At 58.1% G+C, this 228,579-nt stretch carries 214 protein-coding genes, 3 tRNA genes, 1 other RNA gene, 3 pseudogenes, 1 CRISPR repeat array and 1 riboswitch; of the genes and pseudogenes, 97 read left to right on the top strand and 124 right to left on the bottom strand.

Annotated features, from left to right (window positions below; all coding sequences use genetic code 11):
* The first annotated feature begins 74 nt into the window (after positions 1–74).
* The 7 genes from KFS80_RS19205 to KFS80_RS19175 all read left to right on the top strand — a co-directional run bounded on the left by KFS80_RS19205 (position 75) and on the right by KFS80_RS19175 (position 7,405).
* Positions 75–1,232, top strand: coding sequence for a tyrosine-type recombinase/integrase (locus KFS80_RS19205; protein ID WP_212545593.1), 1,158 nt, complete (start codon positions 75–77; stop codon positions 1,230–1,232).
* Between the two features lie 4 nt (positions 1,233–1,236).
* Positions 1,237–3,525, top strand: coding sequence for a hypothetical protein (locus tag KFS80_RS19200; RefSeq protein WP_212545592.1), 2,289 nt, complete (start codon positions 1,237–1,239; stop codon positions 3,523–3,525).
* Positions 3,526–3,532: 7 nt separating this feature from the next.
* Positions 3,533–5,506, top strand: a complete 1,974-nt coding sequence (locus tag KFS80_RS19195; protein ID WP_212545591.1) for a site-specific integrase — start codon at positions 3,533–3,535, stop codon at positions 5,504–5,506.
* Positions 5,499–6,161: a hypothetical protein gene (locus KFS80_RS19190; RefSeq protein ID WP_212545590.1), complete on the top strand. Its 663-nt coding sequence runs from the start codon at positions 5,499–5,501 to the stop codon at positions 6,159–6,161. The genes KFS80_RS19195 and KFS80_RS19190 overlap by 8 nt, the downstream gene beginning before the upstream one ends.
* Positions 6,162–6,190: 29 nt before the next feature.
* Entirely contained in the window at positions 6,191–6,655 is a 465-nt protein-coding gene (locus KFS80_RS19185; protein WP_212545589.1) for a hypothetical protein, read from the top strand.
* Positions 6,656–7,014: 359 nt separating this feature from the next.
* A complete protein-coding gene (locus KFS80_RS19180; RefSeq protein WP_212545588.1) occupies positions 7,015–7,266 on the top strand; it encodes an AbrB/MazE/SpoVT family DNA-binding domain-containing protein in 252 nt (83 codons plus the stop codon).
* On the top strand, positions 7,259–7,405 hold the full coding sequence (locus tag KFS80_RS19175; protein ID WP_212545587.1) for a hypothetical protein: 147 nt from the start codon (positions 7,259–7,261) through the stop codon (positions 7,403–7,405). The genes KFS80_RS19180 and KFS80_RS19175 overlap by 8 nt, the downstream gene beginning before the upstream one ends.
* Positions 7,406–7,610: 205 nt before the next feature.
* Positions 7,611–9,638: a CRISPR direct-repeat array (repeat unit 32 nt; unit sequence GTTTCAATCCGCGCGCCCGCGTGGGGCGCGAC).
* A gap of 178 nt (positions 9,639–9,816) precedes the next feature.
* Here the strand turns inward: KFS80_RS19175 and cas2 are convergent.
* Genes cas2 through KFS80_RS19140 form a run of 7 tightly spaced genes read right to left on the bottom strand, consistent with a single transcriptional unit; the run spans position 9,817 to position 17,430 of the window.
* Positions 9,817–10,107 (bottom strand): CRISPR-associated endonuclease Cas2, encoded by a 291-nt coding sequence (gene cas2, locus KFS80_RS19170; protein ID WP_212545586.1) that lies wholly within the window; start codon positions 10,105–10,107, stop codon positions 9,817–9,819.
* Positions 10,108–10,116: 9 nt separating this feature from the next.
* Positions 10,117–11,157: a type I-C CRISPR-associated endonuclease Cas1c gene (cas1c, locus tag KFS80_RS19165; RefSeq protein ID WP_212545585.1), complete on the bottom strand. Its 1,041-nt coding sequence runs from the start codon at positions 11,155–11,157 to the stop codon at positions 10,117–10,119.
* 3 nt (positions 11,158–11,160) lie between these two features.
* Positions 11,161–11,787: a CRISPR-associated protein Cas4 gene (gene cas4 / locus KFS80_RS19160; protein ID WP_212545584.1), complete on the bottom strand. Its 627-nt coding sequence runs from the start codon at positions 11,785–11,787 to the stop codon at positions 11,161–11,163.
* Between the two features lie 15 nt (positions 11,788–11,802).
* The gene (cas7c, locus tag KFS80_RS19155) at positions 11,803–12,696 is read right to left on the bottom strand and encodes a type I-C CRISPR-associated protein Cas7/Csd2 (protein ID WP_212545583.1); all 894 of its coding nucleotides are present in this window, start codon (positions 12,694–12,696) and stop codon (positions 11,803–11,805) included.
* The gene (gene cas8c, locus KFS80_RS19150; protein WP_212545582.1) at positions 12,693–14,483 is read right to left on the bottom strand and encodes a type I-C CRISPR-associated protein Cas8c/Csd1; all 1,791 of its coding nucleotides are present in this window, start codon (positions 14,481–14,483) and stop codon (positions 12,693–12,695) included. Before cas8c ends, cas7c begins: the two co-directional genes overlap by 4 nt.
* Complete coding sequence (gene cas5c / locus KFS80_RS19145) at positions 14,480–15,154, bottom strand: type I-C CRISPR-associated protein Cas5c (RefSeq protein ID WP_212545581.1); 675 nt, start codon at positions 15,152–15,154, stop codon at positions 14,480–14,482. The genes cas8c and cas5c overlap by 4 nt, the downstream gene beginning before the upstream one ends.
* A 56-nt stretch (positions 15,155–15,210) precedes the next feature.
* The gene (locus KFS80_RS19140) at positions 15,211–17,430 is read right to left on the bottom strand and encodes a CRISPR-associated endonuclease Cas3'' (RefSeq protein ID WP_212545580.1); all 2,220 of its coding nucleotides are present in this window, start codon (positions 17,428–17,430) and stop codon (positions 15,211–15,213) included.
* Between the two features lie 476 nt (positions 17,431–17,906).
* Between KFS80_RS19140 and KFS80_RS19135 the strand changes: the two genes are divergently transcribed.
* A complete protein-coding gene (locus tag KFS80_RS19135) occupies positions 17,907–18,779 on the top strand; it encodes a BrxR family helix-turn-helix transcriptional regulator (RefSeq protein WP_212545579.1) in 873 nt (290 codons plus the stop codon).
* A 221-nt stretch (positions 18,780–19,000) separates the two neighbouring features.
* Here the strand turns inward: KFS80_RS19135 and KFS80_RS19130 are convergent, their stop codons facing one another.
* The 6 genes from KFS80_RS19130 to KFS80_RS19105 all read right to left on the bottom strand — a co-directional run bounded on the left by KFS80_RS19130 (position 19,001) and on the right by KFS80_RS19105 (position 24,059).
* A complete protein-coding gene (locus KFS80_RS19130; protein WP_212545578.1) occupies positions 19,001–19,237 on the bottom strand; it encodes a carbon storage regulator in 237 nt (78 codons plus the stop codon).
* A gap of 269 nt (positions 19,238–19,506) precedes the next feature.
* On the bottom strand, positions 19,507–20,409 hold the full coding sequence (locus KFS80_RS19125) for a putative phage abortive infection protein (protein ID WP_212545577.1): 903 nt from the start codon (positions 20,407–20,409) through the stop codon (positions 19,507–19,509).
* A 182-nt stretch (positions 20,410–20,591) separates the two neighbouring features.
* A complete protein-coding gene (locus KFS80_RS19120; RefSeq protein ID WP_212545576.1) occupies positions 20,592–21,851 on the bottom strand; it encodes a PIN domain-containing protein in 1,260 nt (419 codons plus the stop codon).
* Positions 21,852–22,019: 168 nt separating this feature from the next.
* Positions 22,020–22,274, bottom strand: a complete 255-nt coding sequence (locus tag KFS80_RS19115; protein ID WP_246541918.1) for a hypothetical protein — start codon at positions 22,272–22,274, stop codon at positions 22,020–22,022.
* Positions 22,275–22,368: 94 nt separating this feature from the next.
* Complete coding sequence (locus KFS80_RS19110) at positions 22,369–23,166, bottom strand: 2-keto-4-pentenoate hydratase (RefSeq protein WP_212545575.1); 798 nt, start codon at positions 23,164–23,166, stop codon at positions 22,369–22,371.
* On the bottom strand, positions 23,163–24,059 hold the full coding sequence (locus tag KFS80_RS19105; RefSeq protein ID WP_212545574.1) for a TauD/TfdA dioxygenase family protein: 897 nt from the start codon (positions 24,057–24,059) through the stop codon (positions 23,163–23,165). Before KFS80_RS19105 ends, KFS80_RS19110 begins: the two co-directional genes overlap by 4 nt.
* A gap of 115 nt (positions 24,060–24,174) precedes the next feature.
* Here KFS80_RS19105 and KFS80_RS19100 point away from each other — a divergent pair, with 115 nt between their 5' ends.
* A complete protein-coding gene (locus KFS80_RS19100) occupies positions 24,175–25,203 on the top strand; it encodes an AraC family transcriptional regulator (RefSeq protein ID WP_212545573.1) in 1,029 nt (342 codons plus the stop codon).
* Positions 25,204–25,330: 127 nt separating this feature from the next.
* Here the strand turns inward: KFS80_RS19100 and KFS80_RS19095 are convergent, their stop codons facing one another.
* Positions 25,331–25,957, bottom strand: a complete 627-nt coding sequence (locus KFS80_RS19095; RefSeq protein ID WP_024014382.1) for a hypothetical protein — start codon at positions 25,955–25,957, stop codon at positions 25,331–25,333.
* The gene (locus tag KFS80_RS19090; RefSeq protein ID WP_160328544.1) at positions 25,944–26,999 is read right to left on the bottom strand and encodes an ImmA/IrrE family metallo-endopeptidase; all 1,056 of its coding nucleotides are present in this window, start codon (positions 26,997–26,999) and stop codon (positions 25,944–25,946) included. The genes KFS80_RS19095 and KFS80_RS19090 overlap by 14 nt, the downstream gene beginning before the upstream one ends.
* Positions 27,000–27,490: 491 nt before the next feature.
* Between KFS80_RS19090 and KFS80_RS19085 the strand changes: the two genes are divergently transcribed.
* Positions 27,491–28,069 carry a sce7726 family protein gene (locus tag KFS80_RS19085; protein WP_024014379.1) on the top strand — a complete coding sequence of 193 codons (579 nt, stop codon included), beginning with the start codon at positions 27,491–27,493 and terminating at the stop codon, positions 28,067–28,069.
* Here KFS80_RS19085 and KFS80_RS19080 read toward each other — a convergent pair.
* Positions 28,066–29,082, bottom strand: a complete 1,017-nt coding sequence (locus KFS80_RS19080) for a beta family protein (protein WP_071542629.1) — start codon at positions 29,080–29,082, stop codon at positions 28,066–28,068. The two genes, KFS80_RS19085 and KFS80_RS19080, sit on opposite strands and share 4 nt — an antisense overlap.
* 338 nt (positions 29,083–29,420) lie before the next feature.
* Between KFS80_RS19080 and KFS80_RS19075 the strand changes: the two genes are divergently transcribed.
* Both KFS80_RS19075 and KFS80_RS19070 read left to right on the top strand, forming a co-directional pair.
* Positions 29,421–30,125: a response regulator transcription factor gene (locus tag KFS80_RS19075; protein ID WP_196644563.1), complete on the top strand. Its 705-nt coding sequence runs from the start codon at positions 29,421–29,423 to the stop codon at positions 30,123–30,125.
* The gene (locus KFS80_RS19070; protein WP_024014389.1) at positions 30,122–31,927 is read left to right on the top strand and encodes a sensor histidine kinase; all 1,806 of its coding nucleotides are present in this window, start codon (positions 30,122–30,124) and stop codon (positions 31,925–31,927) included. Before KFS80_RS19075 ends, KFS80_RS19070 begins: the two co-directional genes overlap by 4 nt.
* Before the next feature lie 18 nt (positions 31,928–31,945).
* Here KFS80_RS19070 and KFS80_RS19065 read toward each other — a convergent pair whose 3' ends face one another.
* From KFS80_RS19065 to KFS80_RS19025, 9 genes are all read right to left on the bottom strand, one after another.
* Positions 31,946–34,312 carry an efflux RND transporter permease subunit gene (locus tag KFS80_RS19065; RefSeq protein ID WP_024014388.1) on the bottom strand — a complete coding sequence of 789 codons (2,367 nt, stop codon included), beginning with the start codon at positions 34,310–34,312 and terminating at the stop codon, positions 31,946–31,948.
* Complete coding sequence (locus KFS80_RS19060) at positions 34,309–35,445, bottom strand: YCF48-related protein (protein WP_024014387.1); 1,137 nt, start codon at positions 35,443–35,445, stop codon at positions 34,309–34,311. Before KFS80_RS19060 ends, KFS80_RS19065 begins: the two co-directional genes overlap by 4 nt.
* Before the next feature lie 77 nt (positions 35,446–35,522).
* Positions 35,523–36,866, bottom strand: a complete 1,344-nt coding sequence (locus tag KFS80_RS19055; protein ID WP_024014386.1) for a DUF1329 domain-containing protein — start codon at positions 36,864–36,866, stop codon at positions 35,523–35,525.
* A 15-nt stretch (positions 36,867–36,881) separates the two neighbouring features.
* Positions 36,882–38,762, bottom strand: a complete 1,881-nt coding sequence (locus KFS80_RS19050) for a DUF1302 domain-containing protein (protein WP_228723543.1) — start codon at positions 38,760–38,762, stop codon at positions 36,882–36,884.
* A 319-nt stretch (positions 38,763–39,081) separates the two neighbouring features.
* The gene (gene tnpC / locus KFS80_RS19045) at positions 39,082–40,608 is read right to left on the bottom strand and encodes an IS66 family transposase (RefSeq protein WP_050412999.1); all 1,527 of its coding nucleotides are present in this window, start codon (positions 40,606–40,608) and stop codon (positions 39,082–39,084) included.
* A gap of 61 nt (positions 40,609–40,669) precedes the next feature.
* The gene (gene tnpB / locus KFS80_RS27020) at positions 40,670–41,005 is read right to left on the bottom strand and encodes an IS66 family insertion sequence element accessory protein TnpB (protein ID WP_050412998.1); all 336 of its coding nucleotides are present in this window, start codon (positions 41,003–41,005) and stop codon (positions 40,670–40,672) included.
* Complete coding sequence (gene tnpA, locus KFS80_RS19035) at positions 41,002–41,319, bottom strand: IS66-like element accessory protein TnpA (protein WP_079458241.1); 318 nt, start codon at positions 41,317–41,319, stop codon at positions 41,002–41,004. The genes tnpB and tnpA overlap by 4 nt, the downstream gene beginning before the upstream one ends.
* A gap of 261 nt (positions 41,320–41,580) precedes the next feature.
* The gene (locus KFS80_RS19030) at positions 41,581–42,960 is read right to left on the bottom strand and encodes a hypothetical protein (protein ID WP_024014384.1); all 1,380 of its coding nucleotides are present in this window, start codon (positions 42,958–42,960) and stop codon (positions 41,581–41,583) included.
* Positions 42,961–43,389: 429 nt separating this feature from the next.
* Positions 43,390–44,082: an SDR family NAD(P)-dependent oxidoreductase gene (locus tag KFS80_RS19025; protein ID WP_021219117.1), complete on the bottom strand. Its 693-nt coding sequence runs from the start codon at positions 44,080–44,082 to the stop codon at positions 43,390–43,392.
* Positions 44,083–44,294: 212 nt separating this feature from the next.
* On the opposite strand from KFS80_RS19025, the gene KFS80_RS19020 reads away from it, so the two are divergent.
* The 3 genes from KFS80_RS19020 (at position 44,295) to KFS80_RS19010 (ending at position 46,879) form a co-directional block, all read left to right on the top strand.
* Positions 44,295–45,521 carry a sterol desaturase family protein gene (locus KFS80_RS19020; protein ID WP_003090706.1) on the top strand — a complete coding sequence of 409 codons (1,227 nt, stop codon included), beginning with the start codon at positions 44,295–44,297 and terminating at the stop codon, positions 45,519–45,521.
* Entirely contained in the window at positions 45,518–46,090 is a 573-nt protein-coding gene (locus KFS80_RS19015; RefSeq protein WP_021219115.1) for a hypothetical protein, read from the top strand. Before KFS80_RS19020 ends, KFS80_RS19015 begins: the two co-directional genes overlap by 4 nt.
* Before the next feature lie 81 nt (positions 46,091–46,171).
* Positions 46,172–46,879, top strand: coding sequence for a Crp/Fnr family transcriptional regulator (locus tag KFS80_RS19010; RefSeq protein WP_003090707.1), 708 nt, complete (start codon positions 46,172–46,174; stop codon positions 46,877–46,879).
* Positions 46,880–47,239: 360 nt separating this feature from the next.
* On the opposite strand, the gene KFS80_RS19005 is transcribed toward KFS80_RS19010, so the two are convergent.
* Positions 47,240–47,485, bottom strand: coding sequence for a helix-turn-helix domain-containing protein (locus tag KFS80_RS19005; protein WP_212545572.1), 246 nt, complete (start codon positions 47,483–47,485; stop codon positions 47,240–47,242).
* 102 nt (positions 47,486–47,587) lie between these two features.
* Between KFS80_RS19005 and KFS80_RS19000 the strand changes: the two genes are divergently transcribed.
* From KFS80_RS19000 to KFS80_RS27335, 3 genes are read left to right on the top strand one after another with little or no spacing between them, the layout of a single operon-like run.
* Complete coding sequence (locus tag KFS80_RS19000; RefSeq protein WP_212545571.1) at positions 47,588–48,178, top strand: hypothetical protein; 591 nt, start codon at positions 47,588–47,590, stop codon at positions 48,176–48,178.
* Complete coding sequence (locus KFS80_RS18995) at positions 48,175–49,575, top strand: DEAD/DEAH box helicase (RefSeq protein WP_212545570.1); 1,401 nt, start codon at positions 48,175–48,177, stop codon at positions 49,573–49,575. Before KFS80_RS19000 ends, KFS80_RS18995 begins: the two co-directional genes overlap by 4 nt.
* The gene (locus KFS80_RS27335; protein WP_212545569.1) at positions 49,575–49,862 is read left to right on the top strand and encodes an antitoxin Xre/MbcA/ParS toxin-binding domain-containing protein; all 288 of its coding nucleotides are present in this window, start codon (positions 49,575–49,577) and stop codon (positions 49,860–49,862) included. The genes KFS80_RS18995 and KFS80_RS27335 overlap by 1 nt, the downstream gene beginning before the upstream one ends.
* Before the next feature lie 696 nt (positions 49,863–50,558).
* Here the strand turns inward: KFS80_RS27335 and iscU are convergent.
* The 6 genes from iscU to trmJ all read right to left on the bottom strand — a co-directional run bounded on the left by iscU (position 50,559) and on the right by trmJ (position 55,168).
* Positions 50,559–50,942 carry a Fe-S cluster assembly scaffold IscU gene (gene iscU / locus KFS80_RS18985; protein ID WP_212545568.1) on the bottom strand — a complete coding sequence of 128 codons (384 nt, stop codon included), beginning with the start codon at positions 50,940–50,942 and terminating at the stop codon, positions 50,559–50,561.
* Positions 50,943–51,166: 224 nt separating this feature from the next.
* Positions 51,167–51,517 (bottom strand): iron-sulfur cluster assembly scaffold protein, encoded by a 351-nt coding sequence (locus tag KFS80_RS18980; protein WP_212545567.1) that lies wholly within the window; start codon positions 51,515–51,517, stop codon positions 51,167–51,169.
* A 101-nt stretch (positions 51,518–51,618) separates the two neighbouring features.
* Positions 51,619–52,833 carry an IscS subfamily cysteine desulfurase gene (locus KFS80_RS18975; protein WP_008084662.1) on the bottom strand — a complete coding sequence of 405 codons (1,215 nt, stop codon included), beginning with the start codon at positions 52,831–52,833 and terminating at the stop codon, positions 51,619–51,621.
* Positions 52,834–52,880: 47 nt separating this feature from the next.
* Positions 52,881–53,372: a Fe-S cluster assembly transcriptional regulator IscR gene (gene iscR / locus KFS80_RS18970; protein ID WP_003227911.1), complete on the bottom strand. Its 492-nt coding sequence runs from the start codon at positions 53,370–53,372 to the stop codon at positions 52,881–52,883.
* A 245-nt stretch (positions 53,373–53,617) separates the two neighbouring features.
* Positions 53,618–54,394: a serine O-acetyltransferase gene (gene cysE / locus KFS80_RS18965; RefSeq protein ID WP_150693184.1), complete on the bottom strand. Its 777-nt coding sequence runs from the start codon at positions 54,392–54,394 to the stop codon at positions 53,618–53,620.
* 3 nt (positions 54,395–54,397) lie between these two features.
* The gene (gene trmJ / locus KFS80_RS18960) at positions 54,398–55,168 is read right to left on the bottom strand and encodes a tRNA (cytosine(32)/uridine(32)-2'-O)-methyltransferase TrmJ (protein WP_008084663.1); all 771 of its coding nucleotides are present in this window, start codon (positions 55,166–55,168) and stop codon (positions 54,398–54,400) included.
* A 145-nt stretch (positions 55,169–55,313) separates the two neighbouring features.
* Between trmJ and suhB the strand changes: the two genes are divergently transcribed.
* Complete coding sequence (gene suhB / locus KFS80_RS18955; protein WP_008084666.1) at positions 55,314–56,132, top strand: type III secretion system regulator SuhB; 819 nt, start codon at positions 55,314–55,316, stop codon at positions 56,130–56,132.
* 227 nt (positions 56,133–56,359) lie between these two features.
* Here the strand turns inward: suhB and KFS80_RS18950 are convergent, their stop codons facing one another.
* From KFS80_RS18950 to queA, 6 genes are all read right to left on the bottom strand, one after another.
* The gene (locus tag KFS80_RS18950) at positions 56,360–56,908 is read right to left on the bottom strand and encodes a glycine zipper 2TM domain-containing protein (protein WP_053123539.1); all 549 of its coding nucleotides are present in this window, start codon (positions 56,906–56,908) and stop codon (positions 56,360–56,362) included.
* A gap of 120 nt (positions 56,909–57,028) precedes the next feature.
* On the bottom strand, positions 57,029–57,943 hold the full coding sequence (secF, locus tag KFS80_RS18945) for a protein translocase subunit SecF (RefSeq protein ID WP_053123541.1): 915 nt from the start codon (positions 57,941–57,943) through the stop codon (positions 57,029–57,031).
* A gap of 9 nt (positions 57,944–57,952) precedes the next feature.
* Entirely contained in the window at positions 57,953–59,821 is a 1,869-nt protein-coding gene (gene secD, locus KFS80_RS18940; protein ID WP_053123543.1) for a protein translocase subunit SecD, read from the bottom strand.
* Between the two features lie 66 nt (positions 59,822–59,887).
* Positions 59,888–60,226, bottom strand: a complete 339-nt coding sequence (gene yajC / locus KFS80_RS18935; RefSeq protein ID WP_003227923.1) for a preprotein translocase subunit YajC — start codon at positions 60,224–60,226, stop codon at positions 59,888–59,890.
* A gap of 43 nt (positions 60,227–60,269) precedes the next feature.
* Positions 60,270–61,385, bottom strand: a complete 1,116-nt coding sequence (gene tgt, locus KFS80_RS18930; protein WP_212545566.1) for a tRNA guanosine(34) transglycosylase Tgt — start codon at positions 61,383–61,385, stop codon at positions 60,270–60,272.
* A gap of 14 nt (positions 61,386–61,399) precedes the next feature.
* Positions 61,400–62,464, bottom strand: a complete 1,065-nt coding sequence (queA, locus tag KFS80_RS18925) for a tRNA preQ1(34) S-adenosylmethionine ribosyltransferase-isomerase QueA (RefSeq protein WP_053123547.1) — start codon at positions 62,462–62,464, stop codon at positions 61,400–61,402.
* Between the two features lie 108 nt (positions 62,465–62,572).
* On the opposite strand from queA, the gene KFS80_RS18920 reads away from it, so the two are divergent.
* A tRNA-Leu gene (locus KFS80_RS18920) sits at positions 62,573–62,657 on the top strand.
* A 136-nt stretch (positions 62,658–62,793) separates the two neighbouring features.
* Positions 62,794–63,123, top strand: coding sequence for a hypothetical protein (locus tag KFS80_RS18915; protein ID WP_159813980.1), 330 nt, complete (start codon positions 62,794–62,796; stop codon positions 63,121–63,123).
* Here KFS80_RS18915 and KFS80_RS18910 read toward each other — a convergent pair.
* Positions 63,120–63,488, bottom strand: a complete 369-nt coding sequence (locus tag KFS80_RS18910) for a PH domain-containing protein (RefSeq protein ID WP_053123551.1) — start codon at positions 63,486–63,488, stop codon at positions 63,120–63,122. The two genes, KFS80_RS18915 and KFS80_RS18910, sit on opposite strands and share 4 nt — an antisense overlap.
* Before the next feature lie 198 nt (positions 63,489–63,686).
* Here KFS80_RS18910 and KFS80_RS18905 point away from each other — a divergent pair, with 198 nt between their 5' ends.
* The 3 genes from KFS80_RS18905 (at position 63,687) to KFS80_RS18895 (ending at position 66,894) form a co-directional block, all read left to right on the top strand.
* Positions 63,687–64,040, top strand: a complete 354-nt coding sequence (locus KFS80_RS18905) for a hypothetical protein (protein WP_053123553.1) — start codon at positions 63,687–63,689, stop codon at positions 64,038–64,040.
* 130 nt (positions 64,041–64,170) lie between these two features.
* On the top strand, positions 64,171–64,902 hold the full coding sequence (locus tag KFS80_RS18900) for a hypothetical protein (protein WP_212545565.1): 732 nt from the start codon (positions 64,171–64,173) through the stop codon (positions 64,900–64,902).
* Positions 64,903–64,974: 72 nt separating this feature from the next.
* On the top strand, positions 64,975–66,894 hold the full coding sequence (locus KFS80_RS18895; RefSeq protein ID WP_212545564.1) for an alkaline phosphatase D family protein: 1,920 nt from the start codon (positions 64,975–64,977) through the stop codon (positions 66,892–66,894).
* A gap of 125 nt (positions 66,895–67,019) precedes the next feature.
* On the opposite strand, the gene KFS80_RS18890 is transcribed toward KFS80_RS18895, so the two are convergent.
* Positions 67,020–68,192, bottom strand: a complete 1,173-nt coding sequence (locus tag KFS80_RS18890) for an aspartate aminotransferase family protein (protein ID WP_212545563.1) — start codon at positions 68,190–68,192, stop codon at positions 67,020–67,022.
* A gap of 102 nt (positions 68,193–68,294) precedes the next feature.
* Here KFS80_RS18890 and KFS80_RS18885 point away from each other — a divergent pair, with 102 nt between their 5' ends.
* Together KFS80_RS18885 and KFS80_RS18880 are read left to right on the top strand one after the other, a co-directional pair.
* On the top strand, positions 68,295–69,200 hold the full coding sequence (locus tag KFS80_RS18885) for a LysR family transcriptional regulator (RefSeq protein WP_212545562.1): 906 nt from the start codon (positions 68,295–68,297) through the stop codon (positions 69,198–69,200).
* Between the two features lie 56 nt (positions 69,201–69,256).
* Positions 69,257–69,661 carry a GNAT family N-acetyltransferase gene (locus KFS80_RS18880; protein ID WP_212545561.1) on the top strand — a complete coding sequence of 135 codons (405 nt, stop codon included), beginning with the start codon at positions 69,257–69,259 and terminating at the stop codon, positions 69,659–69,661.
* 10 nt (positions 69,662–69,671) lie between these two features.
* On the opposite strand, the gene msrA is transcribed toward KFS80_RS18880, so the two are convergent.
* From msrA to msrB, 3 genes are read right to left on the bottom strand one after another with little or no spacing between them, the layout of a single operon-like run.
* Positions 69,672–70,376: a peptide-methionine (S)-S-oxide reductase MsrA gene (gene msrA, locus KFS80_RS18875; protein WP_212545560.1), complete on the bottom strand. Its 705-nt coding sequence runs from the start codon at positions 70,374–70,376 to the stop codon at positions 69,672–69,674.
* Between the two features lie 15 nt (positions 70,377–70,391).
* Entirely contained in the window at positions 70,392–72,200 is a 1,809-nt protein-coding gene (locus KFS80_RS18870; RefSeq protein ID WP_212545559.1) for a cytochrome c biogenesis protein DipZ, read from the bottom strand.
* Positions 72,201–72,243: 43 nt separating this feature from the next.
* A complete protein-coding gene (msrB, locus tag KFS80_RS18865) occupies positions 72,244–72,762 on the bottom strand; it encodes a peptide-methionine (R)-S-oxide reductase MsrB (RefSeq protein ID WP_212545558.1) in 519 nt (172 codons plus the stop codon).
* A gap of 151 nt (positions 72,763–72,913) precedes the next feature.
* On the opposite strand from msrB, the gene KFS80_RS18860 reads away from it, so the two are divergent.
* The 3 genes from KFS80_RS18860 (at position 72,914) to KFS80_RS18850 (ending at position 75,952) form a co-directional block, all read left to right on the top strand.
* Complete coding sequence (locus KFS80_RS18860) at positions 72,914–73,624, top strand: response regulator transcription factor (protein ID WP_212545557.1); 711 nt, start codon at positions 72,914–72,916, stop codon at positions 73,622–73,624.
* On the top strand, positions 73,621–75,132 hold the full coding sequence (locus tag KFS80_RS18855) for a sensor histidine kinase (RefSeq protein WP_212545556.1): 1,512 nt from the start codon (positions 73,621–73,623) through the stop codon (positions 75,130–75,132). Before KFS80_RS18860 ends, KFS80_RS18855 begins: the two co-directional genes overlap by 4 nt.
* A 118-nt stretch (positions 75,133–75,250) precedes the next feature.
* Entirely contained in the window at positions 75,251–75,952 is a 702-nt protein-coding gene (locus tag KFS80_RS18850) for a hypothetical protein (RefSeq protein ID WP_053123575.1), read from the top strand.
* Positions 75,953–76,253: 301 nt separating this feature from the next.
* Here KFS80_RS18850 and KFS80_RS18845 read toward each other — a convergent pair whose 3' ends face one another.
* A complete protein-coding gene (locus KFS80_RS18845) occupies positions 76,254–76,745 on the bottom strand; it encodes a RidA family protein (RefSeq protein WP_212545555.1) in 492 nt (163 codons plus the stop codon).
* Positions 76,746–77,093: 348 nt separating this feature from the next.
* Between KFS80_RS18845 and KFS80_RS18840 the strand changes: the two genes are divergently transcribed.
* Positions 77,094–77,408, top strand: a complete 315-nt coding sequence (locus tag KFS80_RS18840; protein WP_212545554.1) for an ATP-binding protein — start codon at positions 77,094–77,096, stop codon at positions 77,406–77,408.
* A gap of 78 nt (positions 77,409–77,486) precedes the next feature.
* On the opposite strand, the gene cyoE is transcribed toward KFS80_RS18840, so the two are convergent.
* The 7 genes from cyoE to hmpA all read right to left on the bottom strand — a co-directional run bounded on the left by cyoE (position 77,487) and on the right by hmpA (position 85,077).
* Positions 77,487–78,374, bottom strand: a complete 888-nt coding sequence (cyoE, locus tag KFS80_RS18835; protein WP_053123579.1) for a heme o synthase — start codon at positions 78,372–78,374, stop codon at positions 77,487–77,489.
* 10 nt (positions 78,375–78,384) lie between these two features.
* Complete coding sequence (gene cyoD / locus KFS80_RS18830) at positions 78,385–78,723, bottom strand: cytochrome o ubiquinol oxidase subunit IV (RefSeq protein WP_053123586.1); 339 nt, start codon at positions 78,721–78,723, stop codon at positions 78,385–78,387.
* Positions 78,723–79,346: a cytochrome o ubiquinol oxidase subunit III gene (gene cyoC, locus KFS80_RS18825; RefSeq protein ID WP_042560958.1), complete on the bottom strand. Its 624-nt coding sequence runs from the start codon at positions 79,344–79,346 to the stop codon at positions 78,723–78,725. The genes cyoD and cyoC overlap by 1 nt, the downstream gene beginning before the upstream one ends.
* A gap of 3 nt (positions 79,347–79,349) precedes the next feature.
* A complete protein-coding gene (gene cyoB, locus KFS80_RS18820; protein ID WP_053123588.1) occupies positions 79,350–81,380 on the bottom strand; it encodes a cytochrome o ubiquinol oxidase subunit I in 2,031 nt (676 codons plus the stop codon).
* Positions 81,381–81,383: 3 nt separating this feature from the next.
* Positions 81,384–82,325 (bottom strand): ubiquinol oxidase subunit II, encoded by a 942-nt coding sequence (cyoA, locus tag KFS80_RS18815; RefSeq protein WP_008084799.1) that lies wholly within the window; start codon positions 82,323–82,325, stop codon positions 81,384–81,386.
* Positions 82,326–83,150: 825 nt separating this feature from the next.
* Positions 83,151–83,660 (bottom strand): disulfide bond formation protein B, encoded by a 510-nt coding sequence (locus tag KFS80_RS18810; protein WP_053123590.1) that lies wholly within the window; start codon positions 83,658–83,660, stop codon positions 83,151–83,153.
* A 235-nt stretch (positions 83,661–83,895) separates the two neighbouring features.
* On the bottom strand, positions 83,896–85,077 hold the full coding sequence (hmpA, locus tag KFS80_RS18805; protein ID WP_212545553.1) for an NO-inducible flavohemoprotein: 1,182 nt from the start codon (positions 85,075–85,077) through the stop codon (positions 83,896–83,898).
* Between the two features lie 164 nt (positions 85,078–85,241).
* Here hmpA and norR point away from each other — a divergent pair, with 164 nt between their 5' ends.
* From norR to KFS80_RS18780, 5 genes are all read left to right on the top strand, one after another.
* Positions 85,242–86,801, top strand: a complete 1,560-nt coding sequence (norR, locus tag KFS80_RS18800; RefSeq protein ID WP_212545552.1) for a nitric oxide reductase transcriptional regulator NorR — start codon at positions 85,242–85,244, stop codon at positions 86,799–86,801.
* Positions 86,802–87,127: 326 nt separating this feature from the next.
* Positions 87,128–88,030 carry a chemotaxis protein CheV gene (locus tag KFS80_RS18795; protein WP_053123596.1) on the top strand — a complete coding sequence of 301 codons (903 nt, stop codon included), beginning with the start codon at positions 87,128–87,130 and terminating at the stop codon, positions 88,028–88,030.
* Positions 88,031–88,057: 27 nt separating this feature from the next.
* Complete coding sequence (locus KFS80_RS18790) at positions 88,058–88,516, top strand: GNAT family N-acetyltransferase (RefSeq protein WP_212545551.1); 459 nt, start codon at positions 88,058–88,060, stop codon at positions 88,514–88,516.
* Between the two features lie 148 nt (positions 88,517–88,664).
* Positions 88,665–88,991: a hypothetical protein gene (locus tag KFS80_RS18785; RefSeq protein ID WP_212545550.1), complete on the top strand. Its 327-nt coding sequence runs from the start codon at positions 88,665–88,667 to the stop codon at positions 88,989–88,991.
* Between the two features lie 83 nt (positions 88,992–89,074).
* Complete coding sequence (locus tag KFS80_RS18780; protein WP_212545549.1) at positions 89,075–89,824, top strand: YkgJ family cysteine cluster protein; 750 nt, start codon at positions 89,075–89,077, stop codon at positions 89,822–89,824.
* A 150-nt stretch (positions 89,825–89,974) separates the two neighbouring features.
* Here the strand turns inward: KFS80_RS18780 and KFS80_RS18775 are convergent, their stop codons facing one another.
* Positions 89,975–90,214 (bottom strand): hypothetical protein, encoded by a 240-nt coding sequence (locus KFS80_RS18775; protein ID WP_053123604.1) that lies wholly within the window; start codon positions 90,212–90,214, stop codon positions 89,975–89,977.
* Between the two features lie 299 nt (positions 90,215–90,513).
* Positions 90,514–90,876 carry a DUF6124 family protein gene (locus KFS80_RS18770; RefSeq protein ID WP_212545548.1) on the bottom strand — a complete coding sequence of 121 codons (363 nt, stop codon included), beginning with the start codon at positions 90,874–90,876 and terminating at the stop codon, positions 90,514–90,516.
* 959 nt (positions 90,877–91,835) lie between these two features.
* On the opposite strand from KFS80_RS18770, the gene KFS80_RS18765 reads away from it, so the two are divergent.
* The 7 genes from KFS80_RS18765 (at position 91,836) to KFS80_RS18735 (ending at position 101,944) form a co-directional block, all read left to right on the top strand.
* Complete coding sequence (locus KFS80_RS18765; RefSeq protein WP_212545547.1) at positions 91,836–92,996, top strand: efflux RND transporter periplasmic adaptor subunit; 1,161 nt, start codon at positions 91,836–91,838, stop codon at positions 92,994–92,996.
* Positions 92,993–96,094 carry a multidrug efflux RND transporter permease subunit gene (locus tag KFS80_RS18760; protein WP_212545546.1) on the top strand — a complete coding sequence of 1,034 codons (3,102 nt, stop codon included), beginning with the start codon at positions 92,993–92,995 and terminating at the stop codon, positions 96,092–96,094. Before KFS80_RS18765 ends, KFS80_RS18760 begins: the two co-directional genes overlap by 4 nt.
* A gap of 9 nt (positions 96,095–96,103) precedes the next feature.
* Positions 96,104–96,781: a heavy metal response regulator transcription factor gene (locus KFS80_RS18755; protein ID WP_003228008.1), complete on the top strand. Its 678-nt coding sequence runs from the start codon at positions 96,104–96,106 to the stop codon at positions 96,779–96,781.
* Positions 96,771–98,135, top strand: coding sequence for a heavy metal sensor histidine kinase (locus KFS80_RS18750; protein WP_212545545.1), 1,365 nt, complete (start codon positions 96,771–96,773; stop codon positions 98,133–98,135). The genes KFS80_RS18755 and KFS80_RS18750 overlap by 11 nt, the downstream gene beginning before the upstream one ends.
* A gap of 432 nt (positions 98,136–98,567) precedes the next feature.
* A complete protein-coding gene (locus tag KFS80_RS18745; RefSeq protein ID WP_053123621.1) occupies positions 98,568–98,789 on the top strand; it encodes a hypothetical protein in 222 nt (73 codons plus the stop codon).
* Between the two features lie 194 nt (positions 98,790–98,983).
* Positions 98,984–100,300 (top strand): OprD family porin, encoded by a 1,317-nt coding sequence (locus tag KFS80_RS18740; protein ID WP_212545544.1) that lies wholly within the window; start codon positions 98,984–98,986, stop codon positions 100,298–100,300.
* Positions 100,301–100,435: 135 nt separating this feature from the next.
* Complete coding sequence (locus KFS80_RS18735) at positions 100,436–101,944, top strand: sensor domain-containing diguanylate cyclase (RefSeq protein ID WP_212545543.1); 1,509 nt, start codon at positions 100,436–100,438, stop codon at positions 101,942–101,944.
* Positions 101,945–102,095: 151 nt separating this feature from the next.
* Here KFS80_RS18735 and lpxC read toward each other — a convergent pair whose 3' ends face one another.
* The 18 genes from lpxC to rsmI all read right to left on the bottom strand — a co-directional run bounded on the left by lpxC (position 102,096) and on the right by rsmI (position 121,686).
* Positions 102,096–103,007, bottom strand: a complete 912-nt coding sequence (lpxC, locus tag KFS80_RS18730) for a UDP-3-O-acyl-N-acetylglucosamine deacetylase (RefSeq protein WP_008082763.1) — start codon at positions 103,005–103,007, stop codon at positions 102,096–102,098.
* Between the two features lie 112 nt (positions 103,008–103,119).
* Positions 103,120–104,316 carry a cell division protein FtsZ gene (ftsZ, locus tag KFS80_RS18725; protein WP_053123624.1) on the bottom strand — a complete coding sequence of 399 codons (1,197 nt, stop codon included), beginning with the start codon at positions 104,314–104,316 and terminating at the stop codon, positions 103,120–103,122.
* 105 nt (positions 104,317–104,421) lie between these two features.
* A complete protein-coding gene (gene ftsA / locus KFS80_RS18720; RefSeq protein ID WP_053123630.1) occupies positions 104,422–105,681 on the bottom strand; it encodes a cell division protein FtsA in 1,260 nt (419 codons plus the stop codon).
* Positions 105,682–105,696: 15 nt separating this feature from the next.
* Complete coding sequence (locus KFS80_RS18715; protein ID WP_053123632.1) at positions 105,697–106,563, bottom strand: cell division protein FtsQ/DivIB; 867 nt, start codon at positions 106,561–106,563, stop codon at positions 105,697–105,699.
* Between the two features lie 4 nt (positions 106,564–106,567).
* A complete protein-coding gene (locus tag KFS80_RS18710) occupies positions 106,568–107,542 on the bottom strand; it encodes a D-alanine--D-alanine ligase (RefSeq protein WP_212545542.1) in 975 nt (324 codons plus the stop codon).
* The gene (gene murC / locus KFS80_RS18705) at positions 107,539–108,999 is read right to left on the bottom strand and encodes a UDP-N-acetylmuramate--L-alanine ligase (RefSeq protein WP_053123636.1); all 1,461 of its coding nucleotides are present in this window, start codon (positions 108,997–108,999) and stop codon (positions 107,539–107,541) included. The genes KFS80_RS18710 and murC overlap by 4 nt, the downstream gene beginning before the upstream one ends.
* The gene (gene murG / locus KFS80_RS18700; protein WP_212545541.1) at positions 108,992–110,062 is read right to left on the bottom strand and encodes an undecaprenyldiphospho-muramoylpentapeptide beta-N-acetylglucosaminyltransferase; all 1,071 of its coding nucleotides are present in this window, start codon (positions 110,060–110,062) and stop codon (positions 108,992–108,994) included. The genes murC and murG overlap by 8 nt, the downstream gene beginning before the upstream one ends.
* Positions 110,052–111,269 carry a putative lipid II flippase FtsW gene (gene ftsW / locus KFS80_RS18695; protein ID WP_053123640.1) on the bottom strand — a complete coding sequence of 406 codons (1,218 nt, stop codon included), beginning with the start codon at positions 111,267–111,269 and terminating at the stop codon, positions 110,052–110,054. The genes murG and ftsW overlap by 11 nt, the downstream gene beginning before the upstream one ends.
* On the bottom strand, positions 111,266–112,612 hold the full coding sequence (murD, locus tag KFS80_RS18690) for a UDP-N-acetylmuramoyl-L-alanine--D-glutamate ligase (protein ID WP_159815074.1): 1,347 nt from the start codon (positions 112,610–112,612) through the stop codon (positions 111,266–111,268). The genes ftsW and murD overlap by 4 nt, the downstream gene beginning before the upstream one ends.
* Before the next feature lie 5 nt (positions 112,613–112,617).
* Positions 112,618–113,700 carry a phospho-N-acetylmuramoyl-pentapeptide-transferase gene (gene mraY / locus KFS80_RS18685; RefSeq protein WP_008082775.1) on the bottom strand — a complete coding sequence of 361 codons (1,083 nt, stop codon included), beginning with the start codon at positions 113,698–113,700 and terminating at the stop codon, positions 112,618–112,620.
* The gene (locus tag KFS80_RS18680; RefSeq protein ID WP_212545540.1) at positions 113,700–115,067 is read right to left on the bottom strand and encodes a UDP-N-acetylmuramoyl-tripeptide--D-alanyl-D-alanine ligase; all 1,368 of its coding nucleotides are present in this window, start codon (positions 115,065–115,067) and stop codon (positions 113,700–113,702) included. Before KFS80_RS18680 ends, mraY begins: the two co-directional genes overlap by 1 nt.
* Positions 115,060–116,523 (bottom strand): UDP-N-acetylmuramoyl-L-alanyl-D-glutamate--2,6-diaminopimelate ligase, encoded by a 1,464-nt coding sequence (locus KFS80_RS18675; protein ID WP_212545539.1) that lies wholly within the window; start codon positions 116,521–116,523, stop codon positions 115,060–115,062. Before KFS80_RS18675 ends, KFS80_RS18680 begins: the two co-directional genes overlap by 8 nt.
* Positions 116,523–118,262: a peptidoglycan D,D-transpeptidase FtsI family protein gene (locus KFS80_RS18670; protein ID WP_178124211.1), complete on the bottom strand. Its 1,740-nt coding sequence runs from the start codon at positions 118,260–118,262 to the stop codon at positions 116,523–116,525. Before KFS80_RS18670 ends, KFS80_RS18675 begins: the two co-directional genes overlap by 1 nt.
* The gene (gene ftsL, locus KFS80_RS18665; RefSeq protein WP_053123650.1) at positions 118,262–118,555 is read right to left on the bottom strand and encodes a cell division protein FtsL; all 294 of its coding nucleotides are present in this window, start codon (positions 118,553–118,555) and stop codon (positions 118,262–118,264) included. The genes KFS80_RS18670 and ftsL overlap by 1 nt, the downstream gene beginning before the upstream one ends.
* The gene (gene rsmH / locus KFS80_RS18660) at positions 118,552–119,499 is read right to left on the bottom strand and encodes a 16S rRNA (cytosine(1402)-N(4))-methyltransferase RsmH (protein WP_371926024.1); all 948 of its coding nucleotides are present in this window, start codon (positions 119,497–119,499) and stop codon (positions 118,552–118,554) included. The genes ftsL and rsmH overlap by 4 nt, the downstream gene beginning before the upstream one ends.
* Positions 119,496–119,951 (bottom strand): division/cell wall cluster transcriptional repressor MraZ, encoded by a 456-nt coding sequence (gene mraZ / locus KFS80_RS18655; RefSeq protein WP_008147486.1) that lies wholly within the window; start codon positions 119,949–119,951, stop codon positions 119,496–119,498. The genes rsmH and mraZ overlap by 4 nt, the downstream gene beginning before the upstream one ends.
* A gap of 402 nt (positions 119,952–120,353) precedes the next feature.
* An RNA gene (gene rnpB, locus KFS80_RS18650) (RNase P RNA component class A) lies at positions 120,354–120,707 on the bottom strand.
* A 73-nt stretch (positions 120,708–120,780) separates the two neighbouring features.
* Positions 120,781–121,686: a 16S rRNA (cytidine(1402)-2'-O)-methyltransferase gene (rsmI, locus tag KFS80_RS18645; RefSeq protein WP_159815078.1), complete on the bottom strand. Its 906-nt coding sequence runs from the start codon at positions 121,684–121,686 to the stop codon at positions 120,781–120,783.
* A gap of 177 nt (positions 121,687–121,863) precedes the next feature.
* Between rsmI and KFS80_RS18640 the strand changes: the two genes are divergently transcribed.
* The 4 genes from KFS80_RS18640 (at position 121,864) to KFS80_RS18625 (ending at position 125,310) form a co-directional block, all read left to right on the top strand.
* A complete protein-coding gene (locus tag KFS80_RS18640; RefSeq protein ID WP_212545538.1) occupies positions 121,864–123,675 on the top strand; it encodes a penicillin-binding protein activator in 1,812 nt (603 codons plus the stop codon).
* The gene (locus tag KFS80_RS18635; protein ID WP_212545537.1) at positions 123,675–124,037 is read left to right on the top strand and encodes a YraN family protein; all 363 of its coding nucleotides are present in this window, start codon (positions 123,675–123,677) and stop codon (positions 124,035–124,037) included. The genes KFS80_RS18640 and KFS80_RS18635 overlap by 1 nt, the downstream gene beginning before the upstream one ends.
* 104 nt (positions 124,038–124,141) lie before the next feature.
* On the top strand, positions 124,142–124,735 hold the full coding sequence (locus tag KFS80_RS18630; RefSeq protein WP_008082788.1) for a phosphoheptose isomerase: 594 nt from the start codon (positions 124,142–124,144) through the stop codon (positions 124,733–124,735).
* Complete coding sequence (locus KFS80_RS18625) at positions 124,732–125,310, top strand: BON domain-containing protein (protein WP_007917023.1); 579 nt, start codon at positions 124,732–124,734, stop codon at positions 125,308–125,310. Before KFS80_RS18630 ends, KFS80_RS18625 begins: the two co-directional genes overlap by 4 nt.
* Positions 125,311–125,584: 274 nt before the next feature.
* Here KFS80_RS18625 and KFS80_RS18620 read toward each other — a convergent pair whose 3' ends face one another.
* The 7 genes from KFS80_RS18620 to rplM form a co-directional block, all read right to left on the bottom strand.
* A complete protein-coding gene (locus KFS80_RS18620) occupies positions 125,585–125,998 on the bottom strand; it encodes a ClpXP protease specificity-enhancing factor (RefSeq protein ID WP_053123658.1) in 414 nt (137 codons plus the stop codon).
* A 16-nt stretch (positions 125,999–126,014) separates the two neighbouring features.
* Positions 126,015–126,632 (bottom strand): glutathione S-transferase N-terminal domain-containing protein, encoded by a 618-nt coding sequence (locus KFS80_RS18615; protein WP_047303097.1) that lies wholly within the window; start codon positions 126,630–126,632, stop codon positions 126,015–126,017.
* Between the two features lie 147 nt (positions 126,633–126,779).
* Positions 126,780–127,559: a cytochrome c1 gene (locus KFS80_RS18610; RefSeq protein ID WP_212545536.1), complete on the bottom strand. Its 780-nt coding sequence runs from the start codon at positions 127,557–127,559 to the stop codon at positions 126,780–126,782.
* Complete coding sequence (locus tag KFS80_RS18605) at positions 127,559–128,770, bottom strand: cytochrome b (RefSeq protein ID WP_016985147.1); 1,212 nt, start codon at positions 128,768–128,770, stop codon at positions 127,559–127,561. The genes KFS80_RS18610 and KFS80_RS18605 overlap by 1 nt, the downstream gene beginning before the upstream one ends.
* Entirely contained in the window at positions 128,770–129,363 is a 594-nt protein-coding gene (petA, locus tag KFS80_RS18600) for a ubiquinol-cytochrome c reductase iron-sulfur subunit (RefSeq protein ID WP_053123662.1), read from the bottom strand. Before petA ends, KFS80_RS18605 begins: the two co-directional genes overlap by 1 nt.
* A gap of 269 nt (positions 129,364–129,632) precedes the next feature.
* Positions 129,633–130,025, bottom strand: coding sequence for a 30S ribosomal protein S9 (rpsI, locus tag KFS80_RS18595; RefSeq protein ID WP_008080273.1), 393 nt, complete (start codon positions 130,023–130,025; stop codon positions 129,633–129,635).
* Between the two features lie 14 nt (positions 130,026–130,039).
* Positions 130,040–130,468 (bottom strand): 50S ribosomal protein L13, encoded by a 429-nt coding sequence (rplM, locus tag KFS80_RS18590; RefSeq protein WP_019693576.1) that lies wholly within the window; start codon positions 130,466–130,468, stop codon positions 130,040–130,042.
* Positions 130,469–130,713: 245 nt separating this feature from the next.
* Between rplM and KFS80_RS18585 the strand changes: the two genes are divergently transcribed.
* Positions 130,714–131,754, top strand: a complete 1,041-nt coding sequence (locus KFS80_RS18585) for an NADP(H)-dependent aldo-keto reductase (RefSeq protein ID WP_008080271.1) — start codon at positions 130,714–130,716, stop codon at positions 131,752–131,754.
* Between the two features lie 162 nt (positions 131,755–131,916).
* Here KFS80_RS18585 and KFS80_RS18580 read toward each other — a convergent pair whose 3' ends face one another.
* Positions 131,917–133,053 carry an acyl-CoA dehydrogenase family protein gene (locus tag KFS80_RS18580; RefSeq protein WP_212545535.1) on the bottom strand — a complete coding sequence of 379 codons (1,137 nt, stop codon included), beginning with the start codon at positions 133,051–133,053 and terminating at the stop codon, positions 131,917–131,919.
* Positions 133,054–133,303: 250 nt separating this feature from the next.
* On the opposite strand from KFS80_RS18580, the gene KFS80_RS18575 reads away from it, so the two are divergent.
* Positions 133,304–134,200: a GlxA family transcriptional regulator gene (locus KFS80_RS18575; RefSeq protein WP_212545609.1), complete on the top strand. Its 897-nt coding sequence runs from the start codon at positions 133,304–133,306 to the stop codon at positions 134,198–134,200.
* A 259-nt stretch (positions 134,201–134,459) separates the two neighbouring features.
* On the opposite strand, the gene zapE is transcribed toward KFS80_RS18575, so the two are convergent.
* The 3 genes from zapE to KFS80_RS18560 form a co-directional block, all read right to left on the bottom strand.
* Positions 134,460–135,554: a cell division protein ZapE gene (gene zapE, locus KFS80_RS18570; protein WP_053123668.1), complete on the bottom strand. Its 1,095-nt coding sequence runs from the start codon at positions 135,552–135,554 to the stop codon at positions 134,460–134,462.
* 90 nt (positions 135,555–135,644) lie between these two features.
* Positions 135,645–137,000: a tryptophan--tRNA ligase gene (locus KFS80_RS18565; RefSeq protein ID WP_212545534.1), complete on the bottom strand. Its 1,356-nt coding sequence runs from the start codon at positions 136,998–137,000 to the stop codon at positions 135,645–135,647.
* A 24-nt stretch (positions 137,001–137,024) separates the two neighbouring features.
* Positions 137,025–137,654, bottom strand: coding sequence for an alpha/beta hydrolase (locus KFS80_RS18560; RefSeq protein WP_212545533.1), 630 nt, complete (start codon positions 137,652–137,654; stop codon positions 137,025–137,027).
* A 144-nt stretch (positions 137,655–137,798) separates the two neighbouring features.
* Between KFS80_RS18560 and KFS80_RS18555 the strand changes: the two genes are divergently transcribed.
* On the top strand, positions 137,799–138,236 hold the full coding sequence (locus tag KFS80_RS18555; RefSeq protein WP_053123671.1) for a Z-ring associated ZapG family protein: 438 nt from the start codon (positions 137,799–137,801) through the stop codon (positions 138,234–138,236).
* 387 nt (positions 138,237–138,623) lie between these two features.
* On the opposite strand, the gene KFS80_RS18550 is transcribed toward KFS80_RS18555, so the two are convergent.
* From KFS80_RS18550 to KFS80_RS18520, 7 genes are all read right to left on the bottom strand, one after another.
* Positions 138,624–139,361: a YiaD family glycine zipper/OmpA-like lipoprotein gene (locus KFS80_RS18550; protein ID WP_212545532.1), complete on the bottom strand. Its 738-nt coding sequence runs from the start codon at positions 139,359–139,361 to the stop codon at positions 138,624–138,626.
* Between the two features lie 112 nt (positions 139,362–139,473).
* A complete protein-coding gene (locus KFS80_RS18545; RefSeq protein WP_053123676.1) occupies positions 139,474–140,118 on the bottom strand; it encodes an MBL fold metallo-hydrolase in 645 nt (214 codons plus the stop codon).
* A 52-nt stretch (positions 140,119–140,170) separates the two neighbouring features.
* A complete protein-coding gene (locus KFS80_RS18540) occupies positions 140,171–142,906 on the bottom strand; it encodes a winged helix-turn-helix domain-containing protein (RefSeq protein WP_212545531.1) in 2,736 nt (911 codons plus the stop codon).
* Between the two features lie 625 nt (positions 142,907–143,531).
* Positions 143,532–144,896, bottom strand: a complete 1,365-nt coding sequence (locus tag KFS80_RS18535) for a DUF1329 domain-containing protein (protein ID WP_053123680.1) — start codon at positions 144,894–144,896, stop codon at positions 143,532–143,534.
* 28 nt (positions 144,897–144,924) lie between these two features.
* Entirely contained in the window at positions 144,925–146,814 is a 1,890-nt protein-coding gene (locus KFS80_RS18530) for a DUF1302 domain-containing protein (RefSeq protein ID WP_212545530.1), read from the bottom strand.
* A 336-nt stretch (positions 146,815–147,150) separates the two neighbouring features.
* Positions 147,151–148,833 carry a fatty acid--CoA ligase gene (locus KFS80_RS18525; RefSeq protein ID WP_159814639.1) on the bottom strand — a complete coding sequence of 561 codons (1,683 nt, stop codon included), beginning with the start codon at positions 148,831–148,833 and terminating at the stop codon, positions 147,151–147,153.
* 146 nt (positions 148,834–148,979) lie between these two features.
* A complete protein-coding gene (locus KFS80_RS18520; RefSeq protein ID WP_053123686.1) occupies positions 148,980–150,164 on the bottom strand; it encodes an MFS transporter in 1,185 nt (394 codons plus the stop codon).
* An 85-nt stretch (positions 150,165–150,249) separates the two neighbouring features.
* On the opposite strand from KFS80_RS18520, the gene KFS80_RS18515 reads away from it, so the two are divergent.
* Positions 150,250–151,014 carry an AraC family transcriptional regulator gene (locus KFS80_RS18515; RefSeq protein ID WP_053123688.1) on the top strand — a complete coding sequence of 255 codons (765 nt, stop codon included), beginning with the start codon at positions 150,250–150,252 and terminating at the stop codon, positions 151,012–151,014.
* Between the two features lie 117 nt (positions 151,015–151,131).
* On the opposite strand, the gene KFS80_RS18510 is transcribed toward KFS80_RS18515, so the two are convergent.
* Positions 151,132–151,761, bottom strand: a complete 630-nt coding sequence (locus KFS80_RS18510; protein ID WP_053123690.1) for a LysE family translocator — start codon at positions 151,759–151,761, stop codon at positions 151,132–151,134.
* Between the two features lie 242 nt (positions 151,762–152,003).
* Here KFS80_RS18510 and KFS80_RS18505 point away from each other — a divergent pair, with 242 nt between their 5' ends.
* From KFS80_RS18505 to KFS80_RS18495, 3 genes are all read left to right on the top strand, one after another.
* Positions 152,004–152,969: a 2-hydroxyacid dehydrogenase gene (locus tag KFS80_RS18505; protein WP_212545529.1), complete on the top strand. Its 966-nt coding sequence runs from the start codon at positions 152,004–152,006 to the stop codon at positions 152,967–152,969.
* A 32-nt stretch (positions 152,970–153,001) separates the two neighbouring features.
* Positions 153,002–154,000: a class I SAM-dependent methyltransferase gene (locus tag KFS80_RS18500; RefSeq protein ID WP_212545528.1), complete on the top strand. Its 999-nt coding sequence runs from the start codon at positions 153,002–153,004 to the stop codon at positions 153,998–154,000.
* A gap of 50 nt (positions 154,001–154,050) precedes the next feature.
* Positions 154,051–154,175: riboswitch (yybP-ykoY riboswitch) on the top strand.
* Between the two features lie 88 nt (positions 154,176–154,263).
* Entirely contained in the window at positions 154,264–154,848 is a 585-nt protein-coding gene (locus KFS80_RS18495; protein WP_053123696.1) for a TMEM165/GDT1 family protein, read from the top strand.
* Between the two features lie 123 nt (positions 154,849–154,971).
* Here the strand turns inward: KFS80_RS18495 and KFS80_RS18490 are convergent, their stop codons facing one another.
* The 4 genes from KFS80_RS18490 to KFS80_RS18475 form a co-directional block, all read right to left on the bottom strand.
* Positions 154,972–155,790, bottom strand: a complete 819-nt coding sequence (locus KFS80_RS18490) for a M48 family metallopeptidase (protein WP_212545527.1) — start codon at positions 155,788–155,790, stop codon at positions 154,972–154,974.
* Positions 155,791–156,095: 305 nt separating this feature from the next.
* Positions 156,096–156,719, bottom strand: a complete 624-nt coding sequence (locus tag KFS80_RS18485) for an SOS response-associated peptidase (protein WP_212545526.1) — start codon at positions 156,717–156,719, stop codon at positions 156,096–156,098.
* 35 nt (positions 156,720–156,754) lie between these two features.
* A complete protein-coding gene (locus tag KFS80_RS18480) occupies positions 156,755–157,015 on the bottom strand; it encodes a putative signal transducing protein (protein WP_025109321.1) in 261 nt (86 codons plus the stop codon).
* A gap of 9 nt (positions 157,016–157,024) precedes the next feature.
* On the bottom strand, positions 157,025–157,207 hold the full coding sequence (locus tag KFS80_RS18475) for a CPXCG motif-containing cysteine-rich protein (protein ID WP_053123703.1): 183 nt from the start codon (positions 157,205–157,207) through the stop codon (positions 157,025–157,027).
* Between the two features lie 142 nt (positions 157,208–157,349).
* Between KFS80_RS18475 and KFS80_RS18470 the strand changes: the two genes are divergently transcribed.
* Positions 157,350–158,513 carry a 1-acyl-sn-glycerol-3-phosphate acyltransferase gene (locus tag KFS80_RS18470; protein WP_212545525.1) on the top strand — a complete coding sequence of 388 codons (1,164 nt, stop codon included), beginning with the start codon at positions 157,350–157,352 and terminating at the stop codon, positions 158,511–158,513.
* A gap of 135 nt (positions 158,514–158,648) precedes the next feature.
* Here KFS80_RS18470 and KFS80_RS18465 read toward each other — a convergent pair whose 3' ends face one another.
* On the bottom strand, positions 158,649–158,927 hold the full coding sequence (locus tag KFS80_RS18465) for a hypothetical protein (RefSeq protein WP_053123707.1): 279 nt from the start codon (positions 158,925–158,927) through the stop codon (positions 158,649–158,651).
* Between the two features lie 193 nt (positions 158,928–159,120).
* Between KFS80_RS18465 and KFS80_RS18460 the strand changes: the two genes are divergently transcribed.
* Entirely contained in the window at positions 159,121–159,327 is a 207-nt protein-coding gene (locus KFS80_RS18460; protein ID WP_027612213.1) for a hypothetical protein, read from the top strand.
* A 245-nt stretch (positions 159,328–159,572) separates the two neighbouring features.
* On the opposite strand, the gene KFS80_RS18455 is transcribed toward KFS80_RS18460, so the two are convergent.
* Positions 159,573–160,157 carry a YajG family lipoprotein gene (locus tag KFS80_RS18455; RefSeq protein WP_008086137.1) on the bottom strand — a complete coding sequence of 195 codons (585 nt, stop codon included), beginning with the start codon at positions 160,155–160,157 and terminating at the stop codon, positions 159,573–159,575.
* 205 nt (positions 160,158–160,362) lie between these two features.
* Between KFS80_RS18455 and KFS80_RS18450 the strand changes: the two genes are divergently transcribed.
* The gene (locus KFS80_RS18450; RefSeq protein WP_053123709.1) at positions 160,363–160,596 is read left to right on the top strand and encodes a hypothetical protein; all 234 of its coding nucleotides are present in this window, start codon (positions 160,363–160,365) and stop codon (positions 160,594–160,596) included.
* Between the two features lie 69 nt (positions 160,597–160,665).
* Here KFS80_RS18450 and KFS80_RS18445 read toward each other — a convergent pair whose 3' ends face one another.
* The gene (locus tag KFS80_RS18445) at positions 160,666–160,902 is read right to left on the bottom strand and encodes a hypothetical protein (protein WP_156316182.1); all 237 of its coding nucleotides are present in this window, start codon (positions 160,900–160,902) and stop codon (positions 160,666–160,668) included.
* A gap of 403 nt (positions 160,903–161,305) precedes the next feature.
* Between KFS80_RS18445 and mqo the strand changes: the two genes are divergently transcribed.
* A complete protein-coding gene (gene mqo / locus KFS80_RS18440) occupies positions 161,306–162,814 on the top strand; it encodes a malate dehydrogenase (quinone) (RefSeq protein ID WP_212545524.1) in 1,509 nt (502 codons plus the stop codon).
* A gap of 151 nt (positions 162,815–162,965) precedes the next feature.
* Here mqo and KFS80_RS18435 read toward each other — a convergent pair whose 3' ends face one another.
* The 3 genes from KFS80_RS18435 to KFS80_RS18425 form a co-directional block, all read right to left on the bottom strand.
* Positions 162,966–163,253, bottom strand: coding sequence for a PA4642 family protein (locus KFS80_RS18435; protein ID WP_053123715.1), 288 nt, complete (start codon positions 163,251–163,253; stop codon positions 162,966–162,968).
* A gap of 63 nt (positions 163,254–163,316) precedes the next feature.
* A complete protein-coding gene (locus KFS80_RS18430) occupies positions 163,317–163,796 on the bottom strand; it encodes a hypothetical protein (RefSeq protein ID WP_212545523.1) in 480 nt (159 codons plus the stop codon).
* A 179-nt stretch (positions 163,797–163,975) separates the two neighbouring features.
* Positions 163,976–164,533, bottom strand: coding sequence for a hypoxanthine-guanine phosphoribosyltransferase (locus tag KFS80_RS18425; RefSeq protein WP_159814630.1), 558 nt, complete (start codon positions 164,531–164,533; stop codon positions 163,976–163,978).
* Positions 164,534–164,695: 162 nt separating this feature from the next.
* On the opposite strand from KFS80_RS18425, the gene upp reads away from it, so the two are divergent.
* Together upp and KFS80_RS18415 are read left to right on the top strand one after the other, a co-directional pair.
* On the top strand, positions 164,696–165,334 hold the full coding sequence (upp, locus tag KFS80_RS18420) for a uracil phosphoribosyltransferase (protein WP_007912842.1): 639 nt from the start codon (positions 164,696–164,698) through the stop codon (positions 165,332–165,334).
* 2 nt (positions 165,335–165,336) lie between these two features.
* Positions 165,337–166,611, top strand: coding sequence for a uracil-xanthine permease family protein (locus KFS80_RS18415; RefSeq protein WP_008086144.1), 1,275 nt, complete (start codon positions 165,337–165,339; stop codon positions 166,609–166,611).
* A 150-nt stretch (positions 166,612–166,761) separates the two neighbouring features.
* On the opposite strand, the gene hemH is transcribed toward KFS80_RS18415, so the two are convergent.
* Together hemH and KFS80_RS18405 are read right to left on the bottom strand one after the other, a co-directional pair.
* A complete protein-coding gene (hemH, locus tag KFS80_RS18410; protein ID WP_212545522.1) occupies positions 166,762–167,787 on the bottom strand; it encodes a ferrochelatase in 1,026 nt (341 codons plus the stop codon).
* 13 nt (positions 167,788–167,800) lie between these two features.
* A complete protein-coding gene (locus tag KFS80_RS18405; RefSeq protein WP_053123727.1) occupies positions 167,801–168,703 on the bottom strand; it encodes a TIGR01777 family oxidoreductase in 903 nt (300 codons plus the stop codon).
* Positions 168,704–168,900: 197 nt separating this feature from the next.
* On the opposite strand from KFS80_RS18405, the gene KFS80_RS18400 reads away from it, so the two are divergent.
* The 12 genes from KFS80_RS18400 to KFS80_RS18345 all read left to right on the top strand — a co-directional run bounded on the left by KFS80_RS18400 (position 168,901) and on the right by KFS80_RS18345 (position 179,031).
* Positions 168,901–169,887: an NAD(P)/FAD-dependent oxidoreductase gene (locus KFS80_RS18400; protein ID WP_053123729.1), complete on the top strand. Its 987-nt coding sequence runs from the start codon at positions 168,901–168,903 to the stop codon at positions 169,885–169,887.
* Complete coding sequence (locus tag KFS80_RS18395) at positions 169,884–170,099, top strand: TIGR02450 family Trp-rich protein (protein ID WP_212545521.1); 216 nt, start codon at positions 169,884–169,886, stop codon at positions 170,097–170,099. Before KFS80_RS18400 ends, KFS80_RS18395 begins: the two co-directional genes overlap by 4 nt.
* Positions 170,100–170,321: 222 nt before the next feature.
* Complete coding sequence (locus KFS80_RS18390) at positions 170,322–171,284, top strand: YbgA family protein (protein ID WP_212545520.1); 963 nt, start codon at positions 170,322–170,324, stop codon at positions 171,282–171,284.
* Positions 171,284–172,225 carry a MerR family transcriptional regulator gene (locus tag KFS80_RS18385; RefSeq protein WP_212545519.1) on the top strand — a complete coding sequence of 314 codons (942 nt, stop codon included), beginning with the start codon at positions 171,284–171,286 and terminating at the stop codon, positions 172,223–172,225. Before KFS80_RS18390 ends, KFS80_RS18385 begins: the two co-directional genes overlap by 1 nt.
* A gap of 16 nt (positions 172,226–172,241) precedes the next feature.
* On the top strand, positions 172,242–173,687 hold the full coding sequence (gene phrB, locus KFS80_RS18380) for a deoxyribodipyrimidine photo-lyase (protein WP_212545518.1): 1,446 nt from the start codon (positions 172,242–172,244) through the stop codon (positions 173,685–173,687).
* Positions 173,680–174,102, top strand: a complete 423-nt coding sequence (locus KFS80_RS18375) for a nuclear transport factor 2 family protein (protein ID WP_053123738.1) — start codon at positions 173,680–173,682, stop codon at positions 174,100–174,102. Before phrB ends, KFS80_RS18375 begins: the two co-directional genes overlap by 8 nt.
* The gene (locus KFS80_RS18370; RefSeq protein WP_053123740.1) at positions 174,099–174,881 is read left to right on the top strand and encodes an SDR family NAD(P)-dependent oxidoreductase; all 783 of its coding nucleotides are present in this window, start codon (positions 174,099–174,101) and stop codon (positions 174,879–174,881) included. The genes KFS80_RS18375 and KFS80_RS18370 overlap by 4 nt, the downstream gene beginning before the upstream one ends.
* The gene (locus KFS80_RS18365; RefSeq protein WP_212545517.1) at positions 174,878–176,125 is read left to right on the top strand and encodes an NAD(P)/FAD-dependent oxidoreductase; all 1,248 of its coding nucleotides are present in this window, start codon (positions 174,878–174,880) and stop codon (positions 176,123–176,125) included. The genes KFS80_RS18370 and KFS80_RS18365 overlap by 4 nt, the downstream gene beginning before the upstream one ends.
* The gene (locus KFS80_RS18360; RefSeq protein ID WP_212545516.1) at positions 176,122–176,937 is read left to right on the top strand and encodes a DUF1365 domain-containing protein; all 816 of its coding nucleotides are present in this window, start codon (positions 176,122–176,124) and stop codon (positions 176,935–176,937) included. The genes KFS80_RS18365 and KFS80_RS18360 overlap by 4 nt, the downstream gene beginning before the upstream one ends.
* Complete coding sequence (locus KFS80_RS18355; protein ID WP_212545515.1) at positions 176,924–178,189, top strand: SAM-dependent methyltransferase; 1,266 nt, start codon at positions 176,924–176,926, stop codon at positions 178,187–178,189. Before KFS80_RS18360 ends, KFS80_RS18355 begins: the two co-directional genes overlap by 14 nt.
* Positions 178,182–178,673: a DUF2878 domain-containing protein gene (locus KFS80_RS18350; RefSeq protein WP_212545514.1), complete on the top strand. Its 492-nt coding sequence runs from the start codon at positions 178,182–178,184 to the stop codon at positions 178,671–178,673. The genes KFS80_RS18355 and KFS80_RS18350 overlap by 8 nt, the downstream gene beginning before the upstream one ends.
* A 52-nt stretch (positions 178,674–178,725) precedes the next feature.
* Entirely contained in the window at positions 178,726–179,031 is a 306-nt protein-coding gene (locus tag KFS80_RS18345) for a YkgJ family cysteine cluster protein (RefSeq protein ID WP_212545513.1), read from the top strand.
* 95 nt (positions 179,032–179,126) lie between these two features.
* Here the strand turns inward: KFS80_RS18345 and KFS80_RS18340 are convergent, their stop codons facing one another.
* From KFS80_RS18340 to hemA, 6 genes are all read right to left on the bottom strand, one after another.
* Positions 179,127–179,645 carry an acyloxyacyl hydrolase gene (locus KFS80_RS18340; RefSeq protein ID WP_212545512.1) on the bottom strand — a complete coding sequence of 173 codons (519 nt, stop codon included), beginning with the start codon at positions 179,643–179,645 and terminating at the stop codon, positions 179,127–179,129.
* Between the two features lie 112 nt (positions 179,646–179,757).
* Positions 179,758–180,549, bottom strand: a complete 792-nt coding sequence (gene murI / locus KFS80_RS18335; protein WP_212545511.1) for a glutamate racemase — start codon at positions 180,547–180,549, stop codon at positions 179,758–179,760.
* Entirely contained in the window at positions 180,542–181,297 is a 756-nt protein-coding gene (locus tag KFS80_RS18330) for a molybdopterin-synthase adenylyltransferase MoeB (protein WP_212545510.1), read from the bottom strand. The genes murI and KFS80_RS18330 overlap by 8 nt, the downstream gene beginning before the upstream one ends.
* On the bottom strand, positions 181,291–182,121 hold the full coding sequence (gene prmC / locus KFS80_RS18325) for a peptide chain release factor N(5)-glutamine methyltransferase (RefSeq protein ID WP_212545509.1): 831 nt from the start codon (positions 182,119–182,121) through the stop codon (positions 181,291–181,293). The genes KFS80_RS18330 and prmC overlap by 7 nt, the downstream gene beginning before the upstream one ends.
* Positions 182,122–183,204 carry a peptide chain release factor 1 gene (gene prfA / locus KFS80_RS18320; RefSeq protein WP_053123761.1) on the bottom strand — a complete coding sequence of 361 codons (1,083 nt, stop codon included), beginning with the start codon at positions 183,202–183,204 and terminating at the stop codon, positions 182,122–182,124.
* The gene (gene hemA / locus KFS80_RS18315; protein ID WP_053123763.1) at positions 183,201–184,487 is read right to left on the bottom strand and encodes a glutamyl-tRNA reductase; all 1,287 of its coding nucleotides are present in this window, start codon (positions 184,485–184,487) and stop codon (positions 183,201–183,203) included. The genes prfA and hemA overlap by 4 nt, the downstream gene beginning before the upstream one ends.
* A 335-nt stretch (positions 184,488–184,822) precedes the next feature.
* Here hemA and KFS80_RS18310 point away from each other — a divergent pair, with 335 nt between their 5' ends.
* From KFS80_RS18310 to ychF, 8 genes are all read left to right on the top strand, one after another.
* A complete protein-coding gene (locus KFS80_RS18310; RefSeq protein WP_159814616.1) occupies positions 184,823–186,547 on the top strand; it encodes a tetratricopeptide repeat protein in 1,725 nt (574 codons plus the stop codon).
* Positions 186,548–186,550: 3 nt separating this feature from the next.
* Positions 186,551–187,168, top strand: a complete 618-nt coding sequence (gene lolB, locus KFS80_RS18305) for a lipoprotein insertase outer membrane protein LolB (protein WP_053123767.1) — start codon at positions 186,551–186,553, stop codon at positions 187,166–187,168.
* A gap of 3 nt (positions 187,169–187,171) precedes the next feature.
* The gene (gene ispE / locus KFS80_RS18300) at positions 187,172–188,023 is read left to right on the top strand and encodes a 4-(cytidine 5'-diphospho)-2-C-methyl-D-erythritol kinase (RefSeq protein ID WP_053123769.1); all 852 of its coding nucleotides are present in this window, start codon (positions 187,172–187,174) and stop codon (positions 188,021–188,023) included.
* 36 nt (positions 188,024–188,059) lie between these two features.
* A tRNA-Gln gene (locus tag KFS80_RS18295) sits at positions 188,060–188,134 on the top strand.
* A 45-nt stretch (positions 188,135–188,179) separates the two neighbouring features.
* A complete protein-coding gene (locus KFS80_RS18290; protein WP_003171603.1) occupies positions 188,180–189,121 on the top strand; it encodes a ribose-phosphate pyrophosphokinase in 942 nt (313 codons plus the stop codon).
* Between the two features lie 142 nt (positions 189,122–189,263).
* Positions 189,264–189,863 carry a 50S ribosomal protein L25/general stress protein Ctc gene (locus tag KFS80_RS18285; RefSeq protein WP_053123771.1) on the top strand — a complete coding sequence of 200 codons (600 nt, stop codon included), beginning with the start codon at positions 189,264–189,266 and terminating at the stop codon, positions 189,861–189,863.
* A 171-nt stretch (positions 189,864–190,034) separates the two neighbouring features.
* Entirely contained in the window at positions 190,035–190,619 is a 585-nt protein-coding gene (pth, locus tag KFS80_RS18280) for an aminoacyl-tRNA hydrolase (RefSeq protein ID WP_008079560.1), read from the top strand.
* A 22-nt stretch (positions 190,620–190,641) separates the two neighbouring features.
* Entirely contained in the window at positions 190,642–191,742 is a 1,101-nt protein-coding gene (ychF, locus tag KFS80_RS18275; protein ID WP_053123773.1) for a redox-regulated ATPase YchF, read from the top strand.
* A 183-nt stretch (positions 191,743–191,925) separates the two neighbouring features.
* Here ychF and KFS80_RS18270 read toward each other — a convergent pair whose 3' ends face one another.
* On the bottom strand, positions 191,926–193,143 hold the full coding sequence (locus tag KFS80_RS18270; protein ID WP_212545508.1) for an MFS transporter: 1,218 nt from the start codon (positions 193,141–193,143) through the stop codon (positions 191,926–191,928).
* Between the two features lie 432 nt (positions 193,144–193,575).
* Between KFS80_RS18270 and KFS80_RS18265 the strand changes: the two genes are divergently transcribed.
* Entirely contained in the window at positions 193,576–195,633 is a 2,058-nt protein-coding gene (locus KFS80_RS18265; protein ID WP_212545507.1) for a methyl-accepting chemotaxis protein, read from the top strand.
* On the opposite strand, the gene KFS80_RS18260 is transcribed toward KFS80_RS18265, so the two are convergent.
* Positions 195,626–196,528 (bottom strand): LysR substrate-binding domain-containing protein, encoded by a 903-nt coding sequence (locus KFS80_RS18260; protein WP_212545506.1) that lies wholly within the window; start codon positions 196,526–196,528, stop codon positions 195,626–195,628. The two genes, KFS80_RS18265 and KFS80_RS18260, sit on opposite strands and share 8 nt — an antisense overlap.
* A 227-nt stretch (positions 196,529–196,755) precedes the next feature.
* Here KFS80_RS18260 and KFS80_RS18255 point away from each other — a divergent pair, with 227 nt between their 5' ends.
* From KFS80_RS18255 to KFS80_RS18230, 6 genes are all read left to right on the top strand, one after another.
* On the top strand, positions 196,756–197,874 hold the full coding sequence (locus KFS80_RS18255) for an ABC transporter ATP-binding protein (RefSeq protein ID WP_212545505.1): 1,119 nt from the start codon (positions 196,756–196,758) through the stop codon (positions 197,872–197,874).
* Between the two features lie 15 nt (positions 197,875–197,889).
* Positions 197,890–198,810: an ABC transporter permease gene (locus KFS80_RS18250; protein WP_212545504.1), complete on the top strand. Its 921-nt coding sequence runs from the start codon at positions 197,890–197,892 to the stop codon at positions 198,808–198,810.
* On the top strand, positions 198,810–199,616 hold the full coding sequence (locus tag KFS80_RS18245) for an ABC transporter permease (protein ID WP_053123802.1): 807 nt from the start codon (positions 198,810–198,812) through the stop codon (positions 199,614–199,616). The genes KFS80_RS18250 and KFS80_RS18245 overlap by 1 nt, the downstream gene beginning before the upstream one ends.
* A gap of 27 nt (positions 199,617–199,643) precedes the next feature.
* Entirely contained in the window at positions 199,644–200,690 is a 1,047-nt protein-coding gene (locus tag KFS80_RS18240) for an ABC transporter substrate-binding protein (protein WP_212545503.1), read from the top strand.
* Between the two features lie 60 nt (positions 200,691–200,750).
* Positions 200,751–202,205 carry an amidase gene (locus KFS80_RS18235; protein WP_212545502.1) on the top strand — a complete coding sequence of 485 codons (1,455 nt, stop codon included), beginning with the start codon at positions 200,751–200,753 and terminating at the stop codon, positions 202,203–202,205.
* A gap of 86 nt (positions 202,206–202,291) precedes the next feature.
* Positions 202,292–202,368: transfer RNA gene (locus tag KFS80_RS18230), tRNA-Met, on the top strand.
* Positions 202,369–202,466: 98 nt separating this feature from the next.
* Here KFS80_RS18230 and KFS80_RS18225 read toward each other — a convergent pair.
* The gene (locus tag KFS80_RS18225) at positions 202,467–203,567 is read right to left on the bottom strand and encodes a DUF2817 domain-containing protein (protein ID WP_212545501.1); all 1,101 of its coding nucleotides are present in this window, start codon (positions 203,565–203,567) and stop codon (positions 202,467–202,469) included.
* A 267-nt stretch (positions 203,568–203,834) separates the two neighbouring features.
* Here KFS80_RS18225 and ggt point away from each other — a divergent pair, with 267 nt between their 5' ends.
* The 3 genes and pseudogenes from ggt to KFS80_RS18210 all read left to right on the top strand — a co-directional run.
* Entirely contained in the window at positions 203,835–205,667 is a 1,833-nt protein-coding gene (gene ggt / locus KFS80_RS18220) for a gamma-glutamyltransferase (protein WP_212545500.1), read from the top strand.
* Between the two features lie 250 nt (positions 205,668–205,917).
* Positions 205,918–206,220, top strand: a complete 303-nt coding sequence (locus KFS80_RS18215; protein WP_212545499.1) for a type II toxin-antitoxin system HigB family toxin — start codon at positions 205,918–205,920, stop codon at positions 206,218–206,220.
* Positions 206,221–206,224: 4 nt separating this feature from the next.
* A pseudogene (locus KFS80_RS18210) lies at positions 206,225–206,395 on the top strand (helix-turn-helix domain-containing protein); the annotation flags it as partial.
* Between the two features lie 23 nt (positions 206,396–206,418).
* On the opposite strand, the gene KFS80_RS18205 reads toward KFS80_RS18210, so the two are convergent.
* The 7 genes and pseudogenes from KFS80_RS18205 to KFS80_RS18180 all read right to left on the bottom strand — a co-directional run bounded on the left by KFS80_RS18205 (position 206,419) and on the right by KFS80_RS18180 (position 211,550).
* Entirely contained in the window at positions 206,419–207,051 is a 633-nt protein-coding gene (locus KFS80_RS18205) for a LysE family translocator (RefSeq protein WP_053123813.1), read from the bottom strand.
* 80 nt (positions 207,052–207,131) lie between these two features.
* The gene (locus tag KFS80_RS18200) at positions 207,132–207,353 is read right to left on the bottom strand and encodes a helix-turn-helix domain-containing protein (protein WP_053123815.1); all 222 of its coding nucleotides are present in this window, start codon (positions 207,351–207,353) and stop codon (positions 207,132–207,134) included.
* Positions 207,354–207,360: 7 nt separating this feature from the next.
* Positions 207,361–207,921, bottom strand: a complete 561-nt coding sequence (locus tag KFS80_RS18195) for a DUF2975 domain-containing protein (RefSeq protein WP_212545498.1) — start codon at positions 207,919–207,921, stop codon at positions 207,361–207,363.
* A gap of 92 nt (positions 207,922–208,013) precedes the next feature.
* Positions 208,014–208,625: a flavin reductase family protein gene (locus KFS80_RS18190; protein WP_212545497.1), complete on the bottom strand. Its 612-nt coding sequence runs from the start codon at positions 208,623–208,625 to the stop codon at positions 208,014–208,016.
* Between the two features lie 178 nt (positions 208,626–208,803).
* Positions 208,804–209,241: pseudogene (locus KFS80_RS27330) on the bottom strand (methyl-accepting chemotaxis protein); the annotation flags it as partial.
* A gap of 102 nt (positions 209,242–209,343) precedes the next feature.
* Positions 209,344–210,030: pseudogene (locus KFS80_RS27325) on the bottom strand (PAS domain-containing protein); the annotation flags it as partial.
* A 206-nt stretch (positions 210,031–210,236) separates the two neighbouring features.
* On the bottom strand, positions 210,237–211,550 hold the full coding sequence (locus tag KFS80_RS18180; protein ID WP_212545495.1) for an MFS transporter: 1,314 nt from the start codon (positions 211,548–211,550) through the stop codon (positions 210,237–210,239).
* A gap of 310 nt (positions 211,551–211,860) precedes the next feature.
* Here KFS80_RS18180 and KFS80_RS18175 point away from each other — a divergent pair, with 310 nt between their 5' ends.
* The 4 genes from KFS80_RS18175 to KFS80_RS18160 all read left to right on the top strand — a co-directional run bounded on the left by KFS80_RS18175 (position 211,861) and on the right by KFS80_RS18160 (position 217,182).
* Positions 211,861–213,279, top strand: a complete 1,419-nt coding sequence (locus KFS80_RS18175; protein WP_212545494.1) for a short-chain fatty acid transporter — start codon at positions 211,861–211,863, stop codon at positions 213,277–213,279.
* A 219-nt stretch (positions 213,280–213,498) separates the two neighbouring features.
* Entirely contained in the window at positions 213,499–215,202 is a 1,704-nt protein-coding gene (locus tag KFS80_RS18170; RefSeq protein ID WP_212545493.1) for an acid phosphatase, read from the top strand.
* Between the two features lie 115 nt (positions 215,203–215,317).
* Positions 215,318–216,490 carry a hypothetical protein gene (locus tag KFS80_RS18165; RefSeq protein ID WP_212545492.1) on the top strand — a complete coding sequence of 391 codons (1,173 nt, stop codon included), beginning with the start codon at positions 215,318–215,320 and terminating at the stop codon, positions 216,488–216,490.
* 170 nt (positions 216,491–216,660) lie between these two features.
* The gene (locus tag KFS80_RS18160; protein WP_212545491.1) at positions 216,661–217,182 is read left to right on the top strand and encodes an SET domain-containing protein; all 522 of its coding nucleotides are present in this window, start codon (positions 216,661–216,663) and stop codon (positions 217,180–217,182) included.
* 8 nt (positions 217,183–217,190) lie between these two features.
* Here KFS80_RS18160 and can read toward each other — a convergent pair whose 3' ends face one another.
* Entirely contained in the window at positions 217,191–217,835 is a 645-nt protein-coding gene (gene can, locus KFS80_RS18155; protein ID WP_053123831.1) for a carbonate dehydratase, read from the bottom strand.
* A 141-nt stretch (positions 217,836–217,976) separates the two neighbouring features.
* Between can and KFS80_RS18150 the strand changes: the two genes are divergently transcribed.
* Complete coding sequence (locus tag KFS80_RS18150) at positions 217,977–218,381, top strand: serine kinase/phosphatase (RefSeq protein ID WP_212545490.1); 405 nt, start codon at positions 217,977–217,979, stop codon at positions 218,379–218,381.
* 144 nt (positions 218,382–218,525) lie between these two features.
* On the opposite strand, the gene rimI is transcribed toward KFS80_RS18150, so the two are convergent.
* Both rimI and KFS80_RS18140 read right to left on the bottom strand, forming a co-directional pair.
* Entirely contained in the window at positions 218,526–218,978 is a 453-nt protein-coding gene (rimI, locus tag KFS80_RS18145) for a ribosomal protein S18-alanine N-acetyltransferase (RefSeq protein ID WP_053123834.1), read from the bottom strand.
* Positions 218,971–219,717, bottom strand: coding sequence for an energy transducer TonB (locus tag KFS80_RS18140; protein WP_212545608.1), 747 nt, complete (start codon positions 219,715–219,717; stop codon positions 218,971–218,973). The genes rimI and KFS80_RS18140 overlap by 8 nt, the downstream gene beginning before the upstream one ends.
* A gap of 219 nt (positions 219,718–219,936) precedes the next feature.
* On the opposite strand from KFS80_RS18140, the gene mksB reads away from it, so the two are divergent.
* Genes mksB through mksF form a run of 3 tightly spaced genes read left to right on the top strand, consistent with a single transcriptional unit; the run spans position 219,937 to position 224,742 of the window.
* A complete protein-coding gene (gene mksB / locus KFS80_RS18135; RefSeq protein WP_178124224.1) occupies positions 219,937–221,214 on the top strand; it encodes an Mks condensin complex protein MksB in 1,278 nt (425 codons plus the stop codon).
* Complete coding sequence (mksE, locus tag KFS80_RS18130; protein WP_053123840.1) at positions 221,204–221,905, top strand: Mks condensin complex protein MksE; 702 nt, start codon at positions 221,204–221,206, stop codon at positions 221,903–221,905. Before mksB ends, mksE begins: the two co-directional genes overlap by 11 nt.
* Positions 221,902–224,742, top strand: a complete 2,841-nt coding sequence (gene mksF, locus KFS80_RS18125; protein ID WP_212545489.1) for an Mks condensin complex protein MksF — start codon at positions 221,902–221,904, stop codon at positions 224,740–224,742. The genes mksE and mksF overlap by 4 nt, the downstream gene beginning before the upstream one ends.
* A 183-nt stretch (positions 224,743–224,925) precedes the next feature.
* On the opposite strand, the gene KFS80_RS18120 is transcribed toward mksF, so the two are convergent.
* The 3 genes from KFS80_RS18120 to KFS80_RS18110 are packed head-to-tail and all read right to left on the bottom strand — an operon-like array spanning position 224,926 to position 228,491.
* Entirely contained in the window at positions 224,926–227,229 is a 2,304-nt protein-coding gene (locus KFS80_RS18120; RefSeq protein ID WP_212545488.1) for a PqiB family protein, read from the bottom strand.
* A complete protein-coding gene (locus tag KFS80_RS18115) occupies positions 227,222–227,845 on the bottom strand; it encodes a paraquat-inducible protein A (RefSeq protein WP_053123847.1) in 624 nt (207 codons plus the stop codon). The genes KFS80_RS18120 and KFS80_RS18115 overlap by 8 nt, the downstream gene beginning before the upstream one ends.
* Positions 227,832–228,491: a paraquat-inducible protein A gene (locus KFS80_RS18110; RefSeq protein WP_159815603.1), complete on the bottom strand. Its 660-nt coding sequence runs from the start codon at positions 228,489–228,491 to the stop codon at positions 227,832–227,834. Before KFS80_RS18110 ends, KFS80_RS18115 begins: the two co-directional genes overlap by 14 nt.
* Between the last annotated feature and the right edge of the window lie 88 nt (positions 228,492–228,579).

Below are 228,579 nucleotides of genomic sequence, written 5' to 3'. Positions count from 1 at the left end.
TTTTATGGTATTTTATTGCGTACATTAATTTGATGTGTCACTATAAAGTCAAGAGTTATCTATCGGATTTCCGTATGAATCACTTCATTCAACGTGTAGTCGATGTTCAGTACGGCGTGCAGACGCTCCAGACCTGCATTATCGCTGATAAGCATACTCACGTAATCATGCCAGCAGCATCTGCTTTCCTTTTCAGCATGACAAAGGATAAAGGGGCGCGAATCAACTCAGTAAAGAGTTACGCGGCAACACTCGTATCGTTCCTCAACACCCTAGCTCAAGACCCTGAGATCGGCGGCTATGGCTATGGCAGCGTCACTGACAAGCAGATGCGCGCATACCTTGAGCTTGTGCTGATTGTTCATAAAGAAGTCACGTTAAATACGGTCGAGCAAAACATAACCCGCCTAAATCAATTCTACGAGTATTGCTGGAAGGCAGGCCTGATTGAAGACAGACCTGAGTTCAGCTACCAGCTTTCTGATCAAAAAATGAGAGAAATGAAGATAAAAGGCGGGATTAAGAAAAGCCTGGACCCCTTTAACCTCTCCGAACAATACATCCCATATTCCGAATTCAATGAACTGCTCGCATACAAGCCGCGCGTAGGTGACTACGAAAACGCCCGAGATGACATCGTTCTTAAGTTGGGCTATTTCGTGGGTATGAGGGCTGCAGAGGTCGTATCGGAAGACAACTTCACATTGCCACGCATCAACGCCGCCATCAGTGAAGCAGACAAAAAGGGAGATAAAGGCTATCTGCTGTTCGTGATTGGCAAGGGTTCGAACGGCGGAAAGCCGAGGCAGGTCTACATCCCTCAGCTACTAAGGCAGCAGATTGTTCGATTTATGCACGGCGCCAGGAAGAAGACCCCAGGCAACTTACTGATCTGCAAGTCTGACGGCACTCAACTACACGAAAGACACGCCTCTGACACTTTTTCTGATGCTGTTAAATGCCTGATCAAAGCAGGCGGTGAATTCTCTAAGAGCTGGAAAGCAAACAAGGCACGCTGCTATCACTCATTACGACATTGTTACGCAACCAACTTCGCTCAATACCTAAAAGAAAACAACCTGCCAAGGCTCCTGCTTAGTGAACGTATGGGTCACGCAGATGAGGAAACAACTCTGATTTACATTCATTTCAATGCGGTGCTGCACGGCGACATAGAGACACAAAACAAAATTTTGCCGCTTGTGCATAAAAAGCACCTGCTCGAGAGTTAAGCAAATGCTCGAAGAAGAAACCTCCCTCCCCCCTCTCAGCGAGCTTGCCGATAGTATCCCCGATGTTCTGGCACCTAGCTTTACGTTCAGTTTTATCAGACTAAACGCCGACATCACCATTGATGTTCCGGCCCGATTGCAGAACGATCCGCTGATTAGAGCACTCGTAAAATATTTCAACTCGCCCTGGCATGCGCGAAAAGACAGGTGCATTGTTAGTTTAAACAGATATAAGAAAGCGCTGAATCTGTTTTTTAACAACACTCTGGCCGAGTTTGACTATGTGCCTGACACGATTGGTGAGCGCTGGATCTATACCTTAAAAGGGGAGTCGGATAGTGAGAACACCATCAGGATGTGGAATTTCTCTATCAAGGCACCGCTTAACCGAATTTCAAAGCGTCTTGATGTGGGTGTTATTTTTTCAAAAGAAGAAATAGCAGCAGTTTCTAAATTCAATAAAAGCTGGCCTTCGTTAAAGTGGAATCAGTCGAATCCTAACAAAACACTTGAGGAACTAAGCGACCTTGACGTCACAAATGCTGAATTGTTCGCGTCGCTGAGGGTCTTTTGCCAGTGGTACATCCAAGAGTGGGCTTCTGTGATGAAGCGCTTCAAAGAGCGCATGCCGGAAGAATATCAAGCCATAAAGACTGACATTAACCGTTTTGGCAAAGACAGCTTTTTCTTTGAATATTCCAGGAAGATAGCCAAGAAAGAAATGATTCATCGAGAGATCGAGAGGCGTGGATCGTTTCCTCCGAGCGAGCGTGCAACTGGACTGGCAATCTGGATTAAAGCGGCGATCAAACTCGACTCAGTTCTTCTCAAGGATATGGTCTATCTTGCGTTTCGCTTAGCCAGACATGAAACCCACCCTGAAAATTTATCGTTCGATAGCGGAGGATATTTTGCTGGCTTCGCTTCACCTGTTGAAATCGAGGAACGCGATCAATACCTCAAAGAGTTACTGCCTTTCAAATGGGATGCAAAAACCCCCCAATTGCCACCGGCTACAGCCCTAGTGTCGCCATCCTTTGAGATGCAAATGGCGACTGCATGGCTGCTTGCATCAGATCGGCACCAAGCATCGAACTTGAATTTGATGACGCTTTCGAGCATCAGAAAAATCAACAACTCGGTTTCTACAATTGTTGAGATATCCAGTTTCAAGGGCCGGAACAACACAACACTCGTGAATGCAGCAAAAATTAAAGACTCAGGAGAGACCTACAAGAGCAACCACCCTATCCACAAAGCACTTTGGGCTTACCGTGAAACTGCTGAGCAAGCCTACCAAGAAGGCTTCTTTATTAAGGATGAAGAAGCACTTGATAGCCAGATGCTTCTTCCATTCATACCCTTAGCGCAGGGGCTTTCTGTGAAAAAACAGAAGAAGTATTGCGACTCAGATATCGGAAATGACTCAGCTTATGATCTTGACTTAGGAAAGCCAAGAAACCTTGGGCTCTTGACAGCAGTAACACCAAATACAGTTGTCCAGCAAATAAATGCTGAGGATGGTAGGTCTGCTTTTAGCGATCTGCTTGGACACGCGATGTTTCACAACGAGAAACACAAGGCACAAAAGCACAGTGTTCAGACAGCCCCCATGATCTCAATAACACCGACTTACATTGCTGGGACAGAGCCTGTCGCTAAGCTAAGAAGAAGGGTCAGCCTCAGCGAGAACATGAATCTGAGTGCCGGCATTGATTCTGATGATCAGAAAGATGAAAACCAGCTTGAAGCAATGAGGGCAAATCACAGCGTCGATGTTCGTCAAAATGTTTACGTCGCTCGCAGTAACGACAAAATCAAGCTTGAGGCCGAGAGCCGCTTTGCTCAAATGGTCGGAGAGGAAATGGTCGCTGCCGCGATGTCTCTATTAGATATTAAGCTTGAAAAATCCAGCGTTCTCACAGTCGCTGACGTTTCAAAAAAACTTGGGCTGTCAGTCTGTACCAACGACGATCTAGAAAGCCTAGAAACTCTTTTGGCTGAGTCAAGTGCGCAAAATTATCTGATCGACGTAACCGGACTGATCCAGAAAGATGCCGAGCTGATCGTCATTAAGACCCCAATTGTGGCTGCGCTCATGCAGTCATACATCATCCACATAGACACGACGCTTGACCAAGTATTCTCTAGCAATGAAGACCTCGTGGAAGGACTGATTGCACACCGCATGTTTCTTCAAGCCATGCTCAATGAGTTTGACGAAAAAACAAAGCGAGAGGCAAAAGAGCGCTTTGGTGACGCGGTTTTTCCGTTTCCAGAATTAATTGCATAGGCTGCTTATGAACCTAACTGAAGAACTTAAGGCATCACAAGCGCCTGCGCACGTAGTCGATCAGGTTGAGCGCGAGGCTGGCGACCTCACTAAAATAAACAAAATGAGTGATGACGTATGGGTAATCACTCATCCAATCACACTTGTTAAGTCAGAGCTGATCTGGTCAGAGGCAATTCCTCAGGCAACCCCACTTCAGCTACTCGTGCTCAAGCAACACCTTAAAGACTTAGGAAAGTCAGAAAACGATGGGACGCTGATGCTTAAACGCTTTCCAGATCGCATCATGGAGTCTCGGTGGCTAATCGTCGCGCTCAATAGTCTTGATAAGGCTCCTGTTTCCCGCCTAAACCAGCTCAGCGCAAGCGATGTGATGGCATTGATCGAACTTACGCTCTGGAAAAAGAATTCAACAAAAAAAACGGTTGTGTCGCGGGGCACTATTTCCAAGCGCTGGTTAATGCTGAATATGATTTCAGAGACCTATTCAAGTGGTCAGCTGGTCGATGGATTTAAGGAAATTCCATCTTTAACGAGCGTGTTGGATACCATAAAACCCATAGTCTCTTTAAACACCGATTGGGCCGACTGGTTAGCTGAAGGCAGTTACGGCAGCGTTCCTTTACCAATAGCGTCCGTTTACCTGAAAGAAGCTATCGAAATAATTCGTTCTGAAAAATTAAAGTGGTATCAATTCATCACATCATTCGTTCGCAAGCGACAGTCAATCATACCCTCGCAACTTTTTGATCGTGTCGTACAACGGTCAGCCGATGGATGGAGGATTCCCCGGACTGGGAGACAATCCAAAGAGCTAGTTAAATTCTTAAACGAGGCCAGGTGTTTTTTCAGTCTAGGTCAAGAGCAACCTTTGCCTCCGTTTCCATTTAACGGCGGCTACGACTTAGAAAGTTACTCATGCTTGTTGCACGGAGCAGCTTTAGTCATTTTTTTCATTCTCACAGGTGCGCGCAGATCAGAAATTGTATCTATCCAGAACGATGATTTGATCAAACAAAGCGATGGTACTTATCGTTTCAAAAGCGAGATCAAAAAGACGAATCACGGAATCGTAACGGTTAGAGACATTGCGGGCCTTGCCGCTGAGGCTTATGACGTCCTTGAGTCAGTTAACCTGAATCCAGACAGTAACGAGCGTGACAACATATTTTTTCAAACAACCTTTTGCTGGGCTAGGACCGCGCCTAGAACCTTGAAGCACGGCGCTTACAACAGCGTTCCTATAAGACTCCAGCAATTCGCCACTTATGTAGAACAAAAATATGGCGATGAATTTGCCTACTCCCACAAGATAACTCCGCATCAGTTTCGACACACCTTTGCAGAATTCGCACTTCGGAGATTTGACGGAAATGTAGTTGAGGCGATTCGAGACCACTTCAGGCACGAATACGGCAGCTACATGACTCACCGCTATACCCGCCGGAAATTTATCGAAGGGATGGAAAAACAAGAGTCGTATGTGCTCTCAGACCTTCTAAAAACTGACTCACGCATTGTTCGTGACTACATTGGCGAGATCATCACGCGCGCAGCAAATGGTGAACAACTCTATGGCGCAATAGGGCGCTGGATTGCTGACAGGGTCAAAGATATTGAGTTTCTTGACCCCGCAACGCTGAATCAGATCATCGATGAATTCGAAGGCGATATTCATCCGCATGAATACGGCATCTGCATGATTCGTAAAGAATCGAAGATGCAAGCCCAGTGTTTCGACAAAGAATCTGGCACTGCAAACACAAGCGAAGCTCGCTGGAGTCTTTGCGGAAATTGCGTTAACAGATTGTCATTCTCAAATAACAAGGATGCGATCTTGCGCATCGGAATGAAGAGTCAGGTTCACGCCGAAAGCTTCAAAAAATCAGGGCTTATAACTATCGCCAACCTTGAAGAAGCGAACATAAAAACCGCCATGGCTGCTGTAGCTGAGATTGATAGCGGAGAAGGCAATGTTTGACATACCTAGAAGAGCACCAGAAATCCAAGAGCCGACTAACCAGCCACCGGGCTGGCTTGAGGCTCAAAGCGAAATAATCAAAAAGGTAGTCGCATTAGCGTCAGCCGGAGCAGAGAAAATTTGCTCAGAAATCGCGAGTGGAGCAGATCTCAGCCCAAGAGCACGAAAGCTATCCCTTAGAAAACTGTCGGAGTCAGTCGGGAAAAGCCCTACATACCTGAATAGTCGTGACTATCCCCAAGTCATTGAATACATCGACAGCATCAACGCAGATCTTGAGCGTCTTTCTAGCGAAAGGCATGGGTCAAAAGGCATAAGACAAAGCTTCACGATAAATGAAATGTCACGAGCGGAACTCTTGGTGCTAGCAAAAACACAGCGCGACGAGCTCGTTAAACTGAGAGACGAAATCTATGTTGCTCAACTGATGAGATTGGTGGATTCGGGTCTGATGGATAGTCAAAAAAAGATCATGCGACGAACTGAAGATTACACCAAGAAAATCATCGAACTTGAGTCTGAGCTTTCTACTGCAAGATCAAGAGTTTCAGAAATGGATGAGTCGTATTTCGAAGTTTTGAAGCAATACAACGAATTGAAGCTAAAGATCTCAGCGTTAAGCAATAAGTCAAAGCCGTCACTCAAATCAGTGTAAGATTCGATTAAAAAGAGTAAAGGAGCAGCATGCGCGCTGTTTACATTGACACTGAGTTCACCCAGCTGAATATGACTCGTCAGCTTATCTCCTTGGCCTTGGTCGACACCTCCGACTTCGAGTTTTACGTCGAGATCACTGACACCTGGTTAGAGAATGAATGTTCCGATTTTGTAAAGAAGGTCGTACTGCCGCAGCTTAATCTCGATAAGTTTGGTCAGTCGACCAGTCAAGCCTGTATCGAATTGAAAGCTTTTTTGGCCACGCTGGGACCTGTTGAAATTATAAGTGATGCACTTGCGTGGGACTGGCCGCTTTTCCTTGAGTTACTAGGTCCGGAGGGCTTACCGGGAAATATTATTGGCTGCCGAGAAATCAACCCAGAGGCACTTGAGCTGACTGCAGAGATGGAGCATCTGCTGGTAGATGCGCCACATCATGCTTTGCTCGATGCCCGCCTGTTGTGTGCAATCTCCGAGGCTGCTCAGGCGTGAGTCAGTCGATCTAGCCCCATACGCCCTATCAGCAGGGCGTTCATATTCTTACGGCACAGGGTATTAACCCTAGCCAGCAGGCCGCATCAAATCTTCCGGCGCCTACACTTGTAGCGCTGGCCCAACGTGAACACCCTGCTGCGCAAATTAATGCAGTTGACGGGCATGGCCTTCATGATTGATCGAAGTCCACAATGCCAAAAGCGTCAGCCATCACCCTGCAGGCAACACTCGCAATCTGTGTAATTTGATTGGCCCCTTCCAATGCTCAAATCACCGGTCGGAATGTCAATGACTCCTCGGGCCGTCCAGTATTCTAAGCGTGAGATGCATTATCTTTCAGGTTGAGTGAGGGCAGCATGGTAAGCCGGCAGATTACGATTGAGGACTGGGACGGTGATGGCGGCATCCGTATACCGGATGAGGTCTTGCAAGAGATGGGCGTTGATGTTGGTGACTCGCTTTACCTAATTGAGGAGTTCGTTGGCACTACCCGTGCACTGCTTCTTTCCAAAACTCCGCGTATCCCCGATCGTATTGATGAGTTAATCGAGCACTGGGATCGTGAGCAGTCAGACAAGCAGGGAAAGCGGATCGACTCAGATGAGTGACGTAAATCTTCCACAGCTATTAACCCCGGTTATCGATGTGGTCGAATCCGCTGGAGAGTTGATCAAGGCGGAATGGGCGCGTGCGGGTGAGCAAAAGCGCCGGGGAGGCAAAGACGAGGTGATCGACGAGCCGTTTTGACTTCACGGATGGGAAGGTCTGTTGCGGACTATGCCTGTAACAGACCTTCATTCGTTGCACTGGGCTATCGAAAAGGAAGCGTTCAAAAGCAGCTCGGCTGCTAGACTTATCCACAGTTGCTGATGCAAAAAACAGCAACCAGCCCTGGGTCAAATTTCAATCGGCAGGGTGGGTCACTTTTCAATCAGCGCCAACAGCTTAGGGTGTTTCAATCCGCGCGCCCGCGTGGGGCGCGACATCAGCCCGCGCCACTGCACAGCCGTTATCACCGTGTTTCAATCCGCGCGCCCGCGTGGGGCGCGACGCTGGCGACCGGACTCAATGCCGCGCTTTTTCCAGTTTCAATCCGCGCGCCCGCGTGGGGCGCGACGAGGTGTCGTCGTAAATGTCAGTTCCTGGCGTTATGTTTCAATCCGCGCGCCCGCGTGGGGCGCGACGATTCTAAACGACCAACCAATTACCAATTTTGGCGTTTCAATCCGCGCGCCCGCGTGGGGCGCGACTTTCTTTCATGGTCTTTGACCGCGACGGCAGGTCTAGTTTCAATCCGCGCGCCCGCGTGGGGCGCGACCGATACCTCGCCCGGTGTCACCATATCTCCGCTGTTTCAATCCGCGCGCCCGCGTGGGGCGCGACAACCGGCCTGCTCAACACTCCGCAAGCAGATAAGAGTTTCAATCCGCGCGCCCGCGTGGGGCGCGACCGGTCCCGCCGTCAAGGCATTCCGTCGAGGTGACGTTTCAATCCGCGCGCCCGCGTGGGGCGCGACAGCGCCGCTATCTACGGCGTGCGCATTCGTGAAAGGGTTTCAATCCGCGCGCCCGCGTGGGGCGCGACGTCTGTGCACTGCGGCATGGATGCGCGAACTAGGCGTTTCAATCCGCGCGCCCGCGTGGGGCGCGACTTCGATACCCTGGGTGAACGGCTTGTTGCCAGCGTTTCAATCCGCGCGCCCGCGTGGGGCGCGACACTATTGACGCCAAGGTTAAACATTACCCGCTCAGTTTCAATCCGCGCGCCCGCGTGGGGCGCGACCTTCGATCAGCATCTACCCTAAGCCTATCGCTGTGTTTCAATCCGCGCGCCCGCGTGGGGCGCGACGTCTGCCTCGCCACTAGAGACCTCTTTAGGGGCGTTTCAATCCGCGCGCCCGCGTGGGGCGCGACCGTGCGACGGGACACTAGCTACTTACCATGTCTGGTTTCAATCCGCGCGCCCGCGTGGGGCGCGACGATTTCAGCTCGGCTAGGTGGTCGGTGTGCAGGACGTTTCAATCCGCGCGCCCGCGTGGGGCGCGACCATAGATGTGCAGGCGCTCATTGCCAAGGAGGCCATGTTTCAATCCGCGCGCCCGCGTGGGGCGCGACTTGGGTCGATCTGGCCAATATCCTGCAGGTGGCGTTTCAATCCGCGCGCCCGCGTGGGGCGCGACAAACCTAACCCCGCCGACTTATCAACTTGGGACTGGTTTCAATCCGCGCGCCCGCGTGGGGCGCGACACGAAATACCGGCGCTGGGCTTACACCTTCGAGACCGTTTCAATCCGCGCGCCCGCGTGGGGCGCGACTATGCCCAGGGCGTTCACGGCAGCTTACGCCACCGTTTCAATCCGCGCGCCCGCGTGGGGCGCGACTCGCACCGGCCGGCGCTTCGCAAAACGTCAGCTACGTTTCAATCCGCGCGCCCGCGTGGGGCGCGACGTGGGGCTAACCCTGACGGTGACGACTACAGTAGTTTCAATCCGCGCGCCCGCGTGGGGCGCGACCCGACTTTATGCTGCAGATCTTCGTCGACCGGGCGTTTCAATCCGCGCGCCCGCGTGGGGCGCGACCAGACAAGCACATGCACAAGCTGCTTGCTGCAATGTTTCAATCCGCGCGCCCGCGTGGGGCGCGACCCGTAACGGCTGCGGGCTTGGGTGTTGCCGCTGTTGTTTCAATCCGCGCGCCCGCGTGGGGCGCGACTCCACCCCGTCAAAGGTATCCGCGTCGACCGAGCGGTTTCAATCCGCGCGCCCGCGTGGGGCGCGACCGGTCATAATTACAGGCTCCGTTTAGCGGTGCGGTTTCAATCCGCGCGCCCGCGTGGGGCGCGACTAGCGCTGAAACTCCTTGACGGCGCTCGGGCATCTTGGGTGTTTCAATCCGCGCGCCCGCGTGGGGCGCGACTATACTCATGTCTGACATTTTAGACCGTGCAATGTTTCAATCCGCGCGCCCGCGTGGGGCGCGACCTCCCCCTTATAACCTAGCGTCAGCTATAAGGAAAACACCCAAAAATGCGAACCTCCCCTTAACTGGTGCGAGCAGCATCAAAGGCCTTCAACATTAAAAATGAATTCAATTAAATCAGTATGTTAAAGAGCAGCGAACCTACCCTGGATTAGCCGGTCGTTCGGGGTTCGCAAAAGACTAAAGGATGAGTGGGCCGTTGAGGTCTAGCACTGCCTTTGCACCAATGTGCTCAACCTTGCTTTGCCAGTTTTTGCCCATGTAATAAAAACGCAGGCTGTCTTGTTCAGGGTCAATCAAGCCACAGAGGCGTTGCTTGAGGAACGTCCACTGCGCCGAATCTACCTCAATCTCAAAAACGGAATACTGCACGCGCTGGCCATAATCGAGGCAGGCTTTAGCCAGCCGCCGCAAGCGTCGCGCGCCGCCAGCTTCCAGCGTGCTGACGTCGTAACTGACCAGAACCATCATGGCCCTACCTCACTTCCAGAGGAACGGCGGATAGGCGTCCAAGTCCCCTCGCAGGTGCCGAGCCAAGAGCTGCGCCTGTATTGCGGGAAAGAGTCCTATGGGGGCTTTTTCTTCAAGAAAAACATGCTGCAGTTCTTCACGTTTACGCTCTTGATAGGCGGTTAACAGCGTCTTGCGCGCCTCATCGCGAAGAAATACCGCGCCATTGTCCATGCGCATAAAATCGCGCTCGTTGAGCTGTTTACGATTGAGCAAAGACAGCGCTAAACGATCAGCAAACACCGGGCGAAACTCTTCCATCAGGTCTAACGCCAAACTTGGACGCCCTGGGCGGTCACGGTGCAAAAAACCCACCGCAGGATCAAGTCCAACGCTTTCCAGCGCCGAACGGCAATCGTGGGTCAATAGAGTGTAGAGAAACGACAGCAGCGCATTCACCGCATCTAATGGTGGCCGGCGACTACGGTTGGTAAAACGCAAAGCAGGGCTGTTGACACGAATCAGGTGATCGAACACGCCAAAATAGGCCTGCGCCGCCTCGCCTTCTAGCCCGCGCAACACATTGATATCCGTTTCGGCTAGGAGTCTTTCAGCGATACGCTTTAAACGTTTGCAGGCGTGCTCGACAGCCGCAGACGCCTCGGCAGAAAGCTTGTCGCCATGATCACGCAAGGCCCGGTTCAATACCGCACGCTGGTTGTACAACTTGCCCGTCAGCAGGTTGCGTACGATGTCGGCACAACCTTTGCCCTCGTCGCTGCGACGATACTGCTCGCGGCGCAACAGCACATTGCCAGATACCGGCCCCTCGACCCTGGCGAGAAATTTCCCGTTGGGGCTCAAGTAACAAATACTGATGCCCTGCTCCGAACAAAACCCCAGCAATGGCGGCGAGACTAAAACGCGGCCGATGCAGACCAGGCTCTCCAGCATATGCACCGGCAGCCGTCCTTTGATCTCTCCCTCAACCTCCATGACGATATTAGCGCCGTCTTTTCTCAGCCATGCGCCTTCGGTGGTGATGTACAGGGTATTGAGTTGGCGGCGCATGCTTCACTCCTTGAGTTGTTTGGCCAGCCAGGCATTGACCGCGCTTTTGCGCCCCAATAAGTGCGGTTGGCAGAGTTCGATCAATGAACAGGCATCACAACGACGTGGTTGGTACTCGGCACTCGGGGTGCGCCGAGACTCGAGCAATGCACGGGTCGCCTGGATTACGTCCAAGGTCAGGGCACGCAGGGTTTCGTCGAACGGCACGGCTTTGCGCCGCCGCGTTTCACCGTAAAACAAAGCCCCTTGGCTAACCGGCGGGCCAAACATAGCTTCAAGACACAGCCCTTGAGCGCACAGTTGCACCTCGTCGGCGCGGTGCTTTTTAGGGCGTCCACGCTTGTACTCCACCGGATAGATGCACTCACCCTCGCCGACCTGATGAAACTCGACCACATCAGCAATTCCGACGATACCCAGCACCTGATTTACCAACGGCATGGCCGTAGCGGTGCGAACACCGTGGCGCTGCTCCGTTTGCGGCTGATCGGCGCGCTCATGCAGCAAACGCCCTTCGGCGGTATGGCGGTTTTCAGCCCATAACTGCTCGATGTGAATCAAGGCGCACTGCCGAGGGCAATACAGGTAATGCTGTAAAGCGGACAGGGGTATCAGATCATCGTCTTCCATGTCCGCCCGGCTCCATTAAATCAACTCGCGCACGCTGACGCCTAGCGGCAGACCCTCAACATCCAGTGAAACTTTATAGTCACTGAAGCTGCGCGCTGGCGTGCCAGCCTCACCCTCTAGCCGCTCGACCTTGACGCTGTCGAACAACACATGAGCAGGCGCATTCCCCATCGGATGCTCATGTTTGAACACAATCAACTTGCGCGCGGCCATTTCACCACGGGCGGCGGAACGGTCGTGCTCGAACATGTTGATCAAGCTGCGCCAAAGCAGTTCGAGGTCGGCTTCGGAAAAGCCCGTGCGTTCAGCCAATTTGGCCGAGATAAAGCCATGAGCACGGTACAGACCATAAGGAATGATGTGTTTGCGGCCCATGGTGCGGTTATCGCCGCTCTGCTCTTCGGCCTCTTTTTGCGTGGTCACGGCCATACGGGTGATGGAAATTTCCATCGGCACCACTGGGTCAATTGAGGTGGCGAAGGCCATTTGAATCGGCCCACGCACCTGGCCACAGTTAACCCCGGTACTCATCACGGCACCGAAGGTGCGTACATCGAAGAAGTTAGCGCACATCCAGTCGGTCAAGCCCTTGGCCTTGGCTGCATCCGCCGGCAGTTTCTTGTAGCCGTTCTTGGCGTCGGCCGGAACATCCAAGGCCTTCCAGGCCAGTTCGTGCTGATTGTTCAGCACGGCCTTTTCTTGCATGTAGATGGCATAACCCGCACTGCCCTCTTGCTCAAGAGTGACGTAGTTGCGGATTTTGCGTTTAAGGCAAACGTCGGTAACCAAGCCCTGATTGGTTTCCGGGTCGAGGCGCGGCATGTTGCCAGCATCTGGGTCGCCATTGGGGTTGCCGTTGGTAACGTCAAACAGATAAACAAACTCGTAACGGTTAGCGATGGCACTCATTGTTCTGCTCCTTGCTCGGTTTCAGGCCCAGTGCTGCTGTCGTCGTTAGTACGGTTAAAGCGCGCTTGGGATTGGTGGTAGTAGCCGATGGCGAAACGCCCTTGATCTTCCAGTTTCAAATTACGTGGAAACAGGGTTGGCATGCCGTCGATGATTTCGCCAACGTCACGCTCCAGGTTATGCGCCAGCCCGGGTTTTTCTTTGCGCACCTTGGCCAGATGGTTTTGCGTATTACGCAAGAGCATCGGGAAAATAGTCGCGGGGGTGGCCGACGCCGCGCCGTAGTAACGGTCGCGAATGGTGGCGTTAACTTGCGTACCCAGGGCGTTGCGCTGGATGTTTTCCAATACAGCGAACAGCCGGCCCAGGCGATAACCCGGGTTACTCACTTGTTTGTCGAGACTCACAGGCACCTCCTCATTAATTCCCTTTACGCCCAAGCGCAGGTCGCGCATCAGGACGGCTTTGCACAACGCCACACGCACGCCGGAGATATCGCCATCGGCACGCATGCGCATGATCAGGTTGGCCAGCAAACTACGTGGATAGCGGCTGCCGGTTAGTACGGCGCGGGTGATGTCACCGGCCAGTTGCGGCGCGATGTCCTCGCCTTTGGTTTTGCCGTCGCGGCTGGGCACAGTGGCATGCAGCAAGCGCCAAATCGCCGGTTCGGTTTTCCACGGCAGTGGCTGAATATGCAAATCTTGGTAATGCTCCGCCAGACGCTGAGCAAAAAAGCTCAGGCTGCCGGTTTGCCAGAAGCGGATCGACAACCGTGACGCATTCGGAGCCAAACCCAGCACGAACAACTGGGTGTTCTCATCTAAGTCCAAGCCCAGCTCCTGCAGCGGCCGGCCCTTGGCCACGGCATCCAGCACAGTGCGCAGTTTGGCGGCCTCACCGGCATCATCCGCCGGCGGCGTGAGCAAATCGGCAAACAATAACTCGGCGCTATGGCTCTGCTCCGGCGTGCCGGTTTTCGCCCAGAACACCACACTGGCATCGCCAATTTGCAGGCGCTGACGGTTGTGCTCATCGCGGCGTAGCAGATGATTCAGTACGGTGCTATAGGCGAACGCGGCAGCTTCGGAGACTGGGGCATTAGCGCCCTGGCTTTTGCCATACGACGTAAAGGAATCTAGATTGAACGAGACGATTGAGGCACCTGAACTCTGCGCACCGTTTACCCCTTTAACCGCCGGATGCAAGCGAGCCAAAGGCATCTGCTGACCGGTTACTAGGCAACGACCCTCTTTGCTGTCAGCACCGGCAAGCAGCTTGGCCCTTAGTTGCTGTGCAGCCGGCAGATCGTGCAGGTACTTTTGCTCGCCATCAATACGAAAAATGACGTTAGTGTCGAGCATCTCCTCACTGAACAGTGGCGTTTGAAACTGCTCCGGCGACCAGTGCTCAAGAAATTTAGCCAAAGCCCGCAAGCCGATGTCGTCTTGGTCAGACAGGCACTCTTGATGCAGCGATTTAAAAGCCTGATGTTCTTGGCCAGTTCGCTCGCCTTGCTTGGCACTAACACCCAATACGTAGCTAGTTTTATCCCACATGAAGTTGGATTTGATCCCAGCCGTGCGTTTTTCTGGCTGTGGCACAGTCAGACTCTTAGGCAATGGCTTTTTACCGGAGTTGTCGCGTACATCCTGCACATCCACCAACTCGCCTTCGGCGGACAACACCAGCGCATAGCTGATCTTTTCCTGGCTAAACCCGAACACTGGCACCGCATGTTCCTCGGCCAGCCGTTGGTAGTAGTCATTCAGCGCCGAGAGGATCATGCCTTTAGCTCCCGCGCCATAAACGGCGGTACTTCAATCAAGCCATCACGCATCTGCGCACGGAAGAAATGTGGCGTCATGTCATCGGCGAAATCGATGTCATGCAGCATCCAGCCGAGATCGCGCTCACCGTTAAGCCCCTCATCCGCAAGCGGTTCGTCACTGCCAGCCTCCAGCAACTGGAAGCTGGCAGGAAACTCACGAACCCCAAGGCATGGAGCATGAAAGCACTGCCCCTTGCGGGCGCGGCGATTAAAAATATCCAGGTGTTTACCTACCGAGTCGCTGGCGTCGGCTTTTGCCGTCAACTCAAAGTGCGCCTCGATGACGTAGGCCACTTCGCGCAAGATGGTGGCCGCACGCTGCTGACGGTCTTCATCGACAAAAGTGAGCAGGCCATCGGTGCGCCCGGCCTTCATGGCCTTGCCGACGCTGGCCGAGGACAACTTGCCACCCACCTCGTTACGGCGCAGCGACTCAAAACGAATAGGCTTGAGCACTTGGATACGATCCACCGACCAGCGAATCGCCGGTTTCCAGTGAATCGCTTCGAGTATGCCGCGCGCCGCTGAAGGGGTAATCACGTCATAGGAGACGCGTTCTACCTTCATTTCAGGTCGGGTAAAACACGCCCGCTCGCCCCAAACCAGTAATCGAATTCCGTAGGCCATTGCGCCCTCCTTTTCAGTATTGCTTTATCCGCGCCGAGCATGCCGGCGACAGTCCTTTACCAACACAAACGTTCGCTGCTAATGAACGCCGGATTATCCCAGTGCAGCCCAAAGCAGGGGTGATACAGATCAGGGTTAACCAGCGCCATAAATTGCTCGCCATAGCGTTTTTCACCAACCGCCTGAATCGCCCCGGCTTGGCGCAGAGCCTCATAAGCCTGGCGTGGCACCTGTACCAAATAAGGCTGCAAGCGCCGGGCGATGCTGGCGCAACCTTCAGCAAACTCCAGTTCGCGTAAAGCTGACTGCGCGTCTTGGTCAAAAGCGATGATCACCGGCATCTGCACGCTGTCGATCATACGGAACTTAGTCGCCAACATTTCGAAGGGCAGGCCGTCGAGCTTGCCGTCCTCGATCTGCCCTAGCAAATTGTGGGCATCCAGTTCCTGCGGGCCTTTTTGCCAATACAACAGACGGAAATAACGTTCGATGGCGCCCAGTCCCAATGGATCATCGCCATGCAGGCGCAATACCTCGCGCGCGGCTTGGGCGAACTGTTTGAGTTCCGGTGGCGGCGCCCAATCCAGGTTCTCGGTGGCGAAGATCATCACCGCGCTGTCGGCCGGCGCGCGCTTGCCTTCACGATTGCAACGCCCCGCTGCCTGAGCGATGGAGTCCAGCCCGGCTTCGGCGCGCAGTACGGCGGGAAAATCGACATCCACCCCGGCCTCGATCAATGAGGTTGCGACCAAGCGACAAGGCTTGCCCGCCTTGAGCAACAACCGCACCTCGGCCAACACTTGGCTGCGATGCTTGGCACACATCAGGGTGGTCAGGTGGCGCGCACCCGGATGTTCAGCGATAGCCTCGTACAGCGCACGGGCATGGCGGCGGTTATTGACGATACACAGCACCTGATCACGTTCGGCCAACTGGCCCGCTAAGGCATCATCACTCAGTAGCCCAACATGGCGCACATGCACCCGTTTGAGCGCCGCAAATAACCTGCTTGGCTCAGGCGCCAACTCACGGACATTTTGCAAACCACCGACGAACTCAGGTGCCTGCAGCGCCGGCTGGGTTGCCGTGCAAAGCACGGCACTGACCTTGTAGTTGAGTGCCAGTTCAGCGAGCGCACTGACACAAGGCCGCAGTAACTTCAGTGGCAAGGTTTGCGCCTCGTCCAGCACCACCACGCTGCTGGAGATGTTGTGTAATTTTCGGCAAGCAGAGGGCCGGGCAGCGAACAGGCTTTCAAAGAACTGTACGGCGGTGGTCACCACTATCGGCGCATCCCAGTTCTCCATCGCCAGTTTGATCTTTTCGCGTGACTCGCGAGCCTGACTCTTGTCATCGACGAAGGCACTGTGATGTTCCAATACCGCCGTACCCAAGTCGCCGAGCGCTTGGCGAAAAACCGCCGCGTTTTGCTCGACGATACTGGTAAAGGGAATGACGAAAATAACCCGACGCAAACCGTGGGTGATGGCGTGATCGAGAGCGAACGCCAGTGACGCGAGGGTTTTGCCGCCGCCGGTTGGCACCGTCAGTGAAAATAGCCCCGGAGCCAGAGTTGCCCGGCTACGCACCACGGTCAGGATTTGCGCCCGCAAGCTATTAACCACCGAGTTAGGGCTAAAGGTTGCAAGGTAAGCATCCAGTTGCGCACGTAGCTCTATCAAGCTCGGTTGCGCGCCACCACGCAGTGCTTTGCGCTGCTCAATTTTGTGGTAGTAGGCCTCGGTGTCTAGAAAGTCGGCATCCACCAAGCAGGAAAAAATCATCCGCCCGAGAAAGGCCAACTGAAACTGACTGCGCCCTTGGCTGACTTGAAAGCTTGCTGGTGGGGTTAGCGAACCCTCGGTCGGCAACAGCAACTCATCGCGCCACACGGGCAACAAAGTAGGTAACTGGGCACGCAGACGATCATTTAATGCCGTGCGTTCACCCGGCTCGCGACCATTGGCTAAACCTGCGTGATGCCCAGCAATGCCATACGCCAGTAACTTGCCAAGCGGGCCATAGCGCTCACAAGCAATCCGCGCGCCCCACGTGGAGTGATCGACCTTGCCGTAATCACCACTCAAGCGGCGTTGAAACTCATCGGTGTACTTGCCCAAGTCATGCAGAAGACCGGCAACCTGAGCTAAAGATTTGCCATCAAAGAACGCCGCATTTTGTTCAGCCAGCCGGCCGACACTGCTTAGGTGCTCTGACAGTAACTGCCAATCCGCCCGATCTGTTGAGTCGCTAGAGTGCGCATAAAAATTACTCATCTGCTTATCCAACCGCCACATTTGTCACGCATGGATCATGAGTTCTAAACGAGCAAACAGCCCCGAAAGAACTCGCTGGACACAACTATGCATCGCCCATCGTTGGCTTACTGAAATAACAAGGGTGGCTTTCTCACGGGTATTTCGCATCGCGACGAAACACAACTGAAGCCATCCTTGGATTACTGCTGCCTGCCTTGGGGCAGTTCGCCTCACAGTATCCCTGTCCCTAGCAGGGGCAAAACAAACTGCGCGCCTACCATGTAATTTTTTGTACTCACGGTCAACTTCCATCTCATTGCTCTTCATCCAGACTCGATTACTTTCAGGCTCCACTCGAGACTGCTCACGCATGTTTACTCATTGGCGGCTGCAGTCAGGCATCGCTCAGCCAGCCAGCCAACAATATGCACTCTTTGCCGACAGGTCTAGGATGTGGACTTATACAGGTAAGCTATTCGCACAGGTGTTAGAGCATGAAACGCAAACAAACTATCGAACAAGTACGCTGGGATCTGGCGCTGCGTTATCGGCTAATCGAGACGATTGTCTGGTGGGAGGGCCGCCTGACCACGGGGCACTTGATTCAAAGCTTTGGCATCAGTCGCCAGCAGGCATCCAAAGACATCAACACCTACATCAATGAACATGCGCCCAAAAACCTTACATATGACAAGTATCTGAAGGGGTACGTGCCGACTAAGCAGTTCAAGCCGCTATTTATCGATGAAAGTGCCAGCGCCTATTTACACCTGCTCAACCAAAATCATGAGCGTGCCACGCATATCGAAGGCTTAGCGGTGGCTTATGCGCACACCGAGGTGCTGCATGTACCGGATCGGTCGATTCGCCCGGAGATCCTGCGGCCATTGCTCAAGGCTTGCCGCTTAGGACTGCGGCTAGAAAGCGAGTACGTGTCGCTGGCCAACCCTACGCCAGAGATACGCCTGATCGCCCCGCACACACTGGTGTACACCGGCATGCGCTGGCACGTGCGCGCTTACTGTGAAAAGAACCGCGAGTACCGCGACTTCGTGCTCAGCCGTTTGCGCGGTGAGCCGGAGGTACTGGACACCTCGGAGTTTAGCCGCGAAGCCGATGCAGGCTGGAACACCCTGGTTGATGTGATCATCGAGCCCGATCAGCGCTTGAAGCCCGAGCAGCAAAGCATCATTGAAATTGATTACGGCATGCTCGGCGGGAAACTTGTGGTGCCTAACCGTGGTGCGCTGGTGCAGTACGTCTTGCAACGGTTTCAGATCGACGCCAATAAGGTGCAGCCGAAACCTAGCGCGCAACAGATCGTAGTGAGCAATCTCGAACAGTTGCAGCCATGGCTTTATTTGTGATCAGCAGAGTTGTTCGCTGATTCCTAAGCAGAACAAGCTCACGATATTGGGCATCCGAGCAGCCTCAAGTTTTTCAAAAAATATTACCTCCCTGCCGGCCCCCGGCAGGGCCCACCACGTCATGTTGCTGCGGGTAGCTGATCACCTCTATCTTTGTAAAAACACCTAAAATGTCCGCAGCCAAGCCAAAGCAGACTTTCTTTAGTTAAGGGCGGGGGAAGTCAATTGCTATGTGCTCTTGCGTGAAAGGCGTCTGCGGCTTCCCATTCAGTTCGGTCAACCCTGATGCACGCAGGGGCATCAACAAGTAGCCTTACTTGACCGCACCCAATTTCAGCCAAGGTAACGGTGATGCCTTTCGTTAGGGCAGCAAGAAGCGCATCAATATCCACGGTATTTGGATTGATGGAGATTTTGATGCTTTCGTCTAGACGACGAGAAAGAACGAGTTTACCCATGAGCGACTACTCCTTGTCTGAGGAGATGTGAGTGTAGTTCATCTGCTAGAAAAAAATTTAGCCGTTTTCTTCCTGTCGCCACGGGCCGCAGCCGACCCATAGCAGCCCTTCATGAAGGCGCGAGTTCGGACAAAAAGTGGCCATTTAGTATCCAGCAAGACCGGATCGACTCGGTCTTTATGCGAAATCTCCTTGATGCGGCTACGATCCCTGTACTTAATTGTTCCCTCCTCCCATAGAGCGTGGTCTGACGCCTATTATTAAATTTGTTATATGCTTGCAGTGCCATTTTCCTTGTCTCTAAGGTGTCTTTTAATGGCTCTAATTTCTTTCCTTGAATGTAGTTTTTTTGCTTTCAGAGATTCTTTAGGTATATAGATGTTGTGGTTTTTCTGAAAAACAAAGATGTGCGAGTTAGGTATTCCGGAGAATGGAATTCTATTTTGAAGAATTCCACTTTTTAATACTAGGCTTACGAATCTGTCATCAAGGTCTGTTAGGCAATTATAGAAAATATATTTAACCTCGTGTACGGTTAGCTGGGAGGTGATGATCTCCCAGTAAGTCTCCTTTTCCGAATTTTTAACTTGGCTTTCAACTAAGCTAAGAAGGCTTCTAAGTGTGCCTAGGTATCTTGTTTGGCGCATTAGTATTCCGTGAATATCAAGAAATAAGTGGTGCTCAAATACCTTTAGCTTGTCTTCTTGGTGTGGGTCATAGTACTTATTATATTCGATTTGCGAGCTAGAAAATTTATCTAGTAGGTACTTTAAGGCACCGACGCCGGAAGTGTACTCTTGCTCGTTAGTTTTTCTGACGGATAATTGATCTAGGTTGTCTTTATAGTAATCAAGCAGCCTATAAAAGTTATCATTGAAGCTCTGCTTCATTAGTACTTCTTTCTGTGCGGATATTTCTTTTCTTGTGGCAGCTAGTTCTTCTCGCTGTAAACTTAATTCTTCTTTTTGAAGCGAAATTGCAGTGATCATGCCAGTAAATGCTAAGGCGGAAAATAAAGAAGTTAATATTCCAAAGCTGTCGCCGAAAACGCCTGCCTTATTGATGGATATTTCATCTATTGGCCACGACAGGTAGATGAGGAGTAGTGCGTATAAAATTACAGCGCTAAATGCCCCTCCAATTAATAAGACTTGAGTTCGTTTTATGCTCAAAACCTAAACTCCATGTGAGATCTTGCTTTTAGAGTGCATGTGTTCGGTATAAGTTTTTATTGGTCGTGTTGGAGATATGCTGCACGCAGCAGGGACAAAAGGGGTCAGGCCACGATTAATTCCCTCCGGAAAACGTGATCTGATCCCTATTATTCTTTCAAGAAATCCGCTCCATTTTTTAACTATACGCTGCATGTGTCAGTGTTGATTGAATTGATTTCACTTGGCTGGCTATTTATATATTCTGCTTCGTATTTAAAAACATAGCTGCCGGTGCTTAATATGCCGCCTCTTGCTTTCATGTGTACATTGAAGTCTTTAGTGGTGCCGCAGCCATAACTTATTCCGATGTTTTTGCTTGCGTCATCAGGTGAGCCAATAAGTGTTACATTGAAATTCGGGATACCTATAAGCGGCGGTGAGAATTTTCCGCTTCCTGTGGCATAGTTCATGTCGTTATTAAGAAATACTTCAATAATGCCAGTATTTATAGTTTCACTTGATGCGTGCGTTTCTTGGAAGATTTCTATTGATGGTTCGTTTTTTGATTTTCGATCTTTAAGTCTTTGTAGTTCTTCTAGGTCCTCTCTGATATTTTCGATCTCTTCAAATATGTCATCGCTTATTACTTGTTGCTTTCTGTCTGCTGATTCTTTGATAAAACTACTTACAGAGTACATCCAGAAATCTTTGTTCGTTTCTTTTTTAAATTCTTCGATGAGTTCGGTTCTAGGCCCTATTGTTTTTCCTGCCTGCTCTTGCCACCAATCTTCTTTTTTGTCATCTGTTACGAATATGACGGAGCGCTTATTTTCTTTGGCGTAATCAATGCATTGCAGCCATACAATCAGGTCGCCATATTTTCGCGTGGCGTCATCGCTCGAGTCTTTTGCTTTGTCTTTGTATCCTGGAGGTATGCTTCTTTCGTATCTTATTGCGCCTTCGGATAATATTTCATCAATTCTTGCGCTTTCAAATGGCTTTCCGGTTTTTCCGTCAAATATCTTCTCTATGAAGTCAAGGATTTCATCGTCTGTTAATTTTCTAAGAAGAGTTTCCTTTTGGGTGGTGAGGCTTGCAATAATTGACTCGGATAATTCATTTAGGGCTGTAAGGTGTATTTCTTCGATGAATGGGTGTCTGTCCTTGCTTGATATTTTTCTTACAAGGTCATTTATTGTTGTGATTGCTGTTTCGTATTCTTTAGATTGTCCAGATGTTACGATTAGCCTGTTTTTCAAGAATTCTTTTGCCGCTTGGTGCGGGATGAAGATTTTGTCTTTTACTCCTTCGATAGATTTCTCAAGCTCTTTTCTAGTGACTTCTGAATATCGATATAAATTTAGCAATACGTTCGCATCAACAATAAATATTGACTCTTCCCAGTGTGTATTTAGCTCTTCTTTTTTGGGGCGAAAGTGGCCTGGAAATATATTTTTCACGATACATCCTTGTTTGATGTGGTGGCGTACTTGTAAGTTAACTGTACGACAACTGTGGTGGGTGCTGAACACTTTTTATAAGGGCAAAGGAGCGGATTTCTCATGACTGACCGGCTGTTCTCCCTAGACGCCAACATAACCGATTTTGATCATATCGAACGTGAAAAATTATGCTGCAAACCTATCCTGCATCCGTCCCCACTCCCGCTCGACCGCCTTCTCAGCATTGGCCTTGCTGGAATACAGGTGCGTAAGTTTGCGCGGTCCGGTTTGCTCGCCGGCGGTGACCTTCATTTGTTGGCCGGTTTTCTTGTCGCGGTACCAAGCAAACACGCCGGTGTAGTGGGCGGTTTCTTCGCCGGCCAGGGTGTCGTCGTCTGGCAGTTTTGGAGAAAAGGGGACGGATTTATTTACTGGGATCACTGGCCGCTTCTGGCCGCTTCTGGCCGACTGCAGTCAGTTACGAAGGGCTGCATCCGACCCGAAGCTGTCGCTTGACGGCCGGGCAACGGCTGTATCAACTGAAAGAACACATAACTGCCCCGAGCCCGACGACCTGAAAACTCAGTTGGTCGCCACGAGAAATCTCGAAGGCAGGTGCCAGCGCTCCGGTCAGCAGCACAGCTCCGGCCCGTAGTGGCTGGCCGAGCGAGGCCATCTTGTTTGCCAGCCACAGCCCCGTGGCCAGACAGCTTTCCAGTTCGATTGGTGTATCGAGTAGCAGTTGTTGGCCATTCTTGTTCAGGCTGGCCAGCAACGGCGCCTTGGGCAATTGCGCCACAGGCACTCTCTGATCGCCCAGCACATACAGACCGGAAGACAGATTGTCGGCCACTGCATCGAGCAGGGTTAACTGCCCGTCAGCGAAGGCCGAGCCGTTGATTTCTAGCGCAGGGACTACTCCGGCGATACTGGACAACAGCTGTTGCTGGTCGATCTCGGTGGCCGGCAGATCATGACTCAGTACCAGCGCCAGTTCGATTTCGACTTTTGGTTGCAGCAGGCGCTCCCAGGCGACGGCTTCGCCTGAAAGGCAGGCGGTGTCTGCGAACAACCAGCCATACAGCGGTTCCTCGACCTTGAGCGCCGCGCGAAGTGCAGCCGAGGTCAAGCCTGCCTTGGCCCCGGAAAGATGACTGCCTTGTGCCAAGGCCTGATGCATGGCGGCGGTCTGTACTTGGTAGGCCTCGCCCAGACTGGCCAGGACAAAGGTTTTACTGACCAGCGGGCCAGGTCGGCGTTGGCTACGTGCCGTCGCCAGACTATTGGCCGCGCCCAGCAAGCGCGCGTCGGTGATAGCGGTCAGCGCGCTCATCGGCTTGGCGCCCCGCCAACTACGGTGGTACGGAACATTTCGCGACGCATGCCGTGGTAGTCGGCCACCGGCATGTGCCAGGTGCTGCGATTGTCCCAGATCGCCAGGGTGCCCTGACGCCAGCGCATACGACAGGTGAAGGCTTCTGACGTAGCCAGATTGAACAGGTAATCCAGCAGCGGACGCGACTCTTCCGAGCGCAGGCCTTTGATGCCGGTGGTGTAGGCCGGATTGATGAACAACACCTTCTTACCGGTTTCCGGGTGACGGGTTACCAGCGGGTGGCTGCGCTCGTCATTCGAGGTGTCGCTGCCGTAGTTGATCGCCATGTTTTCCAGCAGCGCGTTGTGCTTGGCGTTGACCCCATAGGCCATCTCCGGGCTGTGCACCGCATCGAGGTTCTCTAGCAGCGCCTGCATTCCAGGCGATAGCCACTCATAAGCCAGCGCCAGGTTGGCATAGCACGTGTCGCCACCGTAGGGTGGGATGTCATGCCCGTAGAGCAGAGTGAAGGCCGGCGGGCGTTCCTGGAAGGTCCAGTCGGTATGCCAGGCTCCGCCGAATACGAATGGCGCCTTTTCATCGGCTTCCTTGACCACATGTACGACATGCGGGTGGTCGTCCATGCAAGTCACATAGGGCTCGCGGCCAAACTCGCCGAGATGCTGGGTGACGCGCTCCAGATCGCTGACACTTAGGGCCTGGTCGCGGATAAATATGACTTTGTGCGCGAGCAAGGCCTGGCGCAGTTCAACGAAGCCTTCGTCGCTCAGGCGCGTCAGATCGAGACCCTCTACATCCGCACCGATTGCGCCGGTGGTCGGGTTTACACGGATATTTTTGTAACTCGCGGCACGGTTGTGGCTGGGCAGGGTGTAGATGAATTCGCTCATGGCTCGCACTCTTGCTGTTTTGAAGTAATTACAGAATGCGAGGTGACTGCTAGGCTGGCCATGATGATTACCGCCAAAAAATGATAATCACTGCCAAAACACTGAGGATAGTCTGATGGACTGGCGCCAAAAGCGTAACCTGACCGGCGTACGTTACCTGCTGGATACTGCCGAGGCCGAAGGTGTGGAGGCTGCCAACTGCCTGATTGGCAGTGCCATTTCCAACGAAACACTGCTGCAGCGCAATGCGCAGATCGAGGCATGGCAAGAACTGGCGGTGATCCGTAATCTGCTGACGCACGCCGGCAGACCAGGCCTGGGTTTCGTCGCAGGGCAGCGCTACCACCTGACATCGCTGGGGCTGCTGGGTTTCACCATGTTGGCCAGTCGCACGCTCGGTGAGGCGTTTGCCACCTTCAGCCGTTTCCAGTTGCTGGCACTGACCCTCTGCCCGGCGCGGATCGAGGCAGACCGGCGCGGCACCTGGCTGCTGTTCGATGCCAGCGTGCTGCCGCAGGACGCCCGCGCCTTTGTTATCGAACGCGGACTGTCCGCCTGCCTGGGCGTAGCCTGCGAGTTGCTGCAGCGGCCACCAGTGCCTTTGGCTGTGGAGATGATGGCCAGCGCGCCGACGGATCTGGCCACACTGGAGCGCGAATTTTCCTATCCGGTCAATTTCGAGGCAGCACGTAACGGCATACTGTTTTCAACTGCTGACCTGCAGTTCAGCTTACCGCAGGCACACATCAGTGCCTTCAGTGAGGGCGAGCAGCAATGCGAACGGTTTTGTCTCGATATATCGCACAGTCTGGTCAAGGCGCCCACCGCACGCTTGGTGCAGCAGGTGCTGATCCGTGATTCGTCGACTCTGCTCAGCAGTCGCAGCGTGGCGCAACGTCTTGGGCTATCAGAGCGCACCCTGCATCGCCGTCTGGCGAAGGAAGGCCATGCCTTTCAACAGCTGAACGAGCAGATCAAGCTGCGTCTGGCCGAGCGCCTGCTGAGGGACTCACACCTGGACCTCGCCAGCATCGCTCTGCGTCTGGGCTACGCCGAGACGGCCAGTTTTTCGCGGGCATTCAATCGCTGGACTAATAGTCCGCCAGGAAAATGGCGCAGTAATGCGCACTTGGGGGACATCTAGCTGTCCAGAAATAGTCGTCCGAGTTCCTGTGATGCGTAAGTCCGCTATTGGCCGATTTCTGCCCTTCATGACCGGCAGCTGTCGGCCAGCCGGGTGCGCTCTAAAGCGTCCAGGGAATTGGGGGCTTTCAGTACGGGAGCAGGTATTTACCCTGCGAGATCGACTGAAGGTGATTCATATAGCTGTTGAGTCCTTCGAGGACCTCTCCGATTTTGTTTGGGTTAGCTCTACCAAAAATTACGCTGAGGGCCACGTTCACGTCGGGTCTCGCCCGAATCCTTTGCGAAACCAGGTCGAAACCCGAACGCTGCACAATCAAATAAATTGCTTCCTCAAGGGTAATGATCTTTTCCCAGAGGCTATCTACGATGGGTACTTCTGATATCTCAGAGAGGGCGATAAGGGCTCGTTTATCGCCGGTGATGAGGGCGTCGTCTTCGTCTTGGCTTACGGCCGCAAACAAGATCGCTTCTCCGCTGTCGATATCCGGCCGATTTAGCTCGAGGATCGTATTAGCCGAGTCGGTGACTACTTGGACCTCTGTCGCAGCCTCGACGAGCCGCTGAGCCGTCACAACAGCGTCTTGTGATCCCAATTTCTTTAGGGCGGCGTCGGGTTTGTTAAGCCTGAGCTGAAAACGAAGCTGTGGAAGTATCGCGAAGTCGCTGAGCGGGCACTCAAGAGCGAGCGCAAGCTCGTCTAGAAGCAAGTACTGACAAAGGGACTTGGCTGCGTCGCTATCAAGTAGGTACACGTGTGACTGACCCGAAGCCTTGGATAGCTAGCACGTGCTCCCGATTCTCGTCGCTAAGAGCTCCGAGATCGGTACTTTGCATGAACCACTGATTAAGCACCTCGATCGCCCCTCTGGGGTCTGCGATATAACCCAAGGCCTGATTTGCTCGGGCCCAATCGTCATTCTCTCTGGCGTAGGAAAGAATTAGGTGGCCGGGGTCGACTCCAAGTTGTTCTCCAGCTATGACAGCATTCGAGGCTAGTACTGCTGCGGAGTCTGGTCGTCCGATAGCTTTAAGCACGTTTGTATGCCCGTTCCTCAAAAGTGCGAGAGCGAAAGAGTCAGCCTCTTTCTCCTCCGCATCCTTCCTGGTGGCGTCACTCCCGGCCAAGGCATCGGTGACTTCGGCAATGTCCTCGTCTATGAGAACACCATTTTCACCGACGTGGCCGCATACGATATGAGCGAGTTCATGTGCTAGGACGAACAACTGTCGAGCGTGCTGGGGGCTATTAAATCCTAAAACAATTGCGGGTCTGCCTTGAACGCTAACGGCCATACCTGTCATCCGCTTCGACGTTTTGGGCAAATCCTTGAGAAACAACACAGGAATGCCCTGAGCCCAGCAAAGCGCCAGAAGCCCTTCAAAACCTACGCTATTCGTACCCGAGATCTGGCGAACTAGGTGCCCGATATAATTCGGGTCAGGGGGTAAGGGGCTGTATGGGGCTCCGGCACTGAAAATTGAAAGTCGAGCCAACGCCATGCCAAGGCTGGCCGCTATGTTTAGCGCCCCTTCCTCTGTACCTCTTCTTCGCTTGAATCGAGCGTTGGGCGTAGCCGCGTCGATTGCAAGACTGCCGTCTTGGGCAAAATTTACAACCAAGCCCAAGCGTTGCTTAAGCAACAGTGCAAATTGGAAGGCTCCAGCGCTGGTCTTGAAGAGGCTGTGATCCCACCAATCGGGCAATAGTCTCTCAACATAAGGGCGCGGATATCCTGCAGCCTTAAGACTTTCGAAGGCGGACTTCACTGTTATTGGAGTCGTTGCGTCATGCATAGCACCCTCCCATAACATTAGATTCCAGCATCATTTTCACATGCAGGCCCTTCGGTGGGCAAAGAGCAGTTCAGCAAGGCGACGAGCGTGCTCCTCACTGCCATCCCACACGTTTGCCAAACTATCCATCAAGACATCTGAAGTCCGAGGGTCAGGCAATTCCAGCTCTAGCGAGATTTTTGCATAAATGCATAATTCCCGGTGAGTCTTTGTAACCCGCTTCGGCTTGCCAAAAAGGTTGCGGTGAATCTGTGGCTGGCCTAATCCAGAGGCATTCGCTATTGAGGTGCTCGTCCTTTGTCCGTGGGACGCAAAGAAAGCGAGGAGCTCTGCGACGATTTTGGTTTTGCTTTTCATGCATTTCATAAAGTATAAAATAGCATAAATGCATGGTTTTGGTGGTCGGTGGCATTACCCAAGCCACCCATCGCCGTATGAGATAAACTGACTAGCTGTCCGGCAGGACGCCGGCGGCCATCGAGAATTGGATAATGCGCGAAGCGGAGATCAAACGAGCACTCACTCACTACTTGGATACCTCGTTGGGTATCCACCCTGGCTTGTTCCTGGAGGAGCTACAGCTTAGTGGCGGTGAGGTTCGTGCAGACCTTGTCCACATCTACGATATGCATTGCTATGAGATTAAGAGTGAGGCCGACTCCTTGAAGCGCCTTATCGGTCAAGGATCCCGTTACGCTCGAGTTTTTGATCGCATCACGTTAGTGACTGCGGAATGCCATCTGAAAAACGCGCTTCCCTTGTTGCCGCCGTGGTGGGGGATCATCCTTGTCCCTGAGGTGCCTGAGGCGGGGTTTAAGCATGTTCGGGCCGCAAGACCTAATAAGCGCCACGAACCTGAGGTGCTTGCCTCCCTACTCAAGCGAGACGAGGCGCTTCACCTCTTGACCGAAATGGGTAAGGTTCGAGGCTGGAAGAGCAAGAGCCTATATCTCATTCAGGCATATATCGCAGAGCTGCTCACACTTCCCGAGCTCAAGAACAATGTTCGGGACTACCTCCTCAAACGGGTCGAGGAAGCTACACCTCAATTTTCAGCCTGCCCGGCCTAGTACTGTTCCTTAATCACCGTCGCAAGGTGATGACACCAACCTTCAGTGAAGTGGAAGAGGCCTGCATTCTTCTTTTTGATTGCCGGATTCGCTCGATCTGCAATTAATTCGTCCCCATAGGAATACTCTCGGCCTTTGAAGGAGGCTGCATGCACGGTCACCATCAAAGTCGAGATAGCAACTGAATGCTCTGACTTGCTTCCGTCAGCTCGCAACACCAACCAGTCAAGGTTCCTTGCATAGCGAATGGCAACACGGCCGCCGCGGCGAGTTAGTGTCTCCTCAGTCCAGCGCGGAGATATCGTCCCATAGTCTGAATATCCGAGAAGCAGTCCGGGAGCGTTGGTATTCAGCGCGGCCCATAGAGACCAGTCTCGGCGTGGCAAGTTAGCTACCGTTTTTACGGCCGCAAGACTCTCGGGGAACGCACCTGATGCCACATGAATTTGGGAAAACCCTGCGTTCTTGAACGCCGCCATCATGCCTGTAAAGGCGGGTACCTCTGCGGCTTCCCAAGCGGGAGTAACACCTAGATCGACCATAAGATGAATACGGTTGCCAGGCCTTGATAGTACCTGTGCGGCCATCATCGTCTGGGTGTAGTGCTCAGCATTAACTGTTAATCCACTGATACGTAAGCGTAGGAAAATCTCAGGGAAGGATTGCACTAGACCAAGTAGCGCAGGGCGTAGCAGAGGGGCATCTAACGGATTGATAACTGGAAGAGTTGGAAAGCCGTTAGCTTTTGCGATCTGAAGGAACGCCTCAAATTCTAAAGGACGAATGCCAACGAGCCGCCCTTCGGGATTCGCATAATCTACCAATGCAGGGGCTCCCCAAGCTGTTTGGAAATTCCCTACCAGGCTGCTGTGTTGATTCGAGTGACGGACCTCGATGCAGGGGCGAACGTAGGGCTTAACGTCTCCCCGAGTCTGAAGCAGAGCTCTCTGCTCCCAGGACTGCCACTTAATGATCGGAATGTAGTAAGGGTGGTTGGGGAATCTAAGTGCCATATGCCTTCCTTGGGATCGCGTAGTGGTCCAATCGCTTTTATCACGAAGGGTGGCACTTTGAAATCACCGCAGATAGGTTGAGATCCAATTGCTATTCCGGCTCTAGCATTTGACTTAGCGTCGGGATCTTGCTGGCGCTGCTTAGCGTTCATCATTGATGGCGTCTGGTCAATTTGACGTAGTTAAGGCGCTTTCAGCAAGTTCCGCTTCTGGCCGCTCTCTGCCGGCCGTGACAGGAAGATGCGGGAAAAAAGCAGACATTATGCTTTTCATAGAGCATCTTCAGGCATCTGATAGGATCAACCAAATACCTACAATAATACTGGTCGTTTAACTTCATGAACGCGATGCACAGTTCTGACAATGTCACTTTTTCGGCACCTCCTATCAGCGTGGCAATTGCCGACGATAGCTACCTTATTCGCGAGGGCTTGTCGCAGATTCTTGCCCAGTCTCCAAGAGTTCGTGTAGTCGGGCTTTATGCTGACCCAACCGCGCTGCTTGCAGCGGTAGAAGCAAATCCACCACAGGTTGTCATGACAGACATCCGCATGCCGCCTACGCAAACGGATGAGGGCATGCGAGTAGCAGAACATCTGCGCCAGAGCCATCCGGATATAGGCGTAATCGTGCTGAGCCAACATGGCAGCTCACAGTATGCAACCGAGCTACTGGAGAAAGGGGCATCTGGGCGTGGATACCTGTTAAAGGATCGTATTCACGACCTCGATCATCTGGTGTCTACCATTCATGCGGTTGCAACTGGTGAGTGTCGAATTGATACGCAACTAATTGAATCCCTGCTGTCGCGCAAGCACCAGCGCTCCCCCTTAGAAGAGCTAACACCACGCCAGCGGGAAATCATGGCCGACCTTGCGACAGGTAAGAGCAACCTTGCCATTGCGCGCGACAGGGGAGTAACCCAGCGGGCGGTGGAAAAACATATAAGCGAGATTTTCGGCCGCCTTGGCTTGGCCAACGACGAAAGCATCAGCCGCCGGGTACAAGCGACGCTGCTTTATTTATCACGTAACGGCCAATGAAAAGCCTAAAACCCTGGCTCGCTATCCTCGGTGGAGGCACGGTAACCATAGTTGCCGGGATCATGGCGACAGGCGCGGGCTCGACACGAATAATCGACGCCTTGATGGCCGGCGTTGGCGTGATGTTGGTTTCCGGCGTGGCGATGACCGTGCGCGCCCGCTACCCACAACGCCCGCTCTGGATATTGCTCGGAATGCTCGCTGTAGCTTACGCGCTTCATCCCCTAATTTATTCGACCAATGATCTGCTCTATACGATTGGCAGAACCGTTCGCCCCTGTGCTGAAGCGCTGCTGGTGTGGGTGGTGCTGACCTTCCCGACTGGGCGCATCACCGACCGACGTGAGGGTATGCTGATTGGCGCAGCTATCGCTGCTATTGCCTTGCTATGGCTACCCAGCGTGATGCTGACTCCGCACGTGCCGCGCTTCGGCCCACTGCCCTCCTGCACTGACGTGTGCCAGGACAATTTACTGTTTATTGCCGACCACCCTACCTGGTCCAACCTCCTGCTGAATGCCTTTCGCATCGTCAACACAGGCATCCTGATCGCGACCAGCCTGTACTTGCTACAGCGACTGCGACAGGCCTCCACACTGATGCGTCGCTCGCTCGCCCCCGTACTACTCGCCTCTGTCGCCCGCACGCTATGCATGGCGTTTTTCCTGACAACCGGGACTGGCTTGTTGTTGCTTACCTTTACCTTCTGGGCCGTTCCGTTAGCTATTGCCTTGGGCTTGCTGCGCAGCCGGCTCTACACCGCCCAAGCGCTACATCGGTTAGTGACCGGATTAAGGCGCCGGCCGAACCTGCAAGGCCTGAAAACCATGATGGCGAATGCTCTGGATGACCCATCACTGGAGCTAGGTATTTGGGAGCCAAACACTGGGCGCTGGATTAACTCATCCCAACAAGTCGTGCCGTTACCCGAACCAAGTGCCAAGGAGCAAGCCGTACGCGTACTGCATGACCTCAATGACCAACCTAGCGCAATCCTGATTCATAACCGCGCCTTGTTGGAAGAGCCGATGTTGCTGGAGGCAGTTGTTAGCTCGATCCATAACGCCATCGTCAATTGGCAATTCGAATCTGCCTTGGCCGGTGCCCATGCCCATTCTGAAACTGTCGCGGAAGAGGAGCGCCGCCGGCTTGAACAAGACCTACACGATGGTGCACAGCAACGCTTACTCGCGCTGCGTATGAAGATCAGCGTGACCAGACGCCTGGTCGATAGCGATCCGAGCCGAGCGGATGCACTGCTAGTGGAAATGGCAACGGACATTGATGCCGCCATCACCGAACTGCGTACGCTGGCACATGGCCTTACTCCGCCACTACTGGCTGAGCGAGGACTGGCAGCAGCCTTGGGAGAGGCCGCCAATAATGCGGGCTTGCCAGTAGTCACGGACTTTCAAGCACCGAGACGCGAAAGCCCGCTCGCCGAACGAGCAATTTACTTCTGCTGTGTCGAAGCCCTACAGAACGCAGCTAAACATGCAGGAGCAGGGGCAACGGCGAAAGTTACATTGCGCCAAGAACGGGATGGGATTTCGTTCGCTGTGGTGGACAGCGGCTGCAGCAACAGGCACCCGCTGAATCTCAATGAAGGCCAAGGGATCGCCAGCATGCGCTCGCGCATGCTGGCGATAGGAGGAGAGCTCGAAATCAGCATCTCCTCAACAGGTGGTTTGAGCGTCGTCGGGCGAATCCCCTGCGCGAAGGACAATGTCCAGGGGATGGCGAAAAATAGCGCGCTACAGCTGCTTCCGAAGCACCATAAGCGAGCCTCTAACATGTCCTAAAGCTAGAGGCTTTCAGTTTCAGCGAGTTTCTTTATTGCACATCAGCATCGAGGCGATGGCCGGCAACAAAACCAGTGCACCTACCATGTTCCAGATGAAGAGCAACACCAGCAGCAGGCCCATGTCGGCCTGGAACTTCAGTGCCGAGAACGACCAGGTGGCTACACCCATGGCCAGAGTGATGCCAGTGAAGGCCACCGAGGTGCCGGTAGTTTTCAACGCTTCAAAGAACGCCGCACGGAATTTCAGGCCCTGGTGCAGAAAGCCTTCCATGCGACTGTACAGGTAGATGCCATAGTCGACACCGATGCCGACGCCGAGGGCAATCACCGGTAGCGTGGCGATCTTCACTCCCAGGCCCATCTGCGCCATCACCGCTTCGCACAGCACGGTTGACAGGTACAGCGGCGCCATCAAGGCGATGGTCACTTTGATCGAATTAAACTCCCACCAGACCACTAGCGAGATGATCACAAACACCAGGAGCAGCATCAGCTTCTCGGACTGCTCGATGACGATGTTAGTCGCCGCCTCAATGCCGGCATTACCTGCCGCCTGGAGGATCTCGAAGTCTCCTGTGTCGTACTGCTTGCTGAAGGCCTCGACCGCGCTGACCACCCGGGTCAGCGTCTCGGCCTTGTGGTCACTCAGATACAGGCTGATTGGCGCCACGCTGCAGTTGGGGTCGACGAACTCGGCAGCGACACCTGAGCGGGCATTGTTCATCACGAACTGATCGCGCGACAGTTCGGCCCACTTCGGGTTGCCCTCATTGCGCGCAAGGATGTTGAAGCGCATGGTGCGATAGAGCGACTGCACCGATTCCACACCTTTGACTTCACGCATGCTCTGTTCGAACTGGTTGGCCAGGTCGGCAGCGGCGAAGCGTGCGCACTGTTCAGCCGGTGTCTTGAACATCACTACATAAACATCAGTGCTGGTGCTGTAGTGCTTGAGCAAGTAAGCGTTGTCCTGGTTGTAGCGCGCTTCCGGACGGAACTCCGGTGCGCCCTTGTCCAGGTCTCCAATTTTCAGATCTTGACGGGCGTAGTAGCCGACGCCGAGCAGCATCACGCTGAGGGCGATCAGCGGCAGCGCCACGCGCGGTTCGACCACGGCCGACAGGCGGCGGAAGATAGGCCAGGACGAATTGGCTCGCTTTTCCTGCTCACGCAAGCCGCGCGGACTGATGCCGGCGTAGGACATCAGCACCGGCAGCAGGAACATCTTGGTAAAAATGGCGACGAACACGCCAATGCTGGCGGTGATTGCCAGCTGCTGGATCACACCAATGTCGATCACCAACAAGGTGATAAACCCCACCGCATCGGCCAGCAGCGCCGTGGTGCCAGGAATGAATAGGGCGCGGAAGGTGTGTTGCGCGGCAACCAGCGGCGTGGCGCCATGCCCCATCGCGCTCATCATCAGGTTAATGTTCTGCACCGCGTGGCTGATGCCTATGGCGAAGATCAGGAACGGCACCAAGATCGAGTATGGGTCCAGACCGAAACCGAAAAGGTGCAACAGGCCAAGCTGACAAGCCACGGTGAGCAGGCAAGTCACCACGGTTACTGCGGTACTGCGCCAGCAGCGGCAATAGAGATAGAGCATCAGGCTAATCAGGCCGACTGTGATAGCGAAGAACAGCGCGATGTCGGTGGCAGCGGCCAGCAGATCACCGATGATCTGGGCGAAGCCGATCACGCGGATATTCACGCCCTGTACACCGAAATGCTCGCGCACCTGCTTTTCCAGCGCTTGGGTAAAGGCACCGTAGTCCAGCGGCTCGCCGGTCTCTGGGTTCATCTCCAGCAGTGGCACCCGGATCACCGCCGACTTGAAGTCGTTGGCGACGAAGCTGCCGAGCATGTTGGCGCGCTGGATGTTCTGCCGCACCTGTGCCAACGCCTCTGGGCTCCCGTCGTAGGTGTCGGGAATCACCCGGCCGGCGCGCAAGCCTTCGGTGGTGACTTCAGCCCAGAGCGCGTTAGGGGTCCACAGCGATTTCAAATTGCCGCGATCGACGCCAGGGATGTAGAAAATCCTATCGTTGACCTCGCGCAGAGTCTCAAGGAACTCCTTGCTGACAATGTCGCCCTTGGGGTTTTCCACCACCACGCGCAGCACGTTACTCTGCGGCCGGAGCACGCTCTCAAACTGCAGGTAGTTCTGGATAAACGGGTGGCCGGTCGGGATCATCCGGCTGAAGCTGGCGTCTGGGCGCAAGCCCAGGGCCTGGTAGCCGAGCAACAGCGAAAGGACCAAGAAGAACAGAAGCACCACCACGCGATTGCGAAACAGTGCACGTTCGGTGAAACCAACCAGCCGCTGCAAAGCGCTGGTCTCAAGTTGCGGGCTAGACCCGTCGTTCAGTTTGGCATTCATTGCAGCTGCTCCTTGAGCTCTGCCAAGGGCATGGTGATGAGGCCGGCGCTACCAATCAGCGCCAGTTGCTCGGCAGACACTTGCGCCACGCCGAGCCAAGGCGCCTTAGCGGCCGCCTGCCAAACTTTGAACTGCTGGCCATCGGTGCTGTACAGCACCACGCCACCTTGCCCGGTCAGCAGCAAGCTGCCGTCCGCCAGTTGTGCGGCGCCGTACAGACCCGCGCGCACCGGCAGCGGGATGACCTGCCAGCTCAGGCCCTGATCCTGGCTGGCCAGCAAGGTACCGCCGAAGCCCAAGGCCAGTAGGCGGCCATCGCTCAGCTGCTGCAGTTTGTACAGCGAGGCCGGGCTCATTGGCGTGATCACTGTCCAGTGCTGGCCGTCATCACTAGAGCGGTACAGACGCCCGCCTTCGCCGGCGACCACTAGACTGCCGTCGCGCAGACCGAGGACCGCATTGAAGTGCAAACGCTCGGGGTTTTCCAGGGTCGAGACAAATTCCCAGCTTTTCCCGCCATCGCGGGTATGCACAAGGATCCCATAGGCACCAACCGCCCAGCCTTGCTGCGCATCGCGGAACCACACATCCAGCAGCGGGCGTGCCGGGCCTGACTCGATACCGGCTTTAGCATCATCGAAGGCGAAGATGACATTCTCCAACTCGGTATGCAGCGCCTCGTCGTCTGGCGCCGCCGCACTGGCTAATTCCAAACGCGCCATCTCGGCCTCGGCCCACTTCAACATCAAAGCGCTTATGGCACTGCCGTCGAGTTGCTTGCTCCAGGTCTTGCCGCCATCGGTGCTATGCAGGACCACACCGTCATGGCCGACGGCCCAGCCGTTGTTGGCATCGGGGAAATGCACCGAGGTCAGCAGAACATCGACCGGCACTTGTGCCTGCTGGATCTCGCCGGAGGGCGAGCGCAACAGCACGTGGCCGCTGCCCCCCACCGTCACCAGATAATCGCCGACCAACTGCCCATCGGTGAGGGGCGACTCGCTGGCTAAGGGGGAAATTCGGGCGGCGCGCTCAAGGCGATCGACCAGTGGCGCGGCGCTGAGCGGCAAGGCCGCCAGGCCGACAGACAACAGGCAGAGCAACCTCAGCGCTGGTTGGTTGTATTTTTTCATGGCCAGCGTCTCAGAAAGTAAAAAAGGGGGAAAGCGCTAACCGCTTTCCACCCAAAGACCACGGAGTAAACAGTTAATCAGCGGCCGCTGCGACGCAGAGCCGAGGGACTAAAATCTTTCAAGTTCGCCGGAACGTTGAACTTGATTGGGATCTCCTGGTTCTGCAGGTTAACCACTAGGTAACGGCGTGCCTGCAGGTCGTAGGAAACCTCACTTATATGAAAACTGGACAAAATGTCGTAGCGCTGCAACGCGTGGGCCTCATGAAAGCGCCAAAGTTCGCCACGACTGTCATAAATGTCCGAGGCCAGGATGCTCCAGCTGTCCTCGTCGAGATAGAAGACCCGCTTGGCGTAGATATGCCGCTCACCCGGCTTCAGCGTGGCCTCGACCACCCAGACGCGATGTGGCTCGTAGCGCAGTAGGTCCTGGTTGAAGTGGTTGGGCTGAATGATCTGCTCGTACTTCAGCGAAGTATCGGCCAGCTTGTAAGTGTTGTAAGGCACAAGCATTTCTTTTTTGCCTACCAGCTTCCAGTCGTACTTGTCGGGCGCGCCGTTGTACATGTCAGCTGAGTCGTTGGTACGCAAGCCATCGGAGGCACCTGGCGGCGTGTCATAAGAGAACTCGGGCGCGCGCAGCACGCGCCGCTGCCCTGGGTTGTACTGCCAGGCCAGCCGGGACTCCTTGGTTTGGTCGAGTGGCTCATGCACCAGAGTCTGGCTGCCGGCGATACTTTCTGGGGAGGTAACGCTATTCCAGAAATAGTACAGCCGGTTCGGCTCCGGGTTGGTCATGCTTGAGGCCATGGCAAATTTTCGCATTCGGCGCACCGGAGTAAATGAGCCGTTGGCCTGCACCACCATTTCAGTCGGGTAATCGAGAAAGCCACCGGTACGATAGCGCGTCAGGTGGTTCCACATGGCCTCCAGACCCGACTTGGGAATAGGAAAAGGCACCGAGGTTTTCTGATAGTTGACCATGCTATCGCCGTTAAGCTCGAGCTTAGCGGCCTCTTCGCGGATCAGCTCGTACTCGTGCTGGGGCAGCGCAGCAGTGCGATGACTCGGATAGACGTTCAGCTTGTAGCTGGGAAACTTCGCCAGCAGCGCCTTGTACCCTGGCATCAACCGGTCGGCATATTGCGCCATGTTGGCCGCTGTAACGGTGTACAACGGTTGTTCATTCGCGAAGGGATCGATATAACCCTTGGCCGCACTGTAACCGGCCGGCGGCTGGGTAAGGCCACCGCTCCAGGCAGGAATGCTGCCGTCGGCATTGCCCGCTTGCTCGGCGCCGGTGGGCGTCAGGTCTTGGCCCAAGCGGGCAATTTCACTGGCATCCAGCTTGGCCAGGGCCGTTGCACTGGTTAGGCTGAGAAGGGTGCCGAGAATGGCAGCGGAGAGAAGATTCTTGTTCATTGGATTACCTCGAGATCAGAAGCCCATGCGCAGGTTGAACGCGACGAAATCACGGTCGGTCACTACGAGCGGCGTATTACCGGTACCAGACCAGGACAGTTCGGCCGAATAGTTTTGCTTGTAGCTAGCCCTTACCCCCAGCGAACCCAGCAGTCGGTCTTCGACGAAGTTACCGTCGTGGGACCAGCCCTTTACGTCCTGACCGAAGGTCATAAATGGCGATACGTTGACCCCGGCCAGCAAACCCGAATAATTCAACTGGGCACGCAGGCGATAGCCCCAGGAAAGGTCCGTGACAAAGCCGTCACGGCTACAACCGATTTTTTTGTAACTTTGCTCTGGCACCCCAGCGTTGCAGCCTGGCGAACCAATCCCCTGGCCATCAGCCATGTTGCTGCCGTATGCCTCGGTTTTCCCGTAACGACGCTCACTCAGCGCCGGCAAGTCATGCATGTACTTCATCGCGACCTCACCGGTTACATCAAGACCATCCGCGCCCAACACTCGGGGGAAGCTCTTAATAAACCCAAGTGACAGCTGCGACACCTCCAGGCGGTCATAACCATTGATCAGCGAGCCGGGGGCGGCAGCCTTCATCTCCCCTGCCAGCGGTGCACCGGGAATGAGTAGATTGGGATTGCCGAAGGTGCTCGGGATGGTGTCGCCGAGGGAAAGCCCCACGGGCTGATTCGGACGGTAGCTGTACTCGCCGAACACTGAGGCACCCAGGAGGCTGGTGGAAAAACTAAGACCGAAGATGCGGACGTCCTCGGGGAAGGCCATGAAATACTTGGCGTTGGTGGCCTCCTGACCTGCGATCCAGCCCGCTCCAACCGCAGGGCGCAAGTCGGTGCGCGCGCGGTTCTGCGGGGTGCGCGAATGGATATTCATGGCATAGGCGCCGAACTCGGTGCTTATGCTGTCGGCGAAATAGCGCATGGCCATACCAAACTGACCGCTGTCAGATGGCTCGTCGTCCTCCAGCCGATGCACATAGAGGCCCTTGGCATAACCAGCCTCATCATTAGGGTTGGCAGCAATACCGCCCCTGGCCAAGCCGAAACATCCATCCTGGATCAAGTCGTTGCTAGCAAAGTAGGTACCGCAACCTTCCAGAACGGTCTCACGCCATTGCAACTGGTAAAACACCTCAAGGTTGAGGCTGTCGGTGATACCGAAGTTGGCGAAGAGCAGTGGCACCGGGAGTAGAGCTTCCTTCAACTGAGAGCCCGGGCGGCGTAACGCGGCAAGATCCACTGGGTTGATCGAGTTGAGGCCATTCTGGAAGAACAACCCCTCGCCCCAGTTAATTACCTGATTACCGCCGCGTAAGTGCAACGGTCGCTCGCCGACTTCGAAGTCACCAAATACATAGGCATCCAGCAAGGCAACGCCTTGGAACTTGGCCAGATCGTCGAAGCCGCTATCGTTGAGCTTGGCACCCACCTGGTAACCATTGGCTGAATGGCCATGGTCGACCTCACGGTTGTTCAAGGTGTAGTCGTACCAGGCCTTACCGCGCAGAAAGACCCCATAATTACGCCAGTTCAACTCGGTTTCCGCCAATAGGGTGATCGGTGAAGACACCAAATTGCGCTTACGAAAATTCAGGCGGCCGTCATCACCGTTACGCGCACCTGAAGGGTTGAACTCACCAGCCGAGCCGTAGCCGATATGATCAGCATTACCCTGAAAAATCAGGTTTGAATCGGGTTTCTCAGCATTCCAGATTCCACCCACACTGATGCTACCGTTGGCGCGCCCCGTGATTTCACCTAATGCAAACTCACCCGCCTGAGCCTGCAGTGAAATCATGAGCGCTAGCGGGGTTATGCAAGCTGTCATCTTCAACAACAACGGATTAATCAGGCCGGACTCACTTCTTTCAAATCTCACGAAACAGCCTCCTATTTTTATTATATTTACTTCTATTTAATCGGCGATTATGGATATCGCACCAGATTAATTTGCTGCTTATAAAAACACGAATCAAACATATCTCTAGCGGCTGCCAATAGCATTATTACCAGCGAGCGCCAAATGCGTCATTTGAACACTTACCTGAAATAGCCATCACTAACCCCACAAGGTCTCACCGAAAATCCAGACACCATTAGAGCTATGTGACGAATTAAGTAATCGACAACTACCAACAGCTTTTTCATTTCAAATTAAAAATCTTTAGTAAGCGTCTGCCCAAGTCACCTTGCGTGATTCAGGCGGGCACCCACTGATGCGGCAGCAACTGCCCAATCTCACTCGCCCGCTGCGTCGGCAGGCGTGTCAGCACGTCCTTGAGATAGGCATACGGATCATGTCCGTTCATGCGGGCCGACTGGATCAAGCTCATGATCGCCGCTGCTCGTTTGCCGCTGCGTAGCGACCCGGCAAACAACCAGTTCGAGCGCCCCAGTGCCCATGGCCGGATCTGGTTCTCGACCTGGTTGTTGTCGATGGGCACAGCTCCATCTTCCAGGTAGCGCGTCAGCGCTACCCAGCGTTTGAGGCTGTAATCCAAGGCTTTTGCCGTGGCTGATCCGTTGGGCACCAGATCACGCTGGGCCAGCATCCAGTCATGCAGTGCGTCGAGGATCGGTGAGGCCTTTTCCTGCCGTATTCGCCAGCGATCTTCATCGCTCATGTTCCGTGCTTGCCGTTCGATTTCGTACAAGCCGCCCATCGCGTGCAGTGCCTGTTCGGCCAACTGGCTTTTGTTCGCCGCGTGAAGATCGAAGAACTTGCGCCGAGCGTGGGCCATGCAGCCAATTTCGGTGATGCCCTGCTCGAAGCTGGCCTTGTAGCCTGCGAAGTCGTCGCAGACCAGCTTGCCATTCCACTGGCCCAGAAAATTGCGCGCATGTTCGCCGGCACGGCTGGGGCTGAAGTCGTACACCACCGCTTTTAGATCGGCGAAGGGCGTGGTGCTGTAGGCCCAGACGTAAGCCCGATGAGTTTTCTTCTCGCCCGGCGTGAGCATTTGCACCGGGGTTTCGTCAGCGTGGATCACGCGTTGGGCTAGCACGGCTTCGCGCAGGGCATCGACTAGCGGCTGGAGCTGCACGCCGGTTTGTCCGACCCACTGCGCCAGTGTCGAGCGGGCGATGGCCAGGCCGGCACGGCCAAAGATTTTCTCTTGCCGGTACAGCGGCAAGTGGTCGGCGAATTTGGCCACCATCACGTGAGCCAGGAGGCCGGCGGTGGGGATGCCCTTGTCGATCACCTGGGCCGGAACGGGGGCCTGGATCAACGTTTCGCAATGGCGACAGGCCCATTTGCCACGCACGTGCTGTTCAACGGTGAACACGCCCGGCGTGTAATCCAGCTTTTCGCTGACGTCTTCCCCGATGCGTTGCAGCTGGCAGCCGCAGGCGCACTGGGTGTTCTCCGGCTCGTGACGAATCACGGTACGCGGAAATTGCGGCGGCAGCGGTGTGCGCTTGGGCTGTTGGCGTGGTTCGGCTGGGGTAGCCAGGGGATTGACGGCTTTCAACTCCGCCTCGATGGCGGCGATGTCGGTGTCGAGCAGGTCATCCAGCAGGCTGCCCTGGTCAGGGCTCAGCTGCTCGCTGCGCTTGGCGAACTTGTGCCGCTTGTACCAGGCGATTTCGTGAGTGAGCTGCTCGATGACTGTTTGATCGCGGTGAATCTTTTTGCCCATCGCATCGACTTGCGTGAGCAACTGCGCGGCCAGTGCGCGCAGTTGCTCAGCTGTCAGTTGGTCGAGATTGGGCGAGGAGTTCATGCCGCTGATTGTGCCAGAGCAGACGCTCAGCGCAGATACACCGATGGGCTAATGGCCAGTGCTACAGCACTGTGATCGCACCGCCCGCACCGACCCGCTGCCAGGGCAGCCCCAGTACCAACGCCTGAAGTTGCTCGGCGTCGAGTTCAACTTCCGAGCCGTGGCGGATGCCTGGCCAGTGAAACTTGCCCTGGTTCAATCGTCGCGCGGCCAGCCAGATACCCACGCCGTCATGCACCAGAACTTTCATGCGGTTGGCGCGACGATTGGCGAAGAGATAGGCGCAGTGCGGCTTCGCCGCACCGAATACCGCCACCACACGGGCCAACGCGGTTTCAGTGCCCGCGCGCATGTCCATGGGCTCGGTGGCGAGCCAGATGCTATCGATGCGGATCACTGGGCGAGCCCACGGACAAAACGGGCGCATCCCTCAGGATCGGAGGCTGGCCATTTCACCGTGACCGATTGCTCGCCAAGCGGCAGCTCGATAATCACCGATGCCTCAGCTGTCCGCTTGGGCGTAGCCCTAACTGGAACGAACGCCGGTAACGTCGCTGGCGGCTGATCTCGGTAAAGCGGTAGCCACTTGCGAATGACGTTGGCATTGATGCCGTGGCGGATGGCAACGCTGGAGACGGTTGCAGCGGGTTGCAGGCATTCCTGAACAACCTGGGCCTTGAACGGTTTAGGGTAAGAGCTTCGTTGGCGCATGGAAATCCCGGCGATAAGGGCTATCGCGTCCGCTTAAAAATACGCGGACACCATCGCCCTTAATGCTGAGGTTCGGAAGGTGAGTTGGCCGGACGCTTACAATCTTTACGCGTAAAAAACAGCAATAAAAAACAAGCAACTTGAAAGCTTTAATTATCCACGAAAAAATTAAATTAATCGCCAGCCAGCCTAATCGCGACAGGGCTCTGGAAACATCAGGAACCCCGCCGACGACCAAGAAGCTATATTGTTTTAAGCCACTTAACGTTTCTCTACTTGGCAAGGAACTGCCGTCTCGAACGAAGAAACTGTGGTGTAGCGAGCACGCGGGAAGTAGTCGCCCATATCCTGCTGGATAGTTTCTTGCGACTTAATATTCTGCACTGCGTGTTTGAACTCACCACGGCCCAGCATGTTGCGCAGAACCAGGAAACTCAGATCCGGATCACCGGTACCGTCGCCCACATCCGCGATTGGCAACCAGGACACACCACACTCGTTGATTGCATTGCGTGGGCGGTCACTTTCGCGACTAAGTACCAAGGTGTAGTAGCCGTTAGCGTCCACCGGAATCTGCTCATCGAACAGACACTTATTGACCCGACCAGATGCGTAGCCCTGCTGAGAGCACCACGACCAGTAGCGCAGATCACCATCTTCAAACTTGGTGTTGCCGTTATAGGTCTTTGGCGTAGTTGGTGCTTTGGCGCGGATTACGAAAACCTCGCCGTGCTTACGGTTGATAAAGGTGCGCACATACTGGTTGTCGAGGTTGGCAAAGAAGGTCCCGTCTTTCTTATTGGTACCACTCGCCACTGTGTTGTCGCCGGTGTAAATGGCATAACGCGACATGCTTTCCGAACTCTTGCTCCAGGTCGGCGGGTTACTGGCCGGCATGGCCGGACCGCCACGCGCCTTGGCCACCTCCGTCAGTTTATTGAGGTACTCACGCGGGGTCGCCAGGGCTGCCTGATCAAACGACAATGGCTGGAAGCTACTCAAGCTGGCACAAACATCCTGTCCGCGCAGCTCCTTGCCATCAGCGAGAGTGAGTACCGGAGTTGGCAGACCGGAACCTGCTGTTTCGTCGGTATTTTTGTCCCCTGCGTAGATCCGATAAATCAGTTGCTGCTGGCCGTTTTCGGCTTGACCAGGCGCATGGATCTTGTCGCGGGTCTTGGCTTCTTGGTAAACGCCCCATGGAATAGGAGTGCTCAACGGCTCGCTAACCACTTCGATTTTATAGCCGCGCTGTTTACTGTTGCGGTCTGCACCGAAGAGATATGGGTTGCTAGCACCTGGCTTCGGCGCGATCAGGTAGTCGGCCACTGAGTCGAGAGGAGCACCCAAACGGTCATAGCTGATTAGGGACATATAGCGAGCATGCGGAAAACTGCCCTCTAAATGCAGCTTCGCGCCCTTCGGCACCGAGAAAGCTGCTCCCCAATAGAATGTTCCGGCGTCAGGGAAGGCGATGTTGATGTAGGGGTCACCACTGACCGGGCCGTAGCGCCAAAAACACGAACGAGGGCCTGGCATTGGATCCTTACCGATGGCAACACGCTGCTGGCCTTCCTCGAAGGCATTCGCCTGATCCCAGTTAGCCTGAGAAGGCGAGGCCGCCAGGATTAGAGTGGTCATCGCTAAAACTTGTGACGTTAGCCAAATATGAGGGCTTCAAGGTCATCTCCTTATCGGTGGATTCAAACCTTATTTTGGATACCGTATCCAGGCAGCGAAATAGTGTGGGCACCACAAGGGATAGGGCGGTTTTCTAGCGCGTATTTTTCTAATGTTGTCGCTTACAACTGCTGCGGACACACGCCTTGGCAAAGTATGTGGTGGTCGACCCTAAGGACTTGGGACCTGCTACCGAGGGCTGCTAGCTCTCCGCCGGCAACACCAGTCAGTTCCCCACGCATAGGCCACGCATGCCGCATTAGGATCATTAGGATCATTAGGATCATTAGGATCATTAGGATCATTAGGATCATTAGGATCGGGCGAACCCTGGGTGAGAAGAACGGCTCTAGGCAGCCACTCTGCTATGTCGACAGCCGGCCTAATAAATTAGCACCGCCCATTTACAGCGATAGCTGCACCTGTGATTGCACTAGCCTCCTGAGAGGCTAAAAATACGATCACATTAGCGACCTGCTCTGGCGTAACCCAGCGGGTGGCATCCGCATCAGGCATATCGAGGCGGTTCTGCGGGGTATCGATGATCGATGGCATGATCGCATTGACCGTGATGCGCTGATCTTTCAACTCTTCGGCCAACGCCTCCGTAAGGCGCATCACCCCGGACTTTGCTGCAGCATAGGCCCCCATGCCTAGGCTGGCCTTACTGGCCGCTCCGGCTGCAATGTTGATAATGCGCCCGGCTTCGGCTTTCTTCAGGTGTGTCAGCGCGGCCATGCTAGCCGTTGCGGCAGTGCGCACGTTCATTTGATACATCAAATCCCAGGTCGCAAGATCGCCGCCCTCGATGGTCTCCCAGCGAAAACCACCCGCCACGTTGATGAGCGCATCTAATCCTTGAAAATGCTGCTGCACCTGCTGCATTGCACAATTTGCCATGTGCAGATCGGTTAGATCGACCGCGCCGATAAGCAGTTTTTCAGAGCGCGCCGTGTCGGCCAGGGGTCGCGGCACGCTGGCCTGATCAATCAGGGCCACCCGCCAACCATTGGCCGCGAACGCCTCGCCTACCGCTATACCTAGACAACCGAATCCACCGCTAATTGCGACTACTTTACTCACGCTTATTCTCCTTGAAGTGGACTACACCAGGGCTGCACTGAGCACTGAGCCCCGGCACGAGTGGTCAGCTAGGTTGCCACTATTGCCGTGCAGAACCTGTCGCCGAGCCGACAAGTGGGCACAGTCAAGAGTGCTAACTTGCCTGGTCGCTGAGTCGCTGAAAGCCATCAGCCGCTCAACTTTCTTGAGTCGAGAGAAAAGGATCGCGCGCAATGAATCTGATCGTGTTTGCCATACCGATTTTTTTAACCACCACCTTGCTGGAAGCATGGCTGGCGCACCGCCGCGGGCTAGCGGCGTATTCCATACCTGATGCCATCAGCAGCTACCAATATGGTCTATTGAGCCAGGTGGTTGGGGCGTTCACCAAGTTGGCGAAACTGGGCGTTTACACTCTGGTATTCGAAGCCTACCGCGCCACGACCTTGCCTAGCGATAGCCTGTGGGTATGGGTCGGAGCCCTTGTGGCCTACGACTTTTTCTACTACTGGCATCACCGTATGAACCATGAAATTGGCTTGCTGTGGGCCGGGCACGTATCGCATCACTCTTCCGAGTACTTCAACCTGGCAACAGCCATACGCCAGTCCTCGACGAGCGCACTTCTGGGCTGGATATTCTATCTACCGATGGCAGTGGCCGGTGTGCCGCCCAGCGTGTTTGCCGGGGTGTTGCTGATCGACTTGCTTTACCAGTACTGGGTGCATACCGAGGTAATTGGTCGTTTGGGCTGGCTTGATCGCATCTTCGTCACACCCTCAAACCATCGCGTCCATCATGGGCAAAATGACTACTGCATGGACACAAACTACGGGGGCATTCTGATTCTCTGGGATCGCCTATTCGGTACCTTCGCCGAGGAGCGCAAGGACGAGAAGGTCATCTACGGCGTGCGCACACCGTTGCAGAGCCTTAACCCATTCTGGGGCAACATGCATTACTACATTGAGCTCTGGCAGAAATCCAAAGCCACCCCGGGCTGGCGGGCTAAACTTGGCGTCTGGCTGGCACCACCTGGTGGCTGGCACGATGAGGCGAGCGAGCCTTACGAGCCGTCGCAGTTTAAGTATTACGATCCGTGTACACCCGATGCGGTCAAACGCTATGCGGTAGTGCATCAGGTGCTTGCAATGTTGTTCCTCATGCATTTTCTGACGCTACTCAACACCTTGCCGAAGACCTTACTGGCACTCTACGCCGCTGGCTTTGCCATTTCGGCAATCTCTCTCACGTCACTATTGGAAGGACGTGCCAATGCACGGCGTTTTGAGCAGTGCCGTGTCATAGGACTGGGCATTGCCTTTGCTGCTCTACCTGACTGGTTCGGTTTTAGTATGCCCATCGCACTCAAGCTGATGTTATTGGTTGTAATGCTAGGCAGCGCTGCATGGCTCAGCCGCACTTCCTTCAAACCTGCTGCTTTGTGGACTTCCCAATGAATGCCGATGCCATTTCCGACTTGATCTTGGCTGTGGTTGCCTTTTCCATTGCCTTTGTCCAGCTGCGCCAGCGCCCTGCTCTAGCCATTGGTTGCGGCCTGATCGGCCTGGCGGCAGCGATTGGTACACTGCATTACCAGTATGGTGAGTTGTTCGCCGGCCCACATCGCTTTACCGGCCTGGTTGCCGCCAGCGCAGGTTTCCCGCTGCTGGTCATTGCACTGCGCTGGCCAGATGACTCTGTTGCTCAGCGCATCACGGCCGCAGGGCGCTTCGCGCTCTTGGTTGGGAGCTTCGGGGTGGTGATTAGCGTGTCGGGATTTGACACCTGGCGCATGCTGGTGCCTCTTGGCTCTGTCTTGTTAATCTGTGCCACAGCCTTAGTGACGCGGCGGGTAATGCCACTCGGGGCGGCGCTAGTGTTCATCGTTAGTCTAGCGGCCGGTGCAACCGGTGAAGAGATGCTCGGACCGCTATCTGGCATCCAATGGCTGCACTACTTGCTGTCTTTAGCCCTGCTGCTGCTGCACCGGGATAGGGTGGTGCCGCTGTTAGCTGCGAGCCGTTAATTCGGCTTCCCCTGCATCCCATATCATGGGAAACTGTCGAATGTGGTTAAGACCCAACATCGATGTTTCCAAGGTTTCCAAATGCAAAACATAGATGACGCAGCCCATCAGACAATCTACCGCCTGCGCGAGGCAGATGACTGGTTCGCAAGCTTGCCGGGGGAAGTGCAAGACAAAATCATCCAGTCTTCCGTATTGCGCCACTATCGCAAAGGGCAGGTGATCACTGCCCAAGGCAGCCGACCGACTGCAGCCTCAGTAGTGCTTGAGGGGCGCGTGCGGGTTTCGCGGCTGCTATTCGAGGGTGAGGAGAAGCTTTATATGATTGGCGAGAGAGGATTTTGGTTCAACTTCCTCGCCCTGATTACAGGCGAAAAGGCCGATGTGGCTGTGATCGCCGATACCAATGTGCAATTACTAATGCTGCCTCTGCAGCAATTCGAGCGAATCCTTGAAGAGGAACCTCTCTATTGCAAGGCAATTACACTTTTTATTGCCAAGCGCTATGCCGCTTTTATGCGGCACTTTGCCGATGGCCAGATGATCGTGCCGCTGCAACGGCTGCGTACAGGTTTAGCAGAACTGTTGTTGCTGCAACCACCGGCAACAGGCTCTGAGGAAGTTATTTTGAATGTTTCTCAGGCGGATTTAGCCTCCATACTTGGTTCTTCCCGCCAGACTATCAACGGGCTGCTAAAACAACTGGAAAAGGCGGGACTGATTAAGATCGGTTTTCGGCATATTCGAGTAATTGATCCAGCTGGGCTTTCTGAGCACGCGGCTAACTGAGCCGGCACTAATCTCGATGTAATTTTCGCAGGGCCGAGTGCATCGCTGTTGATCATGAGTGGACTCACCACCTGACTTCATCAGTACCACCTGACCACAATGCTAGAGGTGAACCGGCCCTATCAATAGCCCCGGCTTTCCTAGAGACCTTTGGGCCTAATAACTGCCCCCGCACGAGGGCCGCTTGGTCACCAATCAAAGACTGCTTTTGGCCGGTTTCTGCCTGTCGCCAGCGCCCGCGTTGGGTCGGTTAACGACCGTCGCTAACGTCTGCTCCATCCTTGCCTTCCATCATGTGGAGGACAAGCAATGAACATCTCTGCTTGGGGAAAAGCAACAGAGCTGGTTAACTCGGCGCTTTTAGCGCCAATCTCTGTCAGGTGGCTGCAGCTCTGCGACCTGGGGAAGTAGGTATGACGGATCGCAAGACAGCTCGCCTGCAATTCGGTAAAGCTTCTCGACCGTGATGTTTACTTCGCCTCGTTCGATTCGTCCCATGTAGCTGCGGTCAAGGCTGCAGGCCAGCGCGAGTGCATCCTGAGAAATCCGGCAGATCTTTCTCTGTGCCCGGATGCGTTCCCCTAACGCTTTCGCCAAATTATCCATGACCGTCTCAATTCCACTTGAGGCGGCACTATCGTGCGTTTGCGGATGCACGGGCCACGGACTATAATCCGTATTTCCCGCTATTACTCTTCTGGTGCCTCAATGAAATCGGCCTCGTTCATCTTTGACAGGCGTCTGTATGGGCTGATTCAGGAGGAAGGCCGCACGGGGTTCACAACCCGTGAGTTGCGCGATGCTTATGCAAAAAGTCTGGAAGGCATGAATTTCCGTATCGCTGATGTGCGCCGCTATGTGTATGAGCAGATCCGTCGATTGCTGCGCATGGGCTGGGTTGTGCTAGATGAGGATCGCCGTGTTCGAGGGCAGGTTTACCATCTGCAGCCAATTCCGACCCATCTGCAACTGGAGCTGATCGACAACGGTTTTGAGAACAGCCTCAAGACTATAGAGGTACCAGAGCAGAAACCTGCAGCGACAGAATTGCAGGCTTTGCCGTTTAAATCTTCAGTCAATACGGATCAGCAGCTGGACGCTCTTCACAAGGAAATCCGCTTGGACTTCTTGTCGTCAATGGGCGAAGCGGAGCGATTCAAGCTGCTACTGGAAGAGATGCCACATTTGCGGGACAAGGTTGAGGGCGAGTACCTGGAGGCCAGGGATCGCAGTTCTCGCCTTCTGGGCCATCTACGCGCCATCGAAAAGACCCTCAAAACGCTCGCTGCACCACGATGAGCAGATCGCTACGCACCTGGCAGAACAGCTGCATCACTAGGGCGCTGGAGCACTTTACCGTCACGCCGCACTTCTTCTGCCAGGCAACGCCGGGGGCAGGGAAGACACGCATGGCCGCAGAACTGGCCAGCCGACTACTTGATCAGGATAGAATCGATTTGGTACTGTGCTTTGCGCCGTCCTGCCAGGTCGTGGAGGGTTTTCGTTCGACCTTTGCTGCGGTGTTAGGCAGGCGTCTCGACGGCCAGATAGGTGCAGTCGGTGCTGCCTATACCTATCAGGCCATGGAATACCGTGATGAGGGATTCTGGCAGCTTCTTGATGACTACCGTGTGCTCGTGGTTTTCGATGAGATCCACCATTGCGCAGGCCACGATCCCCTGCTCAGCAATGCTTGGGGGCAGCAGATACTGCATAGGATACAGGATCGCGCTGCATTTACGCTTGCCCTGTCAGGCACGCCCTGGCGTTCGGACGACAAGGCCATCGCCTTGGCTCGTTACTCGTCGCCCGAAGGGCTTCTGATCTGCGATTACCGTTATGGCTTGAAAGACGCCATTGCCGACTGCGTGTGCCGATCACCTCGCATTGTCTTGCTAGATAATCAAAAGGTGAAACTCACGGAACAACTTGGCGCGGATAGCTCCGTGAAGCTTTTTCCCAGCATCGCCAAGCTGTTGGGGGAGTCACCTGTCACCTATGAGGAACTGCTGCGCCATGACGAGGTGATCAATCCAATCCTCGACCTTGGCTGCAGCAAACTTAATGAGCTACGCCAGATCAAGCCTGATGCAGCTGGTTTGGTGGTGGCCACCGACATTGAACACGCCCAGCAAATAGCCCTGGCTTTGGAAGCAATGGGTGAAGATTGCCGTATCGTGACCAACAAAACCCCGGATGCACAGCAGGTGATCAATGCATTCCGGAGCAGCACCTGTAGCTGGATTATCGCAGTGGGAATGATCAGCGAAGGCACCGACATTCCCCGGCTGCAAGTGTGCTGCTATCTAAGTCGTATCCGCACCGAACTGCATTACCGGCAAGTTCTGGGCCGTGTGTTGCGGCGCACAGGCGAGTCAGACGTTCAGGCATGGCTGTTTATGCTGGCGGAACCGACGCTGCAGCGCCTGGCGGAACGAATTGCGGATGATCTGCCAGAAGATTTGGCGGTGCTGAAAGGACTGCAAATGCTAGTCTCCACTTCAGGTTCAGAGGCTGGCTGGGTTGAGGCGGCCGTTAATGACGATGGCCGAGATAACACTATTGGGAGTGGGGCAGAGCAGATTATTGGGTCAGTAACCACAAGCATCGTATCTCTCGGAGGCTATGCCGCTGAGCCAAACTATCAGTTGAGCTTTTCCCAGCATTACAGACAACAATTGCTGGCCTGTTTTTGATGTTTCATAGCGACAGCTTCATTCAGAACGGTAATCAGGAGGTGCGTGTGGAGACCTGTACTTCGGCATTGATGGATGGTGATCGCAGCGACTGCGGCCTGATCTCATACGAGTTAATGACGCTGGCTACCCAGGTTTTAGGGGACCAAGAGACTGCTCGAACATGGTTCCATGCACCGGCTATAGGGTTATCTGGTGCTAAGCCAGTTGATGTACTCAAAAATGAGCAAGGAAACGCTCGAGTGTTGGAGTTACTGCAGCGAATGCAGTATGGGGTGTACTGCTGAGCAGCTTACCGCGCCAAGGACAGTACTGATCGAAATTTTGTATCGTTTATTCGCCCCTGGGAAGGTCTGGGTAATTGCACAGACTTGCCTACCCGTAGGGTTGAATATAAAGTTTCATCCCTACGGACAGCAAAGCTTGCATGGATGGATGGATGGATGGATGGCGGGCATTGTGCTTTAAAGAATCATCCAGCGGCCTATATGAAGCGGTTCGATCCGTGAGAATAAAGTGTCATCCAGAATCGTTTGTTCCGGAGAATACTAGGGCTCTTACCCCACCTCCTTGAGCTTGGCTATCTCAAGACATGGTGCTGCTTGGCCTGCAACAAGTCAAACGCCGCTTGCTGGGCGAGCGAGATCCGAGCAGCGCCAAGGCCTGCCAGCTCTAGTAGGTGCGCTAGGTCGGCACTGATGCCGGCATGACCATTGATCACGGCCGATAGCTGGCCGGGCGAATAGCCACATGCTGGGCCTATGCGGTAACGCTCAAGCCCAAGGCGGGTAGCACGTCCTCACGCAAGGCTTCGCCCGGATGGGGACGGTTGTACATAGGCATATCGTACCCTCCTGAAGGAAGCGAATTTTAAATCCTCAGCGCTTACCATCCCACCACAAGGGCACATACTGCTGCTGGGATCAAAGTGATTACACATGCACGCATGTGCAATCGAAATGATCCATCGGTTGTTGTGGGAATTATAAATTTTCCGCCTTGGACTTATAGTCTTTAATGGCAGCTTGTATGGCGTCCTGAGCCAGAACGCTGCAATGAATTTTGACCGGTGGCAAGGCCAGCTCTTCAGCCAAATCCATATTTGTAATCTGTGCGGCTTGATCAAGGGTCTTGCCCTTCATCCACTCTGTCGCAAGAGAGCTTGAAGCAATCGCTGAACCGCAGCCGTAGGTCTTGAACTTAGCGTCTGTAATAACGCCTTCCTCGACCTTGATTTGAAGCCGCATTACGTCACCGCAGGCTGGAGCGCCGACCATGCCGGTACCAACTGTTGGATCATCCGCATCCATTTTGCCTACATTGCGCGGATTTTCGTAGTGATCAATAACCTTCTCTGAATATGCCATGGCAATCACCTCTCTCTAATTTGTTGTGTCTAAAAAGCCGCTCAACGGTTAAATCTGACACAACACATTTAATTCACTAATTTTTACAAGGTTGTTTTTTCCGGCGACTTCAGCGACACAACAGATTGGTCAAAAACCCGACACAACACTATGTTTGTTGTACTGCTACTATTTCGCCTAAAAATTCCGTAAACCCTTGCTGCGCAGGCGACTCACTCACTCACTCACGCAGCACACAACAAATTTTCACCCGATAAGGAGCGAATTTTCACTGGCGGCAGGGCCAGTTCTTCGGCCAGCTGAGTGTTCTTGATGGTTTCTGCTTCGTCCAGGGTCTTGCCCTTCATCCACTCGGTGGCGAGGGAGCTGGAAGCGATAGCCGAACCGCAGCCGTAGGTCTTGAACTTGGCATCTTCGATGATGCCGGCGTCGTTGACCTTGATTTGCAGACGCATCACGTCGCCGCATGCCGGAGCGCCGACCATGCCGGTGCCGACATCAGGATCTTCCGCGTTCATCTTGCCGACGTTGCGCGGGTTTTCGTAGTGGTCGATGACCTTTTCGCTGTAAGCCATGATTCTCAATCCTCACTCATCAGGGCCGCTCTTGAGACCCTGCAACTGCGCTGCGTAAACCGCCGCGTCGCTACAGGATCTGTATCTGGCGGCTTCTATATTTAGTGTGCCGCCCACTCGATTTTCGAGATATCGACGCCGTCTTTGTACATGTCCCACAGCGGCGACAAAGCGCGCAGCTTGGTAACGGCCTCGCAGACTTTCTGCGCGGCGTAGTCGATTTCTTCTTCGGTGGTGAAGCGGCCGAAGGTGAAGCGGATCGAGCTGTGTGCCAGTTCGTCGTTGCGGCCCAGGGCGCGCAGTACGTACGAAGGCTCCAGCGACGCCGAGGTGCACGCAGAACCGGACGATACCGCCAGATCCTTGAGCGCCATGATCAGCGACTCGCCTTCAACGTAGTTGAAGCTCAGGTTCAGGTTGTGCGGAACGCGGGCGGTCAGGCTGCCGTTGACGTACAGCTCCTCCAGATGCTCGACCTGCTTGTAGAAGCGGTCGCTCAACGCTTTGATACGGACGTTTTCAGCAGCCATGTCTTCTTTGGCCACACGGAACGCTTCGCCCATGCCGACGATCTGGTGAGTCGCCAGAGTGCCGGAACGCATGCCACGCTCGTGACCGCCACCGTGCATGGTCGCTTCGATGCGCACACGCGGCTTGCGGCTGACGTACAGCGCACCGATGCCTTTAGGGCCGTAGGTTTTGTGGGCGGAGAACGACATCATGTCGACTTTCAGCTTCTGCAGGTCGATCTCGACCTTGCCAGTGGACTGAGCGGCGTCGACGTGGAACAGAATGCCCTTGGCGCGGAGCATTTCGCCGATCGCGGCGATGTCGTTAACGGTGCCGATTTCGTTGTTCACGTGCATCACGGAGACCAGAATGGTGTCTTCGCGCAGTGCCGCTTCAATCATCGCCGGGGTGATCAGGCCGTCTTCAGTTGGCTCGAGGTAGGTCACTTCGAAACCTTCACGCTCCAGTTGGCGCATGGTGTCGAGGACAGCCTTGTGCTCAATCTTCGAGGTGATCAGGTGCTTGCCCTTGGAGCCATAGAAATGTGCCGCACCCTTGATTGCCAGGTTGTCGGACTCAGTGGCACCGGAGGTCCAGACGATTTCGCGCGGATCGGCGTTGACCAGATCGGCCACCTGACGACGAGCGTTTTCGACGGACTCTTCAGCTTTCCAGCCGAATACGTGGGAACGGGACGCCGGGTTACCGAAGTTTCCGTCAACCAGCAGGCATTCACTCATTTTTTGCGCAACGCGCGGATCGACCGGGGTGGTCGCAGAGTAATCAAGGTAAATCGGCAATTTCATGGACTATCTCCTAAATCAGGGCTGGCGTACCGCTAGCTCTTCGGCTGTCATTCGACGGCGGACGCTTCAATCTTGTCCAGGCGTGGCGCCTTGCTGTTGCAACGACGCTGGTCCTGACGCTGGGCTACTTCTTGCACCTCACGGCGAGTTACAAGATCAGCCAAGCTGATACCACTTAGAAATTCGTGAATCTGCAGGCTCAAATCGCACCACAGATGGTGAGTCAGGCACGTATCGCCGGAATGGCAATCGCCCTGGCCCTGGCATTTGGTGGCATCAACCGATTCGTTTACCGCATCGATCACCTGGGCGACCTGGATGCCCTGCATGTCGCGGGACAACTGGTAGCCACCACCCGGGCCGCGAACACTGGAAACCAGGTTGCTGCGGCGCAGCTTGGCGAACAGCTGTTCGAGGTAGGACAGGGAGATGCCTTGGCGCTCGGAGATATCGGCCAGGGACACGGGCCCGTGCTGCGCGTGCAACGCCAGGTCAAGCATGGCGGTCACGGCGTATCGGCCTTTTGTAGTCAGTCGCATGGACAGTTACCACGGAGTTCAGAATGGGGCGAGTATGCAATTCCCGAGTATTTAAGTCAACTTTAAGACCTAGTACTTTAGTCAGGATTACCCGCAAAAGAGCGCGCGAATGATAGCAGGGTCTGCGGCGTAATGGCACACCGGCCGGCGCAAGCCTCTGTAGGAGCTGTCGCAAGCTGCGATCTTTTGATCTCATGGAAAGCAAAGTCAAAAGATCGCAGCCTTCGGCAGCTCCTACAGGGGCGCTAGCTGGCTTTGGATTCGTCTTTGCCTTTGACGCAGGCGAAGTCTTCTTCACGCAGCTCAGGCAGATCTTTCGCACAGTAACTGCTGCCCAGATCCTTCAACGCGCCGCACATCCCTTCCAGCCGTCCGTCCACCGCTTGCAGGTGATCGAGCAACTGACCGATGGCGCGCGCCACCGGGTCGGGCATGTCTTCGCTGACGCCGTAGGCATCAAAACCGATCTTCTCGGCCATGGCCTTGCGCTTGGCGTCCTGCTCTTCGTCGGATTTGACGATGATCCGCCCCGGAATCCCCACAACCGTGGCGCCCGGCGGCACTTCTTTAGTCACAACAGCATTAGAGCCGACCTTAGCACCGGCGCCGACGGTGAACGGGCCAAGCACCTTGGCGCCCGCACCCACCACAACACCGTCGCCCAGCGTCGGGTGGCGCTTACCTTTGTTCCAACTGGTCCCGCCGAGGGTCACGCCCTGATAAATGGTCACGTCATCGCCAATCTCGGCGGTTTCACCGATAACGATGCCCATGCCGTGGTCGATAAAGAAGCGTCGACCGACTTTGGCGCCCGGATGAATTTCGATCCCGGTCAGCCAGCGACCGAAGTTCGACACCAGCCGCGCCAGCCATTTCAGCTCGTTACGCCACAGCATGCCGGCCAGTCGATGGATCCAGATTGCATGCATGCCGGGGTAGCAGGTCAGGACTTCAAAAGCGTTACGCGCCGCCGGGTCTCGATGGAACACGCTCTGGATATCTTCACGCAAACGCTCAAACATCATTTAGTCCTTCCGCTTTAGAAGCTCACCACGGGCCGCTTTTTGGGTTTCCGTGAGGATGCCACGCAAAATATTCATTTCCGCCCGGCTGACCGAGCTGCGTCCGTACAACCGGCGCAGGCGCGCCATCAGGTGCCGTGGCTTCTCCGGATCGAGGAATTCGATGGCGACCAGCGTCTGCTCCAGATGCTCATAAAAGCGCTCCAGCTCATCCATGGTCGCCAGCTCGGCGCTTTTCACCGAGGCCACTTCTTCTTTCTCGATCTTGCTCGGCTGACCTTGTGCAGCCAGCCAGGCCATGCGCACTTCATAGCTCAACACCTGCACCGCCGCCCCGAGGTTCAGCGAACTGAACTCAGGATCGGAGGGGATGTGCACGTGAAAGTGACATCGCTGCAGCTCGTCATTGGTCAGGCCGGAGTCTTCGCGACCGAACACCAAGGCGATTTCGGCGCCCTGCCCGGCTTCCTCGACCACTTTGGTGCCGCATTCGCGCGGATCCAGCAGCGGCCAAGGGATTCGGCGATCTCGGGCGCTGGTGCCGAGTACCAGATTGCAGCCGACCAAGGCGTCTTCCAGGGTGGCGACGACTTGCGCATTTTCAAGGATGTCGCCGGCACCGGAGGCGCGAGCATCGGCCTCGTGGTGCGGAAACAGGCGCGGTTCGACCAGCACCAGTCGCGACAGACCCATGTTTTTCATGGCGCGCGCGGCCCCGCCGATATTGCCGGGGTGGCTGGTATTGACCAGGACAACACGAATGTTCTGCAGCAAGGGAGGCGCTCTCGGACACAGGAAAGGGGTGCAAATCTTACAGAACAGCCTACCGTTAAGCTATGAAAGCGAACAGCGTCCTTCACCTGAAGAAAAGTTCTGATAGAATGCGCGGCTTTCTTTAACAACCTTAGGTGACACATCCATGCAGCCCATGCTGAATATCGCGCTGCGCGCCGCCCGCAGCGCCAGTGAACTGATCTTCCGCTCCATCGAGCGCCTGGATACCATCAAGGTCGACGAAAAAGACGCCAAGGATTATGTATCCGAGGTCGATCGCGCCGCTGAACAGAAAATCATCGACGCGCTGCGCAAGGCTTACCCGAACCACTCCATCCGCGGTGAAGAGACTGGCATGCACGCCGGTACCGGCATCGAAGGCGAAGAGTACCTGTGGATCATTGATCCGCTGGACGGCACCACCAACTTCCTGCGCGGCATTCCTCACTTCGCCGTCAGCATCGCCTGCAAATACCGCGGTCGCCTGGAACACGCTGTTGTTCTGGATCCGGTTCGTCAGGAAGAATTCACCGCCAGCCGTGGTCGCGGCGCTCAATTGAACGGTCGTCGTCTGCGCGTCAGCGGTCGTACCAGCCTCGACGGCGCCCTGCTCGGCACGGGCTTCCCCTTCCGTGACGATCAAATGGACAACCTGGAAAACTACCTGGGCATGTTCCGCGCTCTGGTTGGCCAGACTGCCGGCATCCGTCGCGCCGGTTCGGCGAGCCTGGATCTGGCTTACGTGGCTGCCGGTCGTTTCGATGCGTTCTGGGAATCGGGTCTGTCCGAGTGGGACATGGCTGCAGGCGCCCTGCTGATTCAAGAAGCTGGCGGCCTGGTGAGCGACTTCACCGGCGGTCACGATTTCCTTGAAAAAGGCCACATCGTTGCCGGCAACACTAAATGCTTCAAAGCAGTTCTGACGGCGATCCAGCCGCACCTGCCAGCTTCGCTGAAGCGCTAAGCGTTACGCGAAACGAAAAAAGCGCCCTTCGGGGCGTTTTTTTATGCCTGGAATTTTACAAAACCTCCCTGTAGGAGCTGCCGAAGGCTGCGATCTTTTGATCTTTGTTTTTTTAAAAACCAACATCAAAAGATCGCAGCCTTCGGCAGCTCCTACATGGGAATCGGTTTTTTTAGGGGCACAAAAAAAGCACCCCGCAGGGTGCTTTTTTCTAAACGGTCGGCCTGTTACTGGCCCGGCTCGTTCTGCGACAGGATCAATTTACCTTCCTTGTCGACCGGAATCTGGTTGCCCGGATCACGATCCATGCGCACTTTGCCTTCCTTGCCATCCAGCGAGTAACGCACGTCATAACCAACGACCTTGTCGCTGATGTCATTCACTGTGTTGCAGCGGGTTTGCGTGGTGGTGTAGGTGTCGCGATTCTGCATACCTTCCTGCACCTTGTTACCGGCATAACCGCCACCAACTGCGCCAGCGACCGTGGCAATTTTCTTGCCGGTGCCGCCGCCGATCTGGTTACCCAACAGACCACCTGCCAGCGCACCGACTACCGTACCGGCAATCTGGTGCTGATCTTTTACAGGCGCCTGGCGAGTGACCGTTACATCCTTGCACACTTCACGTGGTGTCTTGATCTGTGTCTTGACCGGCTCAACGGCCAAAACCTGCGCATACTCAGGGCCGCTTTTAACCAGGCTGTAGGTGGCAACAGCACCCCCGGCAGTGACACCGACAGCACCCAATACCGCACCAACCAGCAACGACTTGTTCACATGAACCTCCTGACCATCACATGCGGGACGCGCCCGCGCTTCTCCCAGCCTTGGAGCATAAAAAAAGGCGCGAGTTCAACTCGCGCCTTTTTTGGCTGACAACCGGGAAAACGCTACGCGTTATGGACGGTCGTCGACTTCCTTCTCTGTGTTTGCAGGAGGAATCAGGTCTTCTGTGCTCAGGTTCAGCCAGATCAGCACCACGTTGGCGATGTAGATCGACGAGTAAGTACCCGCCAGAACACCGATGAACAGCGCGATGGAGAAACCGAACAGGTTATCGCCACCGAAGAACAGCAGTGCCGCAATCGCCAGCAACGTCGAGATCGAGGTCGCCATGGTGCGCAGCAGGGTTTGCGTGGTCGAGATGTTGATGTTCTCGATCAGCGTCGCCTTGCGCAGGACACGGAAGTTCTCACGCACCCGGTCGAATACGACGATGGTGTCGTTCAACGAGTAACCAATGATCGCCAGTACCGCCGCCAGTACCGTCAGGTCGAAAGTGATCTGGAAGAACGACAGGATACCGATGGTCACGATCACGTCGTGGATCAGCGAAACAATGGCGCCGACCGCGAATTTCCACTGAAAGCGGAAAGCCAGGTAGATCAGGATGCCGCCGAGCGCCAGCAGCATGCCGAGGCCGCCCTGGTCGCGCAGCTCTTCACCGACCTGCGGGCCAACGAACTCGACGCGCTTGACCGTCGCCGGGTTATCGCCGCCGAGTTTCTGCAGCGCTTGCGCGACCTGATGACCCAGTTGCGGGTCTTCACCCGGCATGCGCACCAGCAAATCGGTAGTCGCACCGAAGCTCTGTACGATGGCTTCGTGATAACCGGAAGTTACCAGCTCTTCACGCACCTTGGTGACGTCGGCCGGACGCTCGTAGGTCAGCTCGATGAGCGTACCGCCGGTGAAGTCCAGGCCCCAGTTCATGCCCTTGGTAGCGACACTGAACAAGGCCAGCAAGGTGAGGAATACTGTGACGCCGAACGCGAAGTTGCGAACGCCCATGAAGTTGATTGTACGTAACATGGCAGCCCCTTAAATCCACAACTTCTTGAAGTCACGTCCGCCAAAGATCAGGTTGACCATTGCGCGGGTCACCATGATGGCCGTGAACATCGAGGTAAAGATCCCGAGGGACATGGTCACTGCGAAACCTTTGACCGGGCCGGTGCCCATGGCAAAGAGAATCCCGCCGACCAACAGAGTTGTCAGGTTGGCGTCGAGAATCGCGGTGAATGCCCGGCCGAAGCCTTCGTTGATTGCACGCTGCACAGTCATGCCGGCGGCGATCTCTTCACGGATCCGCGAGAAGATCAGCACGTTGGCGTCGACCGCCATACCCATGGTCAGCACGATACCGGCGATACCTGGCAGGGTCAGTGTTGCCCCCAGCAGCGACATCAAGGCCAGCAGCAACACCATGTTCACTGCCAGTGCGACAGTAGCGATGATGCCGAAGAAGCGGTAGATGGCGATGATGAACAGCGACACGAACAGCATGCCCCACAGCGAAGCATCGATACCTTTGGTGATGTTGTCAGCACCCAGGCTCGGGCCGATTGTGCGCTCTTCAGCGAAGTACATCGGTGCAGCCAGACCACCGGCACGCAGCAGCAGCGCCAGCTCGGACGACTCGCCCTGACCGTTCAGGCCAGTGATACGGAACTGAGCACCAAGCGGCGACTGAATGGTCGCCAGGCTGATGATCTTCTTCTCTTCTTTAAACGTTTGCACCGCGACGTCTTTTTCGACGCCGTCGACCATCTGCTTGACGTAGGTGGTCACCGGACGCTGCTCGATGAAGATCACCGCCATGCTGCGACCGACGTTCGAACGGGTTGCGCGGCTCATCAGCTCGCCACCGTGACCATCCAGACGGATGTTCACTTCAGGCGTACCGTGCTCGCCGAAACCGGCCTTGGCGTCGGTCACCTGGTCACCGGTGATGATCAGACCACGTTCGATCTGCGCAGCGGGACGATTGCCTTCACGGAACTCGAAAGTCTCGGAAGTGGCTTTCGAAGCACCCGGCTCTGCAGCCAGACGGAACTCAAGGTTGGCCGTCTTGCCGAGAATACGCTTGGCTTCGGCAGTGTCCTGCACGCCTGGCAGCTCAACCACGATGCGGTTGGCGCCCTGACGCTGGACGATCGGTTCGGCAACACCCAGCTCGTTGACGCGGTTACGTACCGTGGTCAAGTTCTGCTTGATGGAGTATTCACGGATTTCCGCCAGCTTCGCCGGGGTCATCGCCAGACGCAGTACCGGTTGACCGTTGAGATCGGCCGGAACAATGTCGAAATCGTTGAAGTTCTTGCGGATCAGCGCACGGGCCTGTTCGCGGGAGTCTTCATCACTGAAGCCCAACTGAATGGCGCCATTGAGTTGCGGCAGGCTGCGATAACGCAGTTTCTCTTTGCGCAGCAGGCTCTTGACGTCGCCTTCGTAGACTTTCAGGCGTGCATCGAGGGCTTTGTCCATGTCCACTTCCAGCAGGAAGTGCACACCACCGGACAAGTCCAGACCCAGCTTCATCGGGTGAGCGCCCAGATTGCGCAGCCATTGCGGGGTGGTCTGTGCCAGGTTCAGCGCGACGACGTAGTCATCACCCAATGCCTTGCGCACAACGTCTTTGGCCGGCAGCTGATCTTCAGCCTTGGTCAGACGGATCAGACCGCCCTTGCCGTTTGCCGCCAGTGTGGCTGCCTTGACGTTGATCCCGGATTCCTTGAGCGCAGTGCTCACGCGATCCAGATCAGCCTGATTGACTTGCAGCGCAGTGCTTGCACCGCTGACCTGAATGGCCGGGTCATCAGGATAAAGATTGGGAGCGGAATAAATCAGACCGACCGCCAGCACCGCCAGGATCAGAATGTATTTCCACAGAGGGTATTTGTTCAGCATCACGCCGCCCGTTATGAACGCGGGGCGCCTTGCGCGCCCCGTCGATTGAGTAGAAGTTGTTACCTGTTAGATCGCTTTCAGCGTGCCTTTTGGCAGCGTGGCGGCGATGGCGCCTTTCTGGAATTTCATTTCGACGGTGTCGGAAACTTCCAGAACCACGAAGTCATCGGCAACTTTGGTGATCTTGCCGGCGATGCCGCCAGTGGTCACAACTTCGTCGCCCTTCGCAAGGCTGCTCAGCAGGTTCTTCTGCTCTTTGGCGCGCTTGGCCTGTGGACGCCAGATCATCAGGTAGAAGATGACCAGGAAACCGACCAGGAAAATCCACTCGAAACCGCCGCCCATTGGGCCGGCAGCAGCCGGTGCAGCCGCGTCAGCCATGGCGTTAGAGATAAAAAAGCTCATTTAGCACTCCAGTTGCAAATGTTGAATCTTGGGGTCAGAAAACTCAGTCCAAAGGCGGAACGGGGAGCCCGCGTTTGGCGTAGAAGGCATCGACAAAGGCGGCCAATGTACCCTGTTGAATAGCCTCGCGCAAACCAGCCATCAGCACCTGATAATGGCGCAAGTTATGGATGGTATTGAGCATGCTTCCCAGCATTTCGCCGCACTTGTCCAGGTGATGCAGATAAGCGCGGGAGAAGTTCTGGCAGGTATAGCAATCGCAGGTCGGATCCAGCGGCGATTCATCATGGCGATGGAACGCGTTACGGATCTTCAGCACGCCGGTATCAATGAACAGATGCCCATTGCGGGCATTACGGGTTGGCATCACGCAATCGAACATGTCCACACCGCGGCGCACACCCTCAACCAGATCTTCCGGTTTGCCAACGCCCATAAGGTAACGAGGTTTGTCAGCCGGCATCATGCCCGGCAGATAATCCAATACTTTGATCATCTCGTGCTTCGGCTCGCCGACCGACAGACCGCCAATGGCCAGGCCATCGAAACCGATCTTGTCGAGGCCTTCGAGCGAGCGCTTGCGCAGATCCTGGTGCATACCGCCCTGCACGATACCGAACAACGCTGCGGTGTTTTCACCGTGGGCATTTTTCGAACGCTGAGCCCAACGCAGCGAAAGCTCCATCGATACGCGCGCGACATCTTCGTCAGCCGGGTACGGGGTGCATTCGTCGAAAATCATCACAACGTCCGAGCCCAGATCGCGCTGAACCTGCATCGATTCTTCCGGGCCCATGAACACTTTGGCGCCGTCGACCGGAGAAGCGAAGGTCACGCCCTCCTCCTTGATCTTGCGCATCGCGCCGAGGCTGAACACCTGGAAGCCACCGGAGTCGGTGAGGATCGGGCCTTTCCACTGCATGAAATCGTGCAGGTCGCCGTGCTCCTTGATCACTTGGGTGCCAGGACGCAGCCACAGGTGGAAGGTGTTGCCCAGAATCATCTCTGCGCCCGTGGCGACGACGTCACGCGGCAACATGCCCTTGACCGTGCCGTACGTGCCCACTGGCATGAACGCCGGGGTCTCGACGGTGCCACGCGGGAAGGTCAGGCGACCACGACGGGCCTTGCCATCGGTGGCAAGGAGCTCAAAGGACATGCGACATTCGCGACTCATTCTGTTTCCTCTGGGCCGGTTTCTTTAGGGGCAGTAGGTGCGGGGTTACGGGTGATGAACATCGCATCACCGTAGCTGAAAAAGCGGTAACCGTTGTCGACGGCAGCCTTGTAGGCGGCCATGGTTTCGGGATAACCGGCAAATGCCGAAACCAGCATCAACAGCGTGGATTCCGGCAAATGGAAATTGGTCACCAGGGCATCGACCACATGGAACGGCCGGCCCGGGAAGATAAAGATATCGGTGTCGCCGCTGAACGGCTTGAGCACGCCATCGCGCGCAGCACTTTCCAGCGAACGCACGCTGGTGGTGCCGACAGCAATCACCCGACCACCACGCGCACGACAAGCAGCCACGGCATCAACCACGTCCTGGCCGACTTCCAGCCACTCGGTGTGCATGTGGTGATCTTCAAGCTTCTCGACGCGAACAGGCTGGAAGGTACCGGCGCCAACGTGCAGCGTGACGAACGTGGTCTCGACGCCTTTCGCAGCAATGGCCTCCATCAGCGACTGATCGAAATGCAGCCCCGCCGTCGGCGCTGCTACCGCGCCTAAGCGCTCGGCGTACACGGTCTGATAACGCTCGCGATCCGAACCTTCGTCCGGACGATCTATATAAGGAGGCAGCGGCATGTGCCCGACGCGGTCGAGCAGCGGCAACACTTCTTCAGCGAAGGCCAGCTCGAACAACGCATCGTGACGCGCGATCATTTCCGCTTCGCCACCGCCGTCGATGAGGATCTTCGAACCCGGCTTCGGCGACTTGCTGGAGCGCACATGGGCCAGCACGCGGTGCGTATCGAGTACGCGTTCGACGAGGATTTCCAGCTTTCCGCCGGACGCTTTCTGCCCGAACAGCCGCGCCGGAATCACGCGGGTATTGTTGAACACCATCAAATCGCCCGGGCGCAAATGCTCAAGCAAATCAGTGAATTGACGGTGTGCGAGGGCGCCGCTCGGCCCATCAAGGGTCAGCAGGCGACTACCGCGACGCTCGGCCAAAGGGTGGCGAGCGATCAGCGAATCAGGGAGCTCGAAAGTAAAGTCAGCAACACGCATGATGGGGTTCGTCTAGCAGGGCCGGAAAGTTTAGCGGAAATATCGAAAATAGACCATGAAACGTGATTGACCAACGGTAATCTCATCTCTATACTTCGCCGCCATTGAGCCCTGATGGCGGAATTGGTAGACGCGGCGGATTCAAAATCCGTTTTCGAAAGGAGTGGGAGTTCGAGTCTCCCTCGGGGCACCAAAATTAAGAAAGGTCTTGCTTAGCAAGGCCTTTTTTTTCGCCTGCAATAAAGCCCCTGCCCCCGTAGGAGCTGCCGCAGGCTGCGATCTTTTGACCTTCAGCTTCTCGATCGACGAAAACCCCAAGGATCAACACCATGGAAACGTCACTGGAAACAGTCGCTCTGTTCTCCCTGAAACTCGCGTACGAGGAAGAAGGCCTGAGCCCGATCCTGCGCGATGACATGGTCATGGGTGACTACCAGCGAGATATTTTCGAGTTGTTGGTGAAACGTGGCGATGTCGAGACTATTCAATTGAAGATGAATGAGTGCCTCGGCCTGGCGCTGGATGCATTGGGCGGTGTCGAGAAACCGTTGGGGCGTGAACTGCACAAGTTGTCAGCCGATCTCAGGCAGGCGCAGTCGCTGGAGCAGCTTGATCCGCCGCTCCTCGCGCTGAAGGGTTATCTCAAAGACATTCTTTAGAACAGGTACTTTGAGATGTACTTCGAAATCTCGACCATCGAGGTCTTCCCGGTGAATTCGAATTTCACTTTCCCCAGCGACGAAAAGTAAATCTCCAGCTCCGAGTCCAGATCGAACGTCCCCGAAGTTTCCACGGAATACGCGACGATGTTTTTATACGGCAGCGACGTGAAGTCTTTCTTGCTGCCGGTGATGCCTTGAACGTTGACGGCGATGATGCGTTTGTTGGTAAACACCACGCCATCGCGCATCGACTTGTAGGAGTCGATGACCTCTTCCCCATCGAGCAATAGCTCGGTCACGCGTTGCGCGTACTCATCGTTTTGCTTGAGCTTGAAGAAGCCTTTGTTGTTGAAGTCGATCATCTGTCCATCCTTCTGTTCGAGAAAACATCCTGGTCGTGCTTCGTATCAGTGACGCACTTCTAGTAGAAAAATATCGTCCGGAAAGCCTTTACCAGGATGACCAGCGTGGCGCGACGCTACTATTTTGCTATCTTGCCGTCCACTGTCGGTTGGAGCATCAAGCGCTTCGACCCGCACTGATTTCAGGAGAGAAATTCGATGGATGTGTTGGTGTTCTTTGTGGTTTGGCCAGCGATGTGGGTGTGGGTGGTCAAAGTCCGTGGGACTTGGAATCTGTTGCTTGCCAATGTGTTGGGCGCTATCAGTGGGCTGATCGTTGGCCTGACCAGTGCGCAACTGTGTGCAGGACTGTTCGGTTCAGCGCGGCCACCGGTGCCTGGCGTTATCGGCACCCTGATGGAAATGATGGCGACTGCCGGTGCGCTCATCGGCGTATGGATGTGGGTCGCACGCCGCTCGCAAGTTGAACCTCCAATCGCTCGTCAGCTTTTGGCTGCCCTTTGCGGCACCGCGGCGGGCATCACTACACTGGCGTTTTTCGCCCTGACGTAGCGTTCGTTTGAGCGGTCGGTGAATGTCTTCGTGGCGCCAGACGCCGATTTTGATATCTTGCCGTCCATCTACAGCGCGCTGTCTCAACACGCGCTGCTTCAAGCTTTTTGCAGGTTAAGGAAAGGATCGAATGGAGTTTCTGCGTTTTCTGGCGTTCATCGCCGCCTGGGGTTTCATGTGGCGCTGGGTGGTAAAGAACCGCGGCAGCTGGAATCTGTTCTACGGCAATATCGTCGGCGCAGCGGGCGGTTTCATTGTCGGGTTGGTGGTGCTGTCGATCACGCTGTCGCTGCTGCCATCCAGGCACAGCGCTGAACAGGCGCCGGTCGAAAACACCGTCGCGCAGAACGTCGAACCGACCTCTTTGCTGCCTGAATCCGAATCAGCGGCGGCACCTGCTCCGCTCGAAAACGCGCCGAACTTCGCCGCCATCGAACCGGACAACACGCCATCGCCGCCGGATTCTGCGCTGCTGCCGAACTACGCCAGCCGCGCGCCGACGTCGATCTCGGAAAAAACCGTACTGGATCAAAGTGACGAACAAGGACGCAAAGCCCTGACCGCCCTGAGCAAACAACTCGGGCATGACGCTGACAGCGACAAGTCGATGCTCGCCTATGTCATGTGCAGTCCGCTGGTGACCAGCACCTTGCGCTTCCCGGCCTCGGCGCGTTTTGCCGACAGCAAGGCGATCACCACCCAGCGCTTCAAGAATCAGGTGTACACCTTCAGCAACAGCGTCACCGCGCGCAACATGAACGGCGACGATGTCACGTACCGTTTCGACTGCTCAGTGCAAGAACAGGCGTCGTCCGGTGAATGGCAGCTGTTGGCGCTGAAGCTACAGAAAACCGACTCTTAAGCCTCACTTAAGGGTTCAAGGCGCCGGCTGCGCTATCATCGCCGACCTGTGCGCCTTGAGCTTTGTCCCCGGATGTCCGCAACCCTTGATGACCTGACCCCGCTGCCACCTGTTTTGGCCGGCCCGCTGCTGCGACGGCTGGAACCGACTCGGCTGGTGTTGTGGCTGGTCGGCACGCGCCAACTGTCTCTGACCTTGCGCCTGCAAGGTGTAGGAGAGATTCCTCTCGATGCGGCGAAATGCACCGTCATTCCCGTAGGCCGCCAGGCGTTTGTCCATCTCATCGATGTCACCCTGGAAAGCGCCCTGCCCTGCGACACCCGCATCGACTACGACCTGCTGATTGACGACACCCACGGCATCGCCGATTGGGCGCCGCATCTGTTGTATGGCAACGCAACAAGTCCGAACCTTATTGTGCGTTCGCGGATCGATCAGTTGCTGCATGGCTCCTGCCGCAAACCGCATCACCCGGCGGCGGATGGTTTGCTCTGCGTCGACGAGCTTCTGGCCCGCGAGATAGACCCGCAACAACGCCCGGCGCTGTTGATGATGAGCGGCGATCAGGTCTACGCCGATGACGTCGCCGGGCCGATGCTGCGCGCGATTCATGCATTGATTACACGTCTTGGCCTGTTCGACGAGCACCTCGAAGGCGCCGTGGTCAGCGACAGTGCCAAGCTCTACGAACACCCGGCGAGTTACTACCACCGTGCGGATTTGTTACCGGCGCTGGAGAGCAACGAGACTTTGCGTGAGCGATTTTTCGGCGGCGCACGTAAGCCGATTTTCACCAGCAGCAGCGCTGACAATCACCTGGTGACGCTCGCCGAAGTCATGGCGATGTACTTGCTGGTGTGGTCGCCAACCGCGTGGACACTGGTTAATCCGCAAGCGCCAGCACTCACGCCCGAACGCCTCAAACGATACACGCTCGAACAAACGCGGATTGATACCTTCACAGCAGGTCTGGGCAACGTCGCCCGGGCGCTCGCGCATCTGCCGAGCCTGATGATTTTCGACGATCACGACATCACCGATGACTGGAATCTGTCCGCGCAATGGGAGGAAACGGCCTACTGCCATCCGTTCTCCAAACGCATCATCGGCAACGCTTTGATCGCTTATATGTTGTGCCAAGGCTGGGGCAATAACCCGGACGCCTTCAACGATCTGTTGAAGCAAACTCAAGGTTTGAGCGCCAGCGGCGACGATCAATACCTCGACAGCCCGGTGCAGGACGCGCTGATCGATGACTTGCTGCGCTTTCAGCACTGGCATTTCGTGTTGCCGAGCAGTCCCGCGCTGGTAGTCATCGACACCCGCACCCGACGCTGGCGCAGCGAGATGGCGCTCAAGCAACCGTCGGGACTTCTCGACTGGGAGGCCTTGAGCGAACTGCAACAGGAACTGCTCGATCACCCGTCGGCGATCATCGTTTCACCGGCGCCGATCTTTGGCGTCAAGCTGATCGAAACCGTGCAAAAGGTCTTCAGTTGGTGCGGTTTTCCGCTGCTGGTCGACGCGGAAAACTGGATGGCCCATCGCGGCGCGGCACAGGTGATCCTGAACATTTTCCGACACTCACGTACACCGGGTAACTACGTGGTGCTGTCCGGCGATGTGCATTATTCCTTCGTCTACGAAGTCCTTATCCGACACCGCAAGGCCGGCCCACGGATCTGGCAGATCACCAGCAGCGGGATCAAAAACGAGTTTCCGCCAACCTTGCTGGAATGGTTCGACCGCCTCAACCGCTGGCTCTACTCGCCGCGCTCGCCGCTGAACTGGTTCACCAAACGCCGGCTGATGCGCATCGTGCCGTACACACCTGAACATGCAGAGGCAGGGGAACGCTTGTGGAATTCGGCGGGAATCGGCCAGGTGTTTTTCAACGAACAGGGGCAGCCGCGAGAGATTTTTCAGCACAACTCGAACGGAAAGGTGAAGACGCGAATGCTGGCGCCGGATATGACGGATTATCCGGACTGAGGCCCTACTGATTTCAAATGTGGGAGCGGGCTTGCTCGCGAATGCGGTCGAGCATTAAACATGTGCGTCGACTGTCACGACGCTTTCGCGAGCAAGCCCGCTCCCACAGGGTTATCTGATATCCATTAGTGCGCGGATACGATCCGTCCAATCACTCGACCAATCATCTCGACCTCCCGCTCATCAATCGTCAGCGGTGGCAGCAGCCGTATCGTCTTGCCACGCGTGACGTTGATCAGCAAGCCATGATCACGCGCGGCGATCAGCGTCAGATCACGAACCGGTTGCTTCAACTCGATACCGATCATTAAACCCAAACCTCGAATCGCCAGCACATTGGGATTGTCCGCCAGTTCTGCACGCAGCCGCGTCAGCAGACGCTCACCCTGCAGCCGCGCGTTCTCCAGCAAGCCCTGCTCTTCGATAATATCCAGCACCGTGCAACCCACCCGGCAGGCCAGCGGATTACCACCGAACGTGCTGCCATGACTGCCCGGCGTGAACAGATCCGCCGCCCTGCCCCGTGCCAGACACGCGCCGATCGGCACGCCATTGCCCAGTCCTTTCGCCAGCGTCATCACGTCCGGAACAATGCCTTCGTGCTGGAACGCAAACCAGCGGCCGGTGCGACCGATGCCGGTCTGAATTTCATCGAGCATCAGCAGCCACGCCTGACGATTGCATACCTCACGTAAAGCTTTCAGGTAACCGGGCGGTGCCAGTTGTACGCCGCTCTCACCCTGAATCGGCTCGATTAGAATCGCAACGATGCGCTCGCCGTGCTTCTGCCGCACGTGCTCCAACGCATCAAAATCACCGAACGGTACTTTGACGAAATCCCCCGGCAGGTCATTGAAACCCAAGCGCACTGCTGGGCCATCGCTGGCAGATAACGTACCAAGCGTGCGGCCATGAAAAGCGTTGGCCATCACCACCACCAACGGCTGTTCGATACCTTTGCGCCAGCCATAAAGGCGCGCCAGTTTCAGCGCGGTTTCATTGGCTTCGGCGCCGGAGTTGTTGAAGAACGCGCGCTGCATTCCGGACAACTCAGTTAGCCGCTTTGCCAGTTGTTGCTGCCAGTCGATGCTGTAGAGATTGGAGGTGTGCAGCAGCAGGCCCGCCTGCTCGCTGATCGCCGCAACGATCCGTGGATGCGAGTGACCGACATTGGTCACGGCCACCCCGGCAACCGCGTCCAGATACTCGCGCCCCGCCTGATCCCACAGTCGGGTGCCCAGGCCTTTAATAAAACTCAGGGCCAGCGGTTGGTAAGTGTTCATCAGGGCGGCGGTCATGACTTCAAACTCCAGTGCAGGTCGGTGTGCTGGCAGTATGGTTAGCCACCTGAACTGGATAAACTCGGCAAAACTTCGATCATTTATAAGCAGGACTTGATAATGGATCTGTTCCAGTCGATGAGCGTCTACGTCAAAGTCGTCGAAGCCGGTAGCATGACGGCGGCCGCATTGCAGTGCGACATGTCGACGACGATGGTCGGCAATCACCTGCGCGCGCTGGAGCAACGGCTGGGCGTGCAACTGCTGCAACGCACCACTCGCCGTCAGCGGCTGACCGAGTTTGGCAGCGTTTATTATCAGCGCTGCCTGGAAGTGCTGGGACTGGTCGCCGACTCCGAAGCCCTTGCCGAACAAGCCCTCGATCAACCGCGTGGCATGTTGCGCATCACCGCGCCGCTGACTTTTGGTGTCGAACGTCTGGCGCCAGCGCTCAGCGAATATTCGCTGCTGTACCCACAAGTAAAACTCGATGTGGTGCTGACCAATGGCCGCCCGGACTTGCTGGAAAGCGGTCTCGACGTGGCATTTCGACTGGGCAATTTCGAAGAGTCGAACCTGATCGCCCGGCCCTTGATCGATTACACCCTGACCGTGTGCGCATCCCCGCAATACGTGGCGCGACGCGGCATGCCGAAAACGCCTGAAGAGTTGCAGCAGCACGACTGCCTGTCGTTCGCCTATCCGGCCGGTGATGACTGGCAATCGGTGGAAAAACGCTGGCGACTCAGCGGCCCGGACGGGGAAATCATGGTCGACGTCAGCGGGCCGATGCTGATCAACAGCTCCGCCGGTTTGCATCAGGCAGCGCGCAACGGCATGGGCATCGTCATGCTGCCGGATGCGCTGGTCGAGCAGGATCTGCGTGAAGGCAAACTGGTCAAGGTCATCCCTGATTACCACGCACCGAGCAGGCCGATGCATTTGCTGTACGCGCAGGATCGCTATCGACTGCCGAAGCTGCGGCGGTTCGTTGAATTTGCCATGCGCATGTGGGGGAAATCCTGACTCCGCGCGTGCTTCAACTACTCTCGAAACAACGACGAACAAGGACGTAATCTGAAATGGAAAACACACTGAACGTACGCGATTTGCATCCCGGCGAAATTGAATCAGTGCGGCTGTTTCTGCAACAGCATGGCTGGGGACATCGCGTCGGCTCACCTGAGCATTTTGCCCATCTGATCCATAACTCACAGCGAACGGCAGTCGCACTGAAAGATGCGCAAATCATCGGTTTCGCCCGGGGCATCAGCGACGGTTTATCCAACGGTTACCTGTCGATGGTGGTCGTTGATGACCACCATCGGCGAGAAGGCGTGGGTCGAGCGCTGGTTGAACATGTGATGGGCGACAACCCCGACATCACCTGGGTGCTGCGTGCCGGGCGTGACGGGGCTGAAGCGTTCTTTGCCAGTCTGGGGTTTGAAACGTCAGTGATTGCGATGGAGCGACCACGACTAAAGTAACGGGCCTCGATCACGACCCGCCCTTCACCAACACCGGTTTTTCCTGATAACGCTCCGCAAACATTTGCTTCAAATTCGCCACTTTCGGCATGTCGTTGATCGCGATGTACGGATAGCTCGGATGTTCGGTCAGGAAGTCCTGGTGATAATCCTCTGCCGGGTAAAAACCGTTGTAGCTTTCCAGTTTGGTGACGATCGGTTTGCTGAAGGCATGGGCCGCATCGAGTTGCGTGATGTAGGCCTGTGCGACCTTCTGCTGATCGGCATTGATCGGGAACAGCGCCGAGCGATATTGCGTGCCGCTGTCCGGGCCTTGCCGGTTGAGTTCGGTCGGGTTGTGGGCCACCGAGAAGTAGATCTGCAACAGGTCGCCGTAGCTGACCTGCGTCGGATCGAAGGTGACTTGCACCGATTCCGCGTGGCCGGTATCGCCGCCGCTGACTCGCTCGTATTCAGCGGTGTTGGCCGCGCCACCGGCGTATCCCGAAACGGCTTTCTGCACGCCTTTGACGTGTTGAAAAACACCCTGCACGCCCCAGAAACAACCGCCCGCAAACACGGCGGTTTCGCTGTGGGCCTGGGTGACTTCATCAAGTGTGGGTGGCGGGATGGCCACAGCGTCTTCGCCGCCAAAGGAGAACGCTGAGACCTGGCCGATCACGCCGACGACCGCAACGGCCAGCAACATACGACGCCATGTGAATAGGGTTTTCATGTCTGTCACTCCTGATCAACCGAAGGTAAAGGCGTAGGCGGAAACACCGGGGTCGAGAAATTCGATGCTGAAGGTTCGATCCTTCACGCCGCCGGACTGCCGCACCAACTGATACAAACGCTGTTCGGTGACTTGGCCAGCGCCGTCGGGGGAGACATCGACGCCATGCGCATCGCCCGGGGCCTGACCATCAATCGACACTTTGAAGCGCACCGGTTTGCCATCCGCGCCCGGCCCGAGCACCAGATGCAGGTCGCGGGCATGGAAGCGGTAAACGATGCGGCTGGCCGTGGCACTGGCGGTGGCGCGTTCGGCGCCGACGTTCCATTGGCCGCCGAGGCTCCAGTCATTCAGGGCCAGATTGGCCGGCGGTACATAGACGGAAGCTTTGTTGGGCACCAAGCTAGTTTCGGGCACGAAATGTTCTGCGCGCTGGTAGCCCAAGTAGGTTTCCGGCGATTGCACTTCGTTCATGTCCGGGGCCAGTTGCACGCCTTTGGCGTCAGCATTGATCAAGCCATCGGCGACGGATTTCGAACCGGCTTCACGCAACAGTTGTTGAATGACGCGTTCCGATTCGGCGTAGTCCCCTTCACCAAAGTGGTGGTAACGAATGCGTCCCTGGGCGTCGGCAAAGTAATGCGCCGGCCAGTATTCGTTGTTGAAAGCGCGCCAGATCTTGTAGTCGTTATCGATGGCCACCGGATAGTTGATGCCCAATTCCTTCATGGCTCTGGTGACGTTTCCTACATCGCGTTCGAAAGCGAATTCCGGCGCGTGTACGCCGATCACCACCAGTCCCTGATCGCGATATTTTTCCGCCCAGGCTTTGACGTAAGGCAGGGTGCGCAAACAGTTGATGCAGGAGTACGTCCAGAAATCCACCAGCACGACTTTGCCCTTCAACGCTTGCGCATCCAGCGGCGGCGAGTTGAGCCATTGCACGGCGCCGTCGAGCGGCGGCAACTGGCCTTCGACCGGCAATGTGCCCGGTGCTTTCGCAGCCATTTTCATCGCGCTGCCGGCGGCCATCATGCTGCCGTTCGCCAACTCATCTGCCGGCGGAATCTGCGCCATCATCGTGCCGTTCGCATCAGGTTTTTTTGCTGAAAGCTTGCCAACCAATGCTTGCTCGAGCCCTCCGGTAGACGCGGTCGATATCCGCGCGAGAATGCCGGTATCAAGACCCAAAGCGATCGCTGCCACCCCGGCCAACATCAACGCGCCGAGGCCACGACGAATCCACTCGCCGGTACCAATCGAACGCTTCATGAAGGCGAAAACCTTACCGCCCAGCAACAGCGCTGCGGCCAATGAGGTCGCGGCACCCGCCGCGTAAGCGAGCAACAACAGCGTGGTGGCGATGCTTGCCCCTTGCAGCGCGGCACCGGTCAAAATCAAGCCGAGGATTGGCCCCGCGCAAGGCGCCCAGAGCAGCCCCGTGGCGACCCCGATCAGAAACGAAGCGCCGGGACGCGGGCGATTGTCCTGCCCGGCAGCTTGCGACAGACGACTGCCGGCCGATACCAGTGGCCGGGTCAGGCGCTCGGCCACACGCGGCAGCAGCAAAGTCAGCCCGAACAGCGCAACGAACAGCAACGCGAGCCAGCGCCCGTACTGATTGACTTGCACCACCCAACCGCCGCCCACCGCCGCCAACGAGGCGACGAGCGCAAAGGTCAGCGCCATCCCCGCCAGCAGCGGCAAGCCACTCTTGATAAACGGCTGCCCGGTGCGAGCGAAGACAAAAGGCAGAACCGGCAGGATGCAGGGGCTGACGATCGTCAGCACACCACCGAGATAAGCGAGAACCAAGAGCCACATAGATTTGTCCTGTGTGAGGTGAAGATCGCCCGCGCTTCATGGCTTACGCCGCCACGGTTTTGAAGGTCATGGCCAGGCCATTCATGCAATAGCGCAGACCGGTGGGTTTCGGGCCGTCGTCGAAAACATGCCCCAGGTGACCGCCGCAACGCCGGCAGTGAACCTCTTCGCGCGACATGCCGAACGATCGATCCTGGCGCACCGCCACCGCACGCTCCAATGGCGCCCAGAAGCTCGGCCAACCGGTGCGGCTGTCGAATTTGGTCGCGGAGGAAAACAGCGCCAGATCACAACCGGCGCAGGCAAAAGTGCCGACCCGATGCTCGTTGTTCAGCGGGCTGGTGTAGGCGCGTTCGGTGCCCTCTTCGCGCAGGATCTGGTATTGCTCGTCGCTCAGGATCGAATGCCATTCACTGTCGCTGTGCGTCACTTCAAACATTTCGTCCGCCTGCGCTGCGCTGACCACTGCAGCGCTGGTCGACAATTTTGGCAATACACCCGCGACCAAGGCTGCAACCCCTAGCCCGCCGCCCGCTAACAGAATCTGTCGCCGTGAAAACATGGCCGCCTCCGAAAATTCCAAGTGCTCTTCATGGAACACAGCCTAGGCTTGGATTAATCGCCAAATCCTCACAGGGAGTTAACGAATTCGTGATAACTCGCCACCGGAAAAACCCGCACAATGCGTCAATCGCGCCGAAGGATTGAGCTTCATGGAACAGCCCAAACGCGTTCTCGTGGTCGAGGACGACCAGCACATTGCCGACCTGATTTGCCTGCATTTGCGGGATGAACAATTCGAGGTGACCCACAGCGCCGACGGCGACGAGGGCATGCGCCTGTTGCAACAAGGCCATTGGGACGCGCTGATCCTCGACCTGATGTTGCCGGGGGTCGACGGTCTGGAAATCTGCCGCCGCGCCCGGGCCATGGCGCGCTACACCCCGATCATCATCACCAGCGCGCGCTCCAGCGAATTGCACCGGATTCTGGGGCTGGAACTGGGTGCCGATGACTATCTGGCCAAACCGTTTTCGATGCTGGAACTGGTGGCGCGGGTCAAAGCGCTGTTGCGCCGGATCGATGCGATGGCGCGCAATCTGAAGATGGATGCCGGCAGCCTCATTCTCGATGGGCTGAGCATCGACCCGATCACCCGCGACGTCAGCCTCGACGGTCAGCGCCTGGATCTGACGCCACGGGAGTTCGACCTGCTGTATTTCTTCGCCCGCCAACCGGGCAAAGTCTTCTCGCGCATGGATTTGCTTAACGCCGTTTGGGGTTACAGCCACGAGGGTTACGAACACACGGTCAATACCCATATCAATCGTCTGCGGGCAAAGATCGAAAAAGACCCGGCACAGCCGACGCGCATCCTCACCGTGTGGGGCCGTGGTTATAAATTCGGTACCGAGCAGTCATGAAACTGACCCTGACGCAGCGCCTGTCTATCGTTTTCGCCGTGTTGCTGCTGGTGTGCTGCGGCACATCAGCGTGGCTGCAGGTGCGCTCCAGCAAGATGCATGAACTGGAAGTGGTGCAAGGGTTGTCGAGGGATCTGGCGCAACACATCGCCCACGACACCGTGCTGATGGACAGCAACGGCTTGATGCCCGGTGCCGTGCGCCAACTGTTCAGCCAGTTGATGCTGGTCAATCCGAGTGTCGAAGTGTATTTGCTCGACGGTGAGGGGAAGGTTGTCGGCAGCGCCGCGCCTGAAGGCCGGATACTTCGGCAGCAGGTCGATCTAGCGCCGATCCGCCAGTTGCTCAACGACCAGCCCTTGCCGATCCTCGGCGACGATCCGCGCAGCGTGGACGGACGCAAAGTCTTCAGCGCCGCACCGCTGAAGGTCAACGGCAAACCCGCCGGCTATCTGTACGTGGTGTTGCTTAGCGAAGAACACGACCGTTTCGCCGAACGTGGGGCGACCAGCGCCGCGCTCAACACGGCACTGCTGTCGATCGGACTGGTCGCGCTGCTGTGTTTGATCGCCGGCCTCACCGCATTCAATCTGATTACCCGACCGTTGCGGCGACTCACCGATACCGTCAGCCGTTTTGATATCGATGGCGCACCGCAACCGGTCACAGCGCCTGTGGATAAATCCGCCGACCCGGATGAAATTGCCGTTCTCGACGCAGCTTTCCGACAGATGCAAAACCGTCTCGGCGAACAGTGGCGCTCATTGACCCGTCAAGATCAGGAACGCCGCGAACTGGTGGCGAATATTTCCCACGACCTGCGCACGCCACTGGCCTCGCTGCACGGTTATCTTGAAACCCTGTCACTGAAGGACGCCACGCTGTCACCGGAAGAACGCCGGCGTTATCTGGGCATCGCGCTGGATCAGAGCCGCAAGGTCGGCGGTCTGGCGCAATCGCTGCTGGAACTGGTGCGGCTGGAACACGGGTTTGTGCAACCGGTGCTCGAACGCTTCTCTCTGACCGATCTGGTGCAGGATATCTTTCAGAAATTCGAACTGACGGCCGAGGCACGACAGGTCGAACTCAAGGCGCAGTTTGTGCCAAACCTGCCAACGGTCTGCGCCGACCTTGGACTGATCGAACGGGTGCTGACCAATCTGGTGGATAACGCGTTGCGGCACACGCCACAGGGCGGCGAAATTGAACTTGATCTGAAACCCCATGGCGCTTTGGTCGATGTTACGGTCAGCGACACCGGCCCAGGCATTGCGCCTGAATTGCGCGAAGGGCTGTTCCTGCGCCCGTTCAATATCGGTGGCGCGCGACGGGATGGCGGCTTGGGTCTGCGCATCGTGCACCGCATCTTGCAATTGCATGGACGCGACATTCAGTTGCTGGACGTTAATGGGCGCGGCGCGACGTTTCGCTTTTCGCTGCCAACGGATCAGCAAACCGCCGAGCAATGGATGGTACGTTCAATGAATCTGCACACCCCGGCCAAATAGTTGAGACCGCCGGCCCGTTGCTCCGTGACAACGCCGCCCCGCTCCCCTAAATTAGTCGACCTGAAAAAGCCCTCGGGCTTGCTCATCTCCACTCAAGTTAAAAAGTAGTGAAATTTCAATGTCCGATTTCAACACCGCTGAATCCGTAGTCACCGAATCGTCCAAAGCGGAATACGAAAACTCCATCAATCTTTCACAACACCTGCCACAAGCCAAAATCATCAGCGAGATGGTGCTGGACGCGTTCCAGTCGACCCGCGAAAGCGACCAGATCCGCGAACTGCGCGCCGCGATCCGTCACGCTCACGACAGCTTCGACGACGACAAGGCTTACGAGCTGATGGGCGAACTCAAAGCTCTGAAAGACGCCGAAGCCGCTGACCTCGCCGCCCTTGAAGACCTGAGCAGCAAGTTTTCGATTGGCCGCATCCTGTCCAGCTTCAAGGACGATCCGGCGTTCCAGGAAATCGTTTACGGCCTGGCCCTCAAAGTGCTGAATCAGACCCATCAGGCGATCAGCAACCCGAGTGGCGGCAAGAGCAAGGCTGCGAAGAAGAAAGAAGTCGAAATCTTCACCATCAGCAAAGACGGCATCAGCGTGACCCTGCCACTGCGCACACCGCGTTCGCGTCTGAATGTTGATCGTGAAGCGCTGGAGTTCCTCGGTTTCACCTTCGTCGGTGAAGGCGAAGAGGCGGAACTGGAAAGCGAAGTCTTCGTTGATAACGACGGCGCCGAGCAGGCCGTGAACCGCAAGAACATCATCACTGCACTGCAGAAGCAGACAGCGTTTGATGGATACAGCATCGCTGCGCAGTAATTTTCAGCGCTGACGAAAAAGCCCCGCACTGGGATTCAGTGCGGGGCTTTTTGGTTTTCGGCTTGGGTTTAGTGGGATGGCCTACACCGAGGCCCCTCACCCCAGCCCTCTCCCGAGGGAGAGGGGGCCGATTGGGGGATATTGTAGAAGTACGCCGAAATGAACGTGCTGTGCCGAATCCACAATCGCCACGGTCTTGCAGGTCGATGAATAGCTCAAGACACCTCGGTCAGTACCCTCTCCCTACGGGCGGTCCGACGTTTCGGGAGGGTTAGGGTGAGGGCAAGTCGCGAAATCAGAATCAAACCGCAGGATGCAACGCCACAATCATGTCCACTTCAATCGCCGCATTCTTCGGCAACTGATACACCCCCACCGTCGTCCGCGTATGCCGCCCGGCATCACCGAGCACATGGCTGAACACATCCGAAGCACCATTGGCCACTTCACTCAAATCGACGAAATCCGGCGTCGACTTCACATACACCGTGACCCGCAACAACGCCTTGATCTTGTCCAGCGATCCCACCGCATCAACAATCAGCGCCAGACAGCGCATCGCACTGATGCTCGCCGCCGCCTGCGCATCCTTGAGCGTCAACTCCAGCCCGACGCGACCGGGATACTGAATCTTGCCGTGAGTGCGCGGCACCATCCCGCTGATGTACAACTCATCATGATGACGAATCAGCGGCGCGTAATTACCGCCAGCCGTGTTCTCGCCATAGATGTCGTAATTCAGCTCTTGTGCCAGGGCAATAAAGCGTTCGTCGCAGGTCATCCTCTCAGTCATGTCGCCCAGCCTTTTTATGATTTAACCACGAGTTACGACAGATGAACGCCGTACTAAAAACACCGACGAACCCATCGAAATATTTGGATCCAAATCTAGAGATTTCGGGATCACTGCGCAACCGCCTCTCCAGTGACTGATTTTAAAGGCTTTGTCAGTTCGAACCTGCGCGATCAACTCTCGGCCAGCACATCGCTACGATTGCCTCTCTCGGCGACCCCGGTCAAGGTCGTTACTAACATCAAAATTTGCTCCCGGCATCGCCTCTGGAGCAACCATCTAGCAACTTATTTATAGTTATAGCCATATCTCACTATAACTATCTATAAGTTCGTATGAGATTAAGCCGTGGACAAGAATACAAATCCCTTCAATCCCGGAGCCGGCGTTTCTCCCCCAGAGCTCGCGGGGCGATCCGAGGTACTGGAAACGGCTAACACCGCACTCGCACGAATCAAACGCGGCAAGCATGCTAAGTCTCTAATGGTATTGGGACTGCGGGGCGTCGGGAAAACAGTGCTTCTGAATCAAATTAAAGACAGAGCAGTGTCTCAAGGCTATCTCGCCGAGATGCAGGAAGCCCACGATGGTGCAGAGCTAAAACAACTGCTGATTCCAGTTTTACGCTCGCGTTTACTGTTCCACTGTTTGATGAGTTCATGAGGCGAGTCCCTTAACTCACCCAACAAAAAACCCCGCACATCTCTCAATGTGCGGGGTTTTTCTTCAAGCCTTTAAACCTTACGGCGCGTACGTCAGCAGCAGCTCCGCCGGCACCTTGAAGTCCAGGGACATCATGACGCTCAACGCGGTGATGGTGAAGATCGAGAACACGAACAGCTTGCGTGCCCAGACCGTGTCATCCACCGCTTTGTAGCCAGTCCAGGCCATGTACAACCAGTACATGCCCATGGCCGCGGCGACAGCGAGGTAGCTCATGCCGGCGTAGCCGCTGAAGGTCAGCATCAAGGTCGCTACGAGGAACGCCAGGATGTAGAGCAGGATGTGCTTCTTGGCCACTTGAATGCCGCGCTTCACTGGCAGCACCGGAATCGATGCGGCCAGGTAATCGTTGAAGCGGAAGATTGCGATGGCGTAGGAATGCGGCATCTGCCACAGGCTGAACATCACCAGCAGCGTCAGCGCGGCCATGTCGAAGCTGTTGGTTACGGCAACGTAACCGATCACTGGCGGCATGGCGCCCGACAGACTGCCCACCAGCGTGCCGTGAACCGACTTGCGCTTGAGGTACAGGCTGTAGAAGCCGACGTAGATAACAAAGCCGATTACGGCGAACAGGGCAGCCAACGGGTTGGCCACCTTGTACAACAAGGCAACGCCGAGAACACCAAGGATGGTCGCGTAAACCAGTGCCAGTTTCAGGGAGATCAAGCCCTGCACCAGCACGCGATTTTTGGTGCGTTCCATCTTCAGGTCGATGTCGCGGTCGATGCAATTGTTGAACACGCAACCGGAGGCGACGACCAGGGACGTGCCGATCATGGCTGCCAGAAACACCGCCAGATCGACATGCCCTTTCGAGGCCAGGAAGAACCCGCCTGCCACAGAAAGCACGTTACCGAAAATGATCCCCGGTTTGGTGATTTGGATAAAGTGCTTAAGCGACATCGGGTCTACCTCACTTCGCCATCATGTACGTGTGGATGCTGAACATGATCCACAACGACAGACCAACCAGCAGCACGATCACAATCGCGGCGAACACGAAGGCGATCACATTGTTACGTTGCGCAGCCGAGCGGTCCAGGTGCAGGAAGTACACCAGGTGGACAACCACCTGGATCACGGCGAAGGCCAGAACGATCATCAGCGTGATCGACTTCGGCAACGACGGGTACATCACCAGAGCAAACGGGATCGCAGTCAGGATCACCGACAGGATGAAGCCGATCGCGTAGGACTTGACGCTGCCGTGGCCGGCGTCGTCGTGGCTGTCATGGGAGTGTGCGTTAGCCATTACAGGGTCCCCATCAGGTAAACAACGGTGAATACGCAGATCCACACCACGTCCAGGAAGTGCCAGAACAGGCTCAGGCAGCTCAGACGGGTCTTGTTGGTCGCCGTCAGGCCGTGCTTGTTGACCTGGTACATCATGATGCCCATCCAGATCAGACCCGCGGATACGTGCAGACCGTGGGTACCGACCAGGGTGAAGAACGCGGACAGGAAGCCCGAACGGCTAGGACCGAAGCCCTCGGAGATCAGCAGGTGGAACTCGTTGATCTCCATGGCGATGAAGCCTGCGCCCAGCAGGAAGGTCATGAACAACCAACCCAGAACCTGCTGCTTCTTACCTTTGTACAACGCCAGCATGGCGAAGCCGTAGGTGATCGAACTGAACAACAGCAGAGCGGTTTCGCCCAGCACGTATGGCAGTTCAAAGATGTCGTGGCCCGACGGGCCACCGGCGACGTTGTTTACCAGTACCGCGTATACCGCGAAGATCGACGCAAACAAAATGCAGTCGGTCATCAGGTAGAGCCAGAAACCGTATACGGTCATCTCGCCCGAATCGTGGTGATGGTCATCGTGCCCATGTTCACCATGGGCGTGTCCAGCATTGGTCACTAAATTCGACATGGTTTAAGCCTGTTCCAACGAGGTTTCAACACGGGTGGCATTGGCCGGGATTTTCCCTGCCGCGACCAGACGCTTGTGCTGCTCGGCTTCGATACGTTCGATCGTTTCAACCGGAACCATATAGCCCTGGTCGTCACGTGCAGCGTGGATCACGAAGTAGACAACAGTGCCTACCAGGCTCGCGATGGCCAGCCACCAGATGTGCCAGATCATGGCAAAACCGAAGACGGTCAACAGTGCGCCCATCACCACGCCAGTGGCGGTGTTGTTCGGCATGTGAATCGGCTCGTACTTGGCCGGACGCTGGTACGCAGTACCGTCTTCCTTGGCTTCGGTGAACGGGTCGATGCAGTCAGCTTTTGGCAGCACAGCGAAGTTGTAGAACGGCGGAGGCGACGAAGTCGACCATTCCAGAGTGTGTGCATTCCACGGGTCACCGTGATCGCAAATGTTCTCTGGCTTGTTGCGGTCACGCACACTGACGTACAGCTGAATCAGTTGGCAGGCGATACCGACAGCGATCATCACCGCACCGAACATGGCAACGTACAGGTACGGTACCCACTCAGGGTTGGTGGTGGCGTTCAGACGACGGGTCATGCCCATGAAGCCCAGTGCATAGAGCGGCATGAACGCGACGAAGAAGCCGGAGATCCAGAACCAGAACGCTGCTTTACCCCAGCCTTCGTGCAGCTTGAAGCCGAACGCTTTCGGGAAGTAGAACGCGAAACCTGCGATGTAACCGAATACCGCACCGCCGATGATCACGTTATGGAAGTGCGCGATCACGAACAGGCTGTTGTGCAGAACGAAGTCAGCACCCGGGATGGCCAGCAGTACGCCGGTCATGCCGCCGATGGCGAAGGTCACCATGAAGCCCAGAGTCCACAGCACCTGGCTGGTGAAGCGCAGACGGCCCTGGTAGATGGTGAACAGCCAGTTAAATAGCTTCACACCCGTCGGGATGGAAATCAGCATCGTCGCCAGACCGAAGAAGGCGTTGACGCTTGCACCCGAACCCATGGTGAAGAAGTGGTGCAGCCAAACCATGAAGCCCAGTACCGAGATCGCGCCCGAGGCGTAGATCATCGAGTGGTGGCCGAACAGTTTCTTGCCGGTGAACGCCGAGATCACTTCCGAGAAGATGCCGAATGCCGGCAGGATCAGGATGTAAACCTCAGGGTGGCCCCACGCCCAGAACAGGTTGACGTACATCATTGGATTGCCACCAAGTTCATTGGTGAAAATGTGGAAATCCATGTAACGGTCAAGGGTCAGCAGTGCCAGGGTAGCGGTCAGGATCGGGAACGAAGCCACGATCAGAACGTTTGCCCAGGTGCAGGTCCAGGTGAAGATCGGCATGTCCATCAGTTTCATGCCAGGGGTACGCATTTTCAGTACGGTCGCGAGGAAGTTAACCCCGGTTAACGTCGTACCTAACCCGGATAACTGTAGCGCCCAGATGTAGTAGTCCATGCCCACGCCAGGGCTGTACTGCAGACCCGACAGCGGTGGATAAGCAACCCAACCGGTCTTGGCGAATTCGCCAACGCCCAGGGACAGGTTGATCAGCACAACGCCGGACACCAACAGCCAGAAGCTCAGGGAGTTCAGGAACGGGAACGCAACGTCACGCGCGCCGATCTGCAGCGGCACTGCAAGGTTCATCAGGCCGGTGAAGAATGGCATCGCCATGAAGATGATCATGATCACACCGTGAGCGGTGAAGATCTGGTCATAGTGTTCAGGTGGCAGGTAGCCAGGCGAACCCTCGGTGGCCATGGCCAACTGGGTACGCATCATGATGGCGTCGGCAAAACCGCGCAGCAGCATGACCATGGCGACGATGATGTACATCACGCCGATTTTCTTGTGGTCAACCGAAGTCAGCCACTCGGTCCACAAGTACGTCCACTTCTTGAAGTAGGTGATTGCAGCGAACAGCGCCAGACCACCGAGGGCGATCATGGCGATGGTCACCATCACGATCGGCTCGTGGAATGGGACTGCTTCCCAACTTAATTTACCAAACATCGTTTACTCCTCTGCCCCGGCAGCTGAATGCGAACTCGAGTCAATTTCCGTGGCCGCCACTTCTTTCTCTTTCTTCTCGTGCTTCAGCGGCTTGCCCGGCTTCATACCTTCGTACTTGTCGACGATGATCTGGAACTGGTTCGGCGTGACCGAGGAGTAGAGCTCGACTGGGTTGTTCTGGCTTGGCTTGGCAAGGGCTGCGTATTCAGCTTGATCAAGCTGTTTAGGTGACTTCTTGACTTCACTTACCCAGGCGTCGAAATCTTCCTGAGTGGTGGAAATAGCTTTGAACTTCATGCCGGTGAAACCCGCGCCGCTGTAGTTGGCGGAGATACCGTCCATTTCAGCGTTACGGTCCGCGATCAGGTGCAGCTTGGTCTGCATGCCCGCCATCGCGTAGATCTGGCCGCCCAGACCCGGGATGAAGAACGAGTTCATCACAGCGTCAGAGGTGATCTTGAAGTTGATTGGCGTGTGCGCCGGGAACACGATCTTGTTGACCGTGGCGATGCCTTGTTCCGGGTAGATGAACAGCCACTTCCAGTCCAACGCGACCACTTCGATGGTCACAGGCTTGACGTCGGATTCGATCGGACGATACGGATCCAGCTCGTGAGTCGAGATGTAAGTGATGTAACCCAGGGCAATGATGATCAGAACCGGGATGGTCCACACCGCCACTTCGATTTTGGTCGAGTGCGACCATTTCGGGGTGTAGACAGCGTTCTTGTTCGACGCGCGGTATTTCCAGGCGAACAGGAAGGTCATGACGATAACCGGCACAACGACCAACAGCATCAGCAGGGTCGCGGTGATGATCAGGTTGCGCTGTTCCAGGCCGACCTGGCCCGTTGGATTGAGCAAGGTCATGTTGCAGCCTCCCAGCAACAACGTGCCGAGCAGCGGCACTAGGCCTAGTAATCTGGGGTACCTGTTTTTACTCATCTCACGACCTCTAAAGCAGCTTGCGCAATGCAGTTGGGTTTTGATCGCCAACACTTCACCCTGCCAAGGGTTGGCATTTTCTTTGGATTGAATAAGGGCCGCCCGTCTCGCGTCAGACGCTCGACAAATCCTGGGACAGCGGTGAGTTCTTATTCGAATTCGTGGTCAAAGGCCTAGTTACAGACCAATTCCATTTGGTGCGGAAAGTTGGAAGGCACCGACACCTGGGTGTCTTGGAAGCCTAACGACTCACTCGACACCCGACTTCCTGCTCGCCTCCTTAATAAAGGCTGAACAGTGCCGGGAATTCAGTGCGGGCGATTGTAGATAGGTAGCGCCCTATACACCATGTCTTATCCCGAAATAATTTTTATCCATTCGAGCAACAATCCATCGCCATTTTTGCAAAAGTTCCACATGTTATCGAAATCGATTCTCAACAAAAACACCAAAAATTGTAGGTCTACCCGCCTCAGTTCAGACAGCTCTGATGGCTTTTTCCCACGTCGATATCAGCGTAAAGCCCGATAACACAAGGGCTCTGGCCATTTGCCAGAGCGTGTTAAAACTGCCTGTTCGAGCGTTTGTGCTTAAAAGCAGAAAATTGCCGAAACAGACCAATGTTTTTGTGTAACAGGAGGCCAATCCGGCCCCTCGCGAAGCCCTGCGACACACCGCGTGTGACAACATGTCGCACACCTGTCGCACCCTCCGTTGCCGTTCGTCACGGTGTTTTCACAAAGTCTCTGAAATGCAAAACGCCCCGATTTACTGATCCGCAAATCGAGGCGTTTTCTGTATCGGCTTGCTTGCCGAATAGTTGACTCAGCGCAGTGCCTTGCGGTTACGCGAGGTCAGCAGCGGCACCAGAATTACCACCAGCACGAACGCCACCAGCGCCCATTGCGCCAGCGACAGGCCGAGGATCGGCGGGTACGGCGTCGAGCAGAAACCATCCACCTGGAAGCCCAGCGGGAAGATCTTCGCCAGCGGCAGATCATCGACAATCGGCTGCAGCACATCGATGCCACAGCTCACTGCCGGATAGAACTGCGTGTACACGTGGTGCCCGGCGACGGCAGCGCCAGCCAGTGCGCAAATCACCACCAGCACTTCGAACACGGTGATGCTGCGACGCGTGCGCATGGCCGCGCCGATGAACGCGAAGATCGCAATCAGCAGCAACGCATAACGCTGCAAGATGCACAGCGGGCATGGCGCTTCACCGAGCACGATCTGCATGTACAACGCCCCACCGATCAGCGCCAGGCAGATGATGCCCAACAGCACCAGAAAGCGCCGCTCACGTCCCAACCGCATTGTTTCCTCGCTCATCGCGTTTCCCTTGTATGTCCATGGTTCAGCCGGCGTGCGGCTGAAAGTTGTCGCAAGTCTACACCGGGGGAATAAACGATAAAGCGGTTAAGGATTCATTAACCTTGGATCATGTTTCACAAATACAGACCGCATAACGGCCTTCGCGAGCAAGCTCGCTCCCACATTGGATCTGCGTCGAACACAAATCTTGTGGGAGCGGGCTTGCTCGCGAAGGGGGCAACTCGGTCTCAGATCATTCCAAAGCCGAAGCCGGCCCGAAGAACTCATAACGGCTCTGCTGCTCCGGCACACCCAGCGCTTTCAGATGACGCTTGATCGCGCCCATGAAGCCTTTCGGCCCCAGGAAGTAAGCATCGACATCACGCTGTTCCGGCAACCACTCGCCCAATTGCTCCAGGCTCAACATGCCGACCTTGTCCGCTGCCGGGCTCACGCCATCGTCTTCGGCGTAGCAGTAGAAACGCTTGAGCTGCGGATGACGCGCCGCCAAGCCATCGACCCAATCGCGAAACGCATGCACGCCGCCATTGCGCGCGCAGTGGATAAAGTGCACCGGACGCTCGGTTTCCAGCGCCGCTTCGAGCATCGCCAATGTTGGTGTAATACCCACACCGCCGCTGATCAGCACCAGCGGTTTATCGCTGGCCGTCAGGGTGAACTCGCCCGATGGCGGGAACAGCTGAATGCTCGCGCCGACGTGCAGTTGATCGTGCAAGTGATTCGACGCACGACCACCCGGTTCACGTTTAACGCTGATGCGGTACTGACCTTTATTAGCCAGCGCCGACAGCGAGTAGTTGCGGCGGATTTCTTCGCCATCGAGGATCAACTTCATGCCGATGTACTGACCCGGTTCGGCTGCCAGAATCGCGCCTTTGTCGGCAGGTTCGAAGTAGAACGAGATAATTTCCGCGCTCTCTTCAACTTTGGCCGCGACGATGAAGTCGCGCGCCCCACGCCAGCCGCCGACCGCGCGTTCTTTCTCGTCGTAGATGGCTGTTTCTGCACCGATCAGAATGTCGGCCAGTTGACCGTACGCCGCGCCCCACGCGCTCATCACTTCCGGGGTGGCGATTTCGTCACCGAGCACTTCAGAGATCGCCCGCAACAGGCAGGTACCGACAATCGGGTAGTGCTCCGGCAGAATCTGCAGGGCCACATGCTTGTTGATGATCTTCGCCACCAGATCGCCCAACTGATCAAGCTGATCAATGTGGCGGGCGTACATCAAAACCCCGTTGGCCAGAGCACGCGGTTGATCGCCGCTGGCTTGGTGCGCCTGATTAAACAGAGGGCGTACTTCCGGATATTCAGAGAGCATCATGCGATAGAAGTGCGTGATCAGCGCTTCCCCGCCACTTTCCAGCAGAGGCACGGTGGATTTGACGATGGCACGATCCTGGACGCTAAGCATAAGAGTGACTCCTGAGCTTTTTGAAAAAGTTATCTGAGTCATATCAGTTTCCGTGCCAACTTTTTAATTCATATAAATCAATGACTTGAGAAATTCGTAGTCATAACGACTCAAACGGTTTTATAGTCATCGCGACTACATCTTGTCTCTTTGACTACACGATCATGACCGCCAAATCCCTGCTCACCGCTTTACTGCCATTAGTCTCCGACCTATCGCGCGAACTGCCCGAGGGCGAGCGTTATCGACGCTTGCTCGAAGCCATGCGCGCCCTGCTGCCGTGCGATGCCGCCGCGTTGTTGCGCCTCGACGGTGAATCGCTGGTGCCGCTGGCAGTCGATGGTTTGAGTACCGACACCCTTGGCCGCCGTTTTAAGGTCAGCGAGCATCCGCGTTTCGAAATTTTACTGGCCGGTGCCGGGCCAACGCGTTTCGCCGCCGACAGCGACTTGCCCGATCCTTATGACGGTTTGGTCGATGGGCTCGACGAACATCTGGAAGTCCACGACTGCCTCGGCTGCCCGCTGTTTGTCGATGAAAAACTCTGGGGGCTGATCACCCTCGACGCGCTCGATCCGGAACGTTTCGAGCCGATCGAACTGGACGCCCTGCAAGCGTTTGCCAGTCTGGCCTCGGCCACGGTCAACGCGGCCGAGCGCATCGAGCGCCTGGCGATTCGCGCGGAAGATGAGCATCAGCGCGCCGAGGTGTACCGTCAGGCCAGCGGTCAGCAAAACCGCGAAATGATCGGCCAGAGCAAAGCGCTCAAACGCTTAGTCGAAGAGATCAACCTGGTCGGCGGCAGCGATCTGACTGTATTGATCACTGGCGAAACCGGAGTCGGCAAAGAGCTGGTGGCGCAAGCGATCCACGCCGCTTCACCGCGCGCCGACAAACCGATCATCAGCCTCAACTGCGCCGCACTGCCGGACACCTTGGTGGAAAGCGAACTGTTCGGCCATGTGCGCGGCGCGTTCACCGGCGCCACCAGCGACCGTCGTGGCAAGTTTGAACTGGCCAATGGCGGCACGCTGTTTCTCGATGAAGTGGGTGAACTGTCGCTGACGGTGCAGGCCAAGTTGCTTCGGGTGTTGCAGAGCGGGCAGTTGCAGCGTTTGGGCTCGGATAAAGAGCATCAAGTCGACGTGCGTTTGATCGCCGCGACCAACCGCGATTTGGCCGAGGAAGTACGCAGCGGTCGCTATCGTGCCGACTTCTATCACCGTATGAGTGTGTACCCGCTGCGTGTGCCGGCGCTGCGTGATCGTGGGCGTGATGTGTTGTTGCTCAGCGGTTTCTTTCTGGAGCAGAACCGTTCGCGCATGGGCCTTAATAGCCTGCGTCTGAACAGCGATGCGCAGGAAGCGCTGCTCGCTTATACCTGGCCCGGCAACGTGCGCGAGCTGGAGCATTTGATTGGGCGCAGTGCGTTGAAGGCGTTGGGTAACTGCAAAGTGCGGCCGAAGATTTTGAGTTTGAGTGCAGCGGATCTGGATTTGCCGCGTGAGGTTGTGGATAACTCTGCCGCCGCGGCTGCCGATGTTGTAGCGACGGCGCCGTTGATTAACGGTGATTTGCGCAGTGCGACTGAGGAGTATCAGCGGCGGTTGATCAGTGCGGCACTGGAGCGGAATCAGGATAACTGGGCGAGTGCGGCGCGGGAGCTGGGGCTGGATCGGGCGAATCTTGGGCGGATGGCGAAGCGGTTGGGTATGAAGGGCTAGAAGCACACCCTCACCCTAGCCCTCTCCCACTGGGAGAGGGGACTGAATGGGGGATATTGGCGATGTCCGCCGACGTGAACCTGCTTTACCGAATCCATAATCGACTCGGCCGTTCAGGTCGATGTAAAACGCCAGACACCTCGGTCGGCCCCCTCTCCCTCTGGGAGAGGGCTGGGGTGAGGGGCTCTGATCTGACCGCAGACTCTGAATCCAACCCCAACCCGACAACTGACCTAAAGCCCCACCCCTTAACGCCGATAACCCGGCATCAATAGTTCCTGGCGATCCCCACCCTCGCCCACCACCTTTTTCCACAGAAGGTTTATATGTCTTCCACCAAAGCCCGCGCAGATTCACTTTCGCTTCTGCTGTTTACCTTGCGCAGCGGCAAGCTGATGGCGATCAACCTGCTGAAAGTCAGTGAAATCATTCCCTGCCCGCCGCTGACCAAACTCCCGGAATCACATCCGCACGTCAAAGGCATCGCCACCCTGCGCGGTAATTCGCTGTCGGTGATCGACCTCAGCCGCGCGATCGGCGAACGACCACTCGAAGACCCGGACGGCGGCTGCCTGATCGTCACCGACGTCAGCCGTTCCAAGCAGGGCCTGCACGTGCAAGCCGTGAGCAAAATCGTCCACTGTCTGACCACCGACATCAAACCCCCACCGTTCGGCTCCGGCGGCCCGCGCGCTTACATCACCGGCGTGACCTCGGTGGACGGCACGCTGGTGCAAGTGCTCGACATCGAAAAAGTCATCCACAGCATCGCCCCGGCGCAGATCGAAATGGCGCCGACCGACCTGACCATGGAAGACGCCGAAGTCCTCGGTAACGCACGGATTCTGGTGGTCGACGACAGCCAGGTCGCGCTGCAACAATCGGTGCACACCCTGCGTAACCTCGGCCTGCAATGCCACACTGCGCGCAGCGCCAAGGAAGCCATCGACTGCCTGCTCGACCTGCAAGGCACGGCGCAGCAGATCAACCTGATCGTCTCCGACATCGAAATGTCCGAAATGGACGGCTACGCCTTCACCCGCACCCTGCGCGAAACCCCGGACTTCGCCCACCTCTACGTGCTGCTGCACACCTCGCTCGACAGCGCGATGAACAGCGAAAAAGCGCGGCTGGCCGGAGCGAATGCGGTGTTGACCAAATTCTCCTCGCCGGAACTGACCCAGCGTTTGATCGAAGCGGCCAAGCATGTCGCTGCGCACGGGCATTGAGTGTTGAGCGAGACGTATTGTTTTCTGATGCGGCGCGACTTGGCTGAAGTCGTGCCGGCTGTGCAATGGCCGTCAGGCATCGAGATTTCCGTTTACCGCGCAGAACTGGCGCCAGCGGTGCATCACCTGATGCAACTCGGTTACCGCGAGGGCGGCGGCCGGGTGCCGATGCTCGATGAATGGCAGCAACGCTTTGAGCGCGATCCGGAATACGATCCGACCTTGTGCTTTATTGCCTGCGATGGCGAAGGGGTTGTCGGTGTGGCGCAGTGCTGGACGAGTGCCTATATCAAGAATCTGGTGGTGCATCCTCGGGCGCAGGGTCGAGGATTGGGCCGGGCGTTGCTGCTGAATGCGTTCAAGGTGTTTCAGCTACGGCGTGAAGGGTTTGTTGATCTGAAGGTGCTGGAAGACAACCTGCGGGCGCAGCGCTTGTATGATAATGCCGGGATGGTTGTAGTCCGCCGGGAGATTGTGCCGGACTGAATTACCGCTTTCGCGAGCAAGCCCGCTCCCACATTTGGAATGCATTTCAAATTGTGGGAGCGGGCTTGCTCGCGAAGAGGCCAGCACCGGCAACTTCCCTCTCTGGGCAGACTCCAACCTTGGCCACCCACACCAAGGAAGCCCAACCATGAAAGCCCTCACCCTCAGCCTCCTCTGCCTCACCGCCCTAGCCTCCCAGGCCCAAGCCTCAAGCCCCGACGCCTGGGCCGCGTACGATAAAACCGTCCTCGCCAGCTGCACCAAAGCCAGCGGTCTCAAAACCCCAAAACCCGTCGGCAGCCCCGCGCAATTCGATGACCGCGTCGGCTACACCGCCGTTCTGCTGCAAGGCACCTACCCGCAAAAACACATGAAAGGCCAGCAAGGCACCGAGCTGTGCCTCTACAACAAACAGTCGAAAACCGCGTTCATCACCGAGTGGGACTCGATCCGCCCGACCGCCAAAACCCAGTGAGTGGCGCACAACTTGCTTCGATTCAGGTCAGCGCGGTGGTTTTCCGTCACCGTTTAATGCCCTGAATCGCGACTGGCCGTTCAATGAATACAACGTTTTCCTGCGTAGGCTGCGGCAAATGCTGCACCGACCACCACGTCCCCCTGACCCTGGCCGAGGCCCGCATGTGGGCGGCGGACGGTGGTCAAGTGATCGTGTTGGTCGAGGCCTTTCTCGGCAACGGACTCGGCTTGCCAGCGCAGCAACGCGAGCACGCCGAACGTCGCTCGGCGGCGGTACGCAGCGGCGCGACCGCTGCGCACGTGGCAATCACCTTCGCCGCGTACAACGTCGGGCCTTGCCGGAATCTTGACGATGACAAGCTCTGCCGCATCTACGAGCGCCGACCATTGGTGTGCCGCATTTATCCGGCGGAAATCAACCCGCATATCCCACTCAATCCCGCCGCCAAAGATTGCCCGCCAGAGTCCTGGGAACAAGGGCCGGCGTTGATTGTGGGCGGTGAGTTGGTGGATCAGGAACTGGTCGAATTGATCCAGCGCTCACGCCAGGCGGATCGCGATGACATTCGGCTCAAGGATGCGATTTGCGCGACGTTGGGGATTCGTACCACGGCGTTGAAGGGCGACGGCTTTACCGCGTATCTGCCGAACATGAGCGCGTTCGCGTCGGTGATTGATCAAGTGATCGAACAACCGCTGAACACGGCGCAGAGTGAATGGTTGTTTCATGTGTCCGGGGAGGACATTGCCGGGCAAGTGCTGGCGGCCGGGGCCCAGGTGGTGACAGAGCCGGCGCAGACGTATGCGTTTATTTCTTTGCGGGCGGCTTGATTCGAGAGTTGTGCTGAAGCTAATGGCCTCTTCGCGGGCAAGCCTTGCTCCTACGGGGTTGTAGGGTGTTCATACAATTTGTGTACGACACAAAACCTGTAGGAGCCGAGCTTGCTCGCGAAGAGGCCCGCCAGATCAAGCAAATCTGAATCAGCGCTTACCCATCGAACGACGCGTACCCGGCGGGGCCATGCCCGGGGTTTTGGTGTGGCCGTTCTTGGCGCCGTTCTTGTACCACGGCTGATTCGAGTCCTTGCCAGCCGCCAATTCGCCGGGCTTGAACGGGAACTTGAACGCCGGGATCGCAGGCTTGGTTTCGCTGACGTCAGTCAGATCGGCCGGGACATCGCTGATAGCGTCGTCAACCGGCGGTTGGGTCGGGGAAGTCATGAAAGCTCCGGAAAGCAAAAAGTCGGGCCCGAACAGTGAGCCGCGAAGGCGCGCAGTATACCTGTGCGCCATGGCTCGGCACCTGAAGATTTGCAGTGCGCGCCGAACGGCTTGCAGAGCAGTCAGTCCCTTTTTGGGACTGATCGGTCCCTTTTTGGGACTGCTTAACAACGCTGACCGGTAGAGATGTGTTGCCCGATCCGACGTCTTCGCGAGCAGGCTCGCTCCCACAGGTCGGACGCCTTTCAAGGTGGGAGCGAGCTTGCTCGCGAAGAACGATGACGCGGCAGGACTGCAAATCAGGTCTGCGGATCAACCCGATCCAGTGCCCGGTTTACCGCCAATTCGGCAAGCATGACGATCTGCTGGATAGCCAACGCCGTGCTGCGTTGCGGGCGGCTGAGCTGATCGGCGAAATCGCCGGCCATCACGTTGGCCGAGGCCAGGGATTCGCAGGCGTGAGCGAGGAGGCTTTCGGTGTCGATGTTCGGGTGGACGAGGAACATCGTGCTGGGCAGGCGCGGTTTTATCGGGTCGGGGCTGAGGTAAAAATCGAGGGCGCGTTTGATGGCTTCGCGGTTTTTGATCTGGTCGTCGGCGCGGATGGCGTCTTCGAGGGGGGTTGTTGTTTCGAAGGGGGGATCGGGTACGGGCTTAGTCATGGAATCGGTTCTCACTGATCGGAGCCAACCAATTGCCGTTTCTCACGCGACGTATTGGGTGGCAGCTATGTGCAGGGTGAGAAACCGGGTAAGAACCACCACTTCCGGCCGAACCGAAGTTCGCCCGCACACAGCCGCCATAGAAATGCAGACAGCAATGAACTGGCGGCAATTATGACGATACTGCAGGTGGAATAATACTTAGCCCGGGTTCTCACACCCGATCGCCGAGTTTTCGGCGACAAGCCAAGACTAGAGAGCGCGCGTCCGACGGACAACCTGAAAACCTTGTGGGAAGGTTCCGGTGAAATTACACAAAACTAAACAGCCAAAAAGCAAACCCTCACCCTAGCCCTCTCCCAGAGGGAGAGGGGACTGATCGAGGTGTGTGGGCGAGGTACGCCGACGTGCAATACCGAGTCGAACACAGATTCCGAAAAGCCCAAAAATCGGCCCCCTCTCCCTCGGGAGAGGGCTGGGGTGAGGGGCAAGAACACCACAAACCCAAAGCCAAGCACACGCCGTGCTCGTCACCACTCAATAGGCCGAGTGTCAGCTCGCCTGCTCTTGATCTTGATCCACGGGCGACGTCGGAAGGCTGAGTGGAGGGATTGATCCGGGGGTGGGAGCGCAGCGACCGTTTGGCGCAGCCAAACACAGCGAGAGGAGGTGCAGCGAAGCAAACCGTAGGCGCTGCCCCCCGGATCGATCCCGGAGCGAAGGAACCCCGAGCCCCAGCGAGCGGGCCGCACGTAGGAGCAAGCGTTTTTGGTTACTTTTGAGGCGTTTGTCAAAAGTGACCCGCCGTAAGGGCGGAACCGTAATCAGCAACACCCGCAACAACGGATATGTACCCAACGAAACTGACAGCGCCGACAGCTAGCCGTCACCCTCCTGACCCCCAAACAAGTTTATAAAGACCCTAACCCTGCCCAAAATCCGTCCGGCGCCCACCCCGCATGCGAATCCAAAAGAACAAAGCCCTGCTCGCCACCCTATTGATCGTCCTCGCAGGCGCAGGTCTGTGGTACGCCCTGAAACCCGCCCCGACCAAACTCGCCACCCCCACAGCAATCCCCGTGCGAGTCATAGCGGTCAGCGAAAAAGACGTCCCCCGCTACACCAGCGGCATCGGCTCCGTACTCTCATTACACAGCGTGGTCGTGCGCCCACAAATCGACGGCATCCTCACCAAAATCCTCGTCAAAGAAGGCCAACTCGTCAAAACAGGCGACCTGCTGGCCACCATCGACGACCGCTCCATCCGCGCCAGCCTCGACCAGGCCCGCGCTCAACTGGGCGAAAGCCAGGCACAACTGCAAGTCGCCCTGGTCAACCTCAAACGCTACAAACTGCTCACCGTCGACGACGGCATCTCGAAACAGACCTACGACCAACAACAAGCCCTGGTCAACCAATTGAAGGCCACCGCCCAAGGCAACCAGGCCTCCATCGATTCCGCACAAGTACAACTTTCCTACACGCAAATCCGCTCCCCGGTCACCGGCCGCGTCGGTATTCGTACAGTCGACGAAGGCAACTTCCTGCGCATGACCGACACCGCCGGCCTGTTCACCGTCACCCAGATCGACCCGATCGCCGTCGAGTTCTCCCTGCCCCAGCAAATGCTGCCGACCCTGCAAGGCCTGATCAACGATCCACAGCGCGCACAGGTCAAGGCCTACATCGGTGCCGACACCGATGGTGAAACTGGCAACCTGCTCGGCGAAGGTCACCTGACCCTGATCGACAACCAGATCAACGCCAACACCGGCACCATCCGCGCCAAAGCCGAATTCGACAACGCCAGCCAGAAGCTCTGGCCCGGTCTGCTGGTCACGGTAAAAATTCAGACAGCCCTCGACAAAGATGCGCTGGTCGTCCCGCCCACTGTCGTACAACGTGGTCTCGACCAACACTTCGTTTACCGCGTGAATGGCGACAAGGTTGAAGCCGTGCAAGTGCAGATGGTTTACCAAGGCAGCGGTCAGGACATCATCAAAGGCGTGAAGGCCGGTGACGTGCTGGTCACCGATGGCCAGTCGCGGCTCAAGCCCGGCTCGACCGTGCAAGTCATGACTGAGCCGGCGCAGGTGGTGCAAGCGGAGCCGAAACCATGAAAGCGCACAAAGGCGTCTCGACGTGGTGCATCGATCATCCGGTCGCCACAATCCTGCTGACCATCGCTTTAGTGCTGGTCGGTTTGATTGCCTTCCCGCGCCTGCCCATCGCCCCACTGCCGGAAGCGGAATTTCCTACGATTCAGGTTTCCGCGCAGTTGCCCGGCGCCAGCCCCGACACCATGGCTTCATCCGTGGCCACGCCGCTGGAGGTGCAATTCAGTGCCATCCCCGGCATGACTCAGATGACCTCAAGCAGTGCGCTGGGCTCAAGCCTGTTGACCCTGCAATTCACCCTCGACAAAAGCATCGACACTGCTGCGCAAGAAGTCCAGGCGGCGATCAACACCGCCGCCGGCAAACTGCCCAAGGACATGCCGACGCTGCCAACGTGGAAGAAGGTCAACCCGGCCGACAGCCCGGTACTGATCCTCAGCGTCAGCTCGACGCAAATGCCCGGCACCGAACTCAGCGACTTGGTGGAAACCCTGCTCTCGCGTCAGATCAGCCAGATCGACGGCGTAGGACAAATCAACATCACCGGTCAGCAACGTCCGGCGATTCGCGTGCAAGCCTCGGCAGACAAACTCGCGGCGATTGGCCTGACACTCGCCGACATTCGTCTGGCAATTCAACAGACCAGCCTCAACCTCGCCAAAGGTGCGCTGTACGGCGAATCAAGCATCTCGACGCTGTCGACCAACGACCAGTTGTTCCACCCCGAGGACTACAGCCAGCTCATCGTTTCCTACAAGGATGGCGCCCCGGTTCACCTGCGCGATGTCGCCAAAGTCGTCAACGGTTCGGAAGATGCCTACGTGCAAGCGTGGGCCGGTGATCAACCCGGGGTGAACCTGGTGATCTCGCGCCAACCCGGCGCCAACATCGTTGAAACCGTCGACCGCATTCAAGCCGCCCTACCCGGTCTCGAAGCGATGCTGCCGGCCTCGGTGCAGGTGAAAACCCTGATCGACCGCACCCAGACTATTCGCGCCTCGCTGCATGAAGTGGAAATCACCCTGTTGATCGCGATCATGCTGGTGGTCGCGGTGATGGCGCTGTTCCTGCGCCAGTTGTCGGCGACCCTGATTGTCTCGGCAGTGCTCGGCGTGTCGTTGATCGCCAGTTTCGCCTTGATGTACATCCTCGGCTTCAGCCTGAACAACCTGACGCTGGTGGCAATCGTGGTGGCCGTGGGGTTTGTGGTCGACGATGCGATTGTGGTGGTGGAGAACATCCACCGACATCTGGAGGCCGGCGATGACATGCGCGAGGCCGCGATCAAAGGCGCCGGCGAAATCGGCTTCACCGTGGTCTCGATCAGTTTCTCGCTGGTGGCGGCGTTTATTCCGTTGCTGTTCATGGGCGGCGTGGTCGGGCGGCTGTTCAAGGAATTCGCCCTGACCGCGACCTCGACCATCATGATTTCCGTGGTGGTGTCGCTGACCCTCGCGCCGACGCTGGCAGCGCTGTTCATGCGCAAACCGGTGCACCATGCCCACGACAAACCGGGCTTCAGCGAACGCTTGCTCGGCTGGTACGAACGAGGTCTGCGCCGCGCCCTCGCCCATCAAAAATTGATGATCGGCGTATTCGGTTTATCGCTGGCGCTGGCCATCGGCGGTTACATCTTTATCCCGAAAGGTTTCTTCCCGATTCAGGACACCGGTTTCGTCCTCGGCACCACTGAAGCCGCTGCGGATATTTCCTACGGCGACATGGTGAAAAAACACTTGGCCATGGCCGAAATCGTCGCCGCCGATCCGGCGGTGCAGGCGTTTTCCCACTCGGTGGGTGTCTCCGGCAGTAACCAGACCATCGCCAACGGCCGCTTCTGGATTGCCCTGAAAAAACGCGGCGACCGCGACGTCAGCGCCAGCCAGTTCATCGACCGTATCCGCCCGCAACTGATGAAAGTCCCCGGCATCGTCCTCTACCTGCGCGCAGGCCAGGACATCAACCTCAGCTCTGGCCCGAGCCGTGCGCAATATCAATACGTACTGAAGAGCAACGACGGCGCGACCCTCGCCACCTGGACGCAACGCCTCACGGAAAAACTACGCAGCAACCCGGCGTTCCGCGATATTTCCAATGATCTGCAACTGGGCGGCAGCATCACCCACATCAGCATCGACCGCAGCGCCGCCGCGCGTTTCGGCCTGACCGCCAGCGACGTCGACGAGGCGCTGTACGACGCCTTCGGTCAACGGCAGATCAATGAATTCCAGACCCAGGTCAACCAGTACAACGTGATTCTGGAACTGGACACCAAGCAACGCGGCAAGGCCGAAAGCCTCAACTATTTCTACCTGCGCTCACCGCTGAGTGGCGAGATGGTGCCGCTTTCAGCGCTGGCCAAATTCGATGCGCCGACCATTGGCCCGTTGTCGATTGCCCACGACGGCATGTTCCCCGCCGCCAACCTGTCGTTCAACCTCGCGCCCGGCGTGGCGTTGGGTGATGCGGTGATTCTGCTCAATCAGGCCAAGGCCGAGATCGGTATGCCGACGGCGATCAGCGGCAACTTCCAGGGTGCGGCACAGGCGTTCCAGAGTTCGCTGGCCAGTCAGCCGTGGCTGATTCTCGCGGCGCTGGTGGCGGTGTACATCATTCTCGGTGTGCTCTATGAGAGTTTCGTGCACCCGCTAACAATCATTTCGACGCTGCCGGCGGCAGGTTTGGGCGCGGTGATCATGCTGTGGATCTGCGGCCAGGACTTTTCGATCATGGCCTTGATCGGTCTGGTGTTGCTGATCGGTATCGTCAAGAAGAACGGCATCCTGATGATCGACTTTGCGCTGGAGGCGCAGCGCCACCGAGGGCTGTCGCCGCAGGATGCAATTTTCGAGGCGTGTATAACGCGGTTCCGGCCGATCATCATGACCACCCTCGCCGCCCTCCTCGGCGCGCTGCCGCTGATGCTCGGTTACGGCACCGGCGCCGAATTGCGCCAGCCGTTAGGCATCGCCGTAGTCGGCGGTTTGCTGGTCAGCCAGATGCTGACGTTGTTTACCACTCCGGTCATATACTTGTGGCTCGAGCGACTTTTCCATAGACCCAAACCTGCGCCCCAGCCGGCGTTGGCGACCACAGACTGAGGCAGGGTCATGCGCGTTCTGATTATCGAAGACGAGGAAAAAACCGCGGACTATTTGCACCGCGGTCTGACGGAACAGGGTTACACCGTGGATCTGGCCCGCGACGGCGTCGAGGGCCTGCATCTGGCGCTGGAAAGCGACTACGCGGTGATCGTCCTCGACGTCATGTTGCCGGGCCTCGATGGCTTCGGCGTACTGCGCGCATTGCGGGCGCGCAAGCAAACCCCGGTGATCATGCTCACCGCCCGTGAGCGGGTTGAAGATCGCATCCGAGGCTTGCGCGACGGTGCCGACGATTACCTCGGTAAACCGTTTTCCTTCCTCGAACTGGTCGCACGCTTGCAAGCGCTGACCCGGCGCAGTGGCGGCCATGAACCGGTGCAAGTGAGCATCGCCGACCTGTGGATAGATTTGATCAGCCGCAAGGCGACCCGCGCCGGTACGCGACTGGATCTGACCGCCAAGGAGTTCTCGCTGTTGAGCGTATTGGCCCGCCGGCAAGGTGAAATCCTCTCGAAAACTGCGATTGCCGAGATGGTCTGGGACATCAATTTTGACAGCGATGCCAACGTCGTCGAAGTTGCAATCAAACGCCTGCGCGCCAAGCTCGACGGGCCGTTCGACGAGAAACTGCTGCACACCATTCGCGGCATGGGTTATGTGCTGGAGAGCCGTGGTGTCCAGTAATTCGATTGCCCTGCGCCTCAGCGGCATGTTCACGCTGGTGGCGTTGCTGGTGTTTCTGTTGATCGGCGGCGCGTTGTATCAGCAGGTCGATAAAGGTTTGGGCTTGCTGCCGGAAGCCGAACTGGACGCGCGTTACAGCGTGCTCGAATCCACGGTCGGCCGCTTCGGCACGCCCGAGCACTGGGTGAAGATCAACAACAAACTCAAGCTGCTCGGCGAAGAAGACAAGCGCATCAGTTTCTGGATCAGCAGCGGCGATCCGCAATACGAGTACGGCAACCTCACACCCCAAATCCGCGAGATCACCAATGGCCCTTTGGGCACGCGCGATCTGCAATTGCCGGGGCAGCCTTATCCAGTGAAAGTGCTGGTAAGTGAGTTTCCGGCCAAAGATCAGCGCCCGCCGCTGCGCTTTATGATCGGCATCGACACCGATACGTTTCATGAGACTCAGCACAACCTGTTGATCGCGTTGATCGGGCTGGCGATTGTCGGTGTGTTGATGGCTTCGGCGCTGGGTTATTGGGTGGCGCGGATTGGTTTGAAGCCGTTGATCAAACTCTCCCACGAAGCACAGCGACTGGCGCCGCCGCTCAGGGCTGGGCGCTTGCGTTTGTCGCCGCTGCCGCCGGAGCTGGAGCAGTTTGTCGACTCGTTCAACTCGACGCTGGAACGGGTCGAACTGGCCTATTCGCGGCTGGAATCGTTCAACGCTGACGTCGCTCATGAGTTGCGTTCGCCGCTGACCAATCTGATCGGCCAGACCCAAGTGGCGCTGACCCGTGGGCGTTCTGCAGAACACTATTTCGAGGTGCTGCAATCCAACCTGGAAGAACTGGAACGGTTGCGTTCGATCATTAACGACATGTTGTTTCTGGCCAGTGCGGATCAGGGTAATAAGGCGACCAAACTGACGTCGACTTCGCTGGCGGATGAGGTGGCGACGACGCTCGAATATCTGGATTTCATTCTTGAAGATGCGCAGGTTCAGGTGCAGGTCAGTGGCGATGCGCTGGTGCAGATTGAAGTCGCGCATTTGCGCCGGGCGTTGATCAATTTGCTGAGTAATGCGGTGCAGCATACCGAGGCGGGTCAGGTGATCGAGGTGCGGATTGAGGTTGAGGAACATCAAGTGAGTATCGGCGTCGCCAACCCCGGTTCGCCGATTGCCAGTGAGCATTTGCCGCGATTGTTCGAGCGGTTTTATCGGGTGGATGCGTCGCGTAGTAACAGCGGCAATAACCATGGGTTGGGGCTGGCGATCGTCAAGGCGATTGCGCTGATGCATGGTGGGGATGTGTTTGTGCGCAGTGATCGGGGGATGAATACTTTCGGGATTTATTTGCCGGTTTAAAGCGGATCAAAAGATCGCAGCCTTCGGCAGCTCCTACAAGTGACGATCGTTCCCACGCTCTGCGTGGGAATGTATCCAGTGACGCTCTGCGTCACAGGGACGCAGAGCGTCCCTGGCGGCATTCCCACGCAGAGCGTGGGAACGATCAACCCTCTCCCAGAGGGAGAGGGGACTGATTGGGGGATGCTGCAGATGTGCACCGACCTGATCTTGATTCACCGAATCCATAATCGACTCGATCTTTCAGGTCGATGTACAACGCAAGACACCTCGGTCAGCTCCCTCTCCCTCCGGGAGAGGGCTGGGGTGAGGGGGTGATCTTTGCTTTTGCTGTAACAGTCATTTATGAAAATCGCGCTGTTTCCCATCGCTCGGCAACACTATCTTTGCCCGCACCAAACAGCACACTCGCCAAGCGAGAAGGTTTTCAAGATGTCCAACAGTATGGGTATTGCCAGCGCTTTCGTTTTGTCCTCATTGATCCTGTCGCCGATGGCGATGGCTGAAGAATCCCACGCGTTCGTGGCGCAAAATTCTGCCCGCGCTCAAGCGTATGACCAGCATCAGGCAGAAATGATGGCCAAGGCCAAAGACGCCACGCAGGCCCCTCAGGCTGCCACTTCCCAGGCTCAATCGCTGGAAAAAGACAGCTGAGTCGCGCACCGCTCCGTTTCCCTCGACGCGGTTGTTTGGCTCTTCCCGTTCAACCGTCGTCATTCCAGGCCGCTGCCTTTCAGCGGCCTTTTTTCGTTGTGGTCTGAAAGCCGTTTGGTTCGTCTGTAACAACAAGAAACATCGAGCGCCTCAAAATACAGAGACGCCAGTTGACCCAAGGAGCTCCATTGCACGTGCGTTACCCAGTCCGCTTCACTCCGCTGTTCATTGCAATTGCCGCAACGATTGCCCCCGCCGTTCACGCCGACGAGCCTGCGAAAGAAGGTTTCATCGAAGGCTCAAGCCTCAACCTCAACGCCCGCAACTACTACATGAATCGCAACCGCATGCAGCAGGCGGACGACAACATTGAGTGGGGCCAAGGGTTTCTCGGGATCTTCCAGTCGGGTTACACCGAAGGCACGGTCGGTTTCGGCATTGATGCCCACGCCATGCTCGGTCTGAAACTCGACGGCGGTGGCGGCACGGATGGCTCGAGCATCCTGCCGATCAGCGATGGCAACGGCAAAGCGCCGGGCTCGTTCTCGACGGCGGGCGGTACGTTGAAAATGCGCGCGTTCGATACCGAGTTAAAGGCTGGTGATCTGTTCCTCACCAACCCGGTGATCGCGGGCGGTGACACGCGCATGCTGCCGCAGACGTTTCGCGGTATCAGTCTGAGCAACCACAGCTTCGACGGCTGGTTGATCGAGGGTGGACAGGCCAGTTTCACCAAGCCGTACAACCAGAGTGGTCACATGCGCATCGGTACCTCCTACGGGACGTTGGCCGAGGGCGACGAAAGCCAGCACCTGAACTGGGCTGGCGTGGCGTGGAGCGGTGTCGAGGGTTTGACCAGCAGCCTGTACGCGTCCGAACTCAAGGACATCTGGAACCAGTACTACTACGACCTGGATTACACCTGGCAGTTGAACGATCTGGTCAGCCTCAACCCGGGCCTGCACTTCTATCACACGCAAGACACCGGCGATGCGCTGCTCGGCGACATCGACAACAACACCTACAGCCTGCATTTCACCGTCGGTATTGGCAGCCACAGCGTTACGGCGGCGTATCAACGGGTCAACGGCAACACGCCGTTCGACTACATCAGTCAGGGCGACAGCGTTTATCTGGACAACTCGCAGCAGTACTCGGACTTCAATGGCCCGAACGAACGCTCGTGGAAACTCAAATACGCCTATGACTTTGCCGGAGTGGGTTATCCGGGGCTGACGTCGGCAGTGTCGTACTCGCGCGGGACGGTGGATTTGACCAAGGTTGATCCGGATAGCCAGGGTTACTCGAACTGGTACAGCGCCGAGGGTCGCAACGCCAAGCATTGGGAACGCGACATCGATTTGAAGTACGTGGTGCAGAGTGGCCAGGCCAAAGATCTGGCGGTACGCCTGCAATGGGCGACCAACCGCGGTGGCAATGGTTACGGCGCGATTGATACCGACACCGACGAATACCGCGTGATCATCGACTACCCGATCAACGTCTTCTAAGATCAGTTAACACTGAACCTGTAGGAGCTGCCGAAGGCTGCGATCTTTTGATCCTGATTTTTAAAAACAAGATCAAAAGATCGCAGCCTTCGGCAGCTCCTACGCTTAGAAGATCCCCCAACCGATAACCCGATCATGATCGCGAGCCGTACCCCTCCCGTTTCGGGCAAGACCGGACGCCCCGAGCTGCTGCTGATCTGCGGCAGTTTGCTCAGCGTGATCGCGATTTTAGCCATCGTCACTTTTCTGCTGATCCGCGAGCACGCCAACGCTCGGCAATCCGCCACCCGCAGTGCGACCACCATTGCTCAGTTGATCGACGCCGACGTGCTGCGTACCGTCGAACTCTACGACCTGTCCCTGCAAGGTTTGATCGCTGCCGCCCAGCGCGATGATCTGCAAAACGTGTCGCCGGAAATCCGCCATCTGGCGCTGTTCGATCGCTCCACCACTGCGCGTTTCAAGGGCGATATTCTGCTGCTCGACAAGCACGGCGATGTTCTTGCTGACTCCTCAAGAGTCGAGCCGAAACCGGGCAATTTCGCCGACCGCGATTACTTCCTCGCCCACGCCTTCAACCGCGATGTCGGCATGTTCATCAGCCGACCGTTCAAGACCCGTTGCGACTGCGACGAAGCCAATCAATGGCGTATCAGTTTCAGCCGACGCATTTCCTCGGACACCGGCGAGTTTGTCGGGGTGGCGGTGGCGTCGATGAAGCTCGACTACTTCGATCAACTGTTCAAAAGCCTCGACATCGGCAAGGGCAGCACGCTGAACATCATCGACGATGACGGTGTGCTGCTGGCGCAGAAGCCCTATCTGCAAAGCGACTCGATCGGCAAAAGCTTCGGCAACCGGCCCAACGTGATCCGGATTCTGCGCGACAAGGATGGCAAGGGCAGTTTCAGCAGCACGTCGAGCATGGATCAACAGCAACGCCTCTACACCTATTCGCGGGTGGGCAATTTACCGCTGACGGTGATGGTCGCGCTGTCCAGCGATGAGGTGTTTGCGACGTGGCGGCGTACGGCGATGTTGATCAGTGGCGCCACTGGTGCGCTCTGCGTGGGATTGCTCTGGCTGACCTGGCTGCTCGCGCGTGAACTGCGCCGACGTCAGCGCGCTGAACGTGAACTGGCGCAACTGGCCGCCACCGATGCGCTGACCGGTGTCGCCAATCGTCGGATGCTTGATCAATCACTGCGTCACGAGTGGTTCCGCGCGCAGCGTTCGGGCAAACCGATGTCGGTGATGATGATCGACGCCGACCACTTCAAGTCGTTCAATGACAAGCATGGGCATCAGGCCGGGGATCAGGCGTTGAAGGCGTTGGCCAAGGTGATTACGGACAATGTGCGGCGACCGGCGGATCTGGTGGCGCGGTATGGCGGCGAGGAGTTTTCGGTGATTCTGGCCGAGACTGACAGCCAGGGCGCGCAGCAGATTGCCGAGCATATTCGGCAGGCGGTGGAGCAGTTGCCGTGGGTTGCAGGGGCTGATCGGCCGATGACGGTGAGTCTCGGCATTGCGACGTGGACGGCGGCGAGTGAGATGACGCTGGAGCAGTTGCTGTTTGTGGCGGACAAGGCGTTGTATCAGGCGAAGGAAGGTGGGCGCAATCGAGTGGTGGTGGCTGCCTGAAGATCAAAAGATCGCAGCCTTCGGCAGCTCCTACATTGGAATGCGGTTCCTGTAGGAGCTGCCGAAGGCTGCGATCTTTTGCTTCTGAAAAAAGGAGCATAAAAAAAGGCCATCCGAGGATGGCCTTCAAAAAACTAGAGAGGTTTTTTACTTACACCGCCGCAACCGGGCGCATGTAAGAGATTGGTGCGGTGCTGGCGTCATCGAACGTCACCACTTCCCAAGCATCTGTTTGCTCAATCAACTTGCGCAACAGCTGGTTGTTCAGTGCATGACCGGACTTGAAGCCTTTGAACTCACCAATCAGGCTGTTACCCAAAAGGTACAGGTCGCCAATGGCATCGAGGATCTTGTGCTTCACGAATTCGTCTTCATAGCGAAGGCCGTCTTCGTTCAGTACGCCATCGGCATCGACCACGATTGCGTTTTCAACGCTGCCGCCGAGTGCGAGGTTGTGCTTGCGCAGGTACTCGATATCACTCATGAAACCAAAGGTACGGGCGCGGCTGACTTCTTTTACGAACGAAGTGCTGGAAAAATCCACGCTTGCACTTTGGGTGCGGTCCCGGAAAACCGGGTGATCGAAATCGATCTCGAAGCTCACCTTGAACCCTTCGAAAGGGACGAAAGTGGCGCGCTTGTCGCCGTCTTCCACTGTCACTTCACGCAGGATGCGGATGAATTTCTTGGCGGCGTCCTGTTCTTCCAGGCCTGCCGATTGAATCAGGAATACGAAGGGTCCAGCGCTGCCATCCATGATCGGGACTTCGGACGCGGAGAGCTCGACGTAGGCGTTATCGATGCCCAGGCCAGCCATGGCCGAGAGCAAATGCTCTACCGTGTCCACTTTGACGTCGCCATTGATCAGCGTCGTCGACATAGTGGTTTCACCGACGTTTTCCGCGCGGGCAGGGATCTGCACCACAGGGTCGAGGTCAGCGCGACAAAACACAATGCCAGTGTCGACAGGCGCAGGCTTGAGGGTCAGATAGACCTTCTCACCGGAGTGCAGGCCTACACCTGTGGCACGGATAATATTTTTCAGTGTGCGTTGTTTAATCATGGCTTGGGCCGCTTCAGCGCAAATTGCGAACTGGTATCAACAAAGGCTGGCGATAATAGCAGACCGAGCCTTTGCTGAACACCAATCACCTTCATAGCCCTGATACATTCCATCAATCGGCCTGACGACGCAGGAATGCCGGGATGTCCAGGTAGTCCAGGTCATCTTGCGGATTCATCTTCGCGGCAGCCGCAGCACCGGCCTGAGCCTGGTTGCGCATGACGGTCGGACGATCCAGATCACGGTAATTTACCGCTGGCGCTTCCTGACGGGTCGGAGCCGGTTGTTGTACCTGAGCGGTCGACATCGAGGTATGAACGGTATTGTCGATGACCTTCACAGGCTTCTCGATTTTTGCGCCCAGACCGGTAGCTACCACAGTCACATGCAGCTCGTCGCGCATGTCCGGATCGATAACGGTACCGACCTTGACCATGGCGTGCTCGGAAGCGAAGGCTTCGATGATGCTACCTACGTCGGAGTACTCACCCAGGGACAGGTCAGGGCCGGCGGTGATGTTCACCAGAATGCCGCGTGCGCCTTGCAGGTTCACGTCTTCCAGCAGCGGGTTGCGGATCGCAGCTTCAGTGGCTTCACGTGCACGGTTCGGACCGCTGGCGCAGCCAGTGCCCATCATTGCCATGCCCATTTCGCTCATCACGGTACGCACGTCGGCGAAGTCGACGTTGATCATGCCCGGACGCTTGATGATGTCGGAGATACCGCGAACGGCACCGGCCAGTACATCGTCAGCCTTGGCGAAAGCCGACAGCAGGCTGGCGTCTTTACCTAGGATGGTCAGCAGCTTCTCGTTAGGAATGGTGATCAACGAGTCGACGCTTTCGGACAGCATGCGGATGCCTTCATCGGCGATCTGCATACGCTTGCGGCCTTCGAACGGGAACGGACGAGTCACGACCGCAACGGTCAGAATGCCCATTTCCTTGGCCACTTCGGCGATGATCGGTGCAGCACCGGTACCGGTACCGCCGCCCATGCCAGTGGTGATGAACACCATGTTGGTGCCCTGCAGCACTTCGGCAATACGCTCACGGTCTTCCAGAGCAGCCTGACGGCCGACTTCCGGGTTCGCGCCGGCGCCGAGGCCTTTGGTCACGCCAGTGCCCAGTTGCAGGATGGTACGTGCGCCGATGTTTTTCAGCGCTTGAGCATCGGTGTTGGCGCAGATGAATTCAACGCCTTCGATGTTGCTCTTGACCATGTGGTTGACAGCGTTGCCGCCGCCACCGCCGACACCGATAACTTTGATTACCGGGCTTGCGGGGATGTTGTCTACGAGTTCGAACATTTTCCCTCTCCTTACATTCTCTAGTTTTTTTCGCCTACTGCATGTTTGTTGCGGTGCATCTACTGCTACTGCTTGCCGCTCGAAGCTTGACGCTTCGAACTGCTTTTAAAAGTTGCCTTGAACCCACTTCTTCAATCGATCCAGCAACGGCGCCTGTGGCTCTTCGTTGCTGTAGCTGTCGCGGCTGCCGATGCCCGAGAACGAGATCCCGTCGGACTGCTTTTGCAGGCCGTACATCAACAAGCCAACGCCAGTGGAATAAATCGGGTTGCGCACCACGTCATCCAGACCTTTGACGCCGTGCGGCACGCCCAGACGAACCGGCATGTGGAAGATTTCTTCGGCCAGTTCAGTCGCGCCTTCCATCTTCGAAGTACCGCCAGTCAGCACGATGCCGGCCGGGATCAGGTCTTCGTAGCCGCTGCGACGCAGCTCGGCCTGAATCAGCGTGAACAGTTCGTCGTAACGCGGCTCGACCACTTCGGCCAGGGCCTGACGCGACAGTTCGCGCGGTGGACGGTCGCCGACGCTTGGCACCTTGATGGTTTCACCGGCACCGGCCAGTTTCGCCAGGGCGCAGGCGTAGCGGATTTTGATTTCTTCGGCGTACTGAGTCGGGGTGCGCAGCGCCATGGCGATGTCGTTGGTCACCTGATCACCGGCAATCGGGATCACCGCGGTGTGACGGATCGCGCCTTCGGTGAAGATCGCGATGTCGGTAGTACCGCCGCCGATGTCGACCAGGCACACGCCCAGCTCTTTCTCGTCGTCGGTCAGTACCGAGTAGGCCGAGGCCAGTTGCTCGAGAATGATGTCGTCGATTTCCAGACCGCAGCGACGCACGCATTTTTCAATGTTCTGTGCAGCGTTGACGGCGCAGGTGACCACGTGAACCTTGGCTTCCAGACGCACGCCGGACATCCCCAGAGGTTCGCGAACGCCTTCCTGGTTATCGATCACGTAATCCTGCGGCAGGGTGTGCAGCACGCGCTGGTCAGCCGGGATCGCTACAGCCTGAGCAGCGTCGAGTACGCGCTCAAGGTCGGCCGAGCTGACTTCGCGATCACGGATCGCGACGATGCCGTGGGAGTTCAGGCTGCGGATGTGATTGCCCGCCACGCCGACGAACGCCGAGTGAATGCGGCAGCCCGCCATCAGTTGGGCTTCTTCGATCGCACGCTGGATCGATTGCACGGTGGACTCGATGTTCACCACCACGCCCTTCTTCAGGCCACGGGACGGATGGGTACCGATCCCGACGATTTCCAGCGTGCCGTCGTCGGAGACCTCGCCGACCAGCGCCACCACTTTGGAGGTGCCGATATCGAGACCGACGATCATTTTGCCGCTTTGCACGTTTGCCATGGGTCCTGCCTCTTCTTAATTCTTCGCGACAGCGGGTTGGGCTGTCGTCGGCGCTACAGGTTCCCGCCAGCCAACAGCGAGGCCGTTGGCGTAGCGCAGATCGATGCGCGCAATGTTCGTAATCTGGTCTTTAAGCGTCTTGTCATAGATGGCGATAAAGCGGCGCATCTTTTCCACCAAATTGCCGCGTCCCAGCAGCAGCTCGATGCCGGGGCCGGAACTGCCGGCACCGGTGGTCAGGAACCAGCTCCCGCGTTCACGCAATTCCAGGCGTGCAATCGAGAAGCCCAACGGCCGCAGCATCTGGCTCAGCACCTGATACTGCTGCATCACTTGCTGCTGAGCCCGTTGTGGGCCGAACAGCTGTGGCAGGTGTTCGTAGTTCGCCAGTTCCTTGGGTGTAAACGCCTGGCCCTGGTTGTTCAGCAACGACTCGTCGCCCCAACGCGCTACCGGTAATTGCTCTTCGAGGCGGATCACCACTTGATCCGGCCACACCCGACGTACTTCGGCATGGGCGATCCAGGGCATCTGCTCAAGCTCGGTGCGCATCCCGGCCAAGTCGATGGTGAAGAAGCTCGACGCCACGTACGGGGCGATGCGCTGCTGCACTGCTTGCTGGCTGATATAGCTCAGGTCGCCCTGCACGGCGATCTTGGTGATCGGCCGGTCGGCGTAAGGCAGCAAACGCGTTGCCCCTTCGTACGTACCAAAGCCCAGCACAACCAGCAGCACCGGCCAGAACAGGCTTTTCAGAAAACCGAAATTGGCTTTCGGCAGGCGCGCGGACATCGGCTCTTTCGCCACCATTCGGCTGGCACCCCGCGGTACCGGCTTGCGGCCGGGTGCGGGTGGCTGATGTCTGAGCTGAGCGCCTTGCATGGTCTTAACCTCGCGCCTCTTGGGTAACTGCGCCTTCAACACTGGCGGCCAGAATCGCCAGTACCAGTTGCTGGAAATCCAGACCGGCAGCACGGGCCGCCATCGGCACCAGACTGTGATCGGTCATGCCCGGTGCGGTGTTCACTTCCAGGAACCAGAACTGCCCGTCGGCGTCCTGCATCACGTCCGCCCTGCCCCAACCGGCAATCCCCAGCGCCTCACTGGCCTTGGCCGTGAGATCCATGAGTTCCTGTTCCTTGGCGGCATCCAGCCCGCACGGAATGCGGTACTGGGTATCGTTGGCGATGTACTTGGCGTCGTAGTCGTAAAACGTGTGCGGTGTACCCAGGGCGATTGGAGGCAACACCTGGTCACGCAGGGTGGCGATGGTGAACTCCGGACCTTGAATCCATTGCTCAACCAAGACTTGCGAATCGTAGGTACTGGCCGCTTTCCATGCGTCGATCAACTCGGACGCAGAACTCACTTTGGCCATCCCGATACTTGAACCTTCATGGGCCGGTTTGACGATCAAAGGGAAGCCCAGTTCCGTCGCCGCAGAAATACAATCGGCTTCGCTGCACAGCACGGCGTGACGCGGCGTCGGAATCCCGAGGCTGTGCCAGACCTGCTTGGTGCGCAGTTTGTCCATCGCCAGTGCCGAGGCCAGAATGCCGCTGCCGGTGTAGGGAATGCCGGCCACTTCGAGCAGGCCCTGCATGGAGCCGTCTTCACCGCCACGGCCGTGAAGAATGATGAAGGCGCGGTCGATTTTTTCACTCAGCAGACGTTGCAGAATGTCGGCGCCAACGTCGATACCGAACGCGTCCACACCAGCGCTCTGCAGCGCATCGAGAACGGCGTTACCGGATTTCAGCGAAACCTCACGCTCGGCACTCAAGCCGCCGAAGAGCACGGCGACGCGGCCGAAGTCTTTCGGCGCGATGGTGGAGAACAGGTTGGCGTAGGCAGCAGTCATTTCAACTTCCCCTCGACCGACGCCGCCACGGCGCCAGCGAACAATTCACTTTTCAACAGCTTCGGCGCGAGACCGCCGATATCACCCGCGCCCTGGCACAGCAGGATGTCGCCAGCACGCAACAGCGGCTTCACCAGCGGTGCCAGATCAACGCCACGCTCGATGTAGATCGGGTCGAGCTGACCGCGCTGGCGGATGCTGTTGCACAGCTTGCGGCTGTCGGCGCCCGGGATCGGCTCTTCGCCGGCCGGATAAACTTCCATCAGCAGCAGCACGTTGGCGTCGGCCAGTACATTGACGAAATCGTCGTACAGGTCGCGGGTGCGGCTATAACGGTGCGGTTGATACACCATCACCAGACGGCGTTCCGGCCAGCCACCGCGTACGGCTTTGATCACGGCCGCGACTTCGGTCGGGTGGTGACCGTAGTCGTCGACCAACATCACGTGGCCACCGTCCACCGGCAGTTCGCCGTAGACCTGGAAGCGTCGACCGACACCCTGGAAACCCGACAGGCCCTGAACGATGGCTTCATCGCTGACGCCCTCATCGGACGCAATGCAGATGGTCGCCAGCGAGTTGAGCACGTTGTGATTGCCCGGCATGTTCACGGAAACGTCCAGCGGCTCGCGGTCAGGGCGCAGCACGGTGAAGAAGGTCTGCATGCCTTGCTGACGCACATTGATCGCGCGCACGTCAGCGTCTTCGCTGAAGCCGTAGGTCACGGTCGGACGTTTCACCAGCGGCAGGATTTCGCGCACGACCGGGTCGTCGAGGCACATCACGGCCAAACCGTAGAACGGCAGGTTGTGCAGGAACTCGACGAAGGTTTTCTTCAGTTTGTTGAAGTCACCGTCGTAGGTCGCCATGTGGTCGGCATCGATGTTGGTGACCACGGCCACCAGCGGTTGCAGGTGCAGGAAGCTCGCGTCGCTTTCATCGGCTTCGGCGATCAGGTAACGGCTGGTGCCGAGCTGGGCATTGGTGCCCGCAGCATTCAGACGACCACCGATGACGAAGGTCGGATCCAGACCACCGGCGGCGAACACCGAAGCGATCAGGCTGGTGGTGGTGGTTTTGCCGTGCGTACCGGCGACGGCGATGCCGTGGCGATAGCGCATCAGCTCAGCGAGCATTTCGGCCCGCGGCACCACTGGAATACGACGTTCAAGGGCCGTCGCGACTTCCGGGTTAGAGGTGTTCACCGCGCTCGACACCACCAATACATCGGCGGTCGCGGCGTTCTCGGCACGGTGGCCGATGAAGATCTGCGCGCCGAACGATTCCAGACGCTCGGTGACCGGCGAAGCTTTCAGGTCGGAACCGGACACTTCGTAGCCCAGGTTCAACAACACTTCGGCAATACCGCACATGCCCACGCCGCCGATACCGACGAAGTGGATGCGACGGATGCGGCGCATTTCCGGTTGCGGCATGGCTTTCTGATTCTCAACCATGGGCCACCTCCAGACAGGTATCGACCACGCTACGGGTGGCATCGGGTTTCGCCAGACGGCGGGCCGCTTGGGCCATATCTTCGAGTCGTTGCGGTTGCATCAAGACCTCTGTCAGGCGCGCGGCAAGATCCGCGGCACCAGTCGTTCTTTGCGGCATCAGGAAGGCTGCGCCTTCACGGGCCAAATAATCGGCGTTGCGGGTCTGGTGATCGTCGATCGCGTGGGGCAAAGGCACCAGCATCGAGGGCAGACCGGCGGCAGCCAGCTCACTGATGGTCAACGCGCCTGCGCGGCACACCACCAGGTCGGCCCAGCCATAGGCTTGGGCCATGTCTTTGATGAACGGCTGCACCTGCGCTTCGACGCCGGCGGCGCGGTAGCGCTCTGCAGTCATTTCATCGTGGTTTTTGCCGGCCTGATGAAACACTTCCGGGCGCAAATCGGCAGCGACTTGGGCCAGGGCTTCAGGCAGCAATTTATTCAACGGTTCTGCGCCAAGGCTTCCGCCAAGGATCAGCAAACGCGCTTTGCGACCAGCCAGAGCCGGGCGCGATGTTTCGAGGAACAGCTCGCTGCGCACCGGGTTTCCGGTGGTACGGCGGGTGTCCGACAGAGTAAAGGTGTCGGGGAACGCTTCACACACCCGGGCGGCGAACGGCACCAGCAACCGATTGGCGGTGCCGGCAACTGCGTTCTGCTCGTGAACGATCACCGGCACGCCGGCCAGTTTCGCGGCGAGGCCACCGGGGCCAGTCACATAACCACCGAAGCCGACCACGCACACTGGCTTCAAGCGACGAATGATCGCCCGTGCCTGCCACACCGATTTCAGCAGCATGAACGGCGCCTTGAGCAGCGACAGCTTGCCCTTGCCGCGCAAACCGCTGGCGTTGATGCGGTGCAGTTCCAGCCCTGCTCCCGGCACCAGTTCGTTTTCAATTCCGCGCGGCGTGCCGAGCCAGTGCACGGTGTAGCCGCGCGCCTGAAACTCGCGGGCACAGGCCAGCGCCGGGAACACGTGGCCGCCGGTTCCGCCGGCCATGATCAACACGTTAGCGCCCATGATTCGGCTCCTCAGCGAAGTCGCTCTCATGGAATTCCATTTCTTCACTGCCCAGGTGGGTTCGACTCTCCCACTCGATCCTCAATAACAAGCCGAGGCAGGCACAGCAGATCACCAACGAACTGCCGCCGTAACTGAGGAACGGCAAGGTCAGACCCTTGGTCGGCAGCAGGCCGACGTTCACACCGATGTTGATCAGGAACTGACCAATCCACAGGAACGACAAGCCGTAGGCCACATAAGCTGCGAAATATTGTTTGGCTTTCTCCGCCCACAAGCCGATGTACATGCCGCGAATACACACGAACACGAACAGGGCCACGGTGCACAGCGAACCCACCGCGCCGAGCTCTTCAGCGAGAACCGAGAACACGAAGTCGGTGTGCGCTTCCGGCAGGTAGAACTGCTTCTGCACGCTGTTGCCCAGACCCACGCCGAGCCATTCACCGCGACCGAAGGCGATCAACGCTTGCGACAGTTGATAACCAGCGCCGAACTGGTCAGCCCACGGGTCAGCGAAGTTGGTCAGACGCGCCATACGATACGGCTGCATCTGAATCAGCAGCACCACCGCCCCGACCGCCAACACCACCATCAGCGAGAAGCGGAACAGCCCGACCCCGCCAAGGAATAGCATTGCCGCCGCAGCGCCCATCATTACGACGGTGGCACCGAAGTCCGGCTCCATCAGCAACAGACCGGCCATCGGCAGCAGCACGATGAACGGCTTGAAGAAGCCCATCCAGCTCTCACGCACTTCTTTCTGACGCCGCACCAGATAACCGGCGAGGTAGATCACCACGAATACTTTGGCGATTTCGGACGGCTGCACGTTAAAGAAGCTGAAACCAATCCAGCGCATCGAACCGTTCACTTCTCGGCCGATGCCGGGGACGATAACCATCACCAGCAAACCGAACGCGCCGAGCAACATCAACCAGCCGAGGCGCTGCCAGGTGGCGATCGGGATCATCATGGTGATGACACACGCGCCCAAACCCAGCACCACATATATAAGGTGGCGAATCATGTAATACAGCGGACTGCCCGACTGCGCCGCCGCCACTTCAGTGGACGCCGAGGCGATCATGATCAAACCGAGACCGAGCAGCGCCAGGCAACCAGCGAGCATCGGGAAATCGAGGTCGATACCGCGCCCGGTGATGATCGGCGACGGATACGGTTTGATGATATTGCGCAGGCTCATGCCAATTCCTCCACAGCGCGGACGAACTGGTGACCACGGTCTTCATAATTCTTGAACATGTCGAAACTGGCGCAGGCTGGCGACAGCAGCACCACGTCACCCGGCTGAGCAGCGGCGCGGCATTGCGCGACGGCGTCGACCAGCGAGGTCGCGCGAATCAGCGGCACGGCATCGCCGATGGCGGCGCCGATCTTGTCGGAGTCGCGGCCCATCAGGATCACGGCGCGGCAGTTGGCCGCCACCGGATCATGCAGATCGTTAAATTCGGCACCCTTGCCATCGCCACCGGCGATCAGGATGACCTTGCCGTCGATGTCCGCGCCCAAGCCTTCGATGGCAGCCAGTGCGGCGCCGACGTTGGTGGCTTTGGAATCGTTGTAGTAAGCCACGCCGTCGAGATCACGCACCCACTGGCAGCGGTGTTCAAGACCGGCGAAGTTGCGCAGCGCCGCGAGCATCGCATCGAACGGCAGGCCGACCGCATGACCGAGTGCCAGCGCCGCGAGGGCGTTGGACTGGTTGTGCGCGCCACGAATCTTCAATTCGCGCACTGGCATCAGGTTCTGGAATTCGAAGGCCAGATACTTCTCGCCGTCTTCTTCGCGGATACCGAATGCTTTGAAATCAGGTTTAGTCAGGCCGAAGGTCCAGCATGGCTGGCCTTCGCCCATCAGCGGACGGCTCAGTGCATCCTGACGGTTGACCACGAACTGCTTCGCGCCACGGAAGATCCGGTGCTTGGCCAGGTGGTAAGCCGGCAGGCCGCTGTAGCGATCCATGTGGTCTTCGCTGATGTTCAGCACGGTCGCCACTTCAGCGTTGAGCTGGTCGGTGGTTTCCAGCTGGAAGCTCGACAGCTCCATCACGTACAGCTCGATGTCGTCGCTGAGCAAGTCCAGCGCCGGGGTGCCGAGGTTACCGCCGACGGCGACGCGTTTGCCCGCCGCAGCCGCCATCTCGCCGACCAGGGTGGTGACGGTGCTTTTCGCGTTGGAACCGCTGATGGCCACGATCGGCGCCTGCGCGTTACGCGCGAACAGCTCGATGTCGCCGGACAGTTTCACGCCACGGGCCGCAGCGGCTTGCAGGGCCGGGGTCGCCAGTGCCAGGCCGGGGCTCACGTAGAGCTCGTCGGCACGGCAGAGGAATTCGACGTCCAGCTCGCCACAACGCACTTCCACGTGCGGATAGTCACGCTTGAGCGTGGCCAGTTCCGGTGGATTTTCCCGCGTGTCCGCCACGGCAAACGACGTGCCCCGGTTCGCCAGGAAGCGAACCAGGGACATGCCGCTCTTGCCGAGGCCGACAACGATGCGGAAGTGGTCAGAAGCGATCAGAGACACTCGTTCTACCTCAGCTTCAGGGTGGCAAGGCCAACCAGCACGAGAATCACGGTGATGATCCAGAAACGGACAATCACGCGCGGCTCGGGCCAGCCCTTGAGTTCAAAGTGGTGGTGTATCGGTGCCATGCGGAACACACGGCGACCGGTCAGCTTAAAGGACGCAACCTGAATGACGACTGACAGGGTTTCCATCACGAACACGCCGCCCATGATGAACAGGACGATTTCCTGACGGACGATCACTGCGATGGTGCCCAGTGCCGCGCCGAGTGCCAGGGCACCGACGTCGCCCATGAACACTTGCGCTGGATAGGTGTTGAACCAGAGGAAGCCCAATCCGGCGCCAATCAGCGCGCCGCAGAACACGATCAGTTCGCCCGCGCCCGGCACATAAGGGATCAGCAGGTATTCAGCGAATTTCACGTTACCCGACAGGTAGCAGAAGATGCCCAGGCCGCCGCCGACCATCACGGTTGGCATGATCGCCAGACCGTCGAGGCCGTCAGTCAGGTTGACCGCGTTGCTCGAACCGACGATCACAAAGTAGGTCAGCACGATGAAACCCAGGCCCAGCGGAATGCTGTAGTCCTTGAGCATCGGCAGGATCAGCGTGGTTTCCACCGGGGTGGATGCGGTCATATAAAGGAAGATCGCCGCGCCGAGGCCAAACACCGACTGCCAGAAATACTTCCAGCGGCTCGGCAAGCCACGCGAATTCTTCTCGATGACTTTGCGGTAATCGTCGACCCAGCCGATGGCGCCGAACAGCAAGGTCACCAGCAACACAGTCCAGACGTAGCGGTTGCTCAAGTCAGCCCAAAGCAAAGTGCTGACGCCGATCGAAGACAGAATCAGTGCGCCGCCCATGGTCGGGGTGCCCGACTTGGACAGGTGCGATTGCGGGCCGTCGTTACGCACGGATTGACCGATCTGACGGTTCTGCAGGGTGCGGATCATCCACGGGCCATAGCACAGCGACAAAACCAGCGCGGTCAGCACACCGAGAATCCCGCGCAGGGTCAGGTACTGAAAGACCGCGAAGCCTTTGTAGAACTGTTGCAGATACTCCGCTAGCAGCAGCAGCATTAATGTTTCTCCAGACTGGATCCGCACAGAGCCGCAACGATGTTTTCCATCGCTGCACTGCGCGAACCCTTGATCAAAATAGTGGTGTTTGTGTCCTGCTCGGCGTCGAGGGCCTGGATCAGCTCGGCTTGCGTGCCGAAGTGATGCGCCTGTTCACCGAATGCGTTGACGGCGTGAACCATGTTTGGCCCGACGGCGTAAAGCGCGGAAACCTTGCCCCGGGCGTACTCGCCCACGTCGCGGTGCCCCTGCTCCGCCCAATCGCCCAACTCGCCGATATCCCCGAGCACCAGGACGGTGCGGCCGGAAAAGCCGGCGAGTATATCAACGGCCGCGCACATCGAGGTGGGGTTTGCGTTGTAAGTGTCATCGATCACGCGCATGCCGTTCTGCGCCAGTTGCGCGACGGTGCGACCCTTGACCGGTTGCACGGCGCCAAGGCCGGTGGCGATGCCGAACAGCGACACGCCCAAGGCGTGCGCGGCAGCGGCGGCGGCCATGGAATTGGCGACGTTATGGGTGCCGAGCAGGTTCAGTTGAACGCGCTCGACACCTTCAGGTGTGTGCAGATTGAAGGCCGGGCAACCACGGGCATCGGTGGTCAGATCGCTGGCGTAAAAGTCCGCCTGCGTGTTGCTCAGGGCGAAGGTCAACACCTTGCGACCGGCAGCGCGGGTCTTCCAGATACCGAAAGCCTTGTCATCGAGGTTGAGCACGGCGATGCCATCGGCCGCCAGCCCTTCGATGATTTCGCCTTTGGCTTCGACGATTTTTTCCGGGCCGCCGAACTCACCGACGTGAGCGGTGCCGGCATTGTTCAGAATCGCTACGTGCGGCTTGGTCAGCCCGACGGTGTAGGCGATTTCACCCAGACGCGAGGCGCCCAGTTCGATCACGGCCGAGGTGTGTTCCGCGGCCAGTTCGATCAGGGTCAGCGGTACGCCGAGGTCGTTGTTCAGGTTGCCACGGGTCGCCAGCACCGGGCCGCGCGTGCGCAGGATGCTTGCGAGCATTTCCTTGACCGTGGTTTTGCCGCTGGAACCGGTCACCGCCGCTACAGGCTGAGTGAACGCGGCGCGATTCAAGGCGCCCAACTGGCCGAGGGCCTGACGGGTGTCCTTGACCAGCAATTGCGGCAAGGTGCTGTCGGCGACTTCACGCTCGACCAGCGCAGCCACCGCGCCTTTGGCGGCGACGTCATTCAAATAGTCATGACCGTCGAAACGCGGGCCGGTCAGCGCAATAAACAGTTGGCCTGGCTGGATCGCACGGCTGTCGATGCTGACGCCGTCGAAGCTGGCATCACCGGCGATCAAACGGGCATCGAGGGCGTTGGACAGTTCGCTGAGTTTCAGGGCCTTAAGCATGGGCCACCTCCCAAGCGGTCAGGGCATGATCAGCCTCGACCAGGTCGGAGAAAGCGTGGCGCTCGCCGTTGATTTCCTGATAGTCCTCGTGACCTTTACCGGCCAGAACAATCACGTCATCGGCCGACGCGCCGGCAATCAGTTGTGCAATCGCCTGACCACGGCCAGCAACGAAGGTAACTTTATCCACAGCCGTGAAACCGGCGCGGATGTCATCGAAAATCACTGCCGGATCTTCAGTACGCGGGTTGTCGTCGGTGACCAGCACCTGATCGGCCAGACGCTCGACCACTTCAGCCATCAACGGACGCTTGCCGCGATCACGATCACCGCCGCAGCCGAACAGGCACAGCAGTTGACCTTTGACGTGCGGGCGCAACGCGGTCAGGACTTTTTCCAGTGCGTCCGGGGTGTGGGCGTAATCGACCACCACCAACGGTTGCGTGCCACCGCCAAGACGCTGCATGCGTCCGGCCGGGCCTTCGAGTTTCGGCAGCACTTTGAGAATTTCGTCGAGCGCGTAATCCAGACCGAGCAATGCGCCGACCGCAGCAAGGACGTTGCTCAGGTTGAAGCGACCGAGCAGCGTGCTGCGCAGATGATGTTCGCCCTGCGGCGTGACCAGCGTGGCGCGCACACCGTGGTCGTCGAACTGCGCTTCGCGGCAATACAAATAGGCGCTGCTGTCGAGCAGGCTATAGGTGATCAAGCGCGACTCACGTTTTTCAGCGGCCAGTTGCCGGCCAAAATCATCGTCGAGGTTGACCACGCGGCACTTCAAATCATTCCAGGCGAACAGCTTGGCCTTGGCCTCGGCGTAAGCCTGCATGGTGCCGTGATAATCCAGATGATCACGGGACAGGTTGGTCATCACCGCGACGTCGAACGCCAGCGCAGTGACGCGGCCCTGATCCAGACCGTGGGACGACACTTCCATGGCCACGGCTTTGGCGCCGGCCTTTTTCAGGTCGCCCAATGTCGCTTGTACGGCAATCGGATTCGGCGTGGTGTGCAGACCGCTTTCCAGTGCGCCATAGAAGCCGGAACCCAGCGTGCCGACGATGCCGCAATGCTGACCGAGCAGATCCAGTGCCTGCGCAACCAGTTGGGTCACGCTGGTTTTACCGTTGGTGCCGGTCACGCCCACCAGGTTCAGGTGATGACTTGGCTCACCGTAAAAACGCCCGGCGATGTCCGACAGTTGCGCAGCGAGGCCTTTGACCGGAATCAATGGCACGTCAGTGATCGGCAGCACAGTGGCGCCTTCGACTTCATAAGCTACAGCGGCAGCACCGCGTTGCAATGCATCAGCGATGTGCGCACGGCCATCAAATTTGCCGCCCGGCACGGCGAGGAACAGATCGCCAGCGCGTACGTTACGGCTGTCCAGCGCCAATTCACGGATCAACAGATCGTGGCCGGCGTGGGGGAATATCTTGTTCAAACTTAATGACATCAGCCGCGCCCTCCATTGGCTTTCAGCGGTATGACCGGGGTGGCGTTGGCCTGTTGTGTCGCCGGCAGATTGTCCGGGGTCACGTTCATCAGACGCAGGGTGCCGGACATCACACGGCTGAACACTGGCGCCGATACCAGACCACCGAAGTAGCCGGCCTTGCTTGGTTCGTCGATCACCACAACGATGGCGTAACGCGGATCGCTCATCGGGCCGAAACCGGCGAACAGCGAGCGATAGGAGTTTTCGGCGTAGCCCTTGGTGCCCACCGATGTTTTACGTGCAGTACCCGACTTGCCGGCCACGTGATACGCCGGCACCTGCGCACGGAATACACCGCGCGGTGCCTCAATCACTTGGGTGAGCATGCCTTGCATGGTTTTCGCCACAGCTTCCGGCAGCACTTGCGTGGTCTGCGGCGGCTTGTCGGTTTTGATCAGGGTCAGCGGCGCGAGACGACCGTTGTTGGCCAGCGCAGAGAAGGCGTGCACCAGCTGAATCGCGGTCACGGAAATACCGTATCCGTAAGACAGGGTCGCGGTTTCAGCCTTGCGCCACTCACGGTAGTTCGGCAGGTTGCCGACGCGCTCGCCCGGGAAGCCGAGGCCGGTGTCCTGGCCGAGGCCGACTTTCTGTGCGAGGCGATAAATGGTTTCGCCGCCGATATCGAACGCGACCTTACTCATGCCGACGTTACTGGAATTGATCAGGATGCCGGTCATGTCCAGCACCGGGCCTTCGGTTCTCGAAACGTCTTTGATGGTGTACTTGCCAATCTGCAATGTACCCGGATACACCTCGACGGTGTCGGTCGGTTTCCAGCGGCCGGATTCGATCGCGGCGCTCATCGAGATGGCTTTCATGGTCGAACCCGGCTCGAACACGTCGATCATCGCGCGGTTACGCATCATCGCCGGTTGCAGGTTGCGACGGTTGTTCGGGTTGTAGGTCGGCTGGTTGACCATGGCGAGGATCTCGCCGGTCTTCACGTCCATGATCACCAGACTGCCGGCCTTGGCGCCGTTTTCGATGATTGCGTTACGCAACTCGCGGTTGGCCAGGTATTGCAGACGCAGGTCAATGGACAACGCCAAGGGCTTGCCGGCCTTGGCGTTTTTGGTGACCTGGACATCCTTGATCAGCCGACCGCGCCGATCCTTGATGACCTGCCGTTTGCCCGGCACACCGGCGAGCCACTCGTCGTAGGCGAGTTCGACGCCTTCACGACCGTGGTCGTCGATGTCGGTAAAGCCAACCATGTGCGCAGTGACTTCACCGGCCGGATAGAAGCGGCGGAATTCTTCGATGCCGTAAACGCCTGGCACTTTCAGATCAAGCACAGCCTGGCCCTGCTCGGGGGTCAGCCCGCGCACCAGATAAATGAATTCTTTGTTGGCCTGAGCTTCGAGACGCTCGGTCAGGGCTTTCGGATCCTGACCCAGAGCTGCCGCCAGTGCCGGCCATTTCTCTTTGGCCGACTGCATTTCCTTGGCGTTGGCCCACAGGGTGGTCACCGGCGTACTGACGGCCAAAGGCTCGCCGTTACGGTCGGTGATCAGACCACGGTGAGCCGGAATCGGGATGTGACGCAGACTGCGTGCGTCGCCCTGACCTTTGAGGAAGTCACGGTCAACCACTTGCAGGTCGATGATGCGCCAGCAGATTGCTGCGACCATCACGCCGAGCAGTGCCACCATCAGGCGGAAGCGCCACGGGAAGAGTGCGCCTTCGAGTTTCATCATGGCGCCACCATCTTCACGTCAGCCGCGCCCGGAATGTGCATTTTCAATTGTTCGCTGGCCAGCACTTCGATCCGGCTGTGCGCGGTCCAGGTGCTTTGTTCAAGAATCAAACGGCCCCACTCGGCCTGTGCCTTGTCGCGCACGCTGAGTTCGTTATAAAGATTGTTGAGCAACTGGCGGTTCCAGTGCGCGCTGTAAGACACGCCGATGGCCGACACGAGCACGCCGATAAACAGCAGCAGCATCAGAAAGCTGCCGCCAGGCAATGGCTTGGCGAAAAGCTTGCTCACCGCAACTTCTCCGCGACGCGCATGACGGCGCTACGGGAACGTGGGTTGGCTTTGAGTTCGGCGTCGGAGGCCGTCTGCGCTTTGCCATGGACTTTGATTTTCGGTTCGAACGCTACGTGACGAACCGGCAGGTTGCGCGGCAGGTTGTCGGCTTCGCCTTTCACCAGTTTGCGCATGAACAGTTTGACGATGCGGTCTTCCAGCGAGTGGAAGCTGATCACCACCAGACGCCCACCGATTTCCAGTGCGTCCAGCGCGGCTTCGAGGCCCGCTTCCAGATCGCCCAGTTCGTTGTTGACGTGAATGCGCAAACCCTGGAACGCACGGGTGGCCGGGTTCTTGCCCTTTTCCCACGCCGGGTTGGCGACCTTGAGCACTTCGGCCAGATCGGCGGTGCGCTCGAACGGTGTGATATCGCGACGTTCGGCAACGGCACGAGCCATGCGACCGGAGAAACGTTCTTCGCCGTATTCCTTGAACACCCGGGCGATTTCTTCGGCCGGTGCGGTGTTGACGAATTCGGCAGCGCTGATGCCACGGGACGGATCCATGCGCATGTCCAGTGGACCGTCGTTGAGGAAACTGAAGCCGCGTTCAGCGTCGTCGAGCTGCGGCGAAGAGACGCCGAGGTCGAGCAGAATGCCGCTGACCTTGCCGCTCAGACCCTGTTCGGCAACCACCGAACCGAGCTCGGCAAAGCTGCGCTGCACAACGACAAAGCGGCCGTCTTCGGCCGCTAGCGTTTGCCCGGTGGCAATCGCTTGTGGATCTTTGTCGAATCCGATGAGACGACCATCTGTTCCGAGCTGGCTGAGGATCAGCCGGCTGTGTCCGCCGCGACCGAACGTACCGTCCAGATAGCATCCATCAGGACGTACGGCGAGAGCCTCCACGGCTTCGTCGAGCAGTACGGTGATGTGGTTAAAGCCGCTATCAATAGTCACAGGATCAAATCACGCAGTTCATCAGGCATGGCGCCCGGTTGTTGAATAGCAGCAAGGTCAGCGGCAGATACCGCGTCCCATGCATCCTCGTCCCACAATTGGAACTTGTTCAGTTGGCCTACCAGCATCGCGCGCTTATCGAGCTTGGCGTATTCGCGCAGACGCGGTGGAACCAGAAAACGACCACTACCATCGAGTTCGAGATCGACGGCATTACCAATCAATAAACGTTGCAGGCGACGGTTCTCTTCGCGAAGCGAAGGAAGTGCGCGCAACTTGGTTTCAATAATTTCCCACTCATCGAGCGGATAGACACACAGGCATGGATCAACGGCATCAATGGTCACGATCAATTGGCCGGAACTACGCGAAACGAGCTCGTCGCGGTACCGGCTCGGCATAGCGAGACGGCCCTTTGCATCGAGACTGATAGCGTTAGCTCCGCGAAACACGTCAGCGTTTCTCCAATTTTTATCGTTTTGAGCTCAAAAAACCCACTTCATGCCACTTTCCGCCACTTGCGCACACTATAGGAATGCGCCCACCACACCGTCAAGGCGCGGAGTAAAGGAAAACCCTTACAGAACGGAGATTTAGGAACATAAAAGGAGGGGTAACGACAAATTGGCGGATAGTTTTGACCAATAACTTGATGCAGCACTGGAAGCTGCGCTCGGAAGTTAAAGTAATTTGTTAAGAGTAAGATTTTTTCGGTATTACAAAAGCGCTTCTGCTGTTGATTGAAGCACGGTGGGAAATGGCTATTACTGCGTTTGCCGCTGCCGGACTTTCACAGCAGGTCTGCTGATATTACACAGCCCTGTTGCTATTGATTCAAGCAGGGAAAGAAAAAGGTGGAGAGTCGATCTGTAAGCCGGGTTCTGTCTTGAACAGTCATTCGTCTACGATGGCCATCACTGGACATCTTTAGCAACCTACCCGGTCCCAGCGCGGGCCACGCCTTGGGACCCTATTTGGTCTTGCTCCAAGTGGGGTTTACCTAGCCACGAACTGTTGCCAGACGTGCGGTGCGCTCTTACCGCACCTTTTCACCCTTACCGGCGCCGAAGCGCTTAGGCGGTTATTTTCTGTGGCACTTTCCGTAGGCTCACGCCTCCCAGGCATTACCTGGCACTTCGCCCTATGGAGCCCGGACTTTCCTCCCCCCCCTAATTTTCATAGAGGGCAGCGACTGTCCGATCGACTCTCCGCCGCGAAGGTTAACGGCAGAGCGCCCGAAGAACAAGCGCTAATAGCCGCAAAACCTGTCTGCGCGACGGGTTACTCGCCCTTCTGTTTCTCCAGCGCGACCTGATACAGCACGTTTTTGCGCTCGCCGGTGATTTGCGCGGCGAGAGCGGCGGCACGCTTGAGTGGCATTTCTTCGAGCAGCAGATTCAGCACGCGCATTGCCTCGCTGCTGACCGCGTCTTCAGACTCCGGCGCCGTCCAGCCCGCCACCAGCACCACGCATTCGCCACGCTGCTGATTGCTGTCGGATTCAACAAACTCGCGCAGTTCCGAGAGCGGCAAGCCTTTAAGCGTCTCGAAGGTCTTGGTGATTTCGCGAGCCAACAGTGCCTGACGCTCACCACCGAACACTTCTTCCATATCCTGCAAACATTCAAGAATTCGGTGCGGGGCTTCGTAGAAGATCAGCGTGCGCGGCTCTTCTTTGACCGCTTGCAGACGCGCCTTGCGCCCGACCGACTTGGCCGGCAAGAAACCTTCAAAGATAAAGCGATCGGATGGCAGCCCCGCCGCCGACAACGCCGCGATCAACGCGCACGCCCCCGGCACCGGTACCACCGCGATTCCGGCCGCACGGGCCTGACGCACCAGGTGATAACCCGGATCGGAAATCAGCGGCGTGCCGGCATCGGAAATCAGCGCAACGTTGTCGCCCGCCAGCAGACGGGTAATAAAGCGGCTACCTTCATCACGTTCGTTATGTTCGTGACAGGCGGCCAGCGGCGTGGAAATACCGAAGTGCTGCATCAGGCGCGCCGAGTGACGAGTGTCTTCGGCAGCGATCAACGCCACTTCACGCAGGATTTTCAGTGCCCGGGCGCTGATGTCGTCCAGGTTGCCGATGGGCGTCGCCACCACATAAAGCGAGCCAGCAGCGGAATTCGGGGAACCTGGAGCAGTCAAAGCGCACACCTCATGATCGGTAAAAGCGGCCATTGTAGCGCGTCACGAGGCTTGCGTTGCGCTCTGCCCGACCACGGTTTTGCACGCTGTAACGCAGCGCCGCAACATTTACTCCAGCTAAATTGACCGTTTCACGCCACTAACATCGCGCCCCGGCCAGTGCTTGGGTACAATTCCACGCTAATTTGATCGAGTATCAGGAACACTTACATGATCGCTTGCCTGCGGCTGTTCACTGCCCTCTGCCTCGCTGCCTTATTGGCGGCCTGCGCCAGCTCCCCTTCCTCCAGCCTTGGCGAACTTCCACGGACTCCGGACGCCAGCATCGAGCAACTGCTCGCGCAGGCCAGCCAAGCGAGTACCCCGGAAAAAGCTGCCCTGTTGCGCCTGAGCGCGGCAGATCTGGCTTACCACCAGGGCGATGCCGGACGCTCCGCGCAAATCCTGCAACAAGTGCCGATGGAGCAACTGAAGCCCGGCCAGCAGATTTTCGCCAGCACGCTGAACGCTGAACTGGCGATGACGCGCAATCAGCCGAAAGCCGCGCTGACCGCTCTGAGCCATCCAAGCCTGCAGCATCTGGGCGAAATGCCTGAAGAGCAGCAAGTGCGCACCGGCACCGTTCACGCCCGCGCGCTTGAAGCCGATGGTCAGACCCTGGCTGCCGCTCGCGAGCGCGTCTTTATCGCGCCGATGCTGAAGGGCGAAGCCGCCAGCAAAAACCACGAAGCGATCTGGACACTGATTGCCTCGCTGCCGAGCGATCAACTGCAAGCCAATACTACCGACGACCTCGGCGGCTGGATGGGCCTGGCACTGGCGGTGAAATCCGCCGGTACGCTGGAACAGCAGCAAGCTGCGATCGACACCTGGCGCGCACAGAATCCAAAGCACCCTGCTGCGATCAACCTGCCGCAACCGCTGACCAAACTCAAGGAACTGGCCAGCCAGCCCCTGAGCAAAATCGCCCTGCTGCTGCCGCAAGACGGCCAACTGGCTGCCGTCGGCAAAGCACTGCGTGAAGGTTTCATGGCGGCGCACTACCAGGCGCAACAGGCCGGGCAGAAGCCACCCGCTATCGAGTTCTACGACAGCTCGAAGCTGACCTCGATGGACGAGTTCTACCGCAAGGCTCAAGCTGACGGCGTGCAACTGGTCGTCGGGCCGCTGGAAAAACCACTGGTCAAACAGCTGAGCACTCGCCCGCAATTGCCGATCACCACCCTCGCGCTGAACTACAGCGAAGGCGATCAAGGCCCGGCGCAACTGTTCCAGTTTGGTCTGGCGGCTGAAGACGAAGCCCGCGAAGTGTCGCGCCGTGCCCGTGCTGATGGCCTGCACCGCGCTGCAATCATGGTGCCGAAAGGTGAATGGGGCGACCGCGTCATGCGTGCGTTCAGCCAGGACTGGCAGGCTAACGGCGGCACCATCGTTGCCACCGAGCGTGTTGATCAGCCGGTGCAACTGGCTCAGCAGATCGCCGACATGTTCCAGCTGCGTCAGAGCGAAGCCCGCGCCAAGAGCTTGCAAAACGCTGCCGGCACCAACGTCGCCGCACAGCCTTCGCGTCGTCAGGACATCGAGTTCATCTTCCTCGCCGCCACGCCGCAACAGGCGCAGCAAATCAAGCCAACCCTTAACTTCCAGTACGCTGGTGATGTTCCGGTTTACGCCACCTCGCACGTTTACAGCGCCAGCGGCGACGTCAACCAGTACAACGACATGAACGGCATTCGCTTCTGCGAAACCCCATGGTTGCTGGACAACAGCGACCCACTGCGTCAGCAAGTGGTTGCACAGTGGCCGCAAGCTGCCGGCAGCCTTGGCCGCCTGTACGCGATGGGTGTTGACGCCTATCGCCTGGCACCGCGCCTGGATCAGCTCAAGGCGTTGCCGGACAGCCGCATCGACGGTGAGTCGGGCAGCCTCGGCATGACCCAGACCCAACGCGTTGTGCGTCAGTTGCCTTGGGCGCAGTTCGTCAGCGGTCAGGTGCAGCGCCTGCCGGACACCCCGCGCTAATGCCCGACAGGTCACGCTCGCAAAGCGGTAAGGATGCCGAGCGCCAAGCGCTCGAGCATCTTCAACAACAAGGTCTGCGCCTGTTGGCGCAGAACTGGTTTTGTAAACGCGGCGAGCTTGATCTGGTCATGCTTGATGGCGATACAGTAGTATTCGTTGAAGTTCGCTACAGAAAAAACACTCAATGGGGTGGCGCGCTCGCTAGCATCGATGGGCGCAAGCAGCAGAAACTGATTTTTGCCGCACAGTATTTTCTTCAGCGCGAGTCGCGTTGGGCCAATCCCCCCTGCCGCTTCGACGTGGTGGCCATCGACAGCCATCCGAGTCAGCTGAACTGGTTGCAGAATGCTTTCGACAGTTGATCGTCGGCGCTGCAATCCGGACAATCCCACCGACAAATTTTGCTCTTTGCTTTGCGGGCTGCACTTTCATGTGCCGAATAGCCGCGCTACTTAAGGTCACACAGATGGACATGCAATCCCGAATTCGCCAGCTTTTCCAGGCCAGTATCGACACCAAGCAACAGGCGATGGACGTACTTGCACCGCACATCGAGCAAGCCAGCCAGATCATGGTCAACGCCCTGCTCAACGAAGGCAAAATGCTTTCGTGCGGCAACGGCGGCTCGGCCGGTGACGCCCAGCACTTTTCTTCGGAGCTGCTCAACCGCTTCGAGCGCGAGCGCCCAAGCCTGCCGGCCATTGCCCTGACCACTGACACGTCGACGATCACCTCGATCGCCAACGACTACAGCTACAACGAAGTGTTCTCCAAACAGATCCGTGCGCTCGGTCAGCCAGGCGATGTCCTGCTGGCGATTTCGACCAGCGGTAACTCGGCGAACATTATTCAAGCGATCCAGGCCGCACATGATCGCGAAATGATTGTCGTAGCTTTGACCGGACGCGATGGCGGCGGCATGGCCTCTCTGTTGCTGCCCGAGGACGTCGAGATTCGCGTTCCGGCCAATGTCACTGCACGTATTCAAGAAGTCCACTTGCTGGCGATCCATTGCCTCTGCGATCTGATCGACAGCCAACTGTTCGGGAGTGAAGAATGACCCCTAATCGCCTTGGCCTTCTGGCCTTGACCCTGTGCCTCGGCATCAGCGGCTGCACCTCGGTGGTGAACGCCAGCCGTGAAGCACCGATCGATGACGACCGTGGCACGCGCACCTTCGGCAGCAAGATCGACGACTCGTTGATTGAAACCAAAGTGGGTGTGAACGTGGCGAAGGCCGACCCGGCGCTGGACAACGATTCGCACATCGTCGTGACCAGTTTCAACGGTGTTGTTCTGCTCGCCGGCCAAACCCCTCGTGCCGACCTGAAAGCCAAGGCCGAACAGGCCGCAGCCGCTGTTCAACGGGTAAAAACTGTGCATAACGAGCTGCAGGTTATTCCGCCGTCCGGTTTCCTGGCTCGCCAGAACGACACCTGGCTGACCTCCAAGATCAAGACGCAGATGCTCACCGATGCCAGCATTCCCGGCTCGCGCATCAAGGTCGTGACCGAGAACGGTATCGTCTACCTGCTGGGCCTGCTGACCAAACAGGAAGCCACTCAGGCAACCAACCTGGTGCAGGGCGTTTCCGGCGTACAGAAGATTGTGAAGCTGTTCGAATACATCGACTGATACACCTCTGTGTAGGAGCTGCCGAAGGCTGCGATCTTTTGATCTTGCTTTAAAGATCAGGATCAAAAGATCGCAGCCTTCGGCAGCTCCTACAGTTTTGAGATGTATATGAAGTTTTGAGATGCGCATGCAATTTTGAGATGTGTATGCGGATTTGAGATGTGTATGCAGTTTTGAGATGCGCATGCAATTTTGAGATGTGTATGCAGATTTGAGATGTATGTGAAGTTTTGAGATGCGCATAAAAAAGGCGATCCATCCGGATCGCCTTTTTTTATTTCACCACTTTCAAACTTGGCCGGCCTGTTGGGCGCGGCGGTTCGCTGTCCGGTGGTGGCAAGTCGTCATCCGACTCGATCTCTTCCTCGTCATCCATCGGCGACTCGAGATCAAACACCATGCCTTGACCGTTCTCCCGGGCGTAGATCCCCAGGATGGCGCCAATCGGCACGTACAAGCTGTGCGGGACGCCACCGAAGCGACCTTCAAAGGTCACCACGTCGTTGTCCATGTGCAAATGCCGTACGGCACTTGGCGAGATGTTCAGGACAATCTGCCCGTCACTGGCGAAACCCTGCGGCACTTGCACCGCCGGGTACTCGGAATTGACCAGCATGTGCGGGGTGCAATCGTTATCCACAATCCACTCATAGAGCGCGCGAACCAAATAAGGTCGACTGGAGTTCATAGCGGCTCCTTAAGCCTTAGCGCATATCGCGTTCGACACCAGACAGACTCGCCTGGAAAGCCTCACGCGCAAACGAGCGCTCCATGTAATCAAGCAGCGGCTTGGCTGGCCGCGGCAGTTCAATACCCAAAATCGGCAAACGCCAGAGTATTGGCAATAGGCAGCAATCCACCAGACTTTGTTCCTCACTGAGGAAAAACGGCTTGTCGGCAAACAGCGGCGACACGCCCGTCAGGCTTTCACGCAATTCCTTGCGCGCCACGACACGCGCGGCCTCTTTGGACTTTGGATCAAGAATCAGATCCACCAGACCACACCAGTCGCGCTGAATACGATGAATCAGCAGTCGACTGTTGGCACGCGCCACTGGATAAACCGGCAACAACGGCGGGTGCGGGTAACGCTCATCCAGATATTCCATCACCACAGTCGACTCCCACAGCGCCAGGTCACGATCGACCAGCGTAGGCAGACTTCCGTAAGGGTTCACCTCAATCAGTTTAGGCGGCTGACGACCAGCTTCCACATAAATGATTTCGGCGCTGACACCCTTCTCTGCAAGCACGATGCGCACTCGGTGGGAATAGTGGTCGGCGGGGTCGGAGTAACAGGCCAACCGATTGGTCACGCCCATGGCGATCCTCCTCGCTTGTTGAAATGATTGGAACCGGAAAAACGCGCGCGCCCAGAGGGCGCCTCCCGCAATATCCGGCGAACCGGACGTTGCGTTATCGGAGGCGCCCTTGGGCGCGCGCGATTAACAGCAATGCTTTGAAGCGTATCAGTGCACGTCTTTCCAGTATTCACGCTTGAGCAGGTAGGCGAACACAAAGAAGAACGCCAAGTACAGCAAGACGTAGGTACCGATGCGCTGATGTTGCAGCTTAACCGGGTTAGCCGAGTAAGCCAGGAAGGTTACCAGATTCTTGACCTTCTCATCGAACTGCTCTTCGTTCAGAGCACCGGATTTCGGCACGATGGTCAATTGATCGCACGCTTCATGAGTCAGCGGCGTACCGGTCAACGGATCATATTGCTTCTTGCCTTCTTCGACGATCTGCACCTGTTTGCAGCCCACCACTTGGCGACCTTGCAGGCCGACCAGTACGTTAGGCATGCCGACGTTCGGGAAGACCTTGTTGTTCACACCCCATGGGCGTGCCGGATCTTCGTAGAACGACTTCAGGTAACCGTAGAGCCAGTCGGTGCCACGCACGCGAGCCACCAGAGTCAGATCCGGTGGTGCTGCGCCGAACCAGGTTTTGGCGTCCGCCGGCTGCATGCCGATGGTCATGTGATCACCGATCTTGGCACCGGTGAACACCAGCTTCTCCAGCATCAGTTCGTGCGGCACGCCGAGGTCGTCGGCAACGCGCTCGTAACGCTGGAACTTGGCGCTGTGGCAACCCATGCAGTAGTTGGCGAAGGTGCGCGCACCGTCCTGCAAAGCAGCTTTATCGGAGACATCGATGTCGACTTTTTCCAGCTCCGCACCGTGTTCAGCAGCGAACGACAAGACAGGCAACGCAGCAAAAATCAGAGCAAAAAATAACTTTTTCATCAGCCAGTCACCCTTTCCGGAACCGGTTTGGTCTTCTCGAGCCTGGTGTAGAACGGCATCAGAATGAAGTAGGCGAAGTACAGGAAGGTGCAGACCTGCGACAGCAAGGTTCGCTCCGGCGTTGGCGCAAGCACACCGAGAATGCCGAGGATCACGAACGAAATGCAGAACACCACCAGCCAGATTTTGCTCATCCAGCCTTTATAGCGCATCGATTTGACCGGGCTTCGATCCAGCCACGGCAGCACGAACAGCACCGCAATCGCCGCGCCCATGGCGATAACGCCCATGAGTTTGTCGGGGATTGCCCGCAAGATTGCGTAGAACGGTGTGAAGTACCAAACCGGCGCAATGTGCTCTGGTGTCTTGAAAGGGTTAGCTTGCTCGAAGTTTGGTTTTTCGAGGAAGTAGCCGCCCATTTCCGGGAAGAAGAACACAATGAAGCAGAAGATAAACAGGAATACCACGACACCGACAATGTCTTTCACGGTGTAGTAAGGGTGGAAGGCGATGCCGTCCAGCGGGATGCCGTTTTCGTCTTTGTGCTTCTTGATGTCGACGCCGTCAGGGTTGTTCGAACCCACTTCGTGCAGCGCCAGAATGTGCAACACCACCAGACCGAGAATCACGATCGGCAGCGCAACAACGTGCAAGGCGAAGAAGCGGTTCAGGGTAATGCCGGAGATCAGGTAGTCACCACGAATCCACTGGGTCAGGTCGTTACCGATCACCGGTATCGCACCGAACAGCGAGATGATCACCTGGGCACCCCAGTAGGACATCTGACCCCATGGCAGCAGATAACCCATGAAGGCTTCGGCCATCAGCGCCAGGTAGATCAGCATGCCGAACACCCAGACCAGTTCACGCGGTTTCTGGTACGAACCGTAAAGCAAGCCACGGAACATGTGCAGATAGACCACGATGAAAAACGCCGAAGCGCCGGTCGAGTGCAGCAAACGCAGGATCGAGCCGTACTCGACGTCGCGCATGATGTATTCAACGGAAGCGAACGCTTCTTCTGCCGACGGCGTGTAGCTCATCGTCAGCCAGACACCGGTGACGATCTGATTGACCAGAACCAGCAGCGCCAGGGAGCCGAAGAAGTAGAAGAAGTTAAAGTTTTTTGGCGCGTAATACTTGCTGAGATGGTCTTCCCACATTTTCGTCGCGGGAAAGCGCGCATCAACCCAATCCATGAACTTGCTCATCACGCTTTCTCCGTATCGACGCCAATGACAATCAGGTCATCGGTCTCATAGGAATGCGGGGGAACTGGCAGGTTCAAAGGCGCAGGTTGCGACTTGTAGACGCGGCCAGCCAGATCGTAGTGGGAACCGTGGCAAGGGCAGAAATAACCGCCTACCCAGTCTTTACCCAGATCCGCAGGTGCCACTTCGGGACGGAAGGTCGGTGAGCAACCCAAGTGTGTGCAGATCCCGATCAGCAGCAGAATTTCCGGCTTGATCGATCGCACTTCAGGGTCGACATAGGTGGGTTGCGTGGAGTTTTTGGATTCAGGATCGGAGAGCTGGCCCTCGATCTTTTTCAGATTATCCAGGATTTCCTTGGTACGGCGGACAATGAACACCGGCTGGCCACGCCATTCAGCAATCATCTGCTGTCCTGGCTCGACTTTGCTGACATTCACTTTCACCGGTGCACCGGCGGCTTTCGCCTTGGCACTGGGAAACCATGACCCCACGAACGGGACCGCAGCCCCCACCGCTCCTGCAGCACCCACCACGGATGTGGCTGCTACCAAGAAGCGACGCCGGCCTGCATTCACGCCGTCATTGCTCATTCAGTCCTCTCCCATCAGCTTTTGTGGCCTGTTAAATCAGGCATCTACTAAATAAATCAATGTTACTTATAAAAATTTTGCCGAATGGTAATGAAAAGCCCCAATTCTGACAAGGGAATTACCCGGAGCTCTTACCCTCAAGCCTTGCAGTATAGGGGGTCTACGGAAGTGGCAAGTTGTCGCAGCGCAATTCTTTGATAAATTACAGGCATAAAAAAACGCCCGCTTCCGTGAGGAGGCGGGCGTTCTTTTTGAACGTGGAAGCGGAATTAACGCTTCGAGTACTGCGGACGCTTACGCGCTTTACGCAGACCAACTTTCTTACGTTCAACTTCACGGGCGTCGCGAGTAACGAAGCCAGCTTTGCGCAGAGCGCCACGCAGGGTTTCGTCGTAGTCCATCAGAGCGCGAGTGATACCGTGGCGGATTGCGCCAGCTTGACCACTTACACCACCGCCGATCACGGTGACGTAGATGTCGAACTTCTCGACAGTCTCAGTCAGCTCCAGCGGCTGACGAACTACCATGCGGGCAGTTTCGCGGCCGAAGAAGTTTTCCAGCGAACGGTTGTTGATGGAGATGTTACCAGTACCCGGACGCAGGAAAACGCGTGCGGTTGCGGTCTTGCGACGGCCAGTGCCGTAATTTTGAGTCGCCGACATAATGTACTATTCCGTTAAAACTTCAGTTCTTGGGGCTGCTGAGCAGTATGTGGGTGTGCAGCGCCCGCATAGACTTTCAGCTTACGGTACATGTCGCGACCCAGTGGGTTTTTAGGCAGCATGCCTTTAACCGCGGTCTCGATCACGCGCTCAGGGGCTTTAGCGATCAGCTTTTCAAAGTTGATCGACTTGATGCCGCCCGGGAAACCGGAGTGGGAGTAGTAGATTTTGTCAGTGGTTTTAGCACCGGTAACACGAATCTGCTCAGCGTTGATTACGACGATGTAGTCGCCGGTGTCAACGTGAGGAGTGTACTCAGGCTTGTGCTTGCCACGCAGACGGCTCGCGATTTCGGTGGCCAGACGACCCAGGGTCTGACCAGCAGCGTCGACGACAAACCAGTCGCGCTTTACTGTTTCTGGTTTAGCAGTAAAAGTTTTCATTCTTTATAGCCTCAGGGGCCGCCCTGTAAATTAGACGGCGGATCTTACTGAATAGTGCGTACTTTGACAAGTCAAAGGCAGCCGGATACAGACGCTTTCGGGGGCTCGGGTCGGCGCGTCCGTTCAACGGCAAGATTCTTCGGCGGCGGCGCATCACTTCCACTGCAGAAAGAGGTCGGCAATTATGCAGATTGCGAAAAATAATTCAACCTGCTTTTATGATTGTTTTGCCCAAGGAGTACCCGATGGACTATCGCCAGCTAGGCCGTACCGACCTGAACGTGAGCGCAATCTGCCTCGGCACCATGACCTGGGGCGAGCAAAACACTGAAGCTGAAGCCTTCGCCCAGATCGAACGCGCCAAGGAAGCCGGGATCAATTTCATCGACACCGCCGAGATGTACCCGGTGCCACCGAAAGCCGAAACCTACGCCACCACCGAGCGTTACATCGGCAATTATTTCAAAAGTCGCGGCGATCGTGCCGACTGGATCCTCGCCAGCAAGATCGCCGGCCCGGGCAACACCATCGACTACATCCGCGATAAAAACCTGCGCCACAACCGCCAGCACATCACCGCTGCGGTGGATGCCAGCCTCGAGCGCCTGCAGACCGATTACATCGATCTGTACCAATTGCACTGGCCAGAGCGCAGCACCAACTTTTTCGGACAGCTGGGCTACAAGCACAAGATCGAAGCCAATTTGACGCCGCTGGAAGACACTCTCGAAGCGCTCGACGAGCAAGTGAAGGCCGGCAAGATTCGCCACATCGGTCTGTCCAACGAAACGCCGTGGGGCACCATGCGCTTTCTCGCACTGGCCGAAGCCCGTGGCTGGCCGCGTGCGGTGTCGATCCAGAACCCGTACAACCTGCTCAACCGCAGCTTTGAAGTGGGTCTGGCGGAAATCGCCATCCGCGAACAGTGCGGCCTGCTCGCCTATTCGCCGCTGGCGTTTGGTTTTCTGTCAGGCAAGTACGAAGGTGGCGCACGTCCGCCGAAAGGCCGTCTGAGCCTCTATAGCCGCTTCAGCCGCTATTTCAATGCACAGTCGGAAGCAGCGTGCAGCCGTTATGTAGCGCTCGCCCGTGAGCACGGTCTGGATCCGGCGCAGATGGCGTTGGCGTTCGTGACCCAGCAACCGTTCGTCACCAGCAACATCATTGGCGCGACGACGCTTGAGCAACTGGACAGCAACATCGCCAGTTTTGATTTGAAGCTTTCCGATGAAGTGCTGGAAGGGATTGAGGCGATTCACAAGGATCATCCGAATCCCGCGCCTTGATCGATAGATAAACCGCCTTCGCGAGCAAGCCCGCTCCCACAGGAGATCACCGTACCTGTGGGAGCGGGCTTGCTCGCGAAGAGGTCTATCAAATCATCTCCGAAGCGGAACGCAGAGCGTCCCCGGCGGCATTCCCACGCAGAGCGTGGGAACGATCAAAACCTAGAGCGACCGCGCAATAATCTCTTTCATGATTTCATTGGTGCCGGCATAGATCCGCTGCACGCGCGCATCCGCCCACGCGCGGGCCACCGGGTATTCCCACATGAAGCCGTAGCCGCCATGCAGTTGCACGCATTCGTCGAGCACTCTGCATTGCAGGTCGGTGCCCCAGTATTTGGCCATCGCCGCCGTCGGCACATCCAGCTTGCCTTGCAGATGCAGTTCCAGACATTTGTCGACAAACACTCGGCCGATCTGAATTTCAGTGGCCATCTCGGCCAGTTTGAAGCGCGTGTTCTGGAAATCAGCAATCGCCTTGCCGAACGCCTTGCGATCACGGGTGTAATCCAGCGTCCATTGCAACGCTGCTTCGGCTGAGGCCAGACCGCCAATCGCCACCGTCAGGCGTTCCTGAGGCAACTCCTGCATCAGATAAGCAAACCCTGCCCCGGCCTGCCCCAGCAGATTTTCTTTCGGCACGCGTACGTCCTGGAAGAACAATTCCGACGTGTCCTGCGCCTTCATTCCTACCTTCTCGAGGCGTTTGCCCTTCTCGAAGCCCGGCGTATTCGCTTCGACCAGAAACAGGCTGGTGCCCTTGGCGCCGGCCTTGGGATCGGTCTTGGCAACGACGATCACCAGATCCGCGAGGAAGCCGTTGGTGATGAAAGTTTTCGAACCGTTGATCACGTATTCATCGCCGTCGAGCACGGCGCTGGTCTTCACGCCTTGCAGGTCGGAGCCCGCGCCAGGTTCGGTCATGGCGATGGCGGTGACCATCTCGCCGGAGACCAGTTTCGGCAAGTATTTGTGTTTCAGCGCTTCACTGCCGTAATGCAGGATGTACGGCGCGACAATGTCCGAATGCAGCGAGAAACCGATGCCGGTCAGGCCCAGCCGGCCGACCTCCTCGATCACCACGGCGCTATAGAGAAAGTCCGCCCCCAGCCCGCCGTATTCTTCCGGCAGGTGCGAGCAGAGCATCCCCGCCTCCCCGGCCTTGTTCCACAGCTTGCGGTCGATGTGGCCTTGTTTCTCCCACTGCGCATGGAACGGCACGGCCTCTTTTTCGAGGAAGGTTCGTACGCTGTCGCGGAATAATTCGTGCTCGGAGCTGAACAAGGTTCTGGGGATCATGCGGCACCTTTCTTTCTTGTTGGAGGGAGATGACCCTCAGAGACTATGCCTCCCCTCCGACACAGGACACTGGACACATCCGACAAAAAATAAGACGATCCAGCCGTCTGGTGACCACTTTCCCTTATAAAAACAAAACAAAAGTTGAATTATGTCCAAGCAAGTCTCCACGCCCTTGCGGCGCGTCAGCATCCTGGCTATCGACCGGGTTTTCGCCTTCACCCTCATGCAAGCCAAGGATTTTTTCCATGTGGCGAGCCTGCGCTACGGCAAACAACTGGGCCACGGCCTGACACCGGCGTTTGAAACGCGCATCGTCAGCCCCGACGGCAAACCGGTAACAAGCTTCAGCGATGTGGTGATCCCCGTCGACGGTGGTCTGGAAAACACCGATATCATCATCCTCCCGGCGTTCTGGGATGACTTCGAAACCCTGTGCACCCGTTACCCGCAAATCATGCCGTGGCTGCGTGAGCAACATGCTCGCGGCGCTGTGCTCTGCGGCGAAGCCACCGGGGTGTTCTGGCTGGCCGAAGCCGGGCTGCTGAATGGCAAGGAGGCGACCACGTACTGGCGCTTCTTCAACGCCTTCGCCGAACGCTTCCCCAAGGTGCACCTGAATCAGGACAAGCACCTGACCGACGCCGACAACCTGTATTGCGCTGGCGGCACCACGTCGGCCTGCGACCTCTACATCTACTTGATCGAGCGTTTCTGCGGAGCCAATGTGGCGCAGGCTGTGGCCCGCGATATTCTTTACGAAGTGCAGCGTAACTATTCGCCGGGGCGCATTGGTTTTGGCGGGCAGAAGCTGCATCAGGACGTGATCATCCTGCAGATCCAGCACTGGCTCGAAGAACACTTCGCCGACAAATTCCGCTTCGAAGATGTGGCGCGCGAGCATGGCATGAGCATTCGCAATTTCATGCGCCGCTTCCAGACTGCGACTGGCGACAAGCCGTTGCATTACCTGCAGCGGCTGCGCATCGAGACGGCGAAGGGCTTGTTGTCCGGCAGCCGCAAGAGCATCAAGACCATCAGTTATGAAGTCGGTTACGACGACGCGAGCTTCTTTGCGCGGTTGTTCCGTCAGCACACCGAGCTGTCGCCAAATCAGTATCGGCAGCAGTTTCAGCAAGCTGCCTAACCCTCCCCCCCATGATCGTTCCCACGCTCTGCGTGGGAATGCTGCCAATGGACGCTCTGCGTCCGCCCCGGAATGTGACGCGGAGCGTCACGGTATGCATTCCCACGCGGAGCGTGGGAACGATCAAGATCGCAGCCTGCGGCAGCTCCTACAGAATGGCGTACACCTGTAGGAGCTGGCGAAGCCTGCGATCTTTTGATTCTTCAGCGCATAAAAAAGGGCCTGCAATTGCAGGCCCTTTTTATTTGCCGAAATCCGCTTAAGGCTTGTGCGCCCGCGACAGGAATTCGTGCGATTGCATTTCCAGCAGACGGCTCAGCGTTCGCTGGAATTCGAAATTCAAACGGCCGCCGGTGTACAGATCCTTCAGCTCGACTTCAGCGGAAATGATCAGCTTGACGTTACGGTCATAGAACTCGTCGACCATGTTGATGAAGCGGCGAGCGATGTCGTCGGTGGTGACGCTCATCTGCTCGACACCGCTGAGCAGCACGGCGTGGAAGATCTTGCCCAGTTCGATGTAGTCGTTCTGGCTACGCGGGCCGTCGCACAGTTCGCGGAAATCGAACCAGGCCACGTCGTCGCAAGTACGCAGTGCGCGGATCTCGCGGTTCTCGATCATCAGCACGTCGTTCTCGACCGCTGCCGTGCATTCCGGCGTCAGCGCACGGAAGCTCTTACGCAGGCTTTCGTGGGACGCTTCGTCGAGCGGGAAGTGGAACAGCTCCGCTTGTTCGAGGTGACGCAGACGATAGTCGACGCCGCTGTCGACGTTGACGATTTCGGTGTTCTGCTTGATCAGCGCAATGGCCGGCAGGAAGCGCGCGCGTTGCAGACCGTCCTTGTACAGACCGTCCGGGACGATGTTCGACGTCGCGACCAGAGTCACGCCATTTTTGAAGAGTTCTTCCATCAACGTGCCGAGGATCATCGCGTCGGTGATGTCGGAAACGAAGAATTCATCGAAGCAGATCACTCGCGACTCGTCGGAGAAACGCTTGGCGATGATGGTCAGCGGATTTTTCTCGCCGCCGAGGGTTTTCATCTCTTCGTGCACGCGCTTCATGAAGCGGTGGAAGTGGGTACGGGTCTTTTCCTTGAACGGCAGCGCTTCGAAGAAGGTGTCGACCAGGTAAGTTTTGCCGCGACCGACGCCGCCCCAGAAATACAGGCCCTTGACCGGCGTCTGATCCTTTTTGCCAAACAGTTTGCTCAGCAGGCCTGGCTTGTTCTGATCAGCCGCGATCAGATCGTCGTACAGACGCTGCAAATGACGCACAGCAGTTTCCTGCGCGGCATCATGGAAGAAGTCCGGGCGTTTCAGATCAGCTTGGTATCGTTCTAGGGGCGTCATAATTCGTTAGCAAGGCAACAAAAACGGGCCGTCACTGTAGCGATGGCCCGGAGGAATGGCAATCGGCCCTTGGTCGGGCCGTGCCGCCGATTAGTCTTGAACCGGGGTCAGCGCGACGCGCAGCGCCTCGATGGCCGCATCGCGAGCCGCCGCGTCGGCGAACGCCGGGCTGTCGCCCACGCACTCGCCTTCGAGCCAGACGCTGAAGCTCAGGTCTTCGCTGCGTACGTCCAGCGCCTGACCCGATTGCAGTTGCTTGGTCACCTGCCCTGCGGCTTTGCCGTCGGCGAAGTTGCGCGACAGCAGCAATTGCTCGCCATCGGCCGCCAGCAGACGGAAACGGAAGCTGCCGTCGTCTTCACGGAAGCTGACGAAACGCGCGGCTTTCGCGGCTTTCTTCTTGGTGGTTGCGGCAACCTGAACCTGATTGACGAAAGAACGCAGGCCAACGGCTTCGCGCAATTCGTTGAGGAACGGCGTCGCCACAGCACGGGCCTTTTTCGCACCGATCTGCAGGATATCTTCCAGATCCGCCGGACGTTCGATCAACTGGTGATACTTCTCGCGCGCTTCGCCGAGATCGTTGTCGAGCAACTGGAACAGACGGCTCTTCGCCTCGCCCCAACCCAGACCGCCCAACAGTTCGCTGCGGAATTCGTCAGCCTGCGCCGGTGTGGCAAACGCCTGGAACAGCGTAAACAGGTGCGAATTGTCCGGATCCTTGGCTTCGCCTGGCGCTTTGGAGTCGGTGACGATCCGCGAGATCGCGTCCTTCATCTCTTTGGCGCTGGAGAACAACGGGATGGTGTTGTCGTAGCTCTTCGACATCTTGCGACCGTCGAGGCCCGGCAACGTCGCCACGCTTTCTTCGATCAGCGCTTCGGGCATGGTGAAGAATTCTTTGCCCTGACCGAACAAGTGGTTGAAACGCTGGCCGATGTCGCGGGCCATCTCAACGTGCTGGATCTGGTCACGACCGACCGGCACCTTGTGCGCGTTGAACATCAGGATGTCCGCCGCCATCAGCACCGGGTAGCTGTAGAGGCCCATGGTGATGCCGGCGTCCGGGTCTTCACCGGTTTCAACGTTCTTGTCCACCGAGGCCTTGTAGGCGTGCGCGCGGTTGAGCAGGCCCTTGGCGGCGACGCAGGTCAGCAGCCAGGTCAGCTCAGGGATTTCCGGGATGTCGGACTGGCGGTAGAAGGTCACGCGGTCGACATCGAGGCCACCGGCCAGCCAGGTCGCGGCGATTTCCAGACGCGAGCGCTGGATGCGCAGCGGGTCATCGCATTTGATCAGGGCGTGGTAGTCGGCCAGGAAGTAGAACGAATCGGCATTGCTGTCGCGGCTGGCGAGGATCGCCGGGCGGATGGCGCCGGCGTAGTTGCCCAGGTGCGGCGTGCCGGTGGTGGTGATGCCGGTGAGGATACGGGTACGGTTCGTCATGGGTAATCGCTTGTCAGACTGCAATCAATTCGAGAGACGCGGCAGGATCAGATCCTTGAGATCGGTCAGCTTGCCATGAAAAAAGTGTCCGCATTCTGCCACTTTCAGCAGCTCATGGGGGCGCTGGAGTTGTTCCGACCAGTCGTAAACCAATTGCGGATCGATGACTTCGTCGGTTTCCGGCTGGATCACGGTGAGTTCGCCCTGCTGCGGCAGTTGATCCTGCTCGCCAAGACGCATGACCGCCGGGGCGACCATGAACAGGTGCTTGAGCTGCACGCCTTGGGCTTCAAGACGACCGCCGAGACTTGCTGCAACAAATCCGCCGAAGGAGAAACCGAACAGGGTCAGCGGCAGCTCCGGGTGTTTTTCACGCAGCCATGCCGCAGCCGTCTGGGCATCATCGACTTCACCGGTGCCCATGTCGTGGGAACCTTCGCTGGCGCCGACGCCGCGATAGTTGAAGCGCAAGGTAATCAGGCCGGCGTCGCGCGCGGTGCGCTGCAGGGTCGAGACGACTTTGTTGAGCATGGTGCCGCCCTGCACCGGGTTCGGGTGGCAGATCAGCGCGATGCCGCGCGGCTGCTCGTTATCGAGGTACAAGGCTTCGATTTGGCCGACTGGGCCGGCAATCACTACAGGGGTTTCACGCATCAGCAAGGAAGGAACTCCGTGACCTCGAATCGGGTCGACTCGTCTAGCAAATTGTCTGTGCCAATCTATTGCGAGTGAATCGCGGTATACAGCGCAGGTTCGAGCCGTTAACGTAAAGCAAAGCCGTTTATAGAGGAAGGACTCGTGGAACACTCGCTCTTAGTTTGGTTGTTACCGACTCTTGCCCTGGTTGTGGGTGTCGCCATTGGATTCCTGATCGCGCGCGTTGCGCCGAACGCCGCGCCGAGCCGTACGCAGCGTCAACTGGATGATATCCAGGAGCGCTTCGACAGTTATCAAAACGAGGTGGTCACCCACTTCAACAGCACCGCGATGCTGGTCAAGAAACTGACCCAGAGCTATCAGGAAGTGCAGGATCACCTCGCCGAGGGCGCCAACCGTCTGGCCCTGGACGAGCAAACCCGCCAGCGCCTGATGGCCGCCCTGCACGCCGATGCGGCGCAGGCACCACGCGAACGCCTGACGCCACCGCACAACAATCAAGAACCGCCGCGTGACTACGCACCAAAAACCCCGAACGCGCCGGGCATGCTTGATGAGCACTATGGTTTGAAGAAGTAAGCAGTCTTCGCTGCAAACCAAAAGCCCCCGGACAGTGAAGTGTTCGGGGGCTTTTTTGTGTCTGGGGATGTGTGTTGACTTTTAGGGCCTCTTCGCGAGCAAGCCCGCTCCCACAGGGGAACGCATTTCCAATGTGGGAGCACCAGGGTTTGAAGAAGTAAGCAGTCTTCGCTGCAAACCAAAAGCCCCCGGACAGTGAGGTGTTCGGGGGCTTTTTTGTGTCTGGGGATGTGTGTTGATTTTTAGTTCCTCTTCGCGAGCAAGCCCGCTCCCACATTTGGAATGCATTCCCCTGTGGGAGCGAGCCTGCTCGCGAAGGGGGCGGCACAGGCCACGAAAAAAAATGCCCGATCACCGGATCGGGCATTTCTTCATTCAGGCAATCGCTTACGGATATTGCTGAACCGTGCCCGGCTGCTGTTGCTGCGGCGCACCATACTGCTGACCCGGAATCGCCTTCAGGTTGACTTCAACCCGACGGTTCTGCGCACGGCCATTGACGTCGCCGTTGCTCGCAATCGGATTATCCGGGCCGGCACCGCGCGCCGACAGGTTGGCACCGCTGACGCCTTGCGAGGTCAGGTAAGTCGCCACGCTCTGTGCACGACGCTGCGACAGATCCATATTGTGCTGGCGGCTGCCGGTGCTGTCGGTGTAGCCGACGATCTCGATCTGGTTCTGACTGAATTCCTTCAGCGAACTCGCGAGGTTGTTCAGTGGCTGATAGAAGCTGGAAGCGATGTTCGCCGAATCGGTGGCGAACGTGATGTTGCCCGGCATGATCAGTTTGATCTGATCGCCCTGACGCTGCACTTCAACGCCGGTGTTGGCCATGCTCGCGCGCAGCTTCTTCTCTTGCTGGTCAGCGTAGTAACCGTAACCGGCGGCAGAAGCACCGACCACGGCCGCGCCGATCAGCGCGCCTTTGCCACGGTTGTCGTGGCCGATGGCGGCACCGGCCAGTGCGCCGGCGAGTGCACCGAGGCCACCGTATTTGGCGGTTTTGCTCATTCCTTGGGAGCCACTGTCGGCCTGGCCCTGATTGTCATACGGGTTAGGCGAGGCGCAGCCGGACAGCAAGGCCACGGCAGTAGCGACAATAATCAAACGACGCGTGGTGAACATGAAGAGCTCCTACTTTTGCATTCTGTGGTGCAACGGCCATTGGCAATCGCCCGTGCGGGCGTTGGATCATGACAATGCACAAAAATTCCGCAGCAGACCCGTGACAAAATATTTAGGCCCGCACAAACGGGTTTTCGCGCATCTCATCCCCCAGACGCGTGTCTGGGCCATGCCCGGTCACGACAGTCGCGTCCTCGTCCAGCGTGTATAGCCGCTGCTTGATCGACCGCACGATGGTCGCCTGATCGCCGCCCCACAAATCCGTGCGCCCTACGCCGCGACGAAACAGCGTGTCGCCGGCAATCAACAGCTTAGCCTCGGAAAACCAAAAGCTCATGGAACCGGGCGTATGCCCCGGCGTATGCAACGCCACGCCGCAGCCGCAGGCGAGTTCTTCGTCGTCGCTCAACCAGCGATCTGGCGACGGTACCGGCGTGTACGGCACGCCGAACATCTGGCATTGCATCTCAAGGTTGTCCCAGAGGAACTGATCTTCTTTGTGCAAATGCAGAGTCGCGCCGGTTTTCTCTTTCATCTGCCCCGAAGCGAGGAAGTGATCGAGGTGCGCGTGGGTGTGGATGATGCTGACCACTTTCAGCCCATGCGCATCGAGGCGCGCCATGATCAGATCGGGATTGCCGCCCGGATCGACGACGATGGCTTTCTTGGTGATCGGATCGCCGATGATCGTGCAATTGCACTGCAAAGGACCGACGGGGAAGGTTTCGCGGATGAGCGCTGGGGCTGGAACGGTCATGGGAAATCCTGAGCAATGGCTCGAAAACGGCCGATGCCGGATGTTACCGTCGCTAGACCCTTAACCCCAACTCCTTCGCCCGCGCCACCGCTTGCGTGCGCCGCTCGACCCCCAACTTGCTGTTGATATGACTGGCGTGGGTTTTCACGGTGTGCAGCGAGATAAATAACTGCTCGCTGATTTCCTGATTAGAACAGCCTTGGGCGATCAGGCGCAGCACGGCCAGTTCGCGGCTGCTGAGTTGTTCTGCTGCTGAGCATTCGGCCACGGCACGGACAGCAACATGCGGCATGTGTCCGAGTAACTGCTGACCGACAAGGGTCGACGCGATCGGCGCCAATTGGGCGCGCAGCCAGTCGGTGTGTCCTTTGATCAATGCATCGAAAGGCTGCAGCACGCCGCCGGTCGCGGCTTCCAGCGCCTGACTCAACGCCTTGCGCGCTTCCGGCTCGCGTCCACCGGCCAGCAGCAAAGCCACTTTCTGTGTCAGCGCCATCACACTGAGCAACTGCCGCCCGGTTTGCTGCCCGTTCTCGTGCAACACGTTCAAGCGCCCTTCGGCGAGCATCGGCTGGCCCTGAATCAGGTCGAGCAACGCCTGCTGCAATTCAACGTGTAACGGCAGTTGTGGATGAAACTCCGGTGGCGCGGCCGCGCGTTCACCGGTGTAAGTCTGGCCCAGGCGCGCCAGCCAGGCCTCGGCGAGATCGGTGCGGCCCTGCGCCAGCCACAGCTCGCATTTGACCAGGGTAATCATCGCCAGATAGTAGATCGGCGGCACGTCCCAGATGTGCATCAGCCGTTCGGCTTCAGAGAGTTCAGCGAAGGCTTTGGCGAATTCGCCGGTGGAACCGTCCAGCCGCGCTATCACGCAATGGCCGATCAACACGCTGATATCACGACAGGCGCGCGCCTCGCCGATGCCGGCCAACAACCGCGTGCGGGCGACTTGCGGCTGCAAGCGCATCGCTAACAGAAAACCTTCGTATAACGTCAGCCGTGCGCGCACCGCGTACAGACGTTGCGGCGACAGACCGCGCAAGCGCTCCAACCCTTGATGCACTTCATCCAGCGCCCGCAAAATTTCGCCACGCGCCTGCAACACGCGAGCGCGATCGTAATGCGCCAAGGCTTCGAACAACGGATTGCCGACACGCTGCGCCAGCTCCAGCGATTCACGGTTGAGCCCACGGGCGCGCCACAGATCACCGTCGGCAATCGCCAGATTGGACAGCGTCGACAAGCACATCAGACGCTGGCCATAACGCTTGGCCGGCAGGCTTTCCAGCGCTTCGCTGCAATATTTCAGGGTCAGTTCACGATGGCCGCGCCCGCGAGCGATGATCCCGCTCAGCGCCAGCCATTGCGCCAGCATCGACTTTTGCGCGGTGGCTGAGGGGGCCGGCAGGAAGCGGCTCAAATGGCTGGAAAGTTCTTCGGCAGCATCGAGCTGACACGCCAGCCCCAACGCCCAGCTGTACAGCACGATCAGCCGTGGCGTGCTGATCAGCAGGCTGTCAGGCAAGTCCATTTTCCAGCGCAGCAGCATGCCGACGTTTTGCTCGGCCAGCAGTTGTTCTTCGGAGAGGTTCTGTACCAGATTCGCCGCGACATCGAGGTGGCCGGCGCGCAACGCCTGCTCCACCGCTTCATCGAGCAAGCCCTGAGCATTGAACCAGCGACAAGCGCGCAAGTGCAGCGTCGCGGTCGGCACCATGGCGTGTGCAATCGGGCGGCTGCGCAACAGATCGGAGAACAAATGGTGATAGCGATACCAGTGACCGTGCTCGTCCAGCGGCACCAGAAACACCTGATGCGCCTGCAGAAAACGCAGAATCTCGGCGCTGTCATGGGCTTCGCGCACGGCGTCGCACAGCTCGCTGCAAAAACGTTCTTGCGGCGCGGTGTCGTAGAGAAAGGCCTGCACTTCGGCCGGCAGGCAATCGATGACTTCTTCGAGCAGATAATCGCGGATCAGCCCTTCCCCGCCGTTCAGCGCTTGCGGTAACGCGGCATCGTTGCCAGCTTCGGCCACCGCGAGCAGCCAGAAGCGCAGCCCGGCAACCCAGCCTTCGCTGCGTTGAATCAGACTCTCCAGTGCTTCGCCGCGCAATGAGCTGCTGTGGCGATCGAGCAAAGTCAGGGCTTCGTCGTGGGTCAGGCGCAGATCCTGTTCATGCAGTTCAAGCAACTGACGGGACAGGCGCAAACGCGCCAGATGCCAGTCCGGCCGCTGGCGACTGGTGACCATCACCAGCAAGCCGTCGGGCAAATGATTGAGGAAAAATTGCAGGCAACGGTCGAGCACCGGGCCTTGGGCGAGATGGTAATCGTCGAGCACCAGCAGCAACGGTGTCGCGGTATCGAGGTGCAGCGCCAACTCATCAAGCAAGCCGTCGAGCCATTCTTCAAAGGCAAACGGCTGATGGCGCTGACGCATTTTCAGCAGCCCCAATGCGCGGCTGCCCACTTGGGGAAAGTAGTCCTGCAGGCCTTCGAGCAAACGTTCGAGAAAGCGCCCGGGGTCGCTGTCTCGCGGGCTCAGGCCCAGCCACAGACTTTGCCAGTGCGCCGGCAGGCTCTGACAGAACTCCACCGCCAGCGAACTCTTGCCGAACCCGGCCGGTGCGCTGACCAGCAACAATCGCCCGCCGAGCCCGGCTTGCAGGCGTTCGCACAGGCGTGGTCGCAAGACGTAGCCGTCGGGCAACGGTGGACGGAAGAAACGCCCGTCCAGTGCCGCGACGGCAACGCTTGCGGGACCCGGAAGTGGGGACAGATCAGTCATGGCCGGCTCTTGTTTGAATGGCTATTGGCGGCGTTGCAGATGTCCGCAGACTAGCCTTAAACGTACCGGTAATGAAGGTTGCTGCTACAAATGGCTACAAAAGTCTTTCCAGAATGCGCCATCCGCCCCGTATTTAGACCTGTAGGAGCTGCCGAAGGCTGCGATCTTTTGATCTGCTGTGGCTTTTGATTTGGCTTCAGATTTTCGCCCCCATCGGCAGGCCGAGCGTAGGTGTTCATCCGGGGCAGGCGCGCAGCGCCGTGCGGCGCAGCCGCATACATCGAGAGGAGGTGCAGCGAAGCAAACCGTAGGCGATGCCCCCGGATGAACACCGTAGCGAGGGAACACTGAGCCTAAGCGAAGTGCCGTACGCCGGGGGCAAAGCCTTTTGGTTCCTTTTTGGCGTTTGAAAAAGGGACTCGCTGTAAGAGCGAAACCGCCAGAAGCCCCAACCGCAGCAACGGATATGCCCCCAAAACCCACGGCCCAAACAAAAGATCAAAAGATCGCAGCCTTCGGCAGCTCCTACAAAAGCAATTCAGAGGAGCCGCGAAAAGCGCAAAAAAAAACGCCCCGAACCAGTCGGGGCGTTTTTACGAGGATGCGGCCTCGGGTTTACTGCGGTTTAGCGAACGCCATCCTGGCGCAGAGCGGCCGGGGTGAAATCGCTGGTGGTGGCAGTGAAGCCGAAGTCATACGCCTGCTTCTCTTCGTTCTTCATGCCCAGTGCCAGGTAACGGCCGGACTGCAGGTCGTAGAGAGTTTCCAGGGCATACCACGGCACTTGCTTGTCGTAGTAGTCCTCGGCATGCGCCTCGGCTACGCGCCACAGTTGGCCACGACCGTCGTAATGGTCGATGACCGCTGCTTGCCAGGTGTCTTCGTCGATGTAGAAGTCACGTTTGGCGTAGATGTGACGCTGACCTTCCTTCAGAGTCGCCACCACGTGCCAGACGCGACGCAACTCGTAACGCGCCAGATCCTGATTGATGTGACCGGCCTTGATGATGTCGGAATACTTCAGCTTCGGATCGTCGAGCTTGTAGCTGTCGGAAGCGATGTACATCTCTTTCTTGCCTTCGAGTTTCCAGTCGTAACGATCCGGCGCACCGTTGAACATGTCGAGGTTGTCGGAGGTACGCAGGCCATCTGCCGCAGTACCCGGGCCGTCATAGGACACTTGTGGCGCACGGCGTACGCGACGTTGACCGGCGTTGTAGACCCACGCCGAACGTGGCTCTTTAACCTGGTCGAGGGTTTCGTGCACCAACAGCACACCACCGGCCAGACGCGCAGGTGCGGTCACTTTCTGCTTGAAGTAGAACAGGATGTTGCCCGGGTTTTTCGGGTCGTAGTCCTTCATCTTGTCGCGGAACACGAACTGATCCTGGAAGTACACCAGGCTGTACGAGCCGTTCGGTTGCGGCGTGGCCTGGGTTACCAGACGGGTCACGCTGCCGCCGCGATAGCGGGTGATGTGGTTCCAGATGACTTCCACACCGCTTTTCGGAATCGGGAACGGTACTGCGGTTTCGAAGTTTTCCAGACCGTTGCCGCCGGACACCAGATTGGTGTTGGTGGCGTTTTTCTTGATGGCGGCGAACACGTCATCCGGCACAGTCGCGCCACGGTGGGACGGGTACACCGGCATCTTGAAGGTGTCCGGGTAGCGCTTGAACATCGCGTACTGCCCCGGCGCCAGTTTGTCCTTGTACTTGTCGACGTCCTTGGCGGTGATGGTGAACAGCGGTTGCTCACTGGCGTAAGGGTTGGACAGGAATCCGCGTGCATCGACGCTGCCGGCATTTTTCGGCAACGGCTTCCACGCCGGGATCGAACCGTCAGCGTTACCGGCCATTTCCGCGCCCATTGGCGTCAGGCTTTTACCCAGTTTGTCGGCTTCGGCAGCCGGGACGGCCGCCATCACACCGGTCGCCAGCAACGACAGACCCAGAACACCTGCGTGGAACAGACTCTTTGTTATTTTCATAAATTCGTTCGTCCTGAAAATGCAGTGCTTAGAAGTTCACGCCGAAGCTGAGCGCAACGAAGTCGCGGTCGTCCACAGTGGTGTACTTGCCGTCAAAGAAGTTGGTGTAAGCCAGGCTGGCGGTGTAGGTGTTCTGGTATTCAGCGTCGACACCGAGGCTGACCGCTTTGCGACCTTCCTCGAAGTTACCGCCAGGGCCTGGCGAGTAGCCGCTGACGTCGTGCTGCCAAGCCACGTTCGGCTTGAGGTTCACACCGGCGAATACGTCGTTGTATTCCCAGATGGCACGACCACGGTAGCCCCACGACGTCGCAGTGGTGAAGCCTTCGTTGGTGCAGTTGCGGCTGCGGTTGTTCTGCGGCGAACCCGGGCCGGCACCGTTGATGGTGCTGGCGTTGAGGATGTTGGCGCAGGTGTCGATGCCGCCAGTCGCTGGCAGCTCACCCGGGCCGTAGACCGGATCACGGCCATAACGAACATCAGAAGTGCTTTCCAGGCCGCCAACGTGGGTCACGCCGACTTCACCCACGACGGTCAGACGGCTGGCGCCCATGACCTGATCGAAGAAGTGCGTCAGGGTGGTCTGGAACTGCGTCACTTCCTTGCGACGGTAGCCATGCAGATCCTGACCCGGAACGCCGTTGAGCAGCGAAGCGTTGGTCAGTGCGCCGCCCAGCGGACGTACACCGGCGAACAGGATGTCGGTGGAGTTCAGTTGTACCGGTGCATTCGGACGGTAGCTGATCTCACCGCTCCACGCGGTACCGGTAGGCAGAGTGGTGGAGAAGCTCAGACCATAAAGACGGATGTCTTCCGGATACTCAACGAAATACTCCGAGTTACCCGCGACCAACAGCGGCGCAAGTGCCGCGAACGGGCCTGGCAGCGCACGTGCGGTGTTGTATACCGATTGTGGCGCACCCGTGGCGCTGAAGATCGGCGCACGGCTGTGGTAGTTCATGAAGTAGGCGCCGAACTCGGTATCGATCGGGTCGTACATGTACTTGAAGGACGCGCCCCACTGGCCGCTGTCGCGCGCATCACGGTCGCCGCCACGGCGCACCAGAACGCCTTCCTCGTTGACGTCAACGCCAGCGCCGGCCAATGGCCCCAAGGCAACCGCCGGAATCTGCGAACGCTTGTTCAGTAAGCGCAGGTTGTTGTCGCAGCCATCGGCAATGATGTCGGGTTGCGAGAAGAACGTGCCGCAGTTGTCGACAACGGTCTGATCCCATTCCAGCTGATAGAACGCTTCGGCCGAGAGGTTTTCGGTCAGGCTCTGCGAGACGTAGAACATGTTGACCGGAATCAGGCCTTCCTTGATTTCGGCACCCGGACGGCGGAACGCGGACACGTCGATCGGGTTGATCGAGTTGATGCCGCCGCCGATGAAGGTACTTTCACCCCAGCTCACCACCTGCTTGCCCAGACGTACGGAGCCCGGCTGATCGGCGATCGAGTAGTTGTGGTAGACGAAGGCGTCGAGGATCTGCCCGCCGGAGGACTTCGCGCCTTCCTTGCGGTTGTTGTCAGAGATGTCCTTGAACTCACGGCTTTCGTCTTTGAGTTCGAAGTCGTACCAGTATTTGCCACGGACGAACACGCCGGTGTCGCCGTACTTCAGTTCAAGGTCATGGATGCCCTTGAAGATTTTCGAGAAGGTTTCGCCGCTTTTGAAGTTGGCGTGACCGTCATCGGAAGTCTGCGACAGGCCGTGGCCGCCGTTGTTGACGCCGATAAGGTTCTTGTTCGGGCTCTGAGTAGACCAACTGGCACCGAGCGACAGGGACGAGTCGAACTGACCCTCGATTTCACCGACGTTGAAACTGACGCCGAATGCGGGCCCGGCGAGCGAAGAGGCAAGACTGACCGCCAGAGGCAGTTTCGCCCGGCGCCAGAACTGGTTTACTGAGGTCATCGACGCTACTCCATGTGCATTATTGTTATGGCAGTGAGTACTTTTAAAAACGCTGTGGAGGGCCGGGCGCCAAGGCTGCCCGAAATCACTCCAAAGTTGCTCGCCCCAATCTGTGCGTGTGCTCCGTTCTTAAAAATCCTTGAACGGACTATATCCAGCAGGGGGTACTGCTTGATCCCTCTAAAGTGTGATTTGCAGTGAGCAACCACTCTGGAACAGTCCTTTCGCCAGTCCGACACGCGTCGGCACGGCAAGGATGGCTGATTTTTTTGATTTCACAAGCCAAGCGCTTGCTTGGTGGGGCTGGCGCGCCGTTTTCGGCGCGCCAGAAGACACTCAAAGTGTCGAGAGGAAGGTGCTGTTATTGGCCTGCCATTCGGTGATGTCGAGGCGGATGCGCTTCTTGTCGAGCTTGCCAACGCTGGTCTTGGGAATTTCGGTAACAAGGGCGATCTGACTCGGGATCGCCCACTTGCTCAGGTGGCCCAATTCCACGAACGGCTTGAGGTGTTCCTTGAGCTCACGGGCCCCGATCACGTGCCCTTCGCGGATCACCAGCAGTGCAAACGGGCGCTCGCCCCACTGCGGATCAGCGATGCCGACCACTGCTACTTCGCGTACCGCGACGTGACGGCTGATCAAATCTTCGAGGTCCAGCGAGGAAATCCATTCGCCGCCAGTCTTGATCACGTCCTTGATGCGATCGCGGATGTCGATCACGCCCATGCTGTCGAGTGTGGCGACGTCGCCGGTGTGCAGCCAGCCGCCGGCCCAGAGCTCAGCGCCCTTTTGTGGCTCGTTGAAATAACCTTCGGTGAGCCATGGCGCACGCAGCACCAGTTCGCCCTGGGTCTCGCCGTCAGCCGGAAGGAAATTGCCTTCGGCGTCGACAATCGCCGCTTCTACCAGCGGCCCCGGCACACCGGCCTTGATCCGGTAAGTGGTGCGCTCGTCTTCGCTGCCGGCCATCAATTCATCATTGAGGTGTGCGCAGGAAACCAGCGGACCGGTTTCCGACATGCCGTACGCGGCCGTCAGTTGAATGCCGCGCGCCTTGGCGGTTTCGTACAGCGAGCGATTGAGCGCACTGCCGCCGATGACGATCTTCCAGCCGCCAAAATCGGTGCCCTGCGCGCCTTTGGCGTTGAGCAGCATTTGCAGAATGGTCGGCACACAGTGGGAGAACGTGACCTTCTCCTTGCGCCACAACTCCACGAGATATTCCGGATCGTAGCGCCCCGGATAAACCTGTTTCAGCCCGAGCATGGTCGCCACATAAGGCAGGCCCCAGGCGTGGACGTGGAACATCGGCGTGATCGGCATGTACACATCGTTGGTGCCGAGCAGGCGCACGCTGTCGATGGAACCCATGATCGTCGACACGCCCATGGTGTGCAGCACCAATTGCCGATGGGTGAAGTACACGCCTTTCGGGTTGCCGGTGGTGCCGGTGGTGTAGAACGTGGTCGCGACGGAATTTTCGTCGAAATCCTGGAAATCGTACTGCGGGCTCGCAGCGGCCAGCAGTTGCTCGTACTCGCCGACCAGATTCGGCAAGTCGGCGGTTTTTTCCGGCAGATCAGTCAGCAGCAAGGTCTTCTCGACCGTGGTCAGGTGCGGCGCGATTGCTTGATAAAGGCCGACGAACTCGCTGTTGACCAGCACAAAGCGGTCTTCGGCGTGGTTCATGGTGTAGAGGATCTGTTCCGGCGACAGGCGCACGTTGATCGTGTGGATCACCGCACCGATCATCGGAATCGCGAACATGCATTCCAGGTAACGATGGCTGTCCCAATCCATCACCGCAACAGTGTCACCGGCCTTCACACCGGCCGCTGTCAGCACGTTGGCCAGCCGCGCAACACGCTCGATCAGGGTCGGGTAGCTGTAGCGAATCTGGTCACGGTAGATGATCTCGCGGGTTTTCTCGTAACGGGCGCCGGACATCAGCAGCCGTTTGATCAGCAATGGATACTGGTAGGCCCCATCGGCCGGGGGAATGACGCGAGTCTGCAACATATGAATCCCTTTTCTGGCTGCACGGTGTTGGCATAGAGATTTGTACTCTAGAACCCTTATACGCCAGCCAAATCAGCCAAAGGAATGATTTGCAGAGCCGTACAAATGCTAGCTTTGCGCCAGCATTTGCCGACTTTCGTCCCAGGTCAGGCCGTTTGCCCTACAGCCTCCTCGGAAGGTGTCCGTGGGAATACGACTGCTGCAAGGAAGGTCAACGCGCCGAAACCCGCGAGAATCAAGTACAGGCCTACAAAACCATGGCGCGGTTCAACATAGGAAATCAGCGGAATCGCCGTCGCACTGGCGCCGAACGATAAGCAGTAACGCAGGGCGAACACCCGTGATTGCCACTGCGGGGCGACGAAGTTGGCGACCATCGCATCATTGACTGTTACCTGACCAAACACCACAAACATGAACGCTGCGCCGAGGGCGATCACCGCCCAGCCGTCGGCATAGGCCAACGCAAACAACAGCGGTGCCTGGCACAACGTCAGGACAACAAACGGCCATTTCAGGCTGAGCCGATGCAACACACGACCAATGCTCAATTGCGCAATCGCACCGAAGGCATAGGCCAGACTGACCACCACGCCGAGGGTTTGCGGCGAGGCGAACAGCTCATGCAAACGTTCCTGAAACAGCTTCGGATAGGTCATGGTGGTGGCGTTGAACACCACGCCGCCGGTGGCCGTGGCCAACGCCAGCACGCCGAAAACCATCACCATCGAGATGCGCTGACCGGCGGCGCCTTTGAGTGGCGTGTGCGGGCGCTTCGGAATCGGTTCCTCACGCACCTGCAAGGCGAAGCCAAAACCCAGCACAATCGCCACTGCGCCCGGTATCAGAAACGCCGAGCGCCAGCCGAACTGCGCCACCAGCAAGCCGGTGATCAGCGCCGAAAACGCCACGCCCAGATTGCCCCACATGCCGTTGATGCCAATTTCGCGGCCACGATTTTGTGCGTAGGCCACCAGCATTGCTGTGCCGACCGGGTGATAAATCGCCGCGAAAATACCGATCAGGGTCAGGCCAATCACCAGCATGCTCGGGCTGTTGCTCAGCCCGGTGAAGATCGCCGAAGCGCCGATACCGAAGAAAAACACTAGCATCATCTGCCGTCGACTCCAGTGATCGCCGAGCCAGCCGGCGGGCAGCGAACAGGCGCCGAAGGCGATGAATCCTCCCAACGACAGGCCGATCAGCGTGGCGTAATCGAGGCCGAAAGCCTGAGTCATACCGAGCACGGCGGCGGGAAAAATCAGCATGAACATGTGATCGATCACATGGGCGGCGTTGATGTAGCGAATGACATTGCGGGATTGATTCATGGCGGCACGCTTTACGTTGTTGTGTGCCGTTTATGCTAGGTTGGCCGTAAAGCGCATTCCTGCCAAGCAAGTCATCGAATCAGACATGTTGATCAGCCATTTCGAACACGGCCCGGTGAGTGCCTACCCCCGGGATTATCTGGACGGCGCCCACCAGCCGCTCCACCTGCATCGCGAGGCGCAGTTGTTGTACGCGGTCAGCGGGATCATGCGCGTGGTCACGGAATCGGGTGCGTGGGTGATTCCGCCGAGTCGCGCGGTGTGGATTCCACCCGAGGTGGCGCACGAGATTTTCATGAGCGGCGATGTGCAGATGCGCTCGCTGTTCATCGCGCCAGAATTGTCACCCGCCAGCCTGCAACAGTGCTGCGTATTGGCGGTGACACCGTTGCTGCGCGAGCTGATTCTGCGTGCCGTGCAAGGGCCGCCGCACGCCGACAACCCGCTGATTCAGCAGTTGATGCTGGAAGAACTCGCCAGTCTGGAAAACCTGCCGCTGCACATCCCGATGCCCAGCGACCGGCGTCTGCAAAACATCTGTCTGGCACTGCTGCACACCCCCGATCATGCCAATACCCTGGAAGACTGGGCGCAGCAGGTCGGCGCCAGCTCACGGACGTTGGCACGGCTGTTTCAGCAACAGTTGCAGATGAGTTTCAACGCCTGGCGCCAGCAACTGCGCCTGATGGAAGCCCTGCCACGTCTGCTCGCCGGGGACAGCGTGCAGCGTGTGGCGCGGGATCTGGGTTACGGCAGCGCGCGGGCGTTCAGCGCGATGTTTCGCCGTTTACTTGGGGAAAATCCCCGTGATTACCTCAACAACCTGAGCAAACTCAGCGAGCTTGTGTAAGACCCTGTGGGAGCGAGCCTGCTCGCGAAAGCAATCTTCCAGTCATCTGTGATATCGACTGATCCGACGCCTTCGCGAGCAAGCTCGCTCCCACAGTTTTGAATGGTGTTTCTGCAATCAATGCATCTCGGTAAACGCGATTTTCACGCCGAGAGCAATCAGCACCGCGCCCATGGTGCGGTCAAACCAGTGGCCCATACGGGCAAAACCGGCGCGTACACGTTGTTGGCTGAACAGCATCGCCACCAGGCAAAACCACACGGCCGTCGCGACCGCCAGATAAATCCCGTAACCGGCCTGCACCGACAGCGGCGTGTGCGGGTTGATCACCACGGTGAACAGCGACAGGAAGAACAGCGTGGCTTTCGGGTTGAGGCCATTGGTCACGAAACCTGAAGTGAACGCGCCGCGAGCCGTGCGTACGCCGGCTTCTTTGTGCAGATCGTCGGTGACGGTTTTCGCCGGTTGCGCGCGCAAGGCCTTGAAGCCGATGTACAGCAGATAAGCCGCCGCCGCCCATTTCAACGCGTTAAACAGCACGATCGATTGCGACACGATCAGGCCGATGCCGAGCAACGAATAACCGACGTGGAGGAAAATCGCCGTACCGACACCGAGTGCCGTCCAGGTACCGGCGCGACGCCCGTGGGTCACGCTTTCGCGCACCACCACGGCGAAGTCCGGGCCGGGGCTGGCGACGGCCAGCAGGTGGATCAGTGCAACGGTCAAGAACTCGGTCCAGTACATGGGGGCTCCTCTGAAATTGATCAGGCAAATTGGATTCACTGTATAGATGCGGCTCCTTGTGGGAGCGGGCTTGCTCGCGAATGCGGGGTGTCAGGCAAACTCTATTCGCCTGACACGCCCCCTTCGCGAGCAAGCCCGCTCCCACAGGTATTGCGAGTACCTATGGCACTGAGTAACCAATTGTTTCATCTGGTAGGCTCGGCAGATTACGCCCAACGCTCAAAGCCTAAAAGGTACAGTTGATGACGAACACGCGCCGCGCCGTATTCCTTGATCACCCGTCGCTCGATCTTGGCGACCTCGACCTCAGTCCGTTGCGCGAGTGTTTCAGCGATCTGCAACTGTTCGCCCAGACCCTGCCCGAGCAAGTCAGCGAACGCCTGCAAGGCGCCACCGTGGCCATTTCCAACAAGATCCTGATCGACGCCGCCGCGATGGCCGCCAACCCCGATTTGCAGCTGATCCTGATCACCGCCACCGGCACCAACAACGTCGACCTCGCCGCCGCCCGCGCTCACGGCATCACCGTGTGCAACTGTCAGGGTTACGGCACGCCGTCGGTGGCGCAACACACGATCATGCTGCTGCTCAACCTCGCCACGCGTCTGGCCGATTATCAGAAAGCCGTCGGCGAAGGTCGCTGGCAGCAGGCGAAACAGTTCTGCCTGCTCGACTATCCGATTGTTGAACTGGAAGGCAAAACCCTGGGTTTGCTCGGTCACGGCGAACTCGGTGGCGCGGTGGCGCGACTGGCCGAAGCCTTCGGCATGCGCGTTTTGCTCGGACAGATCCCCGGGCGCCCTGCCCGCCCGGATCGTCTGCCGCTGGAGGAACTGCTGCCGCAAATCGACGCCCTCACCCTGCACTGCCCGCTCAACGAACACACCCGCCACTTCATCGGTGCCCGCGAACTGGCGTCGATGAAACCCGGCGCCTTCGTGGTCAACACCGCGCGTGGCGGTTTGATCGATGAACAGGCGTTGGCCGATGCGCTGCGTAATGGCCACCTTGGCGGCGCGGCGACGGATGTGTTGAGCGTCGAGCCGCCGACTCAAGGCAATCCGCTGCTGGCCGCCGACATTCCACGTCTGATCGTCACGCCGCATAACGCTTGGGGCAGTGTTGAAGCGCGCCAGCGAATCGTCGGTCAATTGACCGAAAACGCTCAGGCGTTCTTCAGCGGTAAGGCGCTGCGGGTCGTCAGTTGATAAACTGCGGCACTTTTTTTTGAGGAGCAGTTATGGATCCGCGCAGTGAAGTACTGCTTCGTCAGCCCGAGTTGTTTCAAGGTTCGTTGTTGTTGGCCGGTTTGCCCGCCGATGATCTGCTCGGGCGCTTGCCCAACGCCTTCGGCTGGTGCTGGCATGCCGGCGATCAAGCGGCGCTGGACGCTCGCTTCGAAGGTCGCAGCCATTTCGGCGTGAATGTTCCGGAGCGTGAGTTTGATAGCGCTGTGGTGTTCTTGCCCAAGTCCAAGGATCTGACCGATTACATCCTCAACGCCGTGGCCTCGCGTCTGGCCGGTCGAGAAGTGTTTCTGGTCGGGGAAAAACGCAGCGGCATCGAAGGTGCGTCGAAACAGCTCAATCCGTTCGGCAAGCCGCGCAAACTCGACAGCGCGCGTCACTGCCAGCTCTGGCAAGTCACCGTGGCCAACGCGCCAGAAACGAAATCGCTGGAAAGCCTCGCGCAGACTTATGAATTGCCGCTGGCCGAAGGCCCGTTGAAAGTGATCAGCCTGCCGGGCGTGTTCAGCCACGGTCGTCTTGATCGCGGCAGCGCCCTGCTGCTGGAACATCTGGACAAATTGCCGAGTGGCCATCTGCTCGACTTCGGTTGTGGCGCGGGTGTGTTGGGCGCGGCGGTGAAGCGTCGCTATCCGCACAATCAGGTGACGCTGCTTGATGTCGACGCGTTTGCCGCTGCCAGCAGTCGTCTGACATTGGCCGCTAACGGCCTGGAGGCCGAGGTGCTGACGGGCGATGGCATCGATGCGGCGCCGATGGGTTTGAGCGCAATTTTGAGCAATCCGCCGTTCCATGTCGGCGTGCACACCGATTATTTCGCTACCGAAAACTTGCTGCGAAAAGCGGCCAAACATCTGAAAAACGGTGGCGAACTGCGCTTGGTCGCGAACAGCTTCCTCAAGTATCAGCCGCTGATCGAAGAGCATCTGGGCGTGTGCGCGATCAAGGCCGAAGGCAATGGCTTCCGGATTTACCGGGCCAAGCGCGGCTAGAACTTCTTTCAAAAAAGAGGCTTGCTCAATCGGATTTGCCTAGGCAGAATCCGCTCCGTCCTAGGGGAGTAGTCTCCCACGAGCGCCATGCTCGTCCGGCATACGTCAACATACTTGATCCTCAGATCATGGCGTATGCGACCCAAGCGTCCGCATCAGACGGATCGCAGGGTTTGACAAGACCTATGACACGCACACCTTACCCGGGGCGGGAAGGCTGTACGTGTCATAGCCGTGTCGACCCGCCCCTTAGGAAAATCCTGATGCTGGACTCGTTACTCGTTCCCACCGCAATCGTTGCCTTGGCCGAAATCGGCGACAAGACGCAACTGCTCGCGCTGATTCTCGCCGCTCGCTTCCGCAAACCCTGGCCGATCATTGCCGGTATTGTCGCCGCGACCCTGGCCAACCACGCAGCAGCCGGTGCGGTAGGCGCCTGGTTCGGCAGTTTCTTCTCGAATGCGACGCTGCACTGGATCCTCGCCGCGAGCTTCACGGCCACGGCGCTGTGGACGTTGGTGCCAGACAAAATGGACGACGATGAAAGCAGCACGGCACGCAAGTTCGGGCCGTTCCTGACCACGCTGATTGCGTTCTTCCTGGCTGAAATGGGCGACAAGACTCAGGTCGCGACGGTGATGCTGGCCGCGCAATACCCTGACTTGTGGCTGGTGATTATCGGGACGACGGCGGGCATGTTGATTGCCAACGTGCCGGTGGTATTGGCCGGTAACTTTGCCGCCGACAAATTGCCACTGACCCTGATCCGTCGCCTCGCGGCTTCGGCGTTCATGATTCTGGCAATTGTCGCGGTGTACAAAGCGATGCAGAGCAGTGGTTGGGTTTAACCCTGAGAGAAGGATCGTTCCCACGCTCTGCGTGGGAATGCAGCCGGGGACGCTCTGCGTCCCATTGGAACGCGGAGCGTCCCTTGAGGCATTCCCACGCAGAGCGTGGGAACGATCACCGACTCAGGACTTCGGGGCTTGTTCGTACAGCGGCATGACCTTTGGAATCGCTGCCTGCAACGAAGCAATCCGGCTAGCCGATGCCGGGTGAGTGCTCATGAATTCCGGTGGTGAACCTTCCGAGGCCTTGCTCATCTTGTCCCACAGGGTGATCGCGGCATTCGGGTTGTAGCCGGCGCGGGCGGCCAGTTCCAGGCCAATCAGGTCGGCCTCGTTTTCGTTGGCGCGGCTGTTCGGCAGCGTCATGCCGTAGTTGGCCACGGTGTCGGCCAGCGCCAGGCTGTCCTGCCCCAGACCGAGCAACGCACCCGCGCCCTGCTTGGCCATTTCAATCCCGTACGCCTTGGACATCGCTTCACGGCCATGCTCGCGCAAGGCGTGGGCAATTTCATGGCCCATGACAGCAGCGATTTCATCGTCGGTGAGTTTCAGGCTGTCGATCAGCCCGGTGTAGAAAATGATCTTGCCGCCAGGACCACAGTTGGCGTTGAGCTCATCACTCTTGATCAGATTGACTTCCCATTTCCATTGCGCCGCATCGGGGCGGAAGTTCGGCGCCTGAGCGATCAAACGGTCGGCGATCGCCTGAACGCGTTTGGCGTCGCTGCTGGTCTTGTCCAGCACACCTTTGGTGGACGCTTCGCCGACGGTCTTCTGATACGACTGGGCATACATCTGGTCGACCTCTTGCGAGGACAGCATGCTGAACATGTACTGCTTGCGCTCTACACCCACGGCGCCGCCGCTGGTGGTGTTGACCGACTGACAACCGGCCAGCAACAACGCTGCGCACAGTGCACTTACAACCAATGTCTTGTTCATTCAAAAGCTCCCTGAAAACCTGCCGGGTATCCTAGGCGGGTAATTGTATCGACGCCAGATACAACGGACGTGTTGCAGTGACTTTCAGACATGTCCCACAGTTCAAAAGCCCCTCACCCTAGCCCTCTCCCGGAGGGAGAGGGGACTGACCGAGTTGTCTTGCGCCATACATCGACCTGAGAAAGCGTGGCGATTATGGATTCAAAACAGAAGGTTCAGGTCGGTGCATCGCGTCAATATCCCCCGATCAGTCCCCTCTCCCCCCGGGAGAGGGCTAGGGTGAGGGGCTCTTGATCCAAACCGCCCTAACCCGGGGTCAAACACTCCGGCCCATTGAGCTTCGGATCATTGATCAGATTCGCCAACACCCGCTCCCGCAACACCGCCGGCTCACTGGCCAGCAACGCCTGCAACACATGCAACGGCGTCTTGGGATCCAGCCACGCCGCCTGCCCCGCCTCATCCAGAATCAACGGTCGGCGCTGACTCGACGCCGACTGCGTAATCACCGCCGTGCTCAACCAGACCTGTTCCTGCACCGGATACGCTTCCCAGATTGCCGCGAAAAACAGCGACGCGCCCTCCCCCGGCGTCAGCCAGTACGGGCGTTTGCGCTGAGTGCCGCGCCATTCGTAAAAACCATTCGCCGGCAGCAGGCAGCGACGCTGACGCAGCGCCTCACGGAACATCGGCTGTTCGGCCACGGTTTCCGCGCGGGCATGCGCCGGTGTTTTCGACAGGTCGGTCAGCCACGGCGGCGTCAGCCCCCAGCGGGCGCGGGCCAGCGTGCGTTCGCCGGCGTCACCGGCACGCAGCATCAACACCGAATCGTTGGGGGAAATGTTCCACTGCGCCTGTTGATCGGCGGGAAAACCTGGCAGGGTCGCAAAGTCGCGGTTCCAGCGAAACAGGGCATAACGTCCACACATGGGGCAACAAGACTCTAAATAAAACGATCGTCAGCCTAACAGACCAGCGTCCCGGGGAAGCTCTCCGGTTCGTCGCCGGGCAGCGGCAGCGCGGCATTGTACGCGGTGATTAGCTCGCGGGCGTATTCGGCCTGGTCGTTGTCGACCGACAGCCCGAGCAAGCCGAAGATCGGCAATTCACCGGTGCCGCCGAGCAAATCGCGGCCAACCAGGTGCGCCTCAATGCCTTCGCTGGCGAGCATGCCCTTGAGCATTTCGCCTTCCATCAGGTTTTCCGGCTCGTAGATTCGCTGCATGGGCGCGCCTCACTCGTTTTCGCTGAAGACTTCCAGAAACCAATCCTCTCCGTGTACCTGCAAGACAAACGTGATCGGCCGGCAACACACCTGACAGTCCTCAATGTAGGTCTGATCACCGCCGGACAGATCCACCGTCGTTTCAACTTGCTCACCACAATACGGACATTCGTACAGTGCGCTCTCCAGCATCGCGGTCTCCCAAGTGACTTGTGCGTATAATCGCCGGTCTATTTGCAGGGCTATTTTTGTCCGGCTGACTTTTCAGACCGTGCCCCGTTGGTTTTCGATCAAAACCTTTACTTACCCTAGCCGTTTCTAACAAGAGAGCATGATGGGCGAATTCGATGCCATCCGACCTTACGACGACAGCGAAGTACCTGTGGTACTGGCAAGACTGCTCGGCGACAAGGCGTTTCTAGATATCCTCACCCACTTCCGCTTCCCGCGTTTTGCCGGTGCTTTCGGCTGGATGCTCAAACCACTTATAGCCCATCGGCTGCGTCGTGAGTTCGCCGACGTGACTTCGGTGGCGACGTTGCAGGACAAGGTCGAGTCCTACGTCGACCACACCATCGAGCGCGCCACCGACGGCGTGACCTACACCGGTGTCGAGCAATTCAAGTCCGGCAGCGCCTATCTGTTCATCGCCAACCACCGCGACATCGTCATGGATCCGGCCTTCGTCAACTACGCCGTGTACCACGCCGGCCTGCCGACGCCGCGCATCGCCATCGGTGACAACCTGCTGCAAAAGCCGTTTGTCAGCGATCTGATGCGCCTGAACAAGAGCTTCATCGTTCACCGTTCGATCACCGGCCGTCGCGAGAAAATGGCCGCGTATCAGCTGTTGTCGGCGTACATCAACCACTCGATCCGCAATGATTGCGCGTCGATCTGGATCGCGCAGGCTGAAGGTCGGGCGAAGGATGGCGATGATCGCACCGAGTCGGCGATCCTCAAGATGTTCCACATGAGCCGCAAGGATGAGCCGTTCGGCGAAGTCATTCGCTCACTGAACGTCACCCCGGTGTCGATCAGTTACGAATACGACCCGTGCGACCAGGCCAAGGCCCGCGAGCTGTACATCCGCGCCACCACCGGCACCTACGCGAAAGCGCCGGGCGAGGATGACGTGAGCATTGCCAAGGGCATCACCGGCTACAAGGGCCGCGTGCACGTGAACTTTGCTGCGCCGATCACCGAGCTGTTCGAAGACACCAAGCAATTGGCGGTGGAGATGGACAAGCAGATTCTCGGCGGCTACCGGTTGTTCCCGGTGCATTACCTGGCGTATGCGCAGTGGGCTGATGCGGATCCGCAATTGAATGTGCCGAAGGCTGCCGAGGTGTTTGCGGCGGATGAACTGGCCAAGGCGCAGGAAGAATGGCAGAGCCGACTGGATGTTTGCCCTGCAGAGCATCGTCCGTATCTCGTGCTGCAATATGCGACGCCGGTGCGTAACCAATACCGCGTGAAGGCCGGGTTGCCGCTGTAAATTTTCAGAGCAAGATCAAAAGATCGCAGCCTTCGGCAGCTCCTACATGGGAATGATGTACACCCCGTAGGAGCTGCCGAAGGCTGCGATCTTTTGCTTCCTGTAGGAGTTGCCGAAGGCTGCGATCTTTTGCTTTTAGTAACGCGTGCTGATCCACGAGACGATCAGTGCCAGCCCCAGGCAAGCAAAACCAAATCGATAGAAAAACCGGTTCATGCGCAAGGTTGCCCAATCAAGAATGGGCTCGGCATTCGGCTGCGCGTTGCGCTGGGCGGCGATGCTGGCCATCGCGCGCTGTTCGCGGCGGCGCGTTGCGTGCAGTAGCCAACTGCCGGGGAACGCCAACAGCAGCGCCAGCAGGTTGATCAATTTGGCGGGATGGGCGGTAAACAGCGTCATCAAGTGCAGCGACATCACGGACCTCTATCTAAACCGGTGTGGCAGGCGCCAGACCGACGACCGCGGCGCGGATTCTAACCAAACCTTGGCCCCCTGCCCCAGCCTTTACGACAAATAACGTAACAATCGACCGATGGCTGTCCTGTGTCACGGCATCGTCATCTGGATAAACCAAGATGCGCGCCTCGAAACCGACAGGGAACGCGTCATGCTCCACGCCGAAAACCAGGATCGCCTCTACCTCATCACCCCGACCGACGAACAGCAAAGCCTTGTCGGCAGCCTTGCCTTCAATGTTCAGGATCGCCACTGGCTGGTGTATTGCGCGCTGGGCGGGCATCAGCATGCGGATTTGCCGGAGACGGATTTGTTGACGGGGGTTAGCGTGCTCGACTTCTACTCGCAGGCTGCCTGAAAAAGCAAAAGCACCCTCACCCTAACCCTCTCCCGGAGGGAGAGGGGACTGACCGGGTTGTTTGGTCGAGGTACATCGACCTGAAAAACTCGAGTTGAACTCCGGTTCTGAAAAGCCCCCGATCGGCTCCCTTTCCCCCTCGCCCCCCTGGGGGAGAGGGCTGGGGTGAGGGGGGACGATTTCATGCCCCACAAAAAAGCCCGGGGTCATCACTGGCCCCGGGCTTTTTCACATCCGCTGAAAGCTTACTCAGCGAGCACCTGACCCACGGTCGGATCCTTGAACAGACGCGTCAGCGCATCGCTCAACACGTCGCTGACCAGTTTGGTGTTGGTTTCCTGGTTCGGCGCCATGCCGAAACGCTGATCCAGCGACGCTCCGTAACGGCCGCTGTAACGGCGGTTGGCGTTCTGCACGTCGGAGCGGAAGGTTGCACCGATGGTCGCTTCAGTCACGTACATACCTTCTTTCGGCGACTGGTATTTCAGCTCGGCCAGGGTCACAGTCAGCTGAGGCGCGTTCGGTGCATTGTTGGTCGGGGTGAAGCCCAACAGACGCACGGCGGCTTCAGCCTGAGCTTGCAGCTTCGGCAGGATCTGCTCGCGCTGCACGGTGATGGCGCTGGTTTCCGGGTACAGGCCGCCACGGGTGCCGAGGGTTGGCGACGGACGCCCGTCAACCACACGCACGACAACGGGCTGGCCGCGGCCGACCGCTGGCAACTGCGTGGTCAGCTTCGGCTCCGGATTCAGTTGTTGCGGGCTGTGGGCGCAGCCGGCCAGGGTCAAACCGGCCACAGTGATCAAACCGAACAACAGGCGTTGCAACATGCTCTTCTCTCCAGAATCAGGCACAAACAGGCCGGCAGTATAGCGGTGGGCCACTGCGGGTCACCAGCGTCACACGGTGAATACTGAAATGTCTGACACAGCCGTGGCAGGCCGGTTCCTGTCACGCCGCTGTCATCTGCCGTACATGTTGACGTCACGCCCTGCTGGCAACCTTCAAACAAGTCCTCCAGCAAGGTAATCGGCCATGCGTTATTTGATCTCGTTGTTTGCGCCACGCCCGTTGCACCGCAGCTTTGCCCTGCTCGACCGCAACGGTCATTGTCAGGCATTCAAGCAGTGCAGCCTGCAGCCGATGGGTGACGGTTGGGTGGAAATCGAAGAAATTCGTCTCAACTGGTTGCACCACCCATTGCCCGCCAGCGCCCGCGTCATAGCGCCGCAGCCTCGTGCACGCGCTCAGGCGATGTTGAGCATCTGACCGGATGCCTAATAAAAGTCATTAAACACGACCAACTCCCCGCATTTCTTCGATACAATCTCCCCCCGATTATAAGGACGTCTCCTGATCGGGCCCCGCAACAGCGTCAATGCGCATCGCATCGACATCAAAATCGCCCACAGAGAGCCGCCCACACAGATCGAGTGAAGTTGGCGCGCTTGCCTGTTCTTCCGGCAAAAACCCCGCTTTTCGCGAATCTGCAGAGCTGTCATGACGCTCGGCCGCCGCGTTGTTTTTGCCCTCGGGCAAGGTGCCAAGCCAAGACAGCCCTTTTTTGAGGTTCACGTCTTCAAAAGAGCGTGAAAAAAACGGGTTTTCACAACTTCACAAGAGTGTGGCGAGCAAATGAATAGTTTTGCGTCTGAACATGCACCATTAGCGTCTGGAACAGCCCAACGACACAGGACCGGGTATACCTCGAATATCGGAGCCTGAAGCCTGTCCGCTACGGATTTGGTTGCACAAAAACGGATGTCTCGACCATAAGTCGAATTGCCAGCTGCGTGCTGAAATGAGTTCATGGAGCTCTTGAAAGCCAGGCCGCATGCATCCGTCGAAGTTGCGAAAAATTGCGAAGATTCGGACATGGCGAACCTGACCACGGATAGCCTGGACACAATTGATCTGTCCCGGAACGCCTGGCAGCCATGCCGACAATTTGGTGCTGCAGATTTTGGAGACGCGTTAAATGGCGCATAACGAAGCAGTCGACGTAGTACTGGTTGGGGCCGGCATCATGAGTGCCACCCTCGCCGTACTGCTCAAAGAGCTCGACCCCGCGATCAAGCTGGAAGTCGTCGAGCTGATGGATTCCGGTGCTGCGGAGAGTTCCAACCCGTGGAACAACGCCGGTACCGGTCACGCTGGTCTGTGCGAGCTGAATTACACGCCGCAGGCCGCCGATGGCACCGTCGACATCAAGAAAGCCGTGCACATCAACACCCAGTTCGAGGTGTCGAAGCAGTTCTGGTCGTACCTGACCAAGAAAGGCACCTTCGGCTCGTGCAAATCGTTCATCAGCCCGGTACCGCACCTGAGCTTCGTGCAGGGTGATTCCGGCGTGTCGTTCCTCAAAGAACGCTTTGACGTGCTGCACAAGCACCACGCCTTCGCCGACATGGAATACACCGAAGACAAGGCCAAAATGGCCGAGTGGATGCCGCTGATGATGCCGGGCCGCTCGCCGGACGAAGTCCTCGCTGCCACCCGCGTGATGAACGGCACCGACGTCAACTTCGGCGCGCTGACCAATCAGTTGCTCAAGCACCTGACCAGCGCTCCGGACGCGCAAGTCAAATACTGCAAGCGCGTGACTGGTCTCAAGCGTAACGGCAGCGGCTGGACCGTCAGCATCAAAGACGTCAACAACGGCAACACCCGTGAAGTCGACGCCAAGTTCGTTTTCCTCGGTGCAGGTGGCGCGGCGTTGCCGTTGCTGCAGGCTTCGGGCATCGAAGAAAGCAAAGGCTTCGGCGGCTTCCCGATCAGCGGCCAGTGGCTGCGTTGCGACAATCCGGAAGTGGTCAAACAGCATCAGGCCAAGGTTTACAGCCAGGCCGCTGTGGGTTCGCCACCGATGTCGGTGCCGCACCTGGACACCCGCGTCGTCGACGGCAAGAAATCCCTGCTGTTCGGGCCATACGCCGGTTTCACCACCAAGTTCCTCAAACACGGCTCCTTCATGGACCTGCCGCTGTCGGTTCGCGCCGGCAACATCGGGCCGATGCTGGCCGTGGCGAAAAACAACATGGATCTGACCAAATACCTGGTCAGCGAAGTGATGCAATCGATGGAACAGCGTCTGGATTCCCTGCGCCGTTTCTACCCGCAAGCGAAAGCCGAAGACTGGCGTCTGGAAGTGGCTGGCCAGCGGGTGCAGATCATCAAGAAAGACCCGAAAAAGGGCGGCATCCTGCAATTCGGTACCGAACTGGTGTCGGCCAAGGACGGTTCGCTGGCCGCGCTGCTCGGCGCTTCGCCAGGCGCTTCGGTGACCGTTTCGATCATGCTGGAACTGATCGAGAAGTGCTTCCCGAATCAGGCCAAGGGTGAGTGGGCGGCGAAACTGGCCGAGATCTTCCCGGCCCGTGAAAAGGTGCTGGAAACCGATGCTGCGCTGTATCGCAAGATCAACACGCAGAACAACATCGCGCTGGAACTGGTTGAAGAAAGCAGCGAGACACCAAGCTACGCTTGATCTTGCGGCATAAAAAACGCCCCGATCGGGGCGTTTTTTTATGGCTTTGAAATGCAAAAGATCGTCCGATCGCGGCCCGAGCCTTCGGCAGCTCCTACACAGTCACCATAAATCCCATGTAGGAGCTGCCGCAGGCTGCGATCTTTTGACCTTAACCGCGGGACTTTTCGATCAGTTCGATGTAGTCCGGGGCATTACGCTGATCGGCGATCAGCTCAACAAAGGTCTTGCCCTGTTCGTCCTTGCCATCAACGTCATAACCGGCCTCAACGAAGAAACCCAGGAAGCGTTCGAAGTCGTCGATACGCAGACCACGGTAGGCCTTGATCAGTTTGTGCAGCGACGGCGAAGTGGCGTCGACCGGTTCAAAATCGAGGAACAGCTTGATCTGCTCATCGCCGATCTCGTCACCAATCACTTGTTTCTTATCTTTACGCATTGCCGACTCCAGCTCGCAGACATTACACGGGGCGGGCAGTTTACCCCTGCCCTGCCGCCGGGCTCAACGCGAACGCGTGCTGCCGGTGTGCAAATCGGCCCAGATATGGCCGTTGGCGTAACTGAGGAACTGCACATACACGGTGTCATTGCGCAGCAGATCGATGATCACGCGGTATTGGGCCTGTGGATAAAACAACGTCAGGGTTTTGCTTTTGTCGTCGTAGATCGGCTTTTTCAGGCTTTTGCTTTCGCCGTCAAAATTGACCAGCACCTGCGTGATCGTCGCACCCTTGTTCAGGGATTTGCCCTTGAGGCGGATCAGCAGCGGAGACGTGACCGGAATCGGTTGCTGATTGGATTGACGTTGCGCGCCCACCACCACGGAATAGTCGATGACCTGCATGAGTTGCTGTTGCTCGGGCTCGGCATCGCGCACGGTCAGATCGTCCGGCGGCAGGAATTGACTGTGCATCGGCGCGGCGGACAGAGGCAGGCTGAAGATCAGGAAAAGCGCGGCGAGGCTGCGGATCAAGAGGCTCATGACAGGCTCCGGAGGGCGGGGCCGAGCACTCTAGCATGGGTATCGCGAATGGATCAGCACACACAAAACTACTGTGGGAGCGGGCTTGCTCGCGAAGGCGACCTGACATTCAAAACAAATGTCGACTGATACACCGCTTTCGCGAGCAAGCCCGCTCCCACACTGGATCGGGGCGTAAATTACATGCCTTTAACGGCAAAGATCCCGTTGGCGTTGCGCCAGTAGCCTTTGTAGTCCATGCCGTAACCGAAGATATAGCGGTCGATGCACGGCAGGCCGACGAAATCGGCTTTGAGGTCAGGACGTGCTTTGCGGTCGTGATCCTTGTCGATCAGCACAGCGGTGTGCACTTTGCGCGCGCCGGCGTGTTTGCAGAAGTCGATGATCGCGCCGAGGGTGTGACCTTCGTCGAGGATGTCGTCGATGATCAGCACGTCGCGGTCGATGAACGAGACTTCCGGCTTGGCTTTCCAGAACAGGTCGCCGCCGCTGGTTTCGTTGCGATAACGGGTCGCGTGCAGGTAGGACGCTTCCAGCGGGAAGTGCAGATGCGTCAGCAGTTTGCCGGAAAAGATCAGGCCGCCGTTCATCACGCAGAACACCACAGGGTTGCTGTCAGCCAGTTGTTCGTTGATTTGTGCACCGACACGGGCGATGGCCGCCTCGACTTCAGCTTCGGTGTACAGGCAGTCAGCCTCTCGCATGACTTGACGGATATGCTCGAGATCAGCGGACATGGCGCTCTCCAGGGGGTTCGATTTCGGAAAAGCGGGCAAAGGTACGCATCCCGCGAGGTCGAATCAAGCATTTGTGGACTAACGTACTGTATGTCCTATAGGACATCACCCTCGGATAGATTAATCTAGGCCGGTTTTTTTGCCCGCCGCCGGAGTTTTTCCATGCCCATCCTCGAGATCCGCCATCCGCTGATCCGTCATAAACTCGGCCTGATGCGCCGCGCCGATATCAGCACCAAGAACTTCCGTGAGCTCGCTCAGGAAGTCGGCGCCCTGTTGACCTATGAAGCTACAAAAGATTTGCCGCTGGAGTCCTACGATATTGCAGGCTGGTGCGGCACCGTGTCGGTCGAGAAGATCGCCGGCAAGAAGATCACCGTCGTGCCGATCCTGCGCGCCGGCATCGGCATGCTTGAAGGCGTGCTGAGCCTGATCCCGGGTGCCAAGGTTTCCGCCGTGGGTGTCGCCCGCAACGAAGAAACCCTGCAAGCGCACACCTATCTGGAAAAACTGGTTCCGGAAATCGACGAACGGTTGGCAATGATCATCGACCCGATGCTCGCCACTGGCAGCTCGATGGTTGCGACCATCGACCTGTTGAAAAAGGCCGGCTGCAAAGACATCCGCGCGATGGTGCTGGTTGCCGCGCCGGAAGGCATTGCTGCCGTCGAGAAGGCTCACCCGGACGTGACCATCTACACCGCGTCCATCGATGAGCGTTTGAACGAACACGGTTACATCATCCCTGGGCTTGGCGACGCCGGTGACAAGATCTTCGGCACCAAGCAGAAGGACGCGTAACCATGCAGCAAGAGTTCAACGATCCGCTCTGGCGCACGGTGCTGTCCGGCGCCCAGATGCTGTTCGTGGCTTTCGGCGCTTTGGTGCTGATGCCGCTGATCACGGGCCTCGACCCGAACGTGGCACTGTTTACCGCGGGTCTGGGGACGATCCTGTTCCAGATCGTCACCGGGCGTCAGGTGCCGGTGTTTCTGGCGTCGAGCTTCGCTTTCATTACTCCGATCATTCTCGCCAAGGGCCAGTTCGGCCTCGCCGCGACCATGGGCGGTGTGATGGCGGCCGGTTTCGTCTACACCTTCCTGGGCCTGGCCGTGAAGATCAAAGGCACGGGCTTCATTGACCGTTTGCTGCCGCCGGTAGTGATTGGCCCGGTGATCATCTCCATCGGCCTGGCCATGGCGCCGATTGCCGCGAACATGGCGATGGGCAAGGCTGGCGACGGTTCGGAACTGATTCACTACCAGACCGCGATGCTGATCTCGATGCCAGCGCTGCTGACCACGTTGATCGTGGCGGTGTTCGGTAAAGGCATCTTCCGCCTGGTGCCGATCATTTCCGGTGTGCTGGTCGGTTTTGCCATGTCGTTCTATTTCGGCGTGGTCGACACCGCGAAGATTGCCGCTGCGCCATGGTTTGCGATTCCGCACTTCACCGCGCCGGAGTTCAACTGGCAGGCGATTCTGTTCATCGTTCCGGTGGCCTTGGCCCCGGCCATCGAACACATCGGCGGCGTGATTGCTGTGGGTAGCGTGACCGGTCGCGACTATCTGAAGAAGCCGGGCCTGCATCGCACCTTGCTCGGTGACGGCATTGCCACCACCGCCGCCGGTCTGTTTGGCGGTCCGCCGAATACCACCTACGCCGAAGTGACTGGCGCGGTGATGCTGACCAAGAACTACAACCCGAAAATCATGACCTGGGCGGCGGTTTTCGCCATCACCCTGGCGTTCATCGGCAAGTTCGGCGCGCTGCTGCAAAGCATTCCGGTGCCGGTGATGGGCGGGATTCTGTGCCTGTTGTTCGGTTCGATCGCGGCGGTGGGCATGAACACCCTGATCCGTCACAAGATCGATTTGGGCGAAGCACGCAATCTGGTGATTGTCTCGGTGACGTTGGTGTTCGGGATTGGCGGTGTGCTGGTCGGTACTGGCACCGGCCCGGACGACTTCGGCCTCAAAGGCATCGCGCTGTGCGCGGTGGTGGCGATTGCGCTGAACCTGATCCTGCCGGGCAATGACGGCTGGAAGAACAAGAAGGCGGATGAGCCGCTGATCTAAACTTTTAGATCTGATCGTTCCCACGCTCTGCGTGGGAATGTCTCTAGGGACGCTCCGCGTCCAGTGACGCGGAGCGTCACGGGCTGCATTCCCACGCGGAGCGTGGGAACGATCATGTGGGAGCGGGCTTGCTCGCGAAGCTTTTGGCTTTTAAAGGGCCAACGGTGCTCTTTCACAGAGGGTCGCCAACGCCTTCGCCCATTGCGGGTCGTCGTTCAGGCACGGCACCAGCACCAACTCCTCGCCCCCTGCTTCGCGGAACTGTTCCTTGCCGCGATCGCCAATCTCTTCCAGCGTTTCGATGCAGTCGGCGACAAACGCCGGGCACATCACCAGCAACTTCTTCACGCCGCTTTTACCCAACTCATCCAGCCGCGCTTCGGTGTACGGCTCGATCCACTTTGCCTTGCCCAACCGCGACTGAAACGACACCGACCACTTGCCGTCCGCCAATCCCATGCGCTCGGCAAACAGCGCGGCGGTGCGCAAGCATTGCGCGCGATAACAGGTGGCCAATACCGCCGGCGAAGCGTTCTTGCAGCAGTCTTCGTTCTTGAAACAATGATTGCCCGTCGGGTCGAGCTTGGTCAGGTGCCGCTCCGGCAAGCCATGAAAGCTCAGCAGCAAGTGATCGTAATCCTGTAGCAGATGCGGCTTGGCACTTTCAACCAGCGCGTCGAGATACTCCGGCTGATCGTAGAACGGTTGCAGCACCGACAATTGCACATTCAACTTCTTCTCACGAATCACCCGTTTGGCTTCTTCGATCACGGTGGTCGTGGTGCTGTCGGCGAACTGCGGATACAGCGGCGCCAGCGTGATGCGTTTGTGCCCCGCCGCGACCAGTTTCAGCAAGCAGGTTGCAATCGACGGCTCGCCGTAGCGCATCGCCAGTTCCACCGGCCCTTGCGTCCACTGCGCCTTCATCTGTTGTTGCAGACGCTGGCTGAGCACTACCAGCGGCGAGCCCTCCTCCCACCAGATCGACGCGTAGGCATGGGCTGACTGCTCCGGGCGTTTGATCAGGATCAGCGACACCAGCAACCGCCGCAGCGGCCATGGCAGGTCGATCACGTACGGATCCATCAAAAACTGATTGAGGTAACTGCGCACATCGGCCACCGAAGTGGAGGCCGGGGAGCCCAGGTTGACCAGAAGCAAGGCGTGATCGGTCATGCAACGTCCTATTTCAGAGGCGGCTGGAGAGATCATCCAAAGCCGCACGTAATTCCGTGAACTGGAAAGTGAAACCCGCTTCCAGCAAGCGTGCCGGCGTAGCCTTTTGGCCGCCGAGCAACAACAAAGACATCTCGCCGAGACCGACCTTCAGTGCCAGGGTCGGCATCGGCATAAACGCCGGGCGGTGCAATACGCTGCCCAGGGTTTTGGCAAATTCGCGATTGCGCACAGGTTGCGGCGCGCACGCATTATAAGGACCACTGGCCTGCTCGCGGTGCAGAAGAAAATCAATCAGCGCGATTTGATCATCGATATGAATCCACGGCATCCATTGCCGACCGTTGCCCAAAGGCCCGCCCAGCCCAAGCTTGAACGGAAACAGCAGCCGCGACAAAAAGCCGCCCTCGGCCGACAGCACCAAACCGGTTCGCACCAGCACCACGCGAATGCCCAGCGCTTCAGCACGTTGCGCGGTTTCTTCCCAGGCGATGCACAGCTGACTGGCGAAGTCGTCGATCACCGGCGGCGATTCTTCCGTCAGCTCACGTTCGCCGCCATCGCCGTACCAGCCGATCGCCGAGCCGGAAATCAACAGCGCCGGTTTCTGCGCGCGAGTTTCGAGCCACGCCAGCAAGGTTTCCGTCAGTGTGATGCGACTGCTCCACAGCAACGCCTTGCGCCGATGCGTCCATGGCCGATCGGCAATCGGAGCGCCAGCGAGGTTGATGATCGCGTCTAACGGCTCATCACCCACGTCTTCGAGACGAGCGATGCCGCGCACCTGTGCGCCGCAAATTTTCGCGACTTTTTCCGGCGTGCGGCTCCATACCGTCAGACGATGACCCTGCGCGGACCAGTGTCGGCAGAGTTGTCGGCCGATCAAACCAGTACCGCCGGTCAGCAATATGTGCATGACATCTTCCTCGCGTGGCGTTTAACCCGGATCACTAGTCTATTTTTAAAAGCAGGGATCTTTTCTATCGGGCAGGCTCTATTGTTTAACCATAGGCCAAGCTGTCAGAACGAGAACGCTAGAAGTTATACCAGAAAACAAAATTGTACAGGTTTCAATCACGGCGTAGTCTGTACAGAAAGGTAAACGAGGCCCCTATGACTGTACCTATCGCAATCATCGGCACCGGCATCGCCGGGCTCTCCGCCGCCCAGGCTCTGACAGAGACCGGGCATACCGTGCAACTGTTCGATAAAAGCCGCGGCAGTGGCGGGCGCATGTCGAGCAAACGCAGCGACGCCGGTTCGCTGGACATGGGCGCGCAATATTTCACCGCCCGCGACCGTCGCTTCGTCACCGAAGTACAGCGTTGGCAAAGCCAGGGCTGGGTCGCCGAGTGGACGCCGCAGCTCTACACCTATCAGGGCGGGCAACTGAACCTGTCGCCGGACGAGCAGACACGCTGGGTCGGCGCGCCGCGCATGAGCGCCATCACCCGTGGTTTGCTCGACGGTCTGGAAGTGCATTTCGCCTGCCGCATCACCGAAGTTTTTCGCGGTGAAGAGCACTGGCATTTGCAGGACGCCGAAGGCTTCACCCACGGCCCCTTCAGCCACGTGGTGATCGCCACGCCGGCGCCGCAAGCCACCGCATTATTGGCCGCGGCACCGAAGCTCGCCGGCGCCGCTGCGGGGGTGAAGATGGATCCGACGTGGGCCGTTGCCCTTGCCTTTGACACGCCTTTGGATACGCCAATCGAAGGCTGCTTCGTGCAGGACAGCCCGCTCGACTGGCTGGCGCGCAACCGTAGTAAACCGGGGCGCGACAACACCCTCGACACGTGGGTGCTGCACGCGACCAGCGCATGGAGTCGGCAACACATCGACCTGTCCAAGGAAGCGGTGATCGAGCATCTGCACGGTGCATTCGCTGAATTGCTGCACAGCGCGATGCCGGCGCCGAGCTTTAGCCTCGCCCATCGCTGGCTCTATGCACGCCCGGCAACGGGGCACGAATGGGGCACGCTGGCCGATGCCGATCTGGGCTTGTATGCCTGCGGCGACTGGTGCCTGTCCGGGCGTGTGGAGGGTGCATGGCTGAGTGGTCAGGAGGCTGCGCGCCGCTTGCACGAACACCTGCAATGAACCGCATCAACCCGCGCAAATTGCTGCTGTCGAAATGGACAGCAGCCCACCCGCAGAATCGCGAAAAGCATTTTCTGGTGACCGAATTGTTCCGCGATGAGGAAGGCACGGTGCTGGAAGTTGAGTTGCAGGCGGTGCTGACCAAACGCGCCGAACGGCTTGATTGGCAGACGCTCCTAAACCACGCTGAATGGCTGCAAGGCTGGAAATAAACACCGGCCCCTGTGGGAGCGGGCTTGCTCGCGAAAGCGGTGTATCAGCTAATACATGTGTTGAATGTTAAGCCGCATTCGCGAGCAAGCCCGCTCCCACAGGGGATTGTGTTCGGCCCGCAAAAAGTTATACAAACAATTTGACTTGTACACCTTTGAATCTATGCTAACCCAATGTTGTACAGAGATTGCACTCTGTACAGGTTTAGATTCGAGGTGCCTATGCTTGCCCTGCCCGCCGCCAAACCGAAAATCGCCATCAGCGCCTGCCTGTTGGGTGCCGAGGTGCGCTACAACGGTGGCCACAAGGAATCGCGCCTGTGCAGCCGCACCCTCACTGAATATTTCGAATTCGCCCCGGTTTGCCCGGAAGTCGCTATCGGCCTCGGCATTCCCCGCGAGCCGATTCGCCTCGTCGGTGATCCCGAACATCCGCAAGCCATCGGCACAGTCAATCCGGCGATCAACGTCACCCAGCCACTGGCCGAATACGGCGAGAAAATGGCCGCTGAACTTGATGACATCTGCGGCTACATCTTTATGCAGCAATCGCCGTCCTGCGGGCTGGAGCGGGTCAAGGTCTATCACGCCAACGGCGCTCCGGTGAATGGCGGCGGGCGTGGCATTTACGCCCAAGCCTTCTGCGCGCAACACCCGGATTTGCCCGTGGAAGAAGCCGGGCGTCTCAACGATCCGGTGCTGCGGGAAAACTTCATCACCCGCGTATTTGCCTACAGCGCCTGGCAGCAGGTACTCGCCGATGGCCTGAGCCGCCGCGCCCTCACCGAATTTCACTCGCGCTACAAATACTTGCTGATGGCCCACAACCCGCTGCAATACAAAGCTCTGGGTAAATTGCTGGGCAACATGGCGCACACCGATCCCGTCGAACTCGGTCCGCGCTACTTCAGCGAACTGATGGCGGCGCTGAAAAAATGCGCCACGCGCGGCACGCACTGCAACGTGCTGCTGCACATCAGCGGTTATCTGAAACAGGTAATCAGCGCCGAAGACAAACAGGAAATGGTGCACGTCATCGACCAATACCGCCTCGGCATCGTGCCGCTGGTGGTGCCGTTGACGCTGCTCAAGCATCACTTTCGCCAACACCCCGATCCGTACATCGCGCAACAGGTTTACCTGCAACCGCACCCGGAAAACCTCAGCCTGCGAAACGCCATCTGATGAACGACAAACCCGACTCCAGCGCCCAGGAAGACCTCGGCGCCGATTTCAAGAAAGCCCTCGACGAAGGCTGGTTGCCGATCCGTGAAGTCGCGCGGCAAACCGGCGTCAACGCGATCACCTTGCGCGCGTGGGAACGTCGCTACGGGCTGATCGTGCCGCAACGCACACCCAAGGGCCATCGACTGTATTCGGCTGAACATGTGCAACGAATTCTGGCGATCCTGACCTGGCTGAACCGTGGCGTTGCAGTCAGCCAGGTCAAGCCGCTCCTAGACACTCCGCAAGCCTTCAGCGAACCGGTGGAAAACGATTGGCAACGCCTGCGTCAAACGTTGCTCGCCGCCGTCACCCAGCTCAACGAACGCAACCTCGACGACAGCGTCAACCAAGCGATGGCGCTGTACCCGCCGCGCACCTTGTGTGAGCAGTTGTTGATGCCGCTGCTGGCTGAGCTCGAACAACGCTGGCAGGGCCAATTCGGTGCGCAGATGGAGCGCACGTTCTTTTTTTCCTGGCTGCGCAGCAAATTCGGTGCGCGCATCTACCATAACAATCGTCAGTTGCACGCCGCACCGCTGCTGTTGATCAACCACTCCGACCTGCCACTGGAACCGCATCTGTGGCTATGCGCGTGGCTGATCAGCAGCGCCGATTGCCCGGTGCAAGTGTTTGACTGGCCGTTACCGGCCGGCGAACTGGCGCTGGCCGTCGAACACCTGCAAGCCCGTGGCGTCCTGCTCTATTCGAGCAAGGCCATGAACCTTGCCCACCTGCCCAAGCTACTGAACGGAGTCAGTTGCACAAAAATGATTGTCGGACCAACGGTATGCATCCACCACGCCGAGTTGTCCGTAAGAACTTCCGAGATCGCTGATGTGTACCTGGCTGAAGATGCGCTGTCAGCGCACCAGGTACTCGTTCAGCGTGGACTGATTTAATGATGGGTTTAATGTCATGCAATTGATCTGGCTGCGCAGCGACTTGCGCCAACACGACAACACCGCCCTCGCGGCCGCCGCAGCCCGCGGCCCGACCGTGGCCGTGTACCTGTTGAGCCCGCAGCAGTGGCTGGAACACGACGATGCCGCCTGCAAGGTCGACTTCTGGTTACGCAATCTCAAAGAACTGAGCAACAGCCTCGGCGAGCTGAACATCCCCTTGTTGATCCGCACTGCCAATCATTGGGATCAGGCTCCAGCGGAGCTGCTCAAGCTGTGCCGCGAACTGAAGGTCGAAGCGGTTCACGTCAACGAAGAATACGGTGTCCACGAAAGCCGTCGCGATGCCGCCGTGGCGGAAACCTTGCAGGCCGAAGGTATCGAGTTTCACAGCTACCTCGATCAACTGCTGTTCAAACCGGGCACCGTGCTGACCAAAACCGACACCTATTTCAAGGTGTTCAGCCAGTTCAGAAAGGTCTGCTACGAACGCCTGCACCGCTCCATGCCGACGCTGGTCAAGGCGCCCGGCAAACAGGCAACACTCAAGGTCGACAGCGACCCGATTCCTGACTCGGTCAAAGGCTTCGCCACCCCGAGCGAATCCCTGCAAGCCCTGTGGCCGGCCGGTGAAGAAGAAGCGCGCCGTCGCCTCGACACCTTCACCGACGCGCAGATCGAATACTACAAAAGCGAACGCGACTTCCCGGCCAAACCCGGCACCAGCCAGCTCTCGGCATACCTCGCCGCTGGCGTGATCTCACCGCGCCAATGCCTGCACGCCGCGTTGCAAAGCAATCAGGGCGAATTCGAAAGCGGCAACGTCGGCGCCGTCACCTGGATCAACGAACTGCTCTGGCGCGAGTTCTACAAACACATTCTGGTCGGCTACCCACGGGTTTCGCGTCACCGCGCCTTTCGCCCGGAAACCGAGGCATTGGCCTGGCGTGATGCACCGGAGGAACTCAAGGCTTGGCAAGAGGCGCGCACGGGTCTGCCGATCATCGACGCGGCGATGCGCCAACTGCTCGAAACCGGCTGGATGCACAACCGTCTGCGCATGGTTGTGGCGATGTTCCTGACCAAGAACCTGTTGATCGATTGGCGCGAAGGCGAGCGCTTTTTCATGCGTCATCTGATCGACGGCGATCTGGCGGCGAACAACGGTGGCTGGCAATGGAGCTCATCGACCGGCACCGATTCCGCGCCGTACTTCCGCATTTTCAATCCGTTGAGTCAGTCGGAAAAATTCGACAGCGAAGGCCTGTTCATCAAGCACTGGCTGCCGGAACTCGCCGGGCTGAACAAAAAGGAAATCCACAACCCGGCCAACCTTGGCGGACTGTTTGGCGTCGCCGATTATCCGTCGCCAATCGTCAATCTCAGCGCCTCCCGTGAGCGCGCACTGGCCGCGTTCAAGAGCCTGCCATCGCGCACGGCAATGGAGGGCAGTGATGAGTGAATTCCTGCGCCGCTTCGCCCAACAATTTTGCGAGTTGAACAAAGACAACCTGCACCGGTTGGGCGAGCTGTACAGCGATGACATTCATTTCACCGACCCGTTGCACGAAGTGCAGGGGCTCAAGCAACTGCACGATTATTTCAGCGAGCTGTACGCCAACGTCAGCGAGCTGCGGTTTGATTTTCATGGCTTCGATCAGATCAGCGACGGCGAAGGCTATCTGCGCTGGGTCATGAGTTACCGCCATCCGCGTCTGGCGAGTGGTCAGGTGATTCGCGTCAGCGGCTGCTCGCATCTGCTCTGGCGCGACAAGGTTTATCGCCACCGGGATTACTTCGATGCCGGGGCGCTGTTGTATGAACATTTACCCGTATTGGGCCGGGTCATCGCCTGGCTAAAAAGGAGAATGGGATGAGTCGTACACCTCCACGGCGCTATTGGTTGACCGGCGCCAGCAGTGGCATCGGCGCGGCGCTCGCTGAAGAAATTCTGAAAAGCGGCGCGCACCTGGCGGTCAGCTCGCGCTCGGTCGCGGCACTGAAAGTCTTGTCGCAACGCTATCCGGGCCAGGTTTTAGTGGTGCCGGGGGATTTGACCAACAGTCAGACCGTCCGCGAAATCGGTGAGCAGATCGCTGAAGTCTGGGGTTCGCTGGATTCGGTGATTCTCAACGCCGGCACTTGTGAATATGTCGACGCTAAGCAGTTCGATGCGTCGATCATCGAGCACGTGGTGCGCACCAATCTGCTCGCCAGCAGCTACTGCATCGAAGCCGCCCTGCCGCTGTTGCGCAAAGGCACCGCGCCGCATCTGATCGGCGTCGCCAGTTCGGTGACGTACCTGCCACTGCCTCGGGCCGAAGCCTATGGCGCGTCGAAGGCCGGGCTGCGTTATCTGTTTGAATCGCTGCGCATCGACCTGGCGGATGAAGGCATCGAAGTCACCATCGTCAGCCCCGGTTTCGTCGAAACGCCACTGACCGCGAAGAACGATTTCCCGATGCCGCTCAGTTGGCCTGTGGATAAAGCCGCGCGGCACATCTTCGCCAAGCTCAAGGATCGGCCACTGGAAATCGCCTTTCCGGCGCTGTTCATGGCCGCCCTCTGGCCGCTGTCGAAACTGCCGGCCAGCCTGCAACTGGCGATCGGCAAGCGCATGGTGCGTAAATCGCCACCGCTGCGAGATCCAGCATGAAAATCGCCATCGTCGGCAGCGGGATCGCCGGGCTCACCTGCGCCCACCTGCTCAATCGCCGACATGACGTGCACGTGTTCGAGGCCAGCGACTGGGTCGGTGGCCACACGCACACGGTCGAAGTGACGGTCGACGGCCAGCAGTACGCGGTGGACACCGGGTTTATCGTGTTCAACGACTGGACGTACCCGAATTTCATCCGCTTGCTCGGCCAGCTCGGCGTGCCGTTCAAAGCCACCGAAATGAGTTTTTCGGTGAGCGACCCGGACAGCGGTCTGGAATACAACGGCAACAACCTCAACAGCCTGTTCGCCCAGCGCAGCAATCTGTTGTCGCCGGGGTTCTGGGGCATGTTGCGCGACATTCTGCGCTTCAATAAAGAAGCCCAGCGCGACCTCGCCGAGTTGCGCATTTCCAGCAACATGACCCTCGACGATTACCTGAAAGCAGGCAACTACGGCGAGCGCTTCATCCTGCATTACATCGTGCCGATGGGCGCGGCGATCTGGTCGATGCCGATGGCCGAGATGCTCAATTTTCCGCTGCAATTCTTTGTGCGCTTCTTCAAGAATCACGGGCTGTTGTCGGTGAGCAATCGTCCGCAATGGCGGGTGATCGAGGGCGGTTCCAGCGCTTACATTGCGCCGCTGACCGCCGCGTTCAAAGACAAGATCCGCCTCAATTGCCCGGTAACGCGGGTCGATCGTGACGAGCACGGCGTAGTTATCCACAGCGCGGCGGGCAGCGAGCAGTTCGACAAAGTGGTGTTCGCCTGTCACAGCGATCAGGCCCTGCAATTGCTCGCCGAGCCGAGCGATGCCGAACGCGAGATCCTCGGCGCCCTGCCCTACGCCGACAATGAAGTGGTGCTGCACACCGACACGCGTTTGCTGCCGACTCGAAAACTGGCCTGGGCCAGCTGGAACTATCGGCTCAGCGGCGCCGGCCACACTCACGCCGCCGTCACTTACGACATGAACATTCTGCAAGGCATTCAGAGCGACACCACGTTCTGCGTCAGCCTCAACCAGAGCGCCGGCATCAGCCCGTTCAAAGTGCTCGCCAGATACACCTACGCTCATCCGCAATACAGCCTCGCGGCGGTAGCGGCGCAAAATCGCTGGGCGGAATTGGACGGTGCGCAACATACGCACTATTGCGGCGCTTACTGGGCCAATGGTTTCCATGAAGACGGTGTGGTCAGTGCGTTGCGCGTGGCTTCGGCGTTCGGGGAAACCTTATGAACAGCGCCCTTTATAGCGGCTGGATCGGCCATCGGCGCTTCTCGCCGCGCAAGCATCAATTTCGCTACAAGATCGGCTTGCTCTATCTCGATCTCAGCGAGCAGGACGCCGTGCTCGCGCTGTCGCCGCTGGCAGGTCGCAGTCGTTTTGCGCCGTTCTCCTTTCGAGAGACCGACTACCTCAAATCCTTCACCAGTCGCGGCGTGCGCTTGATTGATGCGGTGCGCCAACAGGTCGGCGCCGCCATCGGCCACGAACCGCAAGGCGCGATCTGTCTGCTGACCCAGGCGCGCAGCTGGGGTTTGTCGTTCAATCCGGTGAGTTTCTTTTATTGCCACGAGGCCGATGGGCAGCTGGCAGCGATCGTCTGCGAAGTCACCAACACGCCGTGGCGCGAGCGTTATCACTATGTGTTGCCGGCCCGTGCGCCGAGCAATCTGCAGGATTTTCACCAGCATTTTGCCGTGGCCAAGGCCTTTCACGTTTCGCCGTTTCTGCCGCGCGACCTCGAATACCGCATGAGCTTCAGCCCCGCCGGGAAAAATCTCGGCGTACACATGGCCGACTGGCAGGGCGAGGAAAAACTGTTCGACGCGACGCTCAATCTGCAACGCGAAACCCTCGACCGTCACAGCCTGCATCGCTACCTGAAACGCTTTCCGTGGATGACCGCAAAAACCGCGTTGGCCATTTACTGGCAAGCGCTGCGGCTGTTGCTTAAACGTGTACCGATTTTTGCTCACCAGGCTGCCGACGGCAGCTTTCAAACCGCCACTGTGCCTCCCAAGGAGCACCGCCATGAAATCCTCTAGCCTGTCGGTCAGTCGGCTCAGCACCAACGGTTTGACCGGTTCGTTGCTGCGCCGCGGCGTATTGCGCCAATTGGGTCAGCTCAAAAACGGGCAACTGCTGGTGGTCGAGGATGGCGAACGGTTGATGTTTGGCACGCCGGGCAGTGCGTTGCTCGGGGAAATCCATGTGCTGGATTCAGCCCTGTGGGGCATGGTTGCCAGCAACGGTTCGATCGGCGCGGGCGAGGCGTTTATCCACGGTTACTGGAGTTCGCCGGATCTGACGGCGGTGGTGCGCGTGTTCGTCAGCAACCTTGAAGTGCTCGATGCGATGGAGGGCGGACTGGCCCGCATCAGTCGGCCGTTGGTGCAAGGTCTGCACTGGCTCAATCGCAATACACGCAAGGGTTCGCAGAAGAACATCGCGGCGCATTACGACCTCGGCAACGATCTGTTTGAACAGTTTCTCGACCCGACCATGATGTATTCGGCGGCGCAATTTCTTACCCCCGAAGACACGCTGGAGCAGGCGCAACTGAACAAACTGGAGCGCATCTGCCAGAAGCTCGCGCTCAAGCCCAGCGACCATTTGCTCGAGATTGGCACCGGTTGGGGCAGCATGGCGCTTTACGCCGCACAGAATTACGGTTGCCGCGTGACCACCACGACGCTGTCGAAAGAGCAGTACGCCTTCACCGCCCAGCGCATCGAGCAACTCGGTTTGCAGGATCAAGTGACGTTGCTGCTGGAGGACTACCGCGACCTAACCGGCGAGTACGACAAACTGGTGTCGATCGAAATGATCGAAGCGGTCGGCCATCGCTTCCTGCCGACCTATTTCAAACAGTGCGCGCACTTGCTCAAGAGCAACGGTTTGATGCTGATCCAGGCGATCACCATTCGCGAGCAACGCTACGAACAGGCCAAACGCGGCGTCGATTTCATTCAGCGCTACATCTTCCCCGGCGGCGCCCTGCCCTGTGTGCAGAAGATGCTCGAAGTGGTCAGCCGCGACACCGACATGAACCTGCTGCACATGGAGGATTTCGGCCTGCATTACGCCAAGACCCTGCGCCTGTGGCACGAGAACTTCCGCCGCGCCCATGGCCGTTTGACCGAGCTGGGTTATGACGATTATTTCCTGCGGCTGTGGGAGTTTTACCTGTGCTATTGCGAAGGTGGTTTCCTCGAACGCACCATCGGCACCGCGCAATTGCTGCTGGCCAAACCCGCGGCGATGACTGCGCCACTGCTTGGCCGCTTCGATGCTTGAGCGTGTCGCCAATGCAGTGCTGTTCCAGATTGGCTGGCTGACCTGTGTAATCGGCGGCAACAGTTTGTGGTTGTTGCTGGCGTTGGCAGTGCTGGTAATTCATCTGCGCTGGATCAGCAGTTGGGCGGCTGAAGGGCGTTTGATTTTGAGTGTGGTGATTGTCGGCACGGCGGTGGACAGCGTTTTGCGCGGCGTCGGCGTGTTTGAATTTCAGGATCAATCGCCGTTGATTCCGTTGTGGTTGATGCTGTTGTGGGCGTTGCTCGCGACGACGTTGCGGCATTGTCTGCAATGGAGTGGCCGGCCCTGGTGGCTGGCGAGTGGATTGGGCGCGGCGGGTGGCGCGTTGTCGTATTACGGCGGTGGACGACTGGCCGGGGTGCAATTTCCCTACGGCGAATTACCGACACTGATTGGCATCGGCCTACTCTGGGCACTGCTGTTTCCGCTTTTGCACACCATGGCGCGGCGGTTGGCCGGCTGAGCGTCTGTCAGACCATTCACACGCACCGCAGCGACTGCCTTACACTGCCGCCATGAAAACCATTCCCCACCAGCAAATCACCGAGCCTGCAGTCACCTGCTCGACCTGCGCGGCGTGCTGCTGCCAGCTCGAAGTGATGCTGATCACCGACACCGGCGTGCCTGATCGCTTTATCGATACCGATGAGTGGGGCGGCGAAGTGATGTTGCGTCTGGACGACGGCTGGTGCGCGTCGCTGGATCGCGACACGATGATGTGCACGATCTACGAAAAACGCCCGCTGATCTGCCGCGAATTCGAAATGGGCGCCCCCGAGTGCCTCGAAGAACGCCAAGGCATCACCACCGCGTACCGCTGATCCAAAAAACAAAAGATCGCAGCCTTCGGCAGCTCCTACATGGGATTGTGTTTCACCTGTAGGAGCTGCCGAAGGCTGCGATCTTTTGATCTTGCTTACAACGGCATTGTGTAGTGCAGCGCGTAGCTTTCTACGCCGTCGTTACTGCTAGCCAGGCCGGCGTTGGAATAGTGCGTCGCACGGATCCCGACTTCATGCCCGCCATTGAAACGCAGACCAAAACCGAGGCGGTCTTCGAACTGGAAGGCGCCACCGATGTTGTTGTCTTCGTACTCAGTATTGGAGAACAACGCGACACCGATGCCCGCCTCTACATACGGTTTGACCGACTGGCCGGCAAACTCGTAAACAAATACCGGCGAGAACGACAGGCTGTTGTTGCTGGAGGTCTTGTCACCTTCCCAATACGTATAGGCGCCGCTCCAGTAACCGGTCAGGCGACCAACGTCGCTCTGCAGCCAGCTCTGATCCCAATCAAAATTCATCCCCAGGCGGTAGGTCATGGTCGAATCGCTGGTGGCCCCCACCGCAAATTCAACACCTGCCGCTTGTGCAGTAATGCTTTGCCCCATTAGTGCGGCCGCAATCGCGGCCAAGCAGAATAGTCGCTTCACTTTGAAACTTCCTTTTCCGGAACGATCGTTTGGTTTTCTGGTTAACACAACGCTATAGAAGTCTGCGCCTGAATAGAAGTTCAGACGAATTTCAGCTTATTTCACGTTTTTTTCACAAACCGAAGTTTTGCACATCATTCGCGGTTTGCCCCAGCAACGGCAGGACATTTTTGAAGGACTGCAGATCCGCGCTGGTCCAGAATCTGACCGATCGGTTCGGCCCCTCAGCCAGCAGATCGCGCTCGGCCAGCAGCCGTTGAAGTTGCCGCGCCACGGCGGCGCCGGTGTCGATCAAACTGATGTCCGCCGGGATCATCGATTTGAGCATCGGCTTGAGGAAGGGATAGTGCGTGCAACCAAGAATGATCGTGTCGCAACCGTTGGCCAGCAACGGATCGACATAACTTTTCAACAACGCGCGCAATGTGTCGCTGTGCAGGTCACCGCTTTCAATCAGCTCGACCAGTCCGGGACAAGGCTGGGTAATCACCCGCACATCGGTGGCGAAACGATCAAGTAATGCCGCGAACTTGGCACTCTGCAAAGTGCCCGTAGTGGCGAGCACGCCGACCACACCGCTACGGGTCGCAGCCGCCGCCGGCTTCACGGCAGGTTCCATGCCGACAATCGGCCAGTCCGGGTAATCACGACGCAAATCGGCAACCCCGGCGACGGTCGCCGTGTTGCAAGCCAACACCAACGCCTTGGCGCCCTGCTCGCGGAAAAACCCGGCCATCACGCTGCAACGCTGGCGGATAAATTCCGGGGTTTTCTCGCCGTAGGGAATGTGCCCGCAATCGGCGACATAGAGCAGCGATTCGTTGGGCAACAATTGCTGGATTTCTGCCAGTACCGACAAACCGCCGACACCGGAATCGAACACGCCGATCGGCGCTTCACGCATGGCGCGAGCCACAGACACTGCAACCCGGATCACGCTTGACGCGCAGCTCACGGAAACGCGAGCCCAGCGCATCGATCAGCAACAAACGGCCCACCAGCGGCTCGCCGAAACCGACCAGCACTTTCAACGCTTCAAGCGCTTGCAGACTGCCAACCAGGCCCACCAACGGCCCGACAACACCCGCTTCGCTGCAGGTCAATTCGGCTTCGCTGCCGTGGCCGTACAAGCAGTGGTAGCAAGGGCTCTCATCGCGACGCGGGTCGAACACCGACAATTGCCCTTCAAGGCGAATCGCCGCGCCGCTGACCAGCGGTTTGCGCGCCGACACACACGCGGCGTTGACCGCCTCGCGCGTAGAAAAATTATCGGAACAGTCGAGCACCAGATCCACCGCTGCCACGGCGGCGGCGAGAGAATCCTCGTCCAGCGCCTGCCGATGCGCGATCAGTTGAATCTCCGGATTGATCGCACTCAGACGCTTGAGCGCCGAGTCGACCTTGCTCATGCCGACGCTGTCGGTGTCATGAATGATCTGGCGTTGCAGGTTGGTCAGATCGACCGTGTCGAAATCCGCCAGATGCAATTCACCGACACCCGCCGCAGCCAGATACAAGGCGACCGGCGCGCCGAGACCACCGAGGCCGACGATCAGCACGCGACTGTCCTTGAGCTTCAACTGGCCATCGATGTCGATGTGTTGCAGCAGAATCTGCCGGCTGTAGCGCAGCAATTCCTGATCATTCAGCACGGCAGGCGTCCCAGACTGATGCGTTGATGACCGCCCAGATCGGTGCGGCTGTGGACTTCTTCAAAACCGCGCGTCAGCAACAAATCGCGCACGGCTTCGGCTTGATCATAGCCATGTTCGAGCATCAGCCAGCCACCGGCCTCGAGATACTCCGGAGCCTGTTCGACGATCAAGCGCAGATCATCGAGGCCGTCTTCACCGGCGACCAAGGCGCTGGCCGGTTCGAAGCGCACATCGCCTTCGACCAGATGCGGATCGGCCGCCGCAATATACGGCGGGTTGCTGATGATCAACTGAAAACGCTGACCGGCCAGCGAGCTGAACCAATGACTGCTCAGCACCGTGGCGTTGTTCAAATGCAGGCGCTGACGATTGCGTTCGGCCAGTGCCACGGCTTCGAGCACGCGATCCACCGCCGTGACTTTCCACGCCGCACGCTCGCTGGCCAAGGCCAAGGCGATCGCGCCGCTGCCAGTGCCGAGGTCGAGCACTTTAGCCGGCGTCGCGGGCAGCAATTCCAGCGCCGCTTCCACCAGCAATTCAGTGTCCGGACGCGGGATCAGCGTGTGCGGCGCGACTTCCAGATCGAGTTTCCAGAAACCCTGCTGACCAAGAATGTAGGCCACCGGCTCACCGCCACGGCGACGTTGCAGGTATTCGGCAAAGGTCAGCGCCGCGTCACTCGGCACGATGCGCTCGGGCCAGGTGTGCAGAAAACTGCGCGACTTGCCCAGTGCAGCGGCCAGAAGCAATTCGGCGTCCAGACGCGCAGTGGGCGAGTCCGGTAGTTCGGCGGCGCGCAACAGGCTGGCAATGATGGTCATTTATTCACCTATCGCTGCGAGTTGGTCAGCCTGGTATTCGGCCAGCAACGGCTCGATCACCGCATCAACGCCCCCGGCGAGAATTTCATCAAGGGAGTACAGGGTCAGGTTGACGCGATGGTCGGTGACCCGGCCCTGAGCAAAGTTGTACGTGCGAATGCGCTCGGAGCGATCGCCGGAACCGACCAGCAATTTACGCTCGCTGGCGATGGCATTCGCCGCCGCTGCGGTTTGCTGATCGTTGAGTTTCGCCGACAGCCAGGCCATCGCCCGGGCACGGTTCTTGTGCTGGGAACGCTCTTCCTGACACTCGACGACGGTGCCGGTCGGAATGTGCGTGATGCGGATCGCCGAGTCGGTGGTGTTGACGTGCTGACCACCGGCCCCGGAGGAGCGGAACGTGTCGACGCGCAAATCCGCCGGGTTGATCTCGATCGCTTCGCGCTCGTCCGGCTCGGGCAACACAGCCACGGTGCACGCGGAGGTGTGGATACGGCCCTGGGATTCGGTGGCGGGTACGCGCTGAACGCGGTGCGCGCCGGATTCGAATTTCAGTTTGCCGTAAACGTTGTCGCCTTCGATCCGGGCGATGACTTCTTTATAACCGCCGTGTTCGCCTTCGTTTTCCGAGAGGATCTCCACGCGCCAGCCGCGACGCTCGGCGTAACGCGAGTACATGCGGAACAGGTCGCCGGAGAAGATCGCCGCCTCGTCGCCACCGGTGCCGGCGCGAATTTCGAGGAAGACGTTGCGCCCGTCATTCGGATCCTTGGGCAACAGCATGCGTTGCAGGTCGGCTTCCAGGGTGATCAGCGATTCTTTGGCTTCGCGGACTTCTTCCACGGCCATTTCACGCATGTCCGGGTCGTTGTCCTTGAGCAGCGCCTGCGCGCTTTCAAGATCGCTTTGTACGCTGAGGAGCTTTTTATAGCCTTGTACGACCGGCTCGATTTCGGCGTATTCCTTGGAATAGGCGCGGAATTTGCTCTGATCGGCAATGACTTCGCCGTCGCCGAGCAGCGCGGTCAGTTCCTCGAAACGATCCTGGAGGATGTCCAGCTTATTGTGCAGTGACGCTTTCATTGCGGTTTTTTATCCGAAAAGCTATCCGGTGAGCCCTCGAGGGCAAAGAGTTCCTGGGCCATGGCCAGCGCATCGAGGCGGCCTTCGGCAGAAAGCTTTTTCAGTTGCACGCTGGGCGCATGCAACAGTTTATTGGTCAGGCCACGGGCCAGTTGCCCGAGCACGTCTTCGGCGTTGCCGCCGTTGGCCAGCAGACGCAGGGCTTTTTGCAGCTCTTCGTCACGCAGGCGTTCGCTCTGTTGACGATAGGCCTTGAGCACATCAACCGCCGCGAGTTCGCGCAGGCGCACCATGAAATCGTCGGCGCCGACCGAAACCATCTCTTCGGCGGCTTGCGCTGCACCCTGGCGGCTCTTGAGGTTTTCGGCGACCACTTCGTGGAGATCGTCGACGCTATACAGGTAAACGTCGTCCAGTTCGCCGACTTCCGGTTCGATATCCCGGGGAACCGCGATGTCGACCATGAAGATCGGTTTGTGCTTGCGCAGCTTTAAAGCGCTTTCTACCGCGCCTTTGCCGAGAATCGGCAACTGACTGGCGGTCGAACTGATCACGATGTCGCTGCGCACCAGTTCTGCCGGGATGTCCGAGAGCAGCACCGCGTGGGCGCCGAACTGTTCGGCGAGCAAACTGGCACGTTCCAGCGTGCGATTGGCGACGACGATGCGCTTGACGCCCAGCTCGTGCAAATGGCGGGCGACCAGCGTGATGGTCTCGCCGGCGCCGATCAGCAAAGCCTGGCTGCGTTGCAAATCACTGAAAATCTGTTTGGCCAGACTGACGGCGGCAAATGCCACCGATACCGGGTTTTCGCCGATGGCGGTGTCGGTGCGCACCTGCTTGGCGGCATTGAATGTCGCCTGAAACAATCGCCCCAGCAGCGGGCCGATGGTGCCGGCCTCGCGTGCCACGGCGTAGGCCGATTTCATTTGGCCGAGAATCTGCGGTTCGCCCAACACCAGCGAGTCGAGCCCGGAGGCGACGCGCATCATGTGACGAACTGCCGCATCATCTTCATGCACATAAGCACTCGCGCGCAGCTCATCGAGGCTTAAATGATGGTAATCAGCCAGCCAGCGCAAGACGACATCGGCAGAAAGCTGATCCTGTTCTATATAAAGCTCACTGCGATTGCAGGTGGAGAGGATCGCGGCTTCGCGGCTGTCGGTCAGTCGGCAAAGCTGCTGCAAGGCCTCCACCAGTTGCTCAGGCGTAAAAGCCACGCGCTCGCGGACGTCTACTGAAGCAGTCTTGTGGTTGATACCGAGTGCAAGGAAGGCCATTCAAAGTCGCTGGTGGTGACGTGAAGCCGGCAATTGTCCTACTTCGTCAGATTCAGAACAACTACCGCTGACTATTGTCCCAATGGTCAGTCCCTATAATGGGCACAATTTGGCTCCTTGTAGGAGCTGCCGCAGGCTGCGATCTTTTGATTGATCGTTTCCACGCTCGGCGTGGGAATGCAGCCCGGGACGCTCCGCGTCTCAAACAACGTCAAAAGATCGCAGCCTGCGGCAGCTCCTACAGGGCGATAAGCCGTAAATTGCCTGAGCGGTTATGTTTGGCCGAAGGCTTGTGTCATGATGATCCGACCGCAGGTTAGTCGTCCTCTTCCTATATGAATAGATCTTCCGCGTTGCTCCTCGCTTTTGTCTTCCTCAGCGGCTGCCAGGCCTTGGCACCCGTGTCGCCGGACGGTACGCCGCCGGTCGAAGACACCACGCCCGCGCCTGAAAAGCCCAAGGTTTACAGCTCGTTCAGCGAGGAAACCGTCTTCAGCCTGTTGAGCGCCGAACTCGCCGGCCAGCGCAATCGCTTCGATATTGCGCTGGATAACTACGTGACCCAGGCGATCAATACGCAAGATCCGGGCGTTTCCGAGCGCGCGTTTCGCATCGCCGAATATCTGGGCGCCGATCAACCGGCCCTCGATACCGCGCTGATCTGGGCGAAAAACGCTCCGGAAGACCTCGAAGCGCAACGCGCCGCCGCCGTGCAACTGGCGCGCGCCGGGCGTTACGACGACTCAATGGTCTATATGGAGAAAGTCCTGCAGGGCAAGGGCGACACCCATTTCGACTTCCTCGCCCTGTCGGCGGCTGACACTGATCAAGAAACCCGCAACGGTCTGATGAAAAGTTTTGACCGTTTATTGCAACGCCACCCGAACAACAGTCAGCTGATTTTCGGCAAAGCCCTGCTGTTGCAACAGGACGGCGACAATAAAGCCGCCCTGACCCTGCTCGAAGACCATCCGCCGGAAGAAGGCGAAATCGCCCCGATTCTGCTGCGCGCACGCTTGCTGCAAGTGATGAACCGTGGCGACGAAGCGCTGCCGCTGCTGCGAAAAAACATCAAGAAATACCCGGACGACAAACGCCTGCGCCTGACTTACGCGCGCATGCTGGTTGAGCAAGACCGGATGGACGACGCCAAAGTCGAATTCTCCAGCCTCGTTCAGCAATACCCGGAAGACGACGAACTGCGTTACTCGCTGGCGCTGGTGTGCCTCGAAGCCAAGGCCTGGGACGAGGCCAAGGGCTATCTGGAAGACTTGATCGCCCGTGAAAGCCACGTCGATTCTGCCCATCTGAACCTCGGTCGCATCGCTGAAGAGCGTAACGATCCACAAGGCGCGCTCATCGAGTACGCCCAGGTTGGCCCGGGCAACGACTATCTGCCGGCGCAGTTGCGCCAGGCCGATATTCTGATGAACAACGGCAAAACCGCTGAAGCGCAAAGCAAACTGGCGGCGCAGCGTGACGAAGAGCCGGATTACGCGATCCAGTTGTACCTGATTGAAGCGGAAACCCTGTCGGCCAATAAACAGGACGACAAGGCCTGGAAAGTATTGCAGCAAGCGTTGCTGCAATACCCGGACGACCTGAATCTGCTCTACACCCGGGCGATGCTCGCGGAAAAACGCAATGATCTCGGGCAGATGGAAAAAGACCTGCGCCTGATCATCAAGCGTGATCCGGACAACGCCATGGCGCTCAATGCGCTGGGTTACACCCTCTCCGACCGCACGACCCGCTACGCTGAAGCGAAGACGCTGATCGAGCAGGCGCACCAGATCAATCCGGAAGACCCGGCCGTACTCGACAGCCTCGGCTGGGTGAATTACCGCTTGGGCAATCTGGACGACGCCGAGAAATATCTGCGTCAGGCGCTGGAGCGTTTCCCGGATCACGAAGTCGCCGCGCATCTGGGCGAAGTGTTGTGGGCCAAGGGCAACCAGCGTGAAGCCAAACAAATCTGGGGCAAGTTCCTCAAGGATCAGCCCGACAGCACCATTCTGCGCAGCACCATCAAGCGCCTGACCGGATCCGAGACTCTTTAACTCATGTTTTTGCGCCACGTTATTGTTTTCAGCTTCATCGCCCTCCTCGCTGGTTGCTCGGGTTTTGGTACTCGTGAATCGGTCGAGGGCCACGGCAGCCCGGCTCAATGGGCCGCGAACAAACAGCAACTGACTGGCCTCGATGGCTGGCAGATCGACGGCAAGATCGGCATCCGCGCACCGAAAGATTCCGGTAGCGGCACGCTGTTCTGGCTGCAACGTCAGGATTATTACGACATTCGTCTGTCCGGCCCGTTGGGTCGTGGCGCTGCACGCCTGACCGGACGGCCAGGCAAGGTGTCGCTGGAAGTCGCCAATCAGGGCCGCTACGAATCGCAATCGCCGGAAGCCCTGCTCGAAGAGCAACTGGGCTGGAAGTTGCCGGTGTCGAATCTGGCCTGGTGGGTGCGTGGCCTGCCGGCTCCGGACACTAAAAGTCGCCTGAACCTGGACGCCGACAGCCGTCTGGCCAGCCTGGAACAGGACGGCTGGAAAGTTGAGTACACCGCGTACACCGAACAAAACGGTTACTGGTTGCCCGAGCGCATCAAGCTGCACGGCACCGACCTCGACGTCACGCTGGTGATCAAGACCTGGCAACCGCGCAAGTTGGGGCAATAACGCATGACCGCTGCACGTCTGACCCTGCCCTCGCCGGCCAAACTCAATCTGATGCTGCACATTCTTGGTCGCCGTGAAGACGGTTATCACGAGTTGCAGACGCTGTTTCAGTTTGTCGACTACGGCGATGAAATCACTTTTGCCGTGCGCGATGACGGCGTGATTCAGCTGCACACCGAATTTGCCGGCGTGCCGCATGACAGCAATCTGATCGTGCGCGCAGCAAAAATGCTTCAGCAACAATCGGGTTGTACGCTGGGTATCGACATCTGGATCGACAAAATTCTGCCCATGGGCGGCGGCATCGGTGGCGGCAGCTCGAACGCGGCGACCACCTTGCTCGGTCTGAATCACTTGTGGCAGCTGGGCTGGGATGAAGATCGCCTGGCGGCACTGGGTCTGACGCTTGGCGCCGACGTGCCGGTTTTCGTCCGTGGTCACGCGGCTTTTGCCGAGGGCGTGGGCGAGAAACTCACCCCGGTCGATCCCGAAGAACCGTGGTATCTGGTGCTCGTACCGCAAGTCTCTGTAAGTACGGCAGAAATTTTTTCCGATCCTTTGTTGACACGTAACACGCCGCCCATTAAAGTGCGCCCCGTTCCCGAGGGAAACAGTCGAAATGACTGCTTGCCGGTGGTTGCAAGGCGTTATCCAGAGGTACGTAACGCATTGGATTTGTTAGGTAAATTTACCGAAGCAAAGCTCACCGGAACTGGAAGTTGTGTGTTTGGGGGCTTCCCAAGCAAAGCTGAAGCTGATAAAGTCTCGGCCCTTCTGACAGAGACCCTTACAGGGTTTGTAGCGAAAGGAAGCAACGTTTCGATGTTGCATCGCAAGCTGCAAAGTCTGCTCTAAAGGAACCAAGTGCACGGCACTTGATGCAACAGATACAGGGGCGTCGCCAAGCGGTAAGGCAGCAGGTTTTGATCCTGCCATGCGTTGGTTCGAATCCAGCCGCCCCTGCCATTTTCTATACTCATCCAGGTTACCCTCAGCCTCTAGGTACTGCGCGTGTCCAAGATGATGGTCTTTACGGGGAACGCTAACCCCGATCTGGCTCGGCGTGTTGTACGTCAGCTGCATATCCCTCTCGGTGACATCTCTGTCGGTAAATTCTCCGACGGCGAAATTACAGCCGAGATCAATGAAAACGTTCGCGGTAAAGACGTTTTCATTATTCAGCCGACTTGCGCTCCGACCAACGATAACCTGATGGAACTGGTAGTGATGGCTGACGCCTTCCGCCGCTCCTCGGCTACTCGTATCACTGCTGTTATTCCTTATTTTGGTTATGCCCGTCAGGATCGCCGTCCGCGTTCCGCACGTGTGGCTATCAGCGCGAAAGTCGTCGCTGACATGCTTACCGTAGTCGGCATCGACCGTGTTCTCACGGTTGATCTGCATGCTGACCAGATTCAGGGTTTCTTCGATATTCCGGTAGATAACATCTACGGCTCCCCGGTATTGGTGGATGACATTGAAGATCAGCGCTTCGAAAACCTGATGATTGTGTCCCCGGACATTGGTGGCGTCGTGCGTGCACGTGCTGTTGCCAAATCCCTGGGCGTGGATCTCGGGATCATCGACAAACGCCGTGAGAAAGCCAATCACTCTGAAGTGATGCATATCATCGGTGATGTCGAAGGGCGTACCTGTATTCTGGTCGATGACATGGTCGATACCGCCGGCACTCTGTGCCACGCGGCCAAGGCCCTGAAAGAGCATGGCGCAGCCAAGGTCTTTGCCTACTGCACACACCCTGTGCTGTCGGGTCGGGCCATCGAGAATATCGAAAATTCCGTGCTGGACGAGCTGGTGGTGACTAACACCATCCCGCTGTCCGCTGCAGCACAAGCCTGTGCACGTATCCGTCAACTGGATATCGCACCGGTTGTTGCCGAAGCGGTTCGCCGCATCAGCAATGAAGAATCGATCAGCGCGATGTTCCGTTAAGGGCCCTGCCCTTCTCGAAATGTCTCGTTGACGAAAAGCGCCCCGCCCCGGCATTCCTGCCGGGGCGGGGCTTTTTTGCCCATACCGTGTTTGGCGCTGGTCGCAAACGTCAACCCGGTCATGGCTATTTTGGAGATACACAATGAACGATTTTACTCTGAATGCTGAACTGCGTTCCGACCTGGGGAAAGGTGCGAGCCGCCGCCTGCGTCGTCTCGCCGCTCTGGTTCCAGCTGTTGTTTACGGTGGCGAAAAAGCCCCTGAATCCATCAGCATGCTGGCCAAAGAAGTTGCCAAACTGCTCGAAAACGATGCTGCCTACAGCCACGTTATCGAACTGAACGTTGGCGGCAAAAAGCAGAACGTCATCATCAAGGCTCTGCAACGTCACCCGTCCAAGGGTCACGTTCTGCACGCTGACTTCGTACGCGTCGTAGCCGGCCAGAAACTGACCGCTATCGTGCCTGTGCACTTTGTTGGTGAAGAAGCTCCGACCAAGAAAGGCGGCGAGATCTCGCACGTCCTGAACGAAATCGAAGTTTCCTGCCTGCCGAAAGATCTGCCTGAGTTCATCGAAGTCGACCTGTCGGCTCTGGAAATCGGCGCAATCGTTCACCTGTCCGACCTCAAAGCCCCTAAAGGCGTTGAGTTCGTTGCACTGGCTCACGGCGACGACAAAGCTGTTGCAAACGTACACGCTCCACGCGTTGCTCCAGAAGCTGAAGAAGGCGCAGCAGAGTAATTCACTCTGTCATGCCTGAGTGAGCAAGTAACATCGCGGACTGGAACGTAGCGAGAAAGCGGGCGAGAACGCGGAGTTTACATCCATGGTAAATGAGCATTTTTCGTCCACTTTCGCCGCTTTCCCTGATCGCGGCGATGTTACTCACCACTCAAAGGAAGGGCCCCTATCGTGACTGCCATCAAACTGATCGTTGGCCTGGGAAATCCAGGCGCCGAATACGACCAGACCCGGCATAACGCAGGGGCCCTTTTTGTTGAGCGCATCGCCCACGCACAGAATGTGAATCTTGTGGCCGATCGCAAATATTTCGGCCTGACCGGGCGCTACTCGCATCAGGGTCAGGATGTTCGTCTGCTGATTCCCACCACTTACATGAACCGCAGCGGCCAGGCCGTAGCGGCACTCGCCGGTTTCTTCCGCATCAAGCCTGAAGAAATTTTGGTGGCGCATGACGAACTCGACTTGCCTCCGGGCGTTGCCAAGCTCAAGCAGGGCGGCGGCCATGGCGGTCACAACGGGTTGCGCGACATCATTGCGCAACTGGGCAATCAGAATACGTTCTACCGCCTGCGGCTTGGCATTGGCCACCCGGGCGTCGCCAGTATGGTTTCAAATTTCGTCCTGGGTCGTGCGCCACGCGCCGAACAGGAAAAACTCGATGCCAGCATCGACTTTGCCCTCGGCGTGCTGCCGGATATCCTAGCCGGTGAATGGAACCGCGCGATGAAAAACCTGCACAGCCAGAAGGCCTGACTCTACTCCGAGGGGAAACACCATGGGATTCAATTGCGGCATCGTCGGCCTGCCTAACGTCGGCAAGTCCACCCTGTTCAACGCCCTGACCAAATCCGGTATCGCGGCCGAAAACTTCCCCTTCTGCACCATCGAGCCGAACAGCGGCATCGTGCCGATGCCGGATCCGCGTCTGGACGCTCTGGCGGCCATCGTCAATCCAAAGCGCATCCTGCCGACCACCATGGAATTCGTCGACATCGCAGGCCTCGTTGCCGGCGCCTCGAAAGGTGAAGGCCTGGGCAACAAGTTCCTCGCCAACATCCGCGAAACCGACGCGATCGCTCACGTCGTGCGTTGCTTCGAAGACGAGAACGTGATCCACGTTTCCAACAGCGTCGACCCGAAGCGCGACATCGAAATCATCGACCTGGAACTGATCTTCGCCGACCTCGACAGCTGCGAGAAGCAACTACAGAAAGTCGCGCGTAACGCCAAGGGTGGTGACAAGGACGCCGTGGTTCAGAAAGGCCTGCTTGAGCAACTGATCGCGCACTTCACCGAAGCCAAGCCTGCGCGCAGCCTGATGAAGAACATGAACGCTGACGAAAAGGCAGTGATCAAGGGCTTCCACCTGCTGACCACCAAACCGGTCATGTACATCGCCAACGTCGCTGAAGACGGTTTCGAGAACAACCCGCACCTCGACGTGGTTCGCGCCATCGCCGAAGAAGAAGGCGCCATGGTGGTTCCGGTCTGCAACAAGATCGAAGCGGAAATCGCCGAGCTCGATGACGGCGAAGAGAAGGACATGTTCCTCGAGGCCCTGGGCCTGGAAGAGCCTGGCCTCAACCGCGTGATCCGCGCCGGCTACGAAATGCTGCACCTGCAGACCTACTTCACCGCCGGTGTTGAAGAAGTCCGCGCCTGGACCGTCAAAGTCGGTGCCACAGCACCTCAGGCTGCCGGCGTGATCCACACCGACTTCGAGAAAGGCTTCATCCGCGCCGAAGTGATCGCCTACAACGACTTCATCCAGTACAAGGGCGAAGCCGGTACTAAAGAAGCCGGTAAATGGCGTCTGGAAGGCAAGGATTACATCGTCAAAGACGGCGACGTGATGCACTTCCGCTTTAACGTGTAAGCGTTACGCCCAAGAAAAAGCCGCGTTTGATACGCGGCTTTTTTGTGCCTGAGATTTATCGCTGTACGCAATTCCCCTGTGGGAGCGGGCTTGCTCGCGAAGGCGTCGTGTCAGCCAGTACATGTGTAGCTGATACCCAGCATTCGCGAGCAAGCCCGCTCCCACAGTTGGATTTGTGTGGGATCAGGCCTTTTTGGTACGCGGCAAGAAGATCGCCAACACGCCAAACAGCGGCAGGAACGAGCACAGGTAATACACGTACTCAATCCCGTGAATATCCGCCAGATGCCCGAGCAGCGCCGCGCCGATCCCGCCGAAACCAAACATCAAACCGAAGAACACCCCGGCAATCATCCCGACGTTGCCCGGCACCAGTTCCTGCGCGTACACCACAATCGCCGAGAACGCCGAGGCCAGAATGAAGCCGATCACCACGCTCAGGACGGTCGTCCAGAACAGATCAACGTGGGGCATCAGCAGCGTAAACGGTGCCACGCCAAGGATCGAGAACCAGATCACCGCCTTACGGCCGATCTTGTCGCCAATCGGCCCGCCGAAGAAGGTGCCCGCCGCTACCGCACCGAGAAACAGGAACAGGTGCAACTGCGAGCTCGCCACCGACAGGTCGAACTTCTCGATCAGGTAGAAGGTGAAGTAGCTGGTGAGGCTGGCCATGTAGAAATACTTGGAGAACACCAACAGCCCCAATACCACCAGCGCACTGGTCACCCTGCCCTTCGACAAACCGTGAGTCGCGGCCTGACCGGCTTTGAGCTTGAACAGGTTCAAGTGGTGCGCGTACCAGCGGCTGATGCGGTACAGGACGAACAGCGCAAACACCGCGAACAAACCGAACCACGCGACGTTGGCCTGACCGAACGGAATGATGATCGCCGCCGCCAGCAATGGGCCGAACGCGGAACCGGCGTTACCACCGACCTGGAAGGTCGATTGCGCCAGGCCAAAGCGTCCACCGGAAGCCAGCCGCGCAATCCGCGAGGCCTCGGGATGGAACGTCGAAGAACCGATACCGATTAGCGCCGCCGCCAGCAGAATCAACGGAAAACTGCCGACCATCGACATCATCACGATGCCGATCAACGTGCAGATCGAACCGGCCGGCAACAGCCACGGTTTCGGATGCCGATCGGTGTGATAACCGACCCACGGCTGCAACAGCGACGCAGTCAGTTGGAAGGTCAGGGTGATCAGGCCGACCTGGGTAAAGGTCAGGCCGTAATTGGCCTTGAGCATCGGGTAGATCGACGGCAAGACCGACTGGATCAGGTCGTTGATCAGATGCGCCAGCGCCACCGCGCCGATAATTCGCATCACCAATGGACTGCTTTGGGGGGCAGCGGGCGCCGAGACAGCGGCGGTCTGAACGTTGCTGATAGCCATGGAAGTTTCCGGACAGCAGATGGGTGCACGCAGGCAGGTGCGTCAATGTGCCATTTTTCAGTGCGTCAGCGCCATCCCCTTAGCCAGCTAACTAACCACCCTGACCTGAATCACCCAATCGTGTAGGAGCGCCGAAGGCTGCGATCTTTTGATCTTTTAAAAAACAACATCAAAAGATCGCAGCCTTCGGCAGCTCCTACAGGGGACGGGATTTAGGTGATAGCGCAACGCCATGGTCTGAATCTTGCCTTGCTACTGCCCCTGAACGCGGTCGCCTTACAAAGGTGATCGACAATGGGAAGTTTCGCTACAGAACCTGCCTACAGAGCGGGTGAGAGTGAACTTTCGAGGCCTTTTAGCAGGGCACAACATCAACGTCGAACGACCGCGATGCACGCCGATGGTGCGTGGTGTCCAGAGGAGTCATGGGGCATGCAGGCTTTCCTTTCACCGGGGATCAAATTGCTGGGGCGGTTTGGCTTCGCGGGTAAATTCCAGTTGTTGTTTCTGCTGTTCATTTTGCCGTTGGCCGGTAGCCTGTTGATGATCGGCCAGGACTATCGCGACAAGCTCAATCTGATTGCCGGCGAACGTGCCGGCGTGCGCCAATTGCTCGCGCTGGATGCGCTGGACAACCTGCTCGCCGCCCAACGCGACCGCGCCGCCCGTTGGCGCGCCACTGAAACCAATCGCCAGCCGACACCGGCCACCCTCGCCGCCATGGGCGCGTTCGACGCGGTGCAACCGGCGGTTGTGCAAGCCACCACGGATCTGGGCAATGCCCTGCAAAACGAAGGCGCGGAAGGTGAAACCCTCAGCCGCTATCAAACGCTGCAAACCGCACTCAATGGACTGGATTCGAAAAGCCTCAGCGGCGTCGGTTGGTGGCCGGACGGTTATGACCGTTTCACCAACGCCCTGAGCGCCCTGCAAGCGTTGCGCGAGCAGATCGTCATGGACAATCGCCTGACCCTCGCGCCGTGGCTGGAAACCTATCTGCTGACGCAAATCTCCACGCAACACGCGCCGGACTTGATTGAACGCGTCGGTCGCCTCGCCGCCGTCGGCCAGGCCTCGGTAGTCTCCGGCCAGTTCACCCTGCAAAGCCGTCTGCAGTTGCGCGATCTGCGCAGCCGTATCGGTGATGCTCGCGAGCAACTGGTGAAAACCGCCACGCTGCTGGAAGCACGCCTGCCGAAAGATCAGCAGAGCTGGGCCAGCCAATACCACGAGAGCCTCAAACACCTCGACAGCGGCCTGAAGGTGCTGGACGACGGCGTGTTTGGCGGCAGCATCAATCTCAAACCGGAAGACTTTGAACGCAGCCTTGACGCCTTGTTGAGCGACCTCGCCGCCCTGCGCCAGCAATCGCTGGTCTCGCTGGATCAACGGCTCGACGCCTACCACGGTTCAGCGATCCGTCAGTTCATCATCGTCGCCGCCGTGTTCGGTTGCCTGCTGCTCGCGGCGCTGTACCTGTTCATCTGCTTGCAAGCCTCGATTCGTCGCAGCGCCAGCGGCATTACCTTGCTCGCGGAAGCCCTGCGCGACGGCAACCTCAGCCTGCAAGTGCCGGTGGAGGGTCGCGATGAACTGGCGGCGATCAGCACCGCGCTCAACGTCGCCGTGGTGCAACTGCGCAGCAGTATGCTCGGAGTCGATCACGAGACCTCGCAATTGAGCGACGCGGTGCGCAGCCTCAACGATCACTCCAGCGGTGCCCTCGGCGAAGTCGAAGCGCAGCAGTTGCAGATCAGCCAGATCGCCGCTGCGGCCACGCAATTGGCCGCGACCTCGCAAGGCGTGGCGCAAAGTTGCGAACAGGCTTCCGGCAGCGCTCAGCACACCCAGCGTATCGCCGCCGACAGCAGCCGCGACAGTCAGCGCACCACCGCGAGTATTCAACAGCTCAATCAGCGTTTGAACGACACCGCTGCGGCGCTGGGTCGGGTCAGCGAGCAAGGCCAGCAGATTCAATTGGTGGTCGACACCATTCGCGGAGTGGCCGAACAGACCAACCTGTTGGCGCTCAACGCGGCGATTGAAGCGGCGCGCGCCGGCGAACAGGGGCGCGGTTTTGCCGTCGTGGCGGACGAGGTGCGCAGCCTGTCGCAACGCACGCAATCATCCACCGCGCAGATCGCCGGAACGGTCGACAGCCTGCGCGCAACGGTCAACGAAGCCGTGAGTTTGATGGAAGCTGCCTGCGGCCAGGCGCAAACCGATGCCGAGTCAGTCACCGGGCTTGGCGAACGGTTGGGCGAAATCGCCAGTGCCGTGCAGAGCGTCACCGACACCCTCGCGCAAATCGCCACGGCGGTGGAGGAACAGGCGTGCACCGCCGATGAAGTCAGCGGCAATATCCAGCAGGTCGATCAAGCGGCGGTGCGTTTGCTCGAAGGCGCGCGAGCGGTAAATCTGGCGGCAGACACCCTGCGCCTCGGCAGCCAGGCACTGAGCAAGAACACGGCGCGCTTTCGTCTCAACTGATCACCGCTTGCGGGAAGTCCTTTTCCAGCTCGGTTTTCAGCCACTGGATAAACCACACGGCGTCCGACGAGAGTTCGGCGGACGCCGTCAGCACCCGGTAACTTTCCAGCTTCACCTCATCATCAATCGCGCGCACCAGTTTGCCGCTGGCCAGTTCATGGCGCACCAGCACTTCGTTGGCCAGCGCAATGCCCTGCCCGCTTTCGGCCACCGACAAGGCGTGATCGTTGTTGACGTACAGCAGGTCGGATTTCAGGTGGATATCGAGGTCATGGGCGGCGAACCACAGGTTCCACCACTCACCGTCATCGACGTGAATCAGCTCGTGCTTGATCAGATCTCTCGGGCTGTCGATAGGATCGATGCTCGCCAGATACTCCGGCGTGCAAATCGGAAACACCCGAGGGCAAATCAGCGCTTCCCGCGAATCGGCGTACTCCCCGTCGAGGCCGTAGACGATGCCCAGATCGGCACTTTTGCCGTCCACTTCGGTGAAGGTCGAGTTGGGTTCGATGGCAAATTTCAGCCCCGGCCGCAGGTGCCGCATCGCTTCGATCCGTGGCATCAACCAGCGCTTGGCGAACCCCGGCACCACCATGATCCGCAGCCAGCGTTCGGCGTCTTTGGGCTGCGCTTCCTTGCCGGCCTCGATGATCAACTGCAACGCGGCGCTGATCTTGCGGTGGTATTTCTCGCCCGCCGGGGTCAGGTTGACCCCGCGCGAGGTGCGTTCGAACAATTGAATGCCCAACCAGTCTTCGAGCAATTTCACGTGCCGGCCTATCGCAGGCTGGGTCACGTGCAGCGCTTTCGAGGCTTCGACGTAGCTGCCCAATCGCGCGGCGGCATCAAAGGCACGCACCGCATTCAGCGGCGGCAATCGGTGGTCGGGCATGATTCCTGGCACCTTAGGCTATTAAATTAACTAACAGCTGCCATGTTTAAATTGAAGTGTCGCCCCGCGCAACCCCTGGCTGATAATCGAGCCACAGCAGAACAAAAAAACAGCTGGTTATTACACCCGAACGCAATCTCGATCCTGCCCAAAAAAATAATATCCATGGCCCGACGGCAACGCTTTTCAGAGCGAACCGCAGGCGATGGGGGAATCGGAGGTAACGCATGAATGCCCTGCATTCGCTGCAAACACTGGCGGTCTCAATCCGCTCGGTGCGCAAAGTTTACGGTGATCCGCAAACCGGTCCGGTGGCGCTGAAAAGCATTGATCTGGATATCCGCGACAACGAATTCTTCACCCTTCTCGGCCCGTCCGGCTGTGGCAAAACCACGCTGCTGCGGATGATTGCCGGTTTCGAATTTCCCACCGAAGGCGAGATTCTTCTCTACGGCGAAAACATCGCCGATCGCCCGCCCTTCGAGCGGCCGGTCAACACGGTGTTTCAGCATTACGCGCTGTTCCCGCACATGACCATCGCTGAAAACCTGGCCTTCGGCCTCGAATCGCACCCGATGGGCAAAGTCCTCACCAAGGCGCAAATCAGCGAACGTGTCCGCGAGATGCTCGCGCTGGTGCAGATGGAACGCTTCGCCAATCGCAAACCGGCGCAACTGTCCGGCGGCCAGCAACAACGTGTCGCCCTCGCCCGCGCTTTGGCGCCGCATCCAAAAGTGTTGCTGCTTGATGAGCCGCTCTCGGCACTCGATCTCAAGCTGCGTCAGGCCATGCGCGAAGAGCTGAAAACCATTCAGGCGAAAACCGGCATCACCTTCATCTTCGTCACCCACGACCAGGAAGAAGCACTGACCATGTCCGACCGCATCGCCGTGCTCTCTGAAGGTGAAGTGCAGCAAGTCGGGCGGCCGGAAGAGATTTACGAACGTCCGCGCAATCGCTTCGTCGCTGACTTCATCGGCGAAACCAATTTCATCGAAGGCACCGTGACTCGTGTGGAAGACGGTCAGGCGTGGTTCGCCGGGCCGGCCGGGCATCCGCTGCCGGCGCAAGCGTGCGATGACGTGCAGGTCGGCGCCAGCGTATCGCTGTCGGTACGCCCCGAGCGCCTGCACCTGGTGCCCGCCGCTACCGAGGCTGCCTTGCCGTGCCGGATCGACGCGCAGATCTACCTTGGCACCGACCTGCAATATCAGGTCAGCCTCAGCGATGGTTCGCGTCTCACCGTGCGCACGCCCAATTGCGTCGACCAGAGCCTGCGCTTTGCCGTCGGCTCCCAGGCCGGTCTGCTGTTTGACCGTGGTAGCGCCAGCGTCCTGCACGATTGAGCCGGAGAAATTGCCATGCACGCCTTACCGATTGCCAACACGCTGGAACGTCGCAAGGTCTTCCAGAGTTTCCTCGGTGTCAGCCCGGCGCTGACCGCCATCTGCCTGTTTCTGGTGGTGCCGATCCTGATTGTCATCGGCTATTCGCTGATGGAAGCCAACCCCTACGGCGGGGTCAATAAAGTCTTCAGCAGTGAGGCGTACACCTCGTTGCTGTTCGAGCGGCAAATGGATGACAGCCTGGCGTTTACCGACTCCTATCTGCTCATCGCCCTGCGCTCGATTGGCATCGCCGGGCTGACCACGATCATCACCCTGCTGATCGGTTTTCCGGTCGCCGTGTGGCTGGCGATGCAACCGGCGCATCGGCGCGGCTTGCTGATTTTTCTGATCACCGTGCCGTTCTGGGCCAACCTGCTGATCCGCACCTACGCGTGGATTTTGCTGCTGCGTAACACCGGCGTAATCAACAACAGCCTGATGGGCATGGGCGTCATCCATGAACCGTTACAGTTGTTGTACACCGACGGCGCGGTGCTGCTGGGGCTGGTTTACACCTACGCGCCATTCGTGGTTTTGCCGATCTACGCGACGCTGGAAAAAATGGACATTCGCCTGCTCGAAGCTGCGCAGGATCTCTACGCCGGCCGCGTGCGCACCTTGCGCAAAGTGGTGTTGCCGATCGCCAAACCGGGGATTCTCGCCGGCGCCATCCTCACCTTCGTACCGTGCCTGGGCGCGATGATTGCCCCGGAACTGCTCGGCGGCGGCACGCGAATGATGCTCGGCAACCTGATCTTCCGCCAGTTCAGTGACTCGCGTAACTGGCCATTCGGCGCGGCGCTGTCGCTGGTGCTGATGGCCGCAGTGATGTTGGTGCTGACTGTGTATGCCTTGCGCGCCGAGCGTCAGCGCATCGCCAAAGGAGGTGCGTGATGCTCGCTTTATTCAAACGCAAAGGGCTGGGCGTGCAGGACTTTCCAGGGTTCGGCGGTTTCAGTTTTCTGTTCTATCTGTACCTCTATGCGCCGATCGTGGTGCTGGTGGTGTTCTCGTTCAACGCCAATCAGTCGGCGACGGTGTGGACCGGTTTCAGCCTCGACTGGTACCGCGCCGCGTTCGCCAATCAGGCCTTGCGCCAGGCCGCCAGCAACAGCCTGTTGATCGCGGTGTGCGCCAGCATGGTCGCCACAGCGATTGCCACCCTCGCCGCGCTTGGGACCTCGCGCGGGGCCAAGTTCAAGGGCCTGCAACTGTCGATGGGCGCGATCATGTTGCCACTGGTATTGCCAGAAATCGTCGTCGGCGTGGCAACGCTCGCGCTGTTCTCGACCATCGGCCTGTCGCTGGGTTACGGCAACCTGATCATCGCGCACACGGTGTTCTGCATTCCTTTCGCCTACCTGCCGATTCGTGCACGTCTGAACGATATGGATCTGTCGCTGGAGCAAGCGTCGGCCGATCTCTACGCCGGCCCGTGGCGCACCTTTCGCAAGGTCACGCTGCCGCTGCTGATGCCGGGAATTTTCTCCGGGTTGATGCTGGCCTTCATCGTCTCGCTGGATAACTTCGTGATCTCGATGATGGTCTCGCAGGCCGGCACCACCACCCTGCCGATCTTCATCTTCGGCCTGCTGCGCATGGGTGTGACACCCGACGTCAACGCCGTCTCGACGCTGATCCTGGGCGTTTCGGTGCTGTTCGTCAGCCTCTCTTATCTGTTGGGCAAAAAGAACGCCTGAACCTTCTACCAACTGTGGGGAAATGACATGAGCAAGTGGATAAAAAGCGTCGGCACTTCGTTGTTCCTGACTTTACCGCTGACCATGGCCGTCAGTGTTCAGGCCGCCGAGAAACTCAACGTGGTGAGCTGGAGCGGCTACTTTTCGCCGGAGATTCTCGCCAAGTTCCAGAAGCAGACCGGCATCGAAGTCACCGTCGATTCCTATGACTCAAACGAGACGCTGCTGGCAAAACTGAAACAGGGCGGCGCCGGTTATGACGTGGCGATTCCGTCGCATCAATTCGTGCCGATCCTGATTCAGGAAAAACTCCTGGAGCGCTTCGACCCGGTCAAAGAAGCGTATTACGCCAACGTTGCCGACAATCTGAAAAAACCAAGCTGGGATCCCGAGGGCGCGTATTCGGTGCCGTTCATTTGGGGTACCACCAGCGTCGTGCTCGACACCGCGCGCTACAGCGGCCCGGCCGACAGCTACAAAGTCTTGTATGAGCCGCCGGCCGAACTGCAAGGCCGGATCAACATGTTCGACGCGGTCAGCGACGCGGTGGACATGGCCAGCCTGTACCTCGACATCCCGTTGTGCACCGAAGATCCGAAGCAGATGCAGCAGATTCTGACGCTGCTAAAGGCGCAGAAACCGTACGTGAAAACCTACAGCTCGAAGGCCGGTTCGATCCGCGAAAACCTCGCTTCGGGTGAAATTGACATGTCGATGTTCTGGGGCGGCTCGTCGATGCGCGCCCGCGAAATGAAACCGACGCTGAAATATCTGTACCCGAAAGAAGGCGTGCTGGCGTGGGTCGACAACATGGTCATTCCGACCGGCAGCAAGAATCCAGCGAATGCCAAGGCGTTCATTGCGTTCCTCAGCCAGCCTGAAAACGCGGCGATGACACAGAACTTCCTCAAGCATCAGAGCCCGATCAAAGGCGTCGAACCGTTCCTCGATGCCTCGCTCAAGGACGCGCCGGAGCTGCACATTCCGCAAGGCACCAAAGTGGTGTTCAGCAAGACCTGCGGCGAAGGCTCGATCCGTCTGGCCGACCGTCTCTGGACCAACCTGATGCGTTGATCCCTGCCGCCCCGGCGCGAGGCCGGGGCGTTTTTCCAGTCGTCTTGAAGGCTGCTTGCAATGAATTCTAATAACATCAGCGAACTGGTCCTGTTGCAGGCCCATGAGCTCGCCGAGCGCATTCGCCTGCGCCAGGTTTCCTGCCGCGAAGTGATGCAGACGTACCTTGCGCACATCGAACGCTTCAACCCCAAGGTCAATGCGTTGATCAGCCTGCAGGCGCCTGAAGATCTGCTGGCTCAGGCCGGTCAGCGCGACGCTGAACTGCTGCGCGGCGAATACCGTGGCTGGATGCACGGCCTGCCGCACGCGATCAAGGATCTGTCGCTGACCCGTGGCATTCGCACCACCATGGGTTCGCCGCTGTACAAGGATTTCGTGCCCGAGCGCGACGGCATCATGGTCGAGCGAATCAAGCAGGCCGGCGCGATCATCATCGGCAAAACCAACACCCCGGAATTCGGCCTCGGCTCGCAAAGCTACAACCCGTTGTTCGGCGCCACCGGTTGCGCGTACGACCCGAGCAAAACCGCCGGCGGCAGCAGCGGTGGCGCAGGCGCGGCGCTGGCGATGCATCTGGTGCCGGTGGCCGACGGCAGCGACATGATGGGCTCACTGCGCAACCCGGCGGCGTTCAACAACATCTTCGGCTTCCGCCCGTCGCAGGGTCGCGTACCGTTTGATGACAGTGCCGATCTGTTTATCGATCAACTCGGTTACGAAGGCCCGATGGCGCGCAGCGTGCGTGACGCGGCGTTGCTGCTGTCAGTGCAGGCCGGCGCCGATGCGCGAGCGCCGCTGTCCATCACCGAATCCGGTGAGGCGTTTGCGGCGCCGCTGGAACGTGATTTCAAAGGCACACGGCTGGGCTGGCTGGGTGACTTCAATGGTTATCTGCCGATGGAGAACGGCGTGCTGTCGCTGTGCGAGAAGACCTTCGCCGACTTCGAAAGCATTGGCTGTCACGTCGAGGCAGCGGATCCGGGTTTCGCGCCTGAGCGCTTGTGGAGCTGTTGGCGCACGTTGCGCCACTGGATGGTCGCCGGTTCGTTGGGCGCGACTTACGCCGATCCGCAAAAGCGTGCGCTGTTGAAACCGGAAGCGATCTGGGAAGTGGAAAACGGTTTGCAGCTTTCCGCCAGCGAAGTGTTTACCGCCTCGGCGGTGCGCAGTGATTGGTATCGGGCGATTTCGAAGTTATTCGAAAAATATGACTACCTGTTGTTGCCGAGCGCTCAGGTGTTTCCGTTCGACAAGACCCAGCCGTGGCCGACGTCGATCGATGGCGTGAGCATGGACACTTATCATCGCTGGATGGAAGTGGTGATCCCCGGCACGTTGTCGGGTTGCCCGGTGGCGAGCGTTCAGGCTGGATTCAATGCGCAGGGTTTACCGATGGGGCTGCAGATCATCGGCAAGCACCAGGCAGACTTCGCTGTTCTGCAATTGGCGCACGCGTATGAACAGGCCAGCCGCTGGTTCCAACGCTGCCCTTCGCCGCTGCTGAGTCAGTGATTTTGATAAACGGTTGAAAGCGTAGAAAAAATTTTTAAATTTACGCTTGACGCTTTTCCATTTCAGGGGAATAATGCGCGCCACTTGGCTACATAGCTCAGTTGGTTAGAGCATAGCATTCATAATGCTGGGGTCCGGGGTTCAAGTCCCTGTGTAGCCACCAAGTACTAAAAACGGCTTACCGAAAGGTAGGCCGTTTTTTTATGCCTCGAGAAAAGCGCCGGTTTTATGGTGAGGGGATTTCTCCCCTCATCCAGCGTTTCAGCCTGCCAGTGCCGCCAACCCTTTCGCCCAGATTTGTCGGGTACGCAAACCCACCATCGCCCGCCAGTCGGGATCGGCCGGGTAAAACTGCTCCAGCAGATTCAGTTTGATCGCCCTCCCCGTTGCATCCAGCGGATCGCCGTGAAGATGCAACCAATGGTCGTCACGTAAATACCGATGCACATTTGCGCCCGGATACGTTCCGCACTCGATCACGAACGGCATCAACTGCACGTCCGGCAAGGCATCAAGCAATGCCTGCGAGGTGTAACCGGTGGCGGTCGCGGCGACGCCGGTTTCGCTCAGGGTGTCGGCGCCGGTGTGCAGCGTGTAAAGCCATGGGCCGTAAATCGACTGGGCTTGGGCGAGCGCCGGGTACGGCGTTTGGGTGATCGTCAGCAACATCGGATGACCGTATTCCCCAGCGCCAGTGTGCAGGTCGAAACACATCACGGTGTCCGCGCCGGCCAAGTGCGCTTCGATGATTTGATGCAACGTGCGATTCGACCAGCTGGGCGCGCGACCGCCGTAGAACAATCCGTCCGCATGACTGTGCTGCCCGCCCTCGACAATCGACATGACGGCCGGCCAGCCGTGTTCGTTGATCTGCGCATCAAGCAAGGAATCGGCGCGTTGACGCTCGGGGCCATTCAAGTCGGTGCAGCCGTAAATTTCGTGCAGTGCCGCGTAAGCACGGTTATCCGGCAACGCTTCGGTGAAATCCAGATGATTGCGGTTAAGGTCGATGTTGTCTTCGTTGACTCGACGCAACCACGCGGTGCCCCACGGGTTGATCAGGTGAACCATGATCACCGCGACATCCTTGGGCAGCGAGCCGGGTGCGAATGCTTTCAGCCAATCGATTTGGCAGTCGGAACCGTAATAGCCCTCCACGCCGTGGGTACCGCTGAGCGCCACCAGACGTTTTTCTGCCTGCGGGTTACCGAGCACGGCGACGTCGGTGCTCAACGGCTCGCCAAACGGGCCACAGCGCGGATGTGCGTAGGAGCTGATTGCCGCCCCGGCGGCATTGGCGGCGGCGAGAAACTGTTCGCGTTGAATGCGGTAACTGGACTCGGTGGGAAACTCGCTGTGCATGCTTGGCCTCTTGTGATTTTTATGCCTTTCAACTGTAGGAGTGAGCCTGCTCGCGATAGCGCTGGATCAGTCAGCAATGATGTTGAATGTGATGACGCTATCGCGAGCAGGCTCACTCCTACAGGGAGTCGTTATGGTCCATCAGTTGAGGTTGACCCTAGCGAACATCCGCCCTGAAAAGAAAGACAAAAATGCCCATCGGTTTGCGTCTCGACCGACCGGTCGATAGAGTCCCTCAGACTTTTAATCCACGGACGGAGAGCCCGCGTGTTTTCAGCCTTGCCCTTGAGCCGCTTTCGCCTGCCTGCCCTGACGCTGATCATCAGCGCCCTGACCCTCACCGCGTGCAATGCCCCGCCCTCCTCGGTCATGCCGTTGGCACCGGAAGCCGCGTCGGGTTTCCGCACCGATCTGCAAACCCGTCACGCCAGCAAACACATGGCTGCCGCTGCCAATCCACTGGCTGCCGAGGCGGGTCGCGAGATGTTGCGTCAGGGCGGTTCGGCGATTGATGCGGCGATTGCGATGCAGGCCGTGCTGACCCTGGTTGAGCCGCAATCCTCCGGGATCGGTGGCGGCGCGATGATCGTGCTGTGGGACGGCAAACAGGTGCGCACCTATGACGGTCGCGAAACCGCGCCGGCCGGCGCAACCGAGAAACTCTTTCTGCGCCCTGACGGCAAACCGATGTCGTTCCCGCAGGCGCAAATTGGCGGCCGCTCAGTCGGCACTCCGGGCGTTTTGCGCGCACTGGAAATGGCGCATAAACAACACGGTCGCCTGCCATGGGCCAAGCTGTTTGAACCGGCGATAAAACTCGCTGAACAAGGTTTCGCGATTTCCCCGCGCCTGCATTCGCTGCTGGAGTCTGATCCGGTGATTCGCAATTCTCCGGACATGGCCGCGTATTTCCTCAATACCGATGGCAGTGTCAAAGCGGTCGGCACGCGCTTGCAGAATCCAGCCTTGGCTGCCGTGCTCAAACGCATCGCCAACGAAGGCGCCGATGCGCTGTACAAAGGCCCGATCGCCGAAGAAATCGTCGCTAAGGTTCAGGGCCACGCCAACCCGGGCAGCCTGTCGCTGCACGACCTTCAGCACTATCAAGCCAAAGAACGCGCGCCGCTGTGCACCGATTACAAGCGCTGGCAAGTCTGCGGCATGCCGCCACCGTCGTCGGGCGGCATCGCCGTGGCGCAGATTCTCGGCACCTTGCAGGCGCTGGAAACCCGCGATCCGCGCTTGTCGCTCACGCCACTAAAACCAGTGAAAACCGACAAACCCGCCGGCATCGAACCCGCGCCACAAGCGGTGCACCTGATCGCCGAAGCTGAACGTCTGGCCTACGCCGACCGCGCGCAATACGTCGCCGATAGCGACTTCGTTCCGGTGCCAGTGAAAGGCCTGGTCGACCCGGGTTATCTGGCCAATCGCGCCAGTCTGATCGGCGAGCGCAGCATGGGCACCGCCAAACCCGGCACACCACCGGGCGTGCAGGTGGCCTACGCACCGGATCGTTCGCCACTGCGCATCTCGACGTCACAAGTGGTCGCGGTGGATGACCTCGGCGGCGCCGTATCGATGACCACCACCATCGAAGCAGCGTTCGGTTCGCACCTGATGGTTCAGGGTTTTCTGCTCAACAACCAGATGACCGACTTCTCCTTTATCCCCGAAGAGAACGGCCAAAAAGTCGCCAACCGCGTCGAGCCCGGCAAACGTCCACGCTCGTCGATGGCACCGACCTTGATCTTCGATCGCAACAGCGGCGAATTACTCGCCAGCGTCGGCTCACCGGGCGGCTCGCAGATCATCGAATACGTGGCAAAAACCACCATCGGCCTGCTCGACTGGAACCTCGACCCACAAAGCGCCATCAGCCTGCCCAACTTCGGAAGCCGCAACGGCCCGACCGAACTGGAACAGGGCCAATTCAGCCCGACGCTGATTCAGGCGTTGAAGGACAAAGGGCATGCAGTGAATGAAATCGACATGACCAGCGGCACCCAGGCGATTGTTCGGGTCAAGGATGCGCATGGGAATGCAACGCTGGAAGGTGGTGCGGATCCACGGCGTGAAGGGGAAGCATTGGGGGATTGAGGCTTACATGCAAGACGGAAAAGGCTTACTGGGAGGTAGGCCTTTTTTTATGTCGACGGGGCCAGTTCAGTAGTCTCGTGCTGCCTTTTCCTACCCCGAAAAATAGCTGATGCAGATAAAGTTAGTGTTCGCTCAGCATCGAGAATCGCTTCGGTATTGCTGGGGTTTTGAAGTTGCAAGCATGCGAACCGCACATCCACCAAACCTCAACAGCCTTGCATCAGTCCCATAGCGGGACTAGGATCACGCCATGAGAATTATTTCCGTCAGCCAGCTGAAAAGCTTTGGGGATCGATATCCCGATTCAGAGCAGCCACTGCTGGCGTGGATAGATGAAGCAAGAAAAGCGAACTGGAAAACACCCGCAGAGATCAAGGCGCATTTTGCTTCTGCAAGCATTCTGAAGAGCCGCAGAGTGGTGTTCAACATCAAGGGCAACGACTTCCGCCTTGTTGCGGCTATCGCCTATCGCTTTGGTGCCGTTTACATAAAATTTATCGGTACGCACAAGCAGTACGATGCTATCGACGCTGATACCGTCGAAATGGAGTAACCCCATGAACATCCGTCCGATTCACACCGAAGAAGACTACCGTGCGGCGCTCAAAAACGTTTCCGCACTTTTCGACAATGAACCTGAACCTGGTACGCCTGAAGGGGATTACTTCGAGGTAATGATCACCTTGATCGAAGCCTACGAAGCGAAGCATTTTCCTCTCGACTTGCCCTGAGACAGATACACCCAATGCGCTCAACGACTCGCCACCAGATGTACGCCAAACAGCAAATAGCAACCACCTGCCAGTCGATCCAGCCACTTACGCGAGCGTTCGTAAACACTCGCCACCCGGCGGCTGGCGAAGAACAGTGCGACGCTGCAATACCAACTGAACGACAACGTGGCCATGGTCAGTACCGCCAGCGCCAGCAATAACGGCGGTATGTGTGCCGGCATTGCGGTAGCGAAGATCGTGGCGACGAACAGTGCCGATTTTGGATTGGTCATGTTGCCGAGAAAGCCTCGGGCATAGGCGCCGCGCAGTGTTTGCTGCGACGCGTCCACGGTGCCCGGCGCGATGGCGGCCTTACGTTTAAATTGCTTAAGGCCGAGGTAGATCAGGTAGCAGCCCCCGGCGATCTTGAAACTGAGATACAGCGTCGGTGCGGCGCTGAACAATGACTGGATGCCCAAGCCGCCGGCCAGTCCCCACAGTACCGTGCCGCTGGCCACGCCGAGTGCGGCAACGACGCCATGGCGTCGCGAACGGCTGACGGCCAGTTGCGCGATGTTGAAGAAGTTCGGCCCCGGCGTGACCACGGCGACTGTCCACAACAGCGCCAGCGACAGCAGTGGAGCGAGGTAGCTCACGGCAGAGATATCCATGGGGCATGTGCCTGATTGATTCGACAATGCCCACACCTTGCAACATCCCGCCGCGTTTTGCCATGGGTTGGGCAGTGCTTTTAAACAGCCGGTTCGCCCTCCGGCACGCGGATCAGCAAGTCGCCGGGTTGGCAGTTGAGGTATTCACAAATGGCGTCCAGGGTCGCCAGACGCAAACCTTTGACCTTGCCCTGTTTGAGCAAAGACAGGTTGGCTTCGGTGATGCCGATGGCGGCGGCCAGATCCTTGGATTTGACCTTGCGCAGGGCGAGCATCACGTCCAGTTGAATCACGATAGACATAGCGATCTCAAATAAAAGTACGGTTTTCGGAATCCACTTCGCTGGCCTGCGACAGGATACGCGCAATGATCGAAATACAGCCGGCCATGAACAGCGCGACGAAGGTGGACGCTGTGACGCTTAAGGTCACCATTCGCTCGCCCACGGGCGCATTTTGCGTAATCCACAAGCTGAGCATCGGTTCGCATAGAAAATCCAGCAGCACCCAGAGCGCCACGGCGCGCCCGACTTTACCCAGATGACCGGCGGCTTCGGCAGAAAAATACTCACCCGTGGCGTAGCACTGGAACAGACGGCGCAGCGACTTCAAACCAAAGGCCAGTGCGATCAGAGGAATACTCGAAAGCACAATGGCGCCCAAGGTTTGCCACCACGGAAACACTGCGGCGGCACTGGTCATGTCCGAGAGCTGGCGATCGCTCAGTGCGAACCCCAGGCCCAAACCATCCTTGCTGGCCAACGTCGGGAACAGCCAGACCGCAGCGTTGAGTACCAGCATCAGAATGATCAGCAGCAACGTGATCGTGGCCATACGGCGGCTGAATTGCGCGAGAGAAACGGAAGTCATGGAAAGCCTCACAGATTGAATGTGAGACAAACCATAGACGATTAAATTATCGCAAAACAATAATTAATTACTGCAAAACGTTAATTTATGTTTCATTTCGATGGATTGGCCTCCAGCACTTTGCCATCCAAAGCATCGCCAATGGTGAGGAAATGCCCGCCCGCCACGTGGTGCAGCGTACGCAATGAATCGTGGCCATCGAAATGCCAACGCCCTTCGCTAAACACGCGAATATCGGCGTGCGCGGCAATCACTTCGGCGAGGAACAGATCGTACTGCTGATGATTGTGCGGCTCCGGCAACAAACGACATTCAAGCCAGGCGACGCAGCCGTCGAACAGCGGCGCCTCAACCAGATCTCCGGCGAAGGTTTGCAGGCCATAGGCGTCGAATTTGTCGCGGCTTTGACTGCCAACGATGTCCAGACCGGACGTGTTACCGACGGTTTGCACGATATCGGCCTGTTGCGCACACGGAACGTTGAGGACGAAGGTGCCCGAGGCTTCGAGCAACTGTCGCGTCCAGGTCGATTTGTCGAGTACGACGGCGACTTTCGGCGGCTCGAAATCCAGTGGCATCGCCCAGGCGGCAGCCATGATATTGCGCTGGCCGTTGTGCGCGGCGCTGACCAATACGGTCGGCCCGTGGTTGAGCAAACGGTAGGCTTTGTTGAGGGGAACCGGGCGGCGGTGGTCGGCGCTCATGGGGATCTGCTCCGGGGAGAAAGGAGCCGATTGTAGCGCCAGCAACGAAATATCTGCTGGTGAAAAACCTGTAGGAGCTGCGGAACGCTGCGATCTTTTGATCTTGGCCCTCAACATCAAGATCAAAAGATCGCAGCCTCGTTTTACTCGACAGCTCCTACAGGGATTGGGTGGATCTTCAGTTGGAAAGTTGATTGGCGAACTGGCCAACCGCATTCACCACTTTCTGCGCACCGTCCTGAATCTCGACAATCACCGTGCCCGCCTCTGCCGCCAGCGCCAGCCCCTGTTCGGCCTGCAGCTTGCCGTCAGTCATAAGGGCCACAGCATTGCGCGCCATTTCCTGGTTCTGCCGCACCACGCCAACAATTTCGTCCGTCGCCTGACTGGTGCGCGAAGCCAGTTGCCGCACTTCATCGGCCACCACGGCAAAACCGCGCCCCTGTTCACCGGCACGCGCCGCTTCGATCGCCGCGTTCAGCGCCAGCAGGTTGGTCTGTTCAGCAATGCCGCTGATGGTTTTGACGATGGTGCCGATCACCAGCGACTGCTCGTTCAGCGCTTCAATGCCCTCGCCCGCCGTCTGCATGTGTCGCGACAAATCGCGCATCACATTGACCGCCTCGGTCACCACCGTGGTGCCGCGCTGCGCCGTACTGTCGGTTTGCTGCGAGGTGCTGTAGGCAATGTTGGCGGCTTCGGCAACGGCCTTTTCGCGGTTGACCTGATCGGTGATCACCGTGGCGAACTTCACCACTTTGTACAGTTTGTTGTTGGCATCGACCACAGGGTTGTAGGACGCTTCCAGCCAGACTGTACGACCATGGCTGTCGACCCGTCTGAAACGGTCGGCGACGAACTCACCGTTGTTCAAACGACGCCAAAAGTTCGCGTACTCGGCGCTATTGTACTCCTGCGGCTCGCAAAACATCCGGTGATGTTTGCCCTTGATCTGCGCCAGGCTGTAACCCATACCGCTAAGGAAACGATCATTGGCGGCCAGTACATTACCGCTGAGATCGAACTCGATTACGGCGGTGGAACGCACCAGCGCGCCGATCAGGTTTTCGTGTTCACGAGAGGCTTCGATGGTGCGCGTCAGGTCACTGGCGTAGATCGAGATGTTTTTGATCCGCCCATCCGACGTGCGCACCGGCTGCACGATCGAACGCAGCCACGCCTCTTCACCATTGCCGCGCAGCAAACGAATCGCGCCAGCGAAATGCTCGCCACGGTTCATGGCGTTTTTGAAGCGCTGATGAAATTCATCGGACTTCACGTGGGCCGGAACGATGTCTTCGATCGCGCGGCCAATCAGATCGTGGCTCTTGTAGAGCATCTCGGTGAGGAAGTTCTGATTGACCGACTGCACCCGGCCGTCGGGCTCAAGGGTCAGCACCAGCATCTCGCTTTCCAGGCTTTCCTTCACTTGCACAAGGCTGGAGAGTTCTTCACGAAGAGCGGCCAGCTCTTGCTTCAAGCGTTTGTTGAACATGGGAAAGTACCGATGGACAGGTTAGAGAGCGGGATGCAGCCTAACCATCGGCCTTGCGCAGCGTTTCTGAAGAGCGCTTGAGACTCCTCAGTCAAAAATAGTTCGGACGTACGTTGTCAGGCAGCTCCGGCTACCTGACATTGTCCCGTGCGCGGCATCCGCGCGCCGAAATACGCCGCGCTGACGATACCGACCGCGCCCATCACCGCGCAGAACATCACGCAGATCCACGGGCTCCACGGCATCAGACCGATCAGCAACAGCGGTGTGATACTTGCCCACGCGGCGTAGGCAATGTTGTAGGTGAAGGAAATGCCTGACACGCGAATACGCGCCGGGAACAACCCGACCATCACCGAGGGCACCGCGCCCACCACGCCGCAGGCGAGACCCGCGATGGCGTAGGCGATGCCGATCCAGTCGCCGCCGCTGATCAGGCAACCGTAGAGCACGGCAATGCCCAGCGGCAGCAGCAGGCTATAGAGCATGACCGTGCGCCAGGCGCCGATGCGGTCGACCAGCAACCCGGCGATCACGCAGCCGATATTGAGAAAAACGATGCCCAATGCGCTGAGGGCGAAGGTGTGGCTGGCGCTCATGCCGAAGGTTTTCTGCATCATGGTCGGCGTGATGACGACGAACACCACCACCGCCGAGGTCAGCACGCAGGTCAGCAGCATCGCCGGTAGCATCGCCAGTCGGTGTTCGCGCAACACCGTGCGCAACGGCAGTTCGACGCGCGCCTCACGCTGCGCTTCCATGGCCATGAACACCGGGGTTTCGCTCAGCCAGCGGCGCAGATAGACGCCGATCACGCCGAACACACCGCCAAGCAGGAACGGATAGCGCCAGGCGTAATCGAGGATTTCTGCCGGGGTGAACACTTGCGCCAGAAACGTCGCGGTCAACGCGCCGATCAGGTAACCGAAGGTCAGCCCGGCCTGGAGAAAGCCCAGCGCATAACCGCGATGGCCAGCAGGTGCATGTTCAGCGACGAACACCCAGGCACTCGGCACTTCGCCGCCGACTGCAGCGCCTTGGAGAATGCGCAGCGCCAGCAGCAACAGCGGCGCGAAATAACCGATCTGCGCGTAAGTCGGCATGATCCCGATCAGCAGGCACGGCAGCGCCATCATCAGGATGCTCAGGCTGAAGACTTTCTTGCGCCCCATGCGGTCGGCGAAATGCGCCATCAAAATACCGCCCAGCGGCCGCGCCAGGTAACCGGTGACAAAGATCCCGAAGCTTTGCAGCAGGCGCAGCCATTCGGGCATTTCCGGCGGGAAAAACAGCTGACTGAGGGTCAGGGCGAAGAACACGAAAATGATGAAATCATAGATTTCCAGCGCGCCACCGAGGGCTGCAAGGCCGAGGGTCTTGTAGTCGGAGCGGCTGAACGGCGCGGGTTGCGCAGCGGAATTGGCAGTCATGACAAAGAACTCTGGCACAGGCAAAAAACCAAGGCGCACATGGTCTACGCAAATGGACGGATGGACAACCCGTTAGACCATAGTCCTGATTTGGAAAAACCTGCTCACAAAACGCCTCGGCTTGATTTACTGTTGGGGCCTGTCCGCAGCCTAGTGAAAAACCTGTGGGAGCGGGCTTGCTCGCGAATGCGATGGGTCAGCCAAATAAGTGCCGACTGCCCCACCGCATTCGCGAGCAAGCCCGCTCCCACCAAAAGCACTGATCGCTCTGCAGACCCAAAATAACCATAAAAAAATCCGAGGTACTTCTGTGGCCGCTGATATCGAAGATAGCCGCTCCGCGCGCTTCGCCTTGCGCTGTTCCAACTTCGCCGAACGCTGGTTTCCCGATTCCTGGGTGTTCGCCGCACTGGCCGTCATCATCGTCGCACTGGCGACAATGGCCATGGGTGCCAAACCCACCGACGCCGCGATGGCTTTCGGTGACGGCTTCTGGAGCCTGATCCCGTTCACCATGCAGATGGCCTTCGTGGTGATTGGCGGTTACGTCGTCGCCAGCTCGCCGCCCGCCGTGAAACTGATCGATCGTCTGGCGCGCATCCCGAAAAACGGTCGCTCCGCCGTGGCTTGGGTCGCACTGATTTCGATGATTGCGTCGCTGCTCAACTGGGGCCTGTCGCTGGTGTTCGGCGGTTTGCTGGTACGCGCCCTCGCCCGCCGCACCGATCTGAAAATGGATTACCGCGCCGCTGGTGCCGCTGCCTATCTGGGTCTGGGCGCCGTGTGGGCCTTGGGACTGTCGTCGTCGGCCGCACAGTTGCAGGCCAACCCGGGCAGCCTGCCGCCGTCGATCCTGTCGATCACCGGAGTGATTCCGTTCACCGAAACGATTTTCCTCTGGCAGTCCGGCGTGATGCTGCTGGCGCTGATCGTGATCTCGATCATCATCGCCTACGCCACCGCGCCCGGCCCGAACTCTGCGCGAGACGCCAAGGCGTGCGGCATCGACCCGGCGTTCAATCTGCCACCGCTGCAACCGCGCACTCGTCCGGGCGAATGGCTCGAACACAGTCCTCTTCTCATCATCGTGCTGGTGCTGCTGGCGGCGGGATGGCTGTTCCACGAATTCTCGACGAAACCGGCGATCACCGCGATTTCCGGGCTGAACACCTACAACTTCCTGTTCATCATGCTCGGCGCGCTGCTGCACTGGCGCCCGCGCAGCTTCCTCGATGCGGTGTCGCGCGCGGTGCCGACCACCACCGGCGTGCTGATCCAGTTCCCGCTGTACGGCTCGATTGCCGCACTGATGACCACGGTCAAAGGCGCCGATGCGCAGACGCTGGCACACCACATCTCGACGTTCTTCGTCAGCATCGCCTCCCACGACACCTATGCCCTGCTGATGGGCGTGTACTCGGCGATTCTCGGCTTCTTCATCCCGTCGGGTGGCGGCAAGTGGATCATCGAAGCGCCGTACGTGATGCAGGTCGCCAACGATCTGCAATACCACCTCGGCTGGGCGGTGCAGATCTACAACGCGGCCGAAGCGCTGCCGAACCTGATCAACCCGTTCTACATGCTGCCGCTGCTGGGCGTGCTCGGATTAAAGGCGCGGGACCTGATCGGCTTCTCGTTCGTGCAACTGCTGGTGCACACGCCACTGGTGCTGTTTTTGCTGTGGGCGCTGGGGACGACATTGGCGTATACACCGCCGGTGATGCCGTAAACCGGATCGTCCGGTCGGCATAAAACCCTTGTGGGAGCGGGCTTGCTCGCGAAAGCGGTGGGTCAGTCAACATCATTGCTGATTGATACACCGCCTTCGCGAGCAAGCCCGCTCCCACATGAGTGCTCCATCCACTTCAAGCTGTCACCCAACCGTCACATCCCCTTGCTAGCGTCCGCCCGAAACATACTGAAACATTTAAGCAAAACGGGCCGACACATGATCGACGATTCAGACTCCACCGACGCTCCTTCCCCAAAATCCGATACCCCCACCGATACCAGTCGCCGCCGTTTCCTTGGGGGTGTTGCGGTGCTTGGCGTCGGGGCGACGCTGGCGGCGTGTGGCAATACCGGCGATCAACCGGATAAACCAGCCGAGCATCCGCTGACCCCGGCCGAGCTGGACAAGGCGCTGCGTGAGCAGGTGAAAACCGTGGTGGTGATCTACGCCGAGAACCGCAGTTTCAATAATCTGTTCGGTGATTTCCCCGGCGTCGAGAAGCCGCTGTCAGCGCTGAAATCTGCCGACTATCAGCAACGCGACCGCGATGGCTCGCTGTTGCAAACCCTGCCGCCGGTCTGGGGCGGCACCTTGCAGATCGGCCCGCAAACCCTGGATGGCGTGACGTACCCCAACGCCACGCAGTTTCAGGAAAACCTGCCCAACGCGCCATTCGCCCTCAAAGGCCCGAATGGCGAAGACCTGCCCTTTGGCCTGGTCACCCGTGATTTGTGGCACGTGTTTTATCAGAACCAGATGCAGATCAACGGCGGCAAGAATGACGGTTTCGTCGCGTGGGCCGACTCCGGTGGTTTGACCATGGGGCACTACGCACAGAGCCGTTATGCCCTGCGCCTGTGGGACGTCGCGCAAGAGTTCGTGCTCTGTGACAATTTTTTCCAGGGTGCTTTCGGTGGCTCGTTCCTTAACCATCAGTATCTGATCAGCGCCACCGCACCGTTCTATCCGGACGTCGGCAATTCGGTGGCCAAATCACAAATCGCTGCGCTGCAAAGCGCTGATCCAAACGACTCGCGCCTCAAACCGCTGGACGCATCGCCCGCCAGCGCCATGACTGGCCCGCCTCAATTCGGCCCGAGTGCGCTGACGCCGGATGGTTATGGCGTTAACACACTGGCCCCGCCCTACTGGCCGACATGGATCCGCGACCCTGAGCGCCCGGCGTATTCGAAAGCCGATCTGCCCAATGTGATGGTGCCGCAGACCCACGAGCACATCGGCGACAAGCTGTCGAAAAAGAACGTCGATTGGGCGTGGTACGCCGGCGCGTGGCAGGCGACGCTGGATCAGTTCAAGGATTCCGGCGGCATCCCGAAGATTCCCAACTTTCAGTATCACCATCAGCCGTTCAACTACTTCAAGCAGCAAGGCCCGGACAATCCCGCAGAGCGCACTAAACGTCTGCGCGACGCCGGGTTGGGCGATGAGTCGAGTACTAACAAATTCTTTGCCGACGCCGAGGCCGGTAAGTTGCCCGCCGTGAGTTTCTACAAACCTCAGGGCAACCTGAACATGCACGCCGGTTATGCCGACGTCGCTTCCGGGGATCGACACATCGTCCGCGCGCTGAAAGTGCTGCGCGAAAGTCCGCAGTGGAAAAACATGGTGGTGGTCGTGACCGTCGATGAAAACGGCGGCTGGTGGGATCACGTTGCGCCGCCCAAGGGCGATCGCTGGGGCCCGGGCTCGCGTGTACCGGCGCTGGTGGTGTCGCCGTTTGCGCGTAAAGGCACAGTCGATCACACGGTTTACGACACGGCGTCGATCCTGCGCTTGATCACCCGCGTGTTCCAGTTGGAGAAGCTCGACGGCCTCAAGCAGCGCGATGACGCGATGACTGTGCGCGGGCAACAACCCATGGGCGATCTGAGCAACGCCCTGCACTTTCCGGCCGGATAAACCCGCCTGCGACTTGCGCACAAAAAACCGTGTTGTCCGGCTTTTCCGGGCAACACGGCTGATCCACTATGAGGCGCCCCCGAACGAGGGGATTCACGCTGAAAAGGATCTGAGCATGTTGAAAATCGCAGGACTCACCCTCGCCGCGCTCACGTTGAGCGCCGCCGCCCACGCCGATGTCGACCTGAAACTCGGCAGCAGCGAACGCGTTACCCGTCTCTTCGCCTACCCCAACAACTGCAGCGTCATCTGCTTTCGCAACTGGACGCTGGAGCAGACCGTCGCCCATTACCTGAGCCAAAGTGTGCAACGCGACGGTTACGCCAATGCCAAAGTATTGGTAAAAACCGATAACGGTCAGCTCTACGCCGAGATAACCGGCGTGCCGAAGGGCTACGGCAAACCGTTGTCGGCGCTGCTCGATGCCGGCGATCTGGCTTACAAAGGCGCCAGCCAACTCAACGCCGACGGCAAATGGGCGTACAGCTGGTATCTGTTCCTGCCGCTGGGCATGGCCCTGGAAAACCGTAAAAGCATCGAACTGCTGCACTTCCCGCCGGATTATTCGCTGACCCAGGCGCAGGATTACCTGCGCTCGAACACCACCGATCGCTGGGCAACGTTGCTGACCGCAAACGGTATTCCTGCGGCGCAAACACCGGCGTTTCAAACCATCATCGACATCGCCCCGATCGCCGCGCCCGCCAGCGCCGGCAGTGATCTGGAGGGCGTCTACGGATACTTCAAGGAGTACCAGACCACGCTGGTCAAACAATTCAGCCAGAGCGCCAGCGGTAGCGTGCTGCCGATGGTCGCTTTCGGGGCGCCGGTGCGAAACTGGATCAAAGACCAATACGGGCCGACTGTGGGCGTGCTGGGCCTCGCCACCATCACGCCGAGCAAGGGGGTGAACGTGCCGGTATTGGGCTCCAATCACCCGAGTTACATCTGGTACGCCGCCGACCCGAAAAGCTACACCGGTGATGACGCACAAGCCAAAGCCGATGCCGCCGGCCTGAAAGTGATGGGACAGGATTTGAGCGCCGCTTGCTGGCAGGCCGGAATGGGCAGCAAACCGGGCAGCGACCCGAAGCCCCTGCTCAACCGTTGCACACAAACCTGGCAGGTGACGCAGAAGGTCAAAACCTGCGAGCTGTTCTACACCTCGATTCGCAATCTGAGCGCAGAACAAGCCGCCGCGAAATGCACCACCACGCCGATCAAGGCTGAACTGCAGAAATTGCAGGCACCGCTGCCTGCCGCTGCCTTCCTGGCCCCACATTTATAGGTATTTGCGCGTCAGTTTTGGCTGACGCGTAAAAGCGCGAATCGCGCCTGTCAGATCTGACAGTAGACCGGTTCTGTCATATATCGCAGGATTGGATCCATAAATCGTGTTGCAGGACTGACAGGACGTCAGCCTACGGAAGTCGCAACACCCGTTGGACAAGGATCGTTATGAACAGTCATGCCGTTCACGCCCGTCATGCTTGTGATTCGCCGGGCATTTATCCGTTTACCGGCCTCCCCGTGCGTCTCGGGTTTCCAGCCAGCGATGACTTCGAAATCATTCACGATGACGATGGCGCCGATGCCGTGATCGCGCATCGGGAGTTTCTGCGCATCACCCGCATGTGTCGCGTATCGGGACAAGTGTTGCCCTATCGATGTCGGCAGACCCGGCAACTGCAAACCGGCCTGCATCTTTACGACCCACGCTTCTGCGGATTGCTGGAACATTCCTGCAACCCCAACGTGTTTCTCGACATGAGCGAATTGTGGCTGTGGGCGCTGAAAGATATCCACAGGGGCGAACGGCTGACCATGGATTTCGCGGCCACTGAAGACAAACTCTTGCGCCAATTCGCTTGCCATTGCGGATCGTCGCAATGTCGTGGGTGGATCACCGGTCACGACGAACCACCCAACCGCGAAGGCCAACAGTTTTTACAGCGCAGGCGCCACGCGGGCCTGCGCTGAAACGCTGATTACGGCGCGCCGACCGGACGCAAACGGTATTGCGGCGGCAATTGCTCGAAACCACTGATGGTGGTGTTGAGACTTTTCCAGCGGCCATCCTTGATGCCGTAGATGCAGCCGTGGATCGACAGGCTCTGCCCACGATGCCAGGCGTTCTGGATGATGCTGGTGTGGGCGACGTTGGCCACTTGCTGGATCACGTTGAGTTCGCACATCCGATCGACCTGTTCTTCTTCGGTCGGCAACTTGGCCAGTTCTTCGCGTTTTTCGTAGTACAGATCGCGAATCGAACGCAGCCAGCCGTCGATCAGGCCGAACTGGCGATCCTGCATCGAGGCGCGCACACCGCCGCAACCGTAGTGGCCGGTAACGAGAATGTGCTTAACCTTGAGCACATCCACCGCGTACTGAATCACCGACAGACAATTGAGGTCGGTGTGCAGCACCACGTTGGCGACGTTGCGGTGAACGAACAGATCGCCCGGCAACATGCCGACGATTTCGTTGGCCGGCACACGTGCGTCGGAACAACCGATCCACAGATATTCCGGCGTTTGCTGGCGCGCCAGCTTGGCGAAGAAATCCGGGTCTTCCTTGGTGATCGCGTCAGCCCAACGCTCGTTGTTATCAATCAGGTCTTGTAAGTCGTGCATGCTGTAAGGCCTCAAGAAAGATGCGCTGGTATGACAGTCGACCGCCCGTCGGGGTCACGCTTGAGCCGAAAGTGATTTCGTGGGAATTCTCGTGTGCCCGGTGAGTCCACCTAAGTAAGGCCCACAGTATGAGGATTTGCCATGACTGATTCACGACGCCCTTACGATGCGGTGCAACCGGAGCCCATCGATGATAACGAAGACCGCATGGGTTCGGTGCATGAGCTGGATTTCGATGAAGACGAGCCCAGCGCGAAAATCGGTGATGAAATCCCGCAGCGTGAACGCGAGCAGTTGATGCCCAATGAACGCGTGCGTGAGGCGGGGATGACTGGCGCCTCGGTTGCCGACCATGAGCCGACCGACGATGACATGAGCCCGGAAACGCTGATTCATGAAGACGGTGCGCGGGATGCCGAAGAGGCTGGCGAAGGCAATCAGGCGGATTGGGATTTGAGCATTGTCGATGAGGATGACATTGGCGGTGGAAATGGGCTGGATGAGGCGGAACTGGCGCGGCGTGATCCGATGGATGGCAAGCGCTGACAGACCCGATCCCCTGTAGGAGCTGCCGAAGGCTGCGATCTTTTGATCTTTTTGCATGATCCGGAACAAGATCAAAAGATCGCAGCCTGCGGCAGCTCCTACAGGGGGGATGTTGTATCCGCAGGAGCAGAATGAGTCAGGGGGTCAGTCAACCAAAGTGCAGGCCATGACCACCGCATCTTCACGCCCGCCCACCGCCGGATAATAATCCCGACGCCGGCCAATCTCGTTAAAGCCATAACGCTCATACAACCGGAACGCCGCCGTATTACTGTCGCGCACTTCGAGAAAACACTCCCGAGCCTCAGCCGCATACGCACGCGACATCAAATGCTCCAGCAATGTCAGCCCCAACCCTCGCCCCTGACTCTCCGGTTTCACGGTGATATTGAGCAGATGCGCCTCATCGAGAATGATCTGCACCACACCATGCCCAACCTGTTGCTCACCTTCGAACATCAGCCAGATCTGGTATTTGCCCAAGCCGTCGAGAAAAATCCCGCGTGTCCACGGATGGCTGTACGCGGCGAATTCAATCTTCAGCACAGCGTCCAGATCCGCCTCGATCATCGGGCGGAACGATACAGCGTCACTCATTCGATTCTTTCCAGCGCGCCATCAGCCGACGCATGGCTTGCCACACAGCGGCTTTGCGCTGTGGCTCTTCCATTAACAATTCCAGACCGGGAATGGCCCAGGCTGAGCCCAGACCTTCGATCTGCAACTCACGATTGAATGCTTCAGCGTCCGCTTCACCGGCGAAACGCACTGCCGGCAGACCGATCAGCCACAGGCAGGCGCAGGGTGCGGATTCCATTTGTACCGAAAGGAAACCCTGCACAAAGTCGCGCGCCGCATCCGGGCCCTGATCCATGGTGCCGCGATTGAGCCATGGCCAGCGCACTGGCTCGCCGACGATTTGCGGTGCATCCGGCAGGCCGGCGGCACGCAGCATGTCTTTGAGCAATAAATAAGCAGGATCACGGCTCTGGAACGGTTCGCCTGTGGGTAACTCGACCAGCAGCAGGCAACGCCCGGCCCGCAGTAATTGCAGGGCGAAACGCGGCGGCGGCACCGGTGCGGGCTTGGCGACGACTGGCGTGTCGTCGGCCTCTTCCACCGGTTTGGCGTTGGTTCGCGTGCTCGCCAGCGACGGGCGTGGCACTTCGATCTTCGGCCGCTCGCTCGGGCGCGCAACAGGCTGCACCGGCGCTTCGGCCTGAGGCGCGGGCACCAGCGGCGCTTCTACCTCGGGCTCGGGCATGTCCAGCAGCTCGGGACGCGAGGGCGCGGCGAAAGGCAATTCGGTGCGCGGCAGCCAATTGACCACCTGCATGGCGTTCAAATAGGCGCGGCGGCGGGACTCGATAAGCAAAGGGTCGGCCACTTGTGGATAACTGAAGTGGGCTGATTCTACCGCCCTTCGCCCAAGATCGCCCGTTGTTGATCAATCACTTGACCGAAAGAAAAACAACAGCCTGTCCCTGGATTGAATCGTATCGGCTGCGATGCAGTACAATCGCCGCTTTTCATTGCCAACCAGCCGGGCATTCCGATGATCGAACCCAAGCGCGTCTTGCGCGCCCTCGCTGAACACTGGGCGCTTCTGGAGCCTTTGTGTGAGCACTTCGACCAAGGCACATTGAGCCTCAACGAACTGCGCACGCAACTGGCCGCCCAACAACTGGACAGCACGCCGCAGGACATTACCAGCCTGCTCGACGTGTGGATTCGCCTCGATATTCTGGTGCCGGTGGCGAAAAGCCCGAACCGTTTCGAGCTCAATGCGCAGATTCACGACTTCCTCGCTTACCTGCGTCGTGAACACCGTTTGGGCCTGTGCCTGGAAATCGAAGCCTATTTGCGTCACCTCGAACGCCTGGCCGGTTACATTCAGGATGCGTTCGACGTTCGCGACGGTCACGACCTCGCCCGTCAGCTGCGTTTGCTCGACATGCGTGTTCGCGATGTTCTAAAGAAACTCGACAACGACGAACAAGCGCTGGTGGCGGTGGCAGAACGCGCCAAGACCAGTGACCGGCAGATTCCGCTGCGTCAGCGTTACGCCGAAGTACTGGCGACGTGGGACGAATACGTCGAGCCGATGATCGATCTGGTGAACGCCGACGGCGCCTTCGAACAAGGCGTGCGCAAGGTCGAAACCGTGCTGCTGAAAATGCTCAGCGAGCAACAGCGCCTCGGCCATTTGGTTGACGATGACATGCTGCTGCGCACCCACGCGCGCATCCTCGAAATGCAAACCAGCGCGCAATTGACTCTGCGGCATGCCCGCGAACTGTTGCTGCCGCTGCGTGAAGAAGCCCGCCGGCACAACGCCGTGACCCGTGGCGCCGCGCTCGCACTGGCGGCGATCCGCCGCAAAGGCATCGACGCCGTGCCGCAAGCCGCGATGCCGATGTTCACTCGCCCGCAAAGTACTTTCCTCGGCAGCGCTAGTCAGGTCGAAGCCTACGTGTACGCGTTGGCGCGTTTCGAGCCGAAACCGGCACGCTTCCCGAAAGCGCACAAAACCCAGAAAGGCGAAGCGCCACGCGCACCACGCACCGTGCGCGAGATGGTCGACCGTTGCGAAGAATCCCTGCCAATGCCGGATCTGATGACCTGGCTGCTCGAGCAGGAACCGGACGGCGCCACCGACGAATTGCTCTACTGGTTCTCGCGCCTGTCGCGGGAAAAACGCTTCACCCGCGAGCGCTTGGAACGCCGCGAATACCACACTCATGAGCACCAGGTCAGCCTGCGCTCCTTCGCCCTGCTCTCGGCCCGCGACAATGCCGCCGAGGATTCTGCGAGCATCCCCAATGCATCTTGATCTCTCCGAACTGTCCCAACTGGCACCGATCTTCCGCGAGCTGTTCAAGGGTTACCACGTCAGCCGCCGCGACCCGGAACTGTACGCGCAACTGTCGAACTTCCAGGATCAATACCGCACGCTGTTCAAGGCGCTGGGTTTTGAACTGGTCTGCGACACCCGTGGTTTCTACTACTTTGTGCCGGACATGGCCGCTGCGGCGGTGAACAAGACGGCGCAGCGTCTGGCGCTGTTCACCTTCATCCTCGTCGAGCATCTGGCCGATCAGGGCCGCGACCCGATCGCCGTGCTCGATGGCGGCAGCCTCGGCCGCGAAGAACTGCCGTCGCTGCTGGAGAAGTACCGCGACCTGTTTATTCAGGCTGAAGTGCAGACCGTCGAAGAGCTCGAAGAAAAGATCATGCGCCGCATGACTCAACTCGGTTTCGCCGGCGAAGAAAACGGTGTGTACCGCTTCCTGCCACCGATGCACCGTTTCCTCGACGTGTGCCTGTCGGTACAGCAAGACCGCGATCTGGCGGCCAGCGTGCACAGCGTATTGCCGCTGCCAGCGCCGGTGCTGATCGACGAAGCGGCGGAAGCCAAATTCCTCGAAACCGACGATCCGCTTGATCTCAGCGAATTTGATGAAGAGAGCGAAGAAGACGCACTGGCCCGCGCCATTGCCGAAGAACAGGAGTCCGACGCATGAGCCAGGAACGCTACGGCATCCGCCGCTTTGCCCTTTTGAACACCGCCGGTTACAGCCTCGGCCTGTTCCCGCTGGAAGAACCGCTGTCGGTTTACGGCGCGAACAACCTCGGTAAATCGGCGTCGATCAACGCCTTGCAGTTCCCGATTCTGGCGCGCATGTCGGACATGAGTTTCGGCAAGTACAGCCTCGAACAATCGCGGCGCTTCTACTTCGCCTCCGACACCAGTTACATCCTTGTCGAAGTGAATCTGCCACACGGCCCGCACGTGATCGGCGTGGTCGGGCGCGGCCCGGGCGGTGGTTTCGGTCACCAGTTTTTCGCCTATGCCGGCAAGCTCGATCTGGCGCACTACCAGAAGAATGACACCTGCCTGCGTCAGAAAGAGCTGTTCAACAACCTTGAGAAAGAAGGCCTGAAAGCCTACGAACTCAAGCCGGATGAGCTGCGTCGTTTGCTGGTGGGCGGTCACACGTCTATTCCTTTGGATCTGACCCTGATCCCGCTGCGCTCCACCAGCGAGCAAAGCCTGAAGACTTTCCGCGCGCTGTTCATCAACCTGCTGCACATGCGCGAAATCACTGCGGCCAAGTTGAAGCAGTTGTTCCTCGATGCCTTCGAACACAGCCTGCGTTCGGGCAGTGTCGATTACATCGCCGCGTGCGAAGAAGCCTTCCGCGACGTGCGCCGCATGGAACAGGACTACAACTCGCTGGTCGCTGCCGGCCCGTTGGTTGAAGCCTTGGCCAATGGCGTGAAACAGCGCGACGTGCTGCGCGGCAAGCTGCATCGCCTGTCGCCGCTGCTCGATTCGCTGCTCGGCACCTGGTCGGATTACGCCAGTGCGCGCAAGGAAGAGCTGACGATTCAGGCCGACCACTACCGTGGCGAGCAGGACAGTCTGCAAAACAATCAGCGCGGCGGTACTCAGGAGCTGATGCGTCTGGAGCGGGAAATTTCCGGCATCCAGCGCTGGCTCGGCGAGCTGTCGGTACTGAAGAATCGCTTTGCTTTGGTCGATGACGTGAAAGTGCTGGAGCAACAATTGCTCGCGGCCAAAGACGCCCACGACGAACTCGCCGGCGCCTTGGCGCAATCGCGTCAGTTCAGCGCCGAAGATCTCGAAGAGCGTTTGCGCGATCTGGAAAAACGCCTGAAGTCGGTGAAGCAGCAACTCGATCACGCCGACAACAACAGCTACGCGCGACTGCGCGAAGAATTTTCGCAACCCGACGTCGAACGGTTGATGCGTCTGTTCAACAGCGCACTGTTCAGCCTGCCGCTGGGCGAACACGGCATTACCCTCGACGAGGGTGGCGAATGGGTCAAATCGGTTGAGCTGATCCTTGATGGCTTCAAGGGTGAACGCTTCGAAGTGCCGGGCCTGTCGATAGACCTCTCGCACATTGAGCCACCGGCGCTGCAAGCACTGGCCGACCGTGCCGCGTTGCGCGACCAGAAAGAACGTCTGGACAAAGAGCTGAAACAGCTCAAGACCCAGCAGGCCGTTGCCGCTGACCGCGCCGCGAGCAAGACCCAGACCGAAGCGCTGTACCAGCAAGTGCTGGACGCGCAGAAAGCCCTGGAAGATTTCCGCCGCACGCAGACTTTGAGCGCTGAAGAAAGCGACAAGCTCGAGCAACTGGCGCAGATGGAAGGCGCGCAGGACGAACTCAAGCGTTCCAGCGATGCCTTCACCGAACGCGTCCAGCAACTGTCGGCCAAGCTGCAACTGGTCGGCCGCCAGATCGCTGATATGGAAGCCAAGCAACGCACGCTCGACGATGCATTGCGCCGTCGTCAGTTGCTGCCGGCGGATCTGCCGTTCGGTACGCCGTTCATGGATCCGGTCGACGATTCGATGGACAACCTGCTGCCACTGCTCAACGACTACCAGGACAGCTGGCAAGGCTTGCTCCGTGCTGACGGTCAGATCGAAGCGCTGTACGCGCAAGTGCGCCTCAAAGGTGTGGCCAAGTTCGACAGCGAAGACGACATGGAGCGCCGTTTGTCGCTGCTGATCAACGCTTACGCGCACCGTACCGATGAAGCACTGACGCTGGGCAAGGCCCGTCGCGCGGCGGTTACCGACATTGCTCGAACCCTGCGCAATATTCGCAGTGACTACGACAGCCTCGAGCATCAACTGGCGCTGTTCAACCGCGAGATCAACAAACGTCAGGTCTCCAACCTGCAGAGCTTCCGCATCGTTCTCGCGCCGAACAAGGAAGCGCTCAAGCACATCGATCAGATCATCCACAGCGCCGGTCAGTACGAAGAAGGCGAAACCCTGTCGGTGTTCGACCTCAGCCAAAGCGCCGAGCAAGACAACAAGAACGAAGAGGCCAAGGAATACCTCGCGCGGTTGGTGGCAGCAAACCACAACCAGCTCGGCCTCAAGGACTTGTTCGAACTCGCGTTCGAAATCACCAAGGTCAACGGCCAGCCGGTTATTCACACCGACATCGATGGCGCGGCGTCCAACGGCACGACCATGACCATCAAGGCGCTGACCAACATGTACTTGTTGCTGCACTTGATGGATCGCGATCAGGCCGGGCGCGTGCGTCTGCCGTACTACCTCGACGAGGCGGCGGATATCGATGAGAAGAACCAGGCCGCACTGCTGGAAACCAGCCTGCAACTGGGTTTCGTGCCGATTCTGGCGAGCGTGAAGCCGCAGGTCTGCGCCAGTGTCGCGATCGACCTGGAAGGCGGCAGCGGCCCGGCGGGAATCTACATTGATGAGGCGGACTGGAAGTACATCCGTCGCCATGATGTGGTGAAGGCCACGGTGAATGTTGAAGCGGATGAACCGGAGATGGATGCGGTTTGATCGGCGTTAACTGAAGATAAAAAAAGGGCCGCGATCTGTTTGGATCGCGGCCCTTTTTTATGCCTTGGAATTTGTGCTGAATTGGCTGGCCCTATCGCGAGCAGGCTCACTCCTACAGTTGGAATGCGTTCCCCTGTAGGAGTGAGCCTGCTCGCGATGGCCCCACTTCAAACACCGCAGGATTTACTTACCGAGCGAAATCTTAGGCGCCCACGTCAGCCACTCATCCTCAAACTTGTCGAACAACGGGAACGTCTGCTCCGCCCGAGCCTGACCGCCCATCCGCTCACCATCCGGCGTAGCGAATGCGATGCCGCCCTGAATCGCCGTCTCCAGCGATTCGGTGCGCACCGTCAGCCCGTTGAACAAACCGATATCAAACCCGACACCGCTGGTGTTCCAGAAGCGGCTGCCACTGCGTACGAGCGGCGCGTATTTCGGCTCGATCAGAATGTGCACCAATACGCGATCAGCGGTCTGACCCAGTTCATAACCCGTAACTTTACCCACCGTGATTTCACGGTAAGTCACCGGCACACCCGGCTTCAACGAACCACGGCGAGCGGCGCTCAACACCAGACTCAGACCCGCCTCTTGTTTGGTGACTTCCGGCGCATTGGCCAGCGCGACAAAGTTCTTCTGCGGGCCAAGGTTCTTCGCCGCTGGCTGCACTTCGATGTACTTGCCGGTTACCAGGGTTTCCAGATTCTCTGTCTTGATCAGGCCGAGCTCAGGCTTGACCACCCAGAACTGACTGCCAACCCGGGCAATCTTCTCCGGCACTTCCGTGATGCGCGCGGTGAGGATGACCGATTGCAAGTCGTCAGTCAGATCAACGCTTTCAATCTTGCCGACATCCAGCCCTTTGAAACGAACCGGCGTGCCGCTGCTGAGACCGTCGGCGCGATCGACTTTGATCGTTACTACGCTGCCTTTTTTACTGGCGTCGTCATGATTGGCAAACAGACGGAAACGCGGAATGCGTTTCTGCAGCGGTGCCTTGGCCTGCGGTGTTTCGAAGGCGATACCGCCGGCCATCAGGGTTTGCAGGGATTCACTCTTGACCTGAATGCCGCCGGTCAGCCCGCCAGTCAACGTGACACCGCTGACATTCCAGAACCGCGTCGAAGCGTTGACCAGGTTTTCGTATTCCTTCTCGATGTGCACGCCGACGATGATTTGTTTGCGCGTCTTGGAGAATTGATAGCTCTGTACCGAACCGACCTTGACCTGCTTGTACAAGATCGGACTGCCGACATCGATCGAACCCAGCGTGTCGGTGAACAGCACCAAGTGCAGACCCGGCGAACGCAGATCCAGCGGCGGCGCTTTCGGACGTGCTTCGAACTCACGTTTCGGGGCGGCACCTTTGTCGCCCGGACGCACGGCGATGTAATTACCTTTCACCAGCGCTTCGAGGCCCGTGATGCCGGCCAGCGAGATCGACGGTTTGACCACCCAGAACTGAGTGCCCTCCACCAGATAATCTTCGGCCAACGGATCGAGGGTCAGCTCGGCGGTGGCGCTGTTCAGATCGGCATCGACTTTCAATGCTTTCAGGTTGCCGACCTGAATGCCTTTGTACATCACTGGCGTACGGCCAGCCTGCAGGCCTTCGAAGTCGCTGAGTTTGACCTTCACACGAATACCGGCAGCGGCGGCGTCGAAGTCCTCGTAGAGACGGAATGGCAGGCTCGGATCGGTTGGCGGACTGTCCTTGCGATTCTCCGGCGTGGCGAAGGCGATACCGCCGGCGACGATGCTGGCCAGCGATTCGCTGCGCACTTTTACCCCGGACAGGTTGGCGTCGATGCTGATACCGCTGGCGTTCCAGAAACGCGTGTGTTTGCGCACCAGTTTGGCGTAGGTCGGTTCGATGAACACTTTGAGCTCAACAGTGCTTTGGTCTTCCGACAGCACATAACTTTTGACCTGACCGACTTTGATCTGCTTGTAGAACACCGGGCTGCCACGGCTCAGCGAACCGAGACGATCAGCCTTGATGGTCAAGTGCAGACCAGGTTTGGCGTCGGACAGCGGCGGTTCTTCGGCCAGCGCCTTGAACTTGCGCGCGGGCTCGCCTTCGCCGGGACTGATAGCGACGTAGTTACCTGAGACCAACGTCTCCAGACCAGTGATGCCGGCCAGAGTTACGCTCGGTTTGACCAGCCAGAAACGCGTGCTGGTCTTGAGGTATTGCTCGACGTCCTTGTTCATCTCGACGGTGGCAATGACGCCTTTGGAGTTGCCCTCGTCGTCGAGCTTCAGCGTTTTGACCTTACCGACCGACATGCCCTTGTACATGATCTCGGTTTTATTGGCCTGGATGCCTTCACCGCTTTCAAAGCGAATCTGGATCTCGATGCCGGTTTCGGAATAGGCACGCCAGCCGAGCCAGCCACCGATGATCAACGCGATCAGAGGCAGTACCCAAATGGCAGACCAGTTCGAGGCCGGTCGGGTTTTCGCTACGGGCAAATCAGTCATGGTCGTCGTCCGACTCCGTGTTATCCCAAATCAGTCGGGGATCAAAAGTTACTGCGGCAAGCATCGTCAGAATCACCACACTGGCGAAGGCGATGGCGCCAAGATTGGCTTCGACACTGGCTAAGCGGCCGAAATTGACGACCGCCACCAGAATGGCGATCACAAAAATATCGAGCATCGACCAGCGGCCAATGAACTCGATAAAACGGTACATCCAGATGCGCTGCCGAGCCGACAACGGCTGTTTTCGTTGCACTGAGAACAACAGCAGCGCGATGCCGACCAGTTTGAAAGTCGGCACCAGAATACTGGCGATGAACACCACAGCAGCAATCGGGATCATGCCGTGCTGCACCAACTGGATCACGCCGGACATGATCGTGCTTGGGTCACCTTGACCCAAAGAACTGACAGTCATGATCGGCAATACGTTGGCCGGTATGTAGATAATCGCCGCCGTGATCAGCAGGGCCCAAGTACGGGTGAGGCTGTTCGGCCGGCGCGCGTGAACCAATGCACCGCAGCGGGTGCAGGTTTGTTCATCGTTGTCCGCTTCCTGCCGGTTCAACTCGTGGCATTCGGTGCACGTCAGAATGCCTGCATCAATCGCCCGCATGAGCATCTTCCCCTGATAACGCCTGCCAGATCTGGTGCGGCGACATCACCACTTCCAGCCAGACCTGAACCAGCAACAAGCCGATAAAACACGCCAGGCCAAGGCCGACGGTGATGGCGGCCATGTCCGCCAGTTTGACGATCGCCACCAGTACGCCCATGAGGTAAACCTCGAGCATCCCCCAGTCTTTAAGGTGGTGGTAAATGCGGTAGAGCAACAAGCCATAGCTGCGACCGATATCGAAACGGATCGTCAGCAGCACAAACAATTGGCACAGCAACTTGAGCAGCGGAATGGCCATGCTGCACAGGAACACAACAATCGATACGCCTTGCATGCCGGTATTGAACAGACCGAGCACGCCACTCCAGACCGTATCATCCGAAGACTGCCCGAGTAGATTGAGCTGCATGATCGGCAAAAAGTTCGCCGGTATGTACAGCAGCAGTGCCGCAATCACCAGGGCAAGGCTGCGCTGCACCACGTTATGGCGATGGGCGTACAACTCGTATCCGCAGCGGGGGCAGAGGGCTTTCTCGCCGTGGGCAAGTGTTGGCTTGCGCATCAGCAGGTCACACTCGTGACAGGCCACCAAGTCTTCCAGCGGTAGATCTGACAGCCCGGGGGCGTCAACCGACTCTGACATAAAGGCTCTGGCTCCAAAAAAGGTGGGGCTATTCTAGTGTTCTGGTTCGAAAATAACTGTGCAAATTTGTTCGATGAACCGTGCAAAA

The sequence above is a fragment of the Pseudomonas rustica genome, from assembly GCF_018336155.1.
In the GTDB taxonomy this organism is placed as follows: domain Bacteria; phylum Pseudomonadota; class Gammaproteobacteria; order Pseudomonadales; family Pseudomonadaceae; genus Aquipseudomonas; species Aquipseudomonas rustica.
The sequence above is the reverse complement of the archived record's forward strand: the minus strand, read 5'-3'. Positions and strand labels throughout refer to the sequence as shown.

Bases quoted from the DNA above. Each gene is read 5' to 3' on its own strand.
- KFS80_RS18455 (WP_008086137.1), bottom strand. From the start codon at position 160,157: ATGTTGCAACGCCTGTTGTTCGGTTTGATCACTGTGGCCGGTTTGACC.
- cyoB (WP_053123588.1), bottom strand. From the start codon at position 81,380: ATGTTTGGTAAATTAAGTTGGGAAGCAGTCCCATTCCACGAGCCGATC.
- KFS80_RS18180 (WP_212545495.1), bottom strand. From the start codon at position 211,550: ATGACTGCCAATTCCGCTGCGCAACCCGCGCCGTTCAGCCGCTCCGAC.
- KFS80_RS18370 (WP_053123740.1), top strand. From the start codon at position 174,099: ATGAGTCGTACACCTCCACGGCGCTATTGGTTGACCGGCGCCAGCAGT.
- KFS80_RS18500 (WP_212545528.1), top strand. From the start codon at position 153,002: ATGGATCCGCGCAGTGAAGTACTGCTTCGTCAGCCCGAGTTGTTTCAA.
- KFS80_RS18120 (WP_212545488.1), bottom strand. From the start codon at position 227,229: ATGACTGATTTGCCCGTAGCGAAAACCCGACCGGCCTCGAACTGGTCT.
- KFS80_RS18625 (WP_007917023.1), top strand. From the start codon at position 124,732: ATGACCCCTAATCGCCTTGGCCTTCTGGCCTTGACCCTGTGCCTCGGC.
- KFS80_RS18450 (WP_053123709.1), top strand. From the start codon at position 160,363: ATGCGTTATTTGATCTCGTTGTTTGCGCCACGCCCGTTGCACCGCAGC.
- KFS80_RS18430 (WP_212545523.1), bottom strand. From the start codon at position 163,796: ATGAGCCTCTTGATCCGCAGCCTCGCCGCGCTTTTCCTGATCTTCAGC.
- KFS80_RS18980 (WP_212545567.1), bottom strand. From the start codon at position 51,517: ATGGCTTACAGCGAAAAGGTCATCGACCACTACGAAAACCCGCGCAAC.
- KFS80_RS18810 (WP_053123590.1), bottom strand. From the start codon at position 83,660: ATGAGCGAGGAAACAATGCGGTTGGGACGTGAGCGGCGCTTTCTGGTG.
- KFS80_RS18895 (WP_212545564.1), top strand. From the start codon at position 64,975: ATGTCCGCAACCCTTGATGACCTGACCCCGCTGCCACCTGTTTTGGCC.
- KFS80_RS18565 (WP_212545534.1), bottom strand. From the start codon at position 137,000: ATGACGAACCGTACCCGTATCCTCACCGGCATCACCACCACCGGCACG.
- msrB (WP_212545558.1), bottom strand. From the start codon at position 72,762: ATGTTTTCACGGCGACAGATTCTGTTAGCGGGCGGCGGGCTAGGGGTT.
- KFS80_RS18870 (WP_212545559.1), bottom strand. From the start codon at position 72,200: ATGTGGCTCTTGGTTCTCGCTTATCTCGGTGGTGTGCTGACGATCGTC.
- KFS80_RS18855 (WP_212545556.1), top strand. From the start codon at position 73,621: ATGAAACTGACCCTGACGCAGCGCCTGTCTATCGTTTTCGCCGTGTTG.
- KFS80_RS18975 (WP_008084662.1), bottom strand. From the start codon at position 52,833: ATGAAATTGCCGATTTACCTTGATTACTCTGCGACCACCCCGGTCGAT.
- iscR (WP_003227911.1), bottom strand. From the start codon at position 53,372: ATGCGACTGACTACAAAAGGCCGATACGCCGTGACCGCCATGCTTGAC.
- KFS80_RS18885 (WP_212545562.1), top strand. From the start codon at position 68,295: ATGGATCTGTTCCAGTCGATGAGCGTCTACGTCAAAGTCGTCGAAGCC.
- ftsW (WP_053123640.1), bottom strand. From the start codon at position 111,269: ATGAGCCTGCGCAATATCATCAAACCGTATCCGTCGCCGATCATCACC.
- KFS80_RS18425 (WP_159814630.1), bottom strand. From the start codon at position 164,533: ATGTCCGCTGATCTCGAGCATATCCGTCAAGTCATGCGAGAGGCTGAC.
- ftsA (WP_053123630.1), bottom strand. From the start codon at position 105,681: ATGGCAAACGTGCAAAGCGGCAAAATGATCGTCGGTCTCGATATCGGC.
- KFS80_RS18860 (WP_212545557.1), top strand. From the start codon at position 72,914: ATGGAACAGCCCAAACGCGTTCTCGTGGTCGAGGACGACCAGCACATT.
- hmpA (WP_212545553.1), bottom strand. From the start codon at position 85,077: ATGCTTAGCGTCCAGGATCGTGCCATCGTCAAATCCACCGTGCCTCTG.
- KFS80_RS18585 (WP_008080271.1), top strand. From the start codon at position 130,714: ATGGACTATCGCCAGCTAGGCCGTACCGACCTGAACGTGAGCGCAATC.
- KFS80_RS18640 (WP_212545538.1), top strand. From the start codon at position 121,864: ATGATCGCTTGCCTGCGGCTGTTCACTGCCCTCTGCCTCGCTGCCTTA.
- KFS80_RS18675 (WP_212545539.1), bottom strand. From the start codon at position 116,523: ATGTCATTAAGTTTGAACAAGATATTCCCCCACGCCGGCCACGATCTG.
- iscU (WP_212545568.1), bottom strand. From the start codon at position 50,942: ATGGCATATTCAGAGAAGGTTATTGATCACTACGAAAATCCGCGCAAT.
- KFS80_RS18475 (WP_053123703.1), bottom strand. From the start codon at position 157,207: ATGCTGGAGAGCGCACTGTACGAATGTCCGTATTGTGGTGAGCAAGTT.
- KFS80_RS18150 (WP_212545490.1), top strand. From the start codon at position 217,977: ATGACTGATTCACGACGCCCTTACGATGCGGTGCAACCGGAGCCCATC.
- KFS80_RS19070 (WP_024014389.1), top strand. From the start codon at position 30,122: ATGAAAAGCCTAAAACCCTGGCTCGCTATCCTCGGTGGAGGCACGGTA.
- cas8c (WP_212545582.1), bottom strand. From the start codon at position 14,483: ATGATCCTCTCGGCGCTGAATGACTACTACCAACGGCTGGCCGAGGAA.
- KFS80_RS19015 (WP_021219115.1), top strand. From the start codon at position 45,518: ATGAATGCCGATGCCATTTCCGACTTGATCTTGGCTGTGGTTGCCTTT.
- KFS80_RS18160 (WP_212545491.1), top strand. From the start codon at position 216,661: ATGAACAGTCATGCCGTTCACGCCCGTCATGCTTGTGATTCGCCGGGC.
- cas2 (WP_212545586.1), bottom strand. From the start codon at position 10,107: ATGATGGTTCTGGTCAGTTACGACGTCAGCACGCTGGAAGCTGGCGGC.
- KFS80_RS18110 (WP_159815603.1), bottom strand. From the start codon at position 228,491: ATGTCAGAGTCGGTTGACGCCCCCGGGCTGTCAGATCTACCGCTGGAA.
- KFS80_RS18790 (WP_212545551.1), top strand. From the start codon at position 88,058: ATGCGGCGCGACTTGGCTGAAGTCGTGCCGGCTGTGCAATGGCCGTCA.
- KFS80_RS18435 (WP_053123715.1), bottom strand. From the start codon at position 163,253: ATGCGTAAAGATAAGAAACAAGTGATTGGTGACGAGATCGGCGATGAG.
- KFS80_RS18525 (WP_159814639.1), bottom strand. From the start codon at position 148,833: ATGTTGCAGACTCGCGTCATTCCCCCGGCCGATGGGGCCTACCAGTAT.
- KFS80_RS18490 (WP_212545527.1), bottom strand. From the start codon at position 155,790: ATGAACAAGACATTGGTTGTAAGTGCACTGTGCGCAGCGTTGTTGCTG.
- KFS80_RS18215 (WP_212545499.1), top strand. From the start codon at position 205,918: ATGAGAATTATTTCCGTCAGCCAGCTGAAAAGCTTTGGGGATCGATAT.
- cyoA (WP_008084799.1), bottom strand. From the start codon at position 82,325: ATGAGTAAAAACAGGTACCCCAGATTACTAGGCCTAGTGCCGCTGCTC.
- KFS80_RS18530 (WP_212545530.1), bottom strand. From the start codon at position 146,814: ATGACCTCAGTAAACCAGTTCTGGCGCCGGGCGAAACTGCCTCTGGCG.
- KFS80_RS19190 (WP_212545590.1), top strand. From the start codon at position 5,499: ATGTTTGACATACCTAGAAGAGCACCAGAAATCCAAGAGCCGACTAAC.
- KFS80_RS18745 (WP_053123621.1), top strand. From the start codon at position 98,568: ATGTCCAACAGTATGGGTATTGCCAGCGCTTTCGTTTTGTCCTCATTG.
- KFS80_RS19105 (WP_212545574.1), bottom strand. From the start codon at position 24,059: ATGAGCGAATTCATCTACACCCTGCCCAGCCACAACCGTGCCGCGAGT.
- KFS80_RS18610 (WP_212545536.1), bottom strand. From the start codon at position 127,559: ATGAAAAAGTTATTTTTTGCTCTGATTTTTGCTGCGTTGCCTGTCTTG.
- KFS80_RS19010 (WP_003090707.1), top strand. From the start codon at position 46,172: ATGCAAAACATAGATGACGCAGCCCATCAGACAATCTACCGCCTGCGC.
- KFS80_RS18485 (WP_212545526.1), bottom strand. From the start codon at position 156,719: ATGTGTGGACGTTATGCCCTGTTTCGCTGGAACCGCGACTTTGCGACC.
- KFS80_RS18880 (WP_212545561.1), top strand. From the start codon at position 69,257: ATGGAAAACACACTGAACGTACGCGATTTGCATCCCGGCGAAATTGAA.
- cyoD (WP_053123586.1), bottom strand. From the start codon at position 78,723: ATGGCTAACGCACACTCCCATGACAGCCACGACGACGCCGGCCACGGC.
- KFS80_RS18365 (WP_212545517.1), top strand. From the start codon at position 174,878: ATGAAAATCGCCATCGTCGGCAGCGGGATCGCCGGGCTCACCTGCGCC.
- KFS80_RS18205 (WP_053123813.1), bottom strand. From the start codon at position 207,051: ATGGATATCTCTGCCGTGAGCTACCTCGCTCCACTGCTGTCGCTGGCG.
- KFS80_RS19080 (WP_071542629.1), bottom strand. From the start codon at position 29,082: ATGGCACTTAGATTCCCCAACCACCCTTACTACATTCCGATCATTAAG.
- KFS80_RS18360 (WP_212545516.1), top strand. From the start codon at position 176,122: ATGAACAGCGCCCTTTATAGCGGCTGGATCGGCCATCGGCGCTTCTCG.
- ispE (WP_053123769.1), top strand. From the start codon at position 187,172: ATGACCGCTGCACGTCTGACCCTGCCCTCGCCGGCCAAACTCAATCTG.
- KFS80_RS18535 (WP_053123680.1), bottom strand. From the start codon at position 144,896: ATGAAAATAACAAAGAGTCTGTTCCACGCAGGTGTTCTGGGTCTGTCG.
- KFS80_RS19020 (WP_003090706.1), top strand. From the start codon at position 44,295: ATGAATCTGATCGTGTTTGCCATACCGATTTTTTTAACCACCACCTTG.
- KFS80_RS18785 (WP_212545550.1), top strand. From the start codon at position 88,665: ATGAAAGCCCTCACCCTCAGCCTCCTCTGCCTCACCGCCCTAGCCTCC.
- ftsZ (WP_053123624.1), bottom strand. From the start codon at position 104,316: ATGTTCGAACTCGTAGACAACATCCCCGCAAGCCCGGTAATCAAAGTT.
- KFS80_RS19130 (WP_212545578.1), bottom strand. From the start codon at position 19,237: ATGGGTAAACTCGTTCTTTCTCGTCGTCTAGACGAAAGCATCAAAATC.
- KFS80_RS18850 (WP_053123575.1), top strand. From the start codon at position 75,251: ATGTCCGATTTCAACACCGCTGAATCCGTAGTCACCGAATCGTCCAAA.
- KFS80_RS18265 (WP_212545507.1), top strand. From the start codon at position 193,576: ATGCAGGCTTTCCTTTCACCGGGGATCAAATTGCTGGGGCGGTTTGGC.
- KFS80_RS19000 (WP_212545571.1), top strand. From the start codon at position 47,588: ATGAAATCGGCCTCGTTCATCTTTGACAGGCGTCTGTATGGGCTGATT.
- KFS80_RS18770 (WP_212545548.1), bottom strand. From the start codon at position 90,876: ATGACTAAGCCCGTACCCGATCCCCCCTTCGAAACAACAACCCCCCTC.
- KFS80_RS18735 (WP_212545543.1), top strand. From the start codon at position 100,436: ATGATCGCGAGCCGTACCCCTCCCGTTTCGGGCAAGACCGGACGCCCC.
- cas4 (WP_212545584.1), bottom strand. From the start codon at position 11,787: ATGGAAGACGATGATCTGATACCCCTGTCCGCTTTACAGCATTACCTG.
- KFS80_RS18350 (WP_212545514.1), top strand. From the start codon at position 178,182: ATGCTTGAGCGTGTCGCCAATGCAGTGCTGTTCCAGATTGGCTGGCTG.
- rplM (WP_019693576.1), bottom strand. From the start codon at position 130,468: ATGAAAACTTTTACTGCTAAACCAGAAACAGTAAAGCGCGACTGGTTT.
- KFS80_RS18250 (WP_212545504.1), top strand. From the start codon at position 197,890: ATGCACGCCTTACCGATTGCCAACACGCTGGAACGTCGCAAGGTCTTC.
- KFS80_RS18680 (WP_212545540.1), bottom strand. From the start codon at position 115,067: ATGCTTAAGGCCCTGAAACTCAGCGAACTGTCCAACGCCCTCGATGCC.
- KFS80_RS18495 (WP_053123696.1), top strand. From the start codon at position 154,264: ATGCTGGACTCGTTACTCGTTCCCACCGCAATCGTTGCCTTGGCCGAA.
- KFS80_RS18780 (WP_212545549.1), top strand. From the start codon at position 89,075: ATGAATACAACGTTTTCCTGCGTAGGCTGCGGCAAATGCTGCACCGAC.
- suhB (WP_008084666.1), top strand. From the start codon at position 55,314: ATGCAGCCCATGCTGAATATCGCGCTGCGCGCCGCCCGCAGCGCCAGT.
- KFS80_RS18395 (WP_212545521.1), top strand. From the start codon at position 169,884: ATGAACCGCATCAACCCGCGCAAATTGCTGCTGTCGAAATGGACAGCA.
- KFS80_RS19055 (WP_024014386.1), bottom strand. From the start codon at position 36,866: ATGAACAAGAATCTTCTCTCCGCTGCCATTCTCGGCACCCTTCTCAGC.
- KFS80_RS18900 (WP_212545565.1), top strand. From the start codon at position 64,171: ATGGAGTTTCTGCGTTTTCTGGCGTTCATCGCCGCCTGGGGTTTCATG.
- KFS80_RS18245 (WP_053123802.1), top strand. From the start codon at position 198,810: ATGCTCGCTTTATTCAAACGCAAAGGGCTGGGCGTGCAGGACTTTCCA.
- KFS80_RS18775 (WP_053123604.1), bottom strand. From the start codon at position 90,214: ATGACTTCCCCGACCCAACCGCCGGTTGACGACGCTATCAGCGATGTC.
- prmC (WP_212545509.1), bottom strand. From the start codon at position 182,121: ATGACCATCATTGCCAGCCTGTTGCGCGCCGCCGAACTACCGGACTCG.
- KFS80_RS18620 (WP_053123658.1), bottom strand. From the start codon at position 125,998: ATGAACTCCAGTCGACCTTATTTGGTTCGCGCGCTCTATGAGTGGATT.
- KFS80_RS18510 (WP_053123690.1), bottom strand. From the start codon at position 151,761: ATGTACTGGACCGAGTTCTTGACCGTTGCACTGATCCACCTGCTGGCC.
- mksE (WP_053123840.1), top strand. From the start codon at position 221,204: ATGCATCTTGATCTCTCCGAACTGTCCCAACTGGCACCGATCTTCCGC.
- norR (WP_212545552.1), top strand. From the start codon at position 85,242: ATGACCGCCAAATCCCTGCTCACCGCTTTACTGCCATTAGTCTCCGAC.
- KFS80_RS18760 (WP_212545546.1), top strand. From the start codon at position 92,993: ATGAAAGCGCACAAAGGCGTCTCGACGTGGTGCATCGATCATCCGGTC.
- KFS80_RS18165 (WP_212545492.1), top strand. From the start codon at position 215,318: ATGTTGAAAATCGCAGGACTCACCCTCGCCGCGCTCACGTTGAGCGCC.
- hemA (WP_053123763.1), bottom strand. From the start codon at position 184,487: ATGGCCTTCCTTGCACTCGGTATCAACCACAAGACTGCTTCAGTAGAC.
- tgt (WP_212545566.1), bottom strand. From the start codon at position 61,385: ATGTCCTTTGAGCTCCTTGCCACCGATGGCAAGGCCCGTCGTGGTCGC.
- mqo (WP_212545524.1), top strand. From the start codon at position 161,306: ATGGCGCATAACGAAGCAGTCGACGTAGTACTGGTTGGGGCCGGCATC.
- KFS80_RS18845 (WP_212545555.1), bottom strand. From the start codon at position 76,745: ATGACTGAGAGGATGACCTGCGACGAACGCTTTATTGCCCTGGCACAA.
- KFS80_RS18240 (WP_212545503.1), top strand. From the start codon at position 199,644: ATGAGCAAGTGGATAAAAAGCGTCGGCACTTCGTTGTTCCTGACTTTA.
- KFS80_RS18415 (WP_008086144.1), top strand. From the start codon at position 165,337: ATGCAGCAAGAGTTCAACGATCCGCTCTGGCGCACGGTGCTGTCCGGC.
- KFS80_RS19065 (WP_024014388.1), bottom strand. From the start codon at position 34,312: ATGAATGCCAAACTGAACGACGGGTCTAGCCCGCAACTTGAGACCAGC.
- KFS80_RS19030 (WP_024014384.1), bottom strand. From the start codon at position 42,960: ATGACCACTCTAATCCTGGCGGCCTCGCCTTCTCAGGCTAACTGGGAT.
- KFS80_RS18310 (WP_159814616.1), top strand. From the start codon at position 184,823: ATGAATAGATCTTCCGCGTTGCTCCTCGCTTTTGTCTTCCTCAGCGGC.
- secD (WP_053123543.1), bottom strand. From the start codon at position 59,821: ATGCTGAACAAATACCCTCTGTGGAAATACATTCTGATCCTGGCGGTG.
- msrA (WP_212545560.1), bottom strand. From the start codon at position 70,376: ATGAAAACCCTATTCACATGGCGTCGTATGTTGCTGGCCGTTGCGGTC.
- rsmI (WP_159815078.1), bottom strand. From the start codon at position 121,686: ATGGCCGCTTTTACCGATCATGAGGTGTGCGCTTTGACTGCTCCAGGT.
- zapE (WP_053123668.1), bottom strand. From the start codon at position 135,554: ATGACGCCCCTAGAACGATACCAAGCTGATCTGAAACGCCCGGACTTC.
- queA (WP_053123547.1), bottom strand. From the start codon at position 62,464: ATGCGTGTTGCTGACTTTACTTTCGAGCTCCCTGATTCGCTGATCGCT.
- petA (WP_053123662.1), bottom strand. From the start codon at position 129,363: ATGAGCAATGACGGCGTGAATGCAGGCCGGCGTCGCTTCTTGGTAGCA.
- KFS80_RS18190 (WP_212545497.1), bottom strand. From the start codon at position 208,625: ATGAGCGCCGACCACCGCCGCCCGGTTCCCCTCAACAAAGCCTACCGT.
- cyoE (WP_053123579.1), bottom strand. From the start codon at position 78,374: ATGTCGCTTAAGCACTTTATCCAAATCACCAAACCGGGGATCATTTTC.
- KFS80_RS18170 (WP_212545493.1), top strand. From the start codon at position 213,499: ATGATCGACGATTCAGACTCCACCGACGCTCCTTCCCCAAAATCCGAT.
- KFS80_RS18995 (WP_212545570.1), top strand. From the start codon at position 48,175: ATGAGCAGATCGCTACGCACCTGGCAGAACAGCTGCATCACTAGGGCG.
- KFS80_RS19090 (WP_160328544.1), bottom strand. From the start codon at position 26,999: ATGCATGACGCAACGACTCCAATAACAGTGAAGTCCGCCTTCGAAAGT.
- KFS80_RS18550 (WP_212545532.1), bottom strand. From the start codon at position 139,361: ATGTTCACCACGCGTCGTTTGATTATTGTCGCTACTGCCGTGGCCTTG.
- KFS80_RS18375 (WP_053123738.1), top strand. From the start codon at position 173,680: ATGAGTGAATTCCTGCGCCGCTTCGCCCAACAATTTTGCGAGTTGAAC.
- KFS80_RS18460 (WP_027612213.1), top strand. From the start codon at position 159,121: ATGCTCCACGCCGAAAACCAGGATCGCCTCTACCTCATCACCCCGACC.
- KFS80_RS18505 (WP_212545529.1), top strand. From the start codon at position 152,004: ATGACGAACACGCGCCGCGCCGTATTCCTTGATCACCCGTCGCTCGAT.
- KFS80_RS18670 (WP_178124211.1), bottom strand. From the start codon at position 118,262: ATGAAACTCGAAGGCGCACTCTTCCCGTGGCGCTTCCGCCTGATGGTG.
- KFS80_RS18635 (WP_212545537.1), top strand. From the start codon at position 123,675: ATGCCCGACAGGTCACGCTCGCAAAGCGGTAAGGATGCCGAGCGCCAA.
- tnpC (WP_050412999.1), bottom strand. From the start codon at position 40,608: ATGAACTCCTCGCCCAATCTCGACCAACTGACAGCTGAGCAACTGCGC.
- KFS80_RS18545 (WP_053123676.1), bottom strand. From the start codon at position 140,118: ATGACCGTTCCAGCCCCAGCGCTCATCCGCGAAACCTTCCCCGTCGGT.
- upp (WP_007912842.1), top strand. From the start codon at position 164,696: ATGCCCATCCTCGAGATCCGCCATCCGCTGATCCGTCATAAACTCGGC.
- cysE (WP_150693184.1), bottom strand. From the start codon at position 54,394: ATGTTTGAGCGTTTGCGTGAAGATATCCAGAGCGTGTTCCATCGAGAC.
- KFS80_RS19180 (WP_212545588.1), top strand. From the start codon at position 7,015: ATGGTAAGCCGGCAGATTACGATTGAGGACTGGGACGGTGATGGCGGC.
- rimI (WP_053123834.1), bottom strand. From the start codon at position 218,978: ATGAGTGACGCTGTATCGTTCCGCCCGATGATCGAGGCGGATCTGGAC.
- KFS80_RS18910 (WP_053123551.1), bottom strand. From the start codon at position 63,488: ATGATCGACTTCAACAACAAAGGCTTCTTCAAGCTCAAGCAAAACGAT.
- KFS80_RS18400 (WP_053123729.1), top strand. From the start codon at position 168,901: ATGACTGTACCTATCGCAATCATCGGCACCGGCATCGCCGGGCTCTCC.
- KFS80_RS18260 (WP_212545506.1), bottom strand. From the start codon at position 196,528: ATGCCCGACCACCGATTGCCGCCGCTGAATGCGGTGCGTGCCTTTGAT.
- KFS80_RS18470 (WP_212545525.1), top strand. From the start codon at position 157,350: ATGGGCGAATTCGATGCCATCCGACCTTACGACGACAGCGAAGTACCT.
- rpsI (WP_008080273.1), bottom strand. From the start codon at position 130,025: ATGTCGGCGACTCAAAATTACGGCACTGGCCGTCGCAAGACCGCAACC.
- cas7c (WP_212545583.1), bottom strand. From the start codon at position 12,696: ATGAGTGCCATCGCTAACCGTTACGAGTTTGTTTATCTGTTTGACGTT.
- KFS80_RS19100 (WP_212545573.1), top strand. From the start codon at position 24,175: ATGGACTGGCGCCAAAAGCGTAACCTGACCGGCGTACGTTACCTGCTG.
- KFS80_RS18255 (WP_212545505.1), top strand. From the start codon at position 196,756: ATGAATGCCCTGCATTCGCTGCAAACACTGGCGGTCTCAATCCGCTCG.
- KFS80_RS19175 (WP_212545587.1), top strand. From the start codon at position 7,259: ATGAGTGACGTAAATCTTCCACAGCTATTAACCCCGGTTATCGATGTG.
- cas1c (WP_212545585.1), bottom strand. From the start codon at position 11,157: ATGCGCCGCCAACTCAATACCCTGTACATCACCACCGAAGGCGCATGG.
- KFS80_RS18520 (WP_053123686.1), bottom strand. From the start codon at position 150,164: ATGAATCAATCCCGCAATGTCATTCGCTACATCAACGCCGCCCATGTG.
- KFS80_RS19110 (WP_212545575.1), bottom strand. From the start codon at position 23,166: ATGAGCGCGCTGACCGCTATCACCGACGCGCGCTTGCTGGGCGCGGCC.
- KFS80_RS18710 (WP_212545542.1), bottom strand. From the start codon at position 107,542: ATGACTGCTGCCTACGCCAACCTGTTCTCCACCATCGCGCCGAAAGAC.
- KFS80_RS18795 (WP_053123596.1), top strand. From the start codon at position 87,128: ATGTCTTCCACCAAAGCCCGCGCAGATTCACTTTCGCTTCTGCTGTTT.
- KFS80_RS18115 (WP_053123847.1), bottom strand. From the start codon at position 227,845: ATGCGGGCGATTGATGCAGGCATTCTGACGTGCACCGAATGCCACGAG.
- KFS80_RS19085 (WP_024014379.1), top strand. From the start codon at position 27,491: ATGCGCGAAGCGGAGATCAAACGAGCACTCACTCACTACTTGGATACC.
- KFS80_RS18200 (WP_053123815.1), bottom strand. From the start codon at position 207,353: ATGTCTATCGTGATTCAACTGGACGTGATGCTCGCCCTGCGCAAGGTC.
- KFS80_RS19205 (WP_212545593.1), top strand. From the start codon at position 75: ATGAATCACTTCATTCAACGTGTAGTCGATGTTCAGTACGGCGTGCAG.
- KFS80_RS18915 (WP_159813980.1), top strand. From the start codon at position 62,794: ATGGAAACGTCACTGGAAACAGTCGCTCTGTTCTCCCTGAAACTCGCG.
- KFS80_RS18765 (WP_212545547.1), top strand. From the start codon at position 91,836: ATGCGAATCCAAAAGAACAAAGCCCTGCTCGCCACCCTATTGATCGTC.
- KFS80_RS18630 (WP_008082788.1), top strand. From the start codon at position 124,142: ATGGACATGCAATCCCGAATTCGCCAGCTTTTCCAGGCCAGTATCGAC.
- KFS80_RS19135 (WP_212545579.1), top strand. From the start codon at position 17,907: ATGAAACGCAAACAAACTATCGAACAAGTACGCTGGGATCTGGCGCTG.
- KFS80_RS18385 (WP_212545519.1), top strand. From the start codon at position 171,284: ATGAACGACAAACCCGACTCCAGCGCCCAGGAAGACCTCGGCGCCGAT.
- KFS80_RS18905 (WP_053123553.1), top strand. From the start codon at position 63,687: ATGGATGTGTTGGTGTTCTTTGTGGTTTGGCCAGCGATGTGGGTGTGG.
- KFS80_RS18465 (WP_053123707.1), bottom strand. From the start codon at position 158,927: ATGTCGCTGCACTTGATGACGCTGTTTACCGCCCATCCCGCCAAATTG.
- KFS80_RS19200 (WP_212545592.1), top strand. From the start codon at position 1,237: ATGCTCGAAGAAGAAACCTCCCTCCCCCCTCTCAGCGAGCTTGCCGAT.
- KFS80_RS18540 (WP_212545531.1), bottom strand. From the start codon at position 142,906: ATGACTGATCTGTCCCCACTTCCGGGTCCCGCAAGCGTTGCCGTCGCG.
- KFS80_RS19185 (WP_212545589.1), top strand. From the start codon at position 6,191: ATGCGCGCTGTTTACATTGACACTGAGTTCACCCAGCTGAATATGACT.
- KFS80_RS19075 (WP_196644563.1), top strand. From the start codon at position 29,421: ATGAACGCGATGCACAGTTCTGACAATGTCACTTTTTCGGCACCTCCT.
- KFS80_RS18405 (WP_053123727.1), bottom strand. From the start codon at position 168,703: ATGCACATATTGCTGACCGGCGGTACTGGTTTGATCGGCCGACAACTC.
- mksF (WP_212545489.1), top strand. From the start codon at position 221,902: ATGAGCCAGGAACGCTACGGCATCCGCCGCTTTGCCCTTTTGAACACC.
- KFS80_RS18235 (WP_212545502.1), top strand. From the start codon at position 200,751: ATGAATTCTAATAACATCAGCGAACTGGTCCTGTTGCAGGCCCATGAG.
- KFS80_RS18605 (WP_016985147.1), bottom strand. From the start codon at position 128,770: ATGAGCAAGTTCATGGATTGGGTTGATGCGCGCTTTCCCGCGACGAAA.
- prfA (WP_053123761.1), bottom strand. From the start codon at position 183,204: ATGAAAGCGTCACTGCACAATAAGCTGGACATCCTCCAGGATCGTTTC.
- KFS80_RS18195 (WP_212545498.1), bottom strand. From the start codon at position 207,921: ATGACTTCCGTTTCTCTCGCGCAATTCAGCCGCCGTATGGCCACGATC.
- lolB (WP_053123767.1), top strand. From the start codon at position 186,551: ATGTTTTTGCGCCACGTTATTGTTTTCAGCTTCATCGCCCTCCTCGCT.
- KFS80_RS18755 (WP_003228008.1), top strand. From the start codon at position 96,104: ATGCGCGTTCTGATTATCGAAGACGAGGAAAAAACCGCGGACTATTTG.
- mksB (WP_178124224.1), top strand. From the start codon at position 219,937: ATGATCGAACCCAAGCGCGTCTTGCGCGCCCTCGCTGAACACTGGGCG.
- KFS80_RS18580 (WP_212545535.1), bottom strand. From the start codon at position 133,053: ATGATCCCCAGAACCTTGTTCAGCTCCGAGCACGAATTATTCCGCGAC.
- KFS80_RS19195 (WP_212545591.1), top strand. From the start codon at position 3,533: ATGAACCTAACTGAAGAACTTAAGGCATCACAAGCGCCTGCGCACGTA.
- KFS80_RS18270 (WP_212545508.1), bottom strand. From the start codon at position 193,143: ATGGCTATCAGCAACGTTCAGACCGCCGCTGTCTCGGCGCCCGCTGCC.
- KFS80_RS18140 (WP_212545608.1), bottom strand. From the start codon at position 219,717: ATGCAGGTGGTCAATTGGCTGCCGCGCACCGAATTGCCTTTCGCCGCG.
- KFS80_RS18890 (WP_212545563.1), bottom strand. From the start codon at position 68,192: ATGACCGCCGCCCTGATGAACACTTACCAACCGCTGGCCCTGAGTTTT.
- can (WP_053123831.1), bottom strand. From the start codon at position 217,835: ATGCACGACTTACAAGACCTGATTGATAACAACGAGCGTTGGGCTGAC.
- lpxC (WP_008082763.1), bottom strand. From the start codon at position 103,007: ATGATTAAACAACGCACACTGAAAAATATTATCCGTGCCACAGGTGTA.
- cyoC (WP_042560958.1), bottom strand. From the start codon at position 79,346: ATGTCGAATTTAGTGACCAATGCTGGACACGCCCATGGTGAACATGGG.
- KFS80_RS18560 (WP_212545533.1), bottom strand. From the start codon at position 137,654: ATGCGTGAAACCCCTGTAGTGATTGCCGGCCCAGTCGGCCAAATCGAA.
- KFS80_RS18225 (WP_212545501.1), bottom strand. From the start codon at position 203,567: ATGCACAGCGAGTTTCCCACCGAGTCCAGTTACCGCATTCAACGCGAA.
- KFS80_RS27335 (WP_212545569.1), top strand. From the start codon at position 49,575: ATGTTTCATAGCGACAGCTTCATTCAGAACGGTAATCAGGAGGTGCGT.
- secF (WP_053123541.1), bottom strand. From the start codon at position 57,943: ATGTTACGTACAATCAACTTCATGGGCGTTCGCAACTTCGCGTTCGGC.
- KFS80_RS19005 (WP_212545572.1), bottom strand. From the start codon at position 47,485: ATGGATAATTTGGCGAAAGCGTTAGGGGAACGCATCCGGGCACAGAGA.
- KFS80_RS18715 (WP_053123632.1), bottom strand. From the start codon at position 106,563: ATGCAAGGCGCTCAGCTCAGACATCAGCCACCCGCACCCGGCCGCAAG.
- phrB (WP_212545518.1), top strand. From the start codon at position 172,242: ATGCAATTGATCTGGCTGCGCAGCGACTTGCGCCAACACGACAACACC.
- KFS80_RS18285 (WP_053123771.1), top strand. From the start codon at position 189,264: ATGAACGATTTTACTCTGAATGCTGAACTGCGTTCCGACCTGGGGAAA.
- ychF (WP_053123773.1), top strand. From the start codon at position 190,642: ATGGGATTCAATTGCGGCATCGTCGGCCTGCCTAACGTCGGCAAGTCC.
- mraY (WP_008082775.1), bottom strand. From the start codon at position 113,700: ATGCTGCTGCTGCTAGCGGAGTATCTGCAACAGTTCTACAAAGGCTTC.
- yajC (WP_003227923.1), bottom strand. From the start codon at position 60,226: ATGAGCTTTTTTATCTCTAACGCCATGGCTGACGCGGCTGCACCGGCT.
- KFS80_RS19140 (WP_212545580.1), bottom strand. From the start codon at position 17,430: ATGAGTAATTTTTATGCGCACTCTAGCGACTCAACAGATCGGGCGGAT.
- murI (WP_212545511.1), bottom strand. From the start codon at position 180,549: ATGCGTGAAGCGCCGATCGGCGTGTTCGATTCCGGTGTCGGCGGTTTG.
- KFS80_RS18615 (WP_047303097.1), bottom strand. From the start codon at position 126,632: ATGGGCGTGACCAATCGGTTGGCCTGTTACTCCGACCCCGCCGACCAC.
- KFS80_RS18355 (WP_212545515.1), top strand. From the start codon at position 176,924: ATGAAATCCTCTAGCCTGTCGGTCAGTCGGCTCAGCACCAACGGTTTG.
- murC (WP_053123636.1), bottom strand. From the start codon at position 108,999: ATGGTTGAGAATCAGAAAGCCATGCCGCAACCGGAAATGCGCCGCATC.
- KFS80_RS19060 (WP_024014387.1), bottom strand. From the start codon at position 35,445: ATGAAAAAATACAACCAACCAGCGCTGAGGTTGCTCTGCCTGTTGTCT.
- murG (WP_212545541.1), bottom strand. From the start codon at position 110,062: ATGGGCGCTAACGTGTTGATCATGGCCGGCGGAACCGGCGGCCACGTG.
- KFS80_RS18480 (WP_025109321.1), bottom strand. From the start codon at position 157,015: ATGCAGCGAATCTACGAGCCGGAAAACCTGATGGAAGGCGAAATGCTC.
- KFS80_RS18515 (WP_053123688.1), top strand. From the start codon at position 150,250: ATGTTGATCAGCCATTTCGAACACGGCCCGGTGAGTGCCTACCCCCGG.
- cas5c (WP_212545581.1), bottom strand. From the start codon at position 15,154: ATGGCCTACGGAATTCGATTACTGGTTTGGGGCGAGCGGGCGTGTTTT.
- KFS80_RS18390 (WP_212545520.1), top strand. From the start codon at position 170,322: ATGCTTGCCCTGCCCGCCGCCAAACCGAAAATCGCCATCAGCGCCTGC.
- hemH (WP_212545522.1), bottom strand. From the start codon at position 167,787: ATGACCGATCACGCCTTGCTTCTGGTCAACCTGGGCTCCCCGGCCTCC.
- tnpA (WP_079458241.1), bottom strand. From the start codon at position 41,319: ATGCGCCAACGAAGCTCTTACCCTAAACCGTTCAAGGCCCAGGTTGTT.
- KFS80_RS18345 (WP_212545513.1), top strand. From the start codon at position 178,726: ATGAAAACCATTCCCCACCAGCAAATCACCGAGCCTGCAGTCACCTGC.